At 45.1% G+C, this 230,686-nt stretch carries 215 protein-coding genes, 4 tRNA genes, 1 pseudogene and 1 other annotated feature (1 of these 221 cut by a window edge); of the genes and pseudogenes, 136 read left to right on the top strand and 84 right to left on the bottom strand.

Features of this window, described 5'->3' with window-relative positions; all coding sequences use genetic code 11:
* Window positions 1–627, bottom strand: partial view of a pyruvate kinase gene (pyk, locus tag ACWPOD_RS15155; protein WP_005398214.1) — the start only. Its footprint begins 816 nt before the window's first position; the window shows 627 of its 1,443 coding nt (coding positions 1–627); it begins with the start codon at window positions 625–627; its stop codon lies beyond the left edge, outside the window.
* 412 nt (window positions 628–1,039) lie between these two features.
* Between pyk and mlc the strand changes: the two genes are divergently transcribed.
* The gene (gene mlc / locus ACWPOD_RS15150) at window positions 1,040–2,257 is read left to right on the top strand and encodes a sugar metabolism global transcriptional regulator Mlc (protein ID WP_005398213.1); all 1,218 of its coding nucleotides are present in this window, start codon (window positions 1,040–1,042) and stop codon (window positions 2,255–2,257) included.
* 370 nt (window positions 2,258–2,627) lie between these two features.
* Entirely contained in the window at window positions 2,628–3,581 is a 954-nt protein-coding gene (locus ACWPOD_RS15145) for a chemotaxis protein CheV (RefSeq protein ID WP_005398212.1), read from the top strand.
* Window positions 3,582–3,655: 74 nt separating this feature from the next.
* On the opposite strand, the gene ACWPOD_RS15140 is transcribed toward ACWPOD_RS15145, so the two are convergent.
* The 4 genes from ACWPOD_RS15140 to ACWPOD_RS15125 form a co-directional block, all read right to left on the bottom strand.
* A complete protein-coding gene (locus ACWPOD_RS15140) occupies window positions 3,656–6,730 on the bottom strand; it encodes an error-prone DNA polymerase (protein WP_456232028.1) in 3,075 nt (1,024 codons plus the stop codon).
* Window positions 6,731–6,757: 27 nt separating this feature from the next.
* Window positions 6,758–8,161: a Y-family DNA polymerase gene (locus tag ACWPOD_RS15135; protein ID WP_065646083.1), complete on the bottom strand. Its 1,404-nt coding sequence runs from the start codon at window positions 8,159–8,161 to the stop codon at window positions 6,758–6,760.
* A 4-nt stretch (window positions 8,162–8,165) separates the two neighbouring features.
* A complete protein-coding gene (gene imuA, locus ACWPOD_RS15130) occupies window positions 8,166–8,858 on the bottom strand; it encodes a translesion DNA synthesis-associated protein ImuA (RefSeq protein ID WP_012841595.1) in 693 nt (230 codons plus the stop codon).
* 129 nt (window positions 8,859–8,987) lie between these two features.
* Window positions 8,988–9,734: a YciK family oxidoreductase gene (locus ACWPOD_RS15125; protein ID WP_006743161.1), complete on the bottom strand. Its 747-nt coding sequence runs from the start codon at window positions 9,732–9,734 to the stop codon at window positions 8,988–8,990.
* 254 nt (window positions 9,735–9,988) lie between these two features.
* Here ACWPOD_RS15125 and sohB point away from each other — a divergent pair, with 254 nt between their 5' ends.
* From sohB to ACWPOD_RS15085, 8 genes are all read left to right on the top strand, one after another.
* A complete protein-coding gene (gene sohB, locus ACWPOD_RS15120) occupies window positions 9,989–11,050 on the top strand; it encodes a protease SohB (protein WP_005385819.1) in 1,062 nt (353 codons plus the stop codon).
* A 208-nt stretch (window positions 11,051–11,258) separates the two neighbouring features.
* Entirely contained in the window at window positions 11,259–11,939 is a 681-nt protein-coding gene (gene cmk / locus ACWPOD_RS15115) for a (d)CMP kinase (RefSeq protein WP_005397113.1), read from the top strand.
* A gap of 110 nt (window positions 11,940–12,049) precedes the next feature.
* Window positions 12,050–13,720 carry a 30S ribosomal protein S1 gene (rpsA, locus tag ACWPOD_RS15110; protein ID WP_005385817.1) on the top strand — a complete coding sequence of 557 codons (1,671 nt, stop codon included), beginning with the start codon at window positions 12,050–12,052 and terminating at the stop codon, window positions 13,718–13,720.
* Between the two features lie 213 nt (window positions 13,721–13,933).
* A complete protein-coding gene (gene ihfB / locus ACWPOD_RS15105; protein ID WP_005385816.1) occupies window positions 13,934–14,215 on the top strand; it encodes an integration host factor subunit beta in 282 nt (93 codons plus the stop codon).
* A 263-nt stretch (window positions 14,216–14,478) separates the two neighbouring features.
* Window positions 14,479–14,775 carry a LapA family protein gene (locus tag ACWPOD_RS15100; RefSeq protein ID WP_005397112.1) on the top strand — a complete coding sequence of 99 codons (297 nt, stop codon included), beginning with the start codon at window positions 14,479–14,481 and terminating at the stop codon, window positions 14,773–14,775.
* 18 nt (window positions 14,776–14,793) lie between these two features.
* On the top strand, window positions 14,794–15,969 hold the full coding sequence (gene lapB / locus ACWPOD_RS15095) for a lipopolysaccharide assembly protein LapB (protein WP_005376665.1): 1,176 nt from the start codon (window positions 14,794–14,796) through the stop codon (window positions 15,967–15,969).
* Window positions 15,970–16,052: 83 nt separating this feature from the next.
* On the top strand, window positions 16,053–16,754 hold the full coding sequence (gene pyrF / locus ACWPOD_RS15090) for an orotidine-5'-phosphate decarboxylase (protein ID WP_005397105.1): 702 nt from the start codon (window positions 16,053–16,055) through the stop codon (window positions 16,752–16,754).
* Between the two features lie 497 nt (window positions 16,755–17,251).
* Window positions 17,252–19,090, top strand: a complete 1,839-nt coding sequence (locus ACWPOD_RS15085; protein WP_456232027.1) for an extracellular solute-binding protein — start codon at window positions 17,252–17,254, stop codon at window positions 19,088–19,090.
* A gap of 65 nt (window positions 19,091–19,155) precedes the next feature.
* Here the strand turns inward: ACWPOD_RS15085 and ACWPOD_RS15080 are convergent, their stop codons facing one another.
* The 9 genes from ACWPOD_RS15080 to dsrO form a co-directional block, all read right to left on the bottom strand.
* Window positions 19,156–19,395: a hypothetical protein gene (locus ACWPOD_RS15080; RefSeq protein ID WP_005397103.1), complete on the bottom strand. Its 240-nt coding sequence runs from the start codon at window positions 19,393–19,395 to the stop codon at window positions 19,156–19,158.
* A gap of 208 nt (window positions 19,396–19,603) precedes the next feature.
* Window positions 19,604–20,182 (bottom strand): PqiC family protein, encoded by a 579-nt coding sequence (locus tag ACWPOD_RS15075; RefSeq protein WP_167426384.1) that lies wholly within the window; start codon window positions 20,180–20,182, stop codon window positions 19,604–19,606.
* Window positions 20,182–21,828 carry an intermembrane transport protein PqiB gene (gene pqiB, locus ACWPOD_RS15070; RefSeq protein WP_005397101.1) on the bottom strand — a complete coding sequence of 549 codons (1,647 nt, stop codon included), beginning with the start codon at window positions 21,826–21,828 and terminating at the stop codon, window positions 20,182–20,184. The genes ACWPOD_RS15075 and pqiB overlap by 1 nt, the downstream gene beginning before the upstream one ends.
* Window positions 21,821–23,152: a paraquat-inducible protein A gene (locus ACWPOD_RS15065; protein WP_167426385.1), complete on the bottom strand. Its 1,332-nt coding sequence runs from the start codon at window positions 23,150–23,152 to the stop codon at window positions 21,821–21,823. The genes pqiB and ACWPOD_RS15065 overlap by 8 nt, the downstream gene beginning before the upstream one ends.
* A 304-nt stretch (window positions 23,153–23,456) precedes the next feature.
* Complete coding sequence (locus tag ACWPOD_RS15060; protein WP_456232026.1) at window positions 23,457–24,509, bottom strand: c-type cytochrome; 1,053 nt, start codon at window positions 24,507–24,509, stop codon at window positions 23,457–23,459.
* 8 nt (window positions 24,510–24,517) lie between these two features.
* Window positions 24,518–25,081, bottom strand: coding sequence for a c-type cytochrome (locus tag ACWPOD_RS15055; protein WP_180766580.1), 564 nt, complete (start codon window positions 25,079–25,081; stop codon window positions 24,518–24,520).
* Window positions 25,082–25,293: 212 nt separating this feature from the next.
* Window positions 25,294–28,386 carry a molybdopterin-dependent oxidoreductase gene (locus tag ACWPOD_RS15050; RefSeq protein WP_456232025.1) on the bottom strand — a complete coding sequence of 1,031 codons (3,093 nt, stop codon included), beginning with the start codon at window positions 28,384–28,386 and terminating at the stop codon, window positions 25,294–25,296.
* Window positions 28,387–28,402: 16 nt separating this feature from the next.
* Window positions 28,403–29,533, bottom strand: coding sequence for an NrfD/PsrC family molybdoenzyme membrane anchor subunit (gene nrfD / locus ACWPOD_RS15045; protein WP_167426388.1), 1,131 nt, complete (start codon window positions 29,531–29,533; stop codon window positions 28,403–28,405).
* Complete coding sequence (gene dsrO / locus ACWPOD_RS15040) at window positions 29,530–30,297, bottom strand: sulfate reduction electron transfer complex DsrMKJOP subunit DsrO (RefSeq protein ID WP_029795570.1); 768 nt, start codon at window positions 30,295–30,297, stop codon at window positions 29,530–29,532. The genes nrfD (ACWPOD_RS15045) and dsrO overlap by 4 nt, the downstream gene beginning before the upstream one ends.
* Before the next feature lie 179 nt (window positions 30,298–30,476).
* On the opposite strand from dsrO, the gene ACWPOD_RS15035 reads away from it, so the two are divergent.
* The 5 genes from ACWPOD_RS15035 to ACWPOD_RS15015 all read left to right on the top strand — a co-directional run bounded on the left by ACWPOD_RS15035 (window position 30,477) and on the right by ACWPOD_RS15015 (window position 36,120).
* A complete protein-coding gene (locus ACWPOD_RS15035) occupies window positions 30,477–32,300 on the top strand; it encodes a sensor histidine kinase (protein WP_456232024.1) in 1,824 nt (607 codons plus the stop codon).
* Window positions 32,301–32,325: 25 nt separating this feature from the next.
* On the top strand, window positions 32,326–32,928 hold the full coding sequence (locus tag ACWPOD_RS15030; RefSeq protein ID WP_085343528.1) for a response regulator transcription factor: 603 nt from the start codon (window positions 32,326–32,328) through the stop codon (window positions 32,926–32,928).
* Window positions 32,929–33,031: 103 nt separating this feature from the next.
* The gene (locus ACWPOD_RS15025; protein ID WP_053808871.1) at window positions 33,032–33,430 is read left to right on the top strand and encodes a hypothetical protein; all 399 of its coding nucleotides are present in this window, start codon (window positions 33,032–33,034) and stop codon (window positions 33,428–33,430) included.
* Between the two features lie 66 nt (window positions 33,431–33,496).
* Window positions 33,497–35,608, top strand: coding sequence for a protein-disulfide reductase DsbD family protein (locus ACWPOD_RS15020; RefSeq protein WP_456232023.1), 2,112 nt, complete (start codon window positions 33,497–33,499; stop codon window positions 35,606–35,608).
* Complete coding sequence (locus tag ACWPOD_RS15015) at window positions 35,605–36,120, top strand: protein disulfide oxidoreductase (RefSeq protein ID WP_041852915.1); 516 nt, start codon at window positions 35,605–35,607, stop codon at window positions 36,118–36,120. The genes ACWPOD_RS15020 and ACWPOD_RS15015 overlap by 4 nt, the downstream gene beginning before the upstream one ends.
* Window positions 36,121–36,169: 49 nt before the next feature.
* Here the strand turns inward: ACWPOD_RS15015 and ACWPOD_RS15010 are convergent, their stop codons facing one another.
* Complete coding sequence (locus tag ACWPOD_RS15010) at window positions 36,170–36,703, bottom strand: hypothetical protein (RefSeq protein WP_012841605.1); 534 nt, start codon at window positions 36,701–36,703, stop codon at window positions 36,170–36,172.
* Window positions 36,704–37,094: 391 nt separating this feature from the next.
* Between ACWPOD_RS15010 and ACWPOD_RS15005 the strand changes: the two genes are divergently transcribed.
* The 9 genes from ACWPOD_RS15005 to ACWPOD_RS14965 all read left to right on the top strand — a co-directional run bounded on the left by ACWPOD_RS15005 (window position 37,095) and on the right by ACWPOD_RS14965 (window position 45,360).
* Window positions 37,095–37,727, top strand: coding sequence for a class I SAM-dependent DNA methyltransferase (locus tag ACWPOD_RS15005; RefSeq protein ID WP_167426391.1), 633 nt, complete (start codon window positions 37,095–37,097; stop codon window positions 37,725–37,727).
* Window positions 37,728–37,752: 25 nt separating this feature from the next.
* Window positions 37,753–38,508 (top strand): class I SAM-dependent methyltransferase, encoded by a 756-nt coding sequence (locus tag ACWPOD_RS15000; RefSeq protein WP_167426392.1) that lies wholly within the window; start codon window positions 37,753–37,755, stop codon window positions 38,506–38,508.
* 19 nt (window positions 38,509–38,527) lie between these two features.
* The gene (locus ACWPOD_RS14995; RefSeq protein WP_167426393.1) at window positions 38,528–38,953 is read left to right on the top strand and encodes a GNAT family N-acetyltransferase; all 426 of its coding nucleotides are present in this window, start codon (window positions 38,528–38,530) and stop codon (window positions 38,951–38,953) included.
* A gap of 3 nt (window positions 38,954–38,956) precedes the next feature.
* Window positions 38,957–39,517: a GNAT family N-acetyltransferase gene (locus tag ACWPOD_RS14990; RefSeq protein ID WP_174856091.1), complete on the top strand. Its 561-nt coding sequence runs from the start codon at window positions 38,957–38,959 to the stop codon at window positions 39,515–39,517.
* A gap of 227 nt (window positions 39,518–39,744) precedes the next feature.
* Window positions 39,745–40,878 carry an efflux RND transporter periplasmic adaptor subunit gene (locus ACWPOD_RS14985; RefSeq protein WP_456232022.1) on the top strand — a complete coding sequence of 378 codons (1,134 nt, stop codon included), beginning with the start codon at window positions 39,745–39,747 and terminating at the stop codon, window positions 40,876–40,878.
* Window positions 40,871–42,142 carry a TolC family protein gene (locus ACWPOD_RS14980; protein WP_017633886.1) on the top strand — a complete coding sequence of 424 codons (1,272 nt, stop codon included), beginning with the start codon at window positions 40,871–40,873 and terminating at the stop codon, window positions 42,140–42,142. Before ACWPOD_RS14985 ends, ACWPOD_RS14980 begins: the two co-directional genes overlap by 8 nt.
* Window positions 42,139–43,353, top strand: a complete 1,215-nt coding sequence (locus tag ACWPOD_RS14975) for an ABC transporter permease (RefSeq protein WP_301657691.1) — start codon at window positions 42,139–42,141, stop codon at window positions 43,351–43,353. The genes ACWPOD_RS14980 and ACWPOD_RS14975 overlap by 4 nt, the downstream gene beginning before the upstream one ends.
* Window positions 43,354–43,355: 2 nt before the next feature.
* Entirely contained in the window at window positions 43,356–44,639 is a 1,284-nt protein-coding gene (locus ACWPOD_RS14970) for an ABC transporter permease (RefSeq protein ID WP_020838737.1), read from the top strand.
* A gap of 22 nt (window positions 44,640–44,661) precedes the next feature.
* Window positions 44,662–45,360, top strand: coding sequence for an ABC transporter ATP-binding protein (locus ACWPOD_RS14965; RefSeq protein WP_456232037.1), 699 nt, complete (start codon window positions 44,662–44,664; stop codon window positions 45,358–45,360).
* A 78-nt stretch (window positions 45,361–45,438) separates the two neighbouring features.
* On the opposite strand, the gene ACWPOD_RS14960 is transcribed toward ACWPOD_RS14965, so the two are convergent.
* Window positions 45,439–46,122 (bottom strand): topoisomerase I, encoded by a 684-nt coding sequence (locus ACWPOD_RS14960; RefSeq protein WP_456232021.1) that lies wholly within the window; start codon window positions 46,120–46,122, stop codon window positions 45,439–45,441.
* A 68-nt stretch (window positions 46,123–46,190) separates the two neighbouring features.
* A complete protein-coding gene (locus ACWPOD_RS14955; RefSeq protein ID WP_167426398.1) occupies window positions 46,191–47,108 on the bottom strand; it encodes a leukocidin family pore-forming toxin in 918 nt (305 codons plus the stop codon).
* 1,102 nt (window positions 47,109–48,210) lie between these two features.
* Between ACWPOD_RS14955 and ACWPOD_RS14950 the strand changes: the two genes are divergently transcribed.
* Together ACWPOD_RS14950 and ACWPOD_RS14945 are read left to right on the top strand one after the other, a co-directional pair.
* Window positions 48,211–49,185, top strand: a complete 975-nt coding sequence (locus ACWPOD_RS14950; RefSeq protein WP_124008320.1) for a DUF1852 domain-containing protein — start codon at window positions 48,211–48,213, stop codon at window positions 49,183–49,185.
* 30 nt (window positions 49,186–49,215) lie between these two features.
* Window positions 49,216–50,250 carry a methionine synthase gene (locus tag ACWPOD_RS14945; RefSeq protein ID WP_456232020.1) on the top strand — a complete coding sequence of 345 codons (1,035 nt, stop codon included), beginning with the start codon at window positions 49,216–49,218 and terminating at the stop codon, window positions 50,248–50,250.
* Window positions 50,251–50,496: 246 nt separating this feature from the next.
* Here ACWPOD_RS14945 and ACWPOD_RS14940 read toward each other — a convergent pair whose 3' ends face one another.
* A complete protein-coding gene (locus tag ACWPOD_RS14940) occupies window positions 50,497–51,516 on the bottom strand; it encodes a DUF2955 domain-containing protein (protein ID WP_167426400.1) in 1,020 nt (339 codons plus the stop codon).
* Window positions 51,517–51,525: 9 nt separating this feature from the next.
* The gene (locus ACWPOD_RS14935; protein ID WP_005376744.1) at window positions 51,526–52,590 is read right to left on the bottom strand and encodes an HlyD family secretion protein; all 1,065 of its coding nucleotides are present in this window, start codon (window positions 52,588–52,590) and stop codon (window positions 51,526–51,528) included.
* A 99-nt stretch (window positions 52,591–52,689) separates the two neighbouring features.
* Between ACWPOD_RS14935 and ACWPOD_RS14930 the strand changes: the two genes are divergently transcribed.
* Window positions 52,690–53,550, top strand: a complete 861-nt coding sequence (locus ACWPOD_RS14930; protein WP_005376746.1) for a LysR family transcriptional regulator — start codon at window positions 52,690–52,692, stop codon at window positions 53,548–53,550.
* Window positions 53,551–53,700: 150 nt separating this feature from the next.
* Window positions 53,701–54,243 carry a hydrolase gene (locus ACWPOD_RS14925; protein ID WP_005457944.1) on the top strand — a complete coding sequence of 181 codons (543 nt, stop codon included), beginning with the start codon at window positions 53,701–53,703 and terminating at the stop codon, window positions 54,241–54,243.
* Between the two features lie 39 nt (window positions 54,244–54,282).
* On the opposite strand, the gene ACWPOD_RS14920 is transcribed toward ACWPOD_RS14925, so the two are convergent.
* Window positions 54,283–55,179 (bottom strand): 1-aminocyclopropane-1-carboxylate deaminase/D-cysteine desulfhydrase, encoded by an 897-nt coding sequence (locus ACWPOD_RS14920; RefSeq protein WP_167427072.1) that lies wholly within the window; start codon window positions 55,177–55,179, stop codon window positions 54,283–54,285.
* Between the two features lie 280 nt (window positions 55,180–55,459).
* Between ACWPOD_RS14920 and ACWPOD_RS14915 the strand changes: the two genes are divergently transcribed.
* Window positions 55,460–56,698 carry a leucine-rich repeat-containing protein kinase family protein gene (locus tag ACWPOD_RS14915; RefSeq protein WP_167426401.1) on the top strand — a complete coding sequence of 413 codons (1,239 nt, stop codon included), beginning with the start codon at window positions 55,460–55,462 and terminating at the stop codon, window positions 56,696–56,698.
* Window positions 56,699–56,793: 95 nt separating this feature from the next.
* Here ACWPOD_RS14915 and ACWPOD_RS14910 read toward each other — a convergent pair whose 3' ends face one another.
* Window positions 56,794–58,083, bottom strand: coding sequence for a sensor histidine kinase (locus tag ACWPOD_RS14910; protein WP_167426402.1), 1,290 nt, complete (start codon window positions 58,081–58,083; stop codon window positions 56,794–56,796).
* Window positions 58,080–58,757, bottom strand: a complete 678-nt coding sequence (locus ACWPOD_RS14905) for a response regulator transcription factor (RefSeq protein WP_167426403.1) — start codon at window positions 58,755–58,757, stop codon at window positions 58,080–58,082. Before ACWPOD_RS14905 ends, ACWPOD_RS14910 begins: the two co-directional genes overlap by 4 nt.
* Before the next feature lie 578 nt (window positions 58,758–59,335).
* Between ACWPOD_RS14905 and ACWPOD_RS14900 the strand changes: the two genes are divergently transcribed.
* Entirely contained in the window at window positions 59,336–61,432 is a 2,097-nt protein-coding gene (locus ACWPOD_RS14900) for a methyl-accepting chemotaxis protein (protein ID WP_456232019.1), read from the top strand.
* Window positions 61,433–61,536: 104 nt separating this feature from the next.
* Here the strand turns inward: ACWPOD_RS14900 and ACWPOD_RS14895 are convergent, their stop codons facing one another.
* The 3 genes from ACWPOD_RS14895 to ACWPOD_RS14885 all read right to left on the bottom strand — a co-directional run bounded on the left by ACWPOD_RS14895 (window position 61,537) and on the right by ACWPOD_RS14885 (window position 68,611).
* Window positions 61,537–62,490, bottom strand: a complete 954-nt coding sequence (locus ACWPOD_RS14895; RefSeq protein WP_164666460.1) for a hypothetical protein — start codon at window positions 62,488–62,490, stop codon at window positions 61,537–61,539.
* A 3-nt stretch (window positions 62,491–62,493) separates the two neighbouring features.
* On the bottom strand, window positions 62,494–66,015 hold the full coding sequence (locus tag ACWPOD_RS14890) for a T6SS effector BTH_I2691 family protein (RefSeq protein ID WP_167426405.1): 3,522 nt from the start codon (window positions 66,013–66,015) through the stop codon (window positions 62,494–62,496).
* Between the two features lie 262 nt (window positions 66,016–66,277).
* Complete coding sequence (locus tag ACWPOD_RS14885) at window positions 66,278–68,611, bottom strand: YgiQ family radical SAM protein (protein WP_047010002.1); 2,334 nt, start codon at window positions 68,609–68,611, stop codon at window positions 66,278–66,280.
* 423 nt (window positions 68,612–69,034) lie between these two features.
* Here ACWPOD_RS14885 and ACWPOD_RS14880 point away from each other — a divergent pair, with 423 nt between their 5' ends.
* From ACWPOD_RS14880 to ACWPOD_RS14870, 3 genes are all read left to right on the top strand, one after another.
* Window positions 69,035–71,491 (top strand): EAL domain-containing protein, encoded by a 2,457-nt coding sequence (locus ACWPOD_RS14880; protein WP_375223569.1) that lies wholly within the window; start codon window positions 69,035–69,037, stop codon window positions 71,489–71,491.
* Between the two features lie 85 nt (window positions 71,492–71,576).
* Window positions 71,577–72,287: a hypothetical protein gene (locus tag ACWPOD_RS14875; RefSeq protein ID WP_012841615.1), complete on the top strand. Its 711-nt coding sequence runs from the start codon at window positions 71,577–71,579 to the stop codon at window positions 72,285–72,287.
* Window positions 72,288–72,440: 153 nt separating this feature from the next.
* Window positions 72,441–72,641 (top strand): DUF4250 domain-containing protein, encoded by a 201-nt coding sequence (locus tag ACWPOD_RS14870; protein WP_005392843.1) that lies wholly within the window; start codon window positions 72,441–72,443, stop codon window positions 72,639–72,641.
* 19 nt (window positions 72,642–72,660) lie between these two features.
* Here ACWPOD_RS14870 and metR read toward each other — a convergent pair whose 3' ends face one another.
* On the bottom strand, window positions 72,661–73,572 hold the full coding sequence (gene metR, locus ACWPOD_RS14865) for an HTH-type transcriptional regulator MetR (protein WP_167426407.1): 912 nt from the start codon (window positions 73,570–73,572) through the stop codon (window positions 72,661–72,663).
* Window positions 73,573–73,850: 278 nt separating this feature from the next.
* Between metR and metE the strand changes: the two genes are divergently transcribed.
* A complete protein-coding gene (metE, locus tag ACWPOD_RS14860; RefSeq protein WP_167426408.1) occupies window positions 73,851–76,133 on the top strand; it encodes a 5-methyltetrahydropteroyltriglutamate--homocysteine S-methyltransferase in 2,283 nt (760 codons plus the stop codon).
* A 134-nt stretch (window positions 76,134–76,267) separates the two neighbouring features.
* Here metE and gspS2 read toward each other — a convergent pair whose 3' ends face one another.
* The 8 genes from gspS2 to ACWPOD_RS14820 form a co-directional block, all read right to left on the bottom strand.
* Entirely contained in the window at window positions 76,268–76,660 is a 393-nt protein-coding gene (gene gspS2 / locus ACWPOD_RS14855) for a GspS/AspS pilotin family protein (RefSeq protein WP_048625727.1), read from the bottom strand.
* A 3-nt stretch (window positions 76,661–76,663) separates the two neighbouring features.
* The gene (locus tag ACWPOD_RS14850; RefSeq protein ID WP_005392847.1) at window positions 76,664–76,960 is read right to left on the bottom strand and encodes a YciI family protein; all 297 of its coding nucleotides are present in this window, start codon (window positions 76,958–76,960) and stop codon (window positions 76,664–76,666) included.
* 115 nt (window positions 76,961–77,075) lie between these two features.
* Complete coding sequence (gene yciA, locus ACWPOD_RS14845) at window positions 77,076–77,471, bottom strand: acyl-CoA thioester hydrolase YciA (RefSeq protein WP_005392848.1); 396 nt, start codon at window positions 77,469–77,471, stop codon at window positions 77,076–77,078.
* A gap of 227 nt (window positions 77,472–77,698) precedes the next feature.
* Window positions 77,699–78,262: a septation protein A gene (locus ACWPOD_RS14840; RefSeq protein ID WP_005392849.1), complete on the bottom strand. Its 564-nt coding sequence runs from the start codon at window positions 78,260–78,262 to the stop codon at window positions 77,699–77,701.
* Window positions 78,263–78,465: 203 nt separating this feature from the next.
* Entirely contained in the window at window positions 78,466–78,708 is a 243-nt protein-coding gene (locus ACWPOD_RS14835; protein ID WP_005392851.1) for a hypothetical protein, read from the bottom strand.
* A 111-nt stretch (window positions 78,709–78,819) separates the two neighbouring features.
* A complete protein-coding gene (gene luxN, locus ACWPOD_RS14830; protein ID WP_005392853.1) occupies window positions 78,820–81,360 on the bottom strand; it encodes a quorum-sensing autoinducer 1 sensor kinase/phosphatase LuxN in 2,541 nt (846 codons plus the stop codon).
* A complete protein-coding gene (locus ACWPOD_RS14825) occupies window positions 81,353–82,537 on the bottom strand; it encodes an acyl-homoserine-lactone synthase (protein WP_167426409.1) in 1,185 nt (394 codons plus the stop codon). The genes luxN and ACWPOD_RS14825 overlap by 8 nt, the downstream gene beginning before the upstream one ends.
* A gap of 155 nt (window positions 82,538–82,692) precedes the next feature.
* Window positions 82,693–83,952: a dicarboxylate/amino acid:cation symporter gene (locus tag ACWPOD_RS14820; protein WP_012841620.1), complete on the bottom strand. Its 1,260-nt coding sequence runs from the start codon at window positions 83,950–83,952 to the stop codon at window positions 82,693–82,695.
* Between the two features lie 545 nt (window positions 83,953–84,497).
* Between ACWPOD_RS14820 and ACWPOD_RS14815 the strand changes: the two are divergent.
* Window positions 84,498–86,040: pseudogene (locus ACWPOD_RS14815) on the top strand (long-chain-fatty-acid--CoA ligase).
* Window positions 86,041–86,165: 125 nt separating this feature from the next.
* Here ACWPOD_RS14815 and ACWPOD_RS14810 read toward each other — a convergent pair.
* The 8 genes from ACWPOD_RS14810 to ACWPOD_RS14775 form a co-directional block, all read right to left on the bottom strand.
* Complete coding sequence (locus ACWPOD_RS14810; protein WP_006743300.1) at window positions 86,166–86,861, bottom strand: Crp/Fnr family transcriptional regulator; 696 nt, start codon at window positions 86,859–86,861, stop codon at window positions 86,166–86,168.
* A gap of 201 nt (window positions 86,862–87,062) precedes the next feature.
* Window positions 87,063–87,869, bottom strand: a complete 807-nt coding sequence (gene trpA / locus ACWPOD_RS14805; RefSeq protein ID WP_456232018.1) for a tryptophan synthase subunit alpha — start codon at window positions 87,867–87,869, stop codon at window positions 87,063–87,065.
* Complete coding sequence (gene trpB, locus ACWPOD_RS14800; RefSeq protein ID WP_456232017.1) at window positions 87,869–89,059, bottom strand: tryptophan synthase subunit beta; 1,191 nt, start codon at window positions 89,057–89,059, stop codon at window positions 87,869–87,871. The genes trpA and trpB overlap by 1 nt, the downstream gene beginning before the upstream one ends.
* Before the next feature lie 64 nt (window positions 89,060–89,123).
* Window positions 89,124–90,563 carry a bifunctional indole-3-glycerol-phosphate synthase TrpC/phosphoribosylanthranilate isomerase TrpF gene (trpCF, locus tag ACWPOD_RS14795; protein WP_456232016.1) on the bottom strand — a complete coding sequence of 480 codons (1,440 nt, stop codon included), beginning with the start codon at window positions 90,561–90,563 and terminating at the stop codon, window positions 89,124–89,126.
* A 13-nt stretch (window positions 90,564–90,576) separates the two neighbouring features.
* Entirely contained in the window at window positions 90,577–91,587 is a 1,011-nt protein-coding gene (trpD, locus tag ACWPOD_RS14790; RefSeq protein ID WP_456232015.1) for an anthranilate phosphoribosyltransferase, read from the bottom strand.
* A gap of 37 nt (window positions 91,588–91,624) precedes the next feature.
* The gene (locus ACWPOD_RS14785) at window positions 91,625–92,233 is read right to left on the bottom strand and encodes an aminodeoxychorismate/anthranilate synthase component II (protein WP_456232014.1); all 609 of its coding nucleotides are present in this window, start codon (window positions 92,231–92,233) and stop codon (window positions 91,625–91,627) included.
* A 5-nt stretch (window positions 92,234–92,238) separates the two neighbouring features.
* On the bottom strand, window positions 92,239–93,816 hold the full coding sequence (locus tag ACWPOD_RS14780; protein ID WP_012841622.1) for an anthranilate synthase component 1: 1,578 nt from the start codon (window positions 93,814–93,816) through the stop codon (window positions 92,239–92,241).
* Window positions 93,817–93,942: 126 nt separating this feature from the next.
* Window positions 93,943–94,046 (bottom strand) — a sequence feature (Trp leader region).
* On the bottom strand, window positions 93,993–94,118 hold the full coding sequence (locus ACWPOD_RS14775) for a trp operon leader peptide (protein ID WP_005376787.1): 126 nt from the start codon (window positions 94,116–94,118) through the stop codon (window positions 93,993–93,995). Its footprint overlaps the feature before it by 54 nt.
* 95 nt (window positions 94,119–94,213) lie before the next feature.
* Between ACWPOD_RS14775 and rnm the strand changes: the two genes are divergently transcribed.
* Together rnm and ACWPOD_RS14765 are read left to right on the top strand one after the other, a co-directional pair.
* Window positions 94,214–95,071, top strand: a complete 858-nt coding sequence (gene rnm, locus ACWPOD_RS14770; protein ID WP_005394817.1) for an RNase RNM — start codon at window positions 94,214–94,216, stop codon at window positions 95,069–95,071.
* 187 nt (window positions 95,072–95,258) lie between these two features.
* Window positions 95,259–95,879 (top strand): L-threonylcarbamoyladenylate synthase, encoded by a 621-nt coding sequence (locus ACWPOD_RS14765; protein WP_005376791.1) that lies wholly within the window; start codon window positions 95,259–95,261, stop codon window positions 95,877–95,879.
* 104 nt (window positions 95,880–95,983) lie between these two features.
* On the opposite strand, the gene ACWPOD_RS14760 is transcribed toward ACWPOD_RS14765, so the two are convergent.
* Window positions 95,984–96,694, bottom strand: a complete 711-nt coding sequence (locus tag ACWPOD_RS14760) for a calcium-binding protein (protein WP_074191538.1) — start codon at window positions 96,692–96,694, stop codon at window positions 95,984–95,986.
* A gap of 545 nt (window positions 96,695–97,239) precedes the next feature.
* Here ACWPOD_RS14760 and rluB point away from each other — a divergent pair.
* Window positions 97,240–98,178, top strand: coding sequence for a 23S rRNA pseudouridine(2605) synthase RluB (gene rluB / locus ACWPOD_RS14755; RefSeq protein WP_005376798.1), 939 nt, complete (start codon window positions 97,240–97,242; stop codon window positions 98,176–98,178).
* 192 nt (window positions 98,179–98,370) lie between these two features.
* On the opposite strand, the gene ACWPOD_RS14750 is transcribed toward rluB, so the two are convergent.
* Entirely contained in the window at window positions 98,371–98,691 is a 321-nt protein-coding gene (locus ACWPOD_RS14750; RefSeq protein ID WP_005376800.1) for an HI1450 family dsDNA-mimic protein, read from the bottom strand.
* A 2-nt stretch (window positions 98,692–98,693) separates the two neighbouring features.
* Window positions 98,694–99,260, bottom strand: a complete 567-nt coding sequence (gene efpL / locus ACWPOD_RS14745) for an elongation factor P-like protein EfpL (protein WP_005376801.1) — start codon at window positions 99,258–99,260, stop codon at window positions 98,694–98,696.
* 194 nt (window positions 99,261–99,454) lie between these two features.
* On the opposite strand from efpL, the gene ACWPOD_RS14740 reads away from it, so the two are divergent.
* Entirely contained in the window at window positions 99,455–100,222 is a 768-nt protein-coding gene (locus ACWPOD_RS14740; RefSeq protein WP_074191536.1) for a nucleotidyltransferase family protein, read from the top strand.
* On the opposite strand, the gene ACWPOD_RS14735 is transcribed toward ACWPOD_RS14740, so the two are convergent.
* Window positions 100,219–102,582 (bottom strand): DNA polymerase II, encoded by a 2,364-nt coding sequence (locus tag ACWPOD_RS14735; protein WP_456232013.1) that lies wholly within the window; start codon window positions 102,580–102,582, stop codon window positions 100,219–100,221. The two genes, ACWPOD_RS14740 and ACWPOD_RS14735, sit on opposite strands and share 4 nt — an antisense overlap.
* A 427-nt stretch (window positions 102,583–103,009) precedes the next feature.
* On the opposite strand from ACWPOD_RS14735, the gene uvrY reads away from it, so the two are divergent.
* The 10 genes from uvrY to nspC all read left to right on the top strand — a co-directional run bounded on the left by uvrY (window position 103,010) and on the right by nspC (window position 113,284).
* Window positions 103,010–103,654: a UvrY/SirA/GacA family response regulator transcription factor gene (uvrY, locus tag ACWPOD_RS14730; protein WP_005386783.1), complete on the top strand. Its 645-nt coding sequence runs from the start codon at window positions 103,010–103,012 to the stop codon at window positions 103,652–103,654.
* A gap of 1 nt (window position 103,655) precedes the next feature.
* The gene (gene uvrC, locus ACWPOD_RS14725) at window positions 103,656–105,488 is read left to right on the top strand and encodes an excinuclease ABC subunit UvrC (RefSeq protein ID WP_258628506.1); all 1,833 of its coding nucleotides are present in this window, start codon (window positions 103,656–103,658) and stop codon (window positions 105,486–105,488) included.
* A gap of 46 nt (window positions 105,489–105,534) precedes the next feature.
* On the top strand, window positions 105,535–106,092 hold the full coding sequence (gene pgsA, locus ACWPOD_RS14720; RefSeq protein WP_005394805.1) for a CDP-diacylglycerol--glycerol-3-phosphate 3-phosphatidyltransferase: 558 nt from the start codon (window positions 105,535–105,537) through the stop codon (window positions 106,090–106,092).
* 464 nt (window positions 106,093–106,556) lie between these two features.
* Window positions 106,557–106,630: transfer RNA gene (locus ACWPOD_RS14715), tRNA-Cys, on the top strand.
* A gap of 37 nt (window positions 106,631–106,667) precedes the next feature.
* A tRNA-Gly gene (locus ACWPOD_RS14710) sits at window positions 106,668–106,743 on the top strand.
* Window positions 106,744–106,820: 77 nt separating this feature from the next.
* Window positions 106,821–106,907 (top strand) — tRNA-Leu (locus ACWPOD_RS14705).
* A gap of 13 nt (window positions 106,908–106,920) precedes the next feature.
* A tRNA-Gly gene (locus ACWPOD_RS14700) sits at window positions 106,921–106,996 on the top strand.
* 911 nt (window positions 106,997–107,907) lie between these two features.
* A complete protein-coding gene (locus tag ACWPOD_RS14695; RefSeq protein ID WP_167426418.1) occupies window positions 107,908–110,784 on the top strand; it encodes a pyridoxal phosphate-dependent class III aminotransferase in 2,877 nt (958 codons plus the stop codon).
* An 18-nt stretch (window positions 110,785–110,802) separates the two neighbouring features.
* On the top strand, window positions 110,803–112,047 hold the full coding sequence (locus ACWPOD_RS14690) for a carboxynorspermidine synthase (protein WP_005394799.1): 1,245 nt from the start codon (window positions 110,803–110,805) through the stop codon (window positions 112,045–112,047).
* A gap of 103 nt (window positions 112,048–112,150) precedes the next feature.
* Complete coding sequence (gene nspC, locus ACWPOD_RS14685; RefSeq protein WP_005394797.1) at window positions 112,151–113,284, top strand: carboxynorspermidine decarboxylase; 1,134 nt, start codon at window positions 112,151–112,153, stop codon at window positions 113,282–113,284.
* Between the two features lie 78 nt (window positions 113,285–113,362).
* Here nspC and ACWPOD_RS14680 read toward each other — a convergent pair whose 3' ends face one another.
* Both ACWPOD_RS14680 and ACWPOD_RS14675 read right to left on the bottom strand, forming a co-directional pair.
* Window positions 113,363–113,875: a glycine cleavage system protein R gene (locus ACWPOD_RS14680; RefSeq protein WP_005394795.1), complete on the bottom strand. Its 513-nt coding sequence runs from the start codon at window positions 113,873–113,875 to the stop codon at window positions 113,363–113,365.
* Window positions 113,876–114,111: 236 nt separating this feature from the next.
* On the bottom strand, window positions 114,112–115,014 hold the full coding sequence (locus tag ACWPOD_RS14675) for a DUF3943 domain-containing protein (protein ID WP_031780425.1): 903 nt from the start codon (window positions 115,012–115,014) through the stop codon (window positions 114,112–114,114).
* Between the two features lie 193 nt (window positions 115,015–115,207).
* Between ACWPOD_RS14675 and ACWPOD_RS14670 the strand changes: the two genes are divergently transcribed.
* On the top strand, window positions 115,208–116,440 hold the full coding sequence (locus ACWPOD_RS14670) for a CinA family nicotinamide mononucleotide deamidase-related protein (RefSeq protein ID WP_005394791.1): 1,233 nt from the start codon (window positions 115,208–115,210) through the stop codon (window positions 116,438–116,440).
* Window positions 116,441–116,535: 95 nt separating this feature from the next.
* Here ACWPOD_RS14670 and yfaE read toward each other — a convergent pair whose 3' ends face one another.
* The 4 genes from yfaE to ubiG all read right to left on the bottom strand — a co-directional run bounded on the left by yfaE (window position 116,536) and on the right by ubiG (window position 121,523).
* A complete protein-coding gene (gene yfaE / locus ACWPOD_RS14665) occupies window positions 116,536–116,817 on the bottom strand; it encodes a class I ribonucleotide reductase maintenance protein YfaE (protein WP_005376817.1) in 282 nt (93 codons plus the stop codon).
* The gene (gene nrdB, locus ACWPOD_RS14660; protein ID WP_005376818.1) at window positions 116,817–117,950 is read right to left on the bottom strand and encodes a class Ia ribonucleoside-diphosphate reductase subunit beta; all 1,134 of its coding nucleotides are present in this window, start codon (window positions 117,948–117,950) and stop codon (window positions 116,817–116,819) included. The genes yfaE and nrdB overlap by 1 nt, the downstream gene beginning before the upstream one ends.
* A gap of 81 nt (window positions 117,951–118,031) precedes the next feature.
* Window positions 118,032–120,314 (bottom strand): class 1a ribonucleoside-diphosphate reductase subunit alpha, encoded by a 2,283-nt coding sequence (gene nrdA, locus ACWPOD_RS14655; protein WP_005394788.1) that lies wholly within the window; start codon window positions 120,312–120,314, stop codon window positions 118,032–118,034.
* Between the two features lie 501 nt (window positions 120,315–120,815).
* Window positions 120,816–121,523, bottom strand: coding sequence for a bifunctional 2-polyprenyl-6-hydroxyphenol methylase/3-demethylubiquinol 3-O-methyltransferase UbiG (gene ubiG, locus ACWPOD_RS14650; RefSeq protein ID WP_031780424.1), 708 nt, complete (start codon window positions 121,521–121,523; stop codon window positions 120,816–120,818).
* Window positions 121,524–121,997: 474 nt separating this feature from the next.
* Here ubiG and gyrA point away from each other — a divergent pair, with 474 nt between their 5' ends.
* From gyrA to ACWPOD_RS14635, 3 genes are all read left to right on the top strand, one after another.
* Window positions 121,998–124,718: a DNA topoisomerase (ATP-hydrolyzing) subunit A gene (gyrA, locus tag ACWPOD_RS14645; RefSeq protein ID WP_005394780.1), complete on the top strand. Its 2,721-nt coding sequence runs from the start codon at window positions 121,998–122,000 to the stop codon at window positions 124,716–124,718.
* Between the two features lie 123 nt (window positions 124,719–124,841).
* Entirely contained in the window at window positions 124,842–125,465 is a 624-nt protein-coding gene (locus tag ACWPOD_RS14640; RefSeq protein WP_440873124.1) for a TPR domain-containing protein, read from the top strand.
* Window positions 125,466–125,506: 41 nt separating this feature from the next.
* Window positions 125,507–126,061, top strand: a complete 555-nt coding sequence (locus tag ACWPOD_RS14635; RefSeq protein ID WP_440873123.1) for a hypothetical protein — start codon at window positions 125,507–125,509, stop codon at window positions 126,059–126,061.
* Between the two features lie 87 nt (window positions 126,062–126,148).
* On the opposite strand, the gene nrfA is transcribed toward ACWPOD_RS14635, so the two are convergent.
* The gene (gene nrfA / locus ACWPOD_RS14630) at window positions 126,149–127,558 is read right to left on the bottom strand and encodes an ammonia-forming nitrite reductase cytochrome c552 subunit (RefSeq protein WP_275658513.1); all 1,410 of its coding nucleotides are present in this window, start codon (window positions 127,556–127,558) and stop codon (window positions 126,149–126,151) included.
* A gap of 467 nt (window positions 127,559–128,025) precedes the next feature.
* On the opposite strand from nrfA, the gene nrfB reads away from it, so the two are divergent.
* The 15 genes from nrfB (at window position 128,026) to ACWPOD_RS14555 (ending at window position 142,482) form a co-directional block, all read left to right on the top strand.
* Complete coding sequence (gene nrfB, locus ACWPOD_RS14625; protein ID WP_012841633.1) at window positions 128,026–128,628, top strand: cytochrome c nitrite reductase pentaheme subunit; 603 nt, start codon at window positions 128,026–128,028, stop codon at window positions 128,626–128,628.
* A gap of 1 nt (window position 128,629) precedes the next feature.
* Window positions 128,630–129,316 carry a cytochrome c nitrite reductase Fe-S protein gene (gene nrfC, locus ACWPOD_RS14620; protein WP_012841634.1) on the top strand — a complete coding sequence of 229 codons (687 nt, stop codon included), beginning with the start codon at window positions 128,630–128,632 and terminating at the stop codon, window positions 129,314–129,316.
* Window positions 129,313–130,284, top strand: coding sequence for a cytochrome c nitrite reductase subunit NrfD (gene nrfD / locus ACWPOD_RS14615; RefSeq protein ID WP_005394774.1), 972 nt, complete (start codon window positions 129,313–129,315; stop codon window positions 130,282–130,284). Before nrfC ends, nrfD (ACWPOD_RS14615) begins: the two co-directional genes overlap by 4 nt.
* A 9-nt stretch (window positions 130,285–130,293) precedes the next feature.
* Window positions 130,294–132,198, top strand: a complete 1,905-nt coding sequence (locus tag ACWPOD_RS14610; RefSeq protein WP_456232012.1) for a heme lyase CcmF/NrfE family subunit — start codon at window positions 130,294–130,296, stop codon at window positions 132,196–132,198.
* Window positions 132,176–132,709 carry a DsbE family thiol:disulfide interchange protein gene (locus ACWPOD_RS14605; RefSeq protein ID WP_170902998.1) on the top strand — a complete coding sequence of 178 codons (534 nt, stop codon included), beginning with the start codon at window positions 132,176–132,178 and terminating at the stop codon, window positions 132,707–132,709. The genes ACWPOD_RS14610 and ACWPOD_RS14605 overlap by 23 nt, the downstream gene beginning before the upstream one ends.
* On the top strand, window positions 132,696–133,106 hold the full coding sequence (gene nrfF, locus ACWPOD_RS14600; protein WP_005394762.1) for a heme lyase NrfEFG subunit NrfF: 411 nt from the start codon (window positions 132,696–132,698) through the stop codon (window positions 133,104–133,106). The genes ACWPOD_RS14605 and nrfF overlap by 14 nt, the downstream gene beginning before the upstream one ends.
* A 146-nt stretch (window positions 133,107–133,252) precedes the next feature.
* Complete coding sequence (locus ACWPOD_RS14595; RefSeq protein WP_005394761.1) at window positions 133,253–133,429, top strand: hypothetical protein; 177 nt, start codon at window positions 133,253–133,255, stop codon at window positions 133,427–133,429.
* A gap of 216 nt (window positions 133,430–133,645) precedes the next feature.
* Window positions 133,646–134,302: a GTP cyclohydrolase II gene (locus tag ACWPOD_RS14590; RefSeq protein WP_005394759.1), complete on the top strand. Its 657-nt coding sequence runs from the start codon at window positions 133,646–133,648 to the stop codon at window positions 134,300–134,302.
* A 176-nt stretch (window positions 134,303–134,478) separates the two neighbouring features.
* Window positions 134,479–135,741 (top strand): imelysin family protein, encoded by a 1,263-nt coding sequence (locus ACWPOD_RS14585; protein ID WP_258680534.1) that lies wholly within the window; start codon window positions 134,479–134,481, stop codon window positions 135,739–135,741.
* A gap of 97 nt (window positions 135,742–135,838) precedes the next feature.
* Window positions 135,839–137,221, top strand: a complete 1,383-nt coding sequence (locus tag ACWPOD_RS14580; protein WP_456232011.1) for a di-heme oxidoreductase family protein — start codon at window positions 135,839–135,841, stop codon at window positions 137,219–137,221.
* A 10-nt stretch (window positions 137,222–137,231) separates the two neighbouring features.
* Window positions 137,232–138,269, top strand: a complete 1,038-nt coding sequence (locus ACWPOD_RS14575; protein WP_456232010.1) for an imelysin family protein — start codon at window positions 137,232–137,234, stop codon at window positions 138,267–138,269.
* On the top strand, window positions 138,250–139,332 hold the full coding sequence (locus ACWPOD_RS14570; RefSeq protein WP_456232009.1) for a DUF1513 domain-containing protein: 1,083 nt from the start codon (window positions 138,250–138,252) through the stop codon (window positions 139,330–139,332). The genes ACWPOD_RS14575 and ACWPOD_RS14570 overlap by 20 nt, the downstream gene beginning before the upstream one ends.
* A 120-nt stretch (window positions 139,333–139,452) precedes the next feature.
* Complete coding sequence (locus tag ACWPOD_RS14565; protein ID WP_456232008.1) at window positions 139,453–141,015, top strand: L,D-transpeptidase family protein; 1,563 nt, start codon at window positions 139,453–139,455, stop codon at window positions 141,013–141,015.
* Between the two features lie 166 nt (window positions 141,016–141,181).
* Window positions 141,182–141,730, top strand: coding sequence for a DUF882 domain-containing protein (locus tag ACWPOD_RS14560; RefSeq protein ID WP_048625700.1), 549 nt, complete (start codon window positions 141,182–141,184; stop codon window positions 141,728–141,730).
* Between the two features lie 95 nt (window positions 141,731–141,825).
* The gene (locus ACWPOD_RS14555; RefSeq protein WP_456232007.1) at window positions 141,826–142,482 is read left to right on the top strand and encodes an MBL fold metallo-hydrolase; all 657 of its coding nucleotides are present in this window, start codon (window positions 141,826–141,828) and stop codon (window positions 142,480–142,482) included.
* 18 nt (window positions 142,483–142,500) lie between these two features.
* On the opposite strand, the gene ACWPOD_RS14550 is transcribed toward ACWPOD_RS14555, so the two are convergent.
* Window positions 142,501–143,166, bottom strand: coding sequence for a DUF2982 domain-containing protein (locus ACWPOD_RS14550; protein ID WP_258659006.1), 666 nt, complete (start codon window positions 143,164–143,166; stop codon window positions 142,501–142,503).
* Window positions 143,167–143,439: 273 nt separating this feature from the next.
* Here ACWPOD_RS14550 and ACWPOD_RS14545 point away from each other — a divergent pair, with 273 nt between their 5' ends.
* The 6 genes from ACWPOD_RS14545 (at window position 143,440) to ACWPOD_RS14520 (ending at window position 149,442) form a co-directional block, all read left to right on the top strand.
* Entirely contained in the window at window positions 143,440–143,844 is a 405-nt protein-coding gene (locus ACWPOD_RS14545; protein ID WP_005394736.1) for a hypothetical protein, read from the top strand.
* Between the two features lie 414 nt (window positions 143,845–144,258).
* Window positions 144,259–145,350 (top strand): TRAP transporter substrate-binding protein, encoded by a 1,092-nt coding sequence (locus ACWPOD_RS14540; RefSeq protein ID WP_005394734.1) that lies wholly within the window; start codon window positions 144,259–144,261, stop codon window positions 145,348–145,350.
* 115 nt (window positions 145,351–145,465) lie between these two features.
* A complete protein-coding gene (locus ACWPOD_RS14535; RefSeq protein WP_047009966.1) occupies window positions 145,466–146,005 on the top strand; it encodes a TRAP transporter small permease subunit in 540 nt (179 codons plus the stop codon).
* A 12-nt stretch (window positions 146,006–146,017) separates the two neighbouring features.
* On the top strand, window positions 146,018–147,304 hold the full coding sequence (locus tag ACWPOD_RS14530; protein WP_005394731.1) for a TRAP transporter large permease: 1,287 nt from the start codon (window positions 146,018–146,020) through the stop codon (window positions 147,302–147,304).
* Between the two features lie 151 nt (window positions 147,305–147,455).
* Window positions 147,456–148,811 (top strand): cache domain-containing protein, encoded by a 1,356-nt coding sequence (locus ACWPOD_RS14525; RefSeq protein WP_012841643.1) that lies wholly within the window; start codon window positions 147,456–147,458, stop codon window positions 148,809–148,811.
* The gene (locus tag ACWPOD_RS14520) at window positions 148,804–149,442 is read left to right on the top strand and encodes a response regulator (protein WP_005394727.1); all 639 of its coding nucleotides are present in this window, start codon (window positions 148,804–148,806) and stop codon (window positions 149,440–149,442) included. The genes ACWPOD_RS14525 and ACWPOD_RS14520 overlap by 8 nt, the downstream gene beginning before the upstream one ends.
* A 40-nt stretch (window positions 149,443–149,482) precedes the next feature.
* Here ACWPOD_RS14520 and ACWPOD_RS14515 read toward each other — a convergent pair whose 3' ends face one another.
* On the bottom strand, window positions 149,483–149,959 hold the full coding sequence (locus tag ACWPOD_RS14515; RefSeq protein ID WP_031780419.1) for a MarR family winged helix-turn-helix transcriptional regulator: 477 nt from the start codon (window positions 149,957–149,959) through the stop codon (window positions 149,483–149,485).
* 387 nt (window positions 149,960–150,346) lie between these two features.
* Here ACWPOD_RS14515 and ACWPOD_RS14510 point away from each other — a divergent pair, with 387 nt between their 5' ends.
* Window positions 150,347–151,918, top strand: coding sequence for a BCCT family transporter (locus ACWPOD_RS14510; protein WP_005394723.1), 1,572 nt, complete (start codon window positions 150,347–150,349; stop codon window positions 151,916–151,918).
* A 230-nt stretch (window positions 151,919–152,148) separates the two neighbouring features.
* Window positions 152,149–154,032 carry a methyl-accepting chemotaxis protein gene (locus tag ACWPOD_RS14505; protein WP_114323220.1) on the top strand — a complete coding sequence of 628 codons (1,884 nt, stop codon included), beginning with the start codon at window positions 152,149–152,151 and terminating at the stop codon, window positions 154,030–154,032.
* A gap of 70 nt (window positions 154,033–154,102) precedes the next feature.
* Here ACWPOD_RS14505 and ACWPOD_RS14500 read toward each other — a convergent pair whose 3' ends face one another.
* Window positions 154,103–154,822 carry a 3'-5' exonuclease gene (locus ACWPOD_RS14500; protein WP_080955984.1) on the bottom strand — a complete coding sequence of 240 codons (720 nt, stop codon included), beginning with the start codon at window positions 154,820–154,822 and terminating at the stop codon, window positions 154,103–154,105.
* A gap of 8 nt (window positions 154,823–154,830) precedes the next feature.
* Window positions 154,831–156,720 carry a DUF294 nucleotidyltransferase-like domain-containing protein gene (locus tag ACWPOD_RS14495; RefSeq protein ID WP_456232006.1) on the bottom strand — a complete coding sequence of 630 codons (1,890 nt, stop codon included), beginning with the start codon at window positions 156,718–156,720 and terminating at the stop codon, window positions 154,831–154,833.
* A gap of 317 nt (window positions 156,721–157,037) precedes the next feature.
* Between ACWPOD_RS14495 and ACWPOD_RS14490 the strand changes: the two genes are divergently transcribed.
* Window positions 157,038–157,679 (top strand): outer membrane beta-barrel protein, encoded by a 642-nt coding sequence (locus ACWPOD_RS14490; protein ID WP_046876189.1) that lies wholly within the window; start codon window positions 157,038–157,040, stop codon window positions 157,677–157,679.
* An 87-nt stretch (window positions 157,680–157,766) separates the two neighbouring features.
* On the opposite strand, the gene ACWPOD_RS14485 is transcribed toward ACWPOD_RS14490, so the two are convergent.
* The 3 genes from ACWPOD_RS14485 to ACWPOD_RS14475 all read right to left on the bottom strand — a co-directional run bounded on the left by ACWPOD_RS14485 (window position 157,767) and on the right by ACWPOD_RS14475 (window position 160,064).
* A complete protein-coding gene (locus ACWPOD_RS14485) occupies window positions 157,767–158,957 on the bottom strand; it encodes an amino acid aminotransferase (RefSeq protein WP_012841647.1) in 1,191 nt (396 codons plus the stop codon).
* A gap of 331 nt (window positions 158,958–159,288) precedes the next feature.
* Entirely contained in the window at window positions 159,289–159,588 is a 300-nt protein-coding gene (locus tag ACWPOD_RS14480; protein WP_005396873.1) for a hypothetical protein, read from the bottom strand.
* Window positions 159,589–159,833: 245 nt separating this feature from the next.
* A complete protein-coding gene (locus ACWPOD_RS14475; RefSeq protein ID WP_005396877.1) occupies window positions 159,834–160,064 on the bottom strand; it encodes a hypothetical protein in 231 nt (76 codons plus the stop codon).
* 259 nt (window positions 160,065–160,323) lie between these two features.
* Here ACWPOD_RS14475 and ACWPOD_RS14470 point away from each other — a divergent pair, with 259 nt between their 5' ends.
* Window positions 160,324–161,745, top strand: coding sequence for an aminotransferase-like domain-containing protein (locus ACWPOD_RS14470; RefSeq protein ID WP_301616094.1), 1,422 nt, complete (start codon window positions 160,324–160,326; stop codon window positions 161,743–161,745).
* Window positions 161,746–161,851: 106 nt separating this feature from the next.
* Window positions 161,852–162,070 carry a hypothetical protein gene (locus ACWPOD_RS14465; RefSeq protein ID WP_258485972.1) on the top strand — a complete coding sequence of 73 codons (219 nt, stop codon included), beginning with the start codon at window positions 161,852–161,854 and terminating at the stop codon, window positions 162,068–162,070.
* A gap of 104 nt (window positions 162,071–162,174) precedes the next feature.
* On the opposite strand, the gene asnS is transcribed toward ACWPOD_RS14465, so the two are convergent.
* Together asnS and ACWPOD_RS14455 are read right to left on the bottom strand one after the other, a co-directional pair.
* Window positions 162,175–163,575, bottom strand: a complete 1,401-nt coding sequence (gene asnS, locus ACWPOD_RS14460) for an asparagine--tRNA ligase (RefSeq protein ID WP_046876186.1) — start codon at window positions 163,573–163,575, stop codon at window positions 162,175–162,177.
* A 188-nt stretch (window positions 163,576–163,763) separates the two neighbouring features.
* Complete coding sequence (locus ACWPOD_RS14455; RefSeq protein WP_301616093.1) at window positions 163,764–165,389, bottom strand: methyl-accepting chemotaxis protein; 1,626 nt, start codon at window positions 165,387–165,389, stop codon at window positions 163,764–163,766.
* A gap of 292 nt (window positions 165,390–165,681) precedes the next feature.
* Between ACWPOD_RS14455 and queD the strand changes: the two genes are divergently transcribed.
* Window positions 165,682–166,044: a 6-carboxytetrahydropterin synthase QueD gene (gene queD / locus ACWPOD_RS14450; protein WP_005376896.1), complete on the top strand. Its 363-nt coding sequence runs from the start codon at window positions 165,682–165,684 to the stop codon at window positions 166,042–166,044.
* 90 nt (window positions 166,045–166,134) lie between these two features.
* Here the strand turns inward: queD and ACWPOD_RS14445 are convergent, their stop codons facing one another.
* The 5 genes from ACWPOD_RS14445 to ACWPOD_RS14425 all read right to left on the bottom strand — a co-directional run bounded on the left by ACWPOD_RS14445 (window position 166,135) and on the right by ACWPOD_RS14425 (window position 172,280).
* Window positions 166,135–166,602 (bottom strand): GNAT family N-acetyltransferase, encoded by a 468-nt coding sequence (locus ACWPOD_RS14445; RefSeq protein WP_456232005.1) that lies wholly within the window; start codon window positions 166,600–166,602, stop codon window positions 166,135–166,137.
* A 94-nt stretch (window positions 166,603–166,696) separates the two neighbouring features.
* Window positions 166,697–168,412: a cyclic di-GMP phosphodiesterase TpdA gene (gene tpdA / locus ACWPOD_RS14440; RefSeq protein ID WP_167426437.1), complete on the bottom strand. Its 1,716-nt coding sequence runs from the start codon at window positions 168,410–168,412 to the stop codon at window positions 166,697–166,699.
* Between the two features lie 210 nt (window positions 168,413–168,622).
* Window positions 168,623–169,984 (bottom strand): L-serine ammonia-lyase, encoded by a 1,362-nt coding sequence (locus ACWPOD_RS14435; RefSeq protein ID WP_005396900.1) that lies wholly within the window; start codon window positions 169,982–169,984, stop codon window positions 168,623–168,625.
* A 98-nt stretch (window positions 169,985–170,082) separates the two neighbouring features.
* Complete coding sequence (locus tag ACWPOD_RS14430) at window positions 170,083–171,336, bottom strand: aromatic amino acid transport family protein (RefSeq protein ID WP_005396901.1); 1,254 nt, start codon at window positions 171,334–171,336, stop codon at window positions 170,083–170,085.
* Between the two features lie 344 nt (window positions 171,337–171,680).
* A complete protein-coding gene (locus ACWPOD_RS14425; protein WP_140291676.1) occupies window positions 171,681–172,280 on the bottom strand; it encodes a CoA pyrophosphatase in 600 nt (199 codons plus the stop codon).
* Window positions 172,281–172,522: 242 nt separating this feature from the next.
* Between ACWPOD_RS14425 and ACWPOD_RS14420 the strand changes: the two genes are divergently transcribed.
* Window positions 172,523–173,062: a heme NO-binding domain-containing protein gene (locus ACWPOD_RS14420; protein ID WP_012841652.1), complete on the top strand. Its 540-nt coding sequence runs from the start codon at window positions 172,523–172,525 to the stop codon at window positions 173,060–173,062.
* Window positions 173,063–173,069: 7 nt separating this feature from the next.
* Window positions 173,070–174,770, top strand: coding sequence for an ATP-binding protein (locus ACWPOD_RS14415; protein ID WP_114323198.1), 1,701 nt, complete (start codon window positions 173,070–173,072; stop codon window positions 174,768–174,770).
* 152 nt (window positions 174,771–174,922) lie between these two features.
* On the opposite strand, the gene pabB is transcribed toward ACWPOD_RS14415, so the two are convergent.
* Window positions 174,923–176,284, bottom strand: a complete 1,362-nt coding sequence (gene pabB / locus ACWPOD_RS14410; RefSeq protein ID WP_456232004.1) for an aminodeoxychorismate synthase component I — start codon at window positions 176,282–176,284, stop codon at window positions 174,923–174,925.
* Between the two features lie 270 nt (window positions 176,285–176,554).
* Here pabB and ACWPOD_RS14405 point away from each other — a divergent pair, with 270 nt between their 5' ends.
* The 8 genes from ACWPOD_RS14405 (at window position 176,555) to ACWPOD_RS14370 (ending at window position 184,450) form a co-directional block, all read left to right on the top strand.
* Window positions 176,555–178,072, top strand: a complete 1,518-nt coding sequence (locus tag ACWPOD_RS14405; protein ID WP_005376905.1) for a fumarate hydratase — start codon at window positions 176,555–176,557, stop codon at window positions 178,070–178,072.
* A 173-nt stretch (window positions 178,073–178,245) separates the two neighbouring features.
* Entirely contained in the window at window positions 178,246–178,431 is a 186-nt protein-coding gene (locus tag ACWPOD_RS14400) for a hypothetical protein (RefSeq protein ID WP_012841654.1), read from the top strand.
* Between the two features lie 263 nt (window positions 178,432–178,694).
* Complete coding sequence (locus ACWPOD_RS14395; RefSeq protein ID WP_167426439.1) at window positions 178,695–180,071, top strand: YcjX family GTP-binding protein; 1,377 nt, start codon at window positions 178,695–178,697, stop codon at window positions 180,069–180,071.
* Entirely contained in the window at window positions 180,068–181,108 is a 1,041-nt protein-coding gene (locus tag ACWPOD_RS14390; RefSeq protein WP_167426440.1) for a YcjF family protein, read from the top strand. Before ACWPOD_RS14395 ends, ACWPOD_RS14390 begins: the two co-directional genes overlap by 4 nt.
* Before the next feature lie 100 nt (window positions 181,109–181,208).
* Window positions 181,209–182,753 (top strand): transcriptional regulator TyrR, encoded by a 1,545-nt coding sequence (tyrR, locus tag ACWPOD_RS14385; protein WP_005376914.1) that lies wholly within the window; start codon window positions 181,209–181,211, stop codon window positions 182,751–182,753.
* Window positions 182,754–182,789: 36 nt separating this feature from the next.
* Window positions 182,790–183,374: a ribosomal protein S5-alanine N-acetyltransferase gene (gene rimJ, locus ACWPOD_RS14380; RefSeq protein ID WP_046876178.1), complete on the top strand. Its 585-nt coding sequence runs from the start codon at window positions 182,790–182,792 to the stop codon at window positions 183,372–183,374.
* 1 nt (window position 183,375) lies between these two features.
* Window positions 183,376–183,963 carry an HD domain-containing protein gene (locus ACWPOD_RS14375; RefSeq protein WP_005376917.1) on the top strand — a complete coding sequence of 196 codons (588 nt, stop codon included), beginning with the start codon at window positions 183,376–183,378 and terminating at the stop codon, window positions 183,961–183,963.
* Between the two features lie 13 nt (window positions 183,964–183,976).
* Complete coding sequence (locus ACWPOD_RS14370) at window positions 183,977–184,450, top strand: DUF2947 domain-containing protein (protein ID WP_167426441.1); 474 nt, start codon at window positions 183,977–183,979, stop codon at window positions 184,448–184,450.
* Between the two features lie 200 nt (window positions 184,451–184,650).
* Here the strand turns inward: ACWPOD_RS14370 and ACWPOD_RS14365 are convergent, their stop codons facing one another.
* The 10 genes from ACWPOD_RS14365 to ACWPOD_RS14320 all read right to left on the bottom strand — a co-directional run bounded on the left by ACWPOD_RS14365 (window position 184,651) and on the right by ACWPOD_RS14320 (window position 190,202).
* Window positions 184,651–185,886 carry a tyrosine-type recombinase/integrase gene (locus ACWPOD_RS14365; protein WP_456232003.1) on the bottom strand — a complete coding sequence of 412 codons (1,236 nt, stop codon included), beginning with the start codon at window positions 185,884–185,886 and terminating at the stop codon, window positions 184,651–184,653.
* Window positions 185,886–186,116: an excisionase family protein gene (gene xisR, locus ACWPOD_RS14360; RefSeq protein ID WP_047104247.1), complete on the bottom strand. Its 231-nt coding sequence runs from the start codon at window positions 186,114–186,116 to the stop codon at window positions 185,886–185,888. The genes ACWPOD_RS14365 and xisR overlap by 1 nt, the downstream gene beginning before the upstream one ends.
* Before the next feature lie 104 nt (window positions 186,117–186,220).
* Entirely contained in the window at window positions 186,221–186,436 is a 216-nt protein-coding gene (locus ACWPOD_RS14355) for a hypothetical protein (RefSeq protein WP_456232002.1), read from the bottom strand.
* On the bottom strand, window positions 186,429–186,641 hold the full coding sequence (locus ACWPOD_RS14350; protein ID WP_456232001.1) for a hypothetical protein: 213 nt from the start codon (window positions 186,639–186,641) through the stop codon (window positions 186,429–186,431). The genes ACWPOD_RS14355 and ACWPOD_RS14350 overlap by 8 nt, the downstream gene beginning before the upstream one ends.
* A gap of 1 nt (window position 186,642) precedes the next feature.
* A complete protein-coding gene (locus ACWPOD_RS14345; RefSeq protein ID WP_456232000.1) occupies window positions 186,643–187,020 on the bottom strand; it encodes a hypothetical protein in 378 nt (125 codons plus the stop codon).
* A 17-nt stretch (window positions 187,021–187,037) separates the two neighbouring features.
* Complete coding sequence (locus ACWPOD_RS14340) at window positions 187,038–187,388, bottom strand: hypothetical protein (protein ID WP_456231999.1); 351 nt, start codon at window positions 187,386–187,388, stop codon at window positions 187,038–187,040.
* 60 nt (window positions 187,389–187,448) lie between these two features.
* Entirely contained in the window at window positions 187,449–188,267 is an 819-nt protein-coding gene (locus ACWPOD_RS14335) for a DUF2303 family protein (RefSeq protein WP_456231998.1), read from the bottom strand.
* A gap of 39 nt (window positions 188,268–188,306) precedes the next feature.
* A complete protein-coding gene (locus ACWPOD_RS14330; RefSeq protein WP_065274651.1) occupies window positions 188,307–188,699 on the bottom strand; it encodes a hypothetical protein in 393 nt (130 codons plus the stop codon).
* Window positions 188,700–189,098: 399 nt separating this feature from the next.
* Window positions 189,099–189,404: a hypothetical protein gene (locus tag ACWPOD_RS14325; protein ID WP_456231997.1), complete on the bottom strand. Its 306-nt coding sequence runs from the start codon at window positions 189,402–189,404 to the stop codon at window positions 189,099–189,101.
* A gap of 135 nt (window positions 189,405–189,539) precedes the next feature.
* Window positions 189,540–190,202 carry a LexA family protein gene (locus ACWPOD_RS14320; protein ID WP_456231996.1) on the bottom strand — a complete coding sequence of 221 codons (663 nt, stop codon included), beginning with the start codon at window positions 190,200–190,202 and terminating at the stop codon, window positions 189,540–189,542.
* A 118-nt stretch (window positions 190,203–190,320) separates the two neighbouring features.
* On the opposite strand from ACWPOD_RS14320, the gene ACWPOD_RS14315 reads away from it, so the two are divergent.
* From ACWPOD_RS14315 to ACWPOD_RS14255, 13 genes are all read left to right on the top strand, one after another.
* A complete protein-coding gene (locus ACWPOD_RS14315; RefSeq protein ID WP_456231995.1) occupies window positions 190,321–190,539 on the top strand; it encodes a helix-turn-helix transcriptional regulator in 219 nt (72 codons plus the stop codon).
* 27 nt (window positions 190,540–190,566) lie between these two features.
* Window positions 190,567–191,076: a phage regulatory CII family protein gene (locus ACWPOD_RS14310; protein WP_456231994.1), complete on the top strand. Its 510-nt coding sequence runs from the start codon at window positions 190,567–190,569 to the stop codon at window positions 191,074–191,076.
* Window positions 191,073–191,264 (top strand): hypothetical protein, encoded by a 192-nt coding sequence (locus ACWPOD_RS14305; RefSeq protein ID WP_020335499.1) that lies wholly within the window; start codon window positions 191,073–191,075, stop codon window positions 191,262–191,264. The genes ACWPOD_RS14310 and ACWPOD_RS14305 overlap by 4 nt, the downstream gene beginning before the upstream one ends.
* A gap of 32 nt (window positions 191,265–191,296) precedes the next feature.
* Window positions 191,297–191,458, top strand: a complete 162-nt coding sequence (locus ACWPOD_RS14300) for a hypothetical protein (RefSeq protein WP_238778032.1) — start codon at window positions 191,297–191,299, stop codon at window positions 191,456–191,458.
* Window positions 191,445–191,618, top strand: coding sequence for a hypothetical protein (locus ACWPOD_RS14295; protein ID WP_213896969.1), 174 nt, complete (start codon window positions 191,445–191,447; stop codon window positions 191,616–191,618). Before ACWPOD_RS14300 ends, ACWPOD_RS14295 begins: the two co-directional genes overlap by 14 nt.
* Window positions 191,618–191,818 (top strand): hypothetical protein, encoded by a 201-nt coding sequence (locus ACWPOD_RS14290; RefSeq protein WP_238778041.1) that lies wholly within the window; start codon window positions 191,618–191,620, stop codon window positions 191,816–191,818. Before ACWPOD_RS14295 ends, ACWPOD_RS14290 begins: the two co-directional genes overlap by 1 nt.
* Window positions 191,815–192,108, top strand: a complete 294-nt coding sequence (locus ACWPOD_RS14285) for a hypothetical protein (RefSeq protein WP_456231993.1) — start codon at window positions 191,815–191,817, stop codon at window positions 192,106–192,108. Before ACWPOD_RS14290 ends, ACWPOD_RS14285 begins: the two co-directional genes overlap by 4 nt.
* The gene (locus ACWPOD_RS14280) at window positions 192,108–193,097 is read left to right on the top strand and encodes a helix-turn-helix domain-containing protein (protein WP_456231992.1); all 990 of its coding nucleotides are present in this window, start codon (window positions 192,108–192,110) and stop codon (window positions 193,095–193,097) included. The genes ACWPOD_RS14285 and ACWPOD_RS14280 overlap by 1 nt, the downstream gene beginning before the upstream one ends.
* Window positions 193,098–193,288: 191 nt before the next feature.
* Complete coding sequence (locus ACWPOD_RS14275) at window positions 193,289–193,984, top strand: phage antirepressor KilAC domain-containing protein (protein WP_456231991.1); 696 nt, start codon at window positions 193,289–193,291, stop codon at window positions 193,982–193,984.
* Complete coding sequence (locus tag ACWPOD_RS14270; RefSeq protein ID WP_456231990.1) at window positions 193,981–194,289, top strand: hypothetical protein; 309 nt, start codon at window positions 193,981–193,983, stop codon at window positions 194,287–194,289. The genes ACWPOD_RS14275 and ACWPOD_RS14270 overlap by 4 nt, the downstream gene beginning before the upstream one ends.
* On the top strand, window positions 194,286–194,591 hold the full coding sequence (locus ACWPOD_RS14265; RefSeq protein ID WP_170890366.1) for a DUF4406 domain-containing protein: 306 nt from the start codon (window positions 194,286–194,288) through the stop codon (window positions 194,589–194,591). Before ACWPOD_RS14270 ends, ACWPOD_RS14265 begins: the two co-directional genes overlap by 4 nt.
* Before the next feature lie 10 nt (window positions 194,592–194,601).
* On the top strand, window positions 194,602–195,573 hold the full coding sequence (locus tag ACWPOD_RS14260; protein ID WP_456231989.1) for a DUF968 domain-containing protein: 972 nt from the start codon (window positions 194,602–194,604) through the stop codon (window positions 195,571–195,573).
* Window positions 195,574–195,627: 54 nt separating this feature from the next.
* A complete protein-coding gene (locus ACWPOD_RS14255; protein ID WP_456231988.1) occupies window positions 195,628–195,804 on the top strand; it encodes a hypothetical protein in 177 nt (58 codons plus the stop codon).
* A gap of 56 nt (window positions 195,805–195,860) precedes the next feature.
* On the opposite strand, the gene ACWPOD_RS14250 is transcribed toward ACWPOD_RS14255, so the two are convergent.
* Genes ACWPOD_RS14250 through ACWPOD_RS14240 form a run of 3 tightly spaced genes read right to left on the bottom strand, consistent with a single transcriptional unit; the run spans window position 195,861 to window position 197,030 of the window.
* Window positions 195,861–196,298: a hypothetical protein gene (locus ACWPOD_RS14250; protein WP_456231987.1), complete on the bottom strand. Its 438-nt coding sequence runs from the start codon at window positions 196,296–196,298 to the stop codon at window positions 195,861–195,863.
* On the bottom strand, window positions 196,298–196,783 hold the full coding sequence (locus ACWPOD_RS14245) for a type II toxin-antitoxin system HicB family antitoxin (RefSeq protein ID WP_456231986.1): 486 nt from the start codon (window positions 196,781–196,783) through the stop codon (window positions 196,298–196,300). The genes ACWPOD_RS14250 and ACWPOD_RS14245 overlap by 1 nt, the downstream gene beginning before the upstream one ends.
* Window positions 196,776–197,030 (bottom strand): type II toxin-antitoxin system HicA family toxin, encoded by a 255-nt coding sequence (locus ACWPOD_RS14240; protein ID WP_456231985.1) that lies wholly within the window; start codon window positions 197,028–197,030, stop codon window positions 196,776–196,778. The genes ACWPOD_RS14245 and ACWPOD_RS14240 overlap by 8 nt, the downstream gene beginning before the upstream one ends.
* A gap of 612 nt (window positions 197,031–197,642) precedes the next feature.
* On the opposite strand from ACWPOD_RS14240, the gene ACWPOD_RS14235 reads away from it, so the two are divergent.
* The 25 genes from ACWPOD_RS14235 to ACWPOD_RS14115 all read left to right on the top strand — a co-directional run bounded on the left by ACWPOD_RS14235 (window position 197,643) and on the right by ACWPOD_RS14115 (window position 219,168).
* Window positions 197,643–198,332, top strand: a complete 690-nt coding sequence (locus ACWPOD_RS14235; RefSeq protein ID WP_456231984.1) for a hypothetical protein — start codon at window positions 197,643–197,645, stop codon at window positions 198,330–198,332.
* 70 nt (window positions 198,333–198,402) lie between these two features.
* A complete protein-coding gene (locus tag ACWPOD_RS14230) occupies window positions 198,403–198,693 on the top strand; it encodes a hypothetical protein (RefSeq protein WP_065274635.1) in 291 nt (96 codons plus the stop codon).
* Window positions 198,620–199,033 (top strand): D-Ala-D-Ala carboxypeptidase family metallohydrolase, encoded by a 414-nt coding sequence (locus ACWPOD_RS14225; RefSeq protein WP_456231983.1) that lies wholly within the window; start codon window positions 198,620–198,622, stop codon window positions 199,031–199,033. Before ACWPOD_RS14230 ends, ACWPOD_RS14225 begins: the two co-directional genes overlap by 74 nt.
* Window positions 199,034–199,073: 40 nt before the next feature.
* Window positions 199,074–199,337, top strand: coding sequence for a hypothetical protein (locus ACWPOD_RS14220; protein ID WP_456231982.1), 264 nt, complete (start codon window positions 199,074–199,076; stop codon window positions 199,335–199,337).
* A gap of 111 nt (window positions 199,338–199,448) precedes the next feature.
* Window positions 199,449–199,691, top strand: a complete 243-nt coding sequence (locus ACWPOD_RS14215) for a hypothetical protein (RefSeq protein WP_456231981.1) — start codon at window positions 199,449–199,451, stop codon at window positions 199,689–199,691.
* A 462-nt stretch (window positions 199,692–200,153) separates the two neighbouring features.
* Window positions 200,154–200,699, top strand: a complete 546-nt coding sequence (locus tag ACWPOD_RS14210) for a terminase small subunit (protein WP_456231980.1) — start codon at window positions 200,154–200,156, stop codon at window positions 200,697–200,699.
* Window positions 200,674–202,671 (top strand): phage terminase large subunit family protein, encoded by a 1,998-nt coding sequence (locus ACWPOD_RS14205; RefSeq protein ID WP_456231979.1) that lies wholly within the window; start codon window positions 200,674–200,676, stop codon window positions 202,669–202,671. The genes ACWPOD_RS14210 and ACWPOD_RS14205 overlap by 26 nt, the downstream gene beginning before the upstream one ends.
* Entirely contained in the window at window positions 202,668–202,880 is a 213-nt protein-coding gene (locus ACWPOD_RS14200) for a hypothetical protein (protein WP_014232307.1), read from the top strand. Before ACWPOD_RS14205 ends, ACWPOD_RS14200 begins: the two co-directional genes overlap by 4 nt.
* The gene (locus ACWPOD_RS14195; RefSeq protein ID WP_456231978.1) at window positions 202,877–204,403 is read left to right on the top strand and encodes a phage portal protein; all 1,527 of its coding nucleotides are present in this window, start codon (window positions 202,877–202,879) and stop codon (window positions 204,401–204,403) included. Before ACWPOD_RS14200 ends, ACWPOD_RS14195 begins: the two co-directional genes overlap by 4 nt.
* Window positions 204,366–206,438, top strand: coding sequence for a ClpP-like prohead protease/major capsid protein fusion protein (locus ACWPOD_RS14190; RefSeq protein WP_456231977.1), 2,073 nt, complete (start codon window positions 204,366–204,368; stop codon window positions 206,436–206,438). Before ACWPOD_RS14195 ends, ACWPOD_RS14190 begins: the two co-directional genes overlap by 38 nt.
* 67 nt (window positions 206,439–206,505) lie before the next feature.
* On the top strand, window positions 206,506–206,850 hold the full coding sequence (locus ACWPOD_RS14185) for a DUF2190 family protein (protein WP_456231976.1): 345 nt from the start codon (window positions 206,506–206,508) through the stop codon (window positions 206,848–206,850).
* A complete protein-coding gene (locus ACWPOD_RS14180; RefSeq protein WP_456231975.1) occupies window positions 206,850–207,155 on the top strand; it encodes a hypothetical protein in 306 nt (101 codons plus the stop codon). The genes ACWPOD_RS14185 and ACWPOD_RS14180 overlap by 1 nt, the downstream gene beginning before the upstream one ends.
* Window positions 207,152–207,787 carry a phage tail protein gene (locus ACWPOD_RS14175; RefSeq protein ID WP_456231974.1) on the top strand — a complete coding sequence of 212 codons (636 nt, stop codon included), beginning with the start codon at window positions 207,152–207,154 and terminating at the stop codon, window positions 207,785–207,787. The genes ACWPOD_RS14180 and ACWPOD_RS14175 overlap by 4 nt, the downstream gene beginning before the upstream one ends.
* A complete protein-coding gene (gene gpU, locus ACWPOD_RS14170; RefSeq protein WP_456231973.1) occupies window positions 207,784–208,206 on the top strand; it encodes a phage tail terminator protein in 423 nt (140 codons plus the stop codon). The genes ACWPOD_RS14175 and gpU overlap by 4 nt, the downstream gene beginning before the upstream one ends.
* Window positions 208,207–208,209: 3 nt before the next feature.
* Entirely contained in the window at window positions 208,210–208,734 is a 525-nt protein-coding gene (locus tag ACWPOD_RS14165; RefSeq protein WP_456231972.1) for a phage tail tube protein, read from the top strand.
* Window positions 208,735–208,785: 51 nt separating this feature from the next.
* Window positions 208,786–209,214 carry a phage minor tail protein domain-containing protein gene (locus ACWPOD_RS14160; protein WP_456231971.1) on the top strand — a complete coding sequence of 143 codons (429 nt, stop codon included), beginning with the start codon at window positions 208,786–208,788 and terminating at the stop codon, window positions 209,212–209,214.
* Window positions 209,215–209,252: 38 nt separating this feature from the next.
* The gene (locus ACWPOD_RS14155; RefSeq protein WP_456231970.1) at window positions 209,253–209,555 is read left to right on the top strand and encodes a hypothetical protein; all 303 of its coding nucleotides are present in this window, start codon (window positions 209,253–209,255) and stop codon (window positions 209,553–209,555) included.
* 107 nt (window positions 209,556–209,662) lie between these two features.
* Entirely contained in the window at window positions 209,663–212,002 is a 2,340-nt protein-coding gene (locus ACWPOD_RS14150) for a phage tail length tape measure family protein (protein ID WP_456231969.1), read from the top strand.
* Window positions 212,002–212,553, top strand: coding sequence for a hypothetical protein (locus tag ACWPOD_RS14145; RefSeq protein ID WP_456231968.1), 552 nt, complete (start codon window positions 212,002–212,004; stop codon window positions 212,551–212,553). The genes ACWPOD_RS14150 and ACWPOD_RS14145 overlap by 1 nt, the downstream gene beginning before the upstream one ends.
* 12 nt (window positions 212,554–212,565) lie before the next feature.
* Entirely contained in the window at window positions 212,566–213,018 is a 453-nt protein-coding gene (locus ACWPOD_RS14140) for a DUF1833 family protein (RefSeq protein ID WP_456231967.1), read from the top strand.
* Window positions 213,015–213,422 carry a hypothetical protein gene (locus ACWPOD_RS14135; protein ID WP_456231966.1) on the top strand — a complete coding sequence of 136 codons (408 nt, stop codon included), beginning with the start codon at window positions 213,015–213,017 and terminating at the stop codon, window positions 213,420–213,422. The genes ACWPOD_RS14140 and ACWPOD_RS14135 overlap by 4 nt, the downstream gene beginning before the upstream one ends.
* Window positions 213,379–216,138, top strand: coding sequence for a host specificity factor TipJ family phage tail protein (locus ACWPOD_RS14130; RefSeq protein ID WP_456231965.1), 2,760 nt, complete (start codon window positions 213,379–213,381; stop codon window positions 216,136–216,138). The genes ACWPOD_RS14135 and ACWPOD_RS14130 overlap by 44 nt, the downstream gene beginning before the upstream one ends.
* A 63-nt stretch (window positions 216,139–216,201) precedes the next feature.
* Window positions 216,202–218,517 carry a hypothetical protein gene (locus ACWPOD_RS14125; protein ID WP_456231964.1) on the top strand — a complete coding sequence of 772 codons (2,316 nt, stop codon included), beginning with the start codon at window positions 216,202–216,204 and terminating at the stop codon, window positions 218,515–218,517.
* Between the two features lie 12 nt (window positions 218,518–218,529).
* Window positions 218,530–218,814, top strand: coding sequence for a hypothetical protein (locus tag ACWPOD_RS14120; RefSeq protein ID WP_456231963.1), 285 nt, complete (start codon window positions 218,530–218,532; stop codon window positions 218,812–218,814).
* 93 nt (window positions 218,815–218,907) lie between these two features.
* On the top strand, window positions 218,908–219,168 hold the full coding sequence (locus ACWPOD_RS14115; RefSeq protein WP_456231962.1) for a hypothetical protein: 261 nt from the start codon (window positions 218,908–218,910) through the stop codon (window positions 219,166–219,168).
* Window positions 219,169–219,337: 169 nt separating this feature from the next.
* Here the strand turns inward: ACWPOD_RS14115 and ACWPOD_RS14110 are convergent, their stop codons facing one another.
* Both ACWPOD_RS14110 and ACWPOD_RS14105 read right to left on the bottom strand, forming a co-directional pair.
* The gene (locus ACWPOD_RS14110) at window positions 219,338–220,417 is read right to left on the bottom strand and encodes an acyltransferase family protein (protein ID WP_456231961.1); all 1,080 of its coding nucleotides are present in this window, start codon (window positions 220,415–220,417) and stop codon (window positions 219,338–219,340) included.
* A gap of 299 nt (window positions 220,418–220,716) precedes the next feature.
* On the bottom strand, window positions 220,717–221,721 hold the full coding sequence (locus tag ACWPOD_RS14105; RefSeq protein WP_456231960.1) for an integron integrase: 1,005 nt from the start codon (window positions 221,719–221,721) through the stop codon (window positions 220,717–220,719).
* A gap of 419 nt (window positions 221,722–222,140) precedes the next feature.
* Between ACWPOD_RS14105 and ACWPOD_RS14100 the strand changes: the two genes are divergently transcribed.
* The 6 genes from ACWPOD_RS14100 to ACWPOD_RS14075 all read left to right on the top strand — a co-directional run bounded on the left by ACWPOD_RS14100 (window position 222,141) and on the right by ACWPOD_RS14075 (window position 227,256).
* Window positions 222,141–222,311: a hypothetical protein gene (locus tag ACWPOD_RS14100; protein WP_456231959.1), complete on the top strand. Its 171-nt coding sequence runs from the start codon at window positions 222,141–222,143 to the stop codon at window positions 222,309–222,311.
* Between the two features lie 154 nt (window positions 222,312–222,465).
* Window positions 222,466–222,969 (top strand): peptide deformylase, encoded by a 504-nt coding sequence (def, locus tag ACWPOD_RS14095; protein WP_456231958.1) that lies wholly within the window; start codon window positions 222,466–222,468, stop codon window positions 222,967–222,969.
* Window positions 222,970–223,124: 155 nt separating this feature from the next.
* Window positions 223,125–223,466, top strand: a complete 342-nt coding sequence (locus ACWPOD_RS14090; RefSeq protein WP_075111332.1) for a hypothetical protein — start codon at window positions 223,125–223,127, stop codon at window positions 223,464–223,466.
* Window positions 223,467–224,732: 1,266 nt separating this feature from the next.
* Entirely contained in the window at window positions 224,733–225,812 is a 1,080-nt protein-coding gene (locus ACWPOD_RS14085; protein WP_456231957.1) for a hypothetical protein, read from the top strand.
* A gap of 183 nt (window positions 225,813–225,995) precedes the next feature.
* Window positions 225,996–226,691, top strand: coding sequence for a hypothetical protein (locus ACWPOD_RS14080; protein ID WP_086468403.1), 696 nt, complete (start codon window positions 225,996–225,998; stop codon window positions 226,689–226,691).
* A 115-nt stretch (window positions 226,692–226,806) separates the two neighbouring features.
* The gene (locus ACWPOD_RS14075; RefSeq protein WP_456231956.1) at window positions 226,807–227,256 is read left to right on the top strand and encodes a C-GCAxxG-C-C family protein; all 450 of its coding nucleotides are present in this window, start codon (window positions 226,807–226,809) and stop codon (window positions 227,254–227,256) included.
* 206 nt (window positions 227,257–227,462) lie between these two features.
* Here the strand turns inward: ACWPOD_RS14075 and ACWPOD_RS14070 are convergent, their stop codons facing one another.
* On the bottom strand, window positions 227,463–227,756 hold the full coding sequence (locus ACWPOD_RS14070; protein ID WP_343361573.1) for a hypothetical protein: 294 nt from the start codon (window positions 227,754–227,756) through the stop codon (window positions 227,463–227,465).
* Between the two features lie 325 nt (window positions 227,757–228,081).
* Between ACWPOD_RS14070 and ACWPOD_RS14065 the strand changes: the two genes are divergently transcribed.
* Window positions 228,082–228,933, top strand: coding sequence for a hypothetical protein (locus ACWPOD_RS14065; protein ID WP_069520274.1), 852 nt, complete (start codon window positions 228,082–228,084; stop codon window positions 228,931–228,933).
* A gap of 1,080 nt (window positions 228,934–230,013) precedes the next feature.
* On the top strand, window positions 230,014–230,484 hold the full coding sequence (locus ACWPOD_RS14060) for a GNAT family N-acetyltransferase (protein ID WP_213917327.1): 471 nt from the start codon (window positions 230,014–230,016) through the stop codon (window positions 230,482–230,484).
* Window positions 230,485–230,686: the final 202 nt, after the last annotated feature.

Here is a 230,686-nt window from a genome sequence, read left to right as displayed (position 1 = left end):
GCGTCGAGCGTAATGCATGTCTTCGCCGTTACGCGGGAACGAAATAGCAAGGTAGTCCACTTGAATTTCTGCGGCGGTAAGAATGTCGGCTTTATCTTTCTCTGTGAGCGCATCGGCTGACAATCCGCCGCCTTTTTTGTTGATCCCTTTATTATTAGATAGTGGACCACCAACAATCACACGGGTATGAACTTTATTGCCTTCGACGCTGGTGACTTGCAGTTGAACGCGTCCATCATCGAGTAACAGAATGTCGTTTGGTGACACATCTTGCGGCAGTTCTTTATAATCTAGCCCTACGGACTCTTGGTTGCCTTCACCTTTTGGTAAATCACTGTCTAATGTGAATTTGTCGCCCACATTCAACATGACTTGGCCGTCTTTAAAGGTCGACACGCGGATTTTAGGGCCTTGCAAGTCGCCGAGGATAGCAACTTGACGCCCAAGCTTTGCCGCAATGGTACGGACTTTTTTGGCGCGTTGAATGTGGTCTTCACTGGTTCCATGTGAGAAATTCATACGGACAACGTTTGCACCGGCTTTGATGATCTCCTCAAGTACATTGTCCTTATCCGTTGAAGGACCAAGCGTGGTGACAATTTTTGTTCGTCTTAGTTTGGAAGTCATAGATTCTCCGATGAATGTATGTGTAAAGGTAACTTGAACTCTATCCTTACTTTCCTCAATCGCTCTCAAGGTCTGCCTCGTTGCTGAGCCCACACCTTAAAGCTGCTTGAGTATAAGTATATGCACAGAATGTTTACATTAAGAGTAATCCCGGTAAAACAGACAGATAATCCATAGGCTTCAGCCCCTATTGATGAGAATGCGCTGGTGTAACAGGAGTTACTTCATAATTTAGTGAATAAAAATAAGTTATTTTTCAAACAATTTAACAGGAGTAGATTCTTCGTTATTTGATTGAATACACAAACAAACAGGTTTATACGTGATGCTTGTCACGGGGATTTATTAATTCACTTCACAATTAGTTCGCAAAGTAAAAAAATTGTCTCGTTATAGAATTTCGGAGTGCAAGATGTACATGGCTCAACCGGGCCATATTGATCATATCAAACAGGTCAATGCTGGTCGTGTATATAAACTAATTGACCTAAAAGGTCCTATTTCTCGAATTGATTTGTCCAAGCAGAGTGAGCTTGCTCCTGCCAGTATCACCAAAATCACTCGAGAATTAATTGAAGCGCACTTGATTCATGAAACCACAGTACAAGAAGCGACGAGTCGTGGTCGACCTGCCGTCGGTTTGCAGGTCAACAACGAAGGGTGGCAATTTCTGTCAATGCGTTTGGGGCGAGGTTATTTAACTATTGCTCTGCATGAGCTAGGTGGCGATGTGTTGATCGATACTAAAATCGAGATACACGAACGTGACCAAGACGATGTGCTTGAGCGTCTGCTCTACGAAATTGATGAATTCTTCCAAACTTACGCGGATCAACTTGACCGTGTTACCAGTATTGCAATTACGCTGCCTGGCCTTGTAAATTCAGAGCAAGGTGTCGTGCTGCAAATGCCTCATTACAATGTCGAAAATCTTGCTCTTGGACCAGAGATATACAAAGCAACGGGCTTGCCAGTTTTCATTGCCAATGACACGCGAGCTTGGGCATTAGCAGAAAAGCTTTTCGGCCATTCTCAAGACAATGACAACTCCGTTCTTATCTCTATTCACCATGGTTTAGGTGCCGGCATCATTCTGGATGGGCGCGTTTTGCAAGGTCGTCACGGCAACATTGGTGAGCTTGGGCATATTCAAATCGATCCAAATGGAAAACGTTGTCATTGTGGCAACATTGGTTGTTTGGAAACCGTTGCCAGTTCTCAAGCGATTCGTGAAGAAGTCGTAAGAAGAATTGCTGATGGCGAAGACTCTATTCTTGCTGAACAAGAAGAAATGAGTATTGAGAGCATTTGTGAAGCGGCAGCGAACGGTGATCCGTTGGCCGTCGATGTGATTGAAAAACTTGGACGCTACTTAGGCTCTGCAATTGCTATTGTGATCAACTTATTTAACCCTGAGAAGATCTTGATCGGTGGTGTGATTAATCAAGCAAAAGATGTACTTTATCCTGCGGTGCGTCGCTGTATCGAAGAGCAGAGTTTACCGGTTTATCACCAAGATCTTGAGCTGGTGGAATCTCGTTTCTATAAGCAAGCCACAATGCCTGGTGCCGCGTTGATCAAGCAAGCGTTGTATGATGGTCAGTTATTGATGAAGGTTGTGGAAGGCTAATTGCTTCAAACATGATTAAGTGCTTAGGTGTCGAACCTATACATTTTTAGATGATTTAGGGTGAGGCTTAACAGCTCACCCTTTTTGATCGCCTATTACTAGAAGGTGAATTTGAGTTGTGCTGCATTGCTATATCTGCGCCATTCATGTAATTTCCTAAAAAGCTCAAGTAAATAAACCCAAATGGCTTTCAATGTGTAGAGTGACTTTGTGTCTGATGCAAATAGAAGGGAAGTAATACGCTGAAACCGTTGTACTTTCAAGCCATGCTCGAAAAACAAATATCTTAAGGTTATTTGGGTTTAGAACCTTGATGTGTCTGTATTGATTTCGAGTAAAAATAAGAATTATCCATAATTTAGGTAGTAGTATGTCCGGAGTGTTAAATACGGTTGACCAGCGTACGAACTTGGTTGGTGAAAACCGACTAGAGCTTCTGCTGTTCACTTTAAATAGTCGCCAATTGTTTGCGATTAATGTGTTCAAAGTGAAAGAGGTCATCAAGCTGCCACCGTTAACCAAGCTTCCTGGCTCACACTACAACATTCGTGGGGTCGCTTCTTTACGAGGTGAAGCGGTGCCAGTGATTGATTTGCGTGGCGCAATAGGTTTCCCAGCTTTGCGTGGTGAAGCGGAAGAAGAAAATTTGATCGTGACAGAGTACAACCGTACGGTGCAGGGCTTCTTAGTCGGTCCGGTTAAAAACATTATTAATACGGCATGGACTGAAATTCAGCCGCCTCCTTCCACGTCTGGTCGCTCGAATTACCTCACAGCTATCACGCAAATCAAAGAGGGGGATGCCTCTCAAATTGTCGAAATTATTGACGTTGAAAAAGTTTTAGCAGAGATCGTGCATTACGATGTCACGATTTCAGCGGACATTCTGGATCAAGAACTTGCCCAAGCAATGGTCGGGCGTAATGTTCTGATTGTGGATGATTCATCTACAGCTCGTAATCAAGTTCGCGATACGCTTTCTCAATTGGGTATGAATATCATCGAGTGTCGTGACGGACTAGAAGCGCTAACAGTTTTAAAACGCTGGTGTGATGAAGGGAAAGACGTAGAAAAAGAGCTGTTGATGATGATTACGGATGCTGAAATGCCTGAAATGGACGGTTATAAACTGACTCATGAAGTGCGCCAAGATCCACGTATGTCTAAGTTGTTTATTACGTTGAACACCTCTCTGAGCGGTAGCTTTAATGAAGCCATGGTACAAAAAGTAGGTTGTGATCGTTTTATCTCTAAATTCCAACCAGATCTGTTGGTTGAAGTTGCTCAAGACCGGTTACGCCAGATGCTTTCTAAAAGTGCATGATTAGATATAGTGAAATCAGAGGCGGAGCAACTCTCCCTCTGATTTTTAACGCCTCGCTTATTAATATCTCTGTACTAATGAAAGTCGCGAGATTTACTTTGTAGATTATTCAAATAGTGCGTGCAATCAATCAACTTACCAGCAATAACGTGCGTGACTTCTCCCTCTCTTTCAAGAATGCCTTTCACCATTAATACTTTAGCGCCTAAATACGCTTGCTTTTGGGCTCGTGCTGTCGCTTGCCAAACGACCACATTAATGTTGCCCGTGTCATCTTCTAACGTAAAAAATGTCACGCCAGCGGCGGTGCCTGGAGATTGTCTTCCCGTTACCACGCCTACCACTGTGACCAATGACCTATGCGGTTTCTCTGCCAATTGCCTCATGCGGGTAAAATGAGGGAGTTTGCCCGTTTCTTCTAATAATTTAATCGGGTGGCGGCTAAGAGATAGTCCTGTGCTCGCGTAATCCTCAATTAAATTTTCATATTCAGAGGGCTGAGTTTGGTAGCTAACACCGGGTTCTTCGACCTTGTGAAACAATGGTAGGTCAGATAAGGAATCCATTGCTGCCCAGCGTGCGTTATAACGATTCCCCGATAGGATCTGAAATGCATTGGCTGAAGCCAGTAATTCAATGTCACTTCGGCTTCTTAATATCTGCTTTACTTCTTGAATCGAGCGGTAACCATTAAGTGGTTTGCGCTCAATAAGCCTTTGCGCACTTTCTGCGTTAAAGCCTTTCACCAAGCGAAAACCAAGTTGCACGCCGAGCTTGCCATTCGGGCGTGAGACGAGATGATGCTGATATTTTGAGTGATTGACGCACACCGGCAATACTTCGACGCCATGTCGGCGGGCATCTTGTACTAATTGCGATGGGCTATAAAACCCCATTGGTTGGCTGTTCAACAGTGCTGTGTAAAATTCTGCTGGGTAATAATATTTTAACCATGCAGAACAATATGCCAGCACTGCGAAAGACGCTGAATGACTTTCAGGGAAGCCGTACTCACCAAAGCCGCAAATCTGATCGAAAATGCGCTCAGCAAACGCTAAGTCATAACCTCTCTCTTGCATACCATTGATCAGTTTTGGCCTGAATTTAGCGAGATCGCCATTCTTTTTCCATGATGCCATCGCTCTACGGAGTTGATCGGCCTCGCCGCCGCTAAACCCAGCTGCTACCATGGCTAGCTTGATGACTTGCTCTTGGAAAATTGGGACGCCCATAGTCCGCTCAAGAACGCTTTTTACTTCTTCCGATGGATAACTGACTGGCTCTTTTTGATCTCGTCGTTTTAAAAAAGGATGCACCATATCACCCTGAATAGGGCCTGGACGAACAATTGCAATTTGAATCACTAAGTCGTAATAACAAGCAGGCTTTAGGCGAGGAAGCATGCTCATTTGTGCACGAGATTCAATTTGGAATACGCCTATCGTGTCAGCTTTTTGGATCATGCGGTACACGTGTGGATCATCTTGTCGGCGAGTGATCTCGGAAATCGAGAGGGATCGCTGGTGATGTTTCTCGACCAGTTGAAAGCACTTTTTGATGGCGTTTAACATGCCGAGTGCGAGCACATCGACTTTTAGTAGCTTCAAGCTTTCTAAATCGTCTTTATCCCATTGAATGATAGTGCGATCTTCCATCGAGGCATTTTCAACAGGTACCAACTCATATAAAGGGCCAGATGAAATTACAAAGCCACCTACGTGTTGAGATAAATGGCGTGGGAAGCCAATGATCTCGTTGACCAATTGGATAAACTGCTGCCCTTTGAGAGATTCTGGTTGTAAGCCAAGTTCAATAATTTGAGCTTGCCAGCCTTGGCTGCGATCTCGGCGATTAACGTTCTTAATGAAAAAATCTAATTGGGTCTCTTCAATCCCTAGTGCTTTACCGACTTCACGCACGGCACTTTTAAAGCGATAGCTGATCACTGTTGCAGCAAGTGCTGCACGCTCACGGCCATATTTTTTGTAAATATACTGGATAACTTCTTCACGGCGCTCGTGTTCAAAGTCCACATCAATATCCGGCGGTTCCTTACGTTCTTTACTGATGAATCGTTCGAATAAGACAGCGATTTGTCGAGGATCGACGGCGGTAATTTCCAAGCAATAACACACCACAGAGTTTGCAGCGGAACCTCGCCCTTGGTAAAGAATGCCTTGCTGTTTCGCGAACATTACGATGTCATGGATGGTAAGGAAGTAGTAGTGGTATTTCAGCTCTTGAATAAGCGCCAGTTCATTCTCGATGGTTTGATTGACTTCTGCTGGCACGCCTTCAGGAAAACGCAGCTTTTTACCGCGTTCGACCAACATACGTAAGTAAGAGTCGGGAGTGTAACCATCTGGGATCAGCTCGGTAGGATATTCGTATTTTAAATCGGAGAGCTTAAACTCGCATAAATCGGCGATGTAAGTACTTTCTTCCAGCCATTCTGGTTTGTAAATCCGAATCAACTTTTTAAAAGGACGAAGTGCTCGCTCAGTATTCGAAATACGATCAAAACCGAGTTTATCGACGCTACACCCATGCTTTATAGCAGTAAGTACATGCTGTAATGGCAAGCGTTCAACATCATGCATGAGAACGCCTCCGCAGGCAGTTATAGGTAATTGAAATTCATGTGCTAACTGCTCGCAGTGCGCAATGTACTCAGTATCGTTGTTACTCAAATGGCGCTGAATCGCTACCCACAAACGATTAGCGTGGTGTTGATTGAGCCAGCGTCCCCAATAGTGGTCACTCTCTTGATGTGTGGGCAGCCACAATACCAAGCAATGTCGAATCGACATCAAATCCCATTCGAACAGTTGATAGTTGCCTTTTTCACTTCGTCTTCTTGCGTTTGTGATGATACGACACAACTCGGCATAAGCCTTGCGACAAGGGCAAAGCAGTACGATTTGGCATTCATCATTTAACCAAAACATACTTCCAACGATTTGTTTGATATCGAGTTTATGTTGTTCGATGGTCGCATGGGCTTTGACAACGCCCGCGACCGAACATTCATCAGTTATGGCTAGAGCTTGATAGCGATAGAAAGCAGCTTGGAGTACCAGTTCTTCTGCATGAGAAGCCCCAGTCAAAAAAGAGAAGTTAGACTGACAAAATAGTTCCGCGTAACTCATAATGATCCAACAAAAATAACTGTCGATTTAACAAAAATAGCCATGAAGAAACCAGTGCTTGTGCTGATCGCGAAATATCCATAACCAGCGGCCTTGCTTGGTGTGTGCAATGTAGTAATCACGCATGATCTCATCACCATCCCACCATCCAGAAACGATTCGCTCAGGTCCGTGGACCAAAGAGACTTGCTCTTGCAATGCAATGGGAGTGGGCAATTGCATTGCGGGGCGTAGTATGGATGGTATGGCGTGCTCCTTTTCATCTGGAGCATCAGCAGGGCGATACTGACTGGCCTTTTCTGGTCTAGGATCGCAAGCGATGTTGGGTTTTAACACGGCACTTTTCCCCAATTTAGCTTGCAGTAAAGAGAGCAGTTCTAAAGCATTCATGTTCCCTTTTTGCCCAGCAAAGAGATCGCGTGATGCACTAAGAGGCTCACCTTGACGGACGACTTTTAACGTTAGTCCTGTGACTGGGCCATTGAGCGAGAGTGACTCTAAGCTTAAACTCGCTAACTGCTGCCAACGCTGACATAGGTAATCACCTTGCGCAGAAGTGAGTTGAAGGTGTTGCTCTTGTTTCTCACGCTGGTGGAGTGTTAAACACAGCTCAAAAGCGACCTTATCTCTTAATTTAAGAAAGGTTTCGAGTTGACGAAGTAACTTGGCCAGCGGCTTTTCAATCCACTGGACGTTTTCGAGCTCAAATAACAGCTCTAAATAAACTTGGAAGGATTCGGTCGGGTGATAAAAGTCGACAGGATGCTTAAACTGCCCTGTCAGTCGACCAACGTAGTTCACCAAATCGATATCAAAGCGTCGTGCGATGTCTTGCAACGGCAGTTCAAGTAACCCTTTTAAGGAAGTAACGCCTACGCGGTGCAGCTTTTCAACCATAGAGATCGATAAATCGGTTAGAGGCAGAGGTAATGGGAATAACATTTGTTCGATAAGAGATTTGTCGTCACTAAGAACATTTGCTCCTGCCAATGCCATTAACTTGGCTGACAAAGGTGAAAAACCACAACCAAATTGAAAGCTTAACTGCAGTTTAGTTAAGTGAGCACTGACTTTATTCCAGTAATTGTCCAACCCTTCATATAGGGTGAGCATCGGTGTGGCACGCAGCAAAATGCCTTGGTTTGGCATCAACACAACGTCAGATGTGATCAAATACAACCACTGAGCTACCTCTTGTAATTTATTTAATTCGGTTTGTGGATGATAAGGATGCACTTGTAAATCTCGACACAAGGACGCAGCACTGCCTAAGCCCATACCAGGCTTAATACCTTGTTGCTCGGCAATGCCGTTGTATTGAATGATCTGACAACGTTGGCTTTCTACAATCACCACGGGTTGATTTTGGTTATCACCAAAGAGTGCGTCTAGCTGTAGGCGAGGGAAGTGCAAGTAAATCCATAAAGCCATATCACTAACCTTGGTTCGCCAATGGGAAATTGACCACCGTTGATGGAATGTGAGTCGTGCTTGGCATTACCAGTTGTGGGTAGTGGTGTTGGAAACTGATATCGACACTGCCTTTGCTCCAACCGCCTTTTCGCTTGAGAACTTCCACTTTGACGCCTTGTACATTACCTTGCAGCTTTAGGCTTAATGAAACAGGTAAAGACAAGCGGTTTGTCATATTAGGCTTGAGCATGAATAGAGGACAAGTGCCTTGCTCACTCGCTACCTGTAAGCGTTTCACTTGATGTATTTCAAGCTCTTCTTGCCATAACAAAACATTACTGCATACCCCACTTTTCAGACATTGCTCTGCAGCCCAAAGAGCATCTTTGGGATGAGCTGGATTAACGACCCACACTTGGTTTATATCCAAACCGATGTAGTGTAAGAACAGAGAATTCACTAACGCGGGAGGTTGAATAAATGCAGTCACACCATTGGTCTGGGTGGCTTTTAAATAAGGAGCGAGCAAACGCAATTCACCAATACTACCAATAGATTCCATCTCCACTACGCCATGAGGTGGAAAGCCTCCGCCGAGCAAATCATCTAATTCAGAAAACCCGGAACTAGTCCGCAACTGCTGAGGATCTGTTTTCGTTAAATTTGCTTGCCAAACAAGGTGCTGGCTTTTTAAGTGCTGAATAATATCGTGCATAATAAATACCTGTATATATGTACAGTATATTTCTATGGCAGAAAGTCGCAAGATTTTTATGAAGAGAGAAATGAAAAAAGGCAGCGTTTGCTGCCTTTTCAATCGATTATGTGAGGTAACCTGAATTCGTTATTTACGCTTCGGTTGAGCGTCGATGCACTGACCATTCACATCGGTAACCGCTGGATCCATTAAGTGCAAATATAGCGGCATGAGATCCAATGGCGTTTTGAGAGTATTTGCATCTTCACCCGGGTATGCTTTTTCACGCATGCGAGTACGAGTTGCACCAGGGTTAATTGCGTTAACACGGATCGGCGTATCACTCAGCTCGTCAGCCAAAACTTGCATCATGCCTTCTACGGCAAATTTAGAGATAGCGTATGGCCCCCAGAAAGCGCGACCAGAGTGGCCGACGGTCGAAGAGGTAAAGATAATACGCCCAGCTTCTGATTTACGCATCACAGGCAGTAGTGCTTGAGTCATTAACACTTCTGCTTTCACGTTGATCTGCATGATATCGTCGAAATCTTCCTCTTTGATTTGATCAAATGGACACAGCGAACTCAAGACACCTGCGTTGTGTAATAGGCCATCCAAACGACCAAACTGTCCTTCGATTGTCTCTGCCATATCAATGTAATTTTGCTTAGTTGCGCCCTTGAGATCCAGAGGAATGATAGCAGCTTGTGGGTAGCCAGCGGCTTCAATCTCATCATAGATAGATTCAAGGTTTTGCACATTTCTACCCAAGAGAATAACAGTTGCACCGTGCTCGGCATAAGAAAGCGCGGCTTGACGGCCGATGCCATTACCAGCGCCAGTAACAAGAATGACTTTACCTTTTAGAGCATCAGCTGAAACGGAGTAGTTCACGGCGATAAATCCTTATTATTGTAAGAGGGTCCATGATAGTTAATTGACGCTAAAAAACGCCTGTTTCTCAATGGAAAATCTTGGTAATCGTGACAAGATGGTTACAATACACCAATTCATGTGTTATACCAATTCCAGAACTTTCGTTAGGTATGCTATCAATCAGAACAAGTGGTTACAAACCGCGCTGCCTTCTCGCTGATGTTTCTGCGTAACATACTAACGTCATCTGAAATGAGATAAAGGAGCTCTCGTTGGAATTTTTATTAGATTATGGTCTGTTTCTGGCCAAAATTATCACGGTGGTTGCTGCGATAATTGTTCTGCTCATTATTGCAAAATCGGCTGGTGGCAAATCGGGTGCGGCGAAAGGGGAGTTAGAGATTACCAACCTTTCAGAGCAACACAAACAATCTGTTGAACAGTTAGAGCATCATTTGCATGACGATGCTTTCATCAAGGCTCGAGATAAAGCCGTCAAAAAAGAAGAAAAAGAGAAGAACAAATCTCGCGAGAAAGAAATCAAACAAGCGAGCAAAGACGGTTCATTAGATAGCAAGCGTGAACCACACCTATTCGTTCTTGATTTCAACGGCAGCATAGACGCAAAAGAAGTCGCGTCTCTACGTGAAGAGATCACTGCTATTTTGGCTGTCGCACGTGAAGGTGATGAAGTATTACTTCGTTTAGAATCTGGCGGTGGTATGGTTCATGGTTACGGCCTTGCCTCTTCTCAACTGGACCGAATCAAAGCTGCGGGTCTTCCTCTAACCATCTCTGTTGACAAAGTTGCGGCAAGTGGCGGTTACATGATGGCATGTGTCGCAGATAAGATTGTTTCTGCACCGTTTGCAATTGTGGGCTCTATTGGCGTTATCGCGCAAATTCCTAACTTCAACAAACTGTTGAAGAAACATGACATTGAGTACGAACAACTAACCGCGGGTGAATATAAACGCACGCTAACGATGTTTGGTGAGAATACCGATAAAGCGCGCGATAAGTTTAAGCAAGAGCTTGAAGAAACACATGTCTTGTTTAAAGACTTCATTCGCGAGCGTCGTCCTAGTTTGGACCTAGACAAAGTAGCCACAGGTGAGCACTGGTTCGGTACACAAGCGAAAGAGCTTGGTTTGGTGGATGACATTAGTACATCTGATGATATCGTTGTTGCGGCATGCAAAGATAAAACCGTACTTTCTGTGCATTATGTGCAGAAGAAAAAACTGGCAGACAAGCTAGCAGGTGTCGCGGGCAAAGTTGCTGACAGTGTGATCTTAAAGTTAGCTGAGCGTGGTCAAAAACCGATTGTTTAATCGAACCTAAGATCATGACATTTGAAACGGCGAGGGTGGAAGCTCTCGCCGTTTTTGTTGAACCTTATGTTTATTGATGAATCCAATTGCGCATTAGGTGTAATGCTTTACACGACATTTTTCCTCGCTCCAAAGGGCGATTACCCGTATAATGCGCGCCTCGAAAACCGAGCAAATTGCTGAAAAGAAACTATAGGTGGAGAAGAACATGTCCTCTCAAACTCCGGTTGTAACCGTAGATGGACCTAGTGGTGCAGGTAAAGGCACTTTATGTATGTTGCTGGCGAAAAAGTTGGGTTTCCAACTCTTAGATTCTGGCGCAATTTATCGTGTACTTGCACTCGCTGCGATTCACCACGGTGTCGACACAGAGTCAGAAGACGCACTTGTCCCACTGGCAACACACCTAGACGTTCAATTTATCGCAGAGGGTGACTTAGTTAAGGTCGTTCTAGAAGGCGAAGATGTGTCAGGGGAGCTTCGCAAAGAAGAAACGGGTATGGCAGCATCTAAAGTTGCGGCTCTGCCACGTGTTCGTGAAGCATTATTACGTCGTCAGCGTGCATTTGAGGCCGCTCCGGGCCTAGTGGCTGATGGTCGTGATATGGGCACAATTGTATTCCCAAGTGCACAAGCGAAAATCTTCCTTGATGCGAGCGCAGAAGAGCGTGCAAATCGACGCCTTAAACAGTTGCAAGAGAAAGGGTTAGATGTTAAATTTGCTGACCTTTTAAGCGAGATCCAAGAGCGTGACGACCGAGATCGTAACCGCCCAGTGGCGCCACTACGCCCTGCTGAGGATGCGCTTGTGCTAGATTCTACGTCGATGACTATCGACGAAGTAGTAGAAAAGGCACTACAATATATCGAATCGAAGCTAGCTGAGTAATGATACTCGGCTAGACTAAGAGCGTTGGTCGCAAGGATGATGACTGGCGAATTTAATAACCCCATGCGGTAGGATACCCGTGGAAGTTTAATTTATTGAAGATTAACTAAATGACTGAATCTTTTGCTCAACTCTTTGAAGAGTTTCTAAACGAAACAGAATTCCAACAAGGCAGCATCGTTAAAGGTACTGTAGTAGCTATCGAGAACGGTTTCGTTCTTGTTGACGCTGGTCTTAAGTCTGAATCTGCTATCCCTGCTGAACAGTTCAAGAACGCTGCTGGCGAACTTGAAGTTGAAGTTGGCGCTGAAGTAGACGTAGCTCTAGACGCTGTTGAAGATGGTTTCGGTGAAACTCAACTTTCTCGTGAGAAAGCTAAGCGTCACGAAGCTTGGATCGTACTTGAGAAAGCTTACGAAGAAGCTGAAACTGTTGTTGGTATCATCAACGGTAAAGTTAAAGGCGGTTTCACTGTTGAACTAAACGGTATCCGTGCTTTCCTTCCTGGCTCTCTAGTAGACGTACGCCCAATCCGCGACACTGCTCACCTAGAAAACAAAGAGCTAGAGTTCAAAGTTATCAAACTTGACCAAAAACGTAACAACGTAGTTGTTTCACGTCGTGCTGTTATCGAATCTGAAAACAGTGTTGAGCGTGACGAGCTTCTAGAAACTCTACAAGAAGGTTCTGAAGTTAAAGGTATCGTTAAGAACCTTACTGACTACGGTGCGTTCGTTGACCTAGGTGGCGTTGACGGTCTTCTACATATCACTGATATGGCTTGGAAGCGCGTTAAGCACCCATCTGAAATCGTTAACGTTGGTGACGAGATCCAAGTTAAAGTTCTTAAGTTCGACCGTGAGCGTACTCGCGTATCACTAGGTCTTAAGCAACTAGGCGAAGATCCATGGGTAGCAATCGCTAAGCGTTACCCAGAAGGTCACAAACTAACTGGTCGCGTAACTAACCTAACTGACTACGGCTGCTTCGTTGAAATCGAAGAAGGCGTTGAAGGTCTAGTTCACGTTTCAGAAATGGATTGGACTAACAAGAACATCCACCCTTCTAAAGTTGTTAATGTTGGCGACGAAGTTGAGGTTATGGTTCTTGAAATCGACGAAGAACGTCGTCGTATCTCTCTAGGTCTGAAACAGTGTAAAGCTAACCCATGGCAGTCATTCGCTGAAGCACAAGCTAAAGGCGACAAAGTTACTGGTAAGATCAAGTCTATCACTGACTTCGGTATCTTCATCGGTCTAGAAGGCGGCATCGACGGTCTAGTTCACCTATCTGACATTTCTTGGAATGTTGCTGGCGAAGAAGCTGTACGTGAGTACAAGAAAGGCGACGAGATCTCTGCAGTTGTTCTAGCAGTAGACGCTGAGCGTGAGCGCATCTCTCTAGGCATCAAGCAAATGGAAAACGACCCATTCAATGCTTACGTTGCTGACAACAAGAAAGGTGTTCTAGTTAACGCTACTGTAACTGCTGTTGACGCTAAAGGCGCTACTGTTGAAATCGCAGAAGGCGTTGAAGGTTACATCCGTGCTTCTGAAGTATCTCGCGATCGCGTAGAAGATGCTTCTCTAATCCTAAGCGCTGGTGATGTTGTTGAAGCTAAGTTCACAGGTGTAGACCGTAAGAACCGCGTAATCAACCTATCTATCAAAGCTAAAGACGAAGCTGACGAGCAAGAAGCAATGGCATCTATCAACAAGCAAGATGACAATGCATTCGGTAACGCAATGGCTGACGCTTTCAAAGCTGCTAAAGGCGAATAATATACTCGCTTAAGCAAAAAAGGAGCCGCAAGGCTCCTTTTTTATATTTGAGCATATTTAAGTAGTAATACTAATGACGGTAAACTATCTTAATAAAAGGCATTTCTTCATTGCGCATTTTGCATAAAATTTGTCTAGAATTGTCAGCAAGTGTTTGTTGGAATTAGTATTACTTACTATAATAAGTGATAAAGATACTCAAAGAGGGCAACTATGACTAAGTCTGAACTGATTGAAAGACTCTGCGCTGAGCAAACACACTTATCAGCGAAAGAGGTAGAGGATGCTGTAAAAGATATTTTAGAGCACATGGCCTCTACGCTAGAGAGCGGTGACCGTATCGAGATCCGCGGCTTTGGTAGTTTTTCTCTTCATTACCGCGAGCCTCGCGTAGGTCGTAACCCTAAAACGGGCGATAAAGTGGAATTGGAAGGTAAATACGTTCCACATTTCAAACCTGGTAAAGAGCTTCGTGAGCGTGTAAATATTGGCTAACGCACTCTTATTAGTTTGAAAAAAGCGGCATACGTTTGTGTATGCCGCTTTTTTGTAATGTATCCAAGCAGTTTACGAAGCGAGCTGTTGATTCTGGCTGTTTTCTTTGCAGCTTTCTACACCCAAGTAACTTTAACTTCTAGGCGTGTCTACAAACTAAGCATCTTGAGGTTACTTGGGTATAGATTATTGCTAATATACGTAGTCTGAAGAAGCATTTTCCTGCATAATCTTACCGACTTACTCCTAGAAGGGTGATGTAAATGAAAATTATAAAAATCGTTGCTGTTTTAGCTCTCTTTTTAATTGCATTGGCGTTAGGTTCCCAAAACCAAGAGCTCGTGACTTTTAACTATCTTCTAGCCAAAGGAGAGTTCCACTTATCTACACTATTAGGTGTGGTATTTGTGGTTGGCTTTGCTTTAGCGTGGGTTATCTTTGGTAGTATCCAGCTGAAAACTCAGCTACAAGTTCGTCGTTTAAAGAAAAAACTGAAAAAGTACGAACCTACAGATGCAAACAAACCTGCTGATAAGCCAGCCATCGAAAAACAGGCATAAGGATAAGGCTTAACTTTAATGCTTGAACTACTCTTCTTGTTGTTGCCTATAGCTGCTGCGTATGGCTGGTATATGGGGCATCGCAGCGCTCAGCAAGACAAGCAGAAGCAATCTCATCAAATCTCTCGTCAGTATATGACGGGTCTTAATCTGCTGCTCTCTGACCAATCAGATAAGGCTGTCGATCACTTTATTGAATTGCTCCAAGTTGATAACGAGACCATCGATACTCACCTTGCGTTGGGTAACCTATTCCGGTCTCGTGGCGAAGTCGACCGTGCAATCCGAATTCACCAAAATCTCATTTCTCGCTCTGGCTTAACACTGGATCAAAAGAATCTCGCACTTCAACAGTTGGCGAAAGATTACATGGTCTCTGGTTTTCTCGATCGTGCAGAGAAAATCTTCGAACAGTTAGTCGAAGAGCCAGATTACAAAGAAGCGGCCCTTCAGCAATTGGTAACCATTTACCAACAAACACGTGAATGGGAAAAAGCAATTTATTACGCCAATCAATTGGCTAAGTTGGGTAATAAACGCTCCAGAATGCGTGCGAATATTGCTCATTTTTGGTGTGAAATTGCAATGCTCGACCAAGCCGATGGTAATACTAATAAGGCAATACAGCACTTTAAAAAAGCCCTAGCAGAAGACCCAAAGTGTGTTCGAGCGAGTATTGCTTTGGGACGAATTTATCTAGAGTCTGAAGATTATAAACACACGATAAAATACCTGACGGGTGTGCTTGAGCAAGACAAAGACTTTATCAGCGATGTCTTACCAACCATTGCAGAGTGCTACCATCATTTGGGCCAGGAAGATGAACTTGTAGAGTTTCTGCGAGCTTGTATTGATAAGAAAGCAGGCGTATCAGCCGAGTTAATGTTGGCTCAGTTGGTTGCTCACCACGAGAACGTCGGGGCTGCACAAGAGCTGCTGACCAAACAGCTGCTGAAAAATCCAACCATGAAGGGCTTTTATCGATTAATTGACTACCACATTGCTGAAGCAGAAGACGGTCGCGCGAAGGACAGTCTGTCGACGCTACAAGCGATGGTGGGTGAACAGTTAAAAGTGAAACCACACTACCGATGCCGGAAGTGTGGGTTTTCTACTCATTCCCTTTATTGGCACTGCCCATCCTGTAAAGGGTGGGGGACGATCAAGCCAATCCGCGGATTGGATGGTGAATAATTTTAATGCAGCTGACAGAGTTTCTGTCCGCTGCATTTTTTTAACTTTTTATTTAATAAGAACCAAAATAGTTAGGAGATGAAATGATCGACCAAAAAGTTATTGTCGCACTGGATTATGATAACCAAGCAGACGCACTTGCGTTTGTAGATAGAATTGATCCTGCGTCATGTCGCCTAAAAGTTGGCAAGGAAATGTTTACGCTATTTGGTCCTGATTTCGTACGTGAACTCCACAAACGTGGTTTCTCAGTCTTCTTGGATTTGAAATTTCACGATATTCCAAATACGTGTTCTAAGGCGGTCCGCGCAGCCGCGGAATTAGGGGTTTGGATGGTGAATGTGCATGCGAGCGGTGGTGAGCGCATGATGACGGCATCACGTGAAATTCTTGAGCCATACGGTAAAGATCGCCCACTTCTGATTGGAGTAACGGTACTAACCAGTATGGAACAAAGTGATTTAGCGGGTATTGGTTTGAACATTGCGCCTCAGGATCAAGTTATTCGTCTGGCGACATTGACCAAAAACGCTGGTTTAGATGGTGTCGTATGTTCAGCTCAAGAGTCTTCATTGCTTAAGAGCGAACTTGGTCAAGACTTTAAGTTAGTTACACCAGGAATCCGACCTGCTGGCTCTGAGCAAGGTGACCAGCGCCGTATCATGACACCAGTAGAGGCTATTCAGTCAGGCTCTGACTATCTTGTTATTGGGCGTCCAATTACTCAAGCTGTGGATCCTGCCGCAGTGTTGAAATCGATCAATGATAGCTTGTCTAGTATGTAAGCACAGTCTTGTATTGTATAAAGAAAGGTGAGGCTGTGATGCCTCACCTTTTTTGTATCTAATAAAAATACCAACCGTAGTAAGTAACTGCTCATTTTAACCAGTTATATCTGCTCGCTTACTTGCTTGCTTTAATTGGTGTAGGGGGGAGCTTATTCGGATAAAGGTTCTACGGTTTATTATGAGAAAAGTAGGGCTTGGTACTGTATCGATCACACTTTTGTAACATAACTCACTGTGATGCATAGAAAAAGCGACCATGTATTATTGATGACTTGCGTTACAAAAGCCTAAAGAATACTATGGCGAGGATGCATTCACTGCGTTGTAAGGTCTAGGATGACCTAGTGAGACTCTTTGAAATTAATATAGAAGCTGGCAGGAAGTCACTTCATATTACGCTCCTATTATTTCCTATCTGCGTATTTTCTATTTGCAGCTTTCACACTCCGTCTTCCTTGCTACGACCTTAATCGCAAACACAACAAGGAAGAAACATGACTAAAAAACTGCCATTTTCAGTACTTGCAACACTGACCGCTGCCAGTTTTCAACTGAGTGCGGCAGAGCTACCTGCTGATATAGAATGGATTTCAAATAACAATGAACCTCTGTTCGCCTCTGAAGAAGCGGTACGAGGTGGTACTTATCGTACTTACATTCAGAGCTTTCCTCAGACATTACGAAGTGTTGGTCCAGATGCGAACTCCGGCTTGCGCCAATATTTAATGGATGGTTCACCAAAGCTTGCTCAGCGTCATCCAAATACTGGTAAATGGATCCCCCAACTTGCTAAGTCATGGGCATTTGGAGAGGACAACAAAACCGTATTCTTTAAGCTTGATGAAACGGCCGAGTGGTCAGATGGTGAAAAAATTACGGCAGATGATTACGTCTTTATGATGAAGTACTACACGTCAAAAGACATTATCGACCCGTGGTACAACGACTTCTTCACGAACAGCGTTGTTGGTGTTGAAAAAATTGACGACTACACGATCAAAGTCAATCTTGCTGTAGCTCAAAGTCATGACTCGCTCATGGTTATGATTAACATGCCGAGCAATGGTTTTCAGCCTCGTCCGGAACACTTCTTTGAAGGAGAAAAGGACGCAAATAACGATGGCATGCCTGATAACTTCGTCAGGAAGTTCAACTTTAAATCTGAGCCAACTGCGGCGCCTTACTACATTGATAAAGTGAAGAAAGGTAAGAGCGTGACATTCAAACACGTGGGCGAAGATTGGTGGGGGTATAACAACCGCTACTATAAAAACCGTTACAATGTAGAAAAAGTCCGCATTAAGGTGATTCGCGATCCTGATATTGCCATGAAGCACTTTGAGAAAGGCAACTTGGACTACTTTGAGATGGTGCTACCAAGCTTTTGGCATGACAAAACCGATAGTGATGTGTACAAAAAAGGCTATATCCAAAAGTACTGGGGCTTTAACGAAGCACCACAAGGCGCTGGTGGCCTTTGGATGAACACCGCGATGCCGATGTTGGATAACCTAGAAGTGCGCAAAGGCGTTATGGCAGCCACTGACTATGACGGCATGATTGAAAATATCATGCGTGGAGATTATTCACGTAAACCACATGGACTCGGCTTTGGTCATGGCGAATACGATGATCCTAACAATACACCGCCTAAGTTTGATGCCGATGCGGCGGTTAAACATTTCGAAAAAGCGGGCTTTGACAAAGTTGGCGCAGATGGTATTCGTGTCAATGACAAGGGCCAACGCTTGAGCTTTGCTATCACTTACGGATACAACTCTTGGACACCGCGTATTGCGTACTTAAAAGAGCAAGCGAAACTTGCAGGTCTTGAGTTCACGTTAAACTTGGTTGATGGTTCATCTGCGTTTAAATACATTCTTGAGAAAAAGCATCAGTTAGCGTTCTTGAATATGGGTTCTGGTGAGATTCCTGCGTATTGGGAATATCTACACTCGGATAATGCGAATCGACCACAAACGAATGCCCACACCAACTACAGCGGCCCTGAGCTGGACCAGTTGATTGAAGCTTATGACTCTGAGTTTGATCAGGAGAAGCGTTACGATTTATCGCATCAAATCCAAAACTATGTCAGCAAAGCGAATATCATCGTTCCTGGATACATGGTGCCTTATTCTCGAGTTGCACATTGGCGCTGGGTTAAAATTCCTAAAGATGGCATGACAAAAGCGACAGAATGGGTGCTTCATCCAATGGATATTGGTAATTTCTGGATCGATAGCAAAGTAAAAGAAGAGACTGAGGAAGCGATGGACGAGGGTAAAACCTTCCCAGAGACAACGGTCATTGATGATCGCTACAAGTTGTAACTCCACAACTTAGCGGCGATAAAAATGAAAGCCCTGGTAATTAAGTTACAGGGGCTTTTTTATTTTTACTTAACTAAGTAAGACGCTTCTAAAAGGTAGGTTTTCACATCACCAAGCAAAGAGAAGGCCTTGTCGATGGTTTTAAATCGCTCATCAAGTGAGTCACTAGATATAAGTTGGCTGAACGTTTTTACCGAGAAAGCTTCGTTTGCTTTAAAGAACTGATGCACATTTTCAAGCTGAACTTTATGAATATGCTCCACCTTATTTAGGGCGGTGGTTAAATCGGAAATGTTAATCGACATTGCTACTCAAGAACCTTATCAACAAGACCTCTACATAAGGTCATAGGATGGGGCTTTATATTTTGCCGTAGAGTAGCACCAAAGAACGGATTGCAGTCTGACTAAGATCAATTTGTCTCGCTTGATTATCTACATCTATTTCGATCGAAAAAACTTCTTGCAGCACAAAAAAGGGAAGCAACTTGCTTCCCTGTAATTAACATCGATCTTAGATTTTTTTGGCAATGTCCGAAGTCATTTCTTCCAACCCGACGGACAGTGCGTCGACAAGTGCTCCATAGCCTTCGTCCTTTAGAGGCTGAGAGATTTGTATTGGTGCACTGTTTTCTACCTTACCTTCAGCATTGATGAGTAACCATTCACCCTCAATTTCGATATTGCCTTTGTAGCTACCATTAAATTTATTTAACGTCAGCTGTAGTTTGGCTTCACCATTTTGATCCAACAGGTTGTTCATTTCAGTCGGCCAGTAATGAGTCTGTTTGTGGCGTAGTTCTGTGACGACTCTCTGAGTGATTTGCTCGGAAATACTATGCGCCCATTGATTGTTTCTTGCCTGGATAACTTGAGTCTCAGAGGTTCGGTAAACGATACCACTGTCGTTTAAATAACTTGCCAGTTTTACTGGACGAACAACTAAAGTAGGGCGCTGTGAGATATCAGAAGAGCTCAGCGTCACTGGTTCCGCCTTAGGTAGAAGGTACAAAGCCCCTTTAGTTTCTGGAGCACTACTGCAACCCGTTAGACCGACAAATAGCGCGATAGACAAAAAGAATACTCGTTTCATTAGTTTTGGCCTTTAACTGGGATTGGGTCACTGATTTCATCTTCTCCAAACACGAGAGAGTTTGGCTTTTCGTTTAGCTGTTTAAGTACGGGTTTAAACTCTGTCATCACGCTTTCTAGTTCTTTGAGCGTGGCTTCCATTTCATTGTACATGGTTGAGTTTGGTCCATAACCATCGAGTGTTTTTTGCAACTGCTGCAAGCTTTGGCGAATATCTGTTGGGATCTCTTGCGTCTCTTTTTGATTTAAAAGTTTATCAATACTGTCCGCGACACGTTCTGCCGACGCCAACGTCTTTTCCGACGTTTTTAACGTTGAATTGAGAGAGTTAAGCGTTTCTTCCATTGGTAAGCTATTAATCTTATTTAGGAAGTCATTGACTTGGCGCTGGACTTGGGCAAAACCACCACGCATGGTTGGGAAAACATCTAAACCTTCAAATTCACTTGGAACGTACTGATCATCATTAGGATAAAAGTCTGCATCAATATAAAGCGCGCCAGTTAACAAGTTACCAGTCTTTAAGGTGCCACGGAGACCGCGAGCAAACTCTTCCTTCAACTTCTCTTTGAACATAGATAAAGATTGGGATTCTAAATCTCCGTACACTCGACCGAGCTCAACGCGCACCAAAACAGGAATTTTTTTCGCAGAGAAGTTTTCTTCTGGTGTTGGTAAACGCATCGGTACTCTCGTTACGGTACCAATACGAAGACCGCGGTACTCAACAGGCGCATTCGCTTTTAAGCCACGGACAGATTCATCAAATAACATGACGAACTCAATGTAGTCATCGTACATACCCTCTCTCAGCTGCTTAATATCATCGTATAAGCGGAAGTTAACCATGTCTTCTGTGAGTGGTTCACCGGACTCAAGGCCTGGAACAGTATCGAAGGTAACGCCACCCGTTAGCATGCTCTCTAGCGAGCCAAACTTAACTTCAAACCCTTCGGCATTGAGCTGTAAATCAACACCAGAATTCAGCCAAAACTTAGTACGAGTGCGCACTAAACTGTCATAAGGTTTGAAAATAAAGAGTTGATACAGCGCCTTGCGAGTATCAACATCAAAGCTGGTTTTCTCTACACGACCAACGGTAAAGCCTTTATAAATAACCGGGTCACCAACACCTAGTTTGCCAGCTTCGCGGTGCGTTAATACAAGACGCAGGCCTTCTGCATCAGGAGAAGCGACCGGTGGCACATCTAATACCGTAAAGTGCTCCTTTTCTACTTTGGATTTACCCGGCTGAAGTTGGATGTAAGCGCCAGAGAGCAAGGTCTCTAAACCTGAAACGCCATCACGGCCAATTCGAGGCTTCACCACCCAAAACATCGTGTCATCTCGCAGCATGCGCTCCGCGTCTTTATTCATCTGCGCTTTGGCGATGATGTGATCATAGTTCTCACTGAGAGTGACTTCGGTAATCAGACCGACTTTAACATTCAATGCTCGGATCTCGGTTTTACCAACCTCAATCCCATCTGCGGTCGGCAGTTGGAGAGTAATTTGTGGGCCTGTACTGTTGATGTATTGGAACAGCATCCACGCTCCCATGGCTAGCGCAAGGATCGGGACAATCCAGATCGCAGAAATCTGCTTTTGCGGTTTTATTTGAGCGGTTACGTTGTTCTCATCACTCATATTTGGCTTTCTCGTTTAAGTTGTCAGAAATCGGCTCCTGCACTTCGTTTTGTGGCAACTGCCACAACAAACGTGAGTCAAATATCATTGCAGAAAGCATAGTGAAAATGACCACTGCCGCGAAAGAGAGCGCAGCAGGGCCTGGATAAATCGCCATTAAGTTTTGCAACTGAACCAGTGCAACTAAGATGGCAACGACAAAGATATCGATCATGGACCAACGACCAATAAACTCAGTTAAGCGGTATATCTTTAAGCGTGAAATACTTTCTTCAGGAGGAAGATATCGCGCTTTTTGCGCATTGTAATACAGCCACGCGAGTGCCAGCATTTTCGCCATTGGAATGAATACGCTAGCAAAGAAAATTACCATCGCAATAGGGTAAGAACCTAAATGCCAAAGCAGTATTACCCCTTCCATGATAGTCGAGCCTTCTGAATGTCCAAGGCTTACGGTATACATCATTGGATAAAGATTCGCGGGGATATAGAAAATGACTGACGCAAACAAAAGCGCCCAAGCTTTTTGTAAATTATCTGCTGGGTTGTATTTATGAATAGGGCTTTTACAACGAATGCAGTATTGGTGCTTTTTCGCTTCAATTGGGTTGAGTTGGTGACACGTATGGCAACCAATATGGTTGTGGTTATGGTGCGTATCGCCCTCATTTACATCGGGCAGCACGGTGGCTGGAATGAAGTGTCCCCAGAGCCAGCTTTTGTCAACCATAGAAATACATTTGACTACCAGTACGGTATAAACGCAGAACGCCCAGAATGAAGTCCCCATTCCAATGTCTGCCAGAGAAGCGATTTTAATTAAGCTGACTAATACGCCAATCAAGAATACATCGACCATCAGCCAGGGTTCGACTCGAAACAGAAGGCGACATAAAACTTTCGCCATTCGTTGCTGTTTTTTGGATGGCGTATGTTTACGCGCTTTTAATGCTTCGAGATGAAGAAAGAGAATGAGACCGACATAGATAGCAGGCAATACGACGACCGTTGCGAGAAGTAACACACCTAAAAGTACATTTTGAAATTCAGCCAGCATTTTGGCTGCATGCAATAAGGTGATTTCTTGCGATAGCCCTTGCACACTGAACGACATAAAAGGGAAAGAAATGCTTAACACCAACATGATCAAACATGCCGATGAAATGGCGATCACGCTTTGATAGGGTTTAGCATTCACTTTTGTCAGAGAATGCGCGCATCGAGGACATTGAGCTTTTTGCCCTTGATCGATATCGGGAATACGAACAACAAGGCCGCATTCTTCGCATGAAATTAACTGACGGGAATTAGGTTGAATACTCATCGGGTAGGTTTTGGATTCATTTGTCCTAAGAATACTCTTTTTTCATTAGACACGCTTGTTTTGATTCAGGAGTTTACGAGTTTCTTACTTTTGGCATCATAGTATATGGAAGCTCTAAGATATAAACAAAGTCGCGTTTGGTGCATTATTTTACTGCGAAGATTGGTATGTTGGAAGCCGAAAACTACTTAACGTTGCTGGTTTGGAGGGGGGCAGTGATTGCTTCAGGAGAGTAAAACAACCCTGCCCAGAGAACCTGAGCAGGGAGGTGGGAGCAATGGTATTTAAGATGAACGGTTGTCTTTTACTCTACGGTACCGCTCTTGAAAGCATTCGAGCCGACTTGCTTCCCACTAAGTGTTTTTCCGTAATAGCCTTGATGTTGGTGATATCTCTCTGCGTTTGCGCTCACGTTGCCTTTAAATCGAGGATCTTGTGGACGCTCGTGGCTATTGACGTATGCCGCGACATCCCACGCTTCTTGTTTGCTTAACTGGACACTTTTCCCAAGCGGCATGTTTTCGTAAATAAAATAGGCCGCGGTGTTAATCCGGTGCATACCTGCACCCCAGTTATACGCAAATTCGCCCCAAAGCGGAGGAATGTATGAATGGCCGTCGGTGCCTTTGATACCCGAGCCGTCGGCGCGATGGCAAGTTTCGCAGTTCTTTTCGTAGACTAATGCCCCTCGCTCTGGTGATGGTTCTTGCTCAGGGGCGGCGATTTTTGGGTAGCCACGTCCAGAGAGATTACCTCGTTCTTCAATTGGTAATGCTTGCGCGATGGCTTCGGGCAGCGGGAAGTCTTTTGCTTTTCCACCAACTTGCAACGCTTTTGCGTCTAGCTCCGGAATTGGTTCATCCGTCATACCATGTTTGTCGAGCAAGCCGCCCATCGCCAACCAGTAGGCGTAAGCACTAAGGGCAACAATTTCTGGCGAATCGTAAGCGGGCGCTTTACCGTTCATGGAATATTCGAAACAACCTTGAATACGGTCTGCGTAGCTGTTTACGCGATCGTTTTTCTTGCGATAAGCCGGGTAGGCCATGTAAGCCGCCCATAGAGGTGCTGCATTGGCTTTTCGTCCTGCTTCCATATGGCAATTCACACAGTTTTGTTCGTTACCAACGTATTTTCCGCGCATTTGTTGCGAGTTAACAAATAGGGAATAACCACGTTTTACTTGCTCACCAAAGGCGGTGTTTGGAATTTTACTCAGATCGCGAGGCTGCAAATATTCACCGTGATTCTCTTTTTTCACCGCAGGCAGTTCAGTTTGACGATCCGGCAGTGGCTCGTTGGCCAAAGTAGCAGCAGAGATGAGAGGCAATGCGAACAAAGAATAGAAACGTTTCATGTCTGCTCCTAGTAACGTAATGAGGCAAAGTAGTAGGAAAGGTTTTCAATCTCTTCGTCAGTGAGATTTTTCGCGATAGTACCCATCATATTGAGCGGGTCACCACTGCGAGTGCCGTTTTTCCATGCCATCAATTGCGTTTTTAAGTAATCAGCATGTTGGCTTGCGAGGCGAGGGAATTTGTCGACGCCCATTCCGCTGGCTCCATGACAAGTCGCGCAAGCTGGGATGTTTCTATCCCAATCACCTTGGAAGATCAATTTACGATACGGGTTACGAATGTCGGCTTGGTCGCCGCGTTGCTCTGGGTTAGTGAACTCGTAGCTTGGAAGGTTAGCAAAGTAATCCATGACTTCTTTACGAACGGCAGGATCGCTAAGCTCTTTCGCCATGCCTTGCATGACTACGTTTTGTCGTTCGCCACTAAGGAAGAGTTCTATTTGGGTGTTGAGATAATTCGCGTTCAGACCAGCAATCATAGGCGCAATGTTTGGTTGACCCATGCCATCTTGGCCGTGACAACCGCTGCACACGCTGGCTTTTTCAGGAATAGACGAGGCGCTTGCGCCCATTGTGGTTGCCAGCAAACAGGCCGTCACCACAGGTAGTATTTTTGACATGCTGACTCACTTTAATTGTTATTAATATCTCCAAGTGTCTACTGTGATAGTGACTTGGGTGCTGTATTGTCGGCTTTGTCAATAACTAAAGGTATTGTGGATTTCCACATATTTAGAGGATGTGAAGAGCTGCTAAATGGCAGCTCTTCAGGTTTGGTTGTCTACTAAGCTTTGCGGATTTTGGCTGGTAATGATTGACGAGCCGCGGCTCCTACCACCCAGTCTAACAACACGCCTTTCCCTTCTCGGGTTGGGTCAATTAATCCGATGTCGTTAATGTTGACACCATCTTGGCTGCGAGTTTTTACGGGTTGCTGTTTATCGCCGATCCAGTGCGAGCGTTGTCCTAGCTCGGTATGACCAAACCCATGTTCAAATCCTAGTGTGCCAGGGCGAATCCCGCTGACTATCATCGCAAGTGCTTTGGTGCTTGCAGATGGAGTCTCGATAACAAACTCATCACCCGTTTTAATGCCTGCGCGCTCGGCATCGATTGGATGGATGTACACTGGGTTTACGCCTTTGATTGAGTTCAACCTTGGCGATAGGTTGGACACCGCACTGTGAATGTTGGATTTAAAGTTAGTCAGGCTGAAAGGCCATTCTGAACTTGGGAACTGTTCTTCCATTGGTGTGCCATCGGCCAGCTTTTGTGGATGCCATGTTGGGCAACCGGTGTAGAAATCTCCCGTCATGGTGTTTCTTGCGCTGCCGACACGTTCATTCCATATCGCAACAGGTCGTGTCCATTTGTGCTTCATTTGATCACCTTGATACGCTTCGGTTGCATTTTCAAAGCGTCCGCCGCGAGCAAAAATAAACGCCACTCGTTTCATCTCATCCGCTGTTAGCGTTCTTTGCATCGCTGGCATTAAACGCTCTAAGCCTGACCATGCAATGTCTTCTGCCGAAACTTCAGGCACGCCGCCTTTCACATAAGCCAAGTTTGCCGCAGCTCGCAAATAGAAATCTTCGGCGCGATGGAGAGCGTGCCAGTTGCCTTGTGCATCTTGAATTGCATTGTCACCAAAACCGCCCAGCTGCATTTTCTTAGCAACATCAATCAGAAAGTTCTCTAAGCAAATCGAGCGACCGTCGGCGGTTTTCTCTGTTCGCGCTTCCACTATCGGCCAACGAGCGGTGACGGTTTTCACCGGAACATCGTGCCAAGGCGTTGCCATGCCCCAGCTTTCGTAAGTAACGGTGTCCGGCACAATGTAATCCGACAACGCGGTGGTTTCGTTAATGAACGCATCAACAGACACAATCAAACCGAGCTGCTTTGGATCTTTAAGCTTGTCTTCCAGCAGTGTTTTCAAACCGGGTACACCATACATCGGGTTCGCCATGTGGTTGATCCACGCTTTAACGCGATATGGATAACCATCAATAGCCGCAGATAGGTGTTCCGTCAGCAGTGGCGCTGCAAACGGATACCAAGGTGCGCGAGTTGGGTAAGGGGATTTTCCTGACTCAACGCGACGCTTGTATTCGCTGGTTTTGTGGTAGGGGAACTTACTGCGCGATAGAAAGACGCCTTTCGGGCCGACCTTACCCGCAAATTTGGTGAAGTCGTAACGAGGACCCGCAGCGGAAGTTGGGTAGCCACCCGCTTTGGCCATCGCGCCGCCTTTCATGTTGATATTACCAATCAATGCATTGAGCATCATGATGGTAAACGAGTTATAGAACCCATTGGTGTGCATGTTGCCACCGTGGGTATCGACCACCGCTTTTGTGCCGTAGCTGGTGAAGCGTTTCGCTAGTTCTGCGATTTGCTCAACAGGGATCTCACATTGTTTGCTGTAGAACTCAAGACTGTATTTGAACGCCTCTTCTTTGAGCCTTTGTAGAGACGATTTTACTCGTACTTCGCCTGATGCAAGCGAAACCGTTTTATCGACAAACAGTGCCGCTTCTTCTGTCTGGGTATGTACACCAAATTCGCCGCTTTGGTCATCCACGATGACGTACGGGTCGGAATCAGACAACGCTTCGCCCTCGAATGGCAGAGTCAGATCCGATGCGCGTAAAAACGTGCCGTTTCTCGGGTGCTGCTCATCGCTTATCACGAGATGCGTAGCATTACACCAATGCGCGGTGCCTGCTCGTTTCATCGCGTTTGCCCCTGGCTGCGCCAAAAAGGTTTTGTTGTAGCGTTGGTTTTCGATGATCCATTGGATCATGCCAAGCACGAGGGCAGAGTCGGTGCCCGGTTTGATTGGTATCCAGCGGTTATTGTCACCTGCTGCCAAGCTCGATGAACCCGCCGGCAAACTTGGTGTGATGATGGTGTATTCCAAGCTGCCTTCTGTTCGCACATTGGCGAGTTGGCGCGCCTGACGCTTAAAAGGGTTGCCAGCTTGAGCTGGCGACATACCGATGAAGATGATGTATTCCGCATTATCAAAGTCTGGCTTTAAGTGTGCGTTCTTATCTAAATCGTTCATAAATGCGCCGCTACCAGCACGAAATGCGTAGCCACAATAAGAGCCATGATGCCCAAAGTTACGCGTACCAAAGCTGTTGAACGCGAAGCGTTTGAAGATGTCGTCTCGGCCTTCGTTACCAGCATTGGTCATTAACAGTTGATTGGCTTTCGGGCCATATTCTGGGTTTTCAGGATCTACGGGCGTTGTTAAATCGCGAATGTCGCGTAAGCCATCAACATGACCTTCACCAAATAAATCACCACCTTCAACGACTTCTTCTATCAATTGCTCGTAGCTGATCGGAATCCATTTTCCTTCGCCGCGTTTGCCAACTCGTTTCAGCGGTTGAGTGATGCGGTACGGACTGTTGCGAATTTCTAGCATCCCGTTTCCACGTGCGCAGGCGGTGGAGCGACCTTCAAGGCCCGCTTCTCCTGCCAAACTTAAATAAGCATCTTTGACTGGTGTTTCGAATGGAATGTGTTGCTGATGAGACAATGGGTGATATGGGTTGCCAGTGATACGCAAAATCTCATCGTTACGGTTATCAATGCGCACACGCAACCCGCACAGTGACCAACAGCCAAAGCACATGGATGGAGCGACGCGCTGATTTGGATTCGGGATTAAGTTGCCTTTGTTGTTGACCGTGTACTCTGGTTCAAGCGAGTTACCGTGGTGAATATCACGCGTTTTTTCTCCTGCTGTGCCTTCGATCGCACCCTCGACCATGTGCTTGGTTGTGGTGGCGTAACCTGCAGCAAATGCACCAAGCCCACCGACTGCAAGGCCTGATTTCAAAAACTGACGGCGTTTGTTATCCATAATGAAATCCTCTTGATTAGCGTTCAGTTAAGGTGAGTGATGATGCTTTTGCTTCGATACTTTGTTTTGGCTGAACCAGCACTGAGCCGAGCAGTGCCAGTGCAAGCCATAATCCGAGCATGCCGATAATGCCTATCCAGCCATTTCCATCCATAGTGAGTTGGTATGGATACATCCCTGCATCGAACTTGGCGATGGTTTGCACTTCCATGATGGTGAACCAGCGAATCAGCCACGCGCTTGCCAATGCGGCAGCAGACACAAAGCCGAGCCCTATGACGTGACGAAATCTGGCTGATGTGGACTTTTGGGTATCGCGCAAGAAGATGAAGGCGAGCAAAACACAACCTAAAACGACAAAAGTGAGCAAGGCAATGTTGTGCATCCATCGTTCGCTAGAATAGAGCGAAAATGTAGAGTTGTTGGATGCCCAAATGGGTAGGAGAATCAGCGTCAGAACGCCGCTCGTTACCAGTGACTTTTTGAGTAAATTGTTATCACCAGAAGTGAGAGCTTTCGATTGGCTAGGCAGCAGTAGCCAAATCAGCAGAGAGAATCCGACAGCACCCATAAATGCAGTGACAAACCAAAGAATTGGTGACGCGGGTTGGTGCCATAATGAACGTGATTTTACGATCGCAATTTCAGCTCCAGTATAAAGGGCGATGGTTAAGCCTGATAACACGGTGATTGCAGATATTGTGAGCATCACTTTGTGAGAAATTGTCCACTCACCGAGCGATAACTTAGATAACAGAGGTAGTACTTTTCCCGGTTGATTTCGCAGTGCGATAAGATCCTGACGCAGATACAGCCATGCTGTCGCAACCGCCAGCGCAGAAAAAACAGGCAGGAACAGCGAGCCTAGAGACATCCATGACCACGGCGTGATGTGCGCGTAAAAATGCCAAGCTCGTCCCGGCTGGTGAAGGTCGCCAGTTAACGCCAACGGGCCTACGATAGCGCCGATGGCCATCGTTAGCACCAGCGCGGCGCGTAACCGATGACTGGTGTGTTGCTCAAATAACAGTGCGATTAGGAACAAAATAGCGGCAGCGTAAGCAGAACCGATGTAAAAGAAGTACTGCACCGCCCACGGGAGCCAAGCCATTGCTTGAGGTTGGACTAACACTTCGGTGATGTTCATGCGCGCTCTCCTTGTGGGTCGTAAATAGCTGGCTGCCCGTCGATGTGGCTGGTGAAGCGTTCATCCATGCCGATGTAAAACACATGCGGCTTGGTCTCTTCATTGGGCTTTAGCACTTTGATGTCGTCTTGGTGCTTCGCAATTAAGCGGCGGACTTCACTTGATGGATCATTCAAATCACCAATCACGCGAGCGCCGCCCACGCAGGTTTCCACACAAGCGGGTAACAAACCTTGTTCTAAGCGGTGTGCACAGAAGGTACATTTGTCTGCGGTGAGCGTGTCTTCATTGATAAAACGCGCATCGTAAGGGCAGGCTTGTACACAATACGCACACGCTACGCAGCGACTGTTATCCACCATGACGATGCCATCTTCTCGCTGAAAGGTTGCTTGAACGGGACAAACGGCTACGCACGGCGGGTTATCGCAATGATTACAAAGTCGAGGCAGCATAAAAGCCTTCGCTTCTTGTGTGGTTGTGGAACCGTCATCGAGCGTGACTTCGTATTGTTTCACTGTGGTTCGAAACTGACCGATTGGCGCTTGGTTTTCAATGCTGCAACCTACGGTGCACGCTTGGCAGCCGACGCATTTACGTAAATCGATCACCATGGCGTAACGTTTTCCGACTTGTCCTTTTCGGTCGGCGGATTGGTTATTTCGAATAATGTTTCCTGCGGTAGCCGTGCCAATGCCCGCGACTGGAATTAACGCGGCTCCGGCTGTGACCGCGCTGAGAAAGCGACGTTTGGTGGAATCCATAACTCACCTGCTTTTTTTGTTGTATTTGAATTGACTGATTCCATTGTGAGAAATGCACCGCGAGGCTTATATTGTGGATTTCCACATACCCAGATCAAACTTGATCTAAAACAAATGTGGTTTAGGGAAGGTAGCTGTTATTCTTGTCGCACTCTTTTGACGGAACGATTCGACTCATCATGAAAAAAGCACTGTGGCTTCAGCTTTGGATTCTTTGCTTGGTTGCCTTGGCATCTTTGGCTCAGGGTGCTGTTTCTGAACAAGCAGATCTGCAAGAGCAAAAGGCAGTGCAGCCAGAGGCCAAGCAGAAAGTCGAAGTGGGCGTGTTAGCGATACGTGGTCATCTTTATGCTGAGCAGAGATGGCAACCGACCATTGATTGGCTCAATCAGCAAATTTCTGATGTGCATTTTGTTCTTCATCCCCTTAACTTGGATGAAATGGGCCAAGCGGTGAAGTTTCAGACGATGGACTTCATCTTAACTAACCCTGGTCAGGCAGTGCGATTGGGTAGGCAATACGCGCTATCGTGGATGGCAACGCTAACCAGTCGAGCGCCGCAAAATTCGAACTACGGCATTGGTTCGGCGCTGGTGGTTCGAGCCAATTCAAGCTATCAAATATTGCAAGATGTCTCAGGGCTTCCTGTTGCGGCTGTATCAGAAAAAGCCTTTGGTGGTTACTTAACGTTGCGCTATCAAATCGTGGAAATGGGTCTTAATCCGAACGATTTCTTTGCTGATGTCCGTTACCTCGGCTTTCCTATTGATGCCAACCTGTATCAATTACGTGATGGCAATGTGGAAGCCGCTGTCGTCCCTGCTTGTTTATTGGAACAGATGCAAAATGAAGGTCTGTTACAGCAAGGGGATTTTCGAGTCCTAAATCAACAGCCAAATGAACATTCTTCGTGCGCTGTTTCTACGCCGTTATATCCAAACTGGTCATTTGCCAAAACAGAGCGCAGCTCAGCTCAGCTCGCCAAACAAATTGCGCAAGTGTTATTAGCGATGCCACCTGAACACCCTGCGGTTATTGCGGCAGGCGCGTCAGGTTGGACGTCACCCGTCAGCTTGCTGAGCATCGACAAACTTTATCAGGCGCTAGACCTCCATCCGTTGCAACAACCTTGGTGGAGTGAGGCTCTACGCTGGCTGCGTAGTCATCAAGAATGGGCATGGGCGCTGTTCATGTTTGTGATTGTGTTGAACGCGTACCACTTTTGGCTTGAGTATCGATTTAGCAAGAGTAAGCAGGCGTTGGAACAGACATCGTTACGTTTAAAAGAGAAAAGTGAGCAGTTAGAGCATTCACAAAGAGTCGCGATTGTCGGTGAAATCGGCACTAGTCTTGCCCATGAACTCAATCAGCCATTGGCGGCCATTCGCAATTACAGTGAAGGCGGTTTACTTCGCTTGGCCAAAAAACGCCCTCATGAAGATATTGTCCCAGTGCTTGAGAAAATACAGGGGCAAGTTGAACGAGCCGATGCAATTATTCAGCGCTTAAGAACGTTGATCCGCAAGCGTAGTGTCGACAAAGCGCCGTGCGATCCTCAAGTACTCATTGATGACACGATTGAGTTGCTCCATTTTCGAATGCAGAAGCAAAATATTTCGATTGTGACCAGTATAGAAGGGAACGTCCGTCCGGTACTTGTCGACGCTGTGGGCGTTCAACAGGTTTTAGTTAATGTGATCAGTAACGCGATTGATGCGTGTACTTTGTTCCAAGAGAAATATCACTCGTCAGGTTATCAAGGTAAAATTGCCCTGCATAGTGACTACCAAGTCAATCAACTTTCCATTCGAGTATTAGACAACGGCACAGGGTTGCAGCAAGAGAATCCAACTCAAGCGTTTGTGAGTAGCAAAGAAGAGGGACTCGGGCTGGGGTTAGCCATTTGTCGTGATGTAATGGAAATGCATGGTGGCGAGTTTCTCATCAGCTCGACAGCGCCACATGGCTGTTTGGTTGAGCTCGTGTTTCCATATCAAAACTAATCTGAACTAGGCATAGGAGCATTCAATGAGCAGCGGTGAAAAGCAGCTACCTGTTTTTGTAGTCGACGATGATGAATCGGTGCGTGACTCGCTCGCTTTTATGTTGGAAGAACATGACTTCAACGTCACCACTTTTGCTGATGGGCAGTCTTTCCTTGACGAGGTGGACGTTCAGCAAGCGGGGTGTATCATTCTTGATAGTCGAATGCCAAATCTTCGTGGTCAGCAAGTCCATCAAGTTTTAAATCAAGCCAACAGCCCCTTGGCCGTTATTTACCTGACGGGGCATGGTGATGTCCCGATGGCGGTCGATGCATTACAAGCTGGCGCGGTCAATTTTTTCCAAAAGCCAGTCAAAGGCGATGAGTTGGCACAAGCCATTTTGCAGGGGCAAGTGCAGTCGGCTGCAAACCTTGATATGGCGGCGGCAAAATCGGCGTATGAATCGCTCACTCCCAGAGAAAAAGACATTTTACGTTTGATCATTGCAGGCAAGCGCAACATTCGAATTGCCGACGAACTTTGCATTGCAATGCGCACGGTTGAAGTACACCGCGCCAACCTATTGAAAAAGTTCTCAGCGAAAACCGTCGCAGAGTTGGCCTATATTTATGGCAAGCTAGATTAGAGCTTAGTGAGTGAAGCTTCTTAATGCTATTTTGTGGATACGACTTGAGCTTTATGACGACTCGCGTATTATCTTCTTCGTTCCTACTTTATTCTGAATTCTTATGAGTTTATTGACTAAACGACATCACACACCACATAAACGGGTGAAATGGCTACTAGCGATTATTGGCTGGGTGGTTGTCGTGTGTCTGATGCAAAATTCAGGTTTTGCATCGTCATGCTCTATGAAGTATGAGACGGTATCGCCTGCTGTTTCACTTACTGATGAGGGGTCGAGCGTCAAGTCGATTGATGCTAAAGAAACCAGCAAATGCGAATTGTCTGAAAAGTTAATTCAATTTTCTCAACATCAACTCGATGCATTTATTGTTGTTCTGTTTGTCGGTCTTTTGGCGTCGGCTATTTGGATGTGCTGCGCTTATATTCGCGCACAACATTGGACGGAGCCGATAGGTCGTAAGTATCGAGTCCATCTGACTTTCTGTGTATTCCAAGAATAAAAACGTGTTTTCTGACCAATGACGTCAGCGATTTAACACATTTTGTTTTTATTATTAGGAATTACTATGAATCAAACTACCAAACTGACTCAGTTCGCGTCTATGTTCTTTATGACGCTGGCGTTGAGTTTGTTCTCTCTGAATATTTCAGCACAAACTACCGATACCGGTTGGATGACCAACCCGCAACATCCTCCAGTGCAAACGCGCTTTGTACTAACGGGTCAACAAGATCCGCAAGCCAAAACACTTACAGGTTATTTGGATGTTAAGTTGAGCGGAGACTGGAAAACTTATTGGCGATCGCCGGGCGAGGGTGGTGTCGCGCCATCGATAGATTGGCAAAACTCGCAAAACCTGAGCAAGGTTGATTGGCAATGGCCATATCCGCAAAAGTTCGAGTTATTGGGCATTGAGACTCTCGGTTACAAAGGCGACACTTTGTTCCCAATGACGCTGCATATCGACGATATGTCGAAACCCGTCACGATTGATGCAGTGCTCACGCTTTCTTCCTGTACGACGATTTGTGTGCTGACGGACTACCAAATTCAATTGACGTTCTTACCTTCTGAGCTGAAAGTGGACGAAGACGTGATGTTCAGTTACGCCCAAGCGGTGAGTAATGTTCCTCAACCTTCGCCTTTTGTTGAGGTCACGCAAACAAATTGGGATGCGACGCAATCCAAATTACAAATCAAACTAAAGAACACGCAAGGTTGGCAAAATCCTCAAGTGTTGGTGGATGGTGTTGGTGATGCGATTCGTGACTACAGCTTCAAGTTGGATGGACTTCAGCAAGAAGGTGATATCGTCACAGCAAATTACTCGGTTGATACCTGGCTGGGTGAGGTAGAGCTTAATGAACAATCGTTATATGTTTCTATCAAAGATGAAAACTTGCTGGTCGAAGAGGTAACACAAGCACAAGCAGGAGCGGTTACATCGTCACTGCCAACTACCTCTTTAGCGAGTATTTTCTTATTTGCACTGTTAGGCGGTTTGATTTTGAACATCATGCCGTGTGTGCTGCCTGTATTGGGGATGAAGCTCAGCAGTATTGTGGCTGCGCATGGTGTAGAGCGCCGTCAAATTCGTACCCAGTTTATCGCTTCTTCTCTGGGGATTCTCACTTCGTTCTGGCTGATAGCTGGATTCATTTTGGTGTTGAAGCTTACGGGTAATGCGATCGGTTGGGGCGTGCAGTTCCAAAGCCCTTGGTTCCTAGGATTGATGGTACTAGTCACTGCTTTGTTCGGCGCCAATATGTTGGGATTATTTGAAATCCGTCTGTCATCGGGTACTAATACATGGCTCGCATCGAAAGGTGATAACTCTCTAGTGGGTCACTACGTTCAAGGTATGTTCGCCACTTTGCTTGCGACACCTTGTTCCGCACCGTTTTTAGGCACTGCCGTTGCTTTTGCCTTGGGCGCGGACGTATTAACGTTATTTGCAACCTTTACTGCATTAGCATTGGGTATGGCACTGCCTTGGATCTTAGTCGCTGTGTTTCCAAGTATCGCGCTAAAACTACCAAAGCCCGGTCCATGGATGAATGTCGTTAAGATCGTGTTTGGCATAATGATGTTGGCAACCAGCGTTTGGCTACTTTCATTAATGGCAAATCATGTACCGATGTTATGGATTGCACTCATCGCTGTGGTTGCTTTTGTCGTCATGATGGCAAGAATTAAGCGTGTGTATGGTGAGAAAGCACTTGCTGTATCGGGGACCGCATCGTTAGTGTTAATAGCTGGCGGCTTACTACTTGGCAGTGTCACTGCTGACCAATGGGCAACGCCACTTCCGGATGATCTAGCTTGGCAAAAGCTTTCTAATTCAGCGATTGAAGAGCACGTCAGTAATGGGCGAGTGGTGTTTGTGGATGTGACTGCGGATTGGTGTGTCACGTGTAAAGCGAACAAGATCGGCGTGATCTGGCAAGATCCTGTCTACTCATTGCTACAAAGCCCTAATGTGGCGAAGTTAAAAGGGGATTGGACACATCCGGACGGCTCGGTAACGGACTTTTTACGAGCTCATGGGCGTTACGGTGTGCCGTTTAACATCGTCTATGGCCCGGCGGCGCCACAAGGTATCCCGTTACCTGTGATTCTGACTGATGATGTTGTTTTAAGCGCGGTGAAACAAGTGAGTGGGGGATCCATTCAATGAGTTCGACAAAGCAGCGTAGAACAGTCCGATATTGGCTCGTTCAAATCGTACAGATGGTGCTCATTGTCACCGTTATTTCTATCGCGATGGATTGGTATCGCACCAAAGATATTCCCAAACAGGAGGCACCACCATTGAGCTCCGTATTGAGCGATGGTGAATACTTCGATGCAATCGCACAAAGTCATGAACAACCTGTCGTTGTTTATTTTTGGGCGACTTGGTGTCCCGCTTGTAAATTTGTAAGCCCAAGCGTGAGCTGGCTGAGTGATGACTATGCCGTAGTTGGCGTTTCTGGCTCATCGGGACCGAATGAGCGCGTGGCGCAGTTTATGCAGGCAAAAGAATATCGTTTTGAAAACATAAACGATCCTTCAAGCGATATTATGCGTGAATGGAAAATTAGCGTGACTCCAACCATTTATATTTTAAGAAATGGTGAAGTGACCTCTATTACGACAGGCATCACAACGCCGATAGGAATATTGGCGAGAATTTGGTTGGCTCGATAACGAAATAAAAATCCGATATTCAAAATACTGAATATCGGATTTTTTCTTTTTATTTTCTCGCTCCAACGGGAATCATAATGTGTGCGTATGGCGTGCCTTTCCACATTACGTATGGGCCACCATAACTTGGGTCGGTTGGTAGAGAGTCGAGCAACGCTTGGTCTGGGGTAATAATCATCAAGTGTGGTCCTTCCACAATCCATTGATTATCGTCCGTCATCCCTTCTGCAAATGGGTCGGTGTTACTGGCACCGCCATCACCCGCTAACATGTAAGAAATGCCTAATGCTTTGGCTTGGAAAGGTTTTTTGTTCATCCAAGCGTCTGCCCATTCCATCCAAGGACCATCCATACACATTGGCGCTGTGCCTTCCAATTGAGGTGGCGTTGGGAAGCAAGTGTATTGGCTAGAACCTTCTTGCAGAACATTATTGTTCCAGTCCATCACTGTTACTTTATCGCGAATAGTCGGTGGTGCAGCACTCAGTGCATCTTCTAAAAGTGCTTTTGAATCATCGGCTGCGAATGCGCCAAAAGCGCAGCTGACCGAAACAACAGCAGTTAAATAAGGAGTTAGTTTCATAAATTAAACCTCAAGTTAATACAACATGAGAATTTGAGCACTTTAATTATAGGTTGATATTAAAAATAAGAATCATTATTTAAATGGAAAATAATAAGCGATAGGTTTGTTATGTTAATTTAAATATTGTTTTTATATACAGCGAATAGAATGATGGAAATAAGATTAGCTGAATAATCGAAGCAGATTATCAGGACATATTTTCTCTTTATGCACTTAAAAATTCCATCGGAATCACGGGCTAATACTTTCCAAAATTTCATCTATTTCTACTGGTTAGCGCTGAATAACCAGTCGGTTACGTTTCATAAAAAATTAGCCATTTAATAAGTGCTTAGGTGCGTATTGCGTGTTACATTCGAACATCGTTCTGGTTATCAAGGAGGAAACGATGAACGTAGCAAAAATGTATGATGATGTGTCGGAGCGCTATCAAAAGTTGGTGGATGACAGCCATTACGTTGGCCCACGTTGGATTTCTGGGAAGTTAAAAACCCTTCCCATCGAGCAAGGCTCGGCTCTCGACCTAGCCTGTGCGACAGGCAGTATCGGTCATGTCGTAAAAAATCACTATCCAGATCTCACCATTCATGGCTTAGACATCTCGTCCAAAATGGTTGATAAAGCGCGCCAAACTAACCTCTATCAAAGCGTCTCGGTTCATAACCTTGATGAGCCATTTTCCCCTTTGTTTGAGCAAACCTTCGACCTTATCACCGCACTTGGTTTTACTGAGTTTCTAGCAGAGCCTCAACAACTGCTGGAGTGCATTTCGCGTAAGCTAACTGCGAATGGACGATGTTTTATCAGCTTTCAATACCACGATCCGGATGGACAAGATTTGCCTCGAAATACTTATAGTGGATCGGTCGTGCATACGGCATATACCGAAAGTGAAGTTGAACAACTCTGTCAGCAGGCGAGGTTGGAAGTGGTTTCCCTAGAAAATGTGATTGGTTATGTATCTGGTGTTGGTTATGTGTGTCGATACGTGATGCTAGAGCTGAAAAAGTCACACCGCTAAAATAAGTAACAAACAAGGACTGTTTTTGAAAACACAAGATTTAACCGAGTTCGGGTCGGGCATTGAATACGATGCCCAATACGAGCAGCATTACCATCACGACATTGCTTTCATCACAAGGTTAATCGAAGAAACCAATGCTCGAAGTGTATTGGATGTCTGTTGTGGTTCCGGCATTGTCACGATTCCAGTCTCTGAGCAACTCAACGAAGCCATTGGCATTGATATTTCTGAAGGGATGCTCAAACACGCAAAGGACAAAGCCAAAAGCAGGAGTAACTTGCGTTTTCTTCATCTCGACGCAACCCAGTTTTCGTTAGGTAAGAAGTTTGACCTAGCCATAATGACAGGGAATGCATTCCAAGCCTTTTTAAGTGACGACATGCTGGCAGGCGCACTGAGCTCAATATCAAAGCACCTAGAAAAAGGTGGGCGATTTGTCTTCGATACGCGGTTACCAACGCCAGAGAATCTAGAATTGGATCATGAGATGGCGCTGTGGCAAACCTATGTTTCTCCAACCTATGGTGAAGTGAATTATTTCGGTATGAAGGCCGAGTATGACTTGCAAACGTCCATCATGTATTTGAACAAAGAGCGCCATTTTGAAAGTGGAACGATTGAGCATTCCAGCATTGATTTAAAATATCGCCCGCTGGAAGACATAGAGGTTTTCCTTGAACAAGCGGGATTCAGAATTATAGAGAAGTACCAATCTTGGTCAGCGCAAACATTTGAGGCGAATGGCAACTCGCTTGTCTGTGTGGCTAAGAAAATATAAACCAATGTTGAGGGATACAATGCAAGGGTTTCGAATTACTACATTGTTAGATGACATGGATTTAGGCGTTATCTACGAGTTCATTTCAAACAGTTATTGGGGAAAGGGTATTCCAAGAGAACGCTTTGAGAAGTCTTTGCGCCATTCGTTCTGTTTCGCGGTTTTGGATGACAGAAATCAACTCGTCGCTTTTGCTCGGTTAATTACCGATCGCACCACGTTTGCGTACCTTGCCGATGTGTTTGTTGTGGAGGCACACCGTGGTAAAGGCATCAGTAAGTGGTTGATCTCAGAAATTGTTGCTCATCCAGAACTACAAGGCTTACGCCGTATGATACTTGCAACCCGCGATGCTCATGGATTGTACGAACAGTTTGGGTTCACTCCTATTGCTCCAGTAGAAAACTTCATGCAAATCTGGAAACCGAATGTTTATCAGAGCTAAATCATGATGAGAGTTGAATCTCAACAAGTGGCAATCAGATACCTCAAAACAACAGACGCTGCTCCTCTGTTTGAAAACTATTTAGGCGATGAGCAAGCATGCCGCTTCCTCAATCGCCAAGTCCACCAAAATGTTAATCAAACCCTTGAAGCTATCGAAAGATGGCGTGCTCAATATGATCAAAAGTCTCCCAATCTATTAGTCTTCGCTATTGAAGAACTCACTTCTCAAACTCCTATAGGCTGTCTGGTGCTGATACCTGAGCAAGACAGCAGTGAAACCCATTTTGGTATTTCTGCTCGCTATCAGGGAAAAGGCTATGCAACCCAAGCCTGCAAACTTGGTGTTGTCTACCTGCAAAGCTTGGGTATAACGCGCATTCGCACTGCCCCGCATATTGGCAACCACGCGAGTATTCGTGTGTTGGAGAAATGTGGCTTTATCAGCCAAGGCATTTTAAAAGCGCATGCGGTTTTTCCTGCTTTAGGACGTGAGGCGCAAGACTGTATGGATATGCGATTGGAAGATACAGAACTGTGCTATTTTGCACATTGTTCAGAATGAAATGGATAGCGGTTGAAACGAGCGGTTACAGAGCTTGTTAGTCGCCATCGTAGACAGCGTCTTTGCTGAATGATTCGTCGAGGTTTTTTAGTCTTTGATTGTCAGAGGCGACTGACAAAACCATACCAACTGTGACAACCAAACCGCTATTAAAGCAGGATATTATTCCTTCAACTTTGTGTTTTAGGAGTAGTCATTAGACTACCCAATAATTGTTGGAATAAATAATGACGAAACGTTGGCTTGTCTCCGCTGTGAGCATTGCGCTGCTCGGCGGTGGAACGTATTTCTATCTCCAATCTGCCGCTCAACCAGAATTACTGCCTACATTGATTGTGGAAAAAGGCACGATTGAAAAACAAGCGGTGGCTGTTGGTAAAATTGTCCCTGCACACTCTGTGTCTATCAAGTCACAAATCGACGGTATCGTCGGTGAAATTTACGCGAAAGTTGGTGAAAAGGTGAAGCAAGGCCAGCCGCTGATCAAAGTACGTCCAAACCCAACCCCCCAAGCATTAACGGATGCATCGGCAGAGCTCATGCGTAGCGAAGCCGATCTGGAATCTGCCAAACAAAAACTGTCTAACCTAGAAAGCTTGGTCAAGCAGGACATTATTCCAAGTAACTACGACGAATACGTAAGTGCGCGCTCGGCAGTCAAATCTGCGCAAGCGGACGTATTGCAAAAGCGCCAGAATCTCGAACTCATCCGCAGTGGTGAGGCGTCTATCGGTGATGCACGTTTAACGTCGACGATCTACGCGCCAATTGATGGCACGGTACTCAACCAGAAAGTTGAGGTCGGAGAGCCGATCATCTCGACTCAATCAAGCCAAGCAGCGACTGAAATGATGTCATTGGCCGACATGAACAGTCTGATTTTTAAAGGTAGCGTCAGTGAGCATGATGCTGCGCAGTTGTCTCCGGGAATGCCCGTTATGTTGACGGTGGCGCCTTATCCTGATGTGGCGATTTCTGGTGTGCTAACCAAAGTGGCGATTCAATCTGAGAACTTCAACTCACCAGAGGGCAATGCTTCGGCAAAAAGTTTTGATAACGGTTTTGAGGTTGAAGTGGGAGAACTCAAGATCCCACAAGATGTATTGCTTCGTTCTGGGTTTTCGTCGACGGCTCAAATCATTCTTAAGAAGTCTGAAAACGTACTCACTCTACCGGAGCGCGCTCTGCAATTTGATGGTGACGCACCGAATGTTCTGATCCCCGATAGCTCAGAACAAGGGTTTCATAAACAACCGGTGAAACTCGGTCTGTCAGATGGCATCAATGTCGAAGTGCTTGACGGCGTGGAGCTTGATGAAGAGGTTATCGACAACAGCATGATGGGAGCGGCGCATGGTTAAACTGCAACGATCAAAAATCGCCTTTGCATTGTTGGCTGCCACACTCAGTTTGCCGACCTACGCAATTTCTATTGAACAAGCTTGGCAACAAGCAAAGCAGAACGATCCAAATTACGAAAAAGCGAAAATCGGCGTCCAGCTTGGCGAGGTTGGCGTACAGAGTAGCCGCAGTGCGTTATTGCCGGGTTTAAGTGCCAGTGCGTCAGCGGATTGGAATGAGTCCTCAAGCCATTCGAACAGTTACGGCGCTACCTTATCTCAAACTATTTGGGATAGCAGTTTGTGGTCGGAACTGGATCAAGCGAATGCCAATTATCTCAAAGCACAGTTAGAGCTATCTCAATCGCATAACGAGCTTGCGCAGAAGCTGCTCACCGCTTACCTAGATGTGGCAAGCGCACAGGGCGACCTCAAATTGGCGCAGTCCAAGCTGGAGGAGGGGAAGGAACTTCTCAACATCATTGAGAAACGCTATCGAGCAGGCAAAGTGAAGTCGGTTGATGTTGAAGAGATGCGAGCGAATCAAGTCTCTGAGCAAGCAAGTATCCTCAATGCAAAAGCCGATCTCGAAGTGAAAAAAGCAGAGCTTGCGGCGTTAATCAATCAAATGCCGGAGAGTGTCGACCAAATTCGAACGGATTCTTTGATTCAGCCGCCGATGCTGGTGGACTCTCAGGAGCAATGGCTAAAACTGGCTAAAGACAGCAGTCCAGAGCTGTTGGTAGCGGCGCAGATGGTGAAAGCGAGCGAGTTCGCGAAAGATTCAGCTAAAGGTGGATACTACCCGACCGTCAAAGGTAGTGTGGGCTACAGCGATGGTGACAATCGTTCAAACGGCGAGTTTAACGCTGGGATTAGTTTGAGTTTGCCGATTGACCTCAATGGTGCAGTGCGAGCGAAAGTGGACGAAGCATCGTTGAACATTTTAAGTGCCAAGCAAGATATGCGTAGAGTGGAAATTGATATTCAGAAACGAGTTATTCAGCAGTTTACGCAGGTCGATATCAACTGGAATCAAGTTTTGATAGCGAACGAGCTGGTTGAGTCGCGCGCCAGAGTGTTGCAAAGCAAAGAGAAACTTTACGACGCTGGTCTGCTTGAAGTGTCGGAAGTTATCAGCGCACACAACAGCTTGTTTGAGGCGAAAAACAGTCTGCAAACCAACTTGTACAGCTACTGGCGTAAGAGAATCGGCTTACTGCAAACCGCAGGGAAACTCGATGACGATACCATGGCGTTGATCTCTCGAGCTTTTCATTCATGAGCAATCTATTGCAACAAACTTGGCAAACGTTGATGGCGCATCGCATGAAGAGCGTGCTAGCCATTATCGCGATTGCTTGGGGCGTGATCTCTGTGGTGGTGTTAATCGCACTTGGCGAAGGCTTTTATCGCCATCAGACCCAGTCGTTTTCATTTATGATCAACAATGTGCAAGTGGTGTTTCCGTCGAGTACCAGTAAACCGTGGCAAGGGTTACCTTCAAGACGACAAATTGATATTCCACAAGAAAAAGTCGACATGATCAAACAGTCGGGCTTCGTGCAACAGGCGTCGAGCGTTTACGCCAAATGGGATGCGAATATCACCAATCTCAAAGGACAGAACTTATCGAGTACGGTCAGCGGTATTGATACGTCTTACTTTCCTTTAATGCAACGCAAGCTGCAATCCGGTTCGAGAAACCTGTCACCAAGTGATATGAACAACCACACTCGCGTGGCAGTGTTAGGCGATCAAATTGCGCAAATGGGCGGAATCCAAATCGGGGATAGGCTCAAAGTCAACGGCATTCCGTTTTTGGTTATTGGGATAACCGTCGGTGAGGACACTGGCATTTCATTCGGCGATAGCCGCACGGTTTTCATTCCTCAAACAACGTACCGCGATTTGTGGGATGCGAAACCTTGGATGGTATTGATGAAACCAAGAGATGGGATGGATGCACCGTCGTTTCGACAAAATATCGTGAACTTTTTCGCCAAGCAGCTTCATTTTGACCCAAGTGATAAAGATGCGGTCGAATTACCCGATTTTAGTGAAGGTGCGGCGGTCATCAGTGGAATTTTACGTGGCATTCAGATTTTTCTCGGAGCGAGCGGCGCGATGACCATGGCGGTCGGTGCGCTTGGCGTTGCCAACATCATGTTTTTATCTGTCACGGAGCGCACGCGTGAAATCGGTGTGCGTTTGGCGATCGGGGCGACTCAAAAATCCATACTCAGTCAGTTTATTCTTGAAGGGCTTATTTTGGTAGCTGTGGGCACGGCATTAGGTCTGATGTTTTCGTATGCCGTGGTGTCTGTCCTAAGCAGCATGGCATTACCGGAATGGATTGGTTTACCTGTGATCACGCCAGATTCCATTGCTTGGTCTTTACTTGTGACGCTTATCTTGGCATTGATGGCATCGTATTTCCCAGCAAGGCGAGCATCGCGTCTCACGCCAGTCATTGCTTTGAGTGCGAGGGCCTAGTCATGCTGTTACCGATGAGACAAATTTTCCAAGAAATGGCGGCAGAAAAGCTGAGACTGGGTTTGACCATTCTGGCTGTAGCGTGGGCGACCCTCTGTATCGCTGCTATGTTGGCGGTAGGTGAGGGTATTCGTCAGGGCGTATTGAAAACCGCACAAAATGGTAACGGCAACTTGATCTATTTGACCGGAGGGATGGCCACCGTCGACCACGGTGCTTTTCACCAAGGTAAATTTCTGACATTAAAAATGGACGATTCAGAGGTCGTTCGAGCGTTACCCGATGTAAAAAGTGTTGCGCCAACTGCGAAGTGGAAAGAGCGCATCACCGTTGGTGACAGAAGCTCGTGGCAAGAGCCCTTAGCTGTCACGAGCGAGTTTCAATCCATGACCAATTTGGTGCCGATGGCGGGAGGGCGATGGTTAAATCCACTCGATCAAAAAGAGACGCGCAAAGTCGTTGTACTGGGTTATGAACTGGCAGCCGACTTATTCAACCCGAATGAGGACTTTAGTTGGTTTGCGACAGTCACATTGCAACTCAACCCTGTGGGGAAAAAGGTAAAAATCGGCAATGAGGAGTTCACCGTTGTGGGCGTATTGGAGAAAAACAGCGCTCAAATAGAGCTGGGGGATCTTATCAACTATTCCAGCTTTGTGCCGTTAGCGACGTGGAAGCGATTTCATGTCAACGGTGAAATTGGTGGCATCAATGTGCAACCACAAGCCGATGTAGACCGAGAAGCCTTAGCAAAGACGATCAGGCAAGTGATTGCCCGTAAGCACGGGGCAAGTGTCAGTGATGAACAGGTCGTCCAAGTCGATGATATGTTCCTTAAACAAAAGAGTATGCAGCAGTTTCTGATAGGTTTGCAGAGTTTTCTTGGCATTATCGGCTTCGTGACGTTAGCTGTTGCTGGCGTTGGCATCGCCAATGTGATGTATGCCACCGTAAAGCGATCTACGCGTGATATCGGCGTGCGCATGGCAGTCGGTGCAACCCCAACGGCCATTCGCATGCACTATTTAGTGCAGTCTTTATTGACAATGATGATGGGGGGCGCGCTTGGCTTAGGCGTGACGTACGCGCTGGTGTCTGCCATCAGTTCCATTCCTTTAGAGGGCAATGCCTTTTATGAACAACTGGGTAAACCTGTCCCTGAGTTGTCGTGGGTCGTTGTCGCGATTGTCATCCTCACCTTAGTGATCATTGGTGTGGCATCTGCATGGTTACCTGCAAACCGAGCCGCAAAAGTCAGCCCGTTGGAGGCGCTACAAAGTGAATAACAACAATAACTCTGGAGAGAACATGTCGAACAAGTCGCTTGTTGAGCTGACCAACATCTGTAAATACTACTCAAGCGGGGAGGCGGAAGTTCGCGCGCTAGACGGCGTTGACTTAACCATTAATCAAGGCGAGTTTCTTTCGATTCTTGGCCCGTCCGGTTCAGGCAAATCAACGTTGATGAACATGCTCGGCTGTTTAGATAAGCCCACCGATGGCGAGTACCAACTTGGCGGCCAAAACGTCGCAAGTTTAAGTGCGAATGAGCTGGCTGGCATTCGTAACCAAAAGATCGGATTTGTCTTCCAAAGCTTTAACTTATTGGAATACGCGACGGCGCTTGATAACGTGGCACTGCCGTTGGTTTACTCTGGTATCAAAGCCAAAGAACGTCGCCAGCGCGCCGCTAAATTGCTAGAGCAAGTCGGGCTAGGGGATCGTTTAGATCATAAATCAAACCAGCTTTCTGGTGGTCAAAAGCAAAGAGTTGCGATTGCAAGAGCCTTGGTCAACGATCCGCAAATCATCTTAGCGGATGAACCAACGGGTGCATTGGATTCAAAATCCGGCGCAGAGATTGAAGCCTTGTTCAATCAACTTCACTCCGAAGGTAGAACGCTGATCATCGTTACCCATGATAATGCGTTAGCAGAGCGCACCAAACGCATCATCACCATCAAAGATGGCAAGGTGATTTCGGATAGGGCTCCGGAGGGAAGATAAATGAATTTTTCTTGATTGAGACTGGAGTTACTTTAAGGAAGATAGCCATGGAATAGGAGAAGCTATCTTCCTTTATTTTTATTCGCGATGTTCGCTTTGTCTCTCTTTTATCAAGTCATGCTTTTGTTCTTTAAGTAGAGTGATTGCGAGCTTAGTGTCCTCAATCAATTTACTGTTATCGTTGAGATCTTTGCTCTTCAAAGGCAAAACCAGATAATGAATGCTGCCATCCTTATTCTGTACTCCGGTAGCAATGATGACATCACCTTCAGACGCCGTACCAAAATACTCTGAAACCACTTTGGTTTCGCTGACACCGTAACTATCCAAATAGGATGATTCCGTGTTGTCAAACAAGATAGGAACCCCTTGCTTCGCTAATGTTCGCAATTGTTCTTGCTTTTGCTCGTCGAATGGATAGTCGGTTGTACTGATATAACTTACCTGTTCAGCTTCAATAAAATCGTACAGTTCATTGCTCAATTCATTTAATGGGGCAGATATCCAAGGTGTAGCTGGAATGACGTCGGAAGTAGCGTCATTGTCATTCTGTGGTGTTGGAATGGTAATCACCTCTTGAGCTGCATCGCTCTCAGGAGGCGTTACACTTCTTGTCTCAGTTTTCTCTGTCTTGATTTGCTCGTCAAAACTTGCAACAGAATTGCTCTGGGGATTCTTGTTATTTGAATTAATTAGAAATATGGCGAGTACTGCACCAAGTGCTAGCGCCGATCCAGTCAAGAGTTTTTTATTACTTGTCATGTCTTACCGTTTATTTCATTAGTAAATACGGCGGCCACTTATTCATTCCGTGGCCGCAGGCTAATAAGTTAGTGGTAGAGCGCGTCATTCCAAGAGATAGTTACGGCTCGGCTAGTCTCTGTCCATTGACTGCTATCACGATTTTTCTTCCAGGTATTTTCTGGGGTGGTATACCAGCTACACCAGTCACGACCAAAGTAGTAATTGGTTTTTCGCCAACCTGCAACCAGCTTGACTTCTGACGTATCTAGGCCATCTTGAATATCATTTTTTCGATATACAACACCGACTTGCGGTTTAAAGTCAGAGCGCATCACGACAGGTAATTCGCTATAGTCAATTAGGTTGCCCATGTTACAGCTGGTCCAACGGTACAATAACCAGTCTTTAGGTGGAGTATTGTGGCGGATAGTCTGGTTTTCGATAAGCCAATTAATGCTCTCATTGGTCTGATCAAAATCAGCCACCGTCTGAAATTCTGGTTGATCGTAAGTTACGCGGTTGCTCCAGGAGATCCCACCGCTAATATTTGGAGAATCAGAAGCACTGAAGCCAAGATTAAAGTCCAGAGACTCACTTACGGATGCTGTTGCAATAGTGTTTTCTGGAGCATGGCTCATATGACGTAAAGGGGCACCATTTAAATAACTCAGTGCCAGTTTAAAGGCTGTTGGGATTGTGTAACGGTAGTCTCCACCGGTGGCAAAACCATAGATCTGCTCTTTATTCGGTACATTAGTCATGTCGAAACCAGAACCTCCGTTTAGAAGCAACTTGGCTTCCTTAGCTCCATTCGGCAGCAAAGATTGGTTCCAGACATTTTCTAAGGAGTAAATTAAGCGGATCTTCTTCGAGCGTGCATCGCTATCATCGAGCTGTAGCAAGGTCGAAGTGTAAGCTTTTAATGTATCTTCAGCATGTGCTGGAGCTAGAGAACCAAGTAATGCGAGCGCGATAATACTCGCGGAAAGATGCTGTTTTTCCATTGTTGTTTCCTATTAGTCAGCCCATAAAGGTTATTATTGGTTTTTAACAATAACTCTATGGGTGTTTTATAATTATGGACAGGTTATTAATTGGTGCTCAATAATTGAGCGGTGAAATATTGCATCTTGTTTTTTAATAAAAAAAGGAAAAGTATAGATTCGTGGGATTAATGTCTCATAGTTTTTAAATTCATTACTCAACTATAATAAATAAGAATGTGGTTATTAAGTCTTACCTTTTTAAGTTATTACTTAATTTTTATTTTCTAATGTTATGTTTAAGTTCATTATTGATAGAAGTGAAGTTTATAAATGTTAACCATGTTATTTCTGAGGTTTTTGTTATGCCAAACTAAGTAAAGTGTCGTTATGTGGTCATTACGGCTTCCTGAATTTAATTTAAATTAAAACAGTGGTTTATGTTTGTTTTATTATTAGTTGTTTCGAGCTTAATGTAATAGTTGGGTGACAAAGTTCGTCAATGAAGTTGTCATATTCGTGTATGAGGTTATATGTGCTTTTAAAACAGAAAAATTAAACTTTACGTTTGAGATGGTAAATATAGGAAAAGAAATAATTAAATAATCATGTTTCCGAGGATATAAAATGTAAGGTACTTTTAATTAAACGAATGCTTGAATAAATTATGGAGTGTGAAAAAAGTGCTATTTAAGCTACGCTGTCCTATATTCCAGGTAGCATCTTGTTTATACAATGCGTTTTCTAGGCTTAAAACTGGTTTACGTACTGTTAATCCCTTATCAGTTTCTTAATTACACATATTGGCAATATGCTCGCCAAGTTACGTGTATTGGTGTCAATGAATAACAGTATCTACGATAGTTCCCTCTGGGTTGGAACTCCCACTATGAATTTCTTTCATGTTCAATGTGAAACAATACCAATATTACTCAACTCGTGAAGCAAGTATAAAAAAAGGACTGCTCTGGTGTTAGGCACTGCGACCGTCATTTTTAGTACGAACTGTTCGTCGTAAGTGCTGTGCAACCTAACGATTGGGAAAACCAAAAAACAAAAATGTCCCCATGCACAGAGTTAGGAAAAGTCTGCTTTATCTAAGGAAATAGGATACCAACTTACGATGAATAACGATTTCACATTTGCTATCAAAAGCATTCGCTTTGATGAGAATTACCAACCATCAGACAACACGCGAATCACTACCAACTTTGCTAATCTGGCTCGCGGAAACTACCGCCGAGAGAATCTGCGCAATGCACTCCGAATGATCGACAATCGTTTTAATGCCTTGGCATATTGGGATAACGCGCAAGGTGACCGCTACTCCGTTGAGCTTGAAATCATCTCCGTTGATATGGATATCCAAGGCAGTGGCGAAGCCTTCCCATCAATTGAAGTGCTCAAAACCAACATTGTTGACCACAACACCAACGAGCGCATCGAAGGCATTGTAGGCAACAACTTCTCTTCATACGTTCGTGATTACGACTTTAGCGTTTTGCTGTTGGACCACAACAAAAACCAGCCACGTTTCAGCATCCCAGCTAACTTCGGTGATTTGCATGGCAAACTGTTCAAAGCTTTCGTTAATTCTGAGTCTTATAAGCAGCATTTCAAAAAGCTGCCTGTGATTTGTTTGAGCGTATCGGACAACAAAGTATACCGACGCACCGAAAATCAACATCCTGTTTTGGGCTTTGAATATCAGCCGAACGAATCTTCGTTGACGGAGCAGTACTTCAAAAAGATGGGCTTACAGGTGCGTTACTTTATGCCACCAAACAGTGTTGCACCATTGGCATTCTACTTCTTCGGTGACTTGTTGAACGATTATTCAAACCTAGAGCTTATCAGTACGATTAGCACGATGGAGACATTCCAGAAGATTTACCGACCTGAGATTTACAATGCCAATGCGGTTGCCGGTAATTGCTACCAGCCAAACCTAAAAAACCTAGACCACTCGCTAACTCAAATCGTTTACGACCGAGAAGAGCGCAGCCAACTGGCGATTGAACAAGGGAAATTTGCCGAGGAGCATTTCATCAAACCTTATCAATCTGTGCTTGAACAATGGTCTGCAAACTACGCGTAACCGACAACGAGAATCTAGAAAGGAATGACGATGAAAACACTATTACCGACTTCAACGGCTGGCAGCTTGCCGAAACCTTCTTGGCTAGCGGAACCAGAAAAACTTTGGTCACCGTGGAAACTACAAGGTGAAGAACTGATTGATGGCAAACGCGATGCGCTACGTGTCGCTTTGCAAGAACAAGAACAAGAACTGGCAGGCGTTGATATCGTCAGTGATGGCGAGCAAACTCGCCAACATTTTGTGACGACCTTTATTGAGCATTTAAGCGGCGTAGATTTTGAAAACCGTAAAACGGTGACCATTCGCAACCGTTATGAAGCAAGTGTTCCGACGGTGGTTGGCCCAGTAAGCCGCACAAAGTCCGTGTTTGTTGAAGATGCAAAGTTCTTGCGTCAGCAAACTAAGCAACCGATCAAGTGGGCGCTGCCAGGCCCTATGACGATGATCGACACGCTTTATGATGATCATTACGGTAGCAGTGAAAAGCTGGCTTGGGAATTTGCGAAGATCCTCAATCAAGAAGCGAAAGAGCTTGAAGCTGCAGGTGTCGACATCATTCAGTTTGATGAGCCTGCGTTCAATGTGTTCTTCGATGATGTGAACGAGTGGGGCATTGCATGTTTAGAGCGTGCGATTGAAGGGCTGAAATGTGAAACGGCGGTGCATATCTGCTATGGCTACGGCATCAAAGCGAACACGGATTGGAAGCAAACGTTAGGCACTGAATGGCGACAATACGAAGAAGTATTCCCTAAATTGCAGCAGTCGAATATCGATATTATCTCGCTCGAATGTCATAACTCACGAGTGCCTATTGAGTTACTTGAGTTGATTCGAGGTAAGAAGGTGATGGTTGGTGCGATTGACGTTGCTACCAACGAAATTGAAACGCCAGAAGAAGTGGCGAACACACTGCGAGAGGCGTTGAAGTACGTTGATGCTGACAAGCTTTACCCATGTACCAACTGCGGTATGGCGCCTTTGTCTCGTGAAGTATCGACCGCTAAGCTCAATGCGCTAAGTGCGGGTGCGGAGATCATTCGTAAAGAGTTGGTGGGGTGATATTAAGACTTGGGCTCGACACCATAAACTAAAGTTAGGGTCATTCCAGCGAGTTTAAACGAGACTAGGAATCTGATTACAGCTCGCTAGGAAATGGCGATAACTTTCGCACTTCAAAGCACGTGGTTAGTAGATCCTGAATCACGCTCGTCCCTCGCTGTTCAGGATGACCGTTCTAAATAAAAATGCCGCTCGCATTAAAGTGAGCGGCATAGTTTGTTTCCCTTTTCCAGCCTCTGCCAAGGCTTAATTCAACTCCACGTTCCTCATCTCAGGATGCTTTAGCAACATCACACGTATCCAGTGATGCACTACCCACATCACCATCGCGGTGAGCAAAACCGCGACGAAAATCGAGCTGAAACGGTACAAGATCGAAAAGAACGCGTCTTTTTGTTCTGGCACCAATGAGGTCGTCAGCGGAACCGATAGGGCAGACATGGCAGAAAACGCGATAGCCGCTTTAATTTGCCCCTTGGTGAGCCATAAGCAGAATGGCCCCATAGCAATGGTAAAGGCGAGCCAAAAGAGTAGCCCATGCCCATACCAACTGCCCAATATGAGCTGAACAGCCATCCCTGCGATGCAGCCTAGTGCGGTGCCGATGATGCGGATTTTTGCCATGGCGAGCGAGCCCGCTAAAGTCATTGGGGTTAGGATGATCAAAATGGAAGCTTGTGCGGATAGCGAGTCATATAAGTCCGCTACTTGGAATATGATAAACGCAGCCATCGCCACTATCCAACCCATAGCAACTTGGCTGATGTAGTCAATATCGCTTTTTACTGGGGTCGACATCTCAATGTGCTCGGCGGGGGATTTTGGCTCCGGGAACAACCAATACGCGAATGCGCAAACAAAAATATTGCTGAACGCCATCACCCACATGTTGACGTTGAACTCTTCAATATCCATGAAGTTATAGCTGGCAAAGTTCAACACAATTGATCCCACCAACAACCCCATGTAACCAAACAAATAGGTTTTCTGGTTCATCATTGCAATGCACTTAAACAGCATCATGATTCCAACGGCTACGGTCATTAATGTTGGATGAAACTGCAAGTATTCCAGTAAAAATGTGGCTTGTATGGTTGTCCACACCGCAGAGAAAAACACGATCAATAAAGCCGAAAGATTAAAGTGGTCCATTCTGCCCAAAATAAACAGCGGCATCATGATGGCAAAAAATCCGTAAGACCAACCGAAGATCATGCTTAGCGCGAGCCCTAAAGAGCAGCCGAACCAAATTCGTAAGGTTTTCATTGTCGCCGCCTAGTAAATGAAGTGGAACCAGCTTGCGAGGTGAATCTGTGCTTGCGCCATCAACTGCCAGAAAATGCTGTTGTCTGGGTACAAAACAATGGTAGCGCGAGAGCCGACAAACAGTGCTGGTGGTAACTCTTCGCTGCTGGTTAGGTTCACTCGTGTACGCTGCGCATCACGTACCCAGCGGTTGTTCACTTCCACTTTGGTTAGTGCGCCATTAGGCGTTTGTTGTGCGGCTGCTACACCGTAATCGCGGCTAGCTAAATCAAAGTCGTACACCGAACCTGGGTTGGCATCAAATGTGACCAAGGCGTGGAAAGTCTTGTCTACGTTCGCAACGGATTTTTCACGAAAATCAGCGGCTACCCAGAGTGATCCTGTTGGTACAAACGTCAGCAATGGCATGTTGGTGTTTGCCATCGTGCCAACTTCTAGCTGCAGGTTGGTCACGACACCATCACTGGGAGCGAGTACCGCGGTATTTGCCAAATCAAGTTGCGCCTTTTCGATCCCGTTTTTGGCAATTCGAACGGCGGTGCTTTGACCTTTTTGATCGCCTAATTGCGCCTCAATGACTTTTAAGTTTTGTCTTTCAGCTTTAAGCGCTGCACGTGATACCTGATTTTGGGCAAAGGCATTATCGAGTGTCGATTGAGAGATGACTTTCTGCTTCGATAACGTCAGTAAGCGGTTGTACTCGCGGTGTGCATTATCAAATGTCGCTTGTGCGCGGGCAATATTGGCAAGAGCGGCTTCGCGTTGAGAATACAGCGTTGCTTCTTTTTCATAAGCGGATTGCAGAGACAGCTCCGCCTGTTCAAGCGCTATCTTGTATTTACGATCATCAATCGTAAATAACACATCGCCTTTTTGAACGGACTGGTTATTCTCGATGAGAACGTCGGTCACTTTACCAGATACCTCGGGCGCGACTTGGACAACGTATCCTTGCACTCGTCCTTCGGTCGTTAAGGGGGCGTGGCGGTCAGCAATGATAATGTACAAAAATAGTACGATGAACAGGACAATCAAAGTTCGCATCCAGTGTTTGAATTTTTGGTCAGCCGTCATTACAAGTTCCGTTAAACATATTGGATAGCGGATTATAGAGAAGTCACTCACAATTCAGTAGAATGATAATACGAACATAAATGACCTAAAAATAGGACAATGAACGTTAGTTTTGATGATATTTATCTATTCACTCAGACGGTGGTTCACGGCGGTATAAGTGCAGCGGCAGAGGCGAATCAACTACAACGCTCAAAAGTGAGTCGTCGCCTGCAAGAATTAGAGAAATCACTCGGGGTACAGCTTTTGATCCGCACAACACGCAGCATTGAGTTGACGGAGCACGGGAAACGCTTGTTTGAGTTGGTGGGGCAGCCTATTGACCATATTCAGCAAGGTTTAAATGCCATGCATGAATATCAACAAGAGCTGACGGGCAAGGTGCGTTTAGCCATTCCTTCCGCATTGATGAGCTCTGCCGCGTTTAACGCGATCATCACCGAGTACACAACGCGGTATCCGGAGATTTCGGTCGAGATTGAAAACCATCAAGAGAGTGTCGATCTCAAGCGTCAATCGTTTGATTTGCAGCTTCTTCCGAGCGTGGTCAAAGTCACCGATGACAGCTATGTGCAGTTCAGTCTTTTGCCTTATCGTAGTCACTTTGTTGCGTCAAAAGCCTATCTAGAATCGCATCCGCCAGTAAAAACGGTGGAAGATCTTAAGCAGCATCGCCTTTTAACTAATCGTTACAATGCCGATTTGCTCGATTCAGATCTGCATGTGGCGTTGCGCTCGGACGACCTCAACTTGCTGCGCTCGATGGCGATAGCAGGAAACGGCATCGCGTTTATTCCTCAAATTCATTCCAAGCCTGCACTGAGAGACGGTTTGTTGGTCGAGGTGCTGCCTCAATTCGCGCATCCGAAGCAGCATCTTACTCTGATTTATCCCTCGGCCTTATTTCTGCCCAATAAAGTCAAAGCCTTGATTGAACTAATTCGAGAGAAATTTAAATAGTCAGTTCAAACCACTCTTACCTAAGGGCAAAGGTGTGAGCGAAGGTCATCTTTCTAGGTTTTATTGTTCTAACATGAAAGGATTCTGATACATTAACTGTTGTTCAACTTATTGAGTATGGTTTGTGGTCGCACAAGATAGGAGATGGAAATGTTATCGAAAGGAAACACGGGCCTGATTGTGGTGGATGTTCAGGGCAAACTCGCTACATTAATGCATGAAAGCGACGCACTGATTGAAAATATCACAAAACTGGTAAAGGGCGCCAAAGCACTAGATTTGCCTATTCTGTGGCTAGAACAGAATCCTGAAAGGTTGGGCCCAACCGCGGAGCCGATTCGTGAAGTGCTTGAAAGCACGCATTTACCTATTACCAAGTACACGTTTGATGGCTGTAAAGAGGCGACGTTTAAAGTGGCGGTGGAGAACGCGAAAGTTGATACCTGGTTGGTTTGCGGTATTGAATCCCACATTTGCGTCTATCAAACCGCGGTTTCTCTGCGCCAGTCCGGTTATCGCGTTGAATTAGTCACGGATTGTGTATCTTCCCGAACCGCTGCCAATAAAGCGCTCGCTCTTGCGAAGTTAACCGCTAACGGTGTGGTGCTCACTGGGCTAGAAATGTGTTTGTATGAAATGGTCGAAGATTGCCGAGCACCTGAATTCAAAGAAATTCTGGCGCTCATCAAATAGTGGAATCACTGTAATCAGCAACAACTTTATTTGAACACGCTATTCAAATTCTCGTTGATATCTTGGCAACATCGACTCGTTGCCAAGTAACCCGCCTTGGTGAATGTAAATCACCGTTTTATCTGTGTTCTCTTCCAACCAAGGGGTGAGGCATTGCCACATATACGGGTCGTATAACAGGTCAAATTCGAGGTCGGTTTGTTCAAAGAGAGCTTTCCATGTGATGTAATCTTCTTCGTACAAGCGGCCAAAATGGTGTTTGTTGCGCACGGTTAAAATGGTTGGGTGGCTGTTTTCACCGAGCTGGTAGAACTGCTCAGCTAAGTAATCTGCATCGCCTACGCAAGGGCAAGTTAGCACTTCAATGCCGTGTGGGCTTAAATGTTTATGAAGATATAAAGCGGTCGTGCCGGTGCCTGATGGTAGGGCGACGGTAAACTGCTCTTTACCTCTTAATCGCGTCCAATCAAGAATTTCTCGTGCTAACTGTTTGATGCCAGCTTCAGCGAGGTGGGAACGCCCGCCCTCTGGAATAAGCAATGTCGACTCATCTAATCTTCGTACCTGGTGGATGTATTCACTAGGGTGGAGTTCGCTACCGATGTCTTGCATGGCGGTGATTTTCATACCCAAATCGAGAGCGCCGCGGTAGTTTCCGATGGGGGAGCTTTTTAGCCAAGATGGAATGTGATGAACATAAAACTCAAATGCCCAACCTTTAATCTGGGCGAGAGCCGCTAGCGAGTACATGGCATTAGATTGAGCGGAGCCAAAGCTTATTAACGTGGTGATGTCGGGATTTTGCTCTTCCATTAACGCCATAAACTTACGTGCTTTGTTCCCAGAAAAGTGGGAGTGGAGCATGTCGTCACGTTTAAGGAAAAATTTGCGCCCATTAAAGCTATGTTGGGTGATAGGACTTTCTGAGAGTTTCATGTCGATGCTGACGGAATAAACCGTGTCACCTTTGCCATTTAAAAAGGGCGCGTAGTGTAACGCCATTAAACCCAGATAAAAAGTCTGTGTTTCAGTACAACCATTTCGGTTGTTCCTGATGTTTTGACTCGCACTCACCGGTGCTGTAATACCATTGCAATGGTTTCACTTCTATCCTTTGGTTGCTTTGATTCCATGGTATTCCATCCCATGACTCGCCTTTCTGCCTCAAGCCACGTACACTACGCCGCTTATTTCCATTCAATCAGAAGGCTTGGTTTTGCAGACTCTAGAACAATTAAAAACAGGACAATTAGTAGGAATAAAACAACTGAAGTTGGCGGAAGGGCTAACTGAGTTCCCTATGGAAATTTTAGAGCTTGCAGACTCGCTTGAAGTGTTAGATTTATCCGGCAACGCATTGTCAGATTTGCCACAAGAACTGGAACAGCTGACCAAACTAAAAATCATTTTTGCTTCCAATAATCAGTTCACCCATTTACCAGAGGTATTGGGCAAGCTGCCAAACCTTGAGATGGTTGGATTTAAAACCAACAAGATCAAAGTGGTGAGTGAAGCCTCACTACCAAGTCAGTTGCGTTGGCTGATCCTGACCGACAATGAGATTGAAACGCTGCCAAACAGTCTAGGTGAAAGACCGCGCTTAAGAAAGCTTGCACTGGCGGGGAATCGCATCAAACGACTGCCAAGTAGCATGGAAAACTTAGTTAATTTGGAACTGATTCGTCTCTCTGCGAATCAGCTAGAGCACTTTCCGGATGTGTTGATGAAGCTACCTAAATTGGCATGGTTTGCTTTTGCAGGTAATCCATTCTGCAAACACCCACCTTCGCTAAACAGTGTGCCGAAAGTGACCACAAACAGTTATTCGCTTAACCATGTTCTCGGCCAAGGGGCAAGTGGCGTGATTTCTCATGCTAACTGGATTGACGCTCAATACGACTTCCCGAGTGAAGTTGCGGTAAAAGTGTTCAAGGGCGAGGTCACCAGTGACGGTTACCCTCATGATGAACTTGAAGCGTGTTTGCAAGCTGGGCATCACAACAACTTAGTGAAATCCATCGCGCAAGTGAATGACGGTAAAGAGCTTGCGTTGGTGATGGAGCTGATTCCAAACAGTTACTACAACTTAGGTTTACCGCCAACGTTGGAAACCTGCACCCGAGATACGTTCCCACAAGGGTTTACGCTGACAGTCGAGCAAGTGAATTCTATTGTTGAGCAGATGGTGGACGTATTCAATCACCTACACGACAACAAGGTGTGTCATGGTGATTTGTATGCGCACAATACGTTGGTGAACGAGCAAGGGGAGATGATCTTCGGTGACTTTGGCGCGGCGAGCATTTACGGCTATTTATCGGACGAGCAGCAAGCTGCAATCAGAGCCATTGAATCCAGAGCGTTGAAGTACTTTATCGAAGATGTGTTTTCTGTGTGTGAAGCGTCGGAATCGGCATCGCAAGCATTCGAACGACTAGTTGGGCTTGCGGCATAAGATTTCATTCAATCGAATCAGAAAGAGGTATCGAACTGCCCGTTTTGATACTGAGCAAATGAGATACCTCTTGATTGAATCTAGTGCTGAGGAAGTTACTCTGAGCAAGCCTCATGATGCTCTGACGAAAGGTCAATCACTGCCTCACATCCCCCCTCAGGATGTGTATCAATGGTGAATTGCCAGCCATAGCGTCGGCATAAGTCGTCCACAATCATGAGTCCCAAACCATGGCCTTCGGCATCTGGCACGGAAGAGAAGCCTTCGCCTTCATCTCTCACCGACAGTGTGGTATCGGTCATGGTGATATGAATCGTTCCCGCTGACGTGGCTGCAATGCCGTTGCGAATTAAGTTACTCAACGTAATGTTAAGCACTGCAGTGGTCGCTTTGGTTTGCGGATGACCTAATATCTGTACATTAAATTCCAGGGATTTTTCATCGGCTTGCGCTTGGCTAAGAGCCACGATGTTGTGAAGCTCTTGCTCTGAGAGGGTTCGAACGGGGCTGTCGTCGGTGTTGCGTTCATATCGAACCAAACCCAACAAAGCATCAACCATGGTCGACATCTGCTGAGTTGCATCTTGAATACGGCCAATCTGACGTTCTTGAAATGACGTACTTGGGCTTCTGGCTAGCAAGCTGCTTGAACCTTTCATCACTGTGAGCGGAGTTCTCAGTTCATGACTGGCATATCGTGCAAAAGCTTGTTCACGTTTAATCACTTGATTGATTTGATGTCGATATTCATTAAGCTGATTTGCGAGCGTTTGGAATTCATTTGCAGAGCCTTCAGGGACAACAAATTTTTGTGTAGTGTCACCTTGATGGCGGTCCAGCTGTGTTTTTAGGGCACTAACAGGTTCAATGAGACGCAGAGAAAGTCTCGATAATAGGCTGCCAAAAATCAAAAGTAACCCGATGACAACCGCCAGCACCATAACGAGAACAAACATAAACTCGTTAGATGTAATTTCTATCTCATCAATCAGAGAGATCAGAATAATAGGATGCTCCTCTCCATCTTGCGTGTAGGTGCTCATGTAAATCATGCGAGTGTCTGGTTCGTCAGCAACTTCAGCGAGAAAATATTTTTTATTTTGAATAAAGGGTTGATAGAGCTCAGGAACGAGATTGATGTTGTTGTATGCCGTTGTTAGTAAATCGAGTTTGATGATTCCGCTATCAGGATGGTTTCGAAAGTGCTCAATCGCCTCTTTTTTATCGATCATAATGCGTCGTTCACCGACGCGATCTTCCGACCATAATAGCGCTCCGCTAACCAATGCGAAGCATAGCAAGCCAATCACAACCGACACTAGAAGGAAGAAGAGTTCAAGGCGTCCGGTTAAGCTTTGTGTATTGTTAAATAAGCGGCGAATCATGCCCCGGGCTCCAATCGGAAGCCGACTTTTGGAATGGTTTTCAAAACGTGCTCTTTGAATGGTTTGTCGAGCTGCCCTCGCAGTTGATAAATATGGCTACGCAGCACATCGTTATTCGGCTCGTCTTCTTGCCACAATCGGAAAGCAATCTCCTCACGTGTGACCACTTCTGGCGCGTTTTTCACCAGCATTTCTAGAATCGTGTACGTGGTTGGATTCAACGCCAACAGCTTATCTTGACGGTAGGCTTGATGCGTTTTTTGATCGATAGACACTTCGCCATACTGGAGTTTGGTTGATGCAACCGTACCGCGGTAGCGTTTAATCAATGCAGTCATGCGTGCTTCAAGAATATCGAGATCAAACGGTTTGGTGAGGTAGTCGTCGGCGCCGTGTTGGAAGCCTTTGAGCATGTCGTCTCGGCTATCAAGTGCAGTCAACATCAACACCGGAGTGTTATTACCCGCATCGCGCAGCTTGTTGCACAGTGTTAGGCCATCCATGCGCGGCAGCATGAGGTCGAGCAAAATGATGTCAAACGTATTATCCATCGCCAGTTTTAAGCCTAGCTCACCGTTGTCGGCATAATCCAGCTGCATGCCAGCACACTCAAAATAATCAAACAACATTCCCGCTATTTCACGATTATCTTCTACCAAAAGTACACGCTTCATTTATTCTTATCCAATCTCGATAAATTCGAATGTTGATCTTAACGAACATTATTCACTATAGGTGTGAAAAAGTTGTCGACGATGATTTTCTCACCTTTGTGTCGGTTTTCAATGTCTAGCTTGAATACCGTCTTATTATCCAAGTAAATCTACGATCTTTTGTTCATATCTATCAATTTCTCTTGATGTATAAATGGGGTAGATTATTTGATTCTGTTAACTCTATATAAAACATGAAGATACTAAATTATTTATGTGACCTTGAGCACATTGTTAGTAATTACTGATTTTTACTGACTCACTCATAGAAAAAGTTCTTACTTCTCTTAAGTCCCTTTTTTAATTATGGTTATTGCTTTTAAATACAAACGCTTAGATTCTCCTTTTTGAGATAATTCAATTAAATCAATGGCTTCATGTATAAGCGAAAATCTGCATTATTTTATTTTTATTAATAAAACTACATTTTCTGTTCTTGCTCTGTTCATAAATGAAAGCCTTCCATTAACTTTACTTGTTTAAAATCCATGATCCTTCCAATGCTTAATGCCAGATAAAAATCAATTTGTGAGGCGATCATGTTTAACAGTATACGCACTCGAATTGCTGTCAGTGCGGGTGGGGCAATGGCCTTCACTCTATTGATTGCAATGGGTATGACAACCAATGCGTTCACGCAAGTGAATGAACAAATCACTACAAAAGTAAAATCTCAACTGACCGAAGCCACCACGACCGACCTGAGCAATACGGCGATTCAGCAAGGGCTGAATATTTCCAACCAGTTAGAGCCAGTGTTGGCGAACTTAAAGCAAGCGCGTTCAATTATCGAATTAAGCGCAGAGACGGCCGCAACGCCAGACATTATTGTTAAACAGTTTATTGCGTCGCTAGAAGCTCAGAACAAAGCTGTGTTTGCTGGTTACATGGTATGGGAAAAGCCATCGTGGGTTGAGCCAACGATTCAAGACAAAAGCCTTGGCTTTAATAGCGAAGGCTACTTAGCGCCATTCTTTTCGCCAAATTCGCACAACAGTTTTGATGTCGTGGCGATGGATAGCTTTAGCAATACTGAATTAAACAACAACGGTGAGCGTAAAGACGATTGGCACTTGATGCCTTACGAAACGGGCAAAACGTTCGTGATGGAACCGTACATGTATCCGGTTCGCGGCAAACAAGAACTGATCACGACCATCAGCCAACCAATCAAGTTACGTGGCGAGATCATCGGCTCTCTCGGTTTTGATTTGTCATTGAACGAGTTACAAAGCCAAAGTGAAGATTACGCGAGCGACTTGTTTGATGGACAAGGCCGTATTCTGATTTCTTCGTGGAAAGGCATCACACTGGCGAACAGCAGCCAAGCGGATCAAGTGGGCAAGAAAGTTTCTCATGAGTTGGCGTCTCAATGGGCTCGTATTCAATCCATTGCGAAACAAAAAGGCGCAGGCCTTGTGACGTTTGGCGGGGATGAGTATGCGATTACTGCAATTGAAACCAGCGATGCGCCTTGGATCGTTATGGTGTCGGTTCCCAGTAGCTTCCTTAAAAAGAACGTGGATGACTACGAGCGATGGAGTGAAGAACAAAGTGCAGAAGCTCTTGAAAAGGGAGTGTGGGCAGGGATTATTGCGGCTCTGATTGGTATTGTTGCGATGACCATGATCGCGACCTCGTTGGGCAAAGTGTTAACGAACTTAGTGGAGCGTTTTAAAGACGCAGCACAAGGCGAGGGCGACCTAACTTACCGCATTGAGGTGAAAGGTAAGGACGAAACCGCCCAACTGGCGCACTGGTTTAATACCTTCCTCGCTCGCATTCAGGAAATGCTTTTAACCGTAATGGCGACGGCAGACCAAGTTGATAAAAACGCAAGTGAAGGCCAAGCTCGTGCGGCGGCTTCGAGAGATCAACTGAACGTTCAAGTGAACGAAGTCAACTCGCTAGCAACGGCGATCAATGAGATGAGCGCAACCGCACAAGAAGTGGCAAATTCTGCGGTACAAGCAGCAGCGGCGGCAAGCCAAGTTCAAAACAATAGTGCGAATGGCATGTCGCGTATGGACAATGCTGCAAGCGCGGTGGATAACCTCGCTTCGCAAGTGAATGATGCACAGCACCAGACGCAGAATTTGGTGGCTTCAAGCACGGCTATTCAGGGTATTCTGAGTGAGATTGGTGGCATTGCCGATCAAACCAACTTGTTGGCTCTAAACGCTGCGATTGAAGCTGCGCGTGCTGGTGAAGCGGGTCGTGGTTTTGCTGTGGTAGCCGATGAAGTCCGCAACCTTGCAACGCGCACACAAGGCTCGACAGAAGAAATTCGTGCAATGTTGGCTCGTTTGGAGCAAGAAACGCAATCAATCGTCGTGTTGATGGAGCAAAGCCAGAAGCAAGCGGTGGATACCAAAGAAGAAACACAAGCAGCGCAGTTGGCGTTGGCCGAAATCAACCAAGCTATTGAAGTGATTAATGATATGAATAATCAGATCGCTTCAGCGGCAGAAGACCAAAGCTCGGTGTCGGAAGAGATCAACCGTAATGTGGTTGTGATTAATGATACGGCGATGGAAGTGATGGATACCATGTCATCTTCTGTAGCGATCAGCAATGAACTGACGGCAAAAGCCAGTGATCTTCACGGTGAGTTGAGTAAGTTCAAGTTGTCTTAATCAAGTAAGTGAGAGAGTTTAACCCGACTTAAAACGTTTACTTCTCACAAAACAAAAGGGCTCCAGAGTAATCTCTGGAGCCCTTTTTTAGTGCTTGTTGTGAACTATGAAACGGAAGTAGCCTGCTGTTCACCAGCCGCTTTTAAGCGTTCGATTTCTGATTCCGTTTGCCACTTGCCGTCGTAAAGATACTTACACTCTGGGAGTGGGGCTTTCGAAGCCCTTAAATCAAACACCTCATCGGTTTTATATTCTCGACTACAAACAGGAATACTAAACAGTCTTGATTCTGGCTTTGCTTCAAACAGCTTTTTGTGGTCCTCGACCTCTGTACAATTCAGTTTGTAGACCTTTGACAGTTGCGCGACCATGGATTCTAAATCTGCTTCAGTTTTAAAGAAAACGTAACAATCGAATCGATCTTGTGAGCGAAAGACAATCTCTTGAGCAGTATCTTGGTATTCGCACCTGTCATACTTAAAATAGAATTGGAGTACTTTTCTTTTCTTATTGTAATCAGCAAAAAGCCAATCTTCTCGCTCTCCAACTCTCACTTCTGTTGGTTCATCAGGCTGGCGTTTTAACATACCAAATGAAAGCAAAATGAAGGCACCTGCTCCCGCTAATGCCATTGGACCAACCAGTGCTACCATAACCACACACACCACTGCGCCTATCCAGCCAACAGCTTGCGTAGCGGTATTTACCCATTTAGGCATATTGCGACGTTTTTTCATCACAAAGCCTTTATCTGAAAAAATGTAGTCATATCGATAATCTAGGCCAATCGTAAGGTAAAAGACTCCGGCCATCATCACTGACAAAATAAAGGCAAAAATGGTTGCACCAACCGTATCGCTTGTATGTATAAAAAAAACCATTAGGAATGGTGCGATCACAAATGGAAGCGCAGTTAATTTGTAATGGTAGCGAAAAGGCTCCTCTACATCATACTTATGCCATGTTGTTAAATTGTCCCCTGTGAGAATCTCTTGCTCTTGTGCTTCTTGATAAACCGCCAATTCTTCTGGGGTGATATAAAATGGTGAATATGCCAAGGGTTACTCCTGAAAACCTAATGTGCCAACAACGGGGGTGAGTGCTTTTTTAATGATGTCTTGTTTAGTATTGTCTGAAATCACGCCATAAGTTGCACTCTGTTTTATGCTGTTTTGGAAGCAATACTCACGCTTAGCTGGGGCATCATCTTCCATATCGTACGTCACTTGAATAGCGAGGTATTGATCGGCCTCTTTAATCGGCAATGTCACCTTATACACCAGTAATTCTTTGCTCGCTTGGTTCTGGGTTTGTAGCGTGACTAAATCTGCGTTTTGATGCCACGAGCCGGACGTTAAATCATCTTCTGTTGCCTTGGTGTTGGTACTCACTGTAATACCATTCGTTGCTGCCCGCCTTGGCAGTTGAATATGCACTTCTAAACCGATTAACTCACGATGTGTGTAACCTGGGTAAGCTTGTACTTTTTCAATAGGTTGATGGTATACCGTAGGCTGCTGAATAATCGACTGTAAGTCAAACAGAGCTTGCTGTACCAAGGCTGAATTATGTTTTTCTCTTTCAGGCAAGCTCGCAGATTGGCTCCACTGAGTACGAGCAGGATGGTATCCCCATGGGAGTTTATCTAGCCATTTTTGGAAATCATCTTGTTTCAGCTTGTTCAGTTTATAATTGATGGCTAGGTATGCAACCGTGAGAACAGCTAAGAATGCCATTACGGGTCCACCAAAGGTCAAGTTTAGTGCAAATTGTCCAGTCAACCCTCCGTATGCTTGGAACAAACCAATTGCACTAGTTAAACCAAGTGTTGCGGTATTTATTATATGCAAAGATCTTTCAAGACCATAAACTTCATCAGCACTCTGCCAAGAACGGTACGCCTCACTACCCGAAGCCAACGCTCCTAAAGCTCCTGTAATCGCGAGCCATTTATTGAAGACCTTTAAATCATCAAGGATCAAGTTTTCAAAACCATTGGCATTTCGATCGACTAAATTTTTAAGAGTTTTCAGTGAGTGCTTTCTTAGTTTCTCATTCCCTTTAACATTATCCCATAATTTACCCGTCCGAATACCCGTCCAAGCACCGGCCGTGTAAAATAGCTTTTGCTGAATATCCAAGAAATCATCTTGGCTCATGAGCCCAGATTCTTGAATGCTGCTCATTGCATCAGCAAGTGCGAGACAGTTGAAAATCAGAGCTATGAAGCCCAGACCGCCTACATCTTCAAACCGTTTCTTAAGGTTGTTTAATCTGTTATCCCATATGTCTTTACGCATTTGGATTGTTGCCTCAAGTACGTCATCTGGGAGTTCTATATACTGTGGATATTCCAACGTCGCAACGGCCAAGCTTTTTTGAAGGTGCCGCTGTTGCTGGAGAGCCTTTTTATACTGCGTGTTTGATATAGTTTTATCGCCCTTGTTGAAGGCTGCTAATACTTCCTTGTTTTGGTTAGATGCGATGAGTTTTTTATCATGGTCGGACTTCCAAGTACCAAAATTTTGAGCGTAGCCCTTATTGACATTGATTGGAGTATCTATCGACAAACGTTCAACAATGGCAGCTCTTAAGTAAAAACTTGTTCGGGTGAGCGGTTTTGACAATAGAGATATCATTAAGATAGACGCTTGGGCTGTTAGGCTAACGCCAACCTCTATTACCCCCTTCAATAAAGCGCTGTTAGTCGCTTTGAATATGCTATCTAGCTCATCGAATCCTTTTGCTATATCTCTTAGAAATTCGGTTTCTGCAGTATTTGGGTTAGAAATAAAGTCCATTACTTTTGCATACATACCCACACGGTTACTTGCTGCCGAAACGTAGTCCATAAACTGTTTGTCTGAGTTTTCAGTGTCTGGAACAATTTTGGCGACGTCTACTTCACCTACCTGATTTGAAACTTGTTCAGGAATTAATTTCTCCACTTGTTTAAAGAGACTACGACTAAACCCGGAAGTGTAGAGTGCGAGTAAGCTGGTTGGTTTCTCCCATTGGCTTTCTGCCCATTGACGGTCTTCTTCTTGCACCACCAAAGTAAATGACTCAACCGCTTGCTTGTGCAGTTGATACAAGCTGTACTGCGTGTCTTCGCTGTATAGGTCGAAGGTTCTTTCAAGATGATGCGGCGTTAAGGACTCCATTACTGCGATAAAGTCGCGTTTGACCGAAACCACTTGGGCTAGCATGGTTTCTTTTTGTTCTGACAGCTCTTGCATTTCGCTCAGCATTTGCTTCCAGTTGAGCTGCTTGCGCCAGCGTTCAGTCGCTATCCATTGTTCGTATTTACCAAATCGGCTCGCAGAAATTCGATATTTGTCCTGTATCGTTTTGGCAATGCCAGTTTGGGTATGTTGGTGTGACTCAATCGCTCCAGCGGAAAATTTAGCAGGATAGCCGGACTGAACTGAACTTTTGTTCTGCTCTGCCAAATCAAGTTGGTTAGAGGAATCATAATACTCAGCCATGTCGGTATAAAACGACAGCTCTTCGCCGTTACGCTTAACGCTAGCTGGCATGTCTATCTCGTCACTTGCACCAAACATACACAGTTGCATGGCGGTCTGCATCAAACTCCACTGGTTTGAAAACTGGTCAGTAAAAAGGCGGTAAGGGCTTGCGGCACCAACAAAATGTAGTGACATATCTTGAATGTCTGCGGCGTAATCTTTTATCGCGACGAAGTAACCTGATTCTTCTTCTGGAATCGCAGAGGTTAAATCACTTTCGACTGCAACAGGTTTAAAGACAGAACCATCTTCATCTGCTTTGGTGGCGATGCCAGAATCCGCAAAGCGACCATCATCGACGGCAGAAGATTCAATATCAGCAACTTGGGTTAATTTATCTATTGGGGCAATGTTGTGCTGATTCTCGTTTTCAGACAGAACAATGGTTTGCATGCGATCGATATGATTACTCGGATTGTTAAGTACTCGCATGAACGTGTGCCATGTCCACCGGTGCTCAGAGAAACAAATCGATAGTACGCTTCCGTTGACGTAAGTAAGGAAGGGCTTTGCATCTTGTGGTGTCCCACGCTGTTCTGATTTTGGGCTTTCTGACTCTCCCAACTTATAGAGCGTGAATTGCGTTCCTTTGATTTCGTATTCGTCTAAGCTTTTGTTAATTGAATCATAGACATACAGCCAACCGTCGCGTAGTTGACGCAGGGTGTAGCCAACGGTATTGAGTTTGGCTGGGCCTTGGCCTTTCCATTCTTCTGGCAAACCAAAAGGTTGTGTTTCTTCCGTTTCCAGCTGATCGATGGCGTAGCGAACAGGGATGAAGTGTGCCGGTAAAGCCTCTGTTGGTTCTTTCTCGTTTTTTAAATTGAGAGGTTCTGGTTCTGACGGCGGTGGCGGATCGATTTTTTTTGTTTCTCCCTCCCAAAACATACTGCGCTTTGGGGGTGAGCCTGCAAGATCATCGGATTCCGTGGTTGGAACGATATTCAGCGATTTCAACGTGCCATCGCTTTCAAATGCCTGAACGGCTTCTTCGTGGGTATAGCTGTTGTCGTGCCAGAACATCGAAGTTTTTGGAGGAAGTGGATTACTCATCGTTAGCCCATGTTTAAGAGTTTTACTCTATTACGCAAATATCGAACCAAAATAAAGCAATTAAAAATCAATGAGTTAGTTTTCTATTATTTTTCTTCAATCAAATAATTGTTTGTTTTTCCAATAAGTTGGTTGGTGTTTACCATTTTTTGTATTGATTGAATCAAAGTTTGAGTTGTGAGTGATACCTCAATGAACCGACAAAACAAAAGGGCTCCAGAGTTACCTCTGGAGCCCTTTCTAGTATTTAAGTGCTGAAGAATTAACGACGCTTTGGTTTACGTTGACCAGCTGGTTTGCCTTGTCCTTGTGGGCGACCTTGACCTTGCGGCTTGCTACCTGCTGGGCGGTTTGCACCGTTGCCGCTAGGACGTTGGCCGTTGCTTGCAGGGCGTTGACCACCTTTTGCTTTGTCAGAGCCGTTCCGGTTGCCAGATGGTTTACCATCTTTTGAACCGCCTTCAGAGCGTTTGTTCAAATGACCACCGAAGCCCGGTTGGTTTTTGGTATGTTTCGTAGCAAAGCGGTTTGCCCCGTGACGACCAGATTTACGACGTTGTGCAGGTGTTTGTGCTTCAATGTCTTCCGCAGGAACGAGACAGCCTTGTTTGTCACCAATCAGATGTTTTTTACCCATGCTGATTAGGGCTTCACGGATCATTGGCCAGTTTGCTGGATCGTGGTAACGCAACAGCGCTTTATGTAGGCGACGTTGACGCTCACCTTTTGCTACAGGTACATCTTCACGTTTTTTATACTTCACTCGTTTCAGAGGGTTTGTCTCTGAGTAGTACATCGACGTTGCGTTACACATTGGCGAAGGGTAGAAGTTTTGTACTTGGTCACACTCGAAGTTGTTTTTCTTCAGCCACAGAGCAAGGTTCAGCATGTCTTCGTCTTCTGTGCCTGGGTGCGCAGAGATAAAGTAAGGGATTAAGTACTGCTTCTTACCCGCTTCTGCGCTGTACTTCTCGAACATCTCTTTAAAGCGATCATACGTGCCCATGCCAGGTTTCATCATCAGATCAAGAGGGCCTTTCTCTGTATGTTCCGGTGCAATCTTCAAGTAACCACCTACGTGATGAGTTACGAGCTCTTTCACGTATTCTGGTGATTCAATCGCAAGGTCGTAACGTACGCCAGATGCGACCATCACTTTCTTCACGCCTTCAACTTTACGCGCTTCGCGGTATAAATCGATCGTGTGTTTGTGGTCTGTATTTAACTTGTTACAGATGCCCGGGAATACACAGGATGGACGACGACAGTTCGCTTCCGCTTTTGGATCTTTACAGCCCAGACGGTACATGTTTGCAGTCGGCCCACCAAGATCGGAAATTGTGCCGGTAAAGCCCGGAACTTTGTCGCGAATTTCTTCAATCTCGTTAATGATTGACTCTTTCGAGCGGTTTTGAATGATTCGGCCTTCGTGCTCGGTAATCGAACAGAAAGAACAGCCACCAAAACAACCACGCATGATGTTCACAGACGTTTTGATCATGTCATACGCTGGAATTTTCGCTTTGCCGTACATAGGATGAGGAACACGCGCGTAAGGCAAGCCAAACACAAAGTCCATCTCTTCGGTTGTCAATGGGATTGGGGCTTGGTTTACCCAAAGTTCACGATCACCATGGCTTTGAAGTAACGCTCGGCCAGAGTACGGGTTTGTTTCTAAATGCAATACACGACTTGCATGAGCATAAAGAATGCGATCGTTTCTTAGTTTTTCAAAAGAAGGTAAGCGAACCGCAGTTGTCGCAGCATCGTGGCGTGATGGGCGAATCGTGATTGGTTGTGCAACTGGCTCATCTTTTTTAGTTTCACACTGAGTTTCTACTTCGTATGGGTTCTTTGGTACGAACGCTTCTTTACGAGGTTTTTCAATGCGAGAAGAATCGATAACCGTGTAGCCTTCTGGCGCGGTTGGCAGGTTCACGGCTGTACCACGAATATTAGTCATGGTGCTGATGTCTTCACCATTTGCGATGCGATGCGCTACTTCTACAAGTGCACGCTCTGCGTTACCGAAAAGTAAGATATCTGCTTTTGCATCAAACAGTACCGAACGGCGAACTTTGTCTGACCAGTAATCGTAGTGCGCAACACGGCGTAGGCTGGCTTCGATCCCACCTAAAACAATAGGCACTTCTTTATAGGCTTCACGACAACGCTGAGAGTAAACCAAAGTCGCGCGGTCTGGGCGTTTGCCACCTTCGTTGTTTGGTGTGTACGCGTCATCGTGACGAAGTTTTTTATCCGCGGTGTAACGGTTGATCATGGAGTCCATGTTACCCGCAGTGATCCCGAAGAACAGATTTGGCTTACCAAGCTGCATGAACGCATCTTTGTTTTGCCATTCTGGTTGAGCAATGATACCGACACGGAAACCCTGCGCTTCTAGCAGACGGCCAATGATAGCCATACCAAAGCTTGGGTGATCTACGTAAGCGTCACCGGTTACGATGATAATGTCACAGCTATCCCATCCTAGGGCGTCCATTTCTTTGCGACTGGTCGGCAAGAAAGGTGCCGTACCAAAACACTCTGCCCAGTATTTTTTGTACTCATGAATAGGAGTGATGTTATTGGTCATATTTTGCTCTCTGTTCCAGGGAGCGCGAATTATAGCGATTTGAGGATCAGGTATCTATACCAAACTCATCTATTCAAGCTTAGTTCATCGAGTTTTATTTGGTTTGCAAAAATATCAAGGCTATATCGGCGATTTTATGTCTAATATCACCTTGAAAGCCTCATGGTTATAGGTCGAGTCGTGAAAAAATGTCGCAATGTTAATACAACCAATAAGCAATGGTGTGCTTATTAAAAACAACGCCTATAATCAAATTAATGCATAGGAAAATGCAAAAAGCCGAACAAGCTCTGAAAAGGTTCTAAGTCGATTGGCTTACGTTGCCAGAATCTATTTTACAAGAGGATCAGCAGGTCCCAAATGGAATAAGGCACGTTGACTACGAACCTTGAGCATGAGGCTAATTAAAAAGGGGGCTAGGGAATGAGTGACTCAACAACAATAGCACATGAAAAAGTGCAACCGACATCCAATCCGACTCCAGTGATTGAATGGTCTTACAAGATTGATACTCGCGAGTTCGAATGCGACCAGCAAGGAATGGCAAATGCTTTTGGGTTAAATACGCCTGTCACCTGTTTAGATGATTTGTTTGAGCATATGCTGATGGGGCAACAGGAAACACTAAGGCAACGAATTTTAGAAGTGGAGCTCCTAGGTGGGCAAGGTCGTTTTTCTTGTTGCATGATGCTTAATGAAGCTCGCCTAATACATGTCACAATTAGCTTTGAAAAGCTCAATGAGCGTATTGTTCAAGGCTCTATCATCCCGCAATTGACGATCACTGGCTGCGAAGAGTTAGCGAAAATTCTCGAAACGATTTTTGATTTACCGAATGTAGGGGTTTTAGTCGCGGACGAAGACACCCGAATCTTAGGTTGTAACCGTGCCTTTGAATTGCAAATGGGTTATCAAAACCGTGATTTGGTTGGACTTAAAACCTATATCTTTAGCACATCTCACCATAGTCAGGCGTTTTACGACCAACTCTGGCAGCATATTGATGATGAAGGATACTGGAGCGGTAATTTATTGAGTAGAACTGCAAATGGTAGTAATCAGGCGCATCATCTTTGTATCTATCGGCTAACATTTCATTCTGGACGGATTCTTTATCTCGGCTTCTCTACTGACATTTCGGCTTCCTTGTTGTGGATGAAAAGTCGCTGTGAACAACAACATGATTGGTCAGCTTTTTTGCCTTCTAGAGAAGAGTTCGAACTGCAATTAGCTAATTTGGCGAACGAAAGTGGGAGTAAAGAACTCAATATCGTCATGACTCTCAGACCAAATTTTTCTGAAAAATGCTTACTTGAACAGCAACTAGGCTTCGCCGATTTTATTATGCGAAGCCGCTACACCAGTATAGCGGGTCAACTTTCTAGGGATGTGTTTGTTGTCTGTTTACAAACTCCTCACTGTCAATGGCTAAGTCCTTTACGTTTGATTCAAATTGCAATGAAAGGGTTCTTCACTGAGCTTAGGAATGAAATGGGAACAAAAATGCATACCACTATCGTTGAGGGACAAACGGGAGTGTCAATCCTCGGCTATGATACAAACAGGCCAAAGCAAGCGTTAGCGCATGCAGCCCAGGCGATGTTGTCCTCACTTTCTGGAGAAGGTGGCTATTTTAATTTTTATAATAGTGAGCTTCATTCTGAGTTAGTAAAACGCCAGCATTTAGAGGCGTTTTTGGAAGCGCAAATCGACAGTGGGCTGGTGGATGTTCATTTTCAACCAATAATTGATAGCCGAACTGGTAAAGTCGTTAAGTTCGAGGCCTTAGCGCGCTTTTATCATGAAAGTGATGCCTATAGCACTCAAGAGATGATTACTGTTATTGAAGACTTAGAGTTGATTGCGGCTCTAGATGATGAGGTTTGTCAAGCCGCGCTCAAACACTTTTCGCGCTTGCAAGACATATATGGCGAGGAAATAGGGTTAACCATCAATCGCTCACTGAATACTAAATTGGATTCGCTCCAGGTTCTTCAGCGTTCGCATGACCTAATTAAAGCCAGTGGTGTCGATCCTAAACGAGTCACGATTGAGCTGACGGAAACAGCGTATTTTGAGCAAGACGAAGAGCATACGCAAGCGCTAGAGCAAGTGCGCAAAGAGGGCATTAAAATTGCGATTGATGACTTCGGTACAGGGTATTCTTCTTTTTCTTATCTAGAGAAAGGGCAGTTTGATTTACTGAAAATAGACCGAAAATTCGTTAAGAACATTCAGCATGGCAATACCAGTTATAACATTGTCAAAATGGTCACTGATCTTGCTCAGCAAATGAATGTAAAAGTGGTTGCCGAGGGCGTGGAGTCAGAACAGGAGCTTCAAACATTGGCTGAAATAGGTGTGGATTACATGCAAGGCTTTTTGTTCTCTCGTGCTCGGCCTGTCGATTTGATGGAGAAAGCGGAAAGTTACGAACATTTGTTTTCGGGTGTTGCTGTCAAACCAAAACAAGATGATGTATTGCAATCACTGAGCCATGAAGAGGTCAGGCACCTTGATCCCGGGGAGCCATTATCGTTGGCGGTGGAATATATGAATTTAAGTCCAAGTTCGCCGTTGGTTGTCATTAACGAAAAGCGCTGTGTTGGCTTAGTTACCAAAGAGCAAGTTAACTTACACCTAACGCCTTCCATGGGGACCGAATTAGAGACTGAGCGAGAAAATTGGATTTGGAAACGTCCGGTGAACCAGATAATGAGCACGGAGTTTGTGCTCGTCAATGCGCATTTGTCCGTCGCTGCTATTCGCGAGCTAATCAAAACAGGCATTCGCTTCCCGTGGGTTTTATGTGATGAAAAAGAAGAATACAGAGGCGTGTTAACTCAAGAAGATGCGTTGAAGTATCTCGCTTCTTGTTGAATAAAAAGTCTCGCTGTTCTAGTACATTTGGGGATAGACTTTCGGTGGTTTGACGATAGGTGATTTGCTATTATCGCACCCCAAAATGACTTTTGAGCGTGCATTTAACATGATTCAACAATTGCTGGTTACTTTTCCTCCGATGCTATTTGGCGCGCAAGCGCTACTGACTTTACTTCTCATCAAGGGCGATATTTGTCCGGGTCAGAGAGGCCGTCTTCATAAAATGTTGCCAGCAGTGGCGTTATTGTGGCTTGCGGTTGCTTCTCTTCGCATTGAAGCATTTATGATCGTGTTCGCTATTTTCTATTTCTACTCTCAGGTTCAAACCAAGAAAACGCGTGAAAAAGGCCCTCTTTGGGCGATGCATTTAGCGAATGGTTTGGCTTTTGCGTATGTAAGTATTCAAGCATTTGAACAGCCAAGCTGGCCTGCGTCTATTGCGATGGCAATAATGATATTTTTCCTTGGGGCGTCATTCTCTCAATTGCTTCTGACTATCGCTCGTAGCAGATTGCAGGCATTTCACCGCATTTTGCCCGTTACGGGCATTGTGTCTGGAATGCTGCTGGTAATCGCAACGCTATTTGCTTCTTACCAGTTAAATGAAGCGACATTGAGCGCCGCAACACAACCAATTTTATTGTCTTTAGCCATGCTCATTTCTTCAATCATTGTTTGGTGCTGGCATATCTTCACACATAAAAAACCGGAAAAGGTTCAACTGAGCGTCGCCCTGTTGCTCGCGCTTGCGTCAATGACGAGCCTACAAGGTTTATTCTCTCTGGCGGCTTAATCGCGAGTCGAGAAACAGAGCAATACTGCTTGTACTCAAGTCCTTTCTAGGTTGCTTGAGTATAAGGCACTCACGTTTTGGATCGCGCTCACTTTAAATTCACATGATTACGTCTACGCTTGTTTATATACCTTGTCGAAGAGGAGAGTCGCGATGGATTTAAGCAATGTAGGTAATTTGGACAGCATTATTTTGCTAGGTATCGTCAATGAAAAGCTACGTTTAGAGTGCGACAGTTTTGACGAGTTAGTATCGGTGTATGAAATGGATGTAGAGTCCGTAGTAGGCAAGCTTGATATGCTTGGTTATCAGTACGATCCATTGACCAACCAATTTAAAGCATATCAACGCTAAACCTTCTTAATCCATATCCCTAAGCCATCTTGATTCCGTCAAGGTGGCTTTTACATTGTAGCCTTGCGGTTGCGAAAAAGGCTTGTAAGTAACGTTTATCTTTCTCTGAGTGACGCGTTGCAGCAAATAAGCGACGCCATAAGCCTTGGCCAAAAGGTTTACTGGCAATAAGGCCTTGGCGAGAAAATTCAGAAATCGCCCAATTTGGCAGTGCTGCAACCCCTAATCCAGCGGAGACCATTTGCACTAACATCAGAGTATTGTCGGCTTGCTTCCATTTGGCGGGTTCTACCCCCGCTGGCTGCAAGAAGTGTTTTACGACGTCTAGCCTTTGTTTTTGAACCGGATAAGAGAGCATGGTTTGATCTGCGAGATCTTGCGGATTAATAACTTCTTTTTCCGCCAGTGGGTGGTTGGTCGCGGTAATTAAGCGCATTTCAAAGTCGAACAAAGGTTCATAATGTACTTCAGAACGAGGTTGAATATCTGACGTGATAACGAGATCTAACTCGCCAGCCAACAATGCGGGTAGGGGCTCAAACCCAAAGCCGGACGAAAAATCCAACGTGACGCTTGGCCACGCTAATTGATATTCCCTTAGAGCAGGCATGAGCCATTGGAAACATGAGTGACATTCAATCGCCATATGCAACCGACCATTGACGTCTTCTTTCAAGCTTGCCAAATCATTTTCTGCTCTTGCGAGTTTGGGAAGAATATCTTCTGCAAGACGCAATAGGATTTCTCCCTCTGAAGTGAACTTCACCGGACGAGTTTTTCTAAGGAATAATTGTCCCCCAATCCGTGCCTCTAAATCTTTGATCTGGTGAGACAAGGCCGATTGAGTGAGATGCAACGCGGTCGCGGTCGCGGTTAGAGAGCCGGTGTCTCGAAGCGAAGTGAGTGTCCGCAAATGTTTTAGCTCTATCATGAATTCCTTTCATCCTTTGTTGCTCGCTATGAACAGAATAGCAATCGTATAAATAACTTAACGACAAAAAATGGATATGTAAACGTCTAGACGTCTATTTGTTGTGTTTATTTGCGAATCATGTCTCCTCATGATGAATTTTTTTAATAAACAAGTTGAATAAATGGACGTTGTTCAAACCGCAGATGAGAGCGATAGTTTAGCCATCCAGACATCTTTTATGACGAAAGATACTCTGACCCAAACAAATTGAACAAGATTGAAAAAGGAATAGGGACATGGCTACAACAACGCACGTACTAGGTTATCCACGCATCGGTGAAAAACGAGAATTAAAATTCGCTCAGGAAAAATACTGGCGCGGAGAAATTGGTCAAGCAGAGCTTAAAAAGGTTGGGGAAGATCTGCGCGCTAAAAACTGGCAAACGCAAACAGATGCTGGCTTGAGTTTTACCACCGCTGGCGATTTTGCTTGGTACGATCATGTACTGACGACCACGTTGTTACTGGGTCACGTGCCAAAACGTCACGCAGACGGTTTCCCTGATTTGGATACGCTATTCAAAGTGGGTCGCGGTCAATCTCAAGCGGGTTGCGGCTGTGCGGGCGCTGCAGCATCGGATATGACTAAATGGTTCAACACAAACTACCACTACATCGTACCTGAATTTAGCAAGGACGATACATTTGAAGTGAGCTGGCCTCAACTGTTTGAAGAAGTCAACGAAGCAACCCAAGCTGGGCATAAAGTGAAGCCAGTTTTGCTTGGCCCAGTCAGTTATCTTTACTTAGGTAAAGAGGTAGAAGAAGGATTCGATCGCCTGACGCTACTGCCACGATTGCTTACGGCTTACCAAGCTATTTTGGCAAAGCTCGCGAGTCAAGGTGTTGAGTGGGTTCAGATTGATGAGCCAATTTTGTCACTAGAGCTTGAAAGTCAGTGGGCTGATGCGTTCAAGCTAGCGTACCAAGTGATTCGAAGCGATGTAAAAGTGCTGCTAACGACGTACTTTGACTCTATAAGCGATACGCTAGACAAAATTGTAAAGCTACCAGTGGATGGTTTACATATCGATTTATCTGCCGCGCCTCAGCAGCTTGACGACGTGGTTGCCAAACTACCGGAGGGTTGGGTGCTGTCTGCTGGCGTGGTCAACGGTCGTAACGTGTGGCGCTCGGATTTGAGTGCGCAACTTGAACGTCTACAGCCAGTAAAAGAAAAACTGGGCGACAACCTTTGGGTTGCGAGCTCATGCTCTTTGCTACATAGCCCGGTTGATCTGGAACTGGAAACAGAACTCAGTGAGGAAGTGAAAAGCTGGTTTGCGTTCGCAAAACAAAAAGTAACAGAAGTCGCCTTGCTTGGCCACGCACTCGATGGTGATCAAGATGCGATTCTCGCTTGTGATACCTACAGCCAGCCAATCAAAGCACGTAAAACGGCAACGCATGTGAATAAGCCACAAGTTCAAGCACGTTTAAACAGTATTACTGCGTCACTTGCCGAGCGCAGCGCACCTTACGCGGAGCGTGCTGCGCATCAAGCTGAAGTATTGGGCTTGCCTCTGTTGCCAACCACGACAATCGGTTCTTTCCCTCAAACGGGTGAAATTCGTGTTCAGCGCAGCGCTTATCGCACTGGCCAGTTATCTGAGTCCGACTATATCCAAGCACTAAAAGGACACATTGCGGATGCCGTAAAACGCCAAGAAGCCCTTGACCTAGATGTGCTTGTGCATGGTGAAGCTGAGCGTAACGACATGGTAGAATACTTCGCGGAGAACTTGGCGGGCTTCCAAACGACGAAATTTGGTTGGGTACAGAGTTATGGCTCTCGCTGTGTGAAACCAGCCATTGTGGTTGCCGACATTGAGCGTGAAAAGCCGATTACGGTGGAATGGTCGACGTACGCACAATCGCTAACCAGCAAGCAGATGAAAGGTATGCTGACGGGCCCGGTAACGATTTTATGTTGGACATTCCCGCGTGAAGACATCACACGTCAAGAAATCGCCCAGCAACTGGCACTGGCACTGCGTGATGAGGTTTCTGATCTGCAAGATGCAGGCATCAATATCATTCAAATCGATGAGCCTGCGATTCGTGAAGGTCTGCCGTTGAAAAAGCGCGATCACAAAGCGTATTTAGAATGGGCGGTGGATGTATTTAAGATCTCGGCAGCGAGTGCAAAACCAGAGACTCAGATTCACACTCACATGTGTTACAGCGAGTTCAATGAAATCATTGATTCAGTCGCGGCGCTCGATGCAGATGTGATTACCATTGAAACATCACGCTCAAATATGGAACTGCTTAAAGCGTTTGAAGAGTTCAATTACCCGAATGAAATCGGTCCAGGTGTTTATGACATTCACTCACCAAACATTCCGACGGAAGAGTGGATTGAAGGCCTAATAAAGAAAGCGGCAGAAAAAATTCCGGTACAACGTTTGTGGGTGAACCCAGACTGTGGTCTGAAAACACGTAACTGGGCAGAGACGGAATCGGCATTGGCGAACCTCGTGTCAGCGGCGAAGAAACTTCGTGCTGAGCTGGCGTAAGGCACCTTTTTTAGCAAATAAAAACGGAGACCGTTGTCTCCGTTTTTCTATTCTTAGCCGTTCATTTTCGTCGTTATACTATCCCGCAATAGCGGATGAATTGCTCGTATCGAAAAAAAACGCACTCACTGTGGCTATTTCATTTGAGTACAAGTTTGCGCGGAAACCAACTCATCTGCCATCAACTGACCGCGAGAGTTACGCACTTTAATACGGTACATTAAGCCCATATCAATTTGCTTACGAACTTCCGGGTTATTGCAATAGGTGTAGATACTGGTATTCAGTACTTGATTTAACGGCTTTGCACCGAGTGCGTCATCGTTATAAATCATCATCATCTCAACAACATTTTTGTTGGATGAGACACGCATTATCTGCAGTGGACCGTATTCCAAAGGGAGACCTGCGGACAAGACTCCCGCTCGGTTTGATGCCAATAGCTCAAGCTGGCGTTGATTATCATCGGTAGATGAACAGCCCGCTAACGCACCAAATGCCAAGAAAAGACACAGTAATTTTTTCATAAATTAAAACACTTTTTTGAACGGTTTCACGATTACATTATCGTAAACACCAGCCGCTACGTAAGGATCGGCTTCTGCCCACGCTTTAGCGTCTTCTAGAGAGGCGAACTCAGCGATGACAGTCGAGCCCGTAAATCCAGCTTCTCCTGGGTTGTCAGAGTCTATCGCAGGCATAGGGCCAGCAGTAAGAAGGCGACCTTCGTCTTGAAGCTTTTGTAAGCGCTCCAAGTGTTGCGGGCGAACGCTCATGCGTTTTTCCAGCGAGTTCTCGACGTCCTGAGAAAAGATGACATACCACATAGCATAGTTCCTTAATTGGTAGGGTAAAGTGTTAATTTAACGCCTTTTTTGTGTCTCTCACAAGTGAACAACAGAAAATGTGAGATCCTTTCTAACAGTTAGCGCTGTAGGTTGACTAATTCTGAACCGGGCGTGGTTTGCCTTCACTGTCAATGGCTACGTAGTTGAAAGTCGCATCACAAACCATGAAGCGCTCGCCGACACCGTGTGCTTTTACCGGCTTGACCCATACTTCCAGATCGACACTCATTGAGGTGCGACCAATCTTAGTGCATTCGCCATAGCAGCAAACGACATCGCCAACACCTACAGGCTTCTTGAAGGTAATGCTTGACACTGAAACGGTAACAACGCGACCAGAAGAGATCTCTTTGGCCAGAATCGCACCTGCTAGGTCGAGCTGAGACATAATCCAACCACCAAAAATATCGCCATTGGCATTAGTATCGGCAGGCATTGCAAGGGTACGAAGCAGCAGTTGACCTCTCGGAGAGCTAATTTCTTGACTCATTGTGACATCCTAAATCTTAAAGGCGCTCAAACTAAGCGCCAACATAGTAAATACCTAGAACCAAAGGTCCTTAAAAAAACCGCAGACACCGGACCAGAGAAAGTTGGTTTACAGCAGCAAGAATGGTCTGATTCCGGTATGCCGTTTGATCGGTTTAGTGATACATGGAGCAAAACAGCGACCCGAAGGTCGCTGCAAAGTGCGCGGATTATAGCAAAACTGAGTTTTTAATCATCAGTCGACACATCGGATGAGTTATTTTTTTGTTCTTTTGGCATGTGTTTGTAAATGTAGAAGCCAGTCGCAATCATGTAGGCAAATGTCGCAATCAACATTCCGAATACTTTGAAGTTGACCCAAACATCCAGTGGTAGCTCGTAAGCGATATAAATGTTCAGACCAGCAAAGAATGAGAAGAAGCCGACCCAAGCCCAGTTGATCTTCGCCCAAATAGCATCAGGTAGCGAAATTTCTTTGCCCAACATGCCTTTAATGGCTGATTTCCCCATTGCGTGACTCGCTGCTAAACCGATAGCTAGAATCACATAAATGATGGTGACTTTCCATTTTATGAAATTGTCGTCGTGGAAGAAAAGGGTCATGCTGCCAAATATCGTCACGATAACGAACGTAATTAGCTGCATTTTCTCGACTTTTTTATACAGAGCATAGGTGACGACAAGCTGAATTGCCGTTGCAACGATCAGCGCTCCTGTTGCTGCGTAGATGTCGTACATCTTGTACAAAGCGAAGAAGACGATGAGTGGGATAAAATCTAGGATTTGCTTCATGGTGGCAAAATCTACCTAATTAGTGAATTGAAGACAGTCTAACGGAATCTGACAAGATGTGAATACCGTCAAGGTTAGAGGTAAGAGAAGTAATCCCCTGACTGAATGATACAACAAGCAACATTTCGCAAAGATGAAGTAGTAAATCGAAGGCATAAAAATTGCCGCGATAAAGCGGCAATTGAGTTGATAGAATTTAAGATTTAAGCAACACGTTGATATTGAGAAATAAGCGTTTTGACATCTTCTAAATAGCCTTCACGTAACAGGTTATCAACGGTTGCTTCAAGCTCTTCGAGAGACATCGTAAAGCAAGTGGATTTGCCGGTCATTAGGCTCAAATACTGATGGTATTCTTCTTCTGTATAGTGGCCTAAGCGATCGAGTAGTAGTGCTTTGATTCCATGATGAATCAAGCCGTAGTATGTGTGTCGATGAAGTAACATGGCGATCTCCTTATCAAGCTCATCCGCTAACCATTTGCAGCTTGCTTGACCCTCTGGATAATTCGATTTACTTCAGTAATGCACATCTAGTGCCAGTTTTATCTTCGCAAATTAGAAAGTGTTGGAAGTAGCAAAACTCTCATGTTGCAACCAGCGCTTGATGACGGTTTGGAGCGCATTTAACGTGGTTGGCTTTTCAAGTCTGTCATCCATGAGTTTCGCAATGAGCTCCAGCTCTTTGGCTCCAGACTCTCCAGATAGTGCGATGATCGGAACGGAAGACGCAATTTGCTTAATTCGTTGGCTTGCGTCAAATCCATTCATCACTGGCATCTGTACATCCATAAGCACCAAATCAATCTTGTGCGACTGAAATAGCTCCACCGCAGAAGCGCCATTATTTGCTTGTAAGCTGTTGACTCCCAGCCTTTTTAAGTACATTTGAACCAAAGTACGCTGCACCTCTTTGTCATCAACAATGAGCACTGTTGGTGCATCGTTACTTACTTGTACGTGTTGGTCTGTGCGAGGTTCAGAATGTGGTGCATTTACTTTCCAGCCATTGAAGTCCGGTGTTCTCAACGTCTCTGGTTTGGGTGCGTTTGGGACGACCGGGAAGTACAAGTAGAACTCAGTAAATTCGCCCAATTCAGACTGGCACTCAATTCGTCCGCCAAAAGAGCGCATAACGCGTTGACAGTAGCCCAAGCCAAGGCCGCTGCCGCCACTTTTTTGATACGAGAAGAAGTCGTCAAATATCTTGTGTAAGATACTGCTATCTATGCCAGGGCCACTATCTCGGAAGACCAGAATGTTTTCGTAGGCCCCCGTTTGGCTGCGAATCTCAATTTGACTATCGGGATAAGAATCAAAATAGTAGATAGCATTGCGAATCAAATTGAAAATGACAAAGTTAAACAGAGTTTCGTTTAATTTCGCGACAAAATCGTGCTCTTGGGGCAGATTGATCCTTTCAATTATTTGATCGTTTTCAAAGCCATAACGGCTGACCGCTTGATCGACAGCTTTATGTATAGACGTAATAGTTAAGGGTTCGTGCTCAGGTGAGCTGTCGCTTACTTCTCGCAAAATAATGTCGATAAGTTGGCGACCACGCTGAATCGCTGCTTCTCCTTTATCAATCTCACTCTTTAACGTCTCAAGTGAAGCGTTTGATTCGATATGCTGTTTTAAAGCTTCAAATCGTAATTGCACTTGAGCGAGAGGGTTACGCATTTCATGCGCAATAGAGTTAGCGAGCGCACGGCTTTGGCGTACTTTTCTATCGGCCTCGATAGTGCTCTGGATGCGAACTAATAAGGTTTGCAATGCTGAAATTTCTTCATTAGAAAACAGCTTATTATCCATTTTGTGTGAAGAAATCAGTAAGTGCGTAACGGACTTTCCACGACCAAAAAGAGGCATTACGAGCGCCGTATTGCTGGATCGCATACGTTCGTAGAGCTTGCGCATTGAGCCTTTAGACGAGGAGGCATAATCAATTTCTTCAGACAGTTCATCAAGCACGAGAACAGACTTGCTTGACGGCAGATAATCTTCATAAAACGTTTCGGTGTAACTGCTGGTGACGAGCTGCAATTTATTATTTGGTATATTCAGTAACGCTGCTAACTGGCGCATTGCATCATCTATTGAGCGTTTAAATTCCTCTTCTAATCCAAGAATTTGTTGAACGGGTGTATGTCGTTTCCCATAAATAAAATAGGACGCGAAACGACTGACGCGTTTGTAAAGCAAGTGCCAAGTGATACCGATGAGTGCGCATAAAGGTACCGCTACAAGCCATTGGTTATCTTCTGAGATAGGAATAAATATTGCGCCCAGCGGGAGGACGAAAATGGCACAGACAAACAGCGCGCTAACGGTTAAGTATGTGAGGTATTTAGCGCTATAAAAGCGAGAGGTAAGCAGGGCATAGCCTACAAACAACATTTCACTAATTGAAAGTGCTGGTGGTAACCAGGTTAAGGAAAAGTCACCAAGGAAGTAAGTCATTCCAAGGTGTATCACTGCAGTTGATAACATGAAGACCAAAATGCCGGCGATCATATAGTTACTTTTTGCCAGCGTGAGTTTGCTGCTGTTCGCTCGCATGGTAATCAAGTTCAGCAGGGTTAATACCACAAATGTCAGCAAACTAATAAAGAAATATGAGGTATGGGGACCAAACTCGATCACGAACTGGCTTGGACCGCTAATGGTGACATTTTCGACAGTAAGGTTTGGTACTAAGTTGATGTAAAGCGAGTACGTTGCTAGTGCCACAAAGATGATTTTTTGCCAGGCTTTGACCGCAGTTTTTTTGATATCAGCCGCTAGCTGGCAAGAAAAATAGAACGCGAATGCAAAGGCAAAGAATGACGCCAAGTTCGCCAACTTAGCCATAAAAATACCGCCAGCGGAGCCCAACTCCGGCAATAAATCGGTATGGAAGTATGCATTGCTGCTGATCCAAACGATGATGCAACTAGAATAAGCAATGTACGGCGCATGATGCGAGCCTAAAATCGTTTCACTCTTCTGTTTTAGGCGATAGCAGTAATATAACAACCAAGCGAATACCACCAGTACAGTAGCGTATAGCGTCATTGCTTTTGGATAAAAAAGGCCGTGAAGATGAATATCAAGCATGTTCATTCACCTTTTCATCAATTCTTTTTGTTCGTACGCGGTGTTTGTAGTCGCGAAACTGTATGTCTTGAAATGCTTCAACCATCATACCTAAATTCCAGAAACCGCGGTATGTCTTGGTACCGTCACCGTTAATGTCGCGGTATCCTGAGTGAAAGTAGGCCTCTAAATCAATAGATTGATAGAAATTTAACATAAATATTTGTTCAATAATGGTAAAGCTGAGCTTATAGCCTGCTTTATATAGCTCACTCATCAATGCTTTTTGTGCCAAATACAAAAAGTACAGTTTTTGTTGGATGTTGCCACCCACTGTCAGACGCAGCACTTCGCAAACCGCTTCAGTGTTTTTCAAGTGAGATTGGAACTGTGCATCAAATTCAATAAGAGTCCGTTGGCGAGTTAGAGCGTTACCTCCCCAAAGGCCTAATTGATTAAGAGTAATGTAGCCATAATCAGGAAGGCAAAACTGCCATTGCTCACTACTAAATGGTAATGAATAGCTGAGCCAGGTATTTCTTTGGTGCCAGTTTTGCACCAAAGCGGAGGAGACCATGATTGGTGTAGATGACTGCTTGAACAATAGCACAAAGTGTTGACCTTTCTGCGAGAGTGATAATAGAGGCAATATCTCAAACCATTGTTCAGTTTGGACGAAGAGCTCAAGGTTGCTCAGTGTGATTGCTTCGGAAATCGGCATTAATGCAGCGTGATTCGGCAGTGTTACCTTTAGGTCACATTCGGCAATATCTTCGATCAATATGCTTGAATAGTCGCGGTCGTCAAACGAGAGCTGAGTTGGTCTTGTCGCTTCATTTAAAGGGTGCTTTTGCTTGATCGCAGCAATCTCACATTCACACCAGAAAACCATCCAATGCGGGTAACAATCTGCGGCAATTTGTTCAATTAAGAGCGCCTCTTCGGAGAAAGGCGTTGGATACTGCTGTACTAAATCTCGATAATCTATTAATTCAAACAGTACGGACAGACTCTTAGATGCGTATTTAGGAAAGAGGGATCTAAGAAGCTTTATTCTATACAAAGCAACTTGTTGAAAAAGAGAAGACCTTTCTTGCGGTGTAAGAGTAAGAAGAACCGTGTCAACCAGCGCCTGTTGTTTTGACTCGATCGGCAAATCTGTACTGGCGAGGGGCTCCAAAGACAGCTTAAGACTCATGATATAACCTAGTTCTGACGTTTTTTATATTTTGTAATGGTTTATATCATTTTGATAAATTTATGCTATTGGTTTCTATTTATATAGTTACGTAATGCAAGAAAAGACAAAAAAACCGCTCATAGTGAGCGGTTTTTAGTTCATTCGAGAAAGGACTAAGCTTCTTGCTTTTTAAGCTCAGCTTCTGCCGCTTCCTCTTCTATTAGCGCATCAACGATAACTGCACATGCTGCATCACCAGTGATGTTTAGTGCTGTACGAATCATATCGAAAATACGGTCAAGAGCGAATAGCAGTGGTAGACCTTCAATTGGAATGCCAGCGGCAAGAAGTACGGCAACCACTAGGAAAGAAGGACCAGGAACACCCGCTTGACCAACCGCACCCAATGTAGACGTTACGATAATTGCAATGTAAGCGCCCATACCTAGGTCGATATTGAACAGTTGAGCAAAGAAGATAGCAACCAAGCCATAGTAAATCGCATTACCTGACATGTTGATCGTTGCGCCTAGAGGCAGAACAAATGACGCGGTTGAATTTTTTACGCCCAGTTCTTTTTCGCAGGTGTCCATTGTGACAGGCAGTGTTGCCATAGAAGAGGCCGTTGAAAGCGCAACAGCTTGTGGCTTTTTCATTGAAGACAGGAACTTCTTCGCTGATGTCTTGGTGAAAATATGCACCATTGCTGGGTAAACAACGAAACCGAAGATTAGGATTGCGGCAACGTAAACAACGAACAGTTTGAATACCACCATTAGTGCGCCAAAACCGAATGTACCGACTGCTTCTGCCATTAGACCGAACACGCCGATAGGGGCAATGATCATCACTTTGTTGATCATCCAAACCATTGCGTCAACGATGCAGTTAACACCATTAATGATTGGCTCACGACGCTCTTTTGCTTGCTTAGAAATTGCAATACCAAAGAACATACAGAAAACGAGGATCTGTAGGATGTTTGCTTCATTTAGTGATTGGAAAACGTTGGTTGGGATCATACCAGTGATGGTTGCCCAGAAAGTAGGTAATTCACCTTTTGAAGCGTATTCTGCTGAGAACATGCCTTCAACGCCAGAGACGTCGATCCCCATGCCTGGTTGGAATACTTCACCCATAAATAGTGCAAGCGCAACGGCTAGGGCGGATGTTAAACCGAAATAACCTAGAGTGACGATGCCAACTTTGCCTGCTGACTGGCTGTTCCCAAGACCAGCGGCGCCAGAAATCAAGGCTACAGCGACCAAAGGAATAACCAACATTTTGATTAAGTTGATAAAGATAGCACCTAAAGGAGCGAACACTGTCGCATCATGACCCATCATGGCACCAACGGCTGTGCCCACGATCATGGCGATTACGACTTGTACGCCAATGTTGTTTAGCAAACTCTTTTCTTTTAACACTTCCATAACCTCTGTGCTAATAAAATGTAAAATCCTAAAATTACCCACTAACCATAAATGGTTTTATGGATAATTATCTCGCCTTGCTTTTTACACTTATCGTTTACAATTGGCAATATGCAGCAAGGTATTATTGATGGATTAATCGATATTTTATTGACGAACGATAAAGTTTTGTTCAATGGCAAACGTTTGCTATTGATTTTTGTTATGCCTATTAGCTGTGTAATTATTTTTGTTTATTTCTTTTTCTTGTTTATTTTTTGTTAACTGAGATGAGTTTTGTGTTTTGCGAGCGTAGTCTGCGTCTTGCGTGACTTGGATTGATATTTATAACAATTAAGTTCTTTCAAGCTCACACTTTTACCAATTAGCTTTGTGAAATGTTAATTGTTTTACATTCTTAGTTTTGATTGCATTGTAAACATAATGTTAATCAAAAATGGCAAAACAAATATTAAGTACCAACATTTTAGTGTAGGGGAGTGCTCTCTCTGTTAATGCTCCCGAGCCGATAAAACGAAAATCAACAAGTAAGAGGTGAAGCGATTATGATGAATCTTGCTGCTGCATTACAAAGAAATGCTGCGAGTAAACCAGATAAGACGGCGTTGATATGTGGTGATGTCGAGATAACTTATGCGCAGTTTGATGCGATTACCGGAAAGATCGCGGCATCTTTAATCAACAAAGGGGTCGTTCCGGGCGATCGTATTGCGCTCTCATGCCCAAACATTCCTTTTTTCGCGTTTGTTTATTATGCGATACAAAAAGCTGGCGCGGTTGCTGTCCCATTAAATGTGCTTTTGAAAGCGCGAGAAATTAAGTATCACTTAGAAGATTCAAAAGCGAAGTTTTACTTCTGTTTTGAAGGGACAGCAGAACTGCCAATGGCAAAAGAGGGGGTTAAAGCGTTTGAGCAGGCTGATATATGTGAAAATATGGTCGTGATGACTCAATCGCAAGTTGAAAACGAATGGAATGGTGTGCCAACTCTCAATGCGTTTATAGCGGATGCAGAACCATTGTCAGATTATGTACCGCGTAATGCGGATGATACTTGTGTTATTTTGTATACATCAGGGACGACAGGCTTACCAAAAGGAGCTGAACTGACGCAGCAGAACATCATAATGAATGCTCTGGTGGCACAAAACATTATGGGCAGCCAGGCCGATGATATTCACTTAGTAACTTTGCCTTTATTTCATACCTTTGGTCAAACCGTCCACTTAAATGCCAGTGTTTTGGGCGGGGCAACCTTGGTGTTAGTGCCTAGGTTTGAGCCTAAATATGTTCTTGAGCTGATGGAAAAACACAAAGTGACGTTGTTTGCTGGAGTGCCAACGATGTATATCGGGCTTGCTTCATGTCCAGCACCAATTTGATACATCCTCACTACGTGTTGCTATCAGCGGTGGAGCCCCGTTGCCAACCGAAATCTTTAGATCCTTTGAGGAACAATTTAATGTCCCAATTCTTGAAGGATACGGGTTATCAGAAACAAGTCCTATTGCATGTTTTAATCATTTAGATCAGGAACGTATACCAGGATCGGTAGGCCAAGCGATTCAAGGCGTTGAAGTAAAAGTTGTCGACATTGAAGGCAATGCGCTACCGATCGGTGAAGAAGGTGAGATTGTTGTGCGTGGGCATAATGTTATGAAGGGATACCTTGACCGCCCGGAAGTTACTGAATCCGCGCTACAAAATGGCTGGTTCCATACTGGTGATGTTGGCCGTTTTGACAGTTCAGGTAATCTATTTATCGTCGATAGAATGAAAGATCTGATCATTCGAGGTGGATTTAACGTTTACCCTAGAGAAATTGAAGAAGTGTTTATGACTCATCCTGCAATCTTAATGGTAGCGGTGATAGGGATTCCAAATGAAGAGTATGGCGAAGAGATAAAGGCTTACGTTGTGCTTAAACCGGGAGAGTACATTGACGCGGAAACATTACAAAAGTGGGGCAAAGAGCAGTTAGCCTCTTTTAAATATCCTCGTTATGTTGAAATTCGTGAGCATCTCCCGATGAGTGCAACAGGAAAGATTTTGAAACGTGAGTTGAAATCTGAATTGAATGTGGCTTAGTCAATTCAATGAACTTCTCGTCACAGCGCCACTTGCCTAGAGCGAGTGGTGTTGTGCGCCTGGTTACTAAGGAACAGAAGATGGCAATCTCTCGCTAGCGTGTACACATGAACTATCTGTTTGATCTATTGTTCGAGTTGTTTTATGTGCGCTTCTAAGCGTTTTGGATTGGTAATGGTCACTGAACCATATTTCAGTTCTAGCATCCCAATACTCTCCAAATTTTTTAGTACTTTATGAACACTTTGACGAGTTAGCCCCATCATGTTGGCGATATGCTCTCTAGTCACTCTCACGACACACGGCTGAGTATTGATAGCTTGGTTGTGTTGGTATTCAGCAAGCAACAGCAATCTTCTTGCAATCCGCTCTTCGATTCCTCTAATCGCATCATCTTCGATAACTGAAATGGCAGACCATAAGCGGCGGCTAAGTAAGTCGAGAATCGTAGGGTAACTTTGAGGATATTTGGCGAGTAATTGGCGAAATTTATCACCAGGTAGTTCCAGTAAGGTCACGCCCGAATGCGCGGTTGCGCCAAAAATACGGGGCATGCCGGGAGAAAAAACATTGTCTCCAAACCAGCCTCCTGCCTCGAAAATCATTAATGTGACTTCTTTGCCTTTTGAACTCATCGAATTAATTCGTACGGCACCCTGTGCAATGACCATAAGAGAAGATTGAGGTTCCCCTTTATTGCAAATCAGTGCTTTTTCGTCGAAACAGCGAACTTTAGCTATTTGTGCTGCTTCACTAAGTCCTTTCTCGGGCAGCCCTGATAATACAGGACATTTGGCTAATAATGCTTTGACTTCTTCCATGTGCAACCTTACTGCATCCTGCTCTAGTTATTATTTGTGCTGGTTAAGTGGCAAAGTTTATCACTCTTTGATTGCTCTGCTTTAGATTGGTTTGGAAAGTGCGGGCGTTGAATAAAAAATGATATGGTATAAACGCCATACAAGAAAACGCCCGCTAAACAGAATGTTAAGCGGGCGCTATAGCGTTACATCAAATGGAAATTATTTCTGAGTGGCAGCTTTCATCGCTGACACAAAATCACCAAGTTTATCGAGCATAATTTGTGGCTGCTCGACATTCGCTTCAATGATTTTCACCACAGCTGAGCCGGAGATGGCCCCTGCAGCGCCAGACTCTATTGCTTGTTTCACCTGTGCTGGTTCAGAAATACCGAAGCCAAGCAGCGCTGGTGGTGCATCGAACTGGTTTAATCTATCTAACATGTGACCAACTGGCATATTTGCTTTTGTCTCTGCGCCTGTCACGCCAGCACGAGAAAGCAAGTAAGTGTAGCCACCACCCAGTTCTGATACTTGCTTCAGTGTTTCGTCACTTGCCGTTGGCGGTGCGATGAAGATTGGGTGAATACCAAACTTCTCTGCTGCTGCAACAAACTCTGCACTTTCATTGGTTGGTACGTCTGCAATCAAAACAGAATCGATGCCTGCTTTTGCACAGCGCTCGTAGAAGTTTTCGACACCGCGTGAGTAAACTAGGTTCGCGTACATCAGAAGGCCAATAGGCAGAACTGGGTATTTAGCACGAATCTTACCAATTTGTTCAAAGCAGATATCTGGTGTAGCGCCTGAATCTAGCGCACGAATGTTAGCGCCTTGGATGGTTGGGCCATCTGCAAGCGGATCTGAAAATGGAATACCAAGTTCAAGGGCGTCTGCGCCAGACTCAACGAGGGTTTCCATGATCTTGTAAGATTGCTCTGCGTTTGGATCGCAAACCGTTACGAACGGTACAAACGCGCCTTGGTTTTTCTCGTTTAGGCGCTCAAACATCTTTGCATAACGGCTCATTAAATCACTCCTTTTTCTTCTAGGATGGCGTGTACGGTGAAGATGTCTTTGTCACCACGACCAGATAGGTTTACGACCAATAGTTGTTCTTTCTCAGGATTCTCACGAGCCATGCGCAATGCATGAGCTAGAGCGTGAGAAGACTCTAGAGCTGGGATGATCCCTTCGCTGCGAGCCAGTTCTTGGAATGCCTCGAGCGCTTCGTCGTCAGTTACGTTGTCGTATTCTGCACGGCCAATTGCGTTTAGGTGTGCGTGCTGTGGACCAACTGAAGGGAAATCAAGACCCGCAGATACAGAGTAAGACTCCTCAACTTGGCCGTTTGGATCTTGCATCAATGGCGCTTTCATACCAAAGAAGATGCCCGTTTTGCCATGTTTAAGTGGTGCACCGTGTAGGTCTGTATCGATACCTTTACCTGCTGGCTCAACCCCAATTAGGCGAACGCTTTCTTCTTCGATGAAGTCAGCAAACATACCAATCGCGTTTGAACCGCCGCCCACACACGCGATAACGGCGTCAGGAAGACGACCTTCACGTGCCAAAATCTGATTCTTAGTTTCTTCACCGATCATTCGTTGGAAATCACGCACGATGGTTGGGAATGGGTGAGGACCTGCCGCTGTACCTAGTAGGTAGTGCGCGTCTTCATAAGTTGCAGACCAGTCGCGTAGCGCTTCGTTACATGCGTCTTTAAGTGTTGCTGAACCTGAGTGAACCGGAATTACTTCTGCACCCATGAGTTTCATACGGAATACGTTCGGGCTTTGACGTTCAACGTCTTTTGCACCCATGTAAACACGACATTTCAGGCCAAGTAGCGCACACGCTAGTGCAGTTGCTACGCCGTGTTGACCTGCGCCGGTTTCTGCGATGATTTCGTTTTTACCCATGCGTTTCGCAAGCAGAGCTTGACCTAACACTTGGTTGGTCTTGTGCGCGCCACCGTGAAGCAGGTCTTCACGTTTTAGGTACAGTTTGGTTTTCGTACCTTTGGTTAGGTTACGAGTTAGAGTTAAAGCCGTTGGACGGCCCGCATACTCTTGAAGAAGTGTCATGAATTCGCTGCGGAATTCTGGATCTTCTTGCGCGTCGATAAACGCTTGCTCTAGTTGCTCCAGTGCTGGAACTAGAATTTGCGGAACGTACTGACCGCCGTATTCGCCAAAGTAGGCATTCAGTTTTGCCATCGTTATATTCCTTCTCGTATTTTTCGCTACGAATAGCTTTAAATTTTTTAGCTGATATCCAGCTTTAGTAGTTGCGAATGGCGGTGAATGCCGCGAGCAACTTCTGTGAATCTTTTTTGCCTGGCGCACTTTCTACACCAGAGTTTAAATCTAATCCCAAGCAACCTAGTGCCGCTGCTTGTTGAGCATTTTCTGGCGACAGTCCGCCCGCTAGCATAATTTGGCTTGGGTCGCCGATCAGTGACCAGTCGAACACTTGACCGGTTCCGCCAGTTTGAGTGCCAACTTGCGCATCTAATAGATGGCGGTCAATGTGGTCTGCAAGTAGTTCTGGCTTCGCATCAGTCACGCCGTAAGCTTTCCAAATTTCTACTGTTGTTGGCAGTTCGGCTTTGAGTTGGTTTACGTAAGCTTGGTCTTCTTGACCGTGCAGCTGAACTGCTTTTAAACCCAAAGAGGTCACGACAGAAGCAACAAAATCGATATCGTGATTTTGGAAAACGCCAACGTAATTCAGTGGAGCACCGCTCATGGTTAAGCGAGCACCCTCAAGGTCAACCGCACGCTTCGACTTCTCGACAAAAATCAGGCCACCAAATACCGCGCCAGCTTGATATGCTTTTGCTGCATCATCTGGATGCGTTAAGCCACACACTTTGTTTTCGCCTAACGTCACTTTACGTACTGCAAGTTCAAGGTTGTCTTCCGCCATCAGCGAACTACCAATCAAGAAGCCGTCTGCGTATTCCGCTAAATCACGAACTTGTTGATGCGTATAAATGCCAGACTCTGAAATCACGGTCGCGTTTGGTGCTAATTCGCGAATTGTCGGTGCCAGTTCTTTAGTACGATTCAAATCAGTACTTAGGTCGCGCAAGTTACGGTTATTGATGCCGATAACGCGTGCGCCTAGCTTAACGGCACGATGAAGCTCTTCTTCGTTGCTGACTTCGGTCAGAATGCCCATGTTCAGGCCGTGTGCTGCTTCTTCTAGCGCTTTGTACTCTTCGTCATTCAGGACAGAAAGCATCAGTAGCACGGCATCAGCACTGTAATGACGCGCTAGGTAAACTTGGTAGGTATCTACCATGAAGTCTTTGCACAGAACCGGTTGTTTGACTTGATCACGCACTTGAGGAAGAAAGTCAAAGTTACCTTGGAAGTATTTCTCGTCTGTTAATACTGAAATTGCATCAGCATGGTTGTTGTAAACCGATGCAATGTAATCCAAGTCGAAGTGATCACGAATCAAACCTTTGGAAGGAGACGCCTTCTTACATTCGGTGATGAATGCTGTCTTTTCGCCACTCAGTGCATCGTAGAAGCTGCGGTCCGATGGCAGCAGATCAGACTGAAATGTGCTTAGCGGTTGAGACACCTTACGGTCTGCTACCCACTGATATTTGTCGCGGACAATTTTTGCCAGTACTTCTGCCATTTCTGCTTCTTTCTTAGAAACGTGTTCAGACAGGTTGTCAGCTTGCTGAGTGTTGAAGTCAGTCATCTTCTTCAATTCCTTAAGCGTGTGCGGCAAGTCGTTGTACCAATTGGTACGCCTTGCCTGAATTCATTGCCTCAATCGCTTGTTGCGTGTTGGCTTTTAAATCTTCGTGGCCGAATAGACGCATTAGCAGAGCTACGTTCACTGCCACTGCGCCCAATTGTGCGTCTGTACCTTTACCTGTCAGAATATTGGTAATGATCGCTTTGTTTTCTTCAGGATCGCCACCTTTGATCGCTTCTAGTGGGTGTGCTTCTAGACCGAAGTCTGCAGGCGTTAGTTTGTATTCTGTGATCTTACCGTCTTTGATTTCGGCAACGGTTGTTTCACCGTGAATCGCCACTTCATCCAAGCCACTGCCGTGTACTACAGCGGCGCGCTTCATACCCATTTGTAGCATGGTTTCTGCGATAGGACGAACCAGTTCTTCACTGTAAACACCCATCAATTCGATGTTTGGACGAGCTGGGTTAATCAGCGGACCAAGAATGTTAAAGATGGTTCGTGTTTTCATAGTTTGACGCACAGGCATCGCATGGCGCACACCACCGTGGTATTGAGGTGCGAATAGGAAAGCGACACCGATATCGTCGACCGCTTTGCGCGTATCTTCTGCGCTCATTGCTAGGTTGATACTAAATGAATCAAGAAGGTCAGAAGAACCAGATTTGCTTGAAACGCTGCGGTTACCGTGTTTCGCTACTTTCAGACCACATGCTGCAGCAACAAACGCCGCAGTGGTTGAAATGTTGATGGTGTTGTGACCGTCGCCGCCCGTACCTACGATATCTGCGAAATCGTAATCTGGGCGAGGGAATGGGTTTGCATTTGCCAGTAGTGCTTTGGCCGCGCCTGCAATTTCATCTGGCGTTTCGCCTTTGATTTTTAGTGCAGTCAGTGCTGATGCCATCAAAATGGGGTCTAGTTCACCACGGATGATGATGTCAAACAGCTGTTGGCTCTCTTCCTGAGTAAGCGATTCTTGCTCGTACAGTTTGGTAATAATAGGGTTGATGATTGCTTCCATATTTCCTCTCCTAAATTTCTTATGTGCCAAGTGCTTTTTAAGCAGTGAGTGGGTTCACTGAAGTTGATTCTTCAAGCGCCCATTCAATGGCATTGGCCAACAGTGTTGCTCCGTAGGTCGTCATAATAGATTCCGGGTGGAACTGGAACCCGCAAACTTTATCTTCTTCATGTACAACAAACATCACCAAGTCATCCACTTCTGCCGTGATGGTTAGACTCTCAGGAACCTTGGTCGCAACCAGCGAGTGGTAACGTGCAATCGCAAGTGGTGATGGTAGGTTTTGGTAAATCGCATGGTTTTGGTGCTCCATCATAGAGACCTTACCGTGAATGATTTCACCCGCGCCAGCAACGGTGCCGCCGTACGCTTCAACAATCGCTTGGTGACCAAGACAAATACCGATCATCGGAACTTTGCCTTTCATGCGTTGGATAAGCTCTGGCATTGAGCCTGCTTCTGAAGGAGCACCAGGGCCGGGCGATAGCAGAACCACTGGGTTTTCAAGCTCGTTTACCGCTTGTTCGATGGTTTCTGCTGGGATGCTGTTTCGGTAAATCTTGACTGAGTGACCTAGCGAGCGGAACTGATCCACAAGGTTGTAGGTGAACGAGTCAAAGTTATCGATGAATACGATGTTCGCCATGTCTGCTACTCCTTGTTCGTAGGTTGAGAATGCGCTGCTTGAATAGCAGAGATTACCGCTTGTGCTTTGCCGCGCGTTTCGTCTGCTTCCGCTTGTGGATCAGAATCGAACACCACGCCTGCACCAGCTTGAACTTGAGCAATGCCGTTCTCAACGTACGCTGAGCGGATCACGATACAAGTATCTAATGTTCCTTCGCCTGTAAGGTAACCCACAGCACCGCCGTAGCTGCCGCGTCGTGCGCCTTCTACATCGCGAATCAACTGCATTGCACGAATCTTTGGTGCACCAGTGAGCGTGCCCATGTTCATACATGCTTGGTATGCGTGCAGCGCGTCTAGGTCTTCACGCAGTTGACCAACCACACGAGATACCAAGTGCATAACGTGGCTGTAGCGGTCGACTTTTAGAAGGTCTGCTACGTGGCGAGTGCCAGCTTGAGCAATACGAGCGACGTCGTTACGTGCCAAGTCAACCAACATCATGTGTTCTGCGTTTTCTTTCATGTCGGTGCGCAGTTCAAGTTCGATGCGGCTATCTAGGTCGAAATCAATCTCGCCGTTAGGGTGCTTGCCACGGCGACGTGTGCCTGCAATTGGGTAGATTTCAATTTGGTTGGTGTCGGTTTCATACTTAAGCGCGCTTTCTGGTGATGCGCCAAACAAAGTGAACAGCTCATCTTGCATGTAGAACATGTAAGGGCTTGGGTTACTTTGTTTCAGTTCTTTGTAAGCAGCGAGCGGAGAAGGGCAAGGTAGAGTGAATCGGCGAGATGGTACGACTTGGAACACATCGCCTTTCACTACGAACTCTTTTAAGTCGCGAACGATTTGACAGAAGTCTGAATCAGATACGCTAGGTTCTACCGTTACGTCGGCGATTTGCTCCGCATTTGGAAGTAACTTTGGCGCCGCACATTGAGCGCTGATTTCTGCGATGCGAGTCTCTAGCGCTAGTTTTTCTGAATCATCCACAAACAATGTAGCTTGAAGCTGGCAAGATTCCGTTTGATGGTCGACAACAAGCAATGTTTCCGCTACGTAGAAAACGTAATCTGGACATTGATTGGTTGCTTCTGCATTACCAAGCGGCTCGAAGTTTGCGACTAAGTCGTAGGCAAACAGACCGCCAAGGAAAATCGCGTGTTTGTCTTGCTGTGAAACATCGAAGCTGTGTTGCACTAAACGTAGCGCGTCAAAAGAAGAAGCTTCACGTAGTCGAGAGTCTTCATCTAACGTGTCGCATGGCTGGCTAAACTCCAAAGTCAGCGTTTCGCCATCGAACTTACTTTCAACGTCACCACGGATGTTCTGGTTTAGGTGAGACAGTAGGTTTTTACCGTTGTTGGTTAACGCCTGCATGTTTACAGTGTGGCCGTAACAAACGATGCGCACCGCTGAATCTACGATTAAAAGTGATTTTAGATTCTGTTTCGAATCAATTTCAGCGGATTCGAGAAGCAAGCTATCTCTTTTGTTCTCACAAATGGTATGGAACAAACGTGTTGGATCTTGAGTGTAAGGAACCGAAGTCTTTAATACTTCTAGGCATCCAAGTTTCTTGATTTCTATGGCCTTATTCACAAGACCTCCTTGTAGCTGTCTAAATCTTCCTGCCGTACATAGTCGCATAAAGCAAACGTTCTCCCAATCTAGAGTTAGCCATATTCGATTAATGTTTAGGCAGTTGAATGTGAAATGAGCAACAAAACAAAAAAGCCCGCTTAAGTAGCGGGCTTTACAACGTTTGGTTCTATAAACTAGAAGTATACGTTTGCCCACCAAGAACTAGTCCAAGTGCGCCACCAAGCAAGATCTGATGAGTTTGCCTTATTAAGACAAACCGCAACTTTCGCTTTTTGGTTTTGGTTAAATTCTTGTAACATGGTGAACCTTAAATTACGCACTTTGTATTTGTGTACTAGTTAACTAGTGCGAGGGTAAAAAGTCAACCCCAAAACAGCATTAAAACGATAAAAATATGAGAATTGATTTACATAGTCACACCACTGCATCGGACGGTCGGTTAGAGCCTAAAGATTTAGTGGAAAGGGCGCTGAGTTTTGATATCGAGGTTTTGGCGATCACTGATCACGATACGGTTGACGGCTTGGCGTTAGCCAAGCAACACGTTCAAGACAATAATTTGCCGATCAAAATCATCAACGGCATTGAGATATCGACTGTCTGGCAAAACAAAGACATTCATATTGTTGGTTTGAATATCGATCCGGAAAATGAACAATTATCCGCCCTCATCGAGCAGCAGAAGCAGCACCGCATAACAAGGTCAGAGTTGATTGCAGAGCGACTACAAAAAGCAACTCGGGAAGGTGTGCTCGAAGAGGTAAGGCAGATCGCCGGTGATGCGCCTGTTACGAGAGCGCACTTCGCGAAATGGTTGGTGGATAATGGTTACGCAAAAACCATGCAAATGGTGTTTAAAAAATACCTAACGCGTAATAACCCAGGTTATGTACCACCGAATTGGTGCTCGATGAAAGATGCGGTTGATGCTATCCATGCTGCTGGTGGTTTGGCGGTATTAGCGCATCCTGGAAGATATAAGTTGACAGCGAAGTGGATTAAGCGTCTTCTAGCAGCGTTTGTAGAAGCAAACGGCGATGCGATGGAAGTTGCACAGCCGCAGCAAGCGCAACAAGAAAGGCGCAACTTGGCTGATTATGCTATACAATACAAACTATTAGCGTCTCAAGGCAGTGACTTTCACTATCCATCCCCTTGGATGGAGCTAGGAAGGAACCTTTGGTTGCCTGCTGGCGTCGAACCAGTTTGGAAAGATTGGGGTATTGATCCTTCGTTGGATATATCAAAGTAACCTCAAGGTGTGGGTTTCAGCGTCAAACAACTGGAAAGTGTATATATTGCGTCTCAATGTGGCTTTCCTTTTCGTTGCAACTGAACAACACTTTTAATCTTGAAGTCACTTGATAAAGCACAACAAGGCGGCATTCAAGCTCCACATAAGAATATAGAGCCGAGAGGCTCGATAATGAGGAATTACAATGAGCCAGTTTTTTTACGTTCACCCAGAAAACCCACAGGCTCGCTTGATTAATCAAGCAGTAGCAATCATTCGTAACGGCGGCGTTGTGGTGTACCCTACCGATTCAGGGTACGCACTTGGCTGTCAGTTGGAGAACAAACAGGCACTGGAACGAATCTGTCAGATCCGTCGTCTGGATGATAAGCATAACTTTACTTTATTGTGTCGTGATTTGTCGGAGCTTTCTCTATATGCGCGAGTAGATAACTCTGCATTCCGACTACTGAAAAACAACACACCAGGTCCTTACACCTTCATCTTCAAAGGCACGAAAGAAGTGCCGCGTCGTTTGATGAATGCAAAACGTAAGACCATCGGTATCCGTGTTCCAGACAATCAAATTGCCTTGGATTTGTTGGAAGCATTAGGTGAACCGATGATGTCTACGTCGTTGATCCTACCTGGCAGTGACGTAACAGAGTCTGATCCGGAAGATATTCGCGATAAACTAGAACATGCGGTTGATGTGATTCTTAATGGCGGTTACTTAGGTGAACAACCTACGACCGTCATTGACTTTAGCGAAGGTGAACCTGTTGTGGTGCGTTTGGGATCAGGTGACCCGGCACCATTCGAATAATTCGATTAATAGACGTACACCACCGTCAAACAAAATAGGAGGCATCGCGCCTCCTATTTTAGTTTCTTATTATTGCGTATCTCAGCGAACTTCGCTGATTGAGATTAAGCGAAATCGAAAATGTCGATACCATTTTGTTCAGCATAGTTGATGTATGCAGAGCTCACGCCGTTTAGTGTCACTTCAACATTGTATTCATCACTAGAGAATACCGCCCAACCACACTCGTTGTAAGATAAAGTAAGATCATCCGCTGAATCTAAGAACGTATCGCGAATGCCATCATTGTCGGTGTCTCTGCCCATATCGAAGACAAGTTTGTCATGAAAAATATTAAAATCGACAATATCGGCTTTAATATCAATATCGTTGGAAGATACAGGTTGATCGGGTACGCCAATAGCCAGGCGGTTTGTAAGCACAAAAGTGTCGTCTCCACAGCCGCCGCTCAGTACTGATTCACCATCGCCAACGACGAGCGTGTCGTTACCCCAACCCCCACTCAAGTAGTTGTTGCCTGAGTAATCAAAAATTGTATCATCGCCACAGCCACCAAAAAGCTTGTCATTTCCCAATCCGCCCGATAGGAAGTCGTTGCCAAAGCCGCCAGAAACAAAGTCGTTTCCTCGGCCACCGAGCAAGGTATCGTCTCCCCAGCCCCCGAAGACAACATCATTGCCTCCGTATCCTACGAACTTATCATCACCACAGAAGCCGAAGAAAATATCGGTTGTTTCAGCCCCTTTTGTACCGGTCATATCGTCATCTTGAGATGTCCCAAAAATCCAATTTAGGTCTAGATTTAGCATAGACATTGTTCTATTCCTTTTTGTCTGATTTATGCCAACCGCCGAAAATGCAGAGCTAATCTAGCTAGTTAAAATACACGATAACGTTAGCGTCATTTTTAATAGTAAATAGTGACTTACCGATGCTTCTTTCTTGCTATGAGTGCTCATTTATCCACGATGATTGGTATTACTTAGCAGCAAACAGGGACGGCTTATTCTTCGTTGCTTTCTAGCAATACGAACAGTAAACACACCCCAAGTGGTTATTGTTGTAACCCTGACAATTTTATCAGGTACTGCACGGTTAAAGTGGCTCGGGAAGACCGATATTAGTGGGATTCTCGCTGGGCAATATCAGTATTAAGTAGGAAAAAAGTTGCAGAATAGAGTAAATATTTTCGACGTTTTAAAGTGAATTTTGGGTGTGGAGAATGGCGCCGATTTAGCTTACATTAACTGAGAAAGTTACGTATAATGTCGGACCGAAAAATCCCACTGAAATGGGTAATTAGCAAAATACAGACCAATCCTGGTCTAGACGTCTGTGAAGACGACACATAGGTAGATAAATGAGCGAAAAGTTACAAAAAGTATTAGCACGTGCTGGTCACGGTTCTCGTCGTGAGATTGAATCGTTAATTAAATCTGGTCGCGTTAGCGTGAACGGTGTAGTCGCTAAGCTTGGTGAAAGACTTGAAGACGAGAGCAGCGTAGTTCGTATCGATGGTCACATTGTCTCTGCAAAGATTCAAGAAGAAGTGATTTGTCGTGTACTTGCGTACTACAAACCCGAGGGTGAACTGTGTACTCGTCACGATCCAGAAGGTCGTCGTACTGTTTTTGATCGTCTGCCAAAAATTCGTGGCTCTCGTTGGATTTCAGTTGGTCGTCTGGATGCGAACACTTCTGGTCTTCTGCTTTTCACAACGGATGGTGAACTGGCGAACCGCTTAATGCACCCAAGCCGCCAAGTTGAACGTGAATACCTAGTACGTGTGTTCGGTGAAGTAACTGAACAGAAAGTTCGTAATCTAGTAAAAGGTGTTGAACTGGAAGACGGTTTAGCTCGCTTTGAAGATGTTGTTTACGCGGGTGGTGAAGGCATGAACCACACGTTTTACGTTGTTATCAACGAAGGTCGTAACCGCGAAGTTCGTCGACTATGGGAATCGCAAGAGTGTACCGTTAGTCGTCTGAAACGTGTTCGTTACGGCGACATTTTCTTAGACAAGAAACTGCCTCGTGGCGGTTGGATGGAGCTTGACCTGAAAGAAGTAAACTACTTGCGTGAGCTTGTAGAGCTTCGTCCAGAGAAAGAAACCATGCTTGATCTGAACAAAGACAACACGTCACGCAAACGTGAGCGTGCACGCAGCCAAAAAATTCGTCGCGCAGTTAAGCGCCATGAAGAGCGTGTTAACACGCCAAAAGGCCGCAGCAACAACCCTTCTCGTCGTAAGCCGAAGAAGACTGCTGGTGACCAAGGCGCACGTAACAAGCATCGTTAATCGATAGCAAAACATCAGAAAGGCTTGCCAATTCGGCAAGCCTTTTTCTTATCTGTTACATAACAAAAGGATCTAAAGCCGATCGATATAGAGCAGGGTACTTTGGATAAACAAATATCGCAGCTAAACAAAAACAGTAGATAAAAAAATACCAGCACTAGGCTGGTATTTTTTGTTCATGATGAAGAAACGTTAATCGCGTTTCCAAAGCATATGGCAGAACTTATGTTCTGGGTCTCGGCTGATTAGCATACGAGCAAATACGTCATCAAGAACGTCATTTTCCTCATTTACTAGGCCGATACGAACCTCTGCATATACTTCTTTGTCGATCTCGAAGCCAACATGTTCAACCCAGTCATCACCAGTTTCAACAAGTTCTGCGGCACCACGATCTTCAAATTGCGCAGTAAACAGAATCACGTCAGCAGGCTCTAGGTTATCTGGAGCCATCTCAAGGAAAATGTCGTACGCTGCGTCGATGACGTCGTCGTAAGAAATCAAATCAGACATGCTTATGCTCGGCTCATGTATTTACGTTCAGCTGTGTTAATGATAACACGGTCACCAGTTGCTATGTACTCAGGAACCTGGATGACAAGACCTGAAGCGAAGCGTGCTGGTTTAGTACGAGCAGATGCAGAAGCACCTTTGATTGACGGGTCAGTTTCTTCAATCACTAACTCAACAGAAGATGGTAGTTCGATACCCACAGCAGCACCGTTAACAAGGATAATGTGGATACCTTGTGTATCTTCGTTGATGAACAGCATGTCGTCTTCAACTTCATTGTGCTTGAATGTGTATTGTGAGTAGTCTTCGTTATCCATGAAGATGTGCTCATCGCCGTCAGCGTATGAGTACACAACTGCACGTTTGTTCATTTCTACCGTTTCAACAACGTCATCAGACTTGTAACGCTCATCTACACGTGCGCCCGTGTTTAGATCTGTACAACGCATTTTGTAGATTTTAGCGCCGCCACGACCGCCAGGAGTCGTTACTTCGATGTCTTTAACTAGAAGAGTTTTACCATTAGACTCGATTGCGAAGCCTTTTTTGATTTCACTTGCCTTTGGCATTGTATATTCCTATTCATACTTATTAAGCAAAACTCGGTGATTATAGCGCTAAGTTAGCCGCCTAGCATTAAAATTCATTGCAGAAATTTGTTGTTACTCCCATGACTAAACACCTGAATGGACTTGATTCAGTGAGTCGGCTAAGAGAACATATAGTCCAACTTCTTGAACCATCTGAGATCACGTTTTAAGTCATGTCTCTGCCTGTTATCGATCCTAAACAACCATTTCAACCAGAGTTTGCGCCTTTAATTAGAGAAGTTACCGCTTGTCTCAAAGGTGGACTGGGGCAAAACTTACACAGCGTGTATGTGTATGGTAGCGTCGCTCGCAAAACAGCGGTCGCAGGAAGGTCGAACTTAGACCTGGTTGTCGTTACTCAATCATCCTTTGAGCACAATCGCGCGACTTTACTCAACACGATTAAGTGGCGCGCGCAGCAAAGTCATCCTCAAGTTAGTGGCGTATCGGTCCGCACAGCGTTAGTGAGTGAAGTGGCTAACTTAGATAGCATTTTCACTTGGGGCTTTATGCTTAAGCATTGCTGTGTCTGTGTCTATGGTGATGATCTGGCAGACTGTTTTGGTGATTACGTTCCAAGTTGGGAAATTGCTAAGCACTGGAATATGGATGTGGAAGATTGGATTACGGTGTATCGCAAAAAAATCGTCCAAGCGAAGACGATAGAAGAGCAGGTGGTCGCTCAACGCGTGATTGCTAAAAAGCTACTAAGGGCGTCATACTCTTTGGTGATGTATCGAGATAAACGTTGGTTTGATGACCCTATACAATGTGGCAAGGTATTCTTAACTTATCATCCTGAAAAGCAGCTTGAGATCGAGCGGCTAGAAATTTTACTTTCTGGCCGGGGTATTCCCAAGCGTTCTGTTATCGGGCTAATTGATGCGTTTGGTGATTGGTTAGTCAAACAGTACCAGAAAACAGAGTTTCGTATCGGTTAAAACAACCCCATTTGAGGTGCTGAAAGCCTGTCAAAATCCGTCCCAATGAAAGGGAGAATCGCATCTGCAACGGGTTTGAGTTGTTTATCAATGTAATGTTGATAATCAATCGGGCTATTGAGGTACTCATAAGGTTCAGGACCGTTCACGGTTATAATGTATTCAATTCGTCCTTTGTTTTGATACTGTAATGGGCGTCCAAGCTTGGCATTTATCTCATCCGCTAAACGAGCTGCACGCACTTGTGGCGGGACGTTCTTCTGATACTCATGCAGTTTTCTGCGCAGTCGCTTTTGATACACTAACTGTTCATCAAATTCACCGTTGTTAGTTTTCTCAACCATCTCTCGGACATAGTCGCTTGGGTCTTCACCATGAAAAATCATTCTATAGAGCGTATTTTGAAATTTCTGTGCTAACGAGGTCCAGTCAGTACGGGCACTTTCTAACCCTTTAAATACAATCCGCTCTTGCTCTCCTTCACCGATTAAACCCGCATAGCGCTTTTTCGAGCCAGTTTCTGCGCCACGAATCGTTGGCATAAGGAATCTGCGATAGTGGGTTTCATATTCAATTTCCAACATAGATGTTAGGTTGTACTCAGAGCGCAGATGTTCTTGCCACCAAGAGTTGATGTAATCAACTAATTGATTTCCAACAGCGTCGGCTTCTACTTGACTGTATGGTCGATTCAACGACACAAATGTGGAATCCGTATCGCCGTAAATCACTTGATAGCCTTGTTCCTCAATCAGCACTTTAGTTTGCTTCATGATCTCATGTCCGCGCATGGTAATACTAGAAGCTAATCGAGTATCAAAGAAACGACATCCCGATGAACCCAGTACGCCATAAAAGGAGTTCATGATGATTTTGATTGCCTGAGAAAAAGCTTTTTCATTGTTCTTTTTCGCGACATCACGTGCCGCCCAAAGCTTTTCAATCATTACTGGCAAAAAGTGTTTCGTACGATGGAACTGACCACCGCGAAAGCCAGGTACTGCCTGATCACCTTCTTTACCAATATCGAGTAATAACCCCTCAACCAAACCCATAGGATCAATCAAGAAAGAGCGAATAATCGATGGGTATAGACTCTTAAAGTCCAACACTAAAACGGAATCATATAGGTTAGGGATGGAGTCCATCACGTAACCGCCGGGGCTCGCAATCCAATTTTCTGGGTGTAGATTCGGGGCAACATAGCCAGCGCGGTGTATTTGCGGCATGTATAAGTTAGTGAATGCCGCTACCGAGCCACCGACACGATCCAGTTCTACACCAGTGAGGCGAGAGCGTTCAATTGCAAAGTCGAGCAGGTGAGTGTGATTGAAAATCTTGTTCACCAACACGCAGTCTTGTAAGTTATATTTAGCCAGCGATGGTTTGTCGGAGCGGTACATACGATTGATCTCATCCATACGGTCATGAACGTTGTGGATTTCTTTACCTTCCCCCAAGAGTTCTTGAGATACAGACTCTAATGACCAAGATCGAAAGTGGTAAGTAGCCGTTTTTAGCGTATCGATACCATCCATCACAACTCGCCCGGGAATGGAGATAAACCCTTGTTGGCTTTGAGATGAACTTCTAAAAAAGCTGGCTTGGTCTGCTCTGCCAAGCATTAGCTTCATGTTGTGCCATTCTGCTCGTTTGTGTAGCAGACGAAAGTCAAAATCAATGACATTCCAACCGACAATGACATCGGGGTCGAATTTTTTAAACCAATCGATGAGTGCTTCTAGAAGCGCCTTTTCATCCTGGACCCATTGTATCGGTGTATCCGAAGGTTCTGGTTCTCCGATCATGATAACGCGGGAATCCATGACGCTGTCTAATCCGATGGAGTAAAGAATGCCTTTCTCAGAGCATTCTAGATCTAACGAGACAACGTTTAACTTCGGCTCATATTGCCCCGCACGGCATTTTGCGCTCTGGACGCGTTGGTAGCCATTGGTGCGAGTCACATTGCCTGTAAACTCGATACTGCCTTTGATAAAACGTTCCATTAGGTAGCGATCGGCGAGGCGAATATCACTTTCATACGTAGTGATACCTTTTTGAGCGAATGTGTCTTTGAGTGCGAGAGCGTCTCTGGTTACATTGGTATAGCAGGCAGCAAGAGGCGTATGTTCAAACGTTTTGAGATCCAACAGGCGGATGTCGACGAATATGTTTTTTTCTCGTGCGAGTGTCTTTGCTTGCTCTGAATGTTTCTGAGCGATGAAAAATACTGGCTTCTCACCATTAATAATTAACTGAGTAGGACCTTCTTCTGTCGAAAGCCACAGCTCGATTTGAGTTTGACCTTTGATGTCTCGTGCCTGTCGAGTAAGCAGAAAGCCTTGTTGGATATTCAAATGTGAGAAACCTTAGAAACCTTGAAGAACGCTAGTTTAACATTAAGAACTGTAAAAATAACCAGTAAAGAAAACGGTTCAAATTTTTGCTGGAATTAGTGATTACAAGTTAGCCTCTGGTGCAAGAGGGACAGTGTCATTTTAAATTATAGCGTGTTTCTCTGGGCAATATGAAACCTAGTTACTTGATTTATTGTACTTAATGTTGTTAATTGTCTTTTCTTAGATTTCGGTTCTGCTCATCACGCTCTAAAATAATAGAGTGGTTTATGAATAAGTTCTTGCTAAAGTTTGCGTTTCAGCACATATTCATAGAAAGCAATTTTTTGTCGATTACGTTAGTATATAGGCAGTCATACTGATATCCACATTTAACAAATAATGGTTATGTGGGTGCAGAACCAATACAAAGTGTGGAGATACAAGTTTGATAAATGTTTTCCTTGTAGATGATCACGAGCTGGTTCGCACAGGGATACGACGTATTATTGAAGACGTCCGTGGAATGAACGTAGCAGGAGAAGCTGACAGCGGTGAAGATGCAGTAAAATGGTGTCGCAGTAATCATGCTGACGTCGTTTTAATGGACATGAACATGCCAGGAATTGGTGGCTTGGAAGCCACTAAAAAAATTCTTCGCGTGAATCCTGATGTGAAAATCATCGTACTTACTGTTCATACAGAAAACCCGTTTCCAACCAAGGTGATGCAGGCAGGTGCGTCTGGTTATTTAACCAAAGGTGCTGGCCCTGATGAAATGGTGAATGCGATTCGTGTAGTTAATAGTGGGCAGCGTTACATCTCACCAGAGATTGCGCAGCAGATGGCATTGAGTCAATTTTCTCCAGCCTCTGAGAACCCTTTTAAAGACTTATCCGAACGTGAATTGCAGATCATGCTTATGATCACCAAAGGCCAAAAGGTAACGGATATTTCTGAGCAACTTAATTTAAGTCCAAAGACAGTCAACAGCTATCGCTACCGACTCTTTAGTAAATTGGACATTAATGGTGACGTTGAGTTAACTCACTTAGCGATTCGCCACGGAATGCTGGACACCGAGACCCTTTAGCGTGAATCCTCCCTTCGATTCGGCTTCCTTTCTCAAGACAGTAACTCATCAGCCCGGCGTTTACAGAATGTACAACGCCGACGCTGTTGTCATCTATGTAGGTAAAGCCAAAGACCTAAAAAAGCGCCTTTCAAGCTACTTTCGAAAAAAAGTAGACAGTGAGAAAACTCGCGCGCTTGTCAGTAATATCGCCAAAATTGACGTCACAGTGACTCACACTGAGACAGAAGCGCTCATCTTAGAGCATAACTACATCAAGCAGTATTTACCGAAATACAATGTTTTGCTGCGAGATGATAAGTCTTACCCTTATATCTTTATTAGCGGTCATAAGCACCCACGGCTTTCTATCCACCGTGGCGCCAAGAAGCGCAAAGGTGAATATTTTGGCCCCTACCCAGATTCTGGTGCAGTAAGAGAAACATTGCATTTGCTGCAAAAGATATTTCCTGTGCGCCAGTGTGAAGACACTGTCTATTCCAACCGAACGCGTCCATGTTTGATGTACCAAATTGGCCGTTGTGCAGGGCCATGCGTTGATACCATCATTTCTGATGAAGAATACGCAGAGTTGGTTAGCTTTGTGCGTATGTTTTTGCAAGGCAAAGACCAGCAAGTACTCAAACAACTGATCGAGAAAATGGAAGTTGCCAGTCAGCAATTGCGCTTTGAAGATGCCGCTAAATTTCGCGATCAAATCCAAGCGATTAGACGTGTTCAAGAGCAGCAGTACGTCTCAGAAGACAGCATGGATGATATGGATGTACTAGGGTTTGCTCAGGAGAATGGTATTGCGTGTATTCATATCCTGATGATACGCCAAGGTAAAGTGCTTGGTAGCCGTAGCCATTTTCCGAAAATCCCACAAAATACAAGCCAGCAGGAAGTGTTCGATAGTTTTCTGACTCAATACTATTTGAGCCATAACGAAGCGCGCACGATTCCTTCTCGTATTATTTTGAATCAAGAGTTGGCAGAAGATATTGCGCCAATACAGAAAGCGTTAAGTGAAGTGGCAGGTCGTAAGGTTCATTTCCATACCTCGCCAACTGGCTCTCGAGCAAGGTATCTCAAGCTTTCGAACACGAATGCACTAACGGCGATTACCACCAAAATCAATCACAAGATGACGATTAATCAGCGTTTTCATGCGCTTCGCGAAACATTGAAGTTGGAGTCTATTGCTCGAATGGAGTGTTTTGATATCTCCCATACCATGGGGGAAAGTACGATTGCATCGTGTGTGGTGTTCAATAATGAAGGCCCCGTTAAGCAGGAGTATCGTCGCTATAACATCACTGGGATTACCGGTGGTGACGATTACGCTGCAATGGGACAAGCGTTGGAGCGCCGTTATTCGAAGCAATTGGATGTAGAGAAAATTCCCGACATCATCTTTATCGATGGTGGTAAAGGTCAGTTAAATCGTGCGCATGATATTATTTCGCAATACTGGGGTGATTGGCCAAAGCGTCCCATCATGATTGGTATTGCGAAAGGGGTCACTCGCAAACCAGGCTTAGAAACGCTGATTACAGTCGATGGGGACGAGTTTCATTTACCAAGCGATGCTCCAGCGCTGCACCTTATTCAACATATTCGTGATGAAAGCCATAACCATGCTATAGCGGGGCATCGTGCTAAGCGAGGTAAAACCAGACGTACGAGTGCACTTGAAGGGATTGAGGGAATTGGCCCTAAACGACGTCAGGCGTTACTCAAGTACATGGGTGGGTTACAAGAACTTAAACGTGCAAGTGTCGAAGAAATCGCCAAAGTACCGGGAATAAGTCACTCTTTAGCAGAAATTATTTTCCAAGCATTGAAACAATAAGGAAAATCGCGCAACATTAAGCCGCAATGTGTAAGAGAATAATAAAATGCGTTTGAATATCCCGAACATTCTGTCTCTTCTTAGACTGTTCCTAATCCCTGTTTTTGTGGTTGTCTTTTATCTACCTTATTCATGGGCACCGTTTGCAGCAGCAATGGTGTTTTGGGTAGCGGGTTTTACTGACTGGCTTGACGGCATGTTGGCCCGTAAACTTGGCCAAACTTCTCGTTTTGGTGCGTTTATTGATCCTGTTGCTGATAAAGTGCTAGTGGCAACGGCATTGATTTTAATCACGGAACATTACCATTCAATTTGGGTGACCATTCCTGCGGTAACGATGATCGCGCGAGAAATCATTATCTCAGCATTGCGAGAATGGATGGCTGAAATCGGTAAGCGAGCGAGTGTTGCGGTATCTTGGGTTGGCAAAGTAAAAACTGTTTCGCAAATGTTCGCCTTATGGGTGTTGATATGGCGTTACGATGAATGGATGGTTTGGCTAGGCTTTGCGGCCTTGTATGTGGCAACTTTCTTGACGTACTGGTCAATGATTCAATATTTAGCAGCTGCGAAAGACGATCTGTTGAATGAAGAGCATCATTAAATTCTGATATTAGAAAGCAGGCTTAATAGCCTACTTTTTTGTATCTAAGATAATCTACAGCATTTCTTTGCTTCTCACGTTTTTCAATGCTTGCTAACAGTCATGCTTGAAATTTGTATCTGGGGCTTTTGCTTCGATAGAGTTCCATATGTGATCTAAGTCTTGTTTTCGCCCTTGGAGAGTCTCAGAGAAGCGAGCCTCCTGATTATTAACGCTTCAATACACGTAACGCACGGCCATCAGTGTAAGGCGTAGCCAAAGTTTTATGATAAACAAGTGTATTTAAGCGATTTTTAGTATTAAAACTAAGCAATCTACCGTCTTTCGCACAAATTCTAGTCAAACGATTTAAAAAAATAAAAATAGTGTTGACTCGATCGCTCGAATCCGTAGAATGCATCCCGTACCCAAGAGAGCACAGCTCAGTAGGGTGGTGAAAAAAGCTTAGCTTTATTCACAGATGAGGCGCCTTGGCAGAGTGGCTATGCAGCGGATTGCAAATCCGTGGACCTCGGTTCGACTCCGGGAGGCGCCTCCATTATTCTTTTGAGAGTGAATGGCTTTCGAGAATAAATGCGACACTAGCTCAGTTGGTAGAGCGCAACCTTGCCAAGGTTGAGGTCACGAGTTCGAACCTCGTGTGTCGCTCCAAATTTTATTGATATGGCGTTAGCGGTATCAGATGGTGTTTTACTTTTCTGTAAAGGCATCACAAAGAATATTTGTGTGCCCTGGTGGTGGAATTGGTAGACACAAGGGATTTAAAATCCCTCGACGTTCGCGTTGTGCCGGTTCAAGTCCGGCCCGGGGCACCATCTCATATTAAACGCGACACTAGCTCAGTTGGTAGAGCGCAACCTTGCCAAGGTTGAGGTCACGAGTTCGAACCTCGTGTGTCGCTCCAGATTTAAGGCCCAGCATGAAAATGTTGGGCCTTTTTTGTATTTCTTCAAATCTTAAATTTCTTCTCTGTGATGGATTTCGTTAAGCACTGAGCTCCTTCAGCTTACTAACTTAACTTCTTGTTAATTTTAGCCATAGCAACGTCACTTCATGGCCATACCCATCCAGCTAGTTTAAGTTTAGTCAATCAAAGTTCTGTGAATAAAGACTCATCGCTTTAGGCTGAGCAGTAACGTAAATACTAGCTCTGTTAAATGCCTTGGATACTGAAAATAATGTTCTACGATTAAAGAGTGGTATGTTCATAAACCGTTTTGGTTCATGGCGCTGATATTGTAAGGATATTTGTTTAAATAACAGGTATTTGAGAAAAGAAGAAAAGCGTTGTAGATGAGTATGAATGTACAAATATCACTAGGGGGAACTTTGTTGTGATTTGCGTCACTGTTACTAATATGAAAAATCGTTGCCAGAAGATTTTATTTTGTGATAAATTCGCGCGCAATCTCGGAGCGTAATTAACAACGTTTGATCTCTGGGGGATACGCGTAGTGACCATTCAAGCTGATTGTGACACTGCGTAGGGTAGGTATCGGCAAAGCCTTTTGTCGATAGACGGGATACTAATGCTGTAAAAGCGGCATATTAATGGGAAACCCAACATTGAAACCTTTGAATAAACACACACTAATCAGCTTCATACTGCCGAAATGTCCTGTTTTACAAAACGGGTGCATTACGGAACCTTGATTAATCCCTTTTATATATAAAGTCACGAATATCGTGGCAGATGATCTGTATTTGTCATTTTGCACTGACAAATACGGAGGGGTATACACACCTCCTGTAACTTCATTCCAATGATTATTAATACAGGATATAGAATTATTATAATTCAAGGGATTATGTAGTATGAGCACTGCCTTTGAAGTCGATAGCAATATCGCAAACATTTTTTCGTCTCAGGTTCCTATCGTCGAGGGAACGTATGACTTAACGCCAGATCAAGTATTGATTGATCAGGCTGAGCATGAATCTGAAGTGCGTTCTTATCCACGTCGCTTGCCAATCGCAATCAAACAAGCCTTCGGTTGCTTGGTTGAAGATACACGTGGACAGATCTTTTTAGACTGCCTTGCGGGGGCGGGCACTCTAGCTTTGGGGTATAACCATCCTGAAATAAACCAAGCGCTGAAAGAGCAATTAGATTCGGGTCTGCCATATCAGACGCTAGATATTGCAACATCAGCAAAAACGACGTTTATTCAATCTGTTAAATCTTTTCTTCCTCAAGAGTTAAGTGAGAACAGCGTTATCCAATTTTGTGGTCCGTCTGGAGCCGATGCAGTTGAAGCCGCGATCAAGCTCGCGAAGCAGACTACTGGCCGCAACACCATGTTTGCTTTTCGTGGCGCATATCATGGTATGACTAACGGCACAATGGGCATGATGGGCAACCTAGGTACGAAAGCGCGTCGAACTGGTTTAATGTCAGACGTGCACTTTATGCCTTTCCCATACAATTTGCGTTGTCCATTTGGACTTGGCGGTGATGAAGGTGCGAAAGCAAGCATTCGCTATATCGATCGTCTTTTAAACGATGATGAATCGGGCATTATGAAGCCTGCTGCGATCATCGTTGAGCCAGTGCAAGGTGAGGGTGGTGTTGTTCCTGCGCCAGCATTCTGGCTGCGAGAGTTACGTCGTATTTGTGATGAACACGGTATCTTACTGATCTTCGATGAGATCCAGTGTGGTGTTGGTAAAACTGGCTACAATTTCGCATTTGAAGAGTCGGGCATTGTTCCAGATATCCTGTGTTTATCAAAAGCTATTGGCGGTGGCTTACCAATGTCGCTATTGGTTATCAACAAGCAGCATGATACTTGGAAGCCGGGCGAACACACAGGTACGTTTCGTGGCAATCAGTTAGCCATGGTCTCTGGTGCGAAAGCATTAGAAATCATCCAGCGTGACAATCTGGTTGAGCATGCCAATATTGCGGGCCAGTATTTGCGCTATGGTCTTGAAAGCATTCAAAAGCGCGTGAACTGTATCGCAGAAGTACGTGGCAAAGGTTTGATGCTTGGTGTGGAGATTAAAAATCCAAACGGTGAGCTCAATAAATTTGGCGAACCTCAAGCGGATAGTGAACTCACTCTTTCCATTCAACGCGCAGCACTTGAGCGTGGCTTGATCGTTGAGAAAGGTGGACGTGAAGGTGCAGTAATTCGCTTCCTTCCTCCTCTTATCATCTCGTTTGAGCAAATCGACTTTGCTTTACGTGTATTTGAAGACGCGATTTTAGCAGCCGGCGGTAGTCACATCGAAACTCAACCACAAGATGAATGGAAGAAGCATTTCATCCACACTGGAGAGTTGGGCAGCAATGAGTTTGCTTCGGTGATGAATCACACTACGACAGCAATGAAATCAGTGTTTGAACAGGTTGCTGCACCATACTCAGGTATGGATCCAAAAGCATTGGAAGCAGCGATCCATGCTGTTGATCTTGACAATAAAAATGCGCCTCTCAAAACGGTTATTGATGATGCTGCCGAGTTGGTCGCAAAAAATGCGATTTTTACTCAACATCCAGATTGTATTGCTCACCTTCATACTCCACCGTTGATGCCTGCTATTGCCGCAGAGGCAATGATTGCGGCTTTGAACCAGTCAATGGACTCATGGGATCAAGCTTCATCAGCGACTTATGTTGAACAGAAAGTTGTGAACTGGCTATGCGATAAATACGAGTTAGGTGAAAAAGCGGACGGTATCTTCACGAGCGGCGGCACGCAAAGTAATCAAATGGGTTTGATGCTTGCGCGTGATTGGATTGCTGACAAACTCAGTGCGCACTCAATTCAAAAGCTTGGCCTTCCTGAATACGCAGACAAGCTGCGTATAGTGTGTTCGAAAAAATCCCACTTCACGGTTCAAAAATCAGCGTCTTGGATGGGATTGGGTGAAAAAGCGGTTATGACCGTCGATGCTAATGCCGATGGAACGATGGATGTCACTAAGTTAGACGAAGTTCTAAATCAGGCAAAAGCAGAAGGTTTGATCCCATTTGCAATTGTCGGCACAGCGGGTACTACGGATCACGGTGCTATTGATGACCTAGACTTTATCGCCGATATGGCAGCGAAACATGACATGTGGATGCACGTCGACGGTGCATACGGGGGAGCTCTGATTCTAAGTAGCCAAAAAGCCCGTTTGAAAGGTTGTGAGCGTGCACACTCCATCAGCGTAGACTTCCACAAGTTATTTTACCAAACCATCAGTTGTGGTGCGCTGTTGGTGAATGACAAGTCTAACTTTAAGTTCCTGCTTCATCATGCAGACTATTTGAACCGCGAGCACGACGAACTACCGAACTTGGTGGATAAGTCTATTGCTACAACTAAGCGTTTTGATGCGCTAAAAGTGTTTATGACGATGCAAAGCGTGGGGCCAAAAGCCCTAGGCGATATGTACGATCATTTGCTTGATCAGACGCTTGAAGTTGCGGACATGATTCGAGATAACAAACACTTTGAGTTGTTGGCTGAACCATCGCTATCTACGGTTCTGTTCCGCGCGACACATGAATCAGCGGATCTTAATGAACTGAATAAAACGTTGCGCTTAGAAGCGTTAACACGCGGTATCGCGATATTGGGTGAAACCATTGTCGACGGTAAAACTGCATTGAAATTTACGATTTTGAACCCGTGTCTGACGACGGCGGACTTTGAATCTTTGCTCTCAAAAATCAATACGCTAGCGGCAGAGCTAGTTTAACAAAGGTAACGGAAAACTATGGCAATTCTACAGATTGGTGCAGGCGGCGTTGGCTGGGTAGTTGCACATAAAGCAGCACAAAACAACGACGTTCTGGGTGATATCACAATCGCATCACGTACCGTAGGTAAGTGTGAGAAAATCATCGAATCGATTCAGAAGAAAAACAATCTGAAAGATTCAACTAAGAAACTAGAAGCTCGTGCGGTAAACGCGGACGACGTAGATTCTTTAGTTGCTTTAATTAAAGAAGTGCAGCCTGACTTAGTGATCAACGCGGGTCCTCCTTGGGTGAACATGTCTATTATGGAAGCATGTTACCAAGCTAAAGTGTCATACCTTGATACATCTGTTGCGGTTGATTTGTGTTCTGAAGGCCAACAAGTACCTCAAGCTTACGATTGGCAGTGGGGCTACCGTGAGAAGTTTGAAGAGGCGGGTATCACAGGTATTCTTGGTGCCGGTTTCGATCCGGGCGTAGTATCGGTGTTTGCCGCATACGCAGTGAAGCATCTGTTCGATGAAATCGATACTATCGACGTAATGGATGTCAACGCAGGCGACCACGGCAAGAAGTTCGCAACTAACTTTGATCCAGAAACGAACATGCTTGAGATTCAAGGTGATTCCTTCTACTGGGAAAACGGCGAGTGGAAACAAGTACCTTGTCACTCACGTATGCTTGAGTTTGAATTCCCGAACTGTGGTTCACATAAAGTGTACTCAATGGCGCACGACGAAGTTCGATCTATGCAAGAGTTCATCCCGGCGAAACGTATCGAATTCTGGATGGGCTTTGGTGACCGTTACCTAAATTACTTCAATGTAATGCGTGACATCGGTCTACTCAGCCCAGATCCACTAACGCTGCACGACGGCACGGTAGTCCAACCTCTACACGTATTGAAAGCGCTACTGCCGGACCCAACATCTCTCGCACCAGGTTACACAGGCTTAACGTGTATCGGTACTTGGGTACAAGGTAAGAAAGACGGTAAAGATCGCAGCGTATTTATCTACAACAACGCAGATCACGAAGTTGCATACGAAGATGTTGAACACCAAGCTATCTCATACACCACTGGCGTACCTGCGATCACCGCGGCTTTGCAGTTTTTCCGTGGTAAGTGGGCAGACAAAGGCGTGTTCAACATGGAGCAGCTAGATCCAGACCCATTCCTAGAAACCATGCCATCGATTGGTCTAGATTGGCATGTTCAAGAACTGGAGCCAGGACAACCTGTTATCCATAAATTGAAGTAAGAATTTAGCGACTCTTATTTGTACGTTTAAGCCGATGCACTTGCGTCGGCTTTGTTCGATTTTATAGTGCCTTTGCTAAGGCGAAGGGACGTAAGGTATCAAAATGCAACAAAACGAACTAAAAACGCCATACTTCATGATTAATGAAGACAAGCTGATTGAGAACCTAGAAAAAGCAAAACAGCTAAAAGACATCTCTGGTGTGAAGCTTGTATTAGCACTGAAGTGCTTCTCAACATGGGGTGTATTCGACATCATCAAGCCTTACCTAGACGGAACAACAAGTTCTGGCCCGTTTGAAGTGAAGCTTGGCTACGAAACGTTCGGTGGTGAGACACACGCATACAGTGTGGGTTACAGCGAAGATGACGTTCGCGACGTGGCGGACATCTGTGACAAGATGATCTTTAACTCTCAGTCACAGCTAGCGGCTTATCGTCATATTGTCGAAGGCAAAGCATCGATTGGCTTACGACTAAACCCAGGTGTGAGCTACGCAGGGCAAGACTTAGCAAACCCAGCTCGTCAATTCTCTCGTCTTGGTGTTCAGGCTGATCACATCAAACCGGAAATTTTTGATGGTATTGATGGCGTAATGTTCCACATGAACTGTGAGAACAAAGACGTGGATGCGTTTATCGGCTTACTCGATGCTATTTCAGAGCAGTTTGGTGAGTACCTAGATAAGCTGGACTGGGTAAGCATGGGTGGCGGCGTTTTCTTCACATGGCCGGGATACGACATCGAGAAGTTGGGTTTAGCGCTTAAAGCATTCTCAGAGAAACACGGCGTACAAATGTATCTAGAGCCGGGTGAAGCGATCATCACTAAGACAACCGATCTTGTTGTAACAGTGGTTGATATTGTGGAGAACGTGAAGAAGACGGCGATTGTCGATTCAGCAACAGAAGCTCACCGTTTGGATACGCTTATCTACAACGAGCCAGCGTCAATTCTTGAAGCATCTGAAAACGGTGAACATGAATACGTGATTGGATCGTGCTCTTGTTTAGCTGGTGACCAGTTTTGCGTGGCGAACTTCGAACAGCCTCTCGAGATCGGACAGCGTCTTCACATTCTAGATAGTGCAGGTTACACCATGGTGAAACTGAACTGGTTTAACGGTCTACGTATGCCTTCGGTTTACTGTGAACGCTCGAATGGTGACATTCAAAAACTGAATGAATTTGACTACTCTGATTTCAAACGTTCACTATCTCAGTGGTCGGTGAAATAAAACGTATTGAGTATTAGAACGACAAAGAGCAGCTGAATTGCTGCTCTTTTTTATTGGGGAAGCGTTAAAGGTGTGCAGTTAGCTTTCTACAATTACACGAGTGTCTTCACTCAGAGATTCTAACTCATTAGCCACGTCCTCTATCTCTAGCTCGCTAGGCAATTTAATCGCCATTTTTGCGCTGAATAAGCTGGAGCTTACCCCACCGCCGCCTGCAATGAATACGCGTTGGCAATCCATATCTAGAATTGAAATGCCTTGATTATCGAGAACGTGAGTAATTTCATTCACAATACCTGCTCTATCGTTGGCATCTAAGCGAAGCTGAAAGATAGTGTCTTCACGATGCGAGTGAGGATCCGAGTCAACGAACCTAACCACAAGAGTTTGACATGAAGAGAACGCCTCTTTAACGATGTCGGCATTTTCTCTTGGAAGCTCTACTTTGATGACACCTGCAACTTGATCTTCGATAAAGTTTACTTTGCTTATCAGCCATTTACCGCCATTTTCATGAGTGATTGCTGCGAGTTCTTTGATGGTTGCGGGTGACGCTTGTCCGACAAAATTAACAATAAATACGGTGTTCATAATGTCCCCTCCTGGAATAAGGTTTGGACGCAGTACGAATAAACGTGCTACTTAAGTTATTGGAATAAATCCTTTTATTTAGTGTAGGTGCTAGGGGAGGGTTATGTTTGATGAAAGTCAATTTTTGACACTAATTCGTGAAGCAAATAATTAAAACGATGTTTAGGGCACAAAAAAGCAGCCATCATAAGGCTGCTTTTCTACTGAGTATCAACTCAACTCAACTCAAGTCAAGGCTAAAATGTTACTTTTAGTTCGACACCGTAAAATTGGCTGTCGTAGTTGGCGCCTGCGTCCATTGCGAATTTTGCGACGTCTTGATTACCAAACCAAGGTGATGAATTAAATTGTAGTTCTGCACTACCGCCCCACGCATCGGTTACCCAATAATGGATATGCCCAACAGGGTTTAGGAAGAAGAGTGATACATCACCGACGGTTTCAGAGCCCATGACTTCGCCGCCGTTTGCTACAATATCTTGCTCAGCAGTGAGCATCATTTCGCCAACCACAGCACCAAAGAACGGCGTGATAAAAATATCCTGCCAAGATGGCACTTCTGCAAATGCCTCTACTCCGTACTCCCAAAAGAACGTTGACATGGTTGCGGAGTACAAGAACGACTGAAACTCGTTATAGCCAGCGTGGCGCGCGGCTGTGTAGTAAACGCCGCCAAAATAAGGGTGCATAATGTAGTTGAGGACATGTTCATCACGATCCCAAACAGGCCCGTCAGAGACATTATCTTTCCATTTTTGACCCAGCTTACTCATGTCTCGGTCTTCTTCGTCCCACTTAGTGATGCTTTCTGGAAGGAAAGTCATCATACCAACGGTTGCGATACTCAGGCCAAGAATGGTGTAGGTTTGACCCATGAGGTAATCCCAGTCTTTATCTTGAGGGATAATGAGATGTTTAGGCTGAAGCCCTGCATCAAGATTTAATGAATCATCATTATTCTGTTCAAACATAAGACCGCGATTTTGAGACTCGAAGGTGTACAGAGTCGTCGTTTCGCAGTAACCTGACAAGCAATCAGGTGTGTAAGAAAACTCCGTATGACTGGTCATATCGTACTGACTTGCGTGCGCAAGCGCTGACGAAGTCAAGCAAAGGCCAGTTAGAGTTTTCTTGAACATGGATGATTTTGACACAAAGGTCTCCGAGTTGATGGTGTGATGATCGGGCTCGCAATTATCCCTCAAAACATCAACCATTTAAATACTTGATCCTTATTTAGTCCCAATATATCTCGTCGAGATTCGTCCAAATAAAAAGAAAAATAAGCACTATAACGAATAATAGGATTGTGCTTATGTTCAGGAGTCAGTTGTGAAAATAGCAATGCTTAGTACCGGTGAGGAAGTGCTCCACGGTGATATTGTTGATACGAATGCGGCATGGTTGTCTAGCCTGTTTTATCAACATGGATTTGGCTTAACAAAGCGTTCAACGGTTGGTGATAGCCTGTCGAGCTTGGTTGAAGAGTTTTTAATGTTGAGCTTCAACAATGACGTGGTGATCGTGAATGGTGGTTTAGGGCCAACGACCGATGATATGAGTGCGGCCGCCGCAGCGAGAGCTGCTGAGTGTAAACTCGTGCTTTTCAAAGAGTGGTTGCAGCATCTAGAAAGTTTGTATGCTCGACGTGGCATCCCAATGCCAGACAGTAATTTAAAACAAGCCATGCTACCAGAAACGGCTGAGATTCTGGATAACCCGATAGGCACGGCCTGTGGTTTCAAGATGCTGATTAATGATGCCATTTTTTATTTTACGCCGGGTGTGCCAAGTGAATTTAAGCTTATGGCAGAGACGCAAATTTTGCCTGATCTGAGAAGAGCTTTTCCAGAGGTGCAAGGTTCATGTTGTAGTCGAATCTATACGTTTGGCCTTTCCGAATCCGGCATCTCGGACAAGCTTGATCAGCTAAAACTTCCTCAAGGGTATGAGCTTGGTTATCGCTCTTACTTACCTTTTATTGAAGTGAAACTCTTTGGCCCTTCTGACCAGCTTGAACAGCGTTTGAAGTTGGTACAGATGATCAATAAGCATCTTGAAAGCAATACCGTTAGTATTGATTTACCTATGGTTGAAAATGTCGGCCAGCTGTTGGTGGATAAAGAGTTAACCGTGTCGGTTTCCGAAAAAAGCAGTGGTGGATACTTAACTTATTGGTTAAATAGTGATGAAAACGCTGAAAGGCAACTTGGACATGGTTGGGTACTACCAAGCCAGACTCAAGCGATGAGCAACAGCGGAGACCCATTAGCAGAAACGTTTGCTCTGGCAGGAGCGACGCGAGAGAAGTGTGGGACGGATTTATCACTCGTCACTGGCGATATTGAAGAGGGTGTTTTTTCCGTCGCTTTATCGACACCGTCAGGCGAGTGGGGAGCGTTATATAAACTCTCGAAAAAGTATCAGCGCAATGATCAAGTTAAAGTGATCAGCACGGCAGCACTAGACTTGTTGCGTCGTTACCTAGAACGTAAACCGATGTTTGCACATTATGCATTTTTAGAGAAAGTTAAAGAGATGCATCTCCCAGGTAGTGCTTTATAACCAGAGACCTATAACAGCCTGAGAGATAAAACACGTAGATACAAAAAAGCCAAGGTAATCACCTTGGCTTTTGCGTTTTATACCGTCGAGTCACGTTATGCGCGCTGCTTTTCTTTCATCGCATAGTTAACGCCACTGAGTGACAAATCCGATTTTGCTTTACAGATACAAGGTAATATCTCATCACTTTGCGTGTAAGCCATGGCAAAACCAACATACTCCACTTCACCAGATTCCAACTTGCAGCGACAAGCGCCACAGTGCCCATCACGACAGTTGTATTCTGGTAATAAGCCAGCTTGCTCCATTGTTTCCAAAATTGTATTGGAAGGGTTGGATTCAATACTGATGAGTTTGTTGATTTTGAGTGTTGCCATTACAGCTCGAATCCTTCGAAGTCGTCTGCGCGAACTTCATTGTCAATTTGACCCACAAGGTAAGAAGAAATTTCCGCTTCTTGAGGTGCAACTTGAACGTTATCTGAAGACAACCAAGCGTTAATCCACGGGATTGGGTTGGTTGTTGCTTCTGGATAAGCTGCAGGTAGACCTACTGCTTGCATACGGATGTTGGTGATGTATTCAACATATTGGCTTAGGATGTCTTTGTTTAGACCGATCATAGAGCCATCTTTGAATAGATACTCTGCCCACTCTTTTTCTTGCTCAGCCGCTTCTTTGAATAGGTCAAAACAGTCTTGTTTTGCTTCTTCTGCGATTTGCATGAAAGTGAAATCATCCTGACCGTTACGTAGCAGGTTGATCATGTGTTGCGTACCGTTCAGGTGAAGCGCTTCATCACGTGCAATCAGTTTGATGATTTTCGCGTTACCTTCCATTAGTTCGCGTTCTGCGAAAGCGAAAGAACATGCGAAACTTACGTAAAAACGAATCGCTTCTAGAGCGTTCACAGACATCAGACAGATGTACAGTTTCTTCTTAAGGTCGTACAGACTAACCTTAACTGTTTCACCGTTAAGGACATGCTCACCTTCACCGTAGCGATGGTAATCATTCGTCGCTTGAATCAAATCGTCGTAGTAGTGCGCGATGTCTTTTGCACGCTTCAGGATGTGCTCGTTCTCAACGATATCATCAAATACCACAGCAGGGTCGTTCACGATGTTACGAATAATGTGCGTGTAAGAACGAGAGTGAATCGTTTCAGAGAAAGACCAAGTCTCAATCCAAGTCTCTAGTTCCGGCAGAGACACAAGCGGCAGCAGTGCCACGTTAGGGCTACGACCTTGGATAGAGTCTAGAAGCGTTTGGTACTTCAAGTTAGAGATGAAGATGTGCTTCTCGTGATCTGGCAGTTTGTTGTAATCGATACGGTCGCTAGATACGTCTACTTCTTCTGGACGCCAGAAGAAAGAAAGTTGTTTCTCGATAAGCTTTTCGAAAATCTCAAACTTTTGTTGGTCGTAGCGTGCAACGTTTACTGATTGACCTAGGAACATTGGTTCCTTCAATTGGTCATTCTTTTTTTGGTTAAAAGTACTGTAAGCCATAATGCCTCAATTCCTTTTAAACCTCCCCATAAGGGGAGGTTATCGATAGTCTGTCTTTACGGAGTGTTAGGTGCGGGTAGATTAAATCTTACAACCGCCGCCAGCACAATCGTCATCTTGTGGTTGAACAGCGTCTTTCTGTTCATCTTTTGCGCCATCACGAGTGTTATGGTAGTAAAGCGTTTTCACACCAAACTTGTACGCTGTTAGCAGGTCTTGAAGTAGTTTCTTCATTGGTACCTTGCCAGTCTCGTAACGTGACGGGTCGTAGTTAGTATTAGCAGAGATAGCTTGGTCAACAAACTTCTGCATAATACCCACAAGATGTAGGTAACCGTCGTTCGAACCGATGTTCCAAAGCAGTTCATAGTTGTCTTTAAGTTCAGTGAACTCAGGTACAACTTGCTTCAGAATACCGTCTTTCGAAGCTTTTACTGAAACATAACCACGTGGTGGCTCAATACCGTTAGTTGCGTTTGAAATCTGAGAAGAGGTCTCAGAAGGCATTAGCGCAGTCAGTGTTGAGTTACGTAGGCCGTGCTCCATAATTTCTTTACGTAGGCTGTCCCAGTCGTAGTGCAGCGCTTCGTCACAAATTAGGTCGATATCTTTCTTGTACGTATCAATCGGCAGTAAGCCTTTCGCGTAGTTCGTTTCGTCGAATGAAGGGCACTTGCCTTGCTCTTTCGCCAGTTCTACCGATGCTTTTAGTAGGTAGTACTGCATTGCTTCGAACGTACGGTGAGTCAGGCCATTTGCGCTACCGTCAGAGTATTTCACGCCATGCTTCGCTAAGTAGTAAGCGAAGTTGATCACACCAACACCTAGCGTACGACGGTTCATCGTCGATTTGTATGCCGCTGGTAGAGGGTAATCTTGATAATCAAGCAGTGCATCTAGCGCACGAACAACAAGATCAGATAGCTCTTCGAAATCATCTAGAGACTTGATAGCACCAAGGTTGAAGGCAGAAAGCGTACATAGTGCGATCTCGCCCGAGTCATCTTCAACGTTAGTTAATGGCTTCGTTGGCAGTGCGATTTCTAGACATAGGTTCGATTGACGAACTGGCGCTACTTCAGAATCAAATGGGCTGTGAGTATTACAGTGGTCCACGTTCTGAATGTAGATACGACCTGTTGATGCACGCTCTTGCATTAGCAGTGTGAACATTTCAATCGCTTTAACCGTTTCTTTCTTGATTGAAGGATCGTTCTCGTACTTCACGTATAGACGCTCAAACTCTTCTTGGTTTTCGAAGAATGCGTCGTATAGACCCGGTACGTCTGAAGGTGAGAATAGTGTGATGTTGCCACCCTCAACTAAACGTTGGTACATCAGTTTGTTTAACTGAACACCGTAGTCCATGTGACGAACACGGTTCTCTTCAACACCACGGTTGTTTTTAAGCACCATTAGAGAGCGAGCTTCGCCGTGCCACATTGGGTAGAATACAGTCGCTGCGCCACCACGAACACCACCTTGCGAACAACATTTTACTGCGGTTTGGAAGTATTTGTAGAACGGGATACAGCCAGTGTGGAACGCTTCACCACCGCGAATCTCTGAGCCTAATGCACGGATACGACCAGCGTTGATACCAATACCAGCGCGCTGAGATACGTAACGAACAATCGAGCTTGCTGTTGCGTTGATAGAATCAAGACTGTCGCCACACTCGATCAGAACACATGAGCTGAACTGGCGAGTAGGGGTACGTACGCCAGACATAATTGGCGTAGGTAGAGAAATCTTAAATGTCGATGTCGCATCGTAGAAACGCTTGATGTAATCAAGACGCGTTGCTTTTGGATATTTCGCAAATAGGCACGCTGCTACAAGGATATATAAGAACTGAGCACTTTCGTAAATTTGGCCCGTTACACGGTTTTGTACGAAGTACTTGCCCTCTAGCTGCTTAACTGCCGCGTATGAGAAGTTTAGGTCGCGTTTATGGTCGATGTACGCATCAAGTTCGTCGAGTTCTGCTTTTGTGTAGTCTTCTAGAATATGTTGATCGTACTTACCCATATCGACGAGTCGAGACACGTGATCATAAAGCGTTGGTGGCTCGTATTGGCCATACGCTTTTTTACGCAGATGGAATACCGCTAGGCGAGCAGCTAGGTATTGGTAATCCGGAGTCTCTTCAGAGATCAGGTCTGCCGCAGACTTGATGATTGTCTCGTGAATATCTGTCGTTGTGATGCCGTCGTAAAACTGGATGTGAGCGCGAAGTTCTACTTGAGAAACCGAAACATTATCTAGACCTTCTGCAGCCCAAGTGATAACGCGGTGGATTTTATCCAGATCGATACTTTCTTTACGGCCATCACGCTTGGTGACGGTAAGTTGTTGGTTCATTCTGCTTTATTTCCCTAAGAAAACTGATAAAAGCCGTATTTTTGTTTGTTTATGTGCAATATGAGTAAAGCTTGCGGCGGCTTTGTGATCAAAGTCTATCTATATATTGTCGCTTAAACACAACATATAGGGGTTCATTTGTTTGCGGGTTACAAGATAGTGCTATTACACTGATTTATCAAGGTACAGATCGGGGATGACTTGTGGATAACTGACAAAATGAAAAAAATCAGTAAGTGAACACTAACCGATGAGAAAAGGGCAGACTTGAATGGTTAAAAGCACGGTTTTGAGATCGGTTTAGAAATAACCGCATGCAAAAATATTTTCCTTGATCTTTGGCCGTTTTTATCTACGAAAAATAGGTTGGTTAAAATGGAATCTAGAGCACGAATTTTAGGCATAAAAAGACAAAAAAAGCGGCAACTTTGTGCTACCGCTTTCGATTCATTTTCTACAAAAAATGTCAATCACAAAACGCATTTTTTAACATAACGGCGTTCAGTATTTTTTAGTATGAACGATGTAGTTTACATCTACATTACGGCCGAGTTTGTAACTGTCATTAAGAGGGTTGTAATGCAGGCCCGTAATGCCCATTTCCGTTAGGTCTGTTTGGTCTATCATCTTCATCATTTCGGCAGGCTTGATAAACTTCTCGTGCTCGTGAGTCCCCTCAGGAACAATCTTAAGAAGCTTCTCTGCACCGACAATAGCAAACAAGTATGACTTGATGTTTCGGTTCAAGGTTGAGAAAAACACGTGACCACCAGGTTTTACTAGGGCAGCACAAGAGCGGATAACGGAGAGAGGATCTGGAACGTGTTCAAGCATCTCCATACAAGTCACGACATCGTAAGTCCCTGCGTTTTCTATAGCGTGGTCTTCTATTGTGCTCTGAATGTAGGTCAGTTGAGTACCTGTTTCTAATGCATGTAGTCGTGCGACTTCTAAAGGTTCTTTGCCCATATCAAGTCCAGTAACAATAGCGCCTTCTTTCGCCATGCTTTCAGCAAGAATGCCACCACCACAGCCGACATCAAGTGCACGCTTGCCAAACAAGCCATTTGCTTTTTCAAGTACATAGTTCAAACGAAGGGGGTTAATTTGATGAAGTGGCTTAAACTCGCCTTCTAAATCCCACCATCGAGAAGCCATGTCCTCGAATTTCTTAATTTCACTTGGGTCGACGTTTTGTGCTTTAGTCATAATTGGTTTTATTGCATTCAATCTGAGTCCTTTAGAGGGCGCCAGTATACTCCAACGTTTTATCCCCAAACAACCTCGATGTGCTTAGTGAAGGGACAATGACAGAGTTCACTGGCGCGGCAAACGCGACAGGTTCCTGTAATTTTGAAAGCGCTAGCTATTGTTTTTGGTTCATCCTTGAACTAGTGCCAGTGACAATACTCTAAAACCTGCATTTTCGCGTTGTGTGGTTAAAGGAATTTACCTCGCTTTTCCGCGTAAAGAGTCCGATTTTGCTCAATATTGACCGAAATATAACCACTAATCAGAAAGATATGGGATGAGTGTGCAAATTCTCGACATTTGATTCATAACCAAGCTCACAACCTGATAAAAGGAGAGGGAAAGTGATGCCGAAGTGATGAATTGTGTGTTATATTTTTGCACCTTACACGTATCGTAATTACGATCAGATAATAGAGGGATAATGGCTCTATGAGCGATTTAGCTAAAGAGATCACGCCCGTAAACATTGAAGATGAGCTTAGAGGTTCATATCTAGACTATGCGATGTCAGTCATCGTGGGTCGTGCTCTTCCAGATGTGCGTGATGGCCTAAAACCAGTACACCGCCGCGTTTTATTCGCGATGAACGTACTAGGCAACGATTGGAACAAACCATATAAAAAATCAGCCCGTGTTGTCGGCGACGTAATCGGTAAATATCACCCACACGGTGATAGTGCTGTGTACGACACAATCGTACGTATGGCTCAACCGTTCTCGCTTCGTTACATGCTGGTCGATGGTCAAGGTAACTTTGGCTCTATCGATGGCGACTCTGCTGCGGCAATGCGTTACACCGAAGTTCGAATGGCAAAAATTGCCCATGAACTATTGGCTGACCTAGACAAAGAGACCGTAGACTACGTACCAAACTACGACGGTACTGAGCAGATCCCAGCGGTTCTTCCAACTAAAATTCCAAACCTATTGGTTAACGGTGCTTCTGGTATCGCAGTAGGTATGGCAACCAACATCCCGCCTCATAACCTTGGCGAAGTGATCGATGGCTGTCTTGCATACATCAATAATGAAGAAATCACTATTGATGAACTAATGGATTACATTCCTGGTCCTGATTTCCCAACGGCGGCGCTGATCAGTGGTCGTAAAGGCATTGTAGACGCGTACAAAACAGGTCGCGGCAAAATCTACATGCGTTCGAAAGCGGACATCGAAGTGGAGAAGAATGGTAAAGAAACCATCATCGTCACTGAGATCCCATACCAGGTAAACAAAGCTCGCTTGATCGAAAAGATCGCTGAGCTAGTTAAAGATAAGAAAGTTGAAGGCATCAGTGCACTACGCGACGAGTCAGATAAAGACGGTATGCGTATTGTTATTGAATGTAAGCGCGACGCTGTGGGCGAAGTTGTTCTAAACAACCTATACGCTCAGACTCAGTTGCAAACCACTTTCGGTATCAACATGGTGGCCCTAAACAATGGCCAACCACAGCTATTCAACCTGAAAGATATGTTGAAGTGCTTCGTTGATCACCGTCGTGAAGTTGTGACTCGTCGTACTATTTTCGAACTACGTAAAGCGCGTGAACGTGCCCACATCCTTGAAGGTTTAGCGCTAGCGCTTGCCAACATTGATGAAATCATTGAGCTTATCCGTAAGGCGCCAACACCGGCTGAAGCAAAAGCGGGCCTTATCGCTCGTGGTTGGGATTTAGGCAACGTTTCAGCAATGCTAGAGCGTGCTGGTACAGATGCTGCGCGCCCTGAATGGCTAGAACCTCAATACGGCATCCGCGATGGTCAGTACTTCCTGACAGAGCAACAAGCACAAGCAATTCTAGATCTACGTTTACATAAACTAACAGGTCTAGAACACGAGAAGATTCTTGGCGAATACAAAACACTTCTAGAAGAAATCGCTGAACTCATGCATATCCTTGCAAGCACTGAGCGTTTGATGGAAGTGATCCGCGAAGAACTTGAAGCGGTTCGTGACGGCTTTGGTGATGCTCGTCGTACAGAAATTACAGCTGCGAGCCATGATATCGACATGGAAGAGCTGATCGCACGTGAAGACGTTGTGGTTACTCTATCGCACGGTGGTTACGTTAAGTACCAAGTACTGAGCGACTACGAGTCACAGCGCCGTGGTGGTAAAGGTAAGAGTGCGACCAAGATGAAAGATGAAGACCATATCGAGCGTCTTCTAGTGGCGAATACCCACGATAACATCTTGTGTTTCTCTACTCGCGGTAAAACATACCGTCTGAAAGTTTACCAATTGCCTCTAGCGAGCCGCACTGCTCGTGGTAAGCCAATTGTGAACATCCTTCCACTAGAAGAAGGTGAGCGTATTACTGCGATTCTGCGTGTTGATGAATTCTCTGAAGACAAATTCATCTTCATGGCAACAGGTGACGGTACGGTTAAGAAAACGCCGTTGAACCAATTTGCAAATGTTCGTTCAAATGGTCTGATTGCGGTAAACCTACGTGAAGACGATTCGTTAATCGGTGTGGATATCACTAACGGCGAAAACGAAATCATGCTGTTCTCTAAAGCGGGTAAAGTGGTTCGCTTTAAAGAAGCAGAAGAAATTCCAGTACTTGACGAAAATGGTAAGCCAGTTCTTGATGAGAATGGTCAGCCAGAGATCAAGTTTAAAGGTGTTCGTCCTATGGGTCGTACTGCCTCTGGTGTTCGTGGTATGAAACTGGCTGAAAATGACCAAGTTGTATCACTTATCGTTCCTTCGCACGAAGGCGACATCCTAACGGTTACAGAAAACGGTTATGGTAAACGTACAGCGCTGAGCGAGTACCCGACAAAAGGTCGAGGCACTCAAGGTGTCGTTTCTATCAAAGTTTCTGAGCGAAACGGCCCGGTAGTTGGTGCTATCCAGGTTGTTGAAGGTGATGAAATGATGATGATCACCGACGCTGGTACACTAGTACGTACTCGTGTGGGTGAAGTTAGCCAGGTTGGTCGTAACACGCAAGGTGTAACGCTTATCCGTACTGCGGAAGACGAATCTGTTGTTGGTTTGCAACGTATTGAAGAAGTTGATGACGAAGAGCTGCCTGCTGGTGAAGAAGCAGAAGCGTTAGAGTCAACAGACGAAAATACGCAGCAAGATACTCCAGAAGCACCAGCCGCTGATGATGCAGAGGAAGGTAACGAAGAGTAATCTTTCGTCACTATTCTAATGTAAAAAGCCGAGCCTCAGTTGCTCGGCTTTTTTGTACCTCTATCAACGCAATACAAGCATTAAACCAGTACACTAATACTCAGTTTGTCTAGGGAGCGCGTTATGTCTGTTTGGTTTTTCATTGCCATCACTTTGATGGGATTATTCGTCGTCGTATTATCGCTCAGCGCTTCAAGAGTAAGAGCGGCACAATGGTTCGGTTTTTGTGCTTTGGTACTAGTGTTAACCAGCGCTAGCTTCTTATTGTTGCGTCAATCTCCTCCACAACCTATTCAAGCTGAAGTCTCTCGAATGATGACTGCTCGCGATATCATGCAGGAAATTCAAGACCAATTGCGTGAAGACCCAAACAATGCTGAATTGTGGTTTCAGTTAGGGCAGGGATACCTGCTAGAGGGAGAAATGGATGGCGCGCTGATTTGTTTTGATTACGCCATCCAACTGACTGAGCCAGTCGGTGCCACGCAACTTGCTGCGAAAGCGACGACCTTATACTACATTCACCAGCAATCAATGACGCAAGAAGTCAGTTTGCTTCTAGAACAAGCTTTGCAGATAGAACCGCATAATGAAGCGGCTTTGTCTTTGATCGCCAATGATCATTTTTTGTCATTCCGCTTTCAGGAAGCCATTGATACTTGGGTGCTATTGCTCGACTCGAACGATCCAAGCTTGGATCGAGTACAAATTATTAACTCGATCAATAAAGCGAAAGAGCTGTTGTAGGCGTAGACTCTAATAAGTAGTAGAAGAAAGGTGGGGGACGAATGAAGAATAAAGCGTTCGGAATATTGGTGGTGCTGTGCGGCTCCGTGTTAGTGGGTTGTAGCTCTTCCGAACATTCTGGCACTTCATCTACGGTTTATTACTCTTCCGGTTATTACGACCCTTGGTGGTACGATCATGACGACTACTGGATTTATTACTATCCGGGTTGTTGCGACAACGACGATGAATACAAAGAGAAACTAGAAGAGTGGTGGAATGGCTTGGATGAAGAGCAACAGCAATCCATCAAAGACAAAGTCGAAGATTGGAAAGACGATGACATGTCCGCCAATATCGATAACATGAAGCGACAGCTTGACGATCATTGGCAATCGCTGCCTGACGAGCAAAAGCAGGAGATTCAAACCAAGTGGGAGAACCGCCACGAGCGCATCGAGCCTATGGCTTTACAAGATAAAGCGGTGAAAGAAAAGGTTCAACAAAGAAAAGCATTGCCGGAAACGAAGATCCAGCGTCCAGTTGCTCGTCCAAATGTGCAGGTGCCTAAAACACGTCCACATATTCAGCCTAGGCCGAGACTTCCTCGTCGCTAATCTGTTTTCCTTTGCCTTCTATCAAACAAAAAGGGCGCAACGTTCGCCCTTCGTTTTATCCATTTAACCTAGTGTAATCGATACTGATCAGTACGTTGCTTCGCGCTCAGCAGCTGCTTTATCCCATTCTGGTGCCACCGTTTCTAAGAAGTGCTTCTTATCTGCGTTCATCTTTTCCATATCCATACCTAGTGCTTGTTGCGCTTTTGCTTTGGTCGAGATATCTGGAATTTGAACAGGGTCAGTAATGCCTTTTGTTGCTAATAAACGAACCAACTTAGTACGAGCGTCAGCAGCGCGATCAACTGCGGTACCGAGTACTTCAAGTGCTACCTCAGGAGCATGCATGTGAACACCGTGAGAAGCAATCGCGTAGTCCCAACGCCATTGTGCATGGCGAATATCTTGTAGGATAGGTTGCATCTCTTCTTCTGTTGCTCCTGCTTCCCATGCTGCACCTGCTTCAAAGTGCGCCGCTACGATTTGCTTCTCGGCGGTTAGCTTCATGTTTAGTACTTGCGCTTTGCGAGTCGAAACGATGCCTTGTAGCTGCTCTTTGGTTTGAGTATGGCATTGCGCACAGGTGTCTTCAAAACGATCAAACGGGTTACCCACTTTGTGGTCGGTGTATACCGTACCGTCTTCTTTGGTTACTTTAGGCATGTGACAGTCCACACACACCACTTTGTTTTTGCCATGAATACCCGCTCTCCAAGTTTCGAAACCTGGGTGTTGTGCCTTGAGCATTGGTGCTTTTGAAACGGCGTGCGTCCAATCTTTAAAGTTCAACGCGTCGTAGTATTTCTCCATATCAGCGACGTTGGTCCCCATGTCCCACGGGAATTTGACTGCTTTAGTCGGACCTGTGAAGTAGTACTCGACATGACATTGAGCGCAGACTGACGCTTGTTTATCTAAGCGAGATTGTTGGTCAAAATTTTTGCCGATGGTGTCAAAAGCACGCTCGACGTATGGGCGAGTCAGTGCCAGTGCGGGTTCGCCCTTCTTGAAGGCTTCAGAACCCGTATTGTGGCAGTCGGAACAACCGATAGGGTTGACGATTTCTGAGCCCAAGCGCGCCCATTTACCTTCAAAATAGCCGTCTTCACCGCGCTCTTCAATTACGCGGGCGACATCTGGGCTTTTACAACTCCAACAAGCCATCGGCATTGGCCCGGAGTTTTCGTCTACTGGTGCGCCAGTTCTGAGGGTTTGCCTCACATCATCAAGCGCGTAAAAGTGACCGCGCGCTTTGTTGTAGTCTTTAGCAAAACCATAACCAGCCCACAAGATCACCATGTTTGGGTCTTCACTTAAGGCATCTTCAATATGCTCGCTTTCCGATGTGGCTTTCCAAGAGTGATATTGGTCAGGATGGTTTTGTTCAAAGGTATCATTGCGAGGCTCTATGAGACCAGTATCCTCTGCCGCCAAAGGAGCACCAACCAAAAATAATTGGCTGGCGAATAAGGTCGCAACCGCGATAGGTGCGCTCATCCAGTGTTTTATGCTCACGGTGTTATCTCCATATTCGTTTTTATTAGCAGCGTTGTGAGGAGCTATTCCAAATAAGAATCGGAGATCTATCGTTAATATTAATAGTGAATTGAATAGATGAAATAGTGACCGAAATTGGCCTTGTTTTAGATCAATTTATGCTAGTGATCTTAATCATGTTTAAGTTCATATACCCCTAAAGTGGTATGTTGTAATCCCCTTTAATCACAGCGTGTTATGGGTATAACCATTCTAAAAATAAGGTGATTAAGGTCGCTTTTTGAACATGTGATTCTACCTCTTAGGAATTATAGAGGTATTATAAATACAGGTTTAGCGTTGTGGCTTTCCAAAATAAGAATTGATGTCATTTGAAGGTGTAAAAATATCTTCAGAGGAAATTAATTGTTGCTCAAATAATAGTTGATAAGAGTTATCAATTATTATCGAGCTAAGGAAAGAAAAATATGGGCAATATAAAATTGACCATAGAGACAATGCTGAAATTTCTCTTCATCTTTGCCATCTATGGTTTTTTCACCGCCGCCCATGCGACTTCTTCAGAGCCAGTTGAAGGTGCTCAAGCTGAGCGTCATCAAGTCGAGTTGATCCGTGACCGAGACTATAAATGTCTTCAATGTCATAAGGATGCTAAAGATACTCTGAATCTATCGCATGATTCGCAAGCGTTATTGAGTCAAGGTAAGCAGCTCAATTGCACTAACTGTCACAGCAACATCGGCCCTGATCACCGTGAAGGTGCACCCGATGTGATTAAGTTTTCTGCTGCGCAATCGAAAGCGGTGCACGACAAAGTGTCCCTTGACCCAAGCTTGATTCTCAAAGCTAATAGCCAGTGTGTGGATTGTCACGCGCCACTTAAGTTAAGAGAAAAGCATTGGACGCACGATGTGCACGCCAAGAATCTCACTTGTTCAAATTGCCACGATGTACACGCAGCGAAAACCAAAGCTTTGTCTTATGACAGAAAACAGCTGATTAAGCAGTGTGTGGATTGTCACTCTGAATTTGCCGTCGAACCTGAACTTGCCAAAGAAGAGGAGAGATAGCATGAAATGTTCGAGAAGAAACTTTTTAGCTAGCAGCGGTGCGTTGATTTTAACTACAGGCGTTGCGGGCACTTCCGTTGTTAGCTCCTCTCTTTATGCCAGCAACAGTGAACAAGCGAAGCGCATGGGTATGGTTCATGATGAAAATGCCTGCATTGGCTGTACCGCTTGTACCGATGCTTGTCGCGAAGTAAATAAAGTCCCTGAAGGCGTGACGCGACTTAAAATTCATCGCAGTGAACCGATTGGCGAATTCCCAGATGTGGAATACCAGTTTACTCGCGAATCCTGTCAGCACTGTGATAATCCACCATGTGTCTATGTGTGCCCAACAGGCGCAGCATACAAAGATGAAGCGACGGGCATTGTGGATGTACACAAAGAGAAATGTGTCGGATGTGGTTATTGCCTTGCTGCTTGTCCTTACCAAGTGCGCTTCTTTAATCCAGTCGATCACTCTGCGGATAAATGCAACTTCTGCCGCGATACCAACCTGGCGCAAGGTAAGCAGCCAGCTTGCGTGGAATCTTGCCCAACAAAAGCACTCATCTTTGGTGATTTAAATGACCCAGCTAGCGAGGTGAGCAAAGCTATCGAAAGCCATGTTGTCTATCGCGATAAATCGCATTTAGGTACGCAGCCTAAACTGTACAAAATTCCGCATAGTAAAGGGGAGGTGTCATCATGAACGGCTTCGAAAGTGCATTCCACTTTGACTCGTTAGTCTGGGATTGGATTATTGCGATTTACTTATTCCTCGCTGGGATGTCAGCAGGTGCGGTGATGATTTCTATATATTTAAAACGCAAAGTGATTGAAGGTGATCCCGCAAACAATGGCATTATAAAAGCAATGGCTTGGCTAGCGCCATTTGGCATTATTTCTGGCTTAGTGATTTTGATTTTCCACTTAACTAAACCGCTTGAGTTTTGGAAGATCATGATTTACTACAACCCGACTTCCGTGATGTCGATGGGCGTTGTCTTGTTCCAAGTGTACATGCTAGTGCTGTTTGTTTGGATCGGCGTTATCTTCCGTCATCAAATCATCAGCTTCTGCGAAGGAAAGTTGCCGAGTAAATTATTGGATTTTGCCGATGGCATCTTGATTAAAGCAGGGAAAGCCAACAACGCAATTGAATTATTCTTGGGCTTCTTAGCCATCGTGCTTGCGGCATACACCGGCTTTTTATTGTCTGCATTGAAGACTTACCCAATGCTAAACAATCCAGTACTGCCAATCTTATTCCTATTCTCTAGTTTGTCATCTGGCGCAGCAGCATGTTTGATGTTCGGCATCTTGGTGTTTGAAGAGTCGACCAGCAGCCCAAGTGTGTCTTGGGTACACGGATTTGAACGCCCAGTAGTATTGTTTGAGCTGTTTGTCTTAGTGACATTCTTTACTGGGCTTATCTTTAGTGGCGGGCAAAATGAAGCCGCGGCTTGGAATGCCATTTCGAGTGGGTTCTGGGCTCAGTGGTTCTGGGTTGGGGTGGTGCTCATCGGCATGATAACGCCTTTGACTCTTAATTGGTTGACGCCTTCTGAAGTTCGTCATAGGGGAAGTTACGTTTTTGCGGTCACAACGTTGAGTTTGGTTGGCGTACTCATGCTGCGTACTTTCATTCTCTATGCCGGTCAAATGACCATCGTGTAAGGAGGCAAAATGGAGGCTGAGCTCGGTTTCTTTTTGTTGATATTGGTGGCTGTCGCATCGACATGTGCGACGCTGCTGCATTGGGTTTGCTTTACGCTGCGGAAGAAGGGAGTGTTGCCACACCAAACCGCAACGTCTCATATTATCAGCTTAGCCTCCTTAGTTTGTTTGGCGCTTTTGATAGTCTGTTTTATTCAGGATAATTTTGCGCTTGAGTATGTGGTTACACACTCGAACAGCCAGTTACCTATCGCGTTTAAGATTGCAGCTGCTTGGGGCGGCCATCAAGGGTCTATGTTGTTTTGGGTGGTTACGTTGAGCTTATGGGCGTCTTTTATTGCTATCAAGTCGCCAGTTTGCACTCAATATACAGGCGATTGCTTGGGTATCATGAACTTACTTATTGCTATTTTCGCTTGGTTTACCCTCACCACGTCCAATCCTTTTGAGTATGCTCAGACACTAGCGTTGGAGGGACGAGATCTCAATCCGATGTTGCAAGATATCGGGCTTATTATTCATCCACCGCTGTTGTATTTGGGTTACGTTGGTTATGCCGCGATACTGGCATTCGCTTTAGCTGCGTTATTAGCGAAACGACCTATAAATGAATGGTATGGTGTTGCCCGTAGTGCCGCTTTCTTTGCTTGGGGTACGCTAACAATTGGAATTTTGATCGGTTCTTGGTGGGCATACAATGAGTTAGGTTGGGGCGGGTGGTGGTTTTGGGACCCGGTAGAAAACGCGTCTTTGCTGCCTTGGTTAATGGGTACCGCACTACTGCATAGCGGTGTGTTGTCGAAGCGTAATAAAGGAGCAATTTGGAGCACCTACGCATTGGGTTTTGCTACGTTCAGTTTGAGTATTCTCGGCACATTTGTGGTGAGGTCGGGTGTATTAACCTCAGTACACGCGTTTGCGGTTGATCCAACCAAAGGTGTAGTACTTCTTGCTGTTCTCAGCGTTTTGGTGATTGTCACCTTTGGTGTGCTCATTATGCGAGGGTTACATATTCCTCGTTTTACGCTCGATTCGTTAATAAGTCGTGCCTACATGGTATACATCGCTATTGGGCTTCTCGTTGTTTGTATGGCGATTGTTTTCCTCGGTACCTTTTACCCAATGCTTTATCAACTGCTTGGCCTGGGTAATATATCCGTTGGGGCACCTTACTTTAATAGCCTCGTTTTTCCCCTTACATTACTTGCTCTGACCTTTCTCGCCTTTATGCCCGTGTTGAAGTGGACGAAAGGAGCCAATCCTCATGCCGTTAAAACCATTGGGTTTGTCGGTATTCATGTTATTGCGGTTAGCACTATTTTCGTTTTTACTACAAAAGAGCTTCATATAACGACTTTGATTACTCTGGTATTAGCGACGTGGGTAGTGGTTTCTCATGTGCTATTGCTGTTTTGTGCAGAAAACAAGAGCAAATTAATGCCTATGTTTCTTGCTCATGTTGGCTTTGCGTTGGCTGCAAGCGGGGCAGTATTTAATAGTGACTATTCGTATGAATACAACTTACGGGCAGGGCCTGGTAGCTCGTATCAAAAAGCGGGTATCACCGTTGATTACCACGGGATTGAATGGTTAGTTGGGCCGAACTACACCGCAGAACAGGGGAGTGTTGATCTTTATTTGGAGAGCGGTAAGGCGCTGAACTTTCAACCCGAGAAACGGCATTACCCTGTGCGCGTGATGAATATGACCGAGCCCGCTATTCGATCACTATGGCATGGAGACTACTACATCACTTTGGGTGACAAGCTCGACAACAGCGCCTACGCAATTAAAGTGCAATATCGGGCGGGTATTTGGTGGATATGGTTTGGTGGCGCTTTAATCGTAATAAGTGCTTTGGGGAGTATGACGAATCGAAGGGGAAAAGGTAATGAGATCGAAAAATACGCTTAAACTGATCGTTCTCATATTGTTAGTTGCGATTTTTGTTGTCACCGCGACAATGGCATTATCCGATAGACCAAACGTGGAGATACAACAAAATCGTGTGTTATCTATCCCGGATTTTACCGCTTACTCACTTATTTCAGGCAATCGAATCACCGATGCAGTACTAGAAAATCAAGGTTATGTGCTATTGAATGTTTGGGCGTCTTGGTGTGGGGTTTGTAAACAAGAACATGATGATTTGCTCAACTTAGCTCGACAAGGTGTGCCCATCGTTGGTCTTAACTATCGAGATAAAGAGAGCGCGGCTAAACGCTATTTGAGCTCTTCACACAATCCATATACCGAAGTTATATCCGATCCTAATGGGCAACTGGCGGTTGAACTTGGTGTAATAGGAACACCTGAAACTTACTTAATTGATCAAAATGGCAATGTTTTGATCAAATATAGAGGTAAGTTAACAATAGACAAATGGAACTCGTTATTTTCGGGGTATTTTAATGTCTCACTTTAAATATGCTTACTTCATTATTGTTTTGTTTTCTTTGTGTTCTTCTTGGGTCAAAGCAGAGCAAATTACGCAGCATGTTGATCTGTTTGAATTTCATTCCGTTGAACTGCAACAAAGAGCAAATGCATTAGCCAAGGCTTTGCGATGCCCACAATGTCAAAACCAAAACCTTGTTGAATCTAATGCACAAGCCGCTAAAGATTTAAGATTGAAAGTGTACTCGATGGTAAACGAAGGAAGTACGGATCAAGAGGTAAAAGATTATTTGGTTCAGAGATATGGGAATATCGTTTTGTATCAGCCACCATTTAATTATTCGACAGCGGCGTTGTGGATCTTTCCTCTATTACTTTTGATCTTTTTTATCCTATTTTCGATCAAAATGATAAAGCGTCAATAATGTGACCACTATTCCACTATGGGAAATAAATCGTGCAGATAACAAACAGAATGTTATCATTTTTCCGAATTTATGAAGATTCCAGTATAAAGAAAATCAACGATTTGAGCTGGAGAAGTAATAAAAGAACTAAGTAGGTGCACGCAGTGGATTCAGTTATATTACAGTTAAAAAAAGACTTTTATTCGCAGATTCGTGCATTGCAAACCTCGAAACTGCCTCAAGTTACATCGTCTCTCGCCGTATTAACCGAAGAAGAAATTCAAGAACTCGAAGCGGTATGGATAGAGCTTACGGTTTGGAAACGTAGCCAAACACATTAAATCATCACCCCTACATGCAACTCATTATCAACCCCAGACAAAATTTGTCTGGGGTTTTTTATTGTAGTTTTTCAAAATTGTTATACTATAACAATTCGTCAGCGCGGGGAGTTGTTCTCTTTGGCTGTCTTTAGGGGATAACTGCTCTCAATTGTGATCTCTATATTGAAAAATGTGGTATCAATCCCCATAGTTGAAGAGCAATGAGTGAATCCCATGAATGCAATAACGAAAACGCATCAAGCGCATCAAGCAATAAATCGAGTGAGTATAGATATGGCGGAAGTACGTGCCAGAGTAGATTTTAAAGTCGGGGCTAAAAGTAATATCGATGCTGAAATCCTGTCTTTTCGTGGCCTGAAGACAGATAAAGAGCATGTGGCAGTTATCTTTAGGCAAGCGGATCAAACGCAAGAAACGCCTTTGGTGCGTATGCATTCAGAATGTCTTACTGGTGATGTTTTTCACTCATCCCGTTGTGATTGCGGTGAGCAATTAGAAGAAACCATTCAACGCATGGGCGAATCTGGCGGTATTATTTTATACCTACGTCAGGAAGGTCGTGGTATTGGTCTATACAACAAAATTGATGCGTACCGTTTGCAAAGCCAAGGTATGAACACCTATGAAGCAAACAACCATTTGGGTTTTGACGATGACCTGCGTGATTTCACTGAAGCAGCGCAAATGCTCGAAGCATTAGGTGTAAGTAAAATTCGCCTTGTGACCAACAACCCTAAGAAAATCCGTGAATTAGCAGAATACGGCATCGAGATTGTTGAGGTTGTCAATACCTCTGCACATATTAAAGATGGTAATGAAAGCTACCTAAAAGCAAAAGTTTCTCATGGTAAGCACAATCTAAAATTCTGATTTTATTTATTAAATTATCAGTTTTGCATGTTAAAAGCCTCACAATGATGAGGCTTTTTTTGTATCTAGAGTTGAAAATAAATTGTAAATTTGTATTATCTCGTGACTAATAGTGCAAATAAGAATAATTAGCACTACGAATAAAACAAATAAATTGCTCAACAAGGATGCTTCAGATGAATGCAAAAACAGTTTTAGTCCAATCTATTGCTGCATCACTCCTCATTGCCAGTGGTTCTACCGTTGCTGCCCAAGTAACGAAACAACAAGTCGTTGAACATTATGCAGACGTTGCACATGCAGTCTTTGCTGACTCAGTGACAACGGCGAAAACGCTCGACGTAAAAATCGACGAATTTCTAAAATCGCCATCAGCGGATAAGCTTGAAGAAGTAAAACAAGCGTGGCTAGACTCTCGCGTTCCGTACCAACAATCTGAAGTATTCCGTTTTGGTAACGCGATTGTTGATGACTGGGAAGGGCAGTTAAATGCCTGGCCACTTGATGAAGGCCTAATTGACTACGTGGCGACAGATTACCAATATGAACTCGGTAACGAAGGCGCAGCTGCAAACATCATCGCAAACACCAGTTTACAGATTGGTGCTTCTAAACTAGACGTTGCAAACATTACTCCAGAATTGCTAGCGGATCTCAACGAAGTAGGTGGTTCTGAGGCAAACGTTGCGTCAGGTTACCACGCGATTGAATTCTTACTTTGGGGTCAAGACCTAAACGGCACAAACGCAGGCGCAGGTCAGCGCGCTTACACAGACTTCGTTGTCGGTCCTGAGTGTACGAATGGTCACTGTGACCGTCGTGGTGAGTACCTAAAAGCGGCAGCCGATCTACTGGTTCAAGATCTTGAGTGGATGGAAAAACAGTGGTCTGCGGAAGTGAAAGGCAACTACCGTGAAACGCTTCTTAATGATTCTGCGGATAATGGCCTACGTAAAATGTTGTTCGGTATGGGGTCATTGTCTTTAGGTGAGCTTGCTGGTGAGCGCATGAAGGTGGCGTTGGAAGCAAACTCGACAGAAGATGAGCACGATTGTTTCTCAGACAATACGCACAACTCTCATTACTACAACGAGCAGGGCATCTATAACGTTTACACAGGTCTTTACAAGCGTGAAGACGGCACATTGCTTTCTGGTCCGAGTATTGCTGACCTAGTGGCTCAAAAAGACAAACAAGCAGCTAAAGAGATCCAGAAGCAGTTTGATGTTACGCGTAATCAAGTTGGTAAATTGGTTACGTCTGCGGAGAAGAACAACCAACACTTCGACCAGTTAATTGCAGCGGGTAATGCACAAGGCAACACGTTAGTGAATGACACCATCATGTCATTGGTTGCTCAAACCGGTTCAATTGAACGTGCTGCGGGTATCATTGGCATTGATAGCCTAAGCCCTGATACAGCAGACCACGAGTTTTAATCAAAGTACAAAAAATAATTGAAAGGGCTCGTTTGAGCCCTTTACCGTTTTAACTCGCTGTTATCCCACCCCTCTTGTTGTGTTTTAGAGCAATGATATGAAGCCTTACTTAATTTCGGCCTTGGCCGTGATCTTTTCTTCTACTGCTATCGCGTATGATGTGAAATCTGGTGGACAAACGAGCGTCAAAAAAGAAGGCGCCAACGCGTATTCTCTTCCTGCCGCGAACCTTCCTATGAGTAAACGTCTTGATTTTAGCGTGGGCAATAGTTTTTTCCGCAACCCTTGGGTACAAGCGCCAGCATCAACGGACGCTCGTGATGGCCTAGGCCCGCTTTTTAATACCAATGGTTGTCAGAACTGTCACATCAAAGATGGCCGTGGTCATCCGCCAGAGAAAGATGATTTACATGCCGTGTCTATGTTAGTGCGCTTGAGCATTCCTGCGATGACGCCAGAACAAAAGAAAGCCTACATCAAAGACGGTGGCATACCTGAGCCGACTTATGGTGGCCAGCTTCAAGATTTCGCCCTGCAAGATCAAACGCCAGAAGGCAAAATCGAAATTACTTACACCGATGTCCCAGTGAAGTTTAAAGACGGTACGACGGTGACACTAAGAAAACCCCATTTGAACATTACCGAGCTGGGTTATGGCGATATGCACCCAGATACCGAGTTCTCAGCACGTGTGGCACCGCCAATGATCGGCCTTGGTTTGTTAGAGAGTATTCCTGACGAAACGCTACTGGCTTGGGTTGATGAACAAGATGCCAACAAAGATGGCATCTCAGGCAAAGTAAACAAGGTTTGGGAGATTGAGAAGGACGACTTCTCAATTGGTCGTTTTGGCTGGAAAGCCGGACAACCGACGTTAATGCAGCAAAATGCAGCAGCATTCAATGGTGATGTGGGTCTGACGAGCCATTTATTCCCCAATGAAAACTGTACCTCGAAACAAAGTATTTGTGACGACATGCCAAATGGCGGCAAACCAGAAGTGAGTGAAAATATTCTCGACTTCGTTGAGTTTTACAGCCAGCACTTAGCCGTACCTATTCGCCGAAATTCGAACGATCCTAGCGTGAAACTCGGTCAGAAAATCTTTGCTGCATCTGGCTGTGAAAGCTGTCATAAAACCAGCGTAAAAACCGCTAAGCGAACAGAATTGCCAGCGCTTTCTGAGCAGTTAATCCATCCATATACAGACATGCTTCTGCACGACATGGGTGAAGGTTTAGCCGATAACCGTCCTGAGTACTTAGCAAACGGCCGTGAATGGCGAACGGCACCCCTATGGGGCATTGGTTATACCGAAGAAGTAAACGGGCATACTTACTTCTTGCATGATGGCCGCGCCCGTAATCTGATGGAAGCGGTATTGTGGCACGGCGGTGAAGCGGAAACGGCGAAACAAAACGTGCTAGCACTGAACAAAAAAGAACGTGATGCATTGATTGCGTTTCTGAATTCTTTATAAGGAACCAACCATGAAAAAAACACTGTTAGTGAGTGCGGTTGCCGCAACGTTAAGTTTGGTTGGTTGCCAATCGACAGTCGGTTCGAGCTCTGCCAAGCCTGAGAGTACAAGTCATATTTCTCAAGCGGTCTACGAAGTTGAGTTTCAATCAGCGCAGACATTTTTAGGGCAAACCACAGAACTAGAACAAAGCTTCGCGGATTACTGCACATCAGAGACGAAAGATGATGCGCAAGTAAAACAGCAATGGCACCAAACTATGCTGACGTGGATGGCATTACAAGGTCAAGAGCGTGGCCCTGCTACGGCGTTGGAGCAAAGTTGGAATGTGCAGTTTTGGCCAGATAAAAAGAACACCACCGGCCGAAAAATGTCTGTGCTGACGAAATCTGACCAAGTTTGGAGTGCGGAAAAGATCTCCACGCAAAGTGTTACTGTGCAAGGTTTAGGTGCGCTCGAATGGCTACTTTACGATAAAGCGTCGACATTACCTAGCAACAGCAATACCTGTGCGACAGGTGTTGCAATTGCTGAAAACCTAGAGAACAAAGCGCAGATCATCGCAGATTCTTGGGCACAAAATCCCTGGAAGTCGTTAGAGATGACGGAATGGAAATCCGAGTACATTTCGCTGCTCTCTAATCAGCTTGACTACAGCATGAAGAAGTTGAGTCGTCCATTAGCGAAGATTGGTAAGCCTCGCCCGTATTTTTCAGAATCGTGGCGTTCAGAGACCTCACTTTCAAACTTAAAAGCCAACCTTCAAGGGATGGAAGCGTTGTACTTTGCTAACGGAAATGGCCTAGATGCGCTACTAAGAGAGCAAGGCCATGCAGATCTCGCTGACCGTGTTGTTCACCAGTTTGAAATGGCGTTGGAAACATGGCCTGAAGATAAGAGTTTGTTCACGGCTTTACAAAGTAAAGAAGGCTACCGCATGGTACTCGCTCAATACAACAAGCTAGAGCAATTGAAGTACTTGATCCATGAAGAAGTGGCGATCGAGCTTGGCGTGGTTATAGGATTTAATGCAACCGATGGTGACTGATCAAACCCGCCGAACCTTACTGAAAGCCGTACTCTTTGGTGCGGCCGCACCTATGATGCCATTTGGTTGTGCTTCAACACGTTCACGTCAACCAGCGTTGATTGGCTGCTCAATCATCGGCCGAGATAAATACGCAGCGGTAGTGGCCGATGAGCATGGTATGCCGCTATCTTCGTTGCCGATTCCTGAGCGTGGTCATGGTGTGGCGACCAACCCACAAGGTCACGCTGTGGTCTTTGGTCGTCGACCAGGAACTTTCTTCATGGTGTTTGATTATCGCTCTGAGCAGATGATCAAGCTGCAGCTAGCAAAACCGGATCGCCATTTCTATGGTCATGGTGTTTACTCCCGTGACGGCACGTTGCTATTTGCGACAGAAGGAGAAAGGGGCACAAGCCGTGGGATCATCGGTGTTTATGATGTGCAAAAGCAATATGAAAAGATCGATGAGTTAACGGGGTTTGGTCTAGGTCCTCATGAAGTGATCATGATGCCTGATGGCGCATTAGCGATTGGCGTCGGTGGCGTACACACCAACGGCCGTGAACCGCTCAATCTTGATAGCATGAGACCAAGCCTGAGTTACCTTTCACAAGAAGGTGAGCTGTTGGATCAAGTCTCTTTACCAGATCATAAGTTGAGCATCCGTCATTTAGCGCATGATGGTGCAGAGACGGTACTGTGTGGTCAGCAATATCGTGGAGAGCCGGATGAATACCCAGCTTTACTTGCGATGCACACTCGTGGAGGCGTGATGCAATCTTTGCATGCGGAACCCGAAGAGTGGGCGAGATTTAATCACTATGTCGCGAGTATCGCGGCGACGGATGAATGGATCCTTGCGACTTCTCCTCCGGGCAGTTGTTATGGGATATGGTCCAAAGCTACAGGGAAGTTGGTTGAGTTAAGTGCTTTGCCAGATGCATCGGGAGTGGTGACATATGGAAAGGAATTCAGGGTCAGCTCTGGTGCTGGCAAAGTGGTTGAGCAAAGGCCAACAACACATAAAAGCGCTTCTGTTAGTGGTGTTCAATGGGATAACCATTGGTCAAAGATTGTTTGAACCCAAATAGATAAAGAAACTTGATGTTAATTTCGACATCAGATTCTTAATTTTAAACCTGCAAGCTGTGAGATATTTGCCATACTTTTCATTATGGCAAGTAGCGCAAGGATCGTTTCAGTGTTTGCTAGGGTTTTAATCATGACGGCACTTATGGTGCCGTTTTTCAGCTTTTCTACCGTCGTTTCTCTCGAAGCTTCTGCACAAACAGAGCAAGAGGGAGCGGTACAAAAGCTGTCTGTCGAAAAAATGATCCATTATCCAGAGGTGATTGACCAGCTTTATCAAAGTACCAATTACCGTTTGAACTGGGAAAATGAAAGCGATATTGAGCAGTTTCTTTTTCAAGTAAACCTGGTTGCTCTTGCTGGCGTCACGGACGAATTCGAGAATCAACTCCATCGTATAAACCAAGTTCGATGGCAGGGAGATAACCTCGACTTTGATTTGGTAATGACAGATTCACTCTTGATGTATCTCAGCTATCTCGAGCAGCTCCCTGAAGAAGGTATCAATTGGTTATTTGCTAACAAAGCCCACGTGATTTTACCTGCTCCTAGCATCGATACTTTGTCCGTACTGAGTAACGAAATTACGGTAGGCAAACTTAGTCAATTCTTAGCAAGCCTTCGCTCTCCTTTACAAACGGACGAAGCTTTTTATTCCGCTTACTCCTCTTTATCCGAGCACGCTCAGTATCAATATCCAATCTATGAACAAACGGGCCTTGCCCGTGTCGGTGACCAATTAGAAAATAAACCGCTTCTGATTGAGCGTATGGAAGTGGTTGGTGTGGATGTATCGTATTTAGATATCACGACCCAACAGTATGATGAAGAATTAGAGTTAGCTGTGAAAGAGTTTCAGCGTATTCATGGCTTGAAAGAAGATGGGGTGATTGGCCCGAATACCATTCGATGGATCAACTTTTCTCCTCAAGAACGATTGCATCTATTGGCGCTGAACTCAGAACGTTCAAGGATTTGGTCTAAAGACAGAGATAATGTTGTCTTTGTAAATGTACCTGGATATGAAGTAACGTATTGGCACGATGGTCAACCGTTGTTCGAGTCTAAAGTTGTGGTTGGCAGAGCCTCAAGAAAAACACCAATCATGTCGGGGACTCTTGACTCCGTCATTCTCAACCCCACATGGAATGTGCCATGGACCATAATGGTGAAAGACATCATTCCTAAAGTAAAACGTAATCCGATGTATTTGATTAACCAGAACATTCAAATCATCCGGTCATGGACGTCAAACGAAATTATTGACCCTACAACCATCAATTGGGCGACGGTGAATCCGAGAACATTTCCTTATCGTATGCGACAGGCATCTGGCTTACACAATGCATTGGGATTGTATAAGTTTAATATGCCAAACCCCCAAGCTATCTATTTGCATGATACGCCAAGTAAAAACTTGTTCGAACGAGATAGACGTGCATTCAGTTCCGGGTGTGTCCGCGTTGAACATGCCGACCAACTGGCGGAGCTCTTATTCAAAACTCAGGGACTAGAAGAGCGCTTAGCGAAAAAACGGGAAAGTACGCGTCGCTCTAACACGTCGGTTCCTTTAGGAGAACGCATCCAAGTGCACATTATTTATCAAACCGCATGGCTAGAAGAGGGAACACTTTACTACCGAGATGATATCTATAAATACGATCACCGTAGTTGAAATCTTTAAATAAAATTTACAAAACTAAGAATCTTCTGTTTGTTCAATAATTAAGCGTTAATCGCCACATCTTAAAATTAGGGTGGAGCGATGTATGCATTTGACGTGACAAATGTGTTTGGGTAATGTCCGCGACTTGTTTAGTTGTTGAGCATTGTTTTTTGAAATGGTAAGTCGTAATTTTTCCCGCCGAGATTTCCTTAAAATGACCGCTGGTGGCGTGGTTTTGGCATCTGCCTTGCCATCGATTTCATGGGCTTCATTCCCTGACGAGCCACGTGAGTTGGCGATGAACAACCTTAATACTGGAGAGCTCCTCGAAACATGCTATTTCGATGGTAGACGCTATCTTGATGATGAACTAAAAAAGCTGAATGAGTTTTGTCGTGATCACCGTCGAAACGAAGTTCATCCGATGGATCGACGCTTGTTCGATCAAATCAGCCAGATTCAAAAGCTGATCGGTACAGATGCAGAAGTCATTGTAATTTCTGGTTACCGTTCGCCTTTGACCAATGCGTCCCTGCGTAAAGGGGCTAGCGGAGTGGCGAAGAAAAGTCTTCATATGGAAGGTAAGGCCATAGACTTCCGTCTTGATGGAGTGAAATTGTCTACTGTACGCGATGCAGCAATTAGCTTGAAAGCTGGTGGTGTTGGGTATTATCCAAGTAGTAACTTTGTCCATATCGATACAGGTGCTGTGCGTTCTTGGTAAGTCAATAGCAAGCCTCAGCAGGTCTTGAAGTCGCATGGGGTTAGTGTCATAGTTGCGCCAGTTTTAACGCAAATTTGTTTGGTAATAGGTTTTCTATGGCTCTGAAATACCAAGTTGTCCCAGTGACATCTTTTTCTCAAAACTGTTCTATCGTGTGGTGTGATGAAACGATGAAAGGCATCGTTATTGACCCAGGCGGTGACGAAAAGCAACTTGCTATGCTCATTAAAGAGCTTGGTATCGAGATCGTCAACTTGGTGCTAACTCATGGTCACCTAGATCATGTTGGCGGAACAGAGCCGCTGGCTGCAATGCTTGGTGGTACTGAGATCATTGGTCCTCATAAAGCGGATAATTTTTGGTTACAAGGTCTAGAAGGGCAAAGCCAAATGTTTGGTTTCCCATTGACTGAAGTATTTGAACCGCATCAATGGTTAAATGAGGGTGACACTGTCACGTTTGGTAATCAAGTATTAAAGGTATTCCACACACCAGGTCATACCCCTGGTCACGTTGTTCTTTATAGTGAAGAAGCGCGATTGGCGTTTGTGGGCGACGTATTGTTTAACGGTAGCATTGGCCGAACTGACTTCCCACAAGGTGATTTCAATACCTTGATTAGCTCTATCAAAGAGAAATTGTGGCCTTTAGGCAATGATGTCACGTTTGTCCCTGGTCACGGCCCTCAATCGACTTTCGGTCACGAACGTAAAACTAACCCGTTCGTTGCTGACGAGATGCCGCTTTACTAAAAGCGCGTGTAGTAAGCATTATTCTGGCTCGGCGGCAGCTAAGTATCGCCGAGTCAGTCCCACAAAATCCTCTGCTTCACGATCTAGGTCACTGGCTGATATAAACAGATCGTAGCCGTAAAATCCTCTTTGATATTTCATACGGTTGGCGAGCATCGCCAGTAAGCCTTTATACTCAATCCCATTGCTGTTTATGTATGGCTTAGGATCAAGCACCATATCTTCAAACTTATCTTCACACTGATTTTGCTTCGCACCTAAATAAAGTAGTGCGCGTTGGCTAAGGAGAATTTCTGTCGCTATACGAGGGCAGATCGAATCCAAATAAGGTGAGTAGTGTTTTAGACGAATACCAATCCAAGGTAGCGGCTGATGCCACCCTTCCTGCTGGTAGCTACAAATACCTATTGACTCAACATTTCGCCATCGGACGACCCATCCGCCTTTAAAAAGGTGTTGTTGGAAGTGAGAAGCTGTCAGCGTAAAAGTGACTTGGCTTTTTTTGATCATCAAGATGGCGAAACCAACAATTGCAGACATCAAAATGACCGACAACATGGCTTGCTTCCATCCCGGAGAAATGACAACCAAAAACAAGGTTATCAGTGCAACGAGCAACAAAAGTATTCTGTTGATAGGGGAGTCGGGTTTGAAATGTGAATTTGTTAGGTGCAGCGTTTCCATGCTTATAACCTCATCGAATACTTGATCAAAAATGCGTGGATGACTAAATGTGCATTGACTTGCATTTGAAATAAAAGAAACCTCTGTTTTTATACCCAGTATTCAATAAATCCGTTCATAAAATATCTGATTAAATAGTAGACGTTCTATGCTTTGAGCGCATTTTTCATCGCGTTTCGCCGCTAAAACCTACAAATTGCTTGTGAATTTTGGTATAAAACGCGCTTCAAATTTTCATCCCTGCTGAGATGCAGTGAACTGGAGAAATATTCAATGAGACTTGCTCATAAGCGTAAAGTGCAGATGAAACTGCAAAAACGCATTAAAGCGACAGTAGCAAACTTAGCTGCAGCACCTAAAGCAGTGAAGCCTGTTGCCGAAAAAGCAGTAGCACCTTCTGTTGCTGAAAAAGCTGTTGCGGAGAAAGTAGTAGCTGAGAAAAAAGTAGCTGCAGTGAAAACAGTTGATGTTGCCCTTACTCCTAAGCAACAACAAGTATTAGACATCGTTGTAGCAAATGCTGAAGGTATTAACCCTAAAGGCATTGGTCTAGCTGCAGGTCAAGAAGATACTAAAGCGGCATCATGGGCTACTGGCGCACTGAAGAAGCTTCTTGAAGAAAACCTAGTTCAAAAAGAGCAGTTAGCAGGTAACAAAGTTATCTACAAAGCAGTTTAATTACCGCTACCGTTCTAGATTGAATACCTCGGCCAATGCCGGGGTATTTTTTTATCTTCGTATTGAAAGTAATCCATTAGGTATTGATTTTAACGCTGCCAATAAGTGCTTTGTCACATTTTCTTAAATACTATGTAAATTTTTTGGCAGAGAAGTACGTACGTATCATTTTTCTTTTTACATCGTTAAGGGAAAAGTAACTCATTAATTTTATGATGGTTAAACTTGTCGCATAACAGCTGTCCTACGTAGTTATACGTAATACCTAAGGCTAATGTCTTATTGATGAATTACTCGCTTCCGTGTTCATGCCCATTTCGCATTCGACAACATTGTTACATCTTTTATACCGAATACAGCCAATCCTAATGAAATGGATGACAACAATAACCTTGGTGATAAAGGACGTGAACGATGAGTCTAATCCAAAAATCTTTAAAACGAGTGCTCAAAACAACCGCTGTCGTTGCCGCGATGACATTCGTTGTGACTTCTGCAAATGCTGCTGAAAAAGTCTATCGTTTAAAGCTTGCTGAAACTTGGGGACCTAACTTCCCTATTTTTGGTGATGCGACAAAAAACATGGCAAAAATGGCAGAGGAGATGTCCAACGGGCGTCTGCAAATCCGTATTGATTCCGCAAACAAGCACAAAGCGCCTTTTGGGGTGTTTGATATGGTTAAGTCTGGTCAATACGACATGGGCCACTCGGCGTCTTACTACTGGAAGGGCAAGGTTCCAAACACACTTTACTTCACTTCTATGCCTTTCGGTATGTTACCAACTGAGCAGTATGCGTGGTTTTACTACGGCGGTGGTATGGAGCTGATGGAGAAGGTGTACTCTCCACATAATTTGATGTCTTTCCCTGGCGGTAATACCGATACTCAGATGGGCGGGTGGTTCCAGAAAGAGATCAAGTCCGTCGAGGATTTGCAGGGTTTGAAAATGCGTATCCCAGGTTTTGCTGGTGAGATTTTGGCAGAGTTAGGTGCAAAACCAACGAATATCGCCCCTGGTGAGCTATATACCTCTCTAGAGCGTCGCACAATTGATGCCTTGGAGTGGGTTGGTCCATCATTGGACTTGCGCATGGGCTTCCACAAAATCGCGCCATACTACTACACAGGTTGGCATGAGCCAGCAACTGAGCTTCAGTTCCTCGTTAATAAGCGTACTTGGAACCGTCTACCTGATGATCTAAAAGCGATTTTACAAGTAGCAATGAAAACCGCCGCTTACGATATGTACACGCAATCGAAACACGAAAGTGGCAAAAACTGGGCATCTATCAAATCTGAATACCCAAATGTTGAAGTCAAAGACTTCCCGCCTGAAGTAGTGGCTGCGTTGCGAGAAGCAAACGATCGTTTGTTGAAAGAGCACGCAGAAAAAGATGCTTTGGCGAAAGAGATTCAAGAGTCGCAAGCGAACTACATGAATCAAGTTCGACCTTGGTCAGACATTTCACACCGAGCTTACTTAAACAGTCAAGCTCAACAATAACGTTATGACGCAGGCGACGCCGAGAGGTTTAGCCTGCGAACGAAGCCCAAGAAAACTTCATAATGAATGCTCCGCACCATAGCGGAGCGTATCCAAACGTTCCACGGAGTTCGGAATGAGAAGTCTTATTTATATTGAGCGATTATTTAACCGCTTTAGCGATTTTCTCGGATGGTTGTCCAGCATCCTGTTTATTTTATTGTTGGTGAATGTGGTTTACGACGTTGTGATGCGATATGTATTCAACGATGTATCCATTGCATTCCAAGAAATGGAATGGCATCTATTCTCCGCCGTATTTCTGCTTGGTGTGCCTTACGCGATTAAGTCTGGTGGCCATGTTCGCGTCGACATTTTTTATGAACGCTTATCTTACAAAGCACAATCCATCATCGACATCATAGGCACGCTATTTTTCTTATTCCCGTTTTGCCTACTGGTGGCTTGGTTTGGTGTCGATTTCGCCAAAGAAAGTTACGCGCTAGGCGAGACGTCTGGTGATCCAGGCGGATTGCCATATCGTTGGATCATCAAAGCGATGATTCCGCTGTCATTTTTCTTTATGGCAGTCAGTGGCATTGGACTGCTGCTGCATTCGATCAACAAGATTGTTAACCCTCATCTTATCTATGCCGGTAATAACGGTAAGTCGTAAAAGGAAGTCATTATGATCGGTATAGTGATGTTTTTTGTCGCGCTCTTTGCGCTTTTATTGGGATTCCCCGTTGCCTTTACTTTTGGCGGTATTGCACTGATTTTTGGTGTTTGGGCTGAAGGCATCGAGATGTTTGCTTTCATGCCATATCGTATTCAATCCATTATGGAAAATACGGTGCTAATGGCCGTACCATTGTTTGTCTTCATGGGACTAGTACTTCAGAAGACGAAGCTTGCAGAGCAACTGCTTGAGTCGATGGGACGTCTGTTTGGCGGCGTCCGTGGTGGTATTGCTATTTCGACAGTATTAGTTGGCGCATTACTTGCCGCGTCAACGGGCGTAGTCGGCGCATCGGTTGTTGCGATGGGGTTGATCTCATTGCCTGTGATGCTTAAATACAATTACGACAAAGGTTTAGCGTGTGGGACTATTTGTGCGTCTGGCACGTTGGGCCAAATTATCCCACCTTCTATCGTGTTGATCTTGTTAGGGGATGTACTTGGCGTACCGGTAGGGGACCTATTTCAAGCTGCGATTTGGCCCGGTATTACACTTGTTGGCGCCTATGTGATCTACATTCTCATCTACGCGAAGTTGAACCCTCAAGCCGCACAGGCGATAGAGCGCGATGAGTCGATCAGTCGAAAGCAAGAAGTGTTCACCGCGCTGAAAGCCGTTTTACCGCCACTAGCACTGATCATTGTGGTATTGGGCTCAATCTTTGCTGGGATTGCAACGCCAACAGAGTCAGCGGCTCTGGGCGGAGCTGGTGCGATAGTTCTGTCGTTACTGTATAAGCAGTTTAGTTGGTCGATGATTTATGATGCATCGAAAGAAACCGTTAAAGTAACCGCAATGGTCTTTGCTATTTTGCTAGGGGCAACCGCCTTTTCAATGGCATTTACCTACACTGGCGGTGATTATCTAGTCGAAGAGTGGATGTTAGAATTGCCTGGAGAAAAGTGGGGCTTCCTCATCATTACCATGGTGGTGATTCTGATTTTAGGTTTCTTTATCGACTTCGTTGAAATCTGCTTTATCATCGTGCCAATTATTGCGCCGGTCGCTGAGTTGATGGGTATCAACATGACGTGGTTTGCGATTCTTATCGCAATGAACTTACAGACATCATTCCTAACACCGCCATTTGGTTTTAGTTTGTTCTATCTAAAAGGCGTCGCACCAGCAGGTGTCACTACGCGAGATATTTACAAAGGTGTGATGCCGTTTATCGCGATTCAAATTGTCGTGTTGGCTTCTTTGCTGTTTTTCCCAGGCTTTTATGGCATGAGTTGATCACTCGATAATAAAAGAGATTTTGTGAACTGAGAGTTTTTACCTTTTGAGACAAGTTGTTAAGCTGCTATTTATGTCTAGGCGGACGAAGTCGAGTTATTTGTGCTGCTAAGATAGTGAGCTGTAAAGCAGCGTTTCATGGAGGAAAGGGATGCCTCTCAAAGCAAAGTTAATTCTGCTGACACTGATACCCGTGGTATTGGTGTCAGCGAGTATCAGTTGGATTTCTATCTATCAAACCAAGACTCTTGGCAAAAGGGAGGTAGAGATCTTTCATCAAAACCTGATCCAATCAAAAGAGGCGGCGCTCAAAGACACGGTCGACGTCGCCTTTGACTCCATTTCTTATATCTACAACGATCCAACCTTAGAAGAGGGCGTTGCTAAAACACGCGTGAAAGCGATTCTAAACCGTTTAAGCTACGGAGCAGACGGCTACTTTTTTGCTTACGATAAATACGGCACCAACCTTGTACATCCTGTTCTTCCAGAGCTAGTCGGGGAGAACTTACTCTATCTTGAAGACGAGAATGGCGATCGTCTAATCGAAGCTTTGTTGTATCAAGCGCAATCAGGTGGCGGATTTCATCAGTACCTGTGGCAAAAGCCATCTACGGGTGAGGTCGTCCCAAAGCTTAGCTACGCCGCATGGCTCGATAAGTGGGAATGGATGATAGGGACAGGGCTCTATATTGAGGACGTCAGCCAAGAAGTCGCCAATATGCGCGCGGCGGTGAACAAAAATATCGAAACGACTTTTTTCTCGGTCGTCGTGATCTTAGCGGTGACCGTTGCTGTAATTATCGTTCTCACTTTAGCGATCAATCTGCATGAACACCGTCTTGCCGATAAAAACCTTAAAGAGTTGGCACATAAAACCGTCATGTTTCAAGAGGATGAGAAAAAGCATCTAGCGAGAGAGTTGCATGATGGAATCAACCAGCTGTTAGTTTCTAGTAAATGTCATTTGGATTTAATGAGTCATAGACTGGAAGACGAAAAACTCAAATCCCACTTAGACAAATCGCAACGTTCATTGGTCACCGCGATAAATGAGGTGCGGCATATTTCTCATCAACTTCGCCCTAGCGCCCTTGATGATATCGGCTTAGAGGCGGCACTGACCACTTTACTGCAAGACTTTCACTCTCACTCTGGGATTGATATAGAAAGTAATTTTGATACTCAGCAGTACAAACTGACGTCGGAAGTCGCGACGACCTTGTATCGTGTTGCTCAAGAGTCTTTGAACAACATCGAAAAACACGCAAGAGCGAAAAAAGTGACGGTTACTTTGCAAAAAATGGGCAATATGCTGCAATTACTCATACGTGACGACGGTGTTGGCTTTGTGGTTAACCAAGCAGTGCACCAACAAGGGATTGGGTTAAGGAACATGCAAGAGCGTGTAGAGTTCATTGGTGGTGAGTTTGAACTGATGAGTGAGCTTGGTTTAGGAACAGAGATTACCGTGCTGCTTAATTTGGATGAATTAGTTTATGGATAAACCGATTAGTGTGGTGATTGTTGATGATCATCAAGTGGTCTTAGATGGCTTCATGGCTCGCTTGGAGTTAGAGCCTGACATTGAAGTGGTCGGTACGGCAAGCAATGGGCTGGAAGCGATAGAAGTCGCAAAGCACCTTCAGCCTGATGTCATCTTGATGGACATTAGCATGCCGATAATGAACGGTATTGAAGCGACTGGGGTAATTAAAGAAGAGCGACCAGAGAGCAAAATACTTATGCTGACCATGCACGATAACCGTGAATACATCATGAAGGTCATGCAAGCTGGCGCAGTAGGGTACATGCTCAAGGAAATCTCGGCCGAGAAAATGGTGCAAGCAATAAAAACGGTGAATCAAGGTTCAACGTATTTCTGCGAGTCTGTCACACAAACGCTTTTTACCCAAGAGGTGGTGCCAGCCACTCAAAAAACGAATCCACTTAGCCGCAGGGAAGAAGCGGTGCTTAAATTAGTCGCTCAAGGAAACAGCAGTAAGAAAATCGCCACACTACTTAACATTAGCTACCGAACGGTAGAGACGCATCGCCACAACATTAAGCACAAGTTGGATTTACATTCGACGGCAGAGCTAGCGAAATATGCGTTTGAAACAGGGTTAACTGAGTAGGAGAGTAGTGCCCGCAAAAAGCGAGCACGTGAGAGCGAAATTAATCGACTTTTGTAATGCTGCCAAGCTCTAGCATTGGAGCGACATCGATATCCTCTGCATTCATCATTGTTGAGATGCGTTGAACGGAAGATAGCAGCAGAGACTGCTCCCATTCTTCCAATTTTTGGAATCGATTAATGAAGTGTTCCTGCAATGGCGTTGGTGCTTGCTTTAGGGCTTCTTGGCCTTTGCTCGTAAGTACAGCATGCACTTTACGCTTGTCTTGAACACTGCGCTGACGCTCAACAAACTGGCCTCGTTCTAGTCTATCTAGAATGGTCGTTGCGGTCGCTTGGCTCATGTTAGTGTGGCTAGACAACTGTTTAATCGTTACGTTATCTAACTCATTGATAGCACGCATCAAAATCAACTGTGGAGCGGTCAATCCAGACTCTTTGCTCAGCTTTTTAGAATGTAAATCAATAGCGCGGATGATCTGACGAATCGAGACCAATACTTCTTCGTACTTTTCCAATTTATTCATCCAGTCTGTAGGGAACATTTATCGAGGCGACACTAACTTAAATGCGCCCTTATTTAAAGGGGTGGAATCAAAAATTACCACTACAATTTTAAGTAGTGTCTCCAATTTCGTTTTGTCGCGTTGTGTAGACAAAATAAGAAGACCTAAAATTATTATAGCAATAAATGTTTGTGGTCTAACTATTGCGCTAGTGGTTTATCCTTTTAAAGGCGGAAATTGCTGAGTGAAAAGTAAGTTATTGGATTTTTTCATAGCAAAAAGATAGACAAAAACGTGTCAAATGATAGGATCTTGCGCCTTCACGGAATGTAAAACGTATCGTGTTCGAAAGATTTTTTTGTTTGGTACGTAAAAACAGTACAAAAATAGAGAGGAACGATGACAAAGGGTATAGATAAGTACAGTATCGATAGTACCGACTATACGGTAGGTCAAGACAACGTTCAAAAATGGGGTTTTGATGTTCATAACCCAGTTTTTGGTATTAGTGCAGGTTTAATTGCGCTGTTTCTTGTCGCCGCATTAGTTCTAGATGCACATACCGCAAAGACGGCACTTGATGGGCTGAAATGGAAGATCATTGGTTCATTCGATTGGTTGTTCATTATTGCAGGTAATATTTTCGTTATTTTCTGTTTGGCACTTATCGTTTCGCCAATGGGTAAAATCCGCCTAGGTGGTAAAGACGCTGTTGCCGATTACTCGTTCATGTCATGGCTTGCAATGCTATTTGCGGCTGGTATGGGTATCGGTTTAATGTTCTGGAGTGTCGCAGAACCTGTCGCTTACTTCACTGGTTGGTATGAAACGCCACTCGGTGTTGAAGCAAACACACCAGAAGCAGCGAGATTGGCACTGGGTGCGACGATGTTCCACTGGGGTCTTCACCCATGGGCAATTTACGGTGTTGTAGCACTTTCTTTAGCATTCTTTGCCTACAACAAAGGTTTACCGCTTTCTATGCGCTCGATCTTCTACCCGCTTCTGGGTGATCGCGCGTGGGGCTGGGCTGGTCATATCGTGGATATCTTGGCCGTTCTTGCGACCTTGTTTGGTCTTGCAACGTCACTGGGCTTAGGTGCACAACAAGCGGCAAGTGGTATTCATCACGTATTTGGTGTTGAGCCAGGCCTGGGCCTACAAATCGTCGTCATTACCGTTGTAACTTTGCTTGCTGTTGTTTCAGTCGTACGTGGTATTGATGGTGGCGTTAAAGTCATTAGTAACATCAACATGGTTGTGGCGTTCTTGCTACTGATTCTTGTTGGTCTTATCGGTTGGGCGGCGAGTCTAGGCTCGATTCCAACCACACTTATGGCATACGTAGAGAATATTATTCCGCTAAGTAACCCGTTTGGTCGTACAGATGAGGCATGGTTCCAAGGCTGGACAGTATTCTACTGGGCTTGGTGGATTTCATGGTCACCATTCGTAGGTATGTTCATTGCGCGTGTTTCTCGCGGTCGTACCGTTCGCGAATTCATTACAGCCGTTCTATTGGTTCCAACCGCTGTTACTGTTGTTTGGATGTCAGTATTTGGTGGTCTAGCGATCGAGCAAGTTGTTGATAAAGTAGGTGAGTTGGGCACGAATGGTTTGACTGACGTTTCACTTGCTATGTTCCAAATGTTCGATGTTCTTCCATTTGGTAGCATGCTTTCAATCATTGCTGTTGTGTTGGTACTTGTGTTCTTCATCACGTCTTCTGACTCTGGTTCACTTGTTATCGACAGCATCACAGCGGGCGGTAAAGTCGACGCTCCTGTACTTCAACGTGTTTTCTGGGCATTTATGGAAGGTGCAATTGCGGTTGCTCTACTGTGGATTGGTGGCTCAGAAGCAGTTCAAGCGCTTCAGGCAGGTGCAATTTCTACAGCACTACCGTTTACCTTCATTCTGCTTGCAATGTGTGTGAGCTTATTGATGGGTATGAGAACAGAACGTCAATAACTCAGGCATTTTATAAATCTGTCTGAGTGACAAGTAATCAAAAGGCCAGCATTTTTGCTGGCTTTTTTGTGCGGTTTTTATGACGGTGAGACAAAAAAATGACACGTGAAAGTTCATATTTTACAAAGAGTTAATGTGCTATTTTGTTTTTTAAAAATTAGTGAATAGTCGTGAAAAAGTGTGTAATATTCACACACCTTAACTGTTCTCCCAACTCAAAAACTATAAATATGAAATTATCATTAAAACAAAAGCTTATTGGCGCAAGCCTTTCTGCTGTTGTTGTGATGGCAACAGCACTTACTTGGTTGTCGGCTGGTCAATTATTTGATCAGACTCGTTCAGGTGTCTATTCACGTGCGCAAAGTCTAAGTACTACTGCGTCAGAAGGAATTTCTGATTGGGTCAATATCCGTAAAGATATTGCTACCGCATTCAACGACTACTCGACAGAGCAAGACGTTGTCCCTTTCCTACAACAAGCTCGCAAGGCTGGTGGCTTTGATGACATCTTCCTTGGTACACCAAACGGTGATATGTATCGCTCTCACCCTGAGCGTAACCGTGCTGATTACGACCCTCGTACTCGCCCTTGGTACAAAGATGCTAACGCCGCAGGTAAGCAGATCATCACAGCTGCATATCAAGATGCAATCACTAACGCGCTGCTTGTAACCATTGCTGAGCCAGTAATGAAAAATGGTCAGTTTGTTGGTGTTGTTGGTGCAGATGTACTGATCGATCAGCTTATCAGCGACGTGATTAACCTAGATGCAGGTGAAAATGCGCATGCGATGTTAATCGATATGAACGAAGGTACGTTCCTAGCGCATCCAGATAAAAGCTTAACGCTTAAGCCTATCACCAGTGTTCTAAAAGACTTTTCAGAAGATGCAATCGAGCGCGCTGCAGATGAAGGTCGTATCGAAGATACGGTAATCAAAGGCAAAGAGAAGCTTTACTACTTTAATAAAGTACCTGGCACGCATTGGATGTTCGCGATTGAAATGGATCGCGCAACGGAAGAAGCAGGGCATGCGGTATTGCTACGTGACCTATTGATCACTGCTGTGATGATCACCATTGTGGTTATTCTTGCGGTATCTTGGTTGGTTGGTTTCTTGTTCCGTGACTTGAGCCGCGTATCAAATGCACTTGAGGAAATTGCATCTGGTGAAGGTGACTTAACGCAACGACTAGAACCACGCAGTGATGATGAAGTAGGTAAACTGGCTGAAAACTTCAACCGCTTTGTTGGCAACATGCACACGATGGTGACCAAGCTTAGCCACGTATCATCTGCGCTTTCAGAGCAAGCACGCACGACGGCACAGCAAGCTGAAGAGCGCAGTCAGCGTATCTCTTACCAGCAAGATGAGATCAACATGGTGGCGACGGCTGTGAACGAAATGGCAGCAGCGACACAAGAAATTGCAGGTAATGCAGATAGCACGGCAAGTAACTCAGAGGAAGCGGTTCAAGCTTGTTCACACGGTTCTAGCCAAGTGACTCAGACGCAAGGTTCTATCCAGAACTTGGCGCAAGAAGTTCAAGTTGCCACTGATGTGATTCAAGAGCTAGAAGCACACGGAAATAGCATCAATACGATTCTATCAACGATTCAAGGTATTGCTGAGCAAACTAACCTACTTGCACTTAACGCGGCAATTGAAGCGGCACGTGCAGGTGAACAAGGCCGTGGCTTTGCTGTGGTTGCGGATGAAGTTCGCGTATTGAGCCAACGCACTCATGCTTCAACGCAAGAGATTCAAGAAACTATCGAGATGTTACAGGGCACAACAGCGAAAGCGGTTGGCATCATGGGTGATAGCCGTCGTCTGGCTGACACCAGTGTTGATGATGCAAACGCGGCTGCAGCGAGCTTGACGCAAATCCATACTGCTGTTGAGCGCATCAGTGACATGGCAACGCAGATTGCATCGGCGGCAGAAGAGCAAGCATCGGTAACAACCGAGATCACGCGTAATACTGAAGGCATTCGTGACGTTTCTAACGAGCTGTCGGTAGAAGCTCATCAAGCAGCAGAACAAGCTGCCCACCTATCTGAGCTTTCACACGAATTAGAGCAAGAGATTCAACGCTTTAAGCTGTAATCGGATACCGACCTAAATAAAAAGGAGCCATTTGGCTCCTTTTTTGATCGCTTATTAAGCTAGAAAGACGTTATAGCCAGAACTCACTGATCGGTTGCTCTTCGCTATAATGATGGGCGATTTGCGCTTGTAGCAGTTCTGCCGTAGCAATTGCATCGGTTAATGCATGGTGAGGGGTATAGTCTGGCAGACCATAACGGCGTCGAGATTGCGCTAGCCGAACCGATTCTGGCTTTTTCCCTTTTAAACGCTCCCAGAGTGAGCCAGAGCGTTTCTGTTGAATGGTTTCTTCAAGATGCAGCGTATCTATCACTGGAAACTCAATTCCTTCCCCTAAACGGCTTTTGAGTGCTTTATCCAGAAATTCTCTCTCGATACGACGATAATGCACAACAATGATTTTTCCGCTTAAGCATGGTAGTAGCTCGCTTAAGATGTCGCCCAAGTCAGGTGCATCGATCAATTCACTGTGAGTAATACCATGTATGATTACCGAGTCTTCATCGAGTGCTCGCTGCGGGCGAACTTTCCAATGACGTGAATTGCGCAAAAAAATCCGTTTCAAGTTAAACGGCACTAAACCAATGGTAATGATGTCATGTTTCTCGGGATTCAACCCCGTCGTTTCGAAATCTAGCGCGACGAACTCCACCTCAGACAGGGGGGTCTCTGGTGCAGGTGGTTTATTGCTATAAAACGCAATTAAATTCTCATCTTTAGCCATCTCCAACTTTTGTTCAAATTTCGTTGGCCACTGAATGGTTGGCTTCTGAAAGAGCTTTTTGATCATGTTCAACCTCACTTAAAGCTCTTATTCGCTTGGTAGCGGAACTTAAGGAAGTTCTGACCATTGCTTAGGATTTGGAAAGCATCTTTTAGGTTGCGACGTTCAAATTCAGAGAGATTTTCTGGTTCGATATTGTTATCTGGGTCAATGCCTAATTCCACGTCCGTCGCTTGGTGACGAATACGCACCATGGAAATAAACTCTAGTGCGTCTTTTAAGTCTTGTGCACGACCTTTTGGCAAAATGCCAGCATCAATGATGTCGTCGAGACGCTCAAACGAGTTCTGTGCACGTGAGCCAACCGCCAGAGAGTGAACACGAATTAAGTCGACCAGAGGAGCCGTACCGCGACGTTTGAGGTTGATGGAGTTGTTGTGTCTACCATCTTTCTCCATCACAAAGTCTTTAAAGAAGCCAAGTGGCGGCGTTCGGTTAAGTGCGTTACGAGCCAGACAGGCTAAGAAGCGATTGTTTTTACGCGCACGACGAACAATAAAGCTGGTTAATTGTTCTGCCCATTTTAAGCGACCGTAAACGCCATCCAAATCGAAAAAGATGGACGCGTTGAGTAGCGCTTTCGGGTTCGGGTTATCAATCCAGTCAGCGAAGCACTCTTCCCACTCTGAACGAGTCATGCGCCATAATGGGTTGGTTGCCATAATATCGCCCGTACAATACTTGTAGCCACAGGCATCTAATCCATCACTGACGTATTTCGCTAAAGCTTCGAAGTACTTACCATGTTTCTCTTCTTGGTAGGTCTCATCTAGAATGATGGCGTTATCTTGGTCAGTCACCAACAGTTGCTCATCACGTCCCATTGAGCCAAGTGCAAGGAAACAATAAGGAATTGGTGGTGGGCCAAGCTCTTCTTCAGCCATTTCTAACAGACGCTGTTTGAAGCTTCGACCAATCACGGACATCGCACTGCCCACCATGTGTGAGTTGGCATCTTCGTTGACCAGGCGTACAAAGCTGCTTTTTACTTCTTCAGCAACAACTGCCAAATCTTCGATGGTCTGTTGTTGGAAAATGCTGCTCACCAATAAGAGCGAGTTTTGTGATTCATAACGAACAATGTCGGTTGTTTCGATAATACCAATAGGCAATTGGTTTTTAACCACAGGCAGATGGTGCACGTTGTAACGCAGCATGGTTAACATTGCTTCATAGATGTAGGCATTGTGATCAAGAGACATGACTTCAGTGGTCATCACACTTGATACATCGTCCTGTGGAGACAAGCCTTCGGCTAACACACGGGTACACAAGTCACGGTCAGTAATAATACCAAGTACCGGAGACTGTGGGTCATCTTCGTCACGAACGAAATCTGGATCGACGATAAGTAGAGCAGATACGTTGTCATTCGCCATCTGCTGCGCGGCTTGTTGGATTGTCTGTCCTCGATCAATCGTATGAGCATCGCCAGTCAGCAAGGTTTTCACTTTCGATGTCGTCAGATCATTTGCATCTTTGTTTTCTGAAATTGCTTGGCGTAAACGAGCACTATTTTCCACTTCGACAAAGTCTGCAAAGGAATCAAAGTTGTCGTATATTTCTTGGAAAACGTCACCAGGAATACAGTAGAGAAGAGTATCTTCAATGGCTTTTACCGGAAAGCGTACTTTGTTGTTGGTTAGCATTCCCATCTGGCCAAATAAGTCACCTTCATCAAGACGGTTATAAAGCTCTCCTTTGCGTCGATAAACTTCTACGACCCCGCTTCGCACCACGTAGAGATCTCGGATATAGTCTCCAAAATGGATGATTGGGGTATCTTCTCGGTAGTACGAGATCTCGACACTCTCTGTCACCTTGTTTAGTGTTTCTTCAGGGAGTTCATTGAACGGGGGATACTTGGCGAGAAAGTTATAAATCTCGAGAAGTTCTGCATCCATCGAAGGTGCCTTTTAGTTCGCAAATAATAAAGTAATCTTAACTTAGTTTTAAAACAGAGTCTTATCTGAACCTTGATTTTCGTGCTCAGTCATAAGATTCTGACATATCGCACGATAAGGAATCGGCATTTCTACTACTATATAGTCACTTAAAAGGTGAGCGGACGTGGTCGATATATTTGGACCAATGCTTGATTTAGAGGCATAGCAGATTTCAAATCGTTACTGCGTCTGTAAACTAAGTTATTTTTGTTGAACTAAGCCACTCAAGGTGATTTGGGGGCGGTGTTTAAATAATTCTCATGAAAGGAAGTCGAATGGTGAGAAGTTTATTGCTTGCGTCTTTAGCTGCTTTGCCAGCAGTAACTAGCGCGGCGGTCATGGACCAAGCAGAAAAATTTGGGTATGAACACATTCACCTGGATGTGGGTGCCGGAACCACAAATGAAGAGTGGTTAGATAATTCGAACGCGACCACAATTGGGCTCGGTGGTAATTACTTATTTACTGAGAACTGGTTGTTTAATGTCGATTACTCGGCGCAGTTTTTCCATCCGGACGACTTTACTCTTCGCATTGACCGTTTGTTGTTTGGTGGTGGTTATCGTTATGGGATTACGGATCAATTCGATATCTACGGTAAATATGGAATAGGTGCAATCAAAGCGAAAGCGACGGACGACAAAACGGATAATACGTTGTCTTCAGATAGCGAATTGCTTCAAGCCGTCACCGTTGGGGTGAATTACTTATTCAGTGAAAAACTTATTGCGACGGCCGAGGTGGAAGTTAACCGCAGTGATATCGTCGATGAGAACAATTTTAAGATAGGTTTTAACTACCAATGGCATGATGTTATTGGTACTGGTCTTTTTTATCAGTTTAGAGATACCGATTACAGCGGTGAGAGCTCTGATTATGTCAATGAAGTGGGACTGAGTTTGAAGTTTGTCTACTAGCGGACTGGTTCATTTATTGGTAATAAATAAAAACAAAAAGGTCAGCTTATGCTGACCTTTCCTTTTAATAAAGTATGCGACTATCGATTATAAAACCGCTGCAATGCCTTTACATAGAGGACCCATATTTGACTTCGTCATACCAGCAACACTGATTCGGCCTGAACCGACGATGTAAATACCGAACTCTTCTTTCAGACGGTTTACTTGCTCTTTAGATAGGCCTGAGAAAGAGAACATACCATTTTGACGTTCTATGAAGCTAAAGTCTGCGTCCACACCTTCTGATTTTAGTGTCGCTACAAATAGTTCACGCATCTCTTGGATACGGTCACGCATTTCTGCTACTTCAGCTTCCCATTCCGCACGCATTTCGGCATTGCCAAGAATGTGAGTCACGACCGCGCTGCCGTGCGCTGGTGGGTTAGAGTAGATAGAGCGAATAATGGCTTTAACCTGCGAGAATGCGGTTGTTGCGACTTCTTCTGATTCCGCTACTAACGTGAAGGCACCAACGCGTTCGTTGTATAGGCCAAAGTTTTTCGAGAAAGAGCTCGCGACTAGGATTTCTTTGTTGTACTTAGCAAAAGTACGAAGACCCGCCGCATCCTCTTCCACACCTTTAGCAAAGCCTTGGTATGCGAAGTCAAATAGAGGAAGCAATTTCTTCTCTGCGACTAGTTTCGCCAATGTTTCCCATTCTTCAGCAGTTGGGTCGATACCTGTAGGGTTGTGGCAGCAGCCGTGTAGAAGCACGATGTCACCTTCAGATGCAGATTGCAGATCGTTTAGCATTGCATCGAAGTCTTTGTCTTTTGTTTCAGCGTTGTAGTAGCTGTATTGTGCCGTTTCGATACCAGCAGCAGTAAATACGCCGTTGTGGTTTGCCCAAGTAGGGTTGCTGATCCAGATTTTTACATCGCCAAGTTGGCGTTTAATGAACTCACCAGCAACACGTAATGCACCGGTACCACCTGGAGCTTGAGCTGTTTTAGCGCGTTTTTCGTTTACAATTTCCGCATCAGAGCCGAAAAGCAGTTTTTGTACTGCAATGCCGTACTCTGCTGTGCCTTCGATAGTTAGGTAAGACTTGGTTTTTTCAGTTTCAACAAGCGCTGCTTCAGCTTTCTTTACTGTTGCAAGAACGGGAGTTTCGCCTTGCTCGTTTTTGTAAATACCTACGCCAAGGTTAATTTTGTCTGCGCGAGTATCTTTTTTAAACTCTTCAGTAAGGCCAAGAATAGGGTCAGCCGGAGCGGCAACTACTTTTTCAAACATAATCTTCATCCATGTTAATCGAAGGGGTGTGCTAACATTTATACCTTTCAGCAATATTGGTTACAACCGTTACTGAAAAGAAAACCTAAAAAAGTTGCGATTTGAAACAGAATTCTAACATAACTAAAGTTTTTGCCATGAAAACGTTTGGTAGGCACAGAGTTTGAAGGGGATTTATACCATGGTTGATGAAGTTTTGTTCACGTACCAATCGTTTGACTTCAGTGCTTTGCATTAGTGATTTACGTGGAGTGGCGGTTACTAGTTGAGACAAAAACGCCCCACTAAAGGTGGAGCGTTTACTTGTAAGAAGTATAGATGTCGGCTGATGTTATTTCTTCAGATCGATTTCAGACTCAACCGCATTGGTTTCGATGTCTGGGTTAGAAGAAAGCTTCTCAGTCGCCCAGTCGTTCATATGCTTTAAGATTGCTTTTAACGCGTGCTTCTCTGTTGGGACTTCCGCTTTTTCGACTTCAAGCTTTTGTTTCGGGTGTGTGCCCGTCGCATCTTCCGCTACGTGTAGCCAATCTGGGTGCCAATAATAAGGTTGGCCGGAAGGTGAACTCCAAGAATGTACGCCGTTGGATTCACCTTTGTATTTAATGTCTTCTTCGTTGTATTTCGCCATTATTGTTTTCTCTCATAATCCATGAGTTGAGGTGTGCATCACCATTACTATCTAAATGTAACAGATGTAATGAAAATTAATGTGATAACTATCGACTTATTTTGTCATTCGATAGCTACAGACGATGCGTACTTCTCATTCAGAAGAATTTACTATTTGGCAGGTTTTGGCTTTATTTGCGTTTAAAGCACACGGCGATGGATTCGCCTGCCTAACGCTATTCTTGAACGGTGATAGAGCCTAAGCTACTCGTCATTCAAGTGTTTGAGAATCGCCGCTTTTGCATGCTCTTCTGTCGCTGCTTCTCCGTCAGGGACTTCAAGGTCAGCCTTTTTGTGTTCACCCAAAGCATCTTCAGCGATATGCAACCAATCAGGATGCCAGTAATAAGGGGTTGTGCCGCCAGGATGGTCCCAGCTATGTACACCTTTATGTTTCCCGCGATAAGAGAGATCGTCCATTGTAAATACTTTCATCGCTTCCTCCCGACTTAAAAGATAGATGTCTAAGTGGACTTTACACTCTCAGCTCTGCGGAATGCCTTGCTTTTCGGACAAGGCAAAGATTTAAGACCACTCGGACGTATCAGTAAAAGTATGGAACATAAATTCTCACTTCGTCGTCGAAATTGCTATTAACAAGCTTGATAAATTACGTTGCTAAATTGACTACTGCCATATCAGAATGCTGGCGCGAAGTATGCTATGGTGCGGCTGCAAGTGAAATGAGGGATACATGAATCGATACCGTCAATTGGCCGAATTGTTTAAGGCACAAATTCAGCAAGATACTTGGAGAGCAGGGGAGAAGCTGCCTTCAATACGCATTACCAGCCGCAATCATTCCGTAAGTGCAGGTACGGTATTACAAGCCTATCAATTGCTAGAGGCGCAAGGCTGGGTGATAGCAAAGCCTCAATCTGGTTACTATGTGACTGCCGATCTTGAACGTCTCACTAATAAGAATGGAATTAAAAGCAACAATACACCATGTACCAAGTTGAATGATGAGTTGTATTCGTTTTTGAAGCACCAAGCAACATCGGATGTTGTTCATTTAGGCTCGGCGTTTCCGGATCCGTGTTTGTTTCCTTTAGAGTCGCTTAACCGTAATTTGGCCAGCTCGGGACGAAAAATGGGACCGGATAAGTTGCTAGACAACCTACCTCCTGGTGCTGAGTCGTTAAGGCGACTCGTCGCTCAGAGGTATATTCATCATGGGATATCACTAACCCATGATGATGTGGTTATTACTTCCGGTGCGCTAGAAGCATTAAACTTGAGTTTGCAAGCGGTCACCCGACCAGGTGATACCGTCGTTGTCGAATCCCCAACGTTTTATGGCGCACTTCAAGCAGTAGAACGGTTGGGGCTCAAGGCTATAGAAATCAGTGTCGATGATGAGAGTGGGCATTCGCTTGAGCAAATCGAAGCAGCTTTTGCCAATGAAGACGTTCGGGCTTGTTGGTTAATGACGAACTTTCATAATCCAACCGGGGCTTCTTTGTCTGATGAACACAAACGATACATTGTTGAGTTAGCCAATCGATATGATGTGTATCTCATCGAAGACGATGTGTACTCTGAGCTGTATTTTTCTGACAAAAGGCCGAACTCATTGAAGACCTTTGATGAGCAAGAGCGTGTCCTTCATTGTGGTTCTTTTTCTAAGAGTTTATGCCCTGGATATCGCTTGGGTTGGGTGGTGAATAAGCGTTTTAACGAGACTATTCAAAAGCTCCAGTTAATATCGACATTGTCTGGGAGTGCCCCTATTCAGCAGGGGGTTGCACATTACTTACAAAACGACAGTTACGACAACCACCTGAGAAAGCTGCGTAAGACACTGCAACACCGTCAAGCTGACTTCGTGCATTTACTCGCAAAGCACCTACCTAAAGAGGTTACCTATCAACGTCCTGATGGTGGTTACTTTCTTTGGCTGAAATTGCCAGATGGAATATCAAGTAAAGCGGTATATCAAGCACTATTGTCTGAGCAGGTTACTGTCGCTTATGGCAAACTCTTTTCGATAAGTGATCAATACGAAAACTATTTAAGACTGAATACATCGCTTCCTTTAGAAACGAGTTTAGAACGTGCTATCAAAAGGTTAGGTGATTTGCTTCGCGAATTACTCAGAATTGAAACTCATTAAACTGCTTAGTGTTTTTTTGCTCCAACTGTATCAGCGCCATTTTTGCAAATTGTGCTTCAATCATTATTCAGGTCGAAAGACCTTGGATGATTAAGCAGGATTTAAGATGAAAAAGCAGTTGGTTAAGCATGAGTTAAGGTTAATCGCCGTTGCTATTTTTAGTGCGTTTTTACTGGTATTTGCGCATCTCATTTTGGCGAAATCTTTCTCTCATATGGTATGGACAGAGTACACCGCGGCCGTGATCCCTTTCGTAATGTTTGGCTTATGTATTGTGGGCGTAAAGTACGCTGAAAAAGCGGACAGAGATAAGGAAGAAGACTAACTCAAGCTTGAGTTGCTTGGCAGATAGTATTGACGGTTGAGCACAAAATAAAAGACCTCCACTAGGGAGGTCTTTTCTAATTCTGTCTCATCACTAAAAAGTGATTAGAAGTTCGCAGAGCGAGGCGTACGTGGGAATGGGATCACGTCACGAACGTTGCCCATGCCTGTTACGTAAGATACTAGACGCTCAAAGCCTAGACCAAAGCCTGCGTGTGGCACTGTGCCGTAACGACGCAAGTCGCGGTACCAGCTCATGTGCTCAGGGTCGATACCCATTTCGCGCATACGTGCATCCAGTACGTCTAGACGCTCTTCACGCTGAGAACCACCGATGATTTCACCGATGCCAGGTGCTAGAACGTCCATTGCCGCTACCGTCTTACCATCATCGTTCATACGCATGTAGAATGCTTTGATGTCTTTCGGGTAGTTCTTAACGATTACCGGCGCTTTGAAGTGCTCTTCCGCTAGGAAACGCTCGTGCTCAGATGACATATCGATACCCCACTCAACTGGGAATTCGAACTCACGGCCAGAATCCAACAGGATTTGGATCGCGTCAGTGTAGTCAACTTGTGCGAAGTCAGAAGAAACAAAGTTCTCTAGACGGCTAACGGCTTCTTTGTCGATGCGCTGAGCAAAGAACTCAAGGTCATCGCGACGCTCTTCAAGTACTGCTTTGAATACGTACTTAAGCATGTCTTCAGCCAGTTTCGCAACGTCGTCCAGTTCTGCAAACGCAACTTCAGGCTCAACCATCCAGAACTCTGCTAGGTGGCGGCTTGTGTTTGAGTTTTCAGCACGGAAAGTAGGGCCGAAAGTGTAAACCTTGCTTAGTGCACAAGCGTAAGCTTCCGCGTTTAGCTGACCAGATACCGTAAGGAAAGTTTCTTTACCGAAGAAGTCTTCGTTGTAGTCCACTTTGCCAGCGTCTGTACGAGGCAGGTTTTCCATGTCTAGCGTAGAAACGCGGAACATTTCACCAGCACCTTCAGCATCTGAGGCAGTGATCAACGGCGCAGATACCCAGAAGTAACCTTGCTCGTGGTAGAAGCGGTGGATCGCTTGAGATAGGCAGTTACGTACACGAGCTACCGCACCGATTACGTTTGTGCGCGGACGTAGGTGCGCAACTTCACGTAGGTACTCGATAGAGTGACGAGTTTTTGCCATCGGGTAAGTTTCAGCGTCTTCAACCCAGCCAACCACTTTAACGCCAGTGGCAGCAAGTTCGAAGTCTTGGCCCTTTGCAGGAGATTCAACAATCTTACCAGTTACTTCAACAGAGCAGCCAGTCGTTAGCTTTAGTACTTCGTCTTCGTAATTATTAAGATTATTTGGGACCACGGCCTGAATCGGGTCGAAACAAGAGCCGTCATATATGGCAAGGAAAGAGATTCCAGCTTTGGAATCACGACGTGAACGGATCCAGCCACGAACAGTCACTTCGCTGTCTACTGCTAGCTGACCTTTCAATACGTCTGATACAGGCGCGTAAGTCATGTTTTCAATATTCTCCATTGAGGTAAAAATTCAACCCAACACTTATTAAAGTACTTGTCTAATAACATTTTTGTTCAAAAAACAAGCTAAGTGCTGAGTTGGGTAGCATTTTACAGATTCAACGAGACATATTACCTGTCAATTCGCTCGCATCAACCTTTATATTCATTTTGATGGGGAGAATCTCTCTATTTATTCACTCTTTGATGCTCTGAAAGTGTGAATTGGTTGAGTAATTGCTCTAAACGTTCGGATAGATGCTCTAAATCAACACTAATATCACGCGTGTGCGATGCTGATTGCGATGTGTCGTCAGCATGCAGTGTGATCACATCAATTTTGGATTGAATACGCTGACTGACGTCGGATGTGGTTTGCGTCTGGCTTTGGATGTTTTCCGCATGTTTCAGAACTTGATGCATTTCATCGACAACGTTATGCATCGTGACTGAAAGTGTCTCGACATCGACTGAACGTTGGTGAGCAAACTGGCAGACAGTATCCACAGAGGCTAAGGACTCTTCACTCCCTTTCTGGAATTGAGAAATGATATGCTCAATGTTGCCCGTGGCTTCGGCGGTCCGAGAAGCTAGGTTACGCACTTCCTCCGCGACGACGGCAAAACCGCGTCCTTGCTCTCCGGCTCGGGCGGCTTCAATTGCAGCATTCAACGCGAGTAGGTTCGTTTGTTCTGCAATGCCTTTAATGACCCCAAGAATGGATGATACTTCTTCGGTTCTTTGGTTTAACGAACTGATTTTTTCCCGTACGCCGTCAATATTGCTCACCAAGTGTTTGATGTCTTCGCTCACGCTGTGTGCTTGGCTTGCGCTGTGAGTGGCAACATCAACGGTATGGTTGACTAGAGCTGTGGCGTTATTGGTCGAGTCTTCAACGGCGGTTTGTTGTTGCAACATGTCGGTGATGTTGCTTTGTACGTCACTGGTTTCCAATTGTTGATTATTGGCCGCTTTGTCTGTTGATTGTGCAACATCCGTTAACTGACTGGCTGAATTGGCAAGAGAGTGGGAGGTGTCTTGTACACGCTCTAAACTCTCAGATACCGTGTCCATAAACGAATTAATCGCGATAGAAAGTTGGCCTACCTCATCTTTTTGGTGATGAACAAGTCGTTGAGATAGATCTTTACTATGGCTCACATTCGCCATGAATTGCGACGTTTTTTGTATTGGGCGAACAATGATCTTACGAATCAAACTCATCGTTATAATAAAACCAACAAACGCGATAACGGCCATTATTCCCATCGCAAACATTGCCTGTTTATTGATCATTGAATTGACGTGGTTCATGTTGTATTCCAAACGAATCGCGCCCAATACTTCGCCTTCTGGTGCTACATGGCAAGAAACGCAGTTGGTGCCACGATAATTTTTGCTTGATTTCATTGGTAGCGCGACAACCAGTCCGTTCCCCCAATCGGCTGAAATTGGCTCAATGACCAGTTCGCCATTTAAAGCTCGTTGATCAATATCATCGACCGGTTGTTGGTTTGCTTGTCCTGGTCCGTAAAGCTTGGTGACGGTATCGGCCCGCAACACGCGAACTTCTTCAATCCCTTCTTGAGCGAGTGCTTTTTTTCGCAAGGTTTCTTTTTGCGACATGGTGCCTGTTAGCATCATCATGTTTAGGCTATCGAAATAATTACTGGCCTTATCATGAAGCTGTTCACTGAGAACATCATTGATTAAGGTTTTTTGTTGATGGTATTGATAAGCCGTAGAGGCAGCCAGAACACAGCTGAAGACGGCAATTAACGCGAGCAAGAGCTTAAAAGTGATAGTTGAGCGCATAAATTTATAAGTGTAATTGGAACGAACTGCACAATCTTAATGTGCACAAATGCACACTGCGATCAACGAAATGAATGATTGTGACCCCACTCATGTTGGGGATATGTAATTGTGATGTGAGTGCTGTGTAATCAAATGTTTGGCGCATGACAGAAATACGACGATCAGGACAAAGGTTTAATTATTTTCGCTGAGAACAAACGGCGTTTTGCTACGCTTGTATTGAGTAGCACTTGTCTGTTGGCAGTGAATTCCTTAGTATTGCGTGTCTTTTTAAAGCCTGAGAATCAAGATGAAAACAGAATTGTACAAAGAGTTTATGTTCGAAGCGGCACATCACTTGCCACATGTACCTGAAGGCCATAAGTGTGGTCGTTTGCATGGACACTCTTTCTTAGTTCGTCTTTATGTAGAAGGTGAGGTAGACCCGCATACTGGTTGGGTAGTGGATTTCGCTGAAATCAAAGCGGCATTCAAACCAATTTACAATCGTTTAGACCATTATTACCTGAACGACATTGAAGGTTTGGAGAATCCGACGAGCGAAGTGCTAGCAAAATGGATTTGGCAACAGCTTAAGCCAAGTTTACCGTTGCTAAGCAAAGTAGAAATCAAAGAAACGTGCACAGCCGGTTGTATTTACAAAGGTGAATAAGTCACTTTTTATTGAGCATTGAAGACAAAGGCAAGCTATGAGCTTGCCTTTGTTGTATCTGGATATTCCCTATTTTTTATACTTTTCTTGCTAGCTCAGTGGATGACGTAAAATCCACTCTTTTTCGTTCTCACCAAACGTTGTTTTCTCTGTATTGATGAATCCACACGCATCAAGAAAACTGATAGCGTATTGCTGACTCTGTGGCACAGTGACGCAAAGAGAGGTGCTTTCAGGGTCAATGGTATACGCATAAACGAACAGTTTACGTAACGCTTCACTCCCAAGCCCTTGGCGTTGGAAGCGTCGATCAACCATCAAGTACTTGAGCCCCAGTTCGTGCCTTTTGGCAAAGGGCGCATGTTGGGAGAAGCCTTTATCGATAACAAGATAGCCAACTAATAGATCGTCAGAATAAATCGTAAAGAACGCTTCAGACTTATTGCGTTTTTGATAAGCCACTTCAAACGGCGTAGAAAATCCTTTCTGCTCTTCCTGCACATCCAATTGCATCAAACTCGAAAAATCTTTCAGTTTGGTGGGTTTAATAGCAATCATCGTTCAACCACAAATTGGCGGCATATCCTCATGCCGCCACGAACTTTAATAGAGTATTCCCTCTAGTTTAAGTAACTCACGAGGTTAAGAAAAGCTAGAAATGCAGAGGATAATAATAACCTTGGTGAATATAGGCGCCTAATGTTGTGAGTAAGTGAGCGCTATCGGCGGTTTCTACGCCTTCAACAATGACGGTACACCGATACGTATTTCCCATGGCGATTAACTGACGCAACGTTTCCACTTTCTTATCGTCCGACTTTAAACCAATCACAAACTCCCGATCTATTTTCAAATAATCTGGATTGATTTTACTGATGAGCGACACGTTGTTGTTGCCAGTGCCAAAGTCATCGATACTGATTTTACAATCCAGTGCTTTTAGTTTCGCGACATTGCCATAAATCTCGGAGGTATAGTACATCGATGCATTTTCCGTGATTTCAATCGTCAGCAAACGACAATCTCGGTTAGATAGTTCTCTGTGTAGGATTGAAAAGTTGCGTCCTCGCAGCAAAGAAGGACAAACATTAATGCTGATAGGAATAGGCAAGGCTTTGTGCTTAGTATAGATGGACTCTATCACCAGTAAGGTATGAGTTAGGAGCAGCCCATTGCGGATCAGTGTCTCAATAAACCGTTGCGTATTTTTTACCTTAAACCGCGAGAGCGCTTCGTAATGCACAATCTTTTGCGCTGAAGTGTCATAAATCGGCTCCAGTTTGATTTTAAATTGTCGAATTGCACACAAATAAGCCATAAAGGCTTGTAGAGAGCGATGACGCAGTATTATGAGAAACAGCAAGCTTAATAAAATGATGCTTTGAAACGGTCCAGAGATGTAATACACCTCTTTATAGCCGCTGTTCTTAACGTGATAGTTGAAAAAGCGTTCATTGGTGTTACCAATTTCTAAAGAGGTCCCTGTATTGGTTGATAGCTTCATGCCGGAAAGAAAAAAACGCGAAATATGATTTTCAACGTTGTCGGATAAGTTAATGTTTTTGACACGAACCAAAACGGTCGCGTTATTCAAGTCAAATGATTGGGTCGTATAATTGCTATTATTACTCCACTCTTCAAATGCTTTTTTGCTGACAGGGACAACGGTTTCTGGGGTGACTAAACACCGGATATTGAAACGGTCTAGCATCATGCTCGATTCGACCAGCTTTACATTATCAAAGAGCGACTTCAATTCTCTTTCATCAGCAAAGCAGCTCTTTTGGGAAAGGTTTTCTGCAATTTCGAAGGCGTTATCAAGATAATTATGTTTCACAATGCTGTTTATCGCGTAATAACAGATGGCAAAGAAAATGATCGCTGTGATCAAGACGACCCACAGCGTATCTGAATAGATCTTTTTATTACGCAGACAAATACGAAGGGCTTTGCCAAGGCTGTTTGTTGTGTACTGATTGATCTTGTGTTGATGGTCGATGCCATTCTGATGGTTGTTTTGCATAGTAAAAGGGATGAAGTATCCGGTCCGGTGAATATTTTCGATAATATTTTTTTTTGTGGTTACGTGTTCTTCCGTGAGCTTGCGAAATTTCTTTCTTAGAGCGGCCACCGCGTTTTTAAAGCCATTTTCAGGCAGTGTCATTTTGTATTGTTGAGTGATTTTGCTTTCTATCAGTCGCTGGCTAATTGGCGTATTTAAGCTGCCGTATTTGGCGATGGTTGACAGAATGGCGTACTCATTTGGGTTGACAGGAATGGAGTGGTGGAGTGATTGATTGAGCTCTAAAGATATTTCGTTTTCGGACAAGCAAACGCAGATTTGGTTTCCAATTTCAAACCTAATCATGTGTTGGTGTGCTCCAAGTTTAATTTTTGGCTACGTTATCAATAAAGCTAGGAGAGGGATGTGATTTTTTACGGGGATATCCATAATAATTGGATATATTCAAGGTTTTAGGTTTTTTTATGCTGGGCGTAGCAACCCATTATTCATAGTTAATGAGGTATAAAAAACCCGAGCGGCGGCTCGGGTTTCGTCGATATTCAGCAAGGCTTATTAACAGATAACTTTTACTGCTAGGCCGCCTTGAGAAGTCTCACGGTATTTCGCGTTCATGTCTTTACCTGTCTCTAGCATTGTTTCGATAACTTTATCTAGAGAAACAGTAGGAGCAGAAGAACGACGCAGTGCCATACGAGTTGAGTTGATTGCTTTTACAGCTGCAATACCATTACGCTCGATACATGGAACCTGAACCTGACCTGCAACCGGGTCGCAAGTTAGACCTAGGTTGTGCTCCATCGCAATTTCAGCCGCCATACATACTTGCTCTGGGCTACCACCCATAAGCTCAGCAAGGCCAGCTGCTGCCATAGAACATGCCACGCCAACTTCGCCCTGACAGCCAACTTCTGCACCAGAGATAGACGCGTTACGCTTGTAAAGGCCGCCAATTGCACCAGAAGCTGCGAAGTAACGGATGTAGTCTTTCTCAGTTACGGTTTGAATAAACTTGTCATAGTAAGCCAGTACCGCAGGGATGATGCCACATGCACCGTTAGTCGGCGCAGTTACAACACGACCACCTGCTGCGTTCTCTTCGTTTACTGCAAAAGCAAACATGTTTACCCAGTCAACAACAGACATTGGATCGTTCGTTGTTTTTTCAGAAGTAAGCAGTTGCTGACGAAGTGCTGCCGCACGACGAGGTACGCGTAGTGGACCAGGTAGAATGCCTTCTTCGTTCATACCGCGATCCATACATTCGCGCATTGTGCGCCAGATGTTTGCGAAGTAAGTACGAGTTTCTTCGTCAGAATGAAGTGCATGTTCATTTTTCATGGTTAGCGCACTGATAGACAGGCCGCTTTCATGACATTGCTTTACAAGCTCTTCTGCCGTTGTAAACGGGTAAGGAACTTTTACTGGGTTCTCAACTTCTTTACCGAAGTTTTCTTCATCAACGATGAAGCCACCGCCGATGGAGTAGTAAGTTTTTGAGTACGCTTTTTCGTCATCAATCCAAGCGTGGATTTGCATGCCGTTTTCGTGTAACTCAAGGTTTGTTTTGTGGAAGTTCATTCCACCTTCACGTGGGAACGATACTGTGTGACAGTGCATGCCAACAGGAAGGCGTTCAGTTTCTTCTACGCGAGCGATAAAGCCCGGGATAGAATCGATATCAACTTTCTCAGGAGTGTTGCCTGCAAGACCCATGATGATAGCAATATCTGTGTGGTGACCTTTCCCTGTCAGTGATAGTGATCCATAAACGTCAACGGTGATTTTAGTGATGTCGCGCAGTTTTCCCATTGCACGAAGGTCATCAATAAACTCTTTACCCGCTTTCATTGGGCCTACAGTGTGTGAGCTTGAAGGTCCAACACCGATTTTATAGATATCAAAAACACTAATCATATCGATTACCTCAGAAGAAAGCCTCCCAAGGGGAGTTGGGAGGCTTAATTTTATCGTTATATTTTTGGATTAATCATACCGTGCTAGGGCAGGGATGATTAAAGAGCGCCGTAGATTACAGAACTAATGGCAGCAAGACCACAGATTGCTGTGAAAATTTGCACAGGTGCTGAAGTTTTGTACTTAGCCATCGCTGGAACTTTTTGCATTGCGAAGATAGGCATCAAGAATAGGATTGCCGCAATCATCGGTGCGCCCATTGTTTCAATCATACCTAGGATGCTTGGGTTAACGATAGCAACGATCCAAGTTGTGATTACGATGAAGATAAGAGACATCTTCTCGATCTTGCTTACTGGTGATTTTGAACGAGATTTCACTAGACCAACTAGACCTTCATGTGCACCTAGGAAGTGGCCGAAGTAGCTAGAAGTGATAGCCGCGAAAGCAACCAGTGGACCTAAGTAAGAGATCAGTGGAGACTCATGAACGTTTGCTAGGTAAGAAAGAACAGAGATGTTTTGCTCTTGTGCTGTTGCTAGTTGCTCTGGAGACAGAGAAAGTACAACAGAGAATACGAAGAACATTACAAAGCCCATTAGCATCATTGCTGCGCCACCAGTGATAGCGTCAGTTTTCTTAACTGCGTCATCACCGTATACACGACGTTGTTCTTTAGAGAACTGAGAAATGATTGGGCTGTGGTTGAAAGAGAACACGATAACAGGGATTGCTAGCCATACGATAGCTGGCATTGCACCCCAGTCAGGCGATACTTCCATCATTGAAGTGTTCCAACCAGGAATTAGGTACACAGACAGCGCTAGTAGGATGAACACTAGAGGGTAAACCATCGCTGAAGTTGCTTTCAGCATAAGCTCTTTACCGAACACTACACCCGCTGTCATTGCAGCGATAAGTGCACCGGAAAGTAGCCAGCGAGGAATAGATTCCATACCCATTTGGTTAACTAGGAAAGAGTCAACCGTGTTTGTGATACCAACACCGTAGATAAGTACGATTGGGTAGATAGCGAAGAAGTAAGCGAACGTAATAAGGTTTGCGCCAGTCTTACCAAAGTGCTCTTCTACTGTGTCAGTGATGTCCGCTTCTGGGTTTTTCGCAGAAAGAACGAAGCGAGCTAAAGATTTGTGTGCGAACCAAGTCATTGGTGCTGCGATTAGGGCTAGGATTACTAATGGCCAAAAGCCACCTGCACCTGCTTTAATAGGAAGGAATAGTACACCGGCACCTACTGCCGTACCAAAAAGGGACAGACACCAGGTAAAGTCTTTGTAAGAAAACTTACTAGACGATTGTGCGGTAGAAACCGCAGAAGTAGTTGTATTCATTTTTTAGTTACTCATTTTGGGAACAGGAAATAAGTCGGGAGTAATTTTGCAAGATTTTACACTAGGAAAATTAGATCTAAATCATTTATTGCTTACGCTTATTGAATGATATGTCAAAAACCTGCTTTTTATCACGAAAATGATGTGCTACTCGTGATTTCTGCTAATGAGTAAAATTAGAAAAACTTATCGATAGGGCTGTTTGTATAAATTTATTTCACCGCAAGCGTTTGCGGTGAAAACGGCAAATTAATCTAATGTGAATGAATGTTTATGAAGCAACGTTTTATTAATATTGATGCGCATGATGATCGCATCCATAAAAATACCGATATCAGAAGTTTTTAATGTGAAATGATATGTTTTTGCATTGATTCGATGATTTGTGCGGTCATGCCCCAGATGAAATGCTGTCTATATGGGATAGCAAATACACGATGACTGCTGTTTTTTAGGTCAAACTTGGTGCTGTACAACTTTTTCGGATTCAGAATGTGGTTGGCAGGAACTTCAAAAACGGACTCCACCTCATTTGGGTCAATATGCGTTTTATACTCAGGAGAAATAAAGGCCAAAAACGGTGTCACATTAAACTGACTAATCGTTGGCAATGTTGGAAGCTGGCCAAATACATGAATATGTTCATCTTCTATGCCGACCTCTTCTTTGGTTTCTCGTAAAGCCGTATTGATTAGATGCCGATCTTCCTGCTCAAACTTACCGCCGGGGAAACTGATTTGTCCCGGATGATGACGCAAGTGCGCTGCTCGCTTTGTCAAAATGACCTGTAGCCCCTCCGGGCGTTCTACAAAACCAATTAAGACCGCTGCGTCTCGCAGTGATTTTCCTTTCATCCATTTCAGTCGCGCGAGGGACTCTTTGTGGTAACCCGTTGGAAGCCGAAATTGAAAGTTTTGCAGTAATTGAGTTTTGTCGATAACCAAACCAAATCCTTATTTATTGTGCCTAACCACTATTTATTATACTCAATGGCCGCAAGAGGCGCGGTGCTATCGCCGTTGGTACGGTATTAAAGTATTAGTACGGCAATACCAAAGCACGTCCATTGGTTCTTTCCCTGCTTTGTGTCGAGGGTCTCACTCTGCTTGGGTATAATAATTTGAAACTTATAAGGTTATAAACCATTCTTTATTTTAAGACGTCACTATGGGGCAAGTATTGACTAATGAAAGGGATTATTTTCACCGAGTTCATGGAGTTAGTGGAAGAGAAGTTTGGTCTCGATGTGTTAGACCAAGTGCTCGACCTTTCTAATGACGAAGGGATTTATACTGCGGTTGGTAGTTACGATCATAAAGACTTGGTTAAATTGATTGTGAATCTCAGTAAAGTATCTGGCATTCCACCTGAACAACTGCAAGAAGTATTTGGAGAGTGCGTTTTTTTGAATTTACTTCGCTCGATTCCTAGTCACGCGAGTTTGCAGCAGTGTGAAACGACATTTCAATTTGTTCGCCATGTTGAAGATTTTATTCATGTCGAGGTCAAAAAGCTTTACCCAGATGCTAATCCTCCTCAGTTTGATTTTATCAGCGAGACTCAATCAAACATGGTGTTTGATTATCGAAGTGCGCGGTGCATGTCTCACGTATGTTTAGGTCTAATAAAAGGTTGCGCAGCGCACTTTGGTGAAGTTATTCATATCAAACACCAAAACCAGTCAGAAGATGGTAGCCAGGTTCGCTTTTGGTTAGAGGCACAATAAGAACGATATGACAGGAAGTTCCTCGCTAGAAAGGAAACTCAAACGAGAAATCGAATCAAGAAAAGCAGCTGAGCGGTTATTGGAGCAGAAGAGCTTCGAACTTTATGAATCTACTCAACAACTAAGTGTTGCTTTGAAAAAGCTTGAGTTGAAATCAAAAAAGGATTTACGCAAGTTTGAGTTCGAAGAGAAAGTTGACGCGACGCTGATTAAGTTTGGTCGAACTTTTCTGTCGAGCACGTTTGATGAAGCCATGATTGCCAGTTTTATTGAACAGCTCACTTCGAACTCAATCATTTCTGCGGCTTACTTACATCTTGATTCCACAAAACTCTCTTCTTTGCGCCGACATCATTTTGGTCATTTACAGCTTCGCCATGAGAATACGATTAAGACTGTCCCCAATTGGCAGGGGGAAAACTTGCATTTGCCTATCATCATTGACAAGCAAACAGTAGGGGAGTTGATCTTCTCTGTTCAGTTGGATCAAATCGATCAGTCGTTTATTTCCAAACAGATGGAGCTGGTATCGGATTTGGTTCATGGGGTCATTGGCCGTCATTTGAGTTTAGAGCGAGAAGTGGAGCTGCGAAAGCGGGCAGAGGAATCGGAAAAAGCGACGAAAGAGTTTGTCGCCATGATTAACCACGAGTTGCGTACACCTCTTAATGGCGTGTTAGGTAGTGCTGAACTACTAAGTCGAACACAGTTAGGTGAAGAGCAACGCCATTACCTAAACAACTTGACTCAATCGGGAGACTTGTTGAGGGTCATCATTAACGATCTTCTCGACTTCAGCAAGATGAATGCCGGTATGATGGAAATCATCGATAAGGTCTTTGCTTGGGAAGAGCTTGAAAAAGCCATCATGGGCGTATTTTCAGCTAAAGCAGCAGAAAAGCGAATTCATTTCTCCATCGATAAAAAGCTCGGTATTCCCGAGTTTTTAGTTGGTGACTTAGAGCGAATTACACAGATCTTGGTCAACTTGGTGGGAAATGCTATTAAGTTTACTCATTTGGGTGGGGTGGTGCTGCGAGTGGAGTGGATAAACGGTATTGCGCATTTTGAGGTTGAAGACACGGGTATTGGCATCCCAATAGAAGCGCAGCCCTCATTATTTGACCCATTTGTGCAAGTAGATCGCTCGGCGAAGCGCAGTTTTGAAGGCTCAGGTTTGGGCCTTGCGATTTGTAAAAATCTAGTGGATTTGATGCAGGGCGAGATTAGCTTTGAAAGTGAAGAACGCAAAGGTACCACCTTTAAAGTATCTATTCCTCTAAAGGAGGGGCAAGCCCAAGGCGCAGCAGAGGGGGAATTAGCTACCATAGAGCGAAGTGATTTGGCAGGACGCTCAATATTGGTGGTTGATGACATCAGAATGAACCAAGTGATAGTTACTCAAATGCTGAAAAAACTCGACATTACGCCTGATTTAAAAGCCAATGGGAAAGAAGCTTTAGAAGCGGTGAAAAACAAAGATTACGAACTGATATTTATGGATTGCCGAATGCCAGAAATGGATGGTTATGAGGCGACGATGTACCTAAGAGAGCGTGGTTTCACCCATCCTATTATTGCCTTAACCGCCGGTACAACCATTGAAGAGCGTCAAAAGTGTATTGATTCAGGCATGGACGACATCCTCACTAAGCCGTACACCGCAACCGATATTGAACAGATCATGTGTAAGTGGCTTGAGCAGTAGACGCTGCCTCTTAAAAAACGGATGCTCGTTGGCTAACGGCTAAACATTAAAGGACAGACAAACAACGCTCACAAAAACGCCTCCGTACTGGAGGCGTTTTTGCTTGTTTTCGTTAGCAGGATTCATAGACCGTTGCCATTTGGCGAAACCTACTATTGCAGCGCTGGCAAAATCTTTGAGAGCTTATCCAACGTTTCTTGATATTCAGAAGCGCAATCGCTATCCGCAACGACGCCGCCGCCTGCCCAAGCGTACAGTTCGTGATTCTCCGCTACGAGAGTGCGGATGGTGATGCTGGTATCCATACGACCATGGCGAGAAATGTAGCCAATACTGCCGCAATACGCGCTGCGTCGATGCGGCTCTAATTCTTCAATGATCTGCATTGCGCGAACTTTAGGTGCGCCGGTAATTGAACCGCCTGGAAAACACGCTCGCAGCAAATCCGCAGGAGAGTATTGCTCATCCAAATTCGCACGAATGGTGCTCACCAAATGATGCACTGCGGGGAAGCTTTCAATCTCAAACAGCTTTGGCACGTGAACGCTACCTGGTGATGCAACTCGACCAATGTCATTCCGCAGCAAATCGACAATCATCAGGTTTTCTGCCTGATCTTTTTCCGCAGTCTGCAAGTCATGGGCATTAGCGTTATCTTGCCTTGGATTTTCGCTGCGTGGTCGAGTGCCTTTGATTGGTTTCGTTTCAATGACGCGATCTTTGAGTTCTAAAAATCGCTCTGGAGAGATACTCAAAATCGAAGACTCAGGTATACGGATAAACGCTGAGAATGGCGCTTGGTTCGCGGACTCCAATTTCAGATACGCTTGCCACTCGCTGCCTTGATACGGTGCGTTAAAGCGTTGCGCCAAATTGATCTGATAGCAGTCACCACTCAACAAATATTCTTGCACCTTGTCAAAGCGAGTAGCGTAGCTCTCTTTCGTCATGTTTGACTGCCAATCGCCGGACAGAGCGAAGTCTACACTTTGCTCCGCTTCTTGTTTGTCTATCCATTGCCAAGCTTGCTCGATATTCTGACCGACTAAGCATGCTTTTTTAAGCTTGTGGTCAACAACGACGGCCCATTCATACAGACCTACCGCCATATCAGGCGTGTTGAGGTCCTTTTCGGCCAGTTCTGGCATTGTTTCTACGCGTCGACCTAAATCGTAGCTGAAGTAACCGAGCGCTCCGCCGACAAAAGGCAAATCCAATTCTTTATTTAACTCAACGTGAGGAAGCCACTCTTCTTGCAACTGATGAAGCAGCGTGAATGGGTCATCTTGAGTTGAATAGGCATTCGATGGCGTTTCAACTTGTGTGCTGTCGGCAGTGGTTTCTAACGTTGCAATTGGGTTGGCAACCAACACATCGAAGCGACTATCGATATGCGTTTCTGATGCAGAACGCAGCAACATCGCCCAAGGCTGGTGTTGAATGCGAGAAAAGAGGTGAAGAGCAAACTCTGGTGCATATTCCAGCGCTTTAAAATCAATGAATTGATTGTCCATGTTGTTCATTTGTGTAATTTGTGACAAAGAGATCGTTCACTGCATGGCATGTCATGGGCAGCAAGAGTATCATATTCCTCTGTATAGCCAAACTCCCTCTATTGATAGGGTTTTGAGATGGTTTACAAGTAGGCGACTTCAGCGTTTCGTGTGTCGATATCAGCCGTTCGACAATTGTTTATAAAAAACGAAGCTCAAAAGAGCAATAAGCTCAACAAACACGATTGAAGCCAAGCCAATAATGGAAGCATAACTATAACGAGGCATGTAATGACGGTAATACGCAAGCAGGATGTGATCAGCAGTGTCGCTGATGCGCTACAGTATATTTCTTACTACCACCCGCTAGACTTTGTTCAAGCTCTTGAAAAAGCCTATCACCGCGAAGAGAGCCAAGCCGCTAAAGACGCGATTGCTCAGATCCTAATTAACTCCCGAATGTCCGCAGAAGGTCACCGACCAATTTGTCAGGATACTGGTATCGTGACGTGTTTCGTCAACATCGGTATGGGCGTGCAATGGGACTCAACCGACATGACGGTTCAGCAGATGGTAGATGAAGGTGTTCGACAAGCGTATACGAACCCAGACAACCCGTTGCGTGCGTCAGTACTTATGGATCCTGCCGGTAAACGTATTAATACCAAAGACAACACGCCTGCCGTCGTACATATCAACATGGTTCCGGGCGATAAAGTTGAAATTCAGATCGCTGCGAAGGGCGGCGGTAGCGAAAACAAAACTAAGATGGTGATGCTAAACCCATCTGACGATATTGCTGAGTGGGTAGAAAAAACGCTACCAACAATGGGGGCGGGCTGGTGTCCTCCTGGCATGCTTGGCATTGGTATCGGCGGTACGGCTGAAAAAGCAGCGGTATTGGCAAAAGAATCTCTAATGGAACACATCGATATTCAAGAGCTTATTGACCGTGGCCCGCAAAACGCAGAAGAAGAGCTTCGTCTTGATATCTTCAATCGCGTGAACAAACTTGGTATCGGCGCGCAAGGCCTTGGTGGTTTGACAACTGTTGTCGACGTTAAGATCAAAACGGCGCCAACGCACGCGGCTTCTAAGCCTGTTTGTTTGATCCCGAACTGTGCGGCGACTCGTCACGTACACTTCACGCTTGATGGCAGCGGCCCAGCAGAGCTCACGCCACCTAAACTAGAAGATTGGCCAGACATTACTTGGGAAGCGGGAGAAAACACGCGTCGCGTAAACTTAGACACGATTACTAAAGAAGAAGTACAAGAGTGGAAGACAGGCGAAACCGTTCTTCTATCAGGTAAAATTCTGACTGGCCGTGATGCAGCGCATAAACGTATTCAAGGCATGCTAGATAATGGCGAAGGTCTACCAGAAGGTGTAGATCTAAACGGTAAGTTCATTTACTACGTAGGTCCTGTCGATGCAGTTGGTGATGAAGTCGTTGGTCCTGCTGGTCCAACAACATCAACGCGTATGGATAAATTCACCGATATGATGCTAGAAAAAACAGGCATCATGGGCATGATCGGTAAAGCTGAGCGTGGTCCTGCAACGGTTGAATCTATCAAGAATCACAAAGCGGTTTACCTAATGGCTGTTGGTGGCGCGGCGTACCTTGTAGCGAAAGCGATCAAGAAAGCTCGCGTTGTCGCATTTGAAGATTTAGGTATGGAAGCGATTTACGAGTTTGAAGTTGAAGATATGCCAGTAACAGTGGCTGTAGACTCAAATGGCGTTAACGCACACCAAATCGGTCCTGACACTTGGAAAGTGAAAATCCAAGAGATGGAAGCGTAAGGCAAACGGTAATCTTACATTGTCTCAGGAGAGAGAATGTGACAAGGTGCTGATTTACCTAGCAAACATTTGACAAAAGTGCAGCGAAAACTGCACTTTTTGTCTATATAATGTAGATATAAACCTCAGGGCATAGCAATCAAACGTTATGCGAACAATAATTAGGAGACGGCATGCCTCGTTTTATTCAGATTCTACAAATTATTCTTGCTGTAGTGGTAGGTGGCTTTGTTGGCTACGACTTGATCCTTCACGGCATCAGCATCTTTGATGAGAAGTACGTGACCATCACGTGTGTATTGTGGCTGATTTTAGAAATCGCTCTATTTGTTATCTATAAATTAATCGAAGACGACTAGACTCAAAGAAAGCAGGTTTCTGTTCAACACAGTAATCAGAATAAATAGGGTCACTAATGCTTTAGTGTTGATTAAGTAAGCCTCTGAACCACTCAGAGGCTTTTCTTTTTTCATCCTGCTTTAAGCGAATGTTTTGTTCATCTTTTATTAAGGTATATAAAGTTAGACTCATAGAGTTCAGTATTGAAAGGTAAGTATTCATAGATTAATCCCCGAAGTGGCTGATAACGTTGTTTTAGAGCGGAGTAAGATAAAGAAGCGCAATGAAAAGAATAAAGAAAGAAGTCAATGACTTTATCAACAGAGGTATGGATTCCAATGTTCGAATTGCCGTCACCGGACTTTCTCGTGCAGGTAAGACGGCATTCATCACGTCATTAGTGAATCAGCTTCTCCATACCGCTACCCATGATAATTTGCCTCTTTTGACTGCAGCCAGAGATAAGCGTCTTATTGGAGCGAAGCGTGAACCTCAAGCGAATATGATGGTGCCACGTTTTGCTTACGACGAAGCGATGAGCCAGATCCATGCGACCCGACCTCAATGGCCAGTACCAACACGGGATGTGAGTGAGATTCGCTTAGCGCTTAAGTACAAACCAAATAAAACCACGAAAAAGCTGTTGAGTAAAACCGCAATTTTAAATGTTGATATTATCGACTATCCAGGAGAGTGGTTGCTCGACCTGCCGTTATTGGACATGGACTTTGCGACGTGGTCGCAAACTCAGTTTGATGCACTTAAAGGCCAGCGTGGCGATCTAGCCAAAGCTTGGCTGTCTGAATTAGAAAAGGTGGATCTTTCTGCTGAAGTGAACGAGAAACTACTCGAGAAAGTTGCGCATACATACACCGAGTACCTTCATACCTGTAAAGACGCAGGTCTTCATTGGGTACAGCCTGGCCGCTTCGTATTACCTGGTGAGCTAGCAGGCGCGCCAGTGCTACAGTTTTTCCCGTGTCGTGCTGATCCGGAAAGCAAGGCGCTTAAGGGCAGCAACTTGGCGATGCTCGAAGCGCGTTTTCAGGAATACCAACAGAAAGTAGTGAAAGCGTTTTATAAGCATCACTTTGCGACCTTCGATCGCCAGATTGTACTTGTGGATTGCTTGCAGCCTCTCAATGCCGGCGATGAAGCGTTTTACGACATGCGCCAAGCGCTAGAGCAGATCATGCATAGCTTCCGTTATGGTCGTAGTAGCTTTTTGCGCCGTTTATTCTCACCAAAAATCGACAAAGTGCTGTTTGCTGCCACAAAAGCGGATCATATCACGCCCGATCAGCACCCAAATTTGGTGTCTTTGCTACAACAAATGGTGCATCCAGCGTGGCAAACCGCAGCCTACGAGAATATCGAGATGAGTTGCATGAGTATCGCTTCTATCCAATCAACCACGACGGGATTTATTTCTTCTGGAGATAAGACGATTCCGGCGTTACAGGGTACGACGTTGGATGGTGAGCCGATGACGATGTTTCCGGGAGAAGTGCCGAAAAAGCTACCAAATGCGGCTTATTGGCAAAACAACGGATTTGATTTTACGTCATTCCGTCCAATGCCCTCACCGAATGATGAGCCAGTGAAGCACATACGCTTAGACAAAGCACTGGATTACCTGATTGGAGATAAATTGAAATGAGTGAGTTGAAGCAAAAACAAGTTTTCTCTGAAAAGGCAATGGAAAAAGAGCAGCAATCGAATCAACCGGAGTTGACGGCGCAGCAAACATTCGGCGAAAAAGAAACATTCGTACCTGTTGAAGTTAAAGAAGAGCGCCAGGAGACCGAACAGGAATTGCAACTCGAGCATGTCATTCGTCCAAAACCGGGCAGAAAGTGGCTCGCGACTGGCGCATTTGCCACCTTCGCTGGTTTGGTTGGCTGGCAAGCGGTGGACTCGGTTATAACCGCAATTCAAACTTCTGATTGGCTGGCTTTAAGCTGGACGGGGTTTATTGCTGCGATCGCTTCGCTTGGTTTAGGGGCGATGGGTAAAGAGCTTTGGAAACTGCGCAAACTACGAAATCATTTTAGTGTTCAAGAAGAAGCAGAAGCGCTTGTTAATAGTGAGAGTGTGGGGAAAGGGAAAGCCTTTTGCGAAAATGTGGCAGAACAAAGTGATGTGATGGTAGAGAGCCCGGGCTTTGATCGTTGGCGGAACAGCATTAACCCTGCTCATAGTGATGCTGAAGTCCTTGATATGTATGACTCGATGGTCGTGAGCCAACAAGACAAGTTGGCAACGAAAATCGTATCGCAGCACGCAACCGAGTGTGCGGCCCTAGTCGCTGTGAGCCCTCTGGCTGCCGCTGATATGTTGCTGGTGGCGTGGCGAAATTTCAAAATGATCGACAACCTCTCCAAAGTATATGGGGTAGAGCTAGGTTACGCCTCTCGCATCAAGCTACTAAAAGCGGTATTTGTCAATATGGCGGCGGCTGGTGCCAGTGAGCTAGCTATTGATGCCAGTATGGACTTGATGTCGATGGACCTTGCTGGCAAAGTCTCTGCTCGTGCGGGGCAGGGGCTAGGTGTTGGTATTCTAACGGCGCGTTTGGGCTTGAAAGCGATGACCTTATTGCGTCCACTACCTTGGTATCCTGACCGTCAGGTTAAATTGGGCACCATACGCAAGGCTGTGGCGGCGAAAGTTGCATCAATTACGATGAAACCGTAACGAATATCAACTTTGATGGATAGGATTGCTTGACGCCATTCCAAGCATGATAGAAACTACTGTCAACTTTTCCTGACAGTCGTGAATTGGGATATTTTCAGTGCGTCTTGAAGTCTTATGTGAAGATCGACTCGGCTTGACCCGAGAACTGCTCGATATTTTAGCGTCTAAAAGCATCGACTTGCGTGGTATCGAAATCGATATTAGCGGTATTATCTATTTGAATTGCCCAGATATTGATTTTGATACGTTTAGTGAGCTGATGGCTGAAATCCGCCGTATTCCGGGGGTGAAAGACGTACGTAAAATCCAGTTTATGCCGATGGAGCGCCACAATACGGAGTTGCTCTCGCTAGTTGATAACTTGCCCGATCCGGTTTTTGCCATCGACCTTAAAGGTGCCGTAGACATGGCAAACATGTCTGCACTTTCACTGCTTGGTCTTCACAAGCAAGAAGTAATTGGTACGCAGATCGGAGCTTTGCTGCCAAGTGTTCGTTTTTCTCGCTGGTCTGAAGGTGTGAATGGCAGAACGCGGGAAAACCTTGTGATTGATGGCTTGGACTATGTTCTTGAGTTGATGCCAGTTTATATCCGAGACGAAGCGCAAAACTCGACCTTAGCTAGTACACTGATGACGATTCGCTCTAGTCAGCAAGTCGCAAGAATAGAAGAAGCGCTACCACTGCATAATCCTCTGGGTTTTGAGCACTTTGTTGGTATATCGAACCGTCATAAAGCGCTAATGAACCAAGCTAAGAAGCTGTCTGTGCTTGACCAGCCACTGTTAATTGAGGGCGAAACAGGGACCGGTAAAGAAATGCTTGCTAAAGCTTGCCACAGCCGTTCTAGCCGTGCGAGCAAGCCATTCTTAGTTTTGAGTTGTGCTTCGATGCCTGACGATGTAGCAGAAACCGAACTTTTTGGTCATGCGCCGGGCTCGTTTAACCACGAACAAGGTCACAAAGGCATCTTTGAGCAAGCAAATGGCGGGACAGTATTTCTTGATGAAATCGGTGAAATGAGTTCGCATCTTCAAATCAAGCTGTTACGTTTTCTACAAGATGGTAATTTCCGTCGTGTCGGTGCAGAAGATGAGATGCATGTCGATGTTCGTATCATCGCTTCAACAAAACATAACCTTGCCGAACTTTCTGAGGCAGGAATGTTCCGTGAAGATTTGTATTATCGTCTCAACGTACTTACGCTCAGCATTCCTCCGTTACGTAAGCGCTCAAATGACGTTGCGCCATTGCTTGAGTTATTTGTGGCGAAACATGCTCAACAGCTTGGGATTGATAAGCCAGAGTTTGATGATGGTCTAGTTGATGCCCTTGCAAATTATCAGTGGCCAGGAAACATGCGCCAACTCGATAACATGGTTCTTCGAGCGCTCACAGAAATGGATGGTGGTATACTAAACGCGGATCACTTCAATTTACCTCAGCCTCAGTCAGTCGGTGCTGGTAGTGCGACTCTTAACATCGACGGTTCATTGGATGAGATCATGCGTGATTATGAATCTCAAGTTCTGGAGCGTTTGTATCAGTCATTCCCATCAAGCCGCAAGCTTGCTAAGCGCTTAAATGTATCGCATACCTCAATCGCTAATAAACTGCGTGATTACGGTATCCGCAAGAATTAATCGAATTGAACGAAAAGACGGAATTAATCATTTGTAATGGAAGATAACAGCTCATCTATCGCCGTTCATAAGTTGGACGGTGACTTGCTTCTGCGTACCGCTGAAATCGGTGACGCAGATATGATTGCCGAGTATTTTCAAGCGAACCGAGAATATCTGAAACCGTTTGAGCCGAAACGTGAAGAAGCTTTTTTCTCAGTGAACGGTTGGTTGCAAAAGCTTATCAAGCTCAATGAGCTGCATCGAATGGGGTTGGGGTATTATTGCCTCTTGGTCAGAGCCTCTTCGGGTGAAATGCTAGGTACGATATCCTTTAGTAATTTGAGTCGTTTCCCTTTTTATTCTTGTAACGTCGGATACTCTCTCGCTGAAAAAGCACAAGGGCATGGTTATATGCGTCGTGGATTAACTATGGCTTGCGACTACATGTTTAACGTTCAGAAACTGCATCGTATTCAAGCCGGGTACATGCCTCACAACAAACGTAGTGAATCTGTGCTAGAGCATGTAGGGTTCAATCGAGAAGGGTATGCAAAAGATTACCTTTTGATTAATGGTGAATGGCAAGACCACGTTCTAACGTCACTTATTAATCCGAATTGGCAACCAGAAGGGCGATAGTATGGAGCGATTGGAAAAGCAATTAGCACTTGTAATCGAGCTCGATAAACTCAAAAGTATTTTGCGCCGAACCCGAGTTAAAAGTGCTGAAGGGCGTCTCGAAAATAGTGGTGAGCATAGTTGGCATGTCGCACTGATGGCAATATTGATGGAAGAGCATGCAAATGCACCTGTTGATATTTGCCGAGTGATGAAAATGTTATTGATACATGACGTAGTAGAGATCGACGCGGGGGATACCTTTGTTTATGATACTGCCGCGTCTCAAGAGCAGGCAGAAAAAGAAATTAGAGCGGCAGAACGCTTGTTTGGTATGTTACCCAGCGATCAGGAGCAAGAATTATTGGCGCTTTGGCATGAATTTGAAGCCGCGCAGACCGATGATGCTAAGTATGCAAAAGCACTCGATCGGTTAATTCCAATGCTCTTGAACTACCATAATAATGGTCAGAGTTGGAAGGAACATGGCGTCTCTCGTGAACAAGCACTTACCATTAATAAACGAATTGAATTTGGCTCTGTTACCTTATGGGACAAAGCGAAAGAGTTGATAGAAGAAGCCACAGAGAAAGGTTGGCTGAAATCGTAATAAAGGAGACTGAATGTCTTATTTGCCTTTGGATGAATACCAAAGAAAATGGATTTTTACGCATCAGTCGATGCCTGTGCCAGAAGAAGATTTGGCTTTTATTAAGCCGATGAGCCAAGCTCGTTCAGCACAATTTTGGAAAGAAAATATTAGTGCTCAAAGCCCCGATATGGATCGACTTAGCTCCCAAGATTGGCCAATGAACGAGGCGAACTGGTCTGAAGTCGTTGATTGGATGGCTTCGTGGGAGTTAGATGATCCGGACATGCCAGCGGAAGTAGAAGCACATATCGATTGGCAAGACGATGTGACCGTTTACTTTTGCTACGAGAAGTACAATGTCATCGAAACTAAATGGTCGATTTTTAAAAAGCATTGGAAGAACTTTCTCTTTTATGATGATGGTCCAATATTGATTGGACGTCGCCGTTCACAAGCGCTTTGGTTTGATTCAAAAGGCAATGTGAAACTCGGTGTTCGTCAATAGCGAGTTATACAGCAAGCCACCTTTTCGAGGTGGCTTTGTTTTTCTAAAGGCTGGATAATGGACTCAACACGCCACCAGCCCCGCGCTCGATAACGTGAGTATAAATCTGTGTGGTATATACACCCACGCTATAAGTGATTGTTTTTACTAGTTGGTATTATGCCCCAACTAAAGTGGGGCGCTGGTGGGACAATCGAAAATTATTTACTTGAAGCCATGATCCCATTTAAGTATTCGATCTGCTCATGCGAGTGTGATTTCATGAATCTGCCGTAGACACGTTCCAACATCATCGTGCTCTTGTGCCCCATCTGTTCCGCGATAAAAGACAGGTTTGCGCCTTTGGTGATCAACCAACAGGCGTAGGTATGTCGAGATTGATATGAGCAGCGATGGCGAATGCTAGCTCGCTTAAGTGCGCGTGACCATAGTCGATTGTATGTTGTCGTCTTGTAGGTTTCACTCGGTGCTTGGCCATTGCGACGTTCTGGAATAAACACGAACCGAACGCTTTCCTGGCGAAAGGTGTTTGACCCTTTTACTTCCACAAAAATATCTCTCACCGGGCTAAACATGGTGAGCTCTCTTTGAGATTTAAGGGCGAGGAGTGCAGGCTCAAGTAGGTGAATAGTTCGCTCTGACTTCTTATTCTTCGGGGTTGTGAACTTTCGTTCAATCGTAACGTTTCGAGTAACCTCGATTGTCCCTTTCTCAAGATCAACATCTTCCCACGCTAACGCACAGAGCTCACCAGTTCGCATACCCGTGTAAATGGCTAGGGTGAACATATTCCGCTGCTGTAAGTTGGTCGTTGATTCTATTAGCTGGTGGAATTCTTCTAGTTCTAGTGGGTCCGGTTCACCAGAGCCACCACTCAGCAACTCAACATGCAAAAATGGATTGTCCTCAATAAACTTCGATTTCACTGCTAAGTCAAAGCATCGGCGTAGAAGTTTGATCATATTATTAATCGTCTTAGCGCTGCGTGATGCACCAGTGCGAGTAGGGGAGTCGACCATTAACTTTTGGCATTTGAGTGCATCCATGATCGTGATGGTGGAAATAGTACGTTCCTCCCCAACAAACAAGCAGCATGCTCTTGCTGTGGTACTCAATACATAGAGTGACTGAGAGGCCATTGTGGTTTGCTTCAGTTGAATATAGTCATCAAACAGCTCGCGAACGGTAAGGTTCTTACCTCGCTGTTCTGGTGTCGCAAAGAGTTGTGCTTTCTTTGATGTTGGAAAGCGAGATAAGTAATCAAAAGTGCCTAATGAAATTTCAGAAAGTATAGATGCGCGCAGATGCCCCGCTTTTTTGAGATTGCCTTTGGTGACTTCCCATCCTTTTAGTGTCTCCCGACAACGCATCTCGCGGTACGTAAAACTAATGCGGATAGACTTACCGCGGATCTCTACACCTTCTGGTGTGTTCATTACGCAACCCTTTCTCTTGCTGAAAACTCATCAATGGCAACACGGTCATACTTAAAACTCTTGCCACCACCACTACTCTTACCGGATGCTTTTTTAAAGTGAACGCCTTCAATCCAACGAAACTGACGATAGTCTTTGATTTCATTGGTAGACATGCCTGTTAAATCAATCAGAAGATCTTCTTTCACCCAACGACTAGGCTCTAGTTGAATCACCGTAAATGTTCTCATCGGTAAAACCTCCAATAAATAATGAAAATAAAAGTCCTGCAATGCCCCGTTATCAAGTGATGGGGCATGGGCTAATTACATAAAATGAACTACGGGTAGAGAAGTTAGAGCAGGTCTATTGATTGTTCGGCAAAGTTGGTCATAAATTCTGGTGATAGACTGATATCACTCGGGAACTCTTTACATACCCCGTAGCCGTTCTCTTCGTTCTCAGGCTTGATGAAAGTGAGTTGAACGACTTCACGACCTTGAATAAAGCTGAAGTAGGGGCCTTTTGCTGTCACCGCGCCCAGTTCGGTTTGAAAAGTTGCATTAGCCATGAGTAAGTTCTCCTTTTACGTATTGCAGTGAATGGTTAACACAGCATTGAATAGTGTTTGCTTTGTCGTAAGTACCGTAGTGGTAGTACTGAATGCCACGTTCGATGGCTTCATCCAGCTGGTGGCCGGAGATGCCTTGTGCTTGGAGCTTGTTGGTTAAGTGACGCTTAACAAAGTGTTCGTTTGGCTTTTTCTTCTCTGACATCTCACGCTCTCCAGTGCGGTAATAAGACATTCGGCTTGAACGGATGGGCTTTTTTGACAAAGCGGAAGCCTTCGCAATTAGAATCGCCTCTTACAGACGTTTTCTTGTTTGGCACCTTGTCCTTCTCGTCCATGGTTAGTTTGTAGTAAGGATAAATCGAGCGAGGTTCAGATTTGATTTTCAGTCCCTTACCACGCAGGTAGTAGACGGCTTTGCAAATCAGCTGAGGTTTAACACCCAAATCACTACTAATCTGATAGGTTGAGTTTCTGCCTGGATGTTCAAGCAAGTACCTTCCCACCGCTTTTGATCTTCCATTACCCTGTATTGAGCCAACGATGCGTTGTGCTTCTATATATTGTTCCTTGGTAAGTGCCATGCGTTTGTTCCCTCCAGTTAGCACTCATCACAAATAAACATGTATTCGCCGGTTTCATCCCATTCGAGCTCAGCTTCTTTTCCGCACTTCTCACATCTTTCACATAGTTCGCAATCAAGTACCCTGGCGATATCTTTTGCTGCGGCTTCCGGCAGAGCACAAAGGGTCAGGTCACCTAATGTCAATGTGTAGAATTTCTCACCTAGCACGGTTAACTGCTCGAGATGGATGCTAATAGAGATTGGGTTAGTGGCGGTAAACGTTAAATCACCAGCCCGTAGCCGAACGAATAGGTGCATTGGTCTGCTATCAGAACTGAGTCGATAACTCGTATCACCAATTTCCCATGTGCACTGTTGTTTCTTCATTACGTCACCTTATTTGATCAACTGAAAAACTGGCGGCAATGTTAGTCACCGCCAACATGATTAGCTGGAGAACGAACCGATAAAGGTATCAATCTCGATCTCGCCGTCTTTAAAGCAGGCTTGAAGCTTGGTTTGGAACTCTTCGCCCATCTCTTCTTCGTGTTGCTCAAACTTCTTGATGCGTAGAACTAGGATTTCGTTACCGATAGTGCTCATACGCATTTCAAAGGTGCGCTCTGCTAAGCCTAAGTACGGGACACACGTGAACTTAAACACCGCAGGCATTGGGAACTCTTCTTTAGTACGAACGGCAATGGACTCGTACTCAGATTGGTGATGGCTGAAATCATCTACGTTTGATTCACGGCCAGCCTTCGCTTCGAACTTCATGTTGCGAATCGCCGCCGAAGCCACAGAGTTTTCGATTAGCTCACCACTAGTAGAGAAAACCTGAACAAATTCGCTGTAGTCTTCGACCCATTCAGCCAGTTGTTTTTGGTTGTTTTTTTTCTCATCCATATTGATGAGCGCTTTAAATGCAGCCGTTTGGCGCAACACCAATTTAGCCTGGTGCTTACAGTGACCAGGGAAGTTATGAGTACCAAGGTCAAAGATAGTGACTGCGGTCATTTGCTCAGCATCAATGAAGCATTGGTTACCTTCGGTTTGGTAATGCTCGTGATAGCGCACGAACTCATCGATGTTAGCGGTACGCATTAAGCCGCGGAATTGATTGCGGTTTGGCATGTACTTCTCTAAGTCATGCAAATCGAATGACTCAGGTAGAGCAGCAACAGGGAAACCTGCCTTTTGTAACTGTTCTAAGAACTGTGGGGCATTCGCTGATTCTTGAATCTGTTGGATTGCTGATTTATCCATTTATCTGTTCTCTCTTAGAGTGATTGCTGGTGGACTGGGTTAGCCGCGTACTTCGCGAAGCTGACCTTCTTCAATAACGGCTTGGCCGTGAATATCTTCTTTTGGTCGGTCGTAGGTGAGCTTTCCGCCTTTGCCGACGTAGGCGATAGAGGTGTACTGAAAGTCCTCACTCTTGGAACCAAAGCCCGATTTAGGTTCTTTCACTGACATATTTGCCGTGATTTCTACCATTTCGTTGTTGGTACCCATTGGCTTGAGCTTTAGGTTCAGCTTTACTTCGCCTTGTTTATCGCTGTACGAAACAGCGCGTGAAACGTTAGAGAGTGCAAGGCCAATAACGTTGGAGATAACGCCGCCATCTAGCTCTTGCATCAATTTGGGAAAGTTGGTTGTACGGTCTTCTATGCTTAGGTTGCCTGCTTCTTTGCTCATGATTCGTTCCTCAAGATTGGTTATCCACACCCTAAAACCCTTGCTCAGAAAGGCTTTAGGTTGTGCCCTAAGTAAGGGCATTCCCGTTCCCATCCTTGGATAGTCACTTCCGGTCACCGTTTCACTTTTCGTCGTAAGACAGACATAGGCAGAAACGCTCCGGTGCAGTGGTTATTCGCCCCACCAGCTGCTGGTGTAAGTCGTTGGAATGGATTAAATGTACATAATGTATATGTTCTTATCAATACAAAATGTATATTAATTTGAGAAAGGCATAAAAAAACCGCCTAAAGGCGGTTCAAAAAGTAGAATGGAAATTTAATTAGCTATTAATAAACATGCTTACGCGTGTAAGTTAGTGAGTGGGGTGAGAGTAGCGCAATTCTGTTTCCTAGAGCGTTAGTTTTTAGGTCTCATCGATTTCACGCATGCTAGGTAAGTATCGTCTCTAAATCTCTCTGTTGCTTTTTTCTGCATTTTATCTGTTGAAAATCGTGGGCTGTCGTAAGCTTCAATAATTAGATTTTGTAGCAATTTATCACCATCAACTGCCTCCATCATTTTGGACATCGACACGCCCACCTGCCGATTATTCATTATTGATGTGGCTAGACTTCCATACTTTTCACAAATTTCCATCCATTCTTCTGCACGCAATGGCATGGCAATAACGTAAAGAATAAATGTTATTGTAATAGCCCTCATGAAACCTCCTTTTAAACTAGATTTGTAAGTAGCGACCATTCCTAGTCAGCTAATACTAGTCACTTTACAGAACTTTAACCGTAAATACCTTGGAGCTTATTAAACAATCTGTACAAATTATTGATAGTTTAATTTTTAATAAAGTTTCAATTTTGCGTCTACAACTACTCCGATAATTTTGCACTGCTCGTTTAGGGGGATCATTGTAGGATAATTTGGATTTAGTGCTTTTAAATAACGTTGACCAGCATCTACTATCAACTTTTTAAATGTAGCTTCATTTGTGTGGGTTAGTTTAGCTATAACCAATGAGTTATTTTGGTAGGCTTTCTCTTTATCGACTAAAACAAGAGTTCCTTCAGGGAAGCTGATACCAATTGGGGCTGTCATTGAATCACCTTCGACTTCTAACCAGAAGCAGCAATCGCTAGTTCGCTCAGTCGTTTCATACCAATCATCGATTTCTTCAACACTGTACGGTTCATAAGCTTCTGTCCAAGCTCCTGCTTGTACTGAACTTAGGAGTGGGAACTTTTTAATGTAGGAAGGCTGCTTGATTGGTTGCTTAGTGTTACACACAACCTCTTCTGGATACTCTAAAGTACCATCAGAATGAAGAATTATTCTTTCTAATCCAACTTCTTTTAGTATCAAAGCTATCTGCTCCAGTGATGGCTCCCTGCGCTGATTTAACCAGTGTCCCAAACCACCAGGAGTAACGTTTAGCCTTTCAGCTAGGCGCTCTTGGTTTAATCCAAGCTCTTTAATTCTGGCTTTAACCAGATCTGTCCAATTCATTTTCATCCCTTAAATGTACATTCTGTACAAAACAAAACAATCGACAAAATGTATATTTAGTTTGATTCATTTATATACATAATGTACATTTTGTATGTGAGAGCTATTCGAGGTTTACATGCAAAAAATTAGGGAAGTAAGAGAGGCTGCTTCGATCAGCGTTAAGCAGCTTGCTGAACACTCCGGTATTGAAGCTGGTTCTATTTACCATTACGAGAGGGGGCGAAGGACTCCAGACTTCAATACCTGTTGGCTGATTGTAAACAGTCTCCGAGCATTAGGTTCAAACTGTGACTTTCAAGATGTTTTCCCGAATCCATTAGAACACAAAGCCTAATCGTATTAACAATTAAGGAGAACACCAATGACCCACACACAAGGAAAGGGGAAATTCCCTCGCTTCTATGAAGGTGTTATTCGCTTTAAGAACAGCCATAGCCTACGCGCTATTGCTCTAAGGCTTGGTTACTCAGAAGTGGATTACAGCAACCGACTAAAGAAACGCTTTAACACTAACCAACCGGAATCGAAGTTGTTTGTTGATGATGTTATTGCGTTCACCAAAGAGTCTGGCGACTACAGCATGATCGACGGCCTATGCAAAGAGGTCGGGCTGTGCACGCCGATGCCGTTTAACTACAACTCCCAGGCAAATCTTAATACTGAGTTTTTGGTTGCTACCAAGGCACTTGGTGAGATGGCCGAGCAACTTAACGTAAACAAGCTTTCTGCCAATGGCGTTAGTCGCTTGTCTTCATCCATTCATACGCTGGTGGCTTCGGCCATGACGATTGGTTACGCCGCAGAGAGCCGCTTTGGTGGTATCAGCATGGCCATGATGTTTGGTGATATGTCTTCGGGAGTCTTGTCATGAATGTGATGGAAACGCTCAACACGATAGAGCAGCTGGTACAGATGTATCGCAGTTCTATTGCACTGGAGCAGAACGCCGCGGTTAAGCAACAGCTGGAGAAGGAGGCACTCAAGGCGATTAACACAAAGAGCCAGAGATATTTGGCACATCTAGAAATGGAAAAGCCCCAACAAGCGGCAACTTGTTAGGGCCGTGAATCAACAAGCAAAGGTGAGATTCAATGGAAAGAGTAACACAACAGCGTGATCGCGCAAAGATTAAGGCCGTCTTAGTTTTTGATAACTACGTCTATTTTTTGGCGACCAAGCAAGGTGATTGGAAGTGGGTAAGCAAGCGAACTGTAAGCCGAATGAGACAGGAGCAAGGCTATGGAATTAAGTGAGCGTTTAAAGCAGGTTGATAACCTCCGTCGCGCTGCGATGGGAGACGCCAAGTTTAAGGCGAGTGCCAAGCAGCATGAGTCGGCATTAAAACCAAAGTCACGAGCTCTGGCAAAGAGTAAGCCACGCAGTTCGTTTGCAGACTGGGCAGGGGGTAAGTGATGTCTTTTTCTGCTGCGTATTTTGACTTATCCGGTCAGCAGCTCAGCAGTGGGGAGTTCTCACTGCTGACCAAATCAATCGACACGGCTATTGAAGATGCTATCGCATTAAGTGGTTTTGATGTGGTTTCGTCATCCACCTCGTTTGCTGTGTTGGGTCAAGGTAATAAACGTTTGGTAGTAGGGAGAGTGGAAGCATGAATTTGTCGGGGTTTGATAAAAAATGCGCACTCGACCGCATTAAGCAATTAGATGTGAAGCCGTTCCTGACCAGTGACGAGCAACAGGACTACCAAAACAGAATTGAAATTGTTGAAGATTACGACAGGCAGTTTCGAAAAAACTGGAAGTCGGAGCGTCGCGATTGGATAAAAGCTCAGCTACGCAAAGGATACTTAACAACGGACCAATCTGAAGAAAAACTTTCACAGCTTGATAGTGACGCTGATTTGATTCTCGGAAAGCCAATATACCCATGGGGGATCGCATAATGTCAGTAAAGGTAATGAGCTACGTTTGGGACATTCCGAGTTTTAAAGGTTCTGATAAGTTGGTGATGCTTTGCCTAGCTGACCATGCGGACGATAGCGGCCTTTGCTGGCCGTCTATCGATACCATTGCTCGTAAATCTGGTGTTTCACCTACCACAGTAAAATCGACGCTTAAGAAACTGGAAAAGGGTGGTTGGCTATTCAAAAAGAACCAATTCAAAAAGGCGGATACAGGTCGCTTAGTACGTTCGAATAATCAGTACCAATTACCAGTAATGCTTCTGAAAAAGAAAGCGGATGAACAGACGGATTTTGAACAGTCGAATTTCGTCTGTTCAAAAGTCGAACGTTCGAAACTCGAACAGACGAAACAACCAGAGGGGGTAGGTCAAATTCCGGCTGGGGGTAGGTCGGAATCCGGCTATAAACCACCAATAGATCCACCAATAGAACCATCAAGTAAAGATCTTGCTCCGAGCGAACCGCTCGAAGCCAGCGAGCCTCCGGTTATTTGTCTGCCTACCAATCGCAAAGATCAATTCTACGAAGTTAGCACCACTCAGGTGATGGAATGGAAACAGACCTACCCAGCAGTGAATGTGCTCGAGCAACTGCGCAAGATGAAAGTTTGGGGTGACGCGAATCCACGTAAGCGCAAGACCTTAGGTGGCATGGTTAGATTTATCACAGCTTGGCTAGGCCGTGAGCAAGACAAGGGGCGTTACCTGCCGCCAGAGCAGCAACCGCAGCAAACCAAATCCGATGGTGACGAGCTTAACGCTCAGGTTCGCCAGATTGAGATGGACATCGACAGCGAGAACCAACATCTCATTCGGGTGATGAGCCATGGCGGGACTGAGCAGGCGATTCAAGCCAGTAAGAACAAAATCAAACGTCTTTCGGACGAACGCAGGGAATTGTTAGATCAACTAGCGGAGGTGAATTCAGATGGTGGAGAAGTTAGTTGGGGTGATGGTTTCGCGGCCTAAGGTTTGGGTTCCTGGAGAGCTTTGCAAGGAGTTAGGGATTTCTGCTTTGGAGTTAACTCAGTTGATCACTAAAGCGCGCAATCAGGGTGTGGAAATATATCGGATGTCGGACACGAGAACCGGCAACACAAGCAAGATTTGGATAAGGGCCTAGGGTTCTTGAGTGAATACTGGTGAGCGGAGGGAGTTGAATGCTAAGTATCAGTACCCAAACAGAGATGACAATGAGCAGTCGAGAGATTGCGGAGCTGACAGGTAAGCAGCACCCGCACGTTAAACGAGATATTGAACGAATGGTGGCAGAACTGAACCATCCAAATTTGGAGGGTTCCCAGTTTTGGCACAATGGCAATCAATACACTCAATACAACTTGAATCGCGAGCTCACGCTGACGTTGGTTTCTGGCTACAACATCAAATTGCGTCATTCCATTATTAAGCGCTGGGATGAATTAGAAAGTGCAGGTAAACCATCAATACCGACGACTTATGCTGAAGCACTGCAGTTAGCGGCCAACCAAGCCAAGGAACTGGAAGAAAAGAACCAGGCATTAGCTATCGCGGCACCAAAGGCAGAATTTGCCGATGCTATCGCGGGAGCCGATAAAGGCGTGAAGCTCGGACAGTTTGCAAAAACGGTTGGTTTGGGGCCTGTGACTATTTTCCGTGTACTTCGAGAGTTAAAGATCTTCATGAGCCGTGGGGACTCTTACAACTTGCCATATCAAGACTATGTCGAGCGTGGTTACTTTACGGTGAAGCAGGGCACTTACGAAACTAACTCCCAAACACGTATCAGTCACACAGCATTGATCACCGGAAAGGGTGAAATCTGGCTGCGTAAAAAACTTCTTGAAACAGGTCATTTAAAGGCGGTGGCAGCGTGAGCGAATTAGAGAAAACGCTTCTTTTCCAAATCAAGGCGATGGGGTTAGCCCTACCAGAGAAGGAATACCGATTTCATGAGACACGGCGCTGGCGTTTTGATTTTGCTTATCCAGAGCAGCAGCTGGCGGTAGAGGTGGAAGGCGGTACCTGGGCAGGAGGTCGCCACACTCGCGGCAGTGGTTATGAGAAAGATTGCGAGAAATACAACGAAGCAGCATTACGAGGTTGGTCAGTACTCCGATTCACCGGAAGTATGATTAAGAGCGGAAAAGCAGTAGAGACATTAAAGGAAGCATTATCGTGAAGAAGGTTTACATTGCAGGCCCAATGACGGGGTTACCAGAGTTTAACAAGCCAGCGTTCTTTGCGATGGAAGATGAATTGAAACGCCGTGGGTGTATTGTTATGAACCCCGCTATTCTGCCGGATGGTTTTGAGTGGGAAGAGTACATGCACATTTGCATTCCTATGATGGCCTGCTGCGATACGGTGGTGTTCTTGGATGGTTGGCAGCTTTCGAAAGGAGCTCGCTTGGAATACGACAAAGCGGTCGAGATGGGTAAGCAGCTGGTTACTAAGCCGTTGCTTGAGTCTAAAGTCGCCTAAGGGAGGGAAGATGCTAAAAGTCAGCTTGGATGTTGTCCCGACACTGAATGCCGCGCTCATTCCACTAAACCCAAATAAAGAGGCCATTCAACGTTTGCTGGTGGACGGTAAGATCGGATTAGTTTCTCCCAATCAACGTTTGGCCACAAAGGCCACAGGAGGGTTGTCTTCAGATGACCTCTCTTTGGTGGCGTTCTTCGCTCATGAAGACGTGCAACTGCTTATCGGTAGTACGGCTAAGTACGTTGATACGATTTCCGAGTGTCAGCTGAAGGATGAAGGCTACTGCAATCATAATTTGAAAACTCGAGTAACCGGCGAGGGAGCGATTCGTTTGTGTTGGCATCACGACAACATGGCCGACGACAGTCACCAGGCATTTTCGATAGCGCGAAGAAATACGGTTCGCCACGGTCTGATGGTTGTATCTCGCCAGCTGTATGGTGAAGTAAGGCGCATTACAGATGTTGATTTATGCTGGTGGGCCGTTCGCAATGATGTGTATTCGTTACTTCCGCAGTCTGTTCTCGATCGTCAGTTCAAACGAGAAGAGGGCAGCAAGCGAGTCGGTGTACTTGGAAACGTGGATACAGATGCCAGGTACGTATTCGAAGGTCAGCGTGAGCAACTACAACGTTTAGCAAAGCCAGTTCTCAAATTAGTCATCGATGACGATCCACCAGCGATGTATTTGAGAAAGCCAAAGCCAATCCGTTGGGAGAGTGAGAAATACCTTTCGTTCGTGCGAAAGCTGCCTTGCCGAGTGTGTGGTAAGACTGCAGGTATTGCTCATCACCTAATAGGCCATGGAGAAGGGAAGATGGGCAGCAAGGCCTCGGATTTGTTCACCATCCCGCTGTGTCATGATCACCACCAAGAGCTACACCGCAATGTGAACCACTGGGAACGTCAACACGGCGATCAGCTCTGGCATGTGAAAGAGACGATTAATAGGGCGCTGATGGTTGGGGCGTTGGGGTAACAAGCCCACACCTTCACATAGAAACTTACTTGAAACGGGATGGAGTTAAATTTTATGTTTTCAACAGATGATGAGTGGTTTGCCGATATAGTGAGTCAACTTCAAAGTAAGAAAGGTTTATCCAAAGAACAGGCGGAGATAGCGGCTACAATTTATCGACGTGAGTACATAGGTCAGAACGCGCATGCTTTATGGCAATACGCCATAGAAGAGGCTAAGAAATTAAAGTAAAGTAAACTAAATGTACCTAATTAGCCCTTTCCATGGTTACTGGAGAGGGCTTTTTGTTAATCAGGTGTTCGATGAGGAGGGAAGTAGGTGTTAACCAACACCGGATTGTGCTTAATGATCGATGAAGCTATTTCCTTTGAAGCCATGAAAGCGTAGTTTTCAAAAAACCATTGATTTTCATCGACTAAAGTTTCTATAGACGCTTTATCGTTACTGTGCTCAAAGTTTATACAGAAGCGCAGTTTAAGGCGATAGACCTCTTCATATTCCTCAGGGTTTGATTCATCACCTAAGAATCCATAAGCTTTAGTTGAAGCATTTAGGCGTATTAGTTTATGTTTTGAATCAGTTTCTGTGGTGATCTCGGTTATTTCTATATCTGGTTCTAAGCTTACATTATATTTAAAGAAGCCATTCCCTGTTGGTTCTTCAATCAGCATTTCAAAATTTGCGTTATACAATGTATGCCCAAGATAAATAGTATCTTTCAACATTAATGACACCCTACCAATTCCAACTTGCCTTCACTCTGAGGCCATTTAATTACATTGTCTTTTGCTTTAAAGCTATAAGGGGAAACGAACTCAATATTCTCTTTCGCTGGCTTAGCCTTTTCTAAATGTAAATGCATGTGGACTGCTGGTTCTGTTCGAAGTTTATCTTCAACAGCTGTTTTCACATATTCGTTCAATGACATGTTTAATGATTTTGCATCTATGAATGCTTTCTTATGAAGCTCAGGACCAATGCGCACATTAAACGACCCTGACATGGTTTTATCTGGCTTTTTGCCAATCAATTCACATGTCTCTAAATAGTCATCCACAGCCTCATGAAAAGCTGCTTTAAGCTCTTTAATTGATTCCGCTTCATAGGTAATCAAATCGTTGATGCACTCGATCTTGCCGTGAATTATTTCTTCTTCGATAGAGTGTGAAACTGAACCATAAAAGCCTTTATACGTCAGTAAATTACTCATCTATTAAATCCAACTCTGTTAATTTGCTAATGACATCCTCAATAACATACATTTTTATGATGTTTTGAGGGTGAGGCTCATGCAAGCTTATGACTTGCTTAGACTCACTGTGTACAAACTTCCTTCTAGAGCCATTACCTTTAAGCATTTCATAACCGTAGTGGGTTAATAACGTTTTAAGCTCATTCCAAGTGAAGTCCTTTGGTTTGCTGAGCAGGCGTTGCAAGAGTTTTTGTTGTCTACTCATCTAAATGTAGTCCGTCTTTAGAAGCATGCAACTATAACTTAGTTGCACATTTATTTAAACTGAATTGTGTTAAAAATTGACACAGTGCGTGTAGTTTTTAAACGACAAATGAGGGAAAACTTGATCTTAAACTCATAACCAAACCACATTATTCTTAGAATCTTGGTCTGCGTTCTTGTCCAGGTAATGCTTTACCTCTCCATCATAAAGCAGGATGAAACACTTCCCGTTTAGGTACGTTCCCACAAGGTAGTGGTATCTGGGGATGGTATAAACAACTTCGTACCCGTCATCATCAGAGCAGAGTGCGGACACATCCATAATCTTGAGCCGTCTCACACCAACAACGTTGCCCACTTCCATAAAGCCACCAAAAGGGATTGTCTTCCAATCACCATTAGCCATTAACACCGATACTTTATCTTCGGTGCTGTTGTAGCCACATGGGCCATCAGGGCCAATCCGGTATATGCGGTGTCCTACCAGGCGTTGAATCGTCTTGTACATTTCAAAAAAGGATTATCATTTAACTGTATATATATACAGTCTATCATTGGTGGTTGAACTGTCCAATTTGATTGATTCAACATTGTGGTGAGGGGAAATAAGATTATGGGTTTGTGTGTAAACATCGAAAAGTGGCAGATGCCAGCGGCGATAGGAATGGCGACTGAGGCTATTCGTGCTAAGTACAACGAAGGTGCTGGTGGCGGTGGTTTTGGCATGGCTGATATTGAAATGGGTTCGAAGCTGGATGCCGGTAAGGTGCTTTCTACATTGGAGCAGATTAAGGCCGTACACCCTCACTTATCTGATTGGGCGTTCTTTGCCTATGCTTCGCCACTTTGGAACTCTCAAAGCCTGACTCATCGCTTTATTGAACACCTGCTGAACGATTGGCTCATGGAATGCTGTTTTACAGGTATTACTCTACAAGAAAAGGTGGTGAAACGTATCGAGGCTATTCTTCCTTTGGTCGCTGGTGGATTTGCCCTAGAGCAAATGGCAGGGGCCGACGTTCAGTTCGTCGCGGGTGAGGGGCACTACAAACCAGTAGCGAGTCGAACCGCTATCATCAATGCGCTGGTGGAACATGATTGTGTGGCTAACCAGGTTAACTCGGAAACGTATAAGAAAAAACGCAAGCGTTACTACCAGACCCACTTCGATGCTATCCAATCTCACATTGAGTCAATCAGAACGATATTGTTGGGCTATGACTCACTATGTCAAAAACTCTTTAGGATTGGGGTTGAAAAACAAAACGGGTCAAATTACTATGCAAATATCCAGTATGGATAAATACACATGAATTCTGAAAGCCGCCTTTTTGGCGGTTTTTTTATGCCTGAAATTTGAGTCGAGAGAGCTGATGTCATTCTGTTTTTCTGAAGTGTGGCTCAAGCTGCACGACTTCAAAGGCCGTTTAATTGCTTACGGTGGAGGCGGTGGCGTTAGCTTTTTCAGTAATGAAGTGGCAGCAAAAGCCCAACAAGCGGCAGAAACGGCTGCATCCACACCAGATATTACCCTCGCAAATTTAATCTCTTTGGGTGGCTTAGCTCTGATAGCCGCCCGTTTTATCTTTGATGTTTATGTCTATTTCGACAAAAAACGCGCCAAAGGAGGTGCTCGTGGCACTTGCTCAAACCAAGAACTTTAACCCCAAAACAGATATCAAGCTGAACTGCTCCTGTGGGTGTGGGAGCAATAAAGTGAGCCAATCAGCATTAGACCAGCTGCAGAAGGTTCGTGATGAGTTTGGTAAGGCAATGGTCGTTCGCTCTGGCTTTCGATGTGAAAAGCATCCGAGTGAAGCCCGTAAAGAAAAGCCCGGGCAACACTTCAACGGCGTGGCCTTTGATATCGCTTGTAATAACGGCTTTGATCGCCTTCGTCTTGTAGAGATTGCTCGTAAGCATGGCGCGAGAGGGATTGGGATTGCAAAAACCTTTGTTCATCTGGATTGGCGGGAAGGGTTACCCGTAATGTGGACTTACTAACAAGCGACCAGAACGGTCGCTTTTTTAATGGAGAAAGGAAATGAAAAAACTGTATCAGTTTACGGTCGCAGTGGTGGCTCTGTTGTTTGCGTCTGTCGCTCTGGCGAGTTCGGGAATGATGGAGCCCGACACTCCAGCTTGGGCGGTAGCTGCATTTGGCTTTGTCGCAACAGTAGTCGCGGTTGTTGCTCAGATTGATGCGCAAGTGTCTGAAGAGTTCAAACGTAAGTGGCCGTGGTGGTTGCGCTGGGTTTGGAATGCAGCAGCTGGCAACTATAAGCACTCACAGAATATCGGCAGTTAGTCGTGGGCTGGGCATCGTCGGTCCCGATTATTGGGACGCTAATCCTTAAAGTCATTGAGGTTTGGGAGCGTCTTCAACGTGCCAAGCAAATTGAGCATCAGGAGCAAGAGTATGAAGATATCAAGCAAGATGCTAAAAGCCGCCATGCTCAGCGGTTTGGTCCTAGTAGTGGGCGGATGCGCGACAACCCGTGATGTGTTTGCTCCTCCATGTAAGCCTGCCGCTCCTGTTCTTGAGTGGTACGAGCCTGACCAAGGCGGGATATATTACCCAGAGCGCAGCGTCACTAACCTGATGTTGTATATCGAGCAGCTAAATGACTGCATTGACTACTACCAAGTTAATCCTGGTTAGTTCAACTATCCGGTAATCCCGGATAGTTGCCGAGTGTTCTTACTGGCTGCACTTGTTATCAGTTAAGCCAGCATGTGATAGCGACGAATCCCGCATGCATCCAATAGGAAGGGATAAGGATCGGTTAGCGCCCGATTAGTGCATAAGTAGCTAACGATGATGAGATAGGCTACTGGCTGCCTTAAAGCCAGAAACCAACCGGCGCTCCGGCCAACAATCAAATGGCAACCCCAACGCGAAAGCGACTATCGCCACCTAGCCGAGCGCCGACCATCATCCTGTGCCCATTGGAAAGCGGGCCTCCGCGTTAGCTTTCCTATGTGTATCGCGATGATTTCACCAATCACCCTCAATGTATGGCCAAAACCAAAAGGTACTCCCGAGACCCCTCCCCACTACGGGTATGCGGCCTCGCGGTTTTTCACTACATACGAGGATCTTCTGAGTGAGGTTGTTGTTTAAATGTCACTACCAAAAAATGCACAGCGGCCAGAACCCCACTGGCTGAAAAAATCCGACATGGCCGCCAGTCTTGGAATTAGCTTCCAAGCCTTTGATAAATGGGGCGTGAAGCCAGTTGCCAAGGTTGGGCGATCGGTCTATTACACGGTGGCCGATGTGGTGCATAACCGCGTCAGCCACGAGATCGAAAAGTATCAACCAAAGATCCTCGAAACCAATTCCGATGATTTTGACGGTAAATCCATCGAATACGAGCGCTTGAGATTAACCAAAGCACAGGCGGATGGCCAAGAGCTAAAGAATGCCAAAGAGCGCCGTGAGGTGATTGAGGCCGAGTTCAATATTTTCTGTTTGTCTAAAGTCTCAGCGGAAGTCGCCAGTATTCTCGATACGGTTCCTCTGTCATTCAAACGGCGCTTTCCAGAACTGGAAGCCAAACACATCGAGCACTTGCGGCGCGACTTAGTCAAGGCTCAGAACATTGCGGCCGATCTGGATTGCCGTATACCGGAATATCTCGATGAATATCTTGCCAGCTCAGATTGATAACCTACGGTCCGCCTTTCGCGCTGGCTTGCGACCGTTGTTTCGTCCGCCGCCAATGACGGCCGTGGAGTGGGCAAACGAAAACTTCTACCTATCCAGCGAATCCTCGTATCAGGAAGGGCGCTGGGAAACGTTGCCGTTTCAGGCCGCGATCATGAACGCGATGGGCAACGATGAGATCCGTACCGTCGATTTCGTCAAGAGTGCCCGTGTTGGTTACTCCAAGATGCTGTTGGCTGTAGCGGGGTATCAGTCCGAACACAAGAAACGCAATATCCTGTTGTATCAGCCGACAGACAGTGCGGCGCAGCGCTTCATGAAGAAGCAGGTTGAAACCGCTATTCGTGACGTCCCGCTCTGGCATAAGCTGGCGCCCTGGTTGGGGAAAAAGCATCGCGACAACACCATTGATGCGAAACGCTTCACTCATGGCAAGCAGTTGTGGTGTTTTGGTGGTACCGCGGCCAATAACTATCGTGAACACTCCGCTGATACGGTCATTTACGATGAGTTGGCGGCGTTCCCGCCGGATGTTGAAGCGGAAGGCTCCCCCACATTCTTGGGTGATAAGCGTATCGAAGGCGCAGTGTTTCCCAAGTCCATTCGAGGCTCAACGCCAAAAATCAAAGGCGAGTGTCAGATTGAGCGTGCGGCTCAAGAGTCGCCTCACTATCTGCGCTTTCATCTCAAGTGCCCGCATTGCGGTGAGGAGCAATACCTCAAATGGGGCGGACCTGAGGAGCCCTTTGGTATCAAGTGGGACAAGGGTGAGCCGACCACGGCTTACTACCAGTGTGAGCACAATGGCTGTGTGATCCGAAACCAAGACTTGATGGATATGCAGGAGTCGTCAGGAGTGTGGCGCTGTGAACGCACCTCCATCTGGACGGTGGATGGCATCGAATGGCATGACGAAACCAACCATGTTATCGATGTTCCAGAGCATGTCAGTTTCCATATCTGGACGGCCTACAGTCCGTTTACCACCTGGCACCGTATTGTTCTTGATTTCCTGAAAGCCAAAGACGATGTGGGCAAGCTGAAAACCTTTGTCAACACTACCTTGGGCGAGACCTGGGACAACGAAGTCGGTGAAAAGCTGGAATGGGAAGACCTGCACCGCCGCCGCGAGTTATACCCCGATGGCAAGATGCCAAATGGCGTGGTGTATGTGACGGGCGGCATTGATACCCAGGACGATCGCTATGAAGGGTATGTCTATGGTTATGGCGCGCATGAAGAGAGTTGGCTGGTCGATCGCTGGATCTTGCATGGTGACCCAGCCAGTGACGAGCTGAAAAAGAAAGTGGCTGAGAAAATCCGGCAGCAATACACCCGCTTTGATGGCTGCGTAATGAACGTCAGCCGTTGGTGCTGGGACTCCGGTGGTCACTACACCGATGAAGTCTACAGCATGAGCCGTAAGCTCGGCGCTTCCTATGTTATTCCGACCAAAGGCGCGAGTGTTTACGGCAAGCCGATCGCCGATTTTCCACGCACCCCGTCGAAGAAAGGTGCATCAAAAGGTTGTTATCTGACGATAGTCGGCGCCGACAACGCCAAAGAACTGATCGTGAATCGATTGCGTGTCGAACCGCAACCTGGTGTTGCGGTGCCTGGCTGCATTCACCTTCCGATGGACGATGAGTTGTGTGGTGAGGCGGAACTCAAGCAGCTCACCGCCGAGCGCAAAGTTCTCAAGTACAAGAATGGCCGCAAGTCGTATCTGTGGGATGCAGGTAAGCGCCGTAATGAAGCGCTGGACTGTACCGTGCTGGCTCTAGCCGCTTTGCGCATTTCTCAGCAGCGCTTTGGTATCAACCTCGACATCTTAACCGGTGGTCATGGTTCTGCCCCAACAGAGCCTGCACCACCGACACCAAAACCACCAACGTCCACCACAACGCCACCGACCTCCTCGGCGGGCAACAATTGGCTGGGCGATGTCAATAAACAAGGGGGCTGGTTATGACACTAGCGCAAGTTCAGGCGTTGATTGATGCCTATTACCAAGCCGAAATGGATCTGCTGGCAGGAAAAACCGTCACTTTTCAAGGGCGAACGGTAAGCAGTGAAAACCTCAGCGAAATCCGCAAAGGGCGACATGAGATGGAGCAGCGCAAACAAAGCCTGCTGTCTGGTCAAACTCGCCTGTCACCAAGTCTGGCGAGGTTTGAATGAGTTGGATTGAAAAACTGATCAGCCCGTTCTCGCCAGCATGGGCACTGCAGCGGGTCAAAAGCCGTCAGGAGCTTAATGCCCGATTTTCGGTGATGGGGTACGAAGCCGCCACCAAAGACCGGCTACACAGTGCCAAACGCCAGACTCAGTCAGCCAACCAGTCGGTGGCCATTGGCGGGGTGTCACTTAGGGAGCAGGCGCGTAAGCTCGATGAAGACCACGATTTGGTGATCGGTATCTTCGACAAGCTTGAAGAACGCGTCGTCGGGGCGAACGGGATAATGGTCGAACCTCAGCCAAGGGATATCAATGGCGAGGTGCTGGACTCATTGGCAAAAGAAATTCGACGCCGCTGGGCTGCGTGGTCATTGAAACCCGAAGTCACCGGTACCTATACCCGCCCAGAACTCGAACGGATGTTATTTCGCACCGCCGCTCGTGACGGGGAAGTTTTTACCCAGTTGGTTCGTGGCTCAGTCCCCGGCCTGAACCATCCCAATCCGAATGGCACCCCGTTCAGTCTCGAAGCGCTCGAGCCGGATTTCGTACCCTTTCACATGAATGAGGTAGCAAAGCGGATCATTCAGGGCATTGAGGTGAATCAGTGGCGTCAGCCTCTGGCGTACCACGTGTTTTATGACCATCCGTCTGACAGCTTCGGTATCACCGCCAAAACCAAGCGGGTACCGAAAGAGAACATGCTGCATTTGGCTCACCGCAAGAGACTACATCAACTACGTGGCATCACGTTGTTGCATGGGGTGATCAAGCGCCTGGGTGATTTGAAGGATTACGAAGAGTCAGAACGGGTGGCGGCCCGTATCGCAGCGGCACTGGCGTTCTTCATCAAGAAGGGCACGCCGGACTTGTATGTGGCACCGCAGGAGCAAACCGCTCCGCGTCAAATTCCGTTTGCCCCAGGGGTCTGTTTTGACGATCTGCAGGCAGGGGAAGAGGTCGGCATGATTGAGTCGAACCGCCCGAACACCCATCTGGCCGAATTTCGCAATGGCCAGCTGCGCATGGTCGCCAGTGGTACTCGCGGCGCCTATTCGTCGATCGCTCGCGATTACAACGGCACGTATAGTGCCCAGCGTCAGGAGCTGGTTGAAGGCTGGGAGTCGTTTGCCGTACTGCAGCAGTGGTTTGTCGCTCAGCAAGCCCGCCCAGTTTTTCGTGCCTGGCTGGAAATGGAGCTGCTGCGCACCACTGACCCGCTGGATATTCCTGCCAATCTGGACCGACGCACTTTGTATGATGCGGTCTATTTGGCACCGGTGATGCCGTGGATTGATCCGAAGAAAGAAACCGACGCCTGGAAAGAGCGCATCAAAGGCGGCAACGCCACGGAAGCCATGTGGGTCCGTGCAAGTGGCCACAATCCAGAAGAGGTGAAACGCGCCCGCGTTAAGGAGATTAAAGAAAACCGCAAACAGGGATTGGTGTTTGACACTGATCCGTCAAACAACCAAGGAGCTCAAAGTAATGAACCCCAAACCCCTCAACCTGATGATGATGCCTAAAGCGTCGCTGTCAGCCAGCGCGGCTCCGTCAGAATCATGGTTCAGTATCAAGGGCGCCGTATCTGGCCGCCCTGCTGAGATCTTTATTTATGACGAGATTGGCGGCTGGGGCATGACCGCTCAGCGCTTTTCCGAAGAGTTGCAAGCTCATGAGATTTTTACCGGTGTTGATGTCGATCTGTATCTGCACAGTGGCGGCGGTAACGTTCTGGATGGCTTTGCGATTTACAACATGCTGCGAGGTATTACCGGCTCGCTGAACATTTACATTCAGGGTGTGGCGGCGTCGATTGCCTCCGTCATTGCCTGCGTCCCGAACGCGATCGTGCATATTCCAGAGAATGGGTGGTTTTACCTCCATAACGCCTGGGGTGGGCAGGTTGGCGAAGCCGAAGACATGATCGAGTATGCCGAGTTTCTGGAGCGCAATGTCACTAACATGGTGGCCGCGTACCGAGAGAAATCAGGTTTGTCTGAGGATGACATCCGAGCACTGATGAAAAAGCCAGGTACTTGGCTCGATGGTCAACAAGCTGTTGAGCAGGGCTTTGCGGATGTGCTTACTGAACCGCTGCAGGCTGCAGCATCTATCAATTCTAATCGTCAAAAGGAACTCTTAAATATGCCTAAAAGTCTAAAGGGCTTAATGAAACCGCAGGCGAACACGCCAACGCCTACCACACCTGCGCAGCCGCCATCGGACCCAACCCCAGCGTCTCCGTCAGCATCGGTACCAAACCCACCTCCTGCTGCTCCATCGCCATCCGCAGCGGACATTATGGCGCAGTTCCGTGCGGATGAAACCACCCGCCGCGAAGGCATTCAAAACGTGTTTGCGTTTGCGCCTGGTCGCTTCCCTGACATTGAAGCGTCTTGTATTGCCGACATGAACTGCACTGTAGATCAAGCCAAAGACAAACTGCTTGAAGCCATGGGCCGTAACACCACGCCAAGTGCGGGTATTCACATTCACGCCGACAACGGCAACATCGTTGGTGATTCGGTTTCCAATGCTATCCTCGCGCGTTCGGGTCTTGGCGACCTTGAACAAGATAACTGCTACAACGGCATGCGTCTGGACGCGTTAGCGCGTGCTTCGCTGGTTGACCGCGGCATTGGCATCGCAGGCATGAACAACCGCGACATCGTGGGTCTGGCGTTCACGCACTCAAGCAGTGACTTTGGCAATATCCTGATGAACATCGCCAATAAGGCGGTGCTGAAAGGCTGGGAGGAGGCGCCGGAGACGTTCCAACGCTGGACACAAAAAGGCACCCTGACCGATTTCCGCTCAACCAAGCGCGTGGGTCTGAACACCTTTGGCAGCCTAGATAAAGTGGACGAGGGCAGTGAGTACAAATACGGCACCATTGGTGACCGTGGTGAAGACATTGTGCTGGCGACCTACGGTAAATTGCTGACGCTGTCTCGTCAGGCGATCATTAATGATGACATGCAAATGCTGACGCGCATTCCGCAACTGATGGGCCGCGCGGCTCGTCGCACCATCGGTGATCTGGTTTACGCCATTCTGACTGGAACTTACACAATGTCGGACGGCAAGACGCTGTTCCACGCGGACCACAACAACATCGTCAATGATTCGTTACCAGATGTCACAACCTTATCCAAAGGTAAGACGACGATGCGCACTCAGAAAGACAACAAAGCTTCGCTCAATATCATGCCTGGCTTTGTACTGTCGCCAGTGGCGTTGGAAGATAAGCTGAATCAGACCATACGCTCAACGTCGGTTGAAGGCGCGGGTGCAGACGTGATCAACCCGATCGCGAACTTTGCCGAAGTCATTGGCGAACCGCGCCTGGATGAGAAGAGCGCGAGCACCTTCTATCAGGTGGCAGCGCAGGCATTTGATACGATTGAGGTGGCGTACCTGGATGGTATTGAAGAGCCGTATATCGAACAGCAGTCCGGCTTTACCGTGGACGGTGTGGCGACCAAAGTGCGCATCGATGCCGGTGTGGCGCCATTGGATTACCGCACGTTCGTGAAGCACGATCCAGCCGCGGCTTAATCCTCACCCTCTTACATAAGGTCATCATTCGGTGGCCTTTTCTTTTACTCATGATATGGAAACTCTCATGGCGAAAAATTATATCCAAGATGGTGAGACCATCAAATTTGTGGCCGCGGCGGACGTGAAGTCGGGCGATGCGGTTGTCATCGGTGATCTGGTCGCCGTGTCCATCAATGATGTGGCCACGGGTGAAGATGGCGTGGCGCATACCTCTGGCGTGTGGTCATTGCCAAAAGCCACCGCGACAACGTTTGACCAGGGCGTGTCGGTGTATCTGAAGGGCGGTGAAATCGGCATTGATGATACTGGTATTTATGCAGGCAAAGCGTGGGCCGCTGGCGTAAATGGTGAGCTGACCGCTGAGGTTAAGCTTGGCGTGGGTAATGTCACCGTTACGGCAGCTGTGTAATGTCTCGCTGGAACAGAGCGCAATCCCGACTGGATAGGGCTTTGTTTGGCAGTGATGGCTTGGCTCAACCTGCCACGATCGCCGGCATTCCTGTGTCGGTGATCGTCAATGAAGGCGAGCTGGTCTTTGATGGGGCAGTACAAGGCAACCGCCGCACGGTTTCACTTACCAAAGCCGACGCCCTTGCCACTGGATTAGAACCAGTTCGTGGCCAAGTGGTGAAGGTACCTGGCGAGTCGCTGGAGAGTCGGATTGCTCACCCTCCTATTGTTGAACATGGCTTATACATTTTGGTGCTCGAATGACAACCATCAAACCTACGTCTCGGCTTGATCAGGATTTGAACCAGGCCATCAAGAATCTTGATTCGCTGAACAAGAAAATGGTCCCTGCCGCGTCGGCGATGGCCGTCAACAGAGTAGGGCAAAAAGCAGAATCCCGCGCGGTTCGTCAGGCATCCAAAGAGGTCAAAGTCACCGCCAAAGTGGTGCGTCCTCGCGTGACGGTGGTTAAGCGGGCAAACCCACGGCGTCCCTATCGCGTGGTGCGTATTCGACGTTATGACATCCCTGCGATTTCGATTGGCGAGGTGCGCACTCAAATCCGGCGTAAAAACGGAGGCTATCTGGTGTCGGCCGTTTCTCGTGATCAGCAGGGGCGCTATACCAAGCGGGAGCACAGCGGCAATACCTCGATCCGAGTCGGGCGCCACACATTCCAAAATGCGTTTGTTAATCAGGTTAAAAGTGGCAACTGGCATGTGATGTATCGCGTCGGTGAAAGTCGCTATCCCATTGGGGTGGCCGCGGTACCTATCAAGGAAAACATCTCCAAGGCGATGGAGTTTCACACTCGCCAGTTGCTCAACTTTGACATGCCGAAAGAAATGGAGCGCGCCCTGGCGCAGAAATTCAGACAGGAGTTTAAGCGGCGATGAAAAAGAATTCAGCCATTCGCCATGCGATAGCGGACCATCTCCGAGCCAATATCCCCGACCAGCCGGCACCGGATGGCTCTGGGGTTTGGGTGAAATCGGTCTTTCCGACCTTTTTGGTTTTGGATGACAAAAAGGAAACACCGGCGATTCTGGTGTATTTCGACGATGGAACCAGAGATGACCGTTATTCCGACATGCCAGAGCGGTATGAAGGGAATTTGTTTGTGTCGGTCTATCTCGATGGCACCGCCAGTGATGACGACATCGATGACATTGGCGAGGCAGTCAAAGAGCTTTTGCCGGTAGGAATTCGATTTCCTGACATTGTCACGTTGTCACGTTCTGGCTTTACCTATGAACGCAGCCCAGACAACAGTTACCGGGCACTGCATATGAATCATCAATATTATTGGGAGTAACCAATGGCAGCAACACATGGCATGATCCCCGTCGCGGGTAAAGGCAATTCGGTCTGGATCTTAAAACAGGCCTCAACGATTGAAGACGCGCTTCTTGCAGGTGAGGAAGACGACACCAACTGGGACTTGGCAGGGTATTTGTCCGGTATTACGCCCGTCAACATGACCAAAGAGGTCAATACCGAAATCTATCTGGATAGCACGGACGGCTATGCGAAAAAGTCTACCGGCATGAAAGACGCGGGTGACTTCAGTTTTCAGCTCGGCTATGCCCCTGGCCTTACCGTGCAAAAGCGTATTGTTGATATTTACGACGTCGCCAACGGTGAAGCTGAAAAAACGTATTTCCGCGTTAAGTCACCAACGGAAGTGCAGGACAAGTTTGCGGTAAACATCTATTACGGCCCAATCAGCAGCTTGGGTGTGCCGAGTTCTATCGAGAACTCGACTGACATGAAACGTGACATCACCGTTGCAGTGGAAGGCCGTCCGAACTTGGCGGAAGATTTCCTGCACGCAGTAGTTTAATTCCTTACTAGCCGATACGCCGCCCTTTAGTGGCGGCCTATAGGAGACCCAATGAGCTTTCTCAACACCTTGCCACTTTCTATTGGCAAAACCACTTTTTTCATCAGTGAGTTCACTGCCCTCGATCGATTGCATGATCTAGAGTACACGGTCGACCAACCCGAGGAAGAGGCGCCAGGGGAAGACGCCTCAGATAAAGAGAAAATGGCTTACGGCCTGCGTCGTGAGCAAATCATACTTGATCAGGTGTCGCACTCAATAGCGTTGTCACTAGCTCATCATCATCGCAGTGAAGATAACAACGTTCATGAATACGCTCATGTTTTAGAGTTGCAAAACACAGTGAAATCACACTGGCCTAACCGAAAGGTTAACGAGGCTTACGAATTACTCAAAAAGCTCAACGACCCAAACTTTGAGCGAGATGAAGATAGCGAATCGCAAGAACCGCAAGAGCCACCGACGCCGGAAAAGTCTTAGCCGCCGCATGGGACTTTGCGTTTGACCTGGCCACTGAAATGAAACACCCAAGCCCAACCCGTATGCTGGCTGAGATGCCGCTCTCAGATTACTGGCGCTGGCTTGATCGTCGCAGTAAAGCCGGACTGACTTTTCGTAATGCTGAGGTGTTACTGCAGCAACTGAATGCCAGCGTATTGAACGCGTCTGGTCGTTACCAGAATACATTTTCCGCGGCGGACTTTAACTTGCATCAGCGTCAAGAGAAAAGTCAAACACCAATATGTGAGCAATCTGTGTTAAATCAAATTCTTAGTGAGCAATCCTCGCTGTCATTTCATCCTGTTGCTCAACATCAATGACAACCTAGAACGATTGGCCGCGGTGCCGGTCGAGGACAATCCAGACCGTTAACATTTACTAATTGATATAAAAAACACGCTTCGGCGTGGTTTTTTATGGGAGTCGTATGGCTACAGCACACATTGCCGATCTTGTCACCACAATGCGTGCTGACACGGCCAAATTCGACAAAGATGTAGAAAATACCAAACAGCGTCTACGTGGCTACACCACCGAGGCAAAAAAAAGTACTAAGCAAAACAGTTCGCTGTCTGACAGTTTTAAACATGCCTCTGGACAGGCGGCACAGTTACCTGGTCCGCTCGGTTCGATAAGTGGTCAGGTCGACGGCATGATTGGCACGGTGACCAGTTTGGGGTTTGCCTGGACTGCAGCGGGAACGGCTGTGGCCGCGGCTATCGGTGCTTTTGCTGCAGGGTTGCCAACATTGGCTGAAACTGAACGTCGCATGTTGCAACAAGAACAGCTCATCAAAGCGACCGGATATTCAAGTGGCTATACCGCAACACAGCTCGATGAACTGGCCCGTTCGGTAGCGATGTCTACTCTGACCAGTACGCAAGAAGCCAGTAAAGCCATTGGCGTGATGTTAACGTTCCGTTCGGTGATGAACGACCAAAACAACACCTTTGAGCGTGCCATCTATATTGCTCAGGACATGGCCAGTGTCATGGGCGGGGACATCACCAGTGCCGCCAAGCAACTGGGTAAAGCGTTAGAGATGCCGTCGACGGGCATGACGGCTCTGAGAGAGTCCGGCGTTTCATTTAGTCAGGCTCAAATCGACATGGTGAAGGCCATGGAGGAGTCAGGGCGAGTGGCTGAGGCGCAGGCGTTTATCCTGGATGAGCTCGACAATCAAATCGGTGGCGCTGCAGGCGCGGAAGCCGGTGGTTTGATTGGCACGGTTGACACCTTTGGCCAGCGCGTTGAGGAAGCGTTTGAAGCCTTTGGTACCTGGACGGAAATGAAACCCGTTGTTCAGGACGTGATCAGCGAAATCAATGAGGGCTTAAAAGTCGTTAAAGATTTCTTTGCGCCCACGACGACCGATGAAGCGTTAGACCTGATGTCTGAGCGCGTCAAAATCATGCACGAGATGAACAAGGCCACCAAAGAAGCCGGTGGCCAACAGAATCTTGGCAGTTATTTTGGCTACACCAAAAGCGATTGGTTTAATGACCAGCGCCGACTAACCGAAATCGATGCACGCTTAAAGGAACTGTCAGACGCTCGTGACAAGCGATTAAAAGAAGAGAAAGAGGCACAAGACAAAGCCGAGCAAGCCGCCGCAGAACGTCAGAAACAACGTGACGCCGAAAAGGCCGCGCGTGAGAAGAAACTCGCGGATGAAAAAGCCGAGCGTGAAAGTCAGCGCCGTAAGGCGAAAGAGGACGCCGAAAAAGAGGCGGATGAGAAAGAGCGAGACCGAAAGCAGGCGCAAACTGACAGTTGGTTGGATCAGCTCAACCGCCGAATCCTGAGCGAACAAGACGCCTTAAAAGCGGCGAGGATGGATGAGGTTGACCGTCTCAATGAAGCCTATGAAGAGAAGCTGATCAGCGCTGAAGAGCATGAAGAAGGGATGAATGCTATCAGGCAGCACTATTCCGAGCAGCGCCAAGAAATCATCAAGAAAGAGTTGGAAGAGCAGGAAGAAGCGCAAAAAGGCTTTTGGGATCGCTACTACGAATCCATGCAGGAGTCGGCTTACAACACCGACGAACTGTGGCGACAGACCTTCGACAACTTCACCACTGGCTTTGGCAATGCGTTTGCCTCCGCGATATTAGACAGCCAAAACGCGGGCGATGCGTTTAAGAACATGGCCAAAGGCATGGCGCAATCCATGCTAGCGGCGCTCGGTAAGATCATGGCGCAGCGTCTGGTGATGTGGGCACTGGAAAAAACGCTGATGAAAGGCGAGGCCGCTGGTGAGGTGGCCCGTGTCGCCTCTGAAGGCACCTCTGCCTCTATCTTGTCCGGTATTCATGCCTACAGTTCCACGGCTGCCATTCCAATCGTTGGTCCTGCTTTAGCGCCAGCTGCGGCAGGGACCGCCGTGGCCGCCACAGCGCCCATGGTCGCTTCTGCCGTTGCCGCCGCATCCGCAGGGTTTGCCGGTGCGTTTGATAACGGTGGTTATATTCCTGCAGGTCAATGGGGTGTGACGGGCGAATACGGCCCAGAAATCACCCTCGGCCCGAGTCATATCATGGGCCGTAAGCAGACCATGTCGATGCTGCAGCAAACGACCAATGGTTCCAGCTCTGAATCTGTCCAGCCCTGGAACATCATCATTCATGAGGCCGAGCCTGGTACTCATGCTGAAATTGATGATGAAAACAAAGTTATCCGCATCATGATGAAAGATGCGCAAAGTGGCGGTCAATACTACAGCTACATATCGCAAACGCTTGGCGTTAAGCCTGGGGGGTTCAAATAATGGCCACGGTTACGCCAGAAGTACTGGCCTCGCTTAATCCGAATGTTGAACTTTATCCCTGTCACTACTTGGGTAATGGCATTCTTCCACTGCCAACCACTAAGGGGTACCAGTATCAACACGGGAAAACGATAGTTCGCTCAAAAATGGATCTTGGCTTATCGACAATGCGCCGCCGTGCCCGAGTTTCTCCTGCAGAATTTAAGCTGTCTTTTAAATTTAACGGTGAGCAAAAAGAGGTGTTTGAAAGCTGGATACTCAATGAGTTATCAGGCGGTGAAGATTGGTTTTATTTGCCGCTTAGAACGGGTGACTATGACATGGAAGTGCTTAAGTGTCAGTTCACTGCCATACCAGGGGAAGACAGTCCCTTTGTGTTAAACACCGTTAAAGGTAGTTTTGGCTCTGAGTGGGAACTCAAAGCCGAAGTTCAGGCATTTCGAACCATGAGACTGGAGCAATACACAGCCCGAGTTCTATCACGAGATACACTTTCAGGATTAGAAAAAGCCGCATTAGCCGCCGAAGAGTCTTTGCTTTACCCCAATTAACGAAGAGCACTTATGATCCTTTCAACCATTGAATATCAGCACCCCACCTTACCTGGTGGGGTTTTGCGTTATGTCAAAGACGGTATGGACTTGCATGCCGGAATTGAGTCTGGCGAGATGGTCTGGTTTACCGCTGGCCAGTTTGCTTTTCAGTTACCCGACAAGGCCACCAAAGGGCAAGAAGCGCTGACCGTGGCGGCTCCGAATACTGACCTCACCTTGGCAAAGTCAATTGAGACGGCAAAACGTCATGAGCCGGTGGTTCCTGTCGTGAGCATTTATCGAGAATACGATACGGATGATTTAAGCCAGCCCCGCAATAAATGTATCCGTCTCACAATGACGTCCGCAAAAATCACCACTACGACAGTCACTCTGACCAATACCTGGAAAGACTTAACCAACCGCCGATTTATGCGCCGGTTATACACAACCAAAACGCACCCAGGACTGAAATATTTATGATCGCTTACTTTCGTTCGTTGCCGTTTGGCTACTTTCCTGTCGATGGTTGTGTGCTGCTGGTTCGGGAAGCGTGGCAGCGACTTTATCAGTTGGACGACTTACCCATTTATTCCGACCGTTTTGTTACGCCAGACCAAGCAAACGATTTGATGGACGGCCATCAAGGCCAGTTAATTGAGCCTTTGGACAGGCCAGAGCATGGCTGCATGGTCGTGGCCAGTAGCAAGAGCAAATGGCATTGCGGAGTGTTCACCACTGAGCAAATGCCAGGTTATGTCATTCATACGCTGGGGCAAACCGTAAAAATCGAACCTCTAAACCAATTCCGACGCCGTTTTAATACTGTGGAGTTTTATCGACATGTCCCACATCGTTCAGTTTTATCATCCGATCCGAAAGGATAAGCGGACCGTTCACCAAGTTCCCGCTGGAACGCGACTATCAGATTGGGTTGCGGAGCACTGCCCTTGTGAGTCAATTGCGGCAACGCTCAACTTTAACGAGCTTGATGATCTGAATGTCGTCATCGTTGAGAGTGATGTCGTCAGTATTCGGCCAAAGATAGGGATGGGCGTGGACTGGGTCGTGTGGGCAGCATTAGCTATTTCAGCTGCGACCGCCATCTACACGTTTACCAACATGCCCGACATGAGTGGTAACGACTCTACTAAGCAGGCCAGTTCGGTCTATAACTACAACGCGCAGGGGAATAAGCCAAAGCTAGGCAACCCCGTTCCCGTTCGCTATGGTCGCATGCCACATTACCCTGATGTCATTGCGCCCGACTGGTGGGAGTACGTAGATAACGAGCAATACTATTATCAATCGTTCTCTCAGGGGATTGGGAAGTTTCTCTATCACAAGCATGTTATTGGTGAGACCGTTATTGATGCCGCAAACCAAGATATCGAGATCAGAACACACTTGCCCGGCGCCGTGGTGGATCACTTCCATCATATTGTCTGGACATCAAAAGAGGTGGGTGGATCAGACGGTCAGGGCGGCTTAGCGCTTGATGGTGTCACCTCTGACTGGGTCGCGGAAGTCTCCAGCAGCGAGGTGCGATTTCGTAGTTATGAAATCGAGTTGTGGTCTGAATACAGTTTTCATGTAAACAATGGCGACTACACAACGACAATGCGCCGTGATGCATGGCTATGGGAAACTGGCCAACATGTCGTCATCACCTCATCCACACAAGATAGCCTCATCTTTGAAGGGAACATTCACTTTCACGACATGGGCGATGATGGGGATGAGCTCGATCCACAACCCCTGCCAGACGAAATTGAAAACCCGTTAGGCTGGGGCTCGCTTGCAGTGGGCGACCGGATCGTTATTACTGGCGCAGGGGTGAACTCCGGTACATTTATTGTGACTGAGTTTAAATCCTCTACTCGTATTACAGTTCAAACGGATGGTGGCAGCGAAGTTACATCATTTGTTCCTATGACTAATGTGTATGTGCGAGTGTATGAGGCTATCGGTAATGATGGTACTTATGTCTGCACAGACGATAACGGCACGCTTGCGCTGGTTTCCTCCGATACGCTTATCGAGGTACCTGGCTGGGCAGGCTTTATCGATATGAACAGCACGACTGCAGAGATCTCAGTATTAGAAAGAGATCGTGAAGCAGAGTGGGTCGGTGACTTTCTGTGTGTACCGAGCGATGCCACTGCCATTGATATCGGTCTGGATTTCATCTTTCCACGTGGCCTAGGTTCATTGAGCAGTAGCGGAAGTCTCAGAGATCGAACTTGTGAGTGGGAGGTGCGCGTGCGGCCAGAAGGTTCAAACGATGCTTATCAGACTCACACATTTACATTAACCAAAGCCGATAACACGCCCCAACGTTTAACCTGGTGGTTAAAAGCTGAGATGGGGCTTACATCCGGTCGCTGGGAAGTAGGGTGTCGCCGGATCAGTAACGTAACGGCATCGACGCGAGTTTTCGACGAGGTGCAATGGATGGGGCTGAAATCGGTGATACAAACCGATTATCAGAACGATGAAGAGTCGATCATCACCTTAAAAATCAAAGCCACCAACGCGCTCAGCCAACAGGCTAACAGCCAGTACTGGAATGACTCCACACGTATTCTTCCCGTACTGCAAACAGATGGCAGCTACGCCGAGCAGGCGACCCGTTCGATTGCGGATGCGGTCATTGATGCGTGTCGGAATAACGTTTATGGCGCGGGTTTAGAAGATGACGCGATTGATATCGATACGCTCATTGCTTATCGAGATACATGGGCTTCCCGTGGTGACTACTGCGATGGATTGTTTGACCAACCGACGGCGTTTTGGGAGGCGCTTGGCAAGCTGCTGGAGACGGGGCGCTCTTATCCCCGCATCGAGCTTGGTACGGTCAGTATGTGGCGGGATGAACCAAGGGAAGCGCTGTGTAAACCGTACTCGCCCGTCAATATGACCCCAGACAGTTTCTCAGTGGACATCAGCCTACCGGAAGACGGCGATTATGACGGCGTCGAGGTAGAGTGGTTTAACCCACTATCGAGAAAATCCGAGACCTTGCTATGCACTTTGCCAGGACAAAACGGTTACAACCCTAAACCGCTTAAGCTGAACTTTGTCACCACGGAAGAACAGGCAGAACGGGAAGGGATGTTTGCCGCTGCAGTGCAAGCCTACCGCCGCACCAATGTGGATTTCTCGACTGACCTGGACGGTTGGGAGTCGAACTATGGTGATGTCGTTCCCGTGGCACATGATGCGGTGGACTGGGGCGCATCTGGCCAAGTTATCGAAACGCTCAGTGCCGGCGATGGTAATCAGTACCTGCAGCTTTCCGGCCTGCTGGAATGGGAAGAGGGAAAGCAGCATTACTTACTGTTCAACAGTGGCAACAAGGGAACGCACGGCCCGTATCGAGTAGATCCCACTGAGGCGCCCGACATTGTTATCCTGGTCGATGAACCCACAGAGAAAGTCTATGCCGTAGGCGAAAAGGGCCAAAAACCCAGCGAATACATGTTTGGCCAAGCCAACCGAATGTACAAGAAATGCATACTGCAAAAAGTAAAACAGAAGGGCGAATTCGAGGTGGGATGCGCCGCAATAGAAGACGACCCTCGCGTGGATGCCTACGCCTAACAACCCATCAAATCAATTACCCAATGCACAGCCATCGCGCTGGGCTTTTTATGAGGTTTATTCATGACCAAGAATATTGAACAGCGCACCGAAGCGGCTGTTAGCAAGTATGAAGGTGCTGCCGGTAAAGCTGAGCAGTTTGCTGAAACAGATTCGACCGTCAGCACGGCGGCTGGTCCACGTAAATCATTTCCCAAGCTCTCGCGTGAAATCGAAGGGTATGCGCTGGAATCACTTAGACTAGGTGTAGCTAACCGTCAGGGTGATTATTCTGTTGGTGTAACTTATGATAATCCAAATTGGACCTATACATATAACGGACAGCAATGGGGTCTGAGTGCTAATTTCGATCTGTCGTTGCTGCCATACGAAACAACGGAAGTAGACCCTAATGACGACGATAACTTGTCTGTTTATGGTAACGCATCTAAAGGATACGTAAACCAAGCCCAAGGCGAGGCTGTCGGCGGCAGCATTTACCCTGAGGCTGGTGTTTTAGCTAACGGAATGACCGTACCAGAAGGGACCACGCACCTTCGCGTGTTGATTAATGGCAGGCCAGCTCTTGTTGCTATGTCACCTGTTGAATCAGGCGTTGTAAGTGGACTGGGTGATGCTAGTGCAACTATCGGAGGTCGTTTAGTTTCATTCTCATCACGTACAGAGTTCCCTTCTGTAAATGATATGCTTAACAGCAGCAATACATTTGTAGGTTTTAAATATTCTACTGGCATTACAACCTGGAAGAAAATATCAGACACAAATGGTGACATCTCAGATTTTAGGGCTTTAAACGGTGTTCATGTTGAGGACTTCGGTGCAAAGGGTGGAGATCCTTCTTATGATGATTACTTCGGCATTATTGCTGCGGTAAATGCTATTCAAGCCATAGGTGGTGGGGCATTAGTATTCACGCAACCAGATTATTATGTAAATCAATACAGAATAGACGGTGGTGTCGATGCTAATGGTGTAACAAACTTCAAGTTCGAAAATATCCCTGTAAAAATTAAAGGTAACGGGACATTTCTCCACATGATAGGTGGTTGGACACGGAGACAAAATAACGGGTCCAACTCTTATGATAATTGTGTTGGGTTTGAGTTTAGACGATGTCCGTCTGTAACAACGGAAGACCTGACTATGGACGGTGGATGCGAAACTATAACCAAAGTTGCCACTGTTGAGGGGGTTAGTTACGGGATTTTGTATGCAGGATGTGAGGAAATAATAGAAAAGAACCTTATAATTCAGCACTATACAACAGACGGCATTTCATACGCTAGACACTTGGCTGAGGTCGAAGATCCTTACGACCAAGTGATCAGTAAAAACGTTACTTCAACCAACGTTACTTGCAGAGGTAATGGAAGGCAAGGTGCTTCTATAGTTGGTCTTCGAAATGGAGTATTCATCAACTGCAAATACTATAATTCAGGCACTACTGATTATGGTGGGCATGCACCACAGGCCGGTGTAGATGTTGAGCCGTCTGCATCTCCTATTGCGGCTATTACAACTGACGAATTCACAGGTAATTTGACATACCACTCTTGTTATTTCGGAGGAGGGGTCGGTTCCACCTTCATAGCATCGGGTCGAGACAGTTTATATATCCGAGGTCACATTACTCATTATGACTGTACGTATAATGCAACAGGTAGTGAGAACCCTAATTTGGTGGCAAACGTAGAGAACTTCAAGAGTTACAACCCTACTTTAATAAACTGTGAAATAGCACCTGGTTACGGAAGCGCGTTCTCTGCGAAAAATTCCTTCTACGGTGGGAAGAGCACTATTACTGAAAATGGTCCGAGAATGTACACCGCTGGAGCTTTGATAGAGTTGAACATGTTCGAAGTAGAGTATGATTTTTCCCCACCTTTACAACAATCCGGACAATACGCAATCCATTCAGGTTCAGGGAAAATTGAACGGTGTAAGACATTCATAACCAAAGAAGCATCCCCGGACCCCACTATCCGGCATTCTGCTGTTAGCTTGTCGGGAGACGGGTTAGAGTTGGAAGCGAATGAATGGGACACTGACCTGGTAGAGGCTGGATTATATTCCATACTGTCAGCAGGTAATGTGAAAGTAAAAGGCGACAAATATAAGACTCCAGCTAAGATAAGCCCGGGAACTTCCGCATATAGTCATGAACTTTACTCAAGAGGTGCTGAGTCAGCTTACGAAATTCAAGGTAATTCTGGATATAAGATATTCTTCGGAAATCCTGTTAATGGCGCATCTTACACTCGGGGTGATACAGCTGTTATATCTGCATCTGCGGGTGGGTACGGTTTTAATAAATGCACAACTACTGGAGTGCAGGGTGTTGATGCAGTGTTTAAATTATGTGGTGCAATAGAGGTATAGTAGGAGGTTACAATGGCGATTATTAAAGACGGTTTATATTATAGAGTGATATATATAAATGAGTGTCTATCCGGTGAAATAGAGTTTATGGTTCGTGGTTTTGACAGCGAGGAGACTTTTGCTGGTGCTAAAGCATCTCCGCAAGATGGGGTTAATTACATAAGGTATGAAAATACGTTTTTGTTCCCGTTATCTTTATATGATCAAGACCAGCCGTTAAGGAAGCAAGTTTACCAGTGGCTTGATGAGAATGTGATCTCAGGTGGTGTTGTGTCCAATAAAGATACAGTCGCTTAATCTCAGTAATTTCATTAACCGTCTTCAAATTCAACATCCGAACGAACCATATCCACAGCATTGCGCGGTGGATTTTTATGAATAGGAAATGATATGAAGCGAATTTGGTCGCTGTTTATGCGCGTTCTGTTGGCGCTGAACATGTTTGTGCTGCACTTGCTTACTGGTCGACCTGATCTCACGATCAGCGGCTGGAGCTACATTCGTGCGCAGCAAGGCAAGCGCTCGCCCATCAAGTTTATTGATTGGCTGTTCTTAAAGCTTAGCAAGCAGGAGGACCATTGCAGAAAGGCGTTTGAATGGGAACTCAGCGAAGCGCGCAAGTTTTACTATGACCACCGACCCTATCTATAGCCCTGTATGGGCCGCTATGTGTCCATGGACCCAAAGCGATTAGGTAGCAACAATACGAACAAAGAAGGGCCACTGCATTGCGCGGTGGCCCTTTTTATGGAAGGAAATAATATTAAGAGAATTTGGTCCCTTCAAAACGCTCGCAAATGAAAAGCGTTAGGTATTATGTTTAGTACCCCATTACGTATCTTGTATGTTTACTACCCTTGAAAATCCTTTTGATAACAAGGGCTGTGAATACTGATAATAGTAAAACCAAAGTCACACTAAAGAAATATAGAGCTAGATTATTACTTTCAAGAATCGGATCTATACCTAAAAGTGAATAAATATTCCACAAAATTACACGTAGCCAAGGGTGAATGAAAAATATAGCAAAACTTGTATTTGATATAATGTCTAAGGTTTTTGATTCAAAATTGTATTTTTCTAACAAAATATAAACCAAGAAAATTAAAAACATTTTTTGTATATACTGTAAATCTACGCCCGCATATTCGAAAAATGGTTTTTGGTAATTTCCTTGGTGCCCGGAAATGTAATCTAAAAGTGAAAGAGAAACAACACAAAAGATCAATATACCTATTTTATTGTTTAAGTATTTCTTGACTTCAGATGAATAAATTGAAAATAAAATACCAACTAAATAGACAGGAGTATAATAAATAAGAGAATGTATAGGGTTTATAGAATTAACCGGTCTATGTATGAAAATTGCCAATAAAGATAAGATAATAACTATTGACACTTGATGCTTTAATCTTAACTTGATGAACTTAATATGCAATGGAGCGGTTGCGAATAATAATAGTACAAATGGAATATACCAATAAGCTGTTAGAGAACCACCTGTGATATAATACTTAAATGCCGTTAGTATGTTTGAATCATCTGGCTTGAATAGTATTCCGTTTATATACATATTACTTGTTGTTTCATCAATAGGCATAAAGTAACCTTTTGAAGATATATAATACAGACCTATAATTAGACTGGACAATAAAAAATAAGGTATACCTACATTTTTTATTTTAGTAGATATGAACTTTTTATATTCATACCTACTAAAAAAAACATAGTGAAACATAAACCCAGATATAAAAACAAAAAGAGCAGTGCCACCAGTAATCACGTTACGAATTACAGATGAAACAACATCCCCACTAGAAAAGCCTGTGTGATACATATGGCCAGCCACAATAGCTATTATGGCTAATCCTCTAAAATTGCTTATTGATTTCAAAAACATTTTTTTACATTCATTCTTATACAAAACTATGTAGTGTAAACTGATGCGTATGGGCATGACAATGAGAAAATTCAAACAATATGCTTTGGCTTAGAAAAGGTTAGGTTAAATAAGTTAGGTGTCACCATACTTTTGGTGCTTCATTCGCTGGTGGCATTAAGATGTTCGAGACTAGGTATGAGGTGGCTTATAGTCGCGAGAAATGGGGCAAATTTGGGGCAATACTGGGGCGCATTAAGCGTGGAATTTTGAATATTTAGGATTTCTTTTGATCATATAAGAATTGAGAAGAAGCATTTCTACATAGTGAAAGTTTTCTTAATATATTGATTTTTAATGATTTGTTTTAAAATTACCAATTGAGATTTACTTTTGTGGTTGACTCGATGAATTGCAGTGTAGATTTGCGTGGTTTTTACATCGGTGTGACCAAGCTGCTCTTGTACTGTTCTAATGTCAGCACCAGACTCCAATAAATGTGTGGCAAAGCTGTGCCTGAGTGTATGGCATGTTACTGTTTTCTCAATACACGCATCCGTTGCAGCGCGCTTTACCGCTCTTTGTATTGCACTTTCATTGATATGATGTCTTCTGAGCTCTCCGGTGTCCCGATCTGTACTTAACTTTGTTGATGGGAATAAAAAGTGCCAGTTAAAATCTAGCTCCGCTTTTGGGTATTTACGTCGTAAACCCTCAGAGATGTATACCCCCGCATAACCAGGCATGTGTCTATCTTTAAAATAGTAATCTCTTGCTAAATTAACCTGAGCTTTAAGCGGCTCATGTAGCTCTTTTGCTAACGTTACGGTACGATTTTTACCTCCTTTTCCTTGCCAAACACGAACTGCGCCATAATCATAATCGATGTCCTGAACTCTTAAGCGCAAACACTCCATGACTCGAAGCCCTGAGCCATAAAGCAACTGAATATGGAGTTTATACCTCGGGTCGATATGTTGAACGAATCGTCGGATCTCCTCCCTAGTTAACACAACGGGAAGTTTCTTTTCGGTCAGAGATTTCTGAAATCTCATATCAAGTGATAGTGGAGTTTTGAAATAATCACGATATAAAAATGATATTGAGTTCAGTGCCAAAGCTTGCGTTTTTACCGCAACTTTTTCTTTTACCGCTAAGTAACTCAGGAACTGAACGACATCATCTTCTGCTAGTGTCGAAGGGTGGGCAAGCTGGTGGAAAGTGATAAAGCGTTTTATCCAAAATAGATAACTTTCGATGGTTTTATTCGCATAATGACGAGTAAGCATGTGCTCTTTTACACTAAGTAAAAACTGACTTTTCATGATAAAGTTGACCTGTTTATTTATACAGTATCTTTAGTCTATCACCTCTTTTGTAATTAGCGTGTATTGCGCCGTCTAATTGCGCGCGCGACCACACATATTCATACTGTTTTTCTATTTGTTTCATGCATATAGGTGCTACGATTTATAGCGCTTTTGATCAGAAAAAGGGGGTTAGCTTGCCAGAAAGGAGGCAAATTGCCGTATAGAAAGCGTTAGGCAACTAGGGGATAATAATGAGTTCATTGTATAAGTTTGCCTGCTTTGATTGTTTAGTTTCGTTCAACCGCCCAGCACTCATAAAGGGTAACAATTACACTGCTTGGTTAGCTGAAAGTGAGCTGAAGCATGTATGCCCAAATTGCGGAAAAACACTCGCATTTATGGGGCGGAACTTTCGTAGTCCCAAAAGGGCTGCGGTGAGTAAATGGCTAGCTAGCAAGCTACTCTGGGAAGCAGGTTTTAGGTATGTAGGAAGTGGTAGCCATGAGTCAGAAGCTCTACCAGAAACACCATCGACTGCAAAAGAGTTTATCCGATTGACTAAGCATCACGTACAGAAAGTGAGTACGGTGCAAAAGTGGGGTTAATTGCCTAACAAAGCATTTAAGACAGATTCCCAACGCTTGGCATTTTCGGTTTGCTTCGGCTTAAGTGTCTACGGCACAAGGCTTTAAGTATGGTGGCCAGCGTTGCTCACCACTTAATGCGGCGTTATGAGCGTCCAAGAATTAGAAGGAAAATATGGCAGTTTTAGAAATCCTAACTGCACCTGAACCAAGGCTTAAGGTCAAAGCGGAAAAGGTGCGAGATATTACGACGGTACAAACATTAATAGACGATATGTTGGAAACGCTATATGCGACTGACAATGGTATCGGTTTGGCGTCGACTCAAGTTGGTCGTAAAGAGGCAGTTGTTATTATCGACCTTTCAGAAAGTCGAGATGAACCGCTAATTTTAGTTAACCCAGAAGTGATTAGTGGCTCGGATAAAGCATTGGGTCAAGAGGGTTGTTTATCAGTTCCTGATTACTATGCAGACATAGAGCGTTTTACTTCAGTTGTTGTATCTGCTTTAGATCGCGAAGGTAAGCCAATTACCATCGAAAGTGATGAGTTTCTGGCTATCGTAATGCAGCACGAAATAGATCATTTGTCGGGTAATCTGTTTATTGACTATCTTTCGCCACTTAAGCGTCAAATGGCTATGAAAAAGGTTAAAAAGTACGTTAAAGCGCACTCTTAACCCCGCTCATAACAAACTGTTTAAGAGTGATTCGCAACGCGTGGCATTTTTACTATGCGTTGGTTTTAGTGTTTAAGGTGGTATGCGGCAACTTCGGTATTGCGTTACTCACACCTTAACAGGGCGTTAGCTTAAATCATTAACAAGGATGTGTAATGAGAAATAGAAAATGGATATTTGCAGCTATTTTGCTCATTGGTGGACCTTCACTATTGCCATTTAGTTTGGAAGTGATATCCCTAATTGAGTTACTAGGCTTTTTTGGGTTATGGACAATTTATTCATCCTACGCTGAATACTTGGTGAATCATCCTAGATTCAAAAGAGGTCTGCGTTTAGCTACTAGTTGGGATTTTCAGCCGCAAATGCTGTTCTCTCCTAGTGATCTTAAGGCATGTCCCCAGTTAGTTTTTCATATGCTTCCAGTTCAGAGTGTAATGGTCTGGACTTTGAATATTCTGTTTTGGGGTGGTATGGCTTGGTGCTACATAATTTAAGCTAACAAATTGTTCAAGAGGGATTCGCAACGCGTGGCATTTTTACTATGCGTTGGTTTTAGTGATTAAGGTGGCATGCGGCGGCATCGGTATTGCGTTGCTCACCCCTTAACAAGGCGTTATGAGCTAAAGGGTAATTAGGAGATAGTTCTGTTGATCAGTGTGGCTGTTTTTTGTGTCATTGTGGGTTTCTACTTTTGGTATGGAGAAAGTGATACGTCGGTAAAGGAAGCGTGTATTGCAATGCTTGCCTATATTGCGTATACGATTTTGTATTTGTTTGTTCCGCCTTTCCCTTCGGGTACGTCATCACAAATGGGGCAATTATACGGTTTTGTTCCACTGTTATCTTTTGGGGCCATTTTATTTCCGCATTTCAATACACAATCACCGGAAACAGTAACACGAACAATCGGTTGGATTGGTCTTGTCACAGTTGCACTTATCCTCGTTTGTTTCAAACTTTTTGTCTGGTAAGTGGGCAACGTAAGTACGCTCATAACAAACTGTTCAAGAGGGATTCAGCACGCGTGGCATTATTGGTATGCGTTGATTTTAGTGGTTAAGGCGGCATGCGGCGGCATAGGTATTGCGTGCTTCACCCCTTAACAGGGCGTTAGTCGCCAGAAAAAGCTAGCAGTCAAAATCATGTTTCTAAGCTCAAAACTTGGCTACTGGTTGTTTGATTCATAGTTCCATCTTCGACGGTCAAAGCTCAGTTTCATCGGTTCTAAATCAATGCATTACTATTTTCCAAGCGGTTGTTTCGTTCTTTGGTGGTGATAGAGCGGGGTAATCGAAAATCTGTTTTTGGTTGCAAATCTGCTCGGTGAGTTTGTTGGTTTAAAAGCTTATTTACTTGCTGAAAGGACGTTTTCTCTGGTGTGGTAAGTTCCACGTGGTTTCAGTGACTTTGTTGAAAGTCCGCACTGTGAGATTGGTTTTCCAAAAGCGCTTTTTTGGTGTTGTCAGTCCGTTTTCTGCGGCGTTGGCTGTTCCAAGTGGTTTCATTGAGTAGCCGCTTTGAGACTACGCCTGACTTAAGTGCATCAAAACACATAAAGCTTGTTGTTCGCAAAGTTTAGTTTGGCTTAAAATTGTCGCTCGGTGCCTCGCGACTAACAAACTGCTCAAGAGGGATTCGCAACGCGTGGCATTTTTACTATGCGTTGAATTTAGTGATTAAGGTGGTTTGCGGCGGCTTTGGTATTGCGTTGCTCACCCCTTAGCAGGGCGTTAGAGCATTTTAGAGTTCGGAGATATTAATTGAGTAAATATTGTATTTTTTGTGGGAATAAGCCTCAAGAAAAGTCTCGGGAGCATATTATTCCTCAATGGCTAATTGAGCTGACAGGTGATCCAAAACGAGAAGCATTTTTTGGCTACCATAAACCGGGTACCAAGGGTGAAGGGGTAAGAAAGTATCCATTTAAGCACTTTACATTTCCTGCTTGTGTTACTTGTAATACTAACTATGGTCGGTTGGAAAGTGAAGTAAAGCCTGTTGTGGAGAAAATTCTCGACGAAGCAACGCTATCAAGTGAAGATATGTCAATGTTTTTAGAGTGGATCGATAAAGTAAGAATTGGTCTTTGGTTAGGCATGCAGCAGTTAGACAAAAATTACTTGGATGTTGATGTCAACTTTCATATTGATAAGCGTATAGGTCAATACGATCGATTGCTTATTATTCAAAAAACAGATCGTATTAGCCCTCGTATTAACTTTGGAGCTACCGACACACCAGCTTTTAGTTATACGCCAAGTGTTTTTGCTTTTTCTATCAATAATTATAATTTTATCAGTGTTTCATCTGCATTTTTATTTTCAAGGCGTATAGGTTTTCCATATCTGAAGGAAATGATTTTATCTCCTGATAGTGATGAGTTTAGCGGTGAGTTAGTCAATGGAATTAAAAGAGTAATGAAGCCTTTGATTAGGCGTGCAATACCAAACAATGGTGTCATCGTTTATCAACCTCAATTTCGTAATGGAATGCTCCGTACAGAGGATGAATTATCAGAATATGATTGTGACTATGTTCGAACCCATGCATTGGACTATCAAAAAGGTGATGGAAATATATTTTGTGAAAAGAATGGTGTGCTTAACGAATATGGTAGTAACGATGAAATCAACGACTTGAAGGGGTTGCCTGTCAATGATGATTACCAACTGTCTATAAAAAGCATTATTGAAGCGCATAAATGGCAAAATTGGCTACACACCCAGTTGCCTGATATGAAGCTACTAACTTTGGAGCAGAAGAAATTTGTAAAGAGTAGGTTTTCATTGGCTACAAGGGTAAATAATCTCTGGATTAATAAACTTGAAGAAATGCTCTAACAAACTGTTTAAGAGTGATTCGCAACGCGTGGCATTTTTGCTATGCGTTGCGTTTTGTGTTTAAGGTGATATGCGGGAGCTTCGGTATTGCGTTGCTCACACCTTAACAGGGCGTTATGTTTATTTGAGCCATCCTCGGCATCTTTGTGGTATGCTATGCTTTTTGTTGCTTAACTATACTTAATGAAATCTGTTATCGACTATCTCGCTAATGCTAGCAGGCACATGCAGAATGTTTACCTTTTAGTGTTTATTGCAATCGCATTTATTCTCCGAATTACCTTACATATATACACAGACGAAAGTGAAACAACTTTAGCAGCTTATGCTGCCGGGAATTTACTACCTGAATTTACAGGGATGCTACTAGAGTTAGTACTGATACTAGTAGTTGTTGAAGCTATTCAATCGGCTGAAACAAAACGTAGAAAAAATGCAGAATTAGCAAAAAACCATCGTAAGCAGGTTATGCTCGAGCGTAGACTTAGAGCGCAGCTTCGTTTTTTACTTAGACGTATATTCGAAGATACTGAGCTAGTCGATGGAAGCAGCATTTCTACATTTCTGTTCCATGCATCAGAGCATCAAGCAAACCAGCATATGCTAAATGTTATGAAACAGACACTGGCAGAAGAAGAGCAAAGTGAAGCATTTATGGAGAACCTGCGCAATTCGTGCCAGTTAGAGCTATCCTTGGTATTAGCTCTAACCCCTGTATGCTCAGGTTTAAGCGATAGGCACGTTAAGGCTTGGATGTCTATTGCACATTACCTTCAGCAAATACACACGCAAAACAACATAGCGCATAGTGCGGAGAAATTGCTTTCTTGGATCGCATTTTTTGACAAACAAACTGTAAGCCAGAACCTTTTAGAATAAACATAACAAAGCATTTAAGAGTGATTCGCAACGCTTGGCAGTTTCGCTTCGCTCAAGTATAGCCAAGCGCCGCTCACACCTTAATGCGGCGTTAGGCATCAAGGAGGGTGCTGTCATGGAAGAATCAATAAAATTTGGTAAGTTAGCGGAAGCTCATTTTGAAAATGGACTTTTGTGTGCTGAAAGTGTCGTTTCTGCTATCGCTGAATATCACGGGGTGGATGATCGCTTAGCCTCGAAAATGGCGACTGGATTTTGTAGTGGCATGGCTAGAACCTGTGGACCATGTGGTGCTTTATCAGGGGCTGTTATGGGCATTAGCTTAGTTCTAGGTCGTGAATCCCAAAGTGATACTGTCGCGACTACGTACGAAGCAACGCAGGAGTTAGTCGAGAAGTTTCAAAATGAATTTGGGGCTAAAGACTGTCATGAGCTTTTGGGTTGTGACATTGGTACAGAAGAGGGTATGGCTCACTTTCGCTCTCATAATCTTCGGTCTAATTGTAGTAACTACACTCGAAAAGCCGCTGAAATAGCAGTACAAATCTTGAGCAAAGATGCCTAACAAACTGTTTAAGAGTGATTCGCAACGCGTGGCATTTTTACTATGCGTTGCTTTTAGTGTTTAAGGTGGTATGCGGCGGCATCGGTATTGCGTTGCTCACACCTTAACAGGGCGTTAGTTTGCAAGAGGAAAAACGCAGCTATATCGCAAGGTCTAGTGGTAAAAGCTCAAAGTCTAAATTGTCGTATCGGCGTTCAATTTCAGTGTTAATTAGTGTGGTAAAAATCCAAAATTGGCATCGTTTCAACGGTTGATTCGTTCTTTGGTGCGGCGACTTTTGGGTTAATTGAGTTGAACTCTTTTGCTGAAACGCTGCTCTTTGAGTTTGTTGGTACAAAAGCCGATTTACTCGCTGAAATGACGTTTTCTCTGGTGTGGTAAGTTCCACGTGGTTTCAGTGACTTTGTTGAAAGTCCGCATTGCGAGATTGGTTTTCCAAAAGCACTTTTTGGTGTTGTGAGTTCGTTTTCCGCGGCGCTGTTTGTTCCACGTGGTTTCATTGAGTAGCCGCTTTGAGACTACGCCTGACTTAAGTGCATCAAAATACATAAAGTTTATTGTTTGCAAAGTTTAAAATAACGTAAAATCAACGCTTTGGGTTTGCAAACTAACAAACTGCTCAAGAGGGATTCGCAACGCGTGGCATTTTCACTATGCGTTGAATTTAGTGATTAAGGTGGTTTGCGGCGGCATCGGTATTGCGTTGCTCACCCCTTAGCAGGGCGTTATGTGTAAGCCGAGGATTATAGCCATCAGGCATGTTGCTCTATGCGTGTATTGTTGCTGAGTGTATAATTGCATTTTCTCACTTATTAGACTAAGGCTATGTCGCAATCTTTCCTTGAATTCCACTTCGAGTACAACCCAAACCGAAAAAATGTCGGAGAAGTCTTTTTCGCATTAGGTAACTATGTATCAGCTTATGAAAGCTTTGGAAAGGCGATCGCAGATGCAATCGGAAATGACCTTGATTTCTGTATAGAAATTAATGACATTCAAAGTGGTTCCATAAAGTTGAAGCTTCTAAAACTATTCGACGAATTAACAAGCCCTAATGAGCTAATTAAAGACCTTACTGGAGAGATTGGCTCCTTGGAATCACTGTCGGAAATTACTCAAAGGCAAAATCAAAAGCTGAGTCGTAAGGTGAATTCAAGTGGTCGATACAAGGAGAGGGTAGAGCCTTCTCTGAATGACTTAGATGTTGCTTTAGCAATGGAAAAGTGGTCTGACGCAAATAGAATGGTCGAGCCTGATGAGAAACTTACTATTACTGATGGGATCGACTCTGAACAACCGAGTAACGTAATTAATATTGATACTGGCTTTAGACTAAGTAAGCGCCCTAGAGATATGTTCTCTAATTTTATAGACAAACATGATGACAAAGAAATCGTCGATGTTATTAGGCCATGCTTCCGTGGTGACTTAAACTGGCGCTTCCAAAATACTCAAACAAAGCTTACTTACAATGCTCCAATCAAAGACTCTTTGTGGCTTGAAGAATATCAAAACGGTCAAAAGAAAGTGGATGTTAAAGATAGCTTGCTTGTTCACTCAGCTTATGAGCTTTGGCGCGTTAAGGGGAAACCGACGATAAAAAATGCGCAAATAAAAAAAGTTATAGATATTATCGAATGTAATGGGACACAGTGTGAGTTCTTTGGAAGAGATTAGATATGCTGCTATCTCTTATACATTTGTCATAATCCCTTTTTTAGCGTTAGTTCTAGTTAAAGGTTTTACTGGCCAATGGGGAGACTTACTAACAACGAGCGATTGGGCTATTGCTAGTGCAATGATTTACTCTAGCTCCATAATTACAGTTAGGAGCGCTGCGAAAGAGCATCGTGCAGAAGTCAATGATATTAGTCTTGATTGGTTTATGAGCAAAACACTTATTATGGCTGTAATAAGTGTAATTCTGTACGTGTTAGTCTTATTAGTGCCCTCAACGCCATTGGGAATCACCCAAATACTACTCTTCGTATATTCATCGCTGTCACACTTTCGAATAGCAAGGGCGGTGTATCGTTTAAAAAACACATAACAAAGCATTTAAGAGTGATTCGCAACGCTTGGCAGTTTCGCTTCGCTCAAGTATAGCCAAGCGTCGCTCACACCTTAATGCGGCGTTATGTTTACTTGAAATTCAAAGGCTTAAAGTTATTAGGCTCTTGTTCTTTATCCCTCTGGCAGTTCTTCCCTAGTAGACTCAGCAAATCCGCATTGTCGGTCTAAGTTCTTGAATCTCTCAGCCCGTAAAACATGCCAATGTTCGCGGGTTGCTTCATTGTCAGGTCGTGGCGGTTGACTGTTTGTTTAACTGGCTTAAAGTCGCTGATAGGTTCTTTGCCAAGCAGCATTTCGGCTTGGCAGTTGCCTCGGCAATTCAGCATTGTTTTGCGCTTTGGTTGGAAAGATAGGGCGCTTGTTGTTTCTTGCTCGGGTTGCCTCATTGGGCAGGGAAGTGGAATTACTGGTTTTAGGTTAATCGCCTTTGGTGGCCAAGTTGGTTCTTGCCTTGTGGTTTAGCTCAGAAAACTGGTCAGAAATAGCAGTTCTTTCTCAAGTAAATCATGTGTTTGTGGTAAAACATAACAAACAATTCAACAGTGATTCGCAACGCTTGGCGCTCTCACTTCGGGTTGGGTTTAGTGTTTACGGCGCAGTGTTCAAGTTCAGTGTATGCGCTGCTCACACGTTAATTGGGCGTTATGTAGCCGCGAGAGGACGGTAAGTTAAAAGGATTTATATATGTTAATTATTCGCCAAGCTCGCATTGAAGATATCGGCGTTATCAAGAAACTACAGTTTCAGCTTAATGAGTATCATCAAGCAAATTTACCTGATGACTTTTTATCACCGGAAGAAATTGAGCAAAAAATAGACCTACACAAGATAATCGAAAGTGAAAGCTCGATTTTCCTGGTAGCCGAGAGCAATGGGCAGTTAGTAGGTTTTATTTTTGGTGAGCTATGGGTTCGTAAGTCTTGGACGCTAAAACAGCGAAAGATCGCAAGCGTTGAACAGATTGTTGTGGATTCGTGCTTTAGGAATCAGGGTGTTGGACTTACGCTAATAGAGGCATTTGAGGAAAGGGCTATTTCTAACGGCGGAGAAGAGCTGTGGTTAGAAGTATATTCTTTCAATGAATCTGCTTTAGGTTTGTATCGTAAAGCCGGTATTACACCCAAAATCCAAATTGGACAGAAAACGCTAACCTGAAAGTCGGCTACATAACAAATTGTTCAAGAGTGATTCGGCACGCGTGGCATTTTTACTATGCGTTGGTTTTAGTGGTTAAGGTGGTATGCGGAAGCTTCGGTATTGCGCGCCTCACACCTTAACAAGGCGTTATAAAGCTCGAAGAAAAAGGACATTTCGTGGAAATTCGAACAGGTAAACTTGAAGATGTTGCTGGTATTAC

This window comes from Vibrio sp. JZG120 (genome assembly GCF_053890955.1).
This window is presented reverse-complemented; position numbering and strand designations above follow the sequence as displayed.

Coding starts and splice junctions, on each gene's coding strand:
- mlc (WP_005398213.1), top strand. CDS start 1,040: ATGTACATGGCTCAACCGGGCCATATTGATCATATCAAACAGGTCAAT.
- ACWPOD_RS15145 (WP_005398212.1), top strand. CDS start 2,628: ATGTCCGGAGTGTTAAATACGGTTGACCAGCGTACGAACTTGGTTGGT.
- ACWPOD_RS15140 (WP_456232028.1), bottom strand. CDS start 6,730: ATGAGTTACGCGGAACTATTTTGTCAGTCTAACTTCTCTTTTTTGACT.
- ACWPOD_RS15135 (WP_065646083.1), bottom strand. CDS start 8,161: ATGGCTTTATGGATTTACTTGCACTTCCCTCGCCTACAGCTAGACGCA.
- imuA (WP_012841595.1), bottom strand. CDS start 8,858: ATGCACGATATTATTCAGCACTTAAAAAGCCAGCACCTTGTTTGGCAA.
- cmk (WP_005397113.1), top strand. CDS start 11,259: ATGTCCTCTCAAACTCCGGTTGTAACCGTAGATGGACCTAGTGGTGCA.
- rpsA (WP_005385817.1), top strand. CDS start 12,050: ATGACTGAATCTTTTGCTCAACTCTTTGAAGAGTTTCTAAACGAAACA.
- ihfB (WP_005385816.1), top strand. CDS start 13,934: ATGACTAAGTCTGAACTGATTGAAAGACTCTGCGCTGAGCAAACACAC.
- ACWPOD_RS15100 (WP_005397112.1), top strand. CDS start 14,479: ATGAAAATTATAAAAATCGTTGCTGTTTTAGCTCTCTTTTTAATTGCA.
- lapB (WP_005376665.1), top strand. CDS start 14,794: ATGCTTGAACTACTCTTCTTGTTGTTGCCTATAGCTGCTGCGTATGGC.
- pyrF (WP_005397105.1), top strand. CDS start 16,053: ATGATCGACCAAAAAGTTATTGTCGCACTGGATTATGATAACCAAGCA.
- ACWPOD_RS15085 (WP_456232027.1), top strand. CDS start 17,252: ATGACTAAAAAACTGCCATTTTCAGTACTTGCAACACTGACCGCTGCC.
- ACWPOD_RS15080 (WP_005397103.1), bottom strand. CDS start 19,395: ATGTCGATTAACATTTCCGATTTAACCACCGCCCTAAATAAGGTGGAG.
- ACWPOD_RS15075 (WP_167426384.1), bottom strand. CDS start 20,182: ATGAAACGAGTATTCTTTTTGTCTATCGCGCTATTTGTCGGTCTAACG.
- pqiB (WP_005397101.1), bottom strand. CDS start 21,828: ATGAGTGATGAGAACAACGTAACCGCTCAAATAAAACCGCAAAAGCAG.
- ACWPOD_RS15065 (WP_167426385.1), bottom strand. CDS start 23,152: ATGAGTATTCAACCTAATTCCCGTCAGTTAATTTCATGCGAAGAATGC.
- ACWPOD_RS15060 (WP_456232026.1), bottom strand. CDS start 24,509: ATGAAACGTTTCTATTCTTTGTTCGCATTGCCTCTCATCTCTGCTGCT.
- ACWPOD_RS15055 (WP_180766580.1), bottom strand. CDS start 25,081: ATGGGCGCAAGCGCCTCGTCTATTCCTGAAAAAGCCAGCGTGTGCAGC.
- ACWPOD_RS15050 (WP_456232025.1), bottom strand. CDS start 28,386: ATGGATAACAAACGCCGTCAGTTTTTGAAATCAGGCCTTGCAGTCGGT.
- nrfD (WP_167426388.1), bottom strand. CDS start 29,533: ATGAACATCACCGAAGTGTTAGTCCAACCTCAAGCAATGGCTTGGCTC.
- dsrO (WP_029795570.1), bottom strand. CDS start 30,297: ATGGATTCCACCAAACGTCGCTTTCTCAGCGCGGTCACAGCCGGAGCC.
- ACWPOD_RS15035 (WP_456232024.1), top strand. CDS start 30,477: ATGAAAAAAGCACTGTGGCTTCAGCTTTGGATTCTTTGCTTGGTTGCC.
- ACWPOD_RS15030 (WP_085343528.1), top strand. CDS start 32,326: ATGAGCAGCGGTGAAAAGCAGCTACCTGTTTTTGTAGTCGACGATGAT.
- ACWPOD_RS15025 (WP_053808871.1), top strand. CDS start 33,032: ATGAGTTTATTGACTAAACGACATCACACACCACATAAACGGGTGAAA.
- ACWPOD_RS15020 (WP_456232023.1), top strand. CDS start 33,497: ATGAATCAAACTACCAAACTGACTCAGTTCGCGTCTATGTTCTTTATG.
- ACWPOD_RS15015 (WP_041852915.1), top strand. CDS start 35,605: ATGAGTTCGACAAAGCAGCGTAGAACAGTCCGATATTGGCTCGTTCAA.
- ACWPOD_RS15010 (WP_012841605.1), bottom strand. CDS start 36,703: ATGAAACTAACTCCTTATTTAACTGCTGTTGTTTCGGTCAGCTGCGCT.
- ACWPOD_RS15005 (WP_167426391.1), top strand. CDS start 37,095: ATGAACGTAGCAAAAATGTATGATGATGTGTCGGAGCGCTATCAAAAG.
- ACWPOD_RS14995 (WP_167426393.1), top strand. CDS start 38,528: ATGCAAGGGTTTCGAATTACTACATTGTTAGATGACATGGATTTAGGC.
- ACWPOD_RS14990 (WP_174856091.1), top strand. CDS start 38,957: ATGATGAGAGTTGAATCTCAACAAGTGGCAATCAGATACCTCAAAACA.
- ACWPOD_RS14985 (WP_456232022.1), top strand. CDS start 39,745: ATGACGAAACGTTGGCTTGTCTCCGCTGTGAGCATTGCGCTGCTCGGC.
- ACWPOD_RS14980 (WP_017633886.1), top strand. CDS start 40,871: ATGGTTAAACTGCAACGATCAAAAATCGCCTTTGCATTGTTGGCTGCC.
- ACWPOD_RS14975 (WP_301657691.1), top strand. CDS start 42,139: ATGAGCAATCTATTGCAACAAACTTGGCAAACGTTGATGGCGCATCGC.
- ACWPOD_RS14970 (WP_020838737.1), top strand. CDS start 43,356: ATGCTGTTACCGATGAGACAAATTTTCCAAGAAATGGCGGCAGAAAAG.
- ACWPOD_RS14965 (WP_456232037.1), top strand. CDS start 44,662: ATGTCGAACAAGTCGCTTGTTGAGCTGACCAACATCTGTAAATACTAC.
- ACWPOD_RS14960 (WP_456232021.1), bottom strand. CDS start 46,122: ATGACAAGTAATAAAAAACTCTTGACTGGATCGGCGCTAGCACTTGGT.
- ACWPOD_RS14955 (WP_167426398.1), bottom strand. CDS start 47,108: ATGGAAAAACAGCATCTTTCCGCGAGTATTATCGCGCTCGCATTACTT.
- ACWPOD_RS14950 (WP_124008320.1), top strand. CDS start 48,211: ATGAATAACGATTTCACATTTGCTATCAAAAGCATTCGCTTTGATGAG.
- ACWPOD_RS14945 (WP_456232020.1), top strand. CDS start 49,216: ATGAAAACACTATTACCGACTTCAACGGCTGGCAGCTTGCCGAAACCT.
- ACWPOD_RS14940 (WP_167426400.1), bottom strand. CDS start 51,516: ATGAAAACCTTACGAATTTGGTTCGGCTGCTCTTTAGGGCTCGCGCTA.
- ACWPOD_RS14935 (WP_005376744.1), bottom strand. CDS start 52,590: ATGACGGCTGACCAAAAATTCAAACACTGGATGCGAACTTTGATTGTC.
- ACWPOD_RS14930 (WP_005376746.1), top strand. CDS start 52,690: ATGAACGTTAGTTTTGATGATATTTATCTATTCACTCAGACGGTGGTT.
- ACWPOD_RS14925 (WP_005457944.1), top strand. CDS start 53,701: ATGTTATCGAAAGGAAACACGGGCCTGATTGTGGTGGATGTTCAGGGC.
- ACWPOD_RS14920 (WP_167427072.1), bottom strand. CDS start 55,179: ATGAAACTCTCAGAAAGTCCTATCACCCAACATAGCTTTAATGGGCGC.
- ACWPOD_RS14910 (WP_167426402.1), bottom strand. CDS start 58,083: ATGATTCGCCGCTTATTTAACAATACACAAAGCTTAACCGGACGCCTT.
- ACWPOD_RS14905 (WP_167426403.1), bottom strand. CDS start 58,757: ATGAAGCGTGTACTTTTGGTAGAAGATAATCGTGAAATAGCGGGAATG.
- ACWPOD_RS14900 (WP_456232019.1), top strand. CDS start 59,336: ATGTTTAACAGTATACGCACTCGAATTGCTGTCAGTGCGGGTGGGGCA.
- ACWPOD_RS14890 (WP_167426405.1), bottom strand. CDS start 66,015: ATGAGTAATCCACTTCCTCCAAAAACTTCGATGTTCTGGCACGACAAC.
- ACWPOD_RS14885 (WP_047010002.1), bottom strand. CDS start 68,611: ATGACCAATAACATCACTCCTATTCATGAGTACAAAAAATACTGGGCA.
- ACWPOD_RS14880 (WP_375223569.1), top strand. CDS start 69,035: ATGAGTGACTCAACAACAATAGCACATGAAAAAGTGCAACCGACATCC.
- ACWPOD_RS14875 (WP_012841615.1), top strand. CDS start 71,577: ATGACTTTTGAGCGTGCATTTAACATGATTCAACAATTGCTGGTTACT.
- ACWPOD_RS14870 (WP_005392843.1), top strand. CDS start 72,441: ATGGATTTAAGCAATGTAGGTAATTTGGACAGCATTATTTTGCTAGGT.
- metR (WP_167426407.1), bottom strand. CDS start 73,572: ATGATAGAGCTAAAACATTTGCGGACACTCACTTCGCTTCGAGACACC.
- metE (WP_167426408.1), top strand. CDS start 73,851: ATGGCTACAACAACGCACGTACTAGGTTATCCACGCATCGGTGAAAAA.
- gspS2 (WP_048625727.1), bottom strand. CDS start 76,660: ATGAAAAAATTACTGTGTCTTTTCTTGGCATTTGGTGCGTTAGCGGGC.
- ACWPOD_RS14850 (WP_005392847.1), bottom strand. CDS start 76,960: ATGTGGTATGTCATCTTTTCTCAGGACGTCGAGAACTCGCTGGAAAAA.
- yciA (WP_005392848.1), bottom strand. CDS start 77,471: ATGAGTCAAGAAATTAGCTCTCCGAGAGGTCAACTGCTGCTTCGTACC.
- ACWPOD_RS14840 (WP_005392849.1), bottom strand. CDS start 78,262: ATGAAGCAAATCCTAGATTTTATCCCACTCATCGTCTTCTTCGCTTTG.
- ACWPOD_RS14835 (WP_005392851.1), bottom strand. CDS start 78,708: ATGTTACTTCATCGACACACATACTACGGCTTGATTCATCATGGAATC.
- luxN (WP_005392853.1), bottom strand. CDS start 81,360: ATGCTTGATATTCATCTTCACGGCCTTTTTTATCCAAAAGCAATGACG.
- ACWPOD_RS14825 (WP_167426409.1), bottom strand. CDS start 82,537: ATGAGTCTTAAGCTGTCTTTGGAGCCCCTCGCCAGTACAGATTTGCCG.
- ACWPOD_RS14820 (WP_012841620.1), bottom strand. CDS start 83,952: ATGGAAGTGTTAAAAGAAAAGAGTTTGCTAAACAACATTGGCGTACAA.
- ACWPOD_RS14810 (WP_006743300.1), bottom strand. CDS start 86,861: ATGGAAGAAGTCAAAGCATTATTAGCCAAATGTCCTGTATTATCAGGG.
- trpA (WP_456232018.1), bottom strand. CDS start 87,869: ATGAGCCGTTATGCAAAGATGTTTGAGCGCCTAAACGAGAAAAACCAA.
- trpB (WP_456232017.1), bottom strand. CDS start 89,059: ATGGCAAAACTGAATGCCTACTTTGGCGAATACGGCGGTCAGTACGTT.
- trpCF (WP_456232016.1), bottom strand. CDS start 90,563: ATGACTGACTTCAACACTCAGCAAGCTGACAACCTGTCTGAACACGTT.
- trpD (WP_456232015.1), bottom strand. CDS start 91,587: ATGGAAGCAATCATCAACCCTATTATTACCAAACTGTACGAGCAAGAA.
- ACWPOD_RS14785 (WP_456232014.1), bottom strand. CDS start 92,233: ATGGCGAACATCGTATTCATCGATAACTTTGACTCGTTCACCTACAAC.
- ACWPOD_RS14775 (WP_005376787.1), bottom strand. CDS start 94,118: ATGTTACAAGAATTTAACCAAAACCAAAAAGCGAAAGTTGCGGTTTGT.
- rnm (WP_005394817.1), top strand. CDS start 94,214: ATGAGAATTGATTTACATAGTCACACCACTGCATCGGACGGTCGGTTA.
- ACWPOD_RS14765 (WP_005376791.1), top strand. CDS start 95,259: ATGAGCCAGTTTTTTTACGTTCACCCAGAAAACCCACAGGCTCGCTTG.
- ACWPOD_RS14760 (WP_074191538.1), bottom strand. CDS start 96,694: ATGTCTATGCTAAATCTAGACCTAAATTGGATTTTTGGGACATCTCAA.
- rluB (WP_005376798.1), top strand. CDS start 97,240: ATGAGCGAAAAGTTACAAAAAGTATTAGCACGTGCTGGTCACGGTTCT.
- ACWPOD_RS14750 (WP_005376800.1), bottom strand. CDS start 98,691: ATGTCTGATTTGATTTCTTACGACGACGTCATCGACGCAGCGTACGAC.
- efpL (WP_005376801.1), bottom strand. CDS start 99,260: ATGCCAAAGGCAAGTGAAATCAAAAAAGGCTTCGCAATCGAGTCTAAT.
- ACWPOD_RS14740 (WP_074191536.1), top strand. CDS start 99,455: ATGTCTCTGCCTGTTATCGATCCTAAACAACCATTTCAACCAGAGTTT.
- pgsA (WP_005394805.1), top strand. CDS start 105,535: ATGCGTTTGAATATCCCGAACATTCTGTCTCTTCTTAGACTGTTCCTA.
- ACWPOD_RS14695 (WP_167426418.1), top strand. CDS start 107,908: ATGAGCACTGCCTTTGAAGTCGATAGCAATATCGCAAACATTTTTTCG.
- ACWPOD_RS14690 (WP_005394799.1), top strand. CDS start 110,803: ATGGCAATTCTACAGATTGGTGCAGGCGGCGTTGGCTGGGTAGTTGCA.
- nspC (WP_005394797.1), top strand. CDS start 112,151: ATGCAACAAAACGAACTAAAAACGCCATACTTCATGATTAATGAAGAC.
- ACWPOD_RS14680 (WP_005394795.1), bottom strand. CDS start 113,875: ATGAACACCGTATTTATTGTTAATTTTGTCGGACAAGCGTCACCCGCA.
- ACWPOD_RS14675 (WP_031780425.1), bottom strand. CDS start 115,014: ATGTTCAAGAAAACTCTAACTGGCCTTTGCTTGACTTCGTCAGCGCTT.
- yfaE (WP_005376817.1), bottom strand. CDS start 116,817: ATGGCAACACTCAAAATCAACAAACTCATCAGTATTGAATCCAACCCT.
- nrdB (WP_005376818.1), bottom strand. CDS start 117,950: ATGGCTTACAGTACTTTTAACCAAAAAAAGAATGACCAATTGAAGGAA.
- nrdA (WP_005394788.1), bottom strand. CDS start 120,314: ATGAACCAACAACTTACCGTCACCAAGCGTGATGGCCGTAAAGAAAGT.
- ubiG (WP_031780424.1), bottom strand. CDS start 121,523: ATGACTAAAGCACAAAACGTCGACCCAAGTGAAATTAAGAAATTCGAG.
- gyrA (WP_005394780.1), top strand. CDS start 121,998: ATGAGCGATTTAGCTAAAGAGATCACGCCCGTAAACATTGAAGATGAG.
- ACWPOD_RS14640 (WP_440873124.1), top strand. CDS start 124,842: ATGTCTGTTTGGTTTTTCATTGCCATCACTTTGATGGGATTATTCGTC.
- ACWPOD_RS14635 (WP_440873123.1), top strand. CDS start 125,507: ATGAAGAATAAAGCGTTCGGAATATTGGTGGTGCTGTGCGGCTCCGTG.
- nrfA (WP_275658513.1), bottom strand. CDS start 127,558: ATGAGCGCACCTATCGCGGTTGCGACCTTATTCGCCAGCCAATTATTT.
- nrfB (WP_012841633.1), top strand. CDS start 128,026: ATGGGCAATATAAAATTGACCATAGAGACAATGCTGAAATTTCTCTTC.
- nrfC (WP_012841634.1), top strand. CDS start 128,630: ATGAAATGTTCGAGAAGAAACTTTTTAGCTAGCAGCGGTGCGTTGATT.
- nrfD (WP_005394774.1), top strand. CDS start 129,313: ATGAACGGCTTCGAAAGTGCATTCCACTTTGACTCGTTAGTCTGGGAT.
- ACWPOD_RS14610 (WP_456232012.1), top strand. CDS start 130,294: ATGGAGGCTGAGCTCGGTTTCTTTTTGTTGATATTGGTGGCTGTCGCA.
- ACWPOD_RS14605 (WP_170902998.1), top strand. CDS start 132,176: ATGAGATCGAAAAATACGCTTAAACTGATCGTTCTCATATTGTTAGTT.
- nrfF (WP_005394762.1), top strand. CDS start 132,696: ATGTCTCACTTTAAATATGCTTACTTCATTATTGTTTTGTTTTCTTTG.
- ACWPOD_RS14590 (WP_005394759.1), top strand. CDS start 133,646: ATGAATGCAATAACGAAAACGCATCAAGCGCATCAAGCAATAAATCGA.
- ACWPOD_RS14585 (WP_258680534.1), top strand. CDS start 134,479: ATGAATGCAAAAACAGTTTTAGTCCAATCTATTGCTGCATCACTCCTC.
- ACWPOD_RS14580 (WP_456232011.1), top strand. CDS start 135,839: ATGAAGCCTTACTTAATTTCGGCCTTGGCCGTGATCTTTTCTTCTACT.
- ACWPOD_RS14575 (WP_456232010.1), top strand. CDS start 137,232: ATGAAAAAAACACTGTTAGTGAGTGCGGTTGCCGCAACGTTAAGTTTG.
- ACWPOD_RS14570 (WP_456232009.1), top strand. CDS start 138,250: ATGCAACCGATGGTGACTGATCAAACCCGCCGAACCTTACTGAAAGCC.
- ACWPOD_RS14560 (WP_048625700.1), top strand. CDS start 141,182: ATGGTAAGTCGTAATTTTTCCCGCCGAGATTTCCTTAAAATGACCGCT.
- ACWPOD_RS14555 (WP_456232007.1), top strand. CDS start 141,826: ATGGCTCTGAAATACCAAGTTGTCCCAGTGACATCTTTTTCTCAAAAC.
- ACWPOD_RS14550 (WP_258659006.1), bottom strand. CDS start 143,166: ATGGAAACGCTGCACCTAACAAATTCACATTTCAAACCCGACTCCCCT.
- ACWPOD_RS14545 (WP_005394736.1), top strand. CDS start 143,440: ATGAGACTTGCTCATAAGCGTAAAGTGCAGATGAAACTGCAAAAACGC.
- ACWPOD_RS14540 (WP_005394734.1), top strand. CDS start 144,259: ATGAGTCTAATCCAAAAATCTTTAAAACGAGTGCTCAAAACAACCGCT.
- ACWPOD_RS14535 (WP_047009966.1), top strand. CDS start 145,466: ATGAGAAGTCTTATTTATATTGAGCGATTATTTAACCGCTTTAGCGAT.
- ACWPOD_RS14530 (WP_005394731.1), top strand. CDS start 146,018: ATGATCGGTATAGTGATGTTTTTTGTCGCGCTCTTTGCGCTTTTATTG.
- ACWPOD_RS14525 (WP_012841643.1), top strand. CDS start 147,456: ATGCCTCTCAAAGCAAAGTTAATTCTGCTGACACTGATACCCGTGGTA.
- ACWPOD_RS14520 (WP_005394727.1), top strand. CDS start 148,804: ATGGATAAACCGATTAGTGTGGTGATTGTTGATGATCATCAAGTGGTC.
- ACWPOD_RS14510 (WP_005394723.1), top strand. CDS start 150,347: ATGACAAAGGGTATAGATAAGTACAGTATCGATAGTACCGACTATACG.
- ACWPOD_RS14505 (WP_114323220.1), top strand. CDS start 152,149: ATGAAATTATCATTAAAACAAAAGCTTATTGGCGCAAGCCTTTCTGCT.
- ACWPOD_RS14500 (WP_080955984.1), bottom strand. CDS start 154,822: ATGATCAAAAAGCTCTTTCAGAAGCCAACCATTCAGTGGCCAACGAAA.
- ACWPOD_RS14495 (WP_456232006.1), bottom strand. CDS start 156,720: ATGGATGCAGAACTTCTCGAGATTTATAACTTTCTCGCCAAGTATCCC.
- ACWPOD_RS14490 (WP_046876189.1), top strand. CDS start 157,038: ATGGTGAGAAGTTTATTGCTTGCGTCTTTAGCTGCTTTGCCAGCAGTA.
- ACWPOD_RS14485 (WP_012841647.1), bottom strand. CDS start 158,957: ATGTTTGAAAAAGTAGTTGCCGCTCCGGCTGACCCTATTCTTGGCCTT.
- ACWPOD_RS14480 (WP_005396873.1), bottom strand. CDS start 159,588: ATGGCGAAATACAACGAAGAAGACATTAAATACAAAGGTGAATCCAAC.
- ACWPOD_RS14475 (WP_005396877.1), bottom strand. CDS start 160,064: ATGAAAGTATTTACAATGGACGATCTCTCTTATCGCGGGAAACATAAA.
- ACWPOD_RS14470 (WP_301616094.1), top strand. CDS start 160,324: ATGAATCGATACCGTCAATTGGCCGAATTGTTTAAGGCACAAATTCAG.
- ACWPOD_RS14465 (WP_258485972.1), top strand. CDS start 161,852: ATGAAAAAGCAGTTGGTTAAGCATGAGTTAAGGTTAATCGCCGTTGCT.
- asnS (WP_046876186.1), bottom strand. CDS start 163,575: ATGACTTACGCGCCTGTATCAGACGTATTGAAAGGTCAGCTAGCAGTA.
- ACWPOD_RS14455 (WP_301616093.1), bottom strand. CDS start 165,389: ATGCGCTCAACTATCACTTTTAAGCTCTTGCTCGCGTTAATTGCCGTC.
- queD (WP_005376896.1), top strand. CDS start 165,682: ATGAAAACAGAATTGTACAAAGAGTTTATGTTCGAAGCGGCACATCAC.
- ACWPOD_RS14445 (WP_456232005.1), bottom strand. CDS start 166,602: ATGATTGCTATTAAACCCACCAAACTGAAAGATTTTTCGAGTTTGATG.
- tpdA (WP_167426437.1), bottom strand. CDS start 168,412: ATGATTAGGTTTGAAATTGGAAACCAAATCTGCGTTTGCTTGTCCGAA.
- ACWPOD_RS14435 (WP_005396900.1), bottom strand. CDS start 169,984: ATGATTAGTGTTTTTGATATCTATAAAATCGGTGTTGGACCTTCAAGC.
- ACWPOD_RS14430 (WP_005396901.1), bottom strand. CDS start 171,336: ATGAATACAACTACTTCTGCGGTTTCTACCGCACAATCGTCTAGTAAG.
- ACWPOD_RS14420 (WP_012841652.1), top strand. CDS start 172,523: ATGAAAGGGATTATTTTCACCGAGTTCATGGAGTTAGTGGAAGAGAAG.
- ACWPOD_RS14415 (WP_114323198.1), top strand. CDS start 173,070: ATGACAGGAAGTTCCTCGCTAGAAAGGAAACTCAAACGAGAAATCGAA.
- pabB (WP_456232004.1), bottom strand. CDS start 176,284: ATGGACAATCAATTCATTGATTTTAAAGCGCTGGAATATGCACCAGAG.
- ACWPOD_RS14405 (WP_005376905.1), top strand. CDS start 176,555: ATGACGGTAATACGCAAGCAGGATGTGATCAGCAGTGTCGCTGATGCG.
- ACWPOD_RS14400 (WP_012841654.1), top strand. CDS start 178,246: ATGCCTCGTTTTATTCAGATTCTACAAATTATTCTTGCTGTAGTGGTA.
- ACWPOD_RS14395 (WP_167426439.1), top strand. CDS start 178,695: ATGAAAAGAATAAAGAAAGAAGTCAATGACTTTATCAACAGAGGTATG.
- ACWPOD_RS14390 (WP_167426440.1), top strand. CDS start 180,068: ATGAGTGAGTTGAAGCAAAAACAAGTTTTCTCTGAAAAGGCAATGGAA.
- rimJ (WP_046876178.1), top strand. CDS start 182,790: ATGGAAGATAACAGCTCATCTATCGCCGTTCATAAGTTGGACGGTGAC.
- ACWPOD_RS14375 (WP_005376917.1), top strand. CDS start 183,376: ATGGAGCGATTGGAAAAGCAATTAGCACTTGTAATCGAGCTCGATAAA.
- ACWPOD_RS14370 (WP_167426441.1), top strand. CDS start 183,977: ATGTCTTATTTGCCTTTGGATGAATACCAAAGAAAATGGATTTTTACG.
- ACWPOD_RS14365 (WP_456232003.1), bottom strand. CDS start 185,886: ATGAACACACCAGAAGGTGTAGAGATCCGCGGTAAGTCTATCCGCATT.
- xisR (WP_047104247.1), bottom strand. CDS start 186,116: ATGAGAACATTTACGGTGATTCAACTAGAGCCTAGTCGTTGGGTGAAA.
- ACWPOD_RS14355 (WP_456232002.1), bottom strand. CDS start 186,436: ATGGCTAATGCAACTTTTCAAACCGAACTGGGCGCGGTGACAGCAAAA.
- ACWPOD_RS14350 (WP_456232001.1), bottom strand. CDS start 186,641: ATGTCAGAGAAGAAAAAGCCAAACGAACACTTTGTTAAGCGTCACTTA.
- ACWPOD_RS14345 (WP_456232000.1), bottom strand. CDS start 187,020: ATGGCACTTACCAAGGAACAATATATAGAAGCACAACGCATCGTTGGC.
- ACWPOD_RS14340 (WP_456231999.1), bottom strand. CDS start 187,388: ATGAAGAAACAACAGTGCACATGGGAAATTGGTGATACGAGTTATCGA.
- ACWPOD_RS14335 (WP_456231998.1), bottom strand. CDS start 188,267: ATGGATAAATCAGCAATCCAACAGATTCAAGAATCAGCGAATGCCCCA.
- ACWPOD_RS14330 (WP_065274651.1), bottom strand. CDS start 188,699: ATGAGCAAAGAAGCAGGCAACCTAAGCATAGAAGACCGTACAACCAAC.
- ACWPOD_RS14325 (WP_456231997.1), bottom strand. CDS start 189,404: ATGAGGGCTATTACAATAACATTTATTCTTTACGTTATTGCCATGCCA.
- ACWPOD_RS14320 (WP_456231996.1), bottom strand. CDS start 190,202: ATGAATTGGACAGATCTGGTTAAAGCCAGAATTAAAGAGCTTGGATTA.
- ACWPOD_RS14315 (WP_456231995.1), top strand. CDS start 190,321: ATGCAAAAAATTAGGGAAGTAAGAGAGGCTGCTTCGATCAGCGTTAAG.
- ACWPOD_RS14310 (WP_456231994.1), top strand. CDS start 190,567: ATGACCCACACACAAGGAAAGGGGAAATTCCCTCGCTTCTATGAAGGT.
- ACWPOD_RS14305 (WP_020335499.1), top strand. CDS start 191,073: ATGAATGTGATGGAAACGCTCAACACGATAGAGCAGCTGGTACAGATG.
- ACWPOD_RS14300 (WP_238778032.1), top strand. CDS start 191,297: ATGGAAAGAGTAACACAACAGCGTGATCGCGCAAAGATTAAGGCCGTC.
- ACWPOD_RS14295 (WP_213896969.1), top strand. CDS start 191,445: ATGGAATTAAGTGAGCGTTTAAAGCAGGTTGATAACCTCCGTCGCGCT.
- ACWPOD_RS14290 (WP_238778041.1), top strand. CDS start 191,618: ATGTCTTTTTCTGCTGCGTATTTTGACTTATCCGGTCAGCAGCTCAGC.
- ACWPOD_RS14285 (WP_456231993.1), top strand. CDS start 191,815: ATGAATTTGTCGGGGTTTGATAAAAAATGCGCACTCGACCGCATTAAG.
- ACWPOD_RS14280 (WP_456231992.1), top strand. CDS start 192,108: ATGTCAGTAAAGGTAATGAGCTACGTTTGGGACATTCCGAGTTTTAAA.
- ACWPOD_RS14275 (WP_456231991.1), top strand. CDS start 193,289: ATGCTAAGTATCAGTACCCAAACAGAGATGACAATGAGCAGTCGAGAG.
- ACWPOD_RS14260 (WP_456231989.1), top strand. CDS start 194,602: ATGCTAAAAGTCAGCTTGGATGTTGTCCCGACACTGAATGCCGCGCTC.
- ACWPOD_RS14255 (WP_456231988.1), top strand. CDS start 195,628: ATGTTTTCAACAGATGATGAGTGGTTTGCCGATATAGTGAGTCAACTT.
- ACWPOD_RS14250 (WP_456231987.1), bottom strand. CDS start 196,298: ATGTTGAAAGATACTATTTATCTTGGGCATACATTGTATAACGCAAAT.
- ACWPOD_RS14245 (WP_456231986.1), bottom strand. CDS start 196,783: ATGAGTAATTTACTGACGTATAAAGGCTTTTATGGTTCAGTTTCACAC.
- ACWPOD_RS14240 (WP_456231985.1), bottom strand. CDS start 197,030: ATGAGTAGACAACAAAAACTCTTGCAACGCCTGCTCAGCAAACCAAAG.
- ACWPOD_RS14235 (WP_456231984.1), top strand. CDS start 197,643: ATGGGTTTGTGTGTAAACATCGAAAAGTGGCAGATGCCAGCGGCGATA.
- ACWPOD_RS14230 (WP_065274635.1), top strand. CDS start 198,403: ATGTCATTCTGTTTTTCTGAAGTGTGGCTCAAGCTGCACGACTTCAAA.
- ACWPOD_RS14225 (WP_456231983.1), top strand. CDS start 198,620: ATGTTTATGTCTATTTCGACAAAAAACGCGCCAAAGGAGGTGCTCGTG.
- ACWPOD_RS14220 (WP_456231982.1), top strand. CDS start 199,074: ATGAAAAAACTGTATCAGTTTACGGTCGCAGTGGTGGCTCTGTTGTTT.
- ACWPOD_RS14215 (WP_456231981.1), top strand. CDS start 199,449: ATGAAGATATCAAGCAAGATGCTAAAAGCCGCCATGCTCAGCGGTTTG.
- ACWPOD_RS14210 (WP_456231980.1), top strand. CDS start 200,154: ATGTCACTACCAAAAAATGCACAGCGGCCAGAACCCCACTGGCTGAAA.
- ACWPOD_RS14205 (WP_456231979.1), top strand. CDS start 200,674: ATGAATATCTTGCCAGCTCAGATTGATAACCTACGGTCCGCCTTTCGC.
- ACWPOD_RS14200 (WP_014232307.1), top strand. CDS start 202,668: ATGACACTAGCGCAAGTTCAGGCGTTGATTGATGCCTATTACCAAGCC.
- ACWPOD_RS14195 (WP_456231978.1), top strand. CDS start 202,877: ATGAGTTGGATTGAAAAACTGATCAGCCCGTTCTCGCCAGCATGGGCA.
- ACWPOD_RS14190 (WP_456231977.1), top strand. CDS start 204,366: ATGAACCCCAAACCCCTCAACCTGATGATGATGCCTAAAGCGTCGCTG.
- ACWPOD_RS14185 (WP_456231976.1), top strand. CDS start 206,506: ATGGCGAAAAATTATATCCAAGATGGTGAGACCATCAAATTTGTGGCC.
- ACWPOD_RS14180 (WP_456231975.1), top strand. CDS start 206,850: ATGTCTCGCTGGAACAGAGCGCAATCCCGACTGGATAGGGCTTTGTTT.
- ACWPOD_RS14175 (WP_456231974.1), top strand. CDS start 207,152: ATGACAACCATCAAACCTACGTCTCGGCTTGATCAGGATTTGAACCAG.
- gpU (WP_456231973.1), top strand. CDS start 207,784: ATGAAAAAGAATTCAGCCATTCGCCATGCGATAGCGGACCATCTCCGA.
- ACWPOD_RS14165 (WP_456231972.1), top strand. CDS start 208,210: ATGGCAGCAACACATGGCATGATCCCCGTCGCGGGTAAAGGCAATTCG.
- ACWPOD_RS14160 (WP_456231971.1), top strand. CDS start 208,786: ATGAGCTTTCTCAACACCTTGCCACTTTCTATTGGCAAAACCACTTTT.
- ACWPOD_RS14155 (WP_456231970.1), top strand. CDS start 209,253: ATGAAACACCCAAGCCCAACCCGTATGCTGGCTGAGATGCCGCTCTCA.
- ACWPOD_RS14150 (WP_456231969.1), top strand. CDS start 209,663: ATGGCTACAGCACACATTGCCGATCTTGTCACCACAATGCGTGCTGAC.
- ACWPOD_RS14145 (WP_456231968.1), top strand. CDS start 212,002: ATGGCCACGGTTACGCCAGAAGTACTGGCCTCGCTTAATCCGAATGTT.
- ACWPOD_RS14140 (WP_456231967.1), top strand. CDS start 212,566: ATGATCCTTTCAACCATTGAATATCAGCACCCCACCTTACCTGGTGGG.
- ACWPOD_RS14135 (WP_456231966.1), top strand. CDS start 213,015: ATGATCGCTTACTTTCGTTCGTTGCCGTTTGGCTACTTTCCTGTCGAT.
- ACWPOD_RS14130 (WP_456231965.1), top strand. CDS start 213,379: ATGTCCCACATCGTTCAGTTTTATCATCCGATCCGAAAGGATAAGCGG.
- ACWPOD_RS14125 (WP_456231964.1), top strand. CDS start 216,202: ATGACCAAGAATATTGAACAGCGCACCGAAGCGGCTGTTAGCAAGTAT.
- ACWPOD_RS14120 (WP_456231963.1), top strand. CDS start 218,530: ATGGCGATTATTAAAGACGGTTTATATTATAGAGTGATATATATAAAT.
- ACWPOD_RS14115 (WP_456231962.1), top strand. CDS start 218,908: ATGAAGCGAATTTGGTCGCTGTTTATGCGCGTTCTGTTGGCGCTGAAC.
- ACWPOD_RS14110 (WP_456231961.1), bottom strand. CDS start 220,417: ATGTTTTTGAAATCAATAAGCAATTTTAGAGGATTAGCCATAATAGCT.
- ACWPOD_RS14105 (WP_456231960.1), bottom strand. CDS start 221,721: ATGAAAAGTCAGTTTTTACTTAGTGTAAAAGAGCACATGCTTACTCGT.
- def (WP_456231958.1), top strand. CDS start 222,466: ATGGCAGTTTTAGAAATCCTAACTGCACCTGAACCAAGGCTTAAGGTC.
- ACWPOD_RS14090 (WP_075111332.1), top strand. CDS start 223,125: ATGAGAAATAGAAAATGGATATTTGCAGCTATTTTGCTCATTGGTGGA.
- ACWPOD_RS14080 (WP_086468403.1), top strand. CDS start 225,996: ATGAAATCTGTTATCGACTATCTCGCTAATGCTAGCAGGCACATGCAG.
- ACWPOD_RS14075 (WP_456231956.1), top strand. CDS start 226,807: ATGGAAGAATCAATAAAATTTGGTAAGTTAGCGGAAGCTCATTTTGAA.
- ACWPOD_RS14070 (WP_343361573.1), bottom strand. CDS start 227,756: ATGAAACCACGTGGAACAAACAGCGCCGCGGAAAACGAACTCACAACA.
- ACWPOD_RS14065 (WP_069520274.1), top strand. CDS start 228,082: ATGTCGCAATCTTTCCTTGAATTCCACTTCGAGTACAACCCAAACCGA.
- ACWPOD_RS14060 (WP_213917327.1), top strand. CDS start 230,014: ATGTTAATTATTCGCCAAGCTCGCATTGAAGATATCGGCGTTATCAAG.